Annotated in this window: 192 protein-coding genes, 2 tRNA genes, 4 rRNA genes, 22 pseudogenes and 1 other annotated feature (2 of these 221 cut by a window edge); of the genes and pseudogenes, 112 read left to right on the top strand and 108 right to left on the bottom strand. The window is 60.8% G+C overall.

From position 1 onward, the window contains the following. Positions 1-581, bottom strand: partial view of a PhzF family phenazine biosynthesis protein gene (locus OZ428_RS12295; RefSeq protein ID WP_269133507.1) — the 5' portion only. The gene continues 262 nt to the left of window position 1, outside the view; the window shows 581 of its 843 coding nt (coding positions 1-581); it begins with the start codon at positions 579-581; its stop codon lies beyond the left edge, outside the window. Between the two features lie 3 nt (positions 582-584). Further along, on the bottom strand, positions 585-1,283 hold the full coding sequence (locus OZ428_RS12290) for a glutathione S-transferase N-terminal domain-containing protein (RefSeq protein WP_038843913.1): 699 nt from the start codon (positions 1,281-1,283) through the stop codon (positions 585-587). A 250-nt stretch (positions 1,284-1,533) separates the two neighbouring features. Here OZ428_RS12290 and OZ428_RS12285 point away from each other — a divergent pair, with 250 nt between their 5' ends. Next, a complete protein-coding gene (locus OZ428_RS12285) occupies positions 1,534-2,235 on the top strand; it encodes a hypothetical protein (RefSeq protein ID WP_061436099.1) in 702 nt (233 codons plus the stop codon). Between the two features lie 44 nt (positions 2,236-2,279). After that, the gene (locus OZ428_RS12280; protein WP_269133506.1) at positions 2,280-3,335 is read left to right on the top strand and encodes a permease; all 1,056 of its coding nucleotides are present in this window, start codon (positions 2,280-2,282) and stop codon (positions 3,333-3,335) included. On the opposite strand, the gene mnmH is transcribed toward OZ428_RS12280, so the two are convergent. The 4 genes from mnmH to OZ428_RS12260 all read right to left on the bottom strand — a co-directional run bounded on the left by mnmH (position 3,325) and on the right by OZ428_RS12260 (position 6,604). Beyond that, entirely contained in the window at positions 3,325-4,428 is a 1,104-nt protein-coding gene (gene mnmH, locus OZ428_RS12275; protein ID WP_269133505.1) for a tRNA 2-selenouridine(34) synthase MnmH, read from the bottom strand. The two genes, OZ428_RS12280 and mnmH, sit on opposite strands and share 11 nt — an antisense overlap. Beyond that, positions 4,428-5,462: a selenide, water dikinase SelD gene (gene selD, locus OZ428_RS12270; RefSeq protein WP_269133504.1), complete on the bottom strand. Its 1,035-nt coding sequence runs from the start codon at positions 5,460-5,462 to the stop codon at positions 4,428-4,430. Before selD ends, mnmH begins: the two co-directional genes overlap by 1 nt. A gap of 94 nt (positions 5,463-5,556) precedes the next feature. Continuing rightward, on the bottom strand, positions 5,557-6,309 hold the full coding sequence (locus OZ428_RS12265) for a TerC family protein (protein WP_269133503.1): 753 nt from the start codon (positions 6,307-6,309) through the stop codon (positions 5,557-5,559). Between the two features lie 43 nt (positions 6,310-6,352). After that, positions 6,353-6,604 carry a hypothetical protein gene (locus OZ428_RS12260; protein WP_033902036.1) on the bottom strand — a complete coding sequence of 84 codons (252 nt, stop codon included), beginning with the start codon at positions 6,602-6,604 and terminating at the stop codon, positions 6,353-6,355. A gap of 134 nt (positions 6,605-6,738) precedes the next feature. Between OZ428_RS12260 and nhaR the strand changes: the two genes are divergently transcribed. Further along, entirely contained in the window at positions 6,739-7,641 is a 903-nt protein-coding gene (nhaR, locus tag OZ428_RS12255; protein ID WP_020372645.1) for a transcriptional activator NhaR, read from the top strand. Between the two features lie 4 nt (positions 7,642-7,645). Here nhaR and OZ428_RS12250 read toward each other — a convergent pair whose 3' ends face one another. After that, complete coding sequence (locus OZ428_RS12250; protein ID WP_033902035.1) at positions 7,646-8,803, bottom strand: MFS transporter; 1,158 nt, start codon at positions 8,801-8,803, stop codon at positions 7,646-7,648. 228 nt (positions 8,804-9,031) lie between these two features. On the opposite strand from OZ428_RS12250, the gene sstT reads away from it, so the two are divergent. Then, positions 9,032-10,252, top strand: a complete 1,221-nt coding sequence (gene sstT, locus OZ428_RS12245) for a serine/threonine transporter SstT (RefSeq protein ID WP_269133502.1) — start codon at positions 9,032-9,034, stop codon at positions 10,250-10,252. 71 nt (positions 10,253-10,323) lie between these two features. On the opposite strand, the gene OZ428_RS12240 is transcribed toward sstT, so the two are convergent. Beyond that, positions 10,324-10,833, bottom strand: a complete 510-nt coding sequence (locus OZ428_RS12240; protein ID WP_269133501.1) for a DUF1993 domain-containing protein — start codon at positions 10,831-10,833, stop codon at positions 10,324-10,326. A 115-nt stretch (positions 10,834-10,948) separates the two neighbouring features. Between OZ428_RS12240 and OZ428_RS12235 the strand changes: the two genes are divergently transcribed. After that, the gene (locus OZ428_RS12235; RefSeq protein ID WP_177114598.1) at positions 10,949-11,596 is read left to right on the top strand and encodes a YceH family protein; all 648 of its coding nucleotides are present in this window, start codon (positions 10,949-10,951) and stop codon (positions 11,594-11,596) included. Between the two features lie 33 nt (positions 11,597-11,629). Here the strand turns inward: OZ428_RS12235 and OZ428_RS12230 are convergent, their stop codons facing one another. Genes OZ428_RS12230 through OZ428_RS12220 form a run of 3 tightly spaced genes read right to left on the bottom strand, consistent with a single transcriptional unit; the run spans position 11,630 to position 14,067 of the window. Further along, the gene (locus OZ428_RS12230; RefSeq protein WP_269133500.1) at positions 11,630-12,436 is read right to left on the bottom strand and encodes a sulfite exporter TauE/SafE family protein; all 807 of its coding nucleotides are present in this window, start codon (positions 12,434-12,436) and stop codon (positions 11,630-11,632) included. Beyond that, positions 12,437-13,681: an FAD/NAD(P)-binding oxidoreductase gene (locus tag OZ428_RS12225; RefSeq protein WP_269133499.1), complete on the bottom strand. Its 1,245-nt coding sequence runs from the start codon at positions 13,679-13,681 to the stop codon at positions 12,437-12,439. Between the two features lie 50 nt (positions 13,682-13,731). Then, on the bottom strand, positions 13,732-14,067 hold the full coding sequence (locus OZ428_RS12220; RefSeq protein ID WP_005789341.1) for an ArsR/SmtB family transcription factor: 336 nt from the start codon (positions 14,065-14,067) through the stop codon (positions 13,732-13,734). Positions 14,068-14,161: 94 nt separating this feature from the next. Between OZ428_RS12220 and OZ428_RS12215 the strand changes: the two genes are divergently transcribed. Then, complete coding sequence (locus tag OZ428_RS12215; protein WP_269133498.1) at positions 14,162-15,025, top strand: MBL fold metallo-hydrolase; 864 nt, start codon at positions 14,162-14,164, stop codon at positions 15,023-15,025. Here OZ428_RS12215 and bkdR read toward each other — a convergent pair. Further along, the gene (gene bkdR / locus OZ428_RS12210) at positions 15,022-15,507 is read right to left on the bottom strand and encodes a Bkd operon transcriptional regulator BkdR (protein ID WP_010209335.1); all 486 of its coding nucleotides are present in this window, start codon (positions 15,505-15,507) and stop codon (positions 15,022-15,024) included. The genes OZ428_RS12215 and bkdR overlap by 4 nt on opposite strands. Before the next feature lie 195 nt (positions 15,508-15,702). Between bkdR and OZ428_RS12205 the strand changes: the two genes are divergently transcribed. The 5 genes from OZ428_RS12205 (at position 15,703) to OZ428_RS12185 (ending at position 21,867) form a co-directional block, all read left to right on the top strand. After that, the gene (locus OZ428_RS12205; RefSeq protein ID WP_033902028.1) at positions 15,703-16,938 is read left to right on the top strand and encodes a 3-methyl-2-oxobutanoate dehydrogenase (2-methylpropanoyl-transferring) subunit alpha; all 1,236 of its coding nucleotides are present in this window, start codon (positions 15,703-15,705) and stop codon (positions 16,936-16,938) included. 1 nt (position 16,939) lies between these two features. Further along, positions 16,940-17,998 (top strand): alpha-ketoacid dehydrogenase subunit beta, encoded by a 1,059-nt coding sequence (locus OZ428_RS12200; protein ID WP_016978112.1) that lies wholly within the window; start codon positions 16,940-16,942, stop codon positions 17,996-17,998. Then, positions 17,999-19,258 carry a dihydrolipoamide acetyltransferase family protein gene (locus tag OZ428_RS12195; protein ID WP_269133497.1) on the top strand — a complete coding sequence of 420 codons (1,260 nt, stop codon included), beginning with the start codon at positions 17,999-18,001 and terminating at the stop codon, positions 19,256-19,258. Positions 19,259-19,261: 3 nt separating this feature from the next. Then, a complete protein-coding gene (gene lpdA / locus OZ428_RS12190; protein ID WP_269133496.1) occupies positions 19,262-20,641 on the top strand; it encodes a dihydrolipoyl dehydrogenase in 1,380 nt (459 codons plus the stop codon). Between the two features lie 206 nt (positions 20,642-20,847). Then, on the top strand, positions 20,848-21,867 hold the full coding sequence (locus tag OZ428_RS12185; RefSeq protein ID WP_033902025.1) for a branched-chain amino acid aminotransferase: 1,020 nt from the start codon (positions 20,848-20,850) through the stop codon (positions 21,865-21,867). A gap of 35 nt (positions 21,868-21,902) precedes the next feature. Here the strand turns inward: OZ428_RS12185 and OZ428_RS12180 are convergent, their stop codons facing one another. Then, entirely contained in the window at positions 21,903-22,793 is an 891-nt protein-coding gene (locus OZ428_RS12180; RefSeq protein ID WP_269133495.1) for a GNAT family acetyltransferase, read from the bottom strand. A gap of 196 nt (positions 22,794-22,989) precedes the next feature. On the opposite strand from OZ428_RS12180, the gene ctlX reads away from it, so the two are divergent. The 7 genes from ctlX (at position 22,990) to OZ428_RS12145 (ending at position 28,942) form a co-directional block, all read left to right on the top strand. Further along, positions 22,990-23,916, top strand: coding sequence for a citrulline utilization hydrolase CtlX (gene ctlX, locus OZ428_RS12175; RefSeq protein ID WP_269133494.1), 927 nt, complete (start codon positions 22,990-22,992; stop codon positions 23,914-23,916). Positions 23,917-23,932: 16 nt separating this feature from the next. Beyond that, on the top strand, positions 23,933-24,979 hold the full coding sequence (locus OZ428_RS12170) for an ornithine cyclodeaminase (RefSeq protein ID WP_269133493.1): 1,047 nt from the start codon (positions 23,933-23,935) through the stop codon (positions 24,977-24,979). Between the two features lie 245 nt (positions 24,980-25,224). Then, positions 25,225-26,004, top strand: coding sequence for an ABC transporter substrate-binding protein (locus OZ428_RS12165; RefSeq protein WP_269133492.1), 780 nt, complete (start codon positions 25,225-25,227; stop codon positions 26,002-26,004). Between the two features lie 189 nt (positions 26,005-26,193). Then, the gene (locus OZ428_RS12160; RefSeq protein WP_269133491.1) at positions 26,194-26,895 is read left to right on the top strand and encodes an ABC transporter permease; all 702 of its coding nucleotides are present in this window, start codon (positions 26,194-26,196) and stop codon (positions 26,893-26,895) included. Beyond that, positions 26,892-27,605 carry an ABC transporter permease gene (locus OZ428_RS12155; RefSeq protein WP_038848717.1) on the top strand — a complete coding sequence of 238 codons (714 nt, stop codon included), beginning with the start codon at positions 26,892-26,894 and terminating at the stop codon, positions 27,603-27,605. Before OZ428_RS12160 ends, OZ428_RS12155 begins: the two co-directional genes overlap by 4 nt. Positions 27,606-27,608: 3 nt before the next feature. Next, a complete protein-coding gene (locus tag OZ428_RS12150; RefSeq protein ID WP_269133490.1) occupies positions 27,609-28,439 on the top strand; it encodes an ABC transporter ATP-binding protein in 831 nt (276 codons plus the stop codon). A gap of 5 nt (positions 28,440-28,444) precedes the next feature. Further along, entirely contained in the window at positions 28,445-28,942 is a 498-nt protein-coding gene (locus OZ428_RS12145; RefSeq protein ID WP_016974875.1) for an Lrp/AsnC family transcriptional regulator, read from the top strand. A gap of 10 nt (positions 28,943-28,952) precedes the next feature. Here OZ428_RS12145 and OZ428_RS12140 read toward each other — a convergent pair whose 3' ends face one another. Then, complete coding sequence (locus tag OZ428_RS12140) at positions 28,953-30,221, bottom strand: Zn-dependent hydrolase (protein WP_033902019.1); 1,269 nt, start codon at positions 30,219-30,221, stop codon at positions 28,953-28,955. Between the two features lie 27 nt (positions 30,222-30,248). After that, positions 30,249-31,730: an NCS1 family nucleobase:cation symporter-1 gene (locus OZ428_RS12135; RefSeq protein WP_269133489.1), complete on the bottom strand. Its 1,482-nt coding sequence runs from the start codon at positions 31,728-31,730 to the stop codon at positions 30,249-30,251. Between the two features lie 591 nt (positions 31,731-32,321). Here OZ428_RS12135 and hydA point away from each other — a divergent pair. The 3 genes from hydA to preA all read left to right on the top strand — a co-directional run bounded on the left by hydA (position 32,322) and on the right by preA (position 36,485). Continuing rightward, positions 32,322-33,761, top strand: a complete 1,440-nt coding sequence (gene hydA, locus OZ428_RS12130; protein ID WP_269133488.1) for a dihydropyrimidinase — start codon at positions 32,322-32,324, stop codon at positions 33,759-33,761. 82 nt (positions 33,762-33,843) lie between these two features. After that, positions 33,844-35,211 (top strand): NAD(P)-dependent oxidoreductase, encoded by a 1,368-nt coding sequence (locus OZ428_RS12125; RefSeq protein WP_269133487.1) that lies wholly within the window; start codon positions 33,844-33,846, stop codon positions 35,209-35,211. Next, positions 35,211-36,485 carry an NAD-dependent dihydropyrimidine dehydrogenase subunit PreA gene (preA, locus tag OZ428_RS12120; RefSeq protein WP_269133486.1) on the top strand — a complete coding sequence of 425 codons (1,275 nt, stop codon included), beginning with the start codon at positions 35,211-35,213 and terminating at the stop codon, positions 36,483-36,485. Before OZ428_RS12125 ends, preA begins: the two co-directional genes overlap by 1 nt. Positions 36,486-36,667: 182 nt before the next feature. Here preA and OZ428_RS12115 read toward each other — a convergent pair whose 3' ends face one another. After that, positions 36,668-37,288, bottom strand: a complete 621-nt coding sequence (locus tag OZ428_RS12115; protein ID WP_010209389.1) for a TetR/AcrR family transcriptional regulator — start codon at positions 37,286-37,288, stop codon at positions 36,668-36,670. A gap of 143 nt (positions 37,289-37,431) precedes the next feature. Between OZ428_RS12115 and OZ428_RS12110 the strand changes: the two genes are divergently transcribed. From OZ428_RS12110 to OZ428_RS12065, 10 genes are all read left to right on the top strand, one after another. Beyond that, entirely contained in the window at positions 37,432-37,875 is a 444-nt protein-coding gene (locus OZ428_RS12110) for a GNAT family N-acetyltransferase (RefSeq protein ID WP_269133485.1), read from the top strand. Between the two features lie 18 nt (positions 37,876-37,893). Beyond that, positions 37,894-38,259: a copper homeostasis periplasmic binding protein CopC gene (gene copC / locus OZ428_RS12105; RefSeq protein WP_033902013.1), complete on the top strand. Its 366-nt coding sequence runs from the start codon at positions 37,894-37,896 to the stop codon at positions 38,257-38,259. A 3-nt stretch (positions 38,260-38,262) separates the two neighbouring features. Continuing rightward, a complete protein-coding gene (gene copD / locus OZ428_RS12100; protein ID WP_269133484.1) occupies positions 38,263-39,120 on the top strand; it encodes a copper homeostasis membrane protein CopD in 858 nt (285 codons plus the stop codon). 140 nt (positions 39,121-39,260) lie between these two features. Continuing rightward, positions 39,261-40,523, top strand: a complete 1,263-nt coding sequence (locus OZ428_RS12095; protein WP_269133483.1) for an OprD family porin — start codon at positions 39,261-39,263, stop codon at positions 40,521-40,523. 267 nt (positions 40,524-40,790) lie between these two features. After that, positions 40,791-41,615 (top strand): NAD-dependent epimerase/dehydratase family protein, encoded by an 825-nt coding sequence (locus tag OZ428_RS12090; protein WP_269133482.1) that lies wholly within the window; start codon positions 40,791-40,793, stop codon positions 41,613-41,615. A 2-nt stretch (positions 41,616-41,617) separates the two neighbouring features. Further along, entirely contained in the window at positions 41,618-42,493 is an 876-nt protein-coding gene (locus OZ428_RS12085; protein WP_269133481.1) for an SMP-30/gluconolactonase/LRE family protein, read from the top strand. Between the two features lie 51 nt (positions 42,494-42,544). Then, complete coding sequence (locus OZ428_RS12080; RefSeq protein ID WP_033902007.1) at positions 42,545-43,507, top strand: TRAP transporter substrate-binding protein; 963 nt, start codon at positions 42,545-42,547, stop codon at positions 43,505-43,507. A gap of 64 nt (positions 43,508-43,571) precedes the next feature. Continuing rightward, positions 43,572-44,099 (top strand): TRAP transporter small permease, encoded by a 528-nt coding sequence (locus OZ428_RS12075; RefSeq protein WP_177114558.1) that lies wholly within the window; start codon positions 43,572-43,574, stop codon positions 44,097-44,099. A 1-nt stretch (position 44,100) separates the two neighbouring features. Beyond that, positions 44,101-45,381 carry a TRAP transporter large permease gene (locus OZ428_RS12070; protein ID WP_033902005.1) on the top strand — a complete coding sequence of 427 codons (1,281 nt, stop codon included), beginning with the start codon at positions 44,101-44,103 and terminating at the stop codon, positions 45,379-45,381. Then, positions 45,381-46,259: an aldose 1-epimerase gene (locus tag OZ428_RS12065; protein ID WP_269133480.1), complete on the top strand. Its 879-nt coding sequence runs from the start codon at positions 45,381-45,383 to the stop codon at positions 46,257-46,259. The genes OZ428_RS12070 and OZ428_RS12065 overlap by 1 nt, the downstream gene beginning before the upstream one ends. Here OZ428_RS12065 and OZ428_RS12060 read toward each other — a convergent pair. From OZ428_RS12060 to OZ428_RS12045, 4 genes are all read right to left on the bottom strand, one after another. Then, positions 46,239-47,384 carry an HlyD family secretion protein gene (locus tag OZ428_RS12060; RefSeq protein ID WP_016979501.1) on the bottom strand — a complete coding sequence of 382 codons (1,146 nt, stop codon included), beginning with the start codon at positions 47,382-47,384 and terminating at the stop codon, positions 46,239-46,241. The two genes, OZ428_RS12065 and OZ428_RS12060, sit on opposite strands and share 21 nt — an antisense overlap. Next, positions 47,381-49,027, bottom strand: a complete 1,647-nt coding sequence (locus OZ428_RS12055; RefSeq protein WP_269133479.1) for an MFS transporter — start codon at positions 49,025-49,027, stop codon at positions 47,381-47,383. The genes OZ428_RS12060 and OZ428_RS12055 overlap by 4 nt, the downstream gene beginning before the upstream one ends. 882 nt (positions 49,028-49,909) lie before the next feature. Further along, positions 49,910-51,373, bottom strand: a complete 1,464-nt coding sequence (locus tag OZ428_RS12050; protein WP_269133478.1) for a DASS family sodium-coupled anion symporter — start codon at positions 51,371-51,373, stop codon at positions 49,910-49,912. 184 nt (positions 51,374-51,557) lie between these two features. After that, positions 51,558-52,376 carry a shikimate 5-dehydrogenase gene (locus OZ428_RS12045; protein WP_269133477.1) on the bottom strand — a complete coding sequence of 273 codons (819 nt, stop codon included), beginning with the start codon at positions 52,374-52,376 and terminating at the stop codon, positions 51,558-51,560. A gap of 156 nt (positions 52,377-52,532) precedes the next feature. Between OZ428_RS12045 and OZ428_RS12040 the strand changes: the two genes are divergently transcribed. From OZ428_RS12040 to OZ428_RS12030, 3 genes are all read left to right on the top strand, one after another. After that, positions 52,533-52,907: a hypothetical protein gene (locus OZ428_RS12040; RefSeq protein ID WP_016980060.1), complete on the top strand. Its 375-nt coding sequence runs from the start codon at positions 52,533-52,535 to the stop codon at positions 52,905-52,907. 228 nt (positions 52,908-53,135) lie between these two features. Further along, positions 53,136-53,330, top strand: a complete 195-nt coding sequence (locus tag OZ428_RS12035) for a hypothetical protein (RefSeq protein ID WP_033899765.1) — start codon at positions 53,136-53,138, stop codon at positions 53,328-53,330. Between the two features lie 91 nt (positions 53,331-53,421). Then, positions 53,422-53,604, top strand: coding sequence for a hypothetical protein (locus tag OZ428_RS12030; RefSeq protein WP_033899763.1), 183 nt, complete (start codon positions 53,422-53,424; stop codon positions 53,602-53,604). A 3-nt stretch (positions 53,605-53,607) separates the two neighbouring features. Here the strand turns inward: OZ428_RS12030 and OZ428_RS12025 are convergent, their stop codons facing one another. The 3 genes from OZ428_RS12025 to OZ428_RS12015 form a co-directional block, all read right to left on the bottom strand. Next, a complete protein-coding gene (locus OZ428_RS12025; protein ID WP_269133476.1) occupies positions 53,608-54,675 on the bottom strand; it encodes an AI-2E family transporter in 1,068 nt (355 codons plus the stop codon). A gap of 103 nt (positions 54,676-54,778) precedes the next feature. After that, on the bottom strand, positions 54,779-55,987 hold the full coding sequence (locus OZ428_RS12020) for a cytochrome c biogenesis protein DipZ (RefSeq protein WP_269133475.1): 1,209 nt from the start codon (positions 55,985-55,987) through the stop codon (positions 54,779-54,781). Between the two features lie 26 nt (positions 55,988-56,013). Next, positions 56,014-56,277, bottom strand: a complete 264-nt coding sequence (locus OZ428_RS12015) for a DUF2790 domain-containing protein (RefSeq protein ID WP_269133474.1) — start codon at positions 56,275-56,277, stop codon at positions 56,014-56,016. 224 nt (positions 56,278-56,501) lie between these two features. Between OZ428_RS12015 and trhP the strand changes: the two genes are divergently transcribed. Continuing rightward, positions 56,502-57,815 (top strand): prephenate-dependent tRNA uridine(34) hydroxylase TrhP, encoded by a 1,314-nt coding sequence (gene trhP / locus OZ428_RS12010; protein WP_269133473.1) that lies wholly within the window; start codon positions 56,502-56,504, stop codon positions 57,813-57,815. Here trhP and OZ428_RS12005 read toward each other — a convergent pair. The 6 genes and pseudogenes from OZ428_RS12005 to OZ428_RS11985 all read right to left on the bottom strand — a co-directional run bounded on the left by OZ428_RS12005 (position 57,812) and on the right by OZ428_RS11985 (position 63,657). Beyond that, positions 57,812-59,014: a pyridoxal phosphate-dependent aminotransferase gene (locus tag OZ428_RS12005; RefSeq protein ID WP_269133472.1), complete on the bottom strand. Its 1,203-nt coding sequence runs from the start codon at positions 59,012-59,014 to the stop codon at positions 57,812-57,814. The genes trhP and OZ428_RS12005 overlap by 4 nt on opposite strands. Beyond that, positions 59,011-59,670, bottom strand: a complete 660-nt coding sequence (locus tag OZ428_RS12000) for an RraA family protein (protein ID WP_269133471.1) — start codon at positions 59,668-59,670, stop codon at positions 59,011-59,013. Before OZ428_RS12000 ends, OZ428_RS12005 begins: the two co-directional genes overlap by 4 nt. Continuing rightward, positions 59,667-60,335 carry an RraA family protein gene (locus OZ428_RS11995; protein ID WP_269133470.1) on the bottom strand — a complete coding sequence of 223 codons (669 nt, stop codon included), beginning with the start codon at positions 60,333-60,335 and terminating at the stop codon, positions 59,667-59,669. The genes OZ428_RS12000 and OZ428_RS11995 overlap by 4 nt, the downstream gene beginning before the upstream one ends. Before the next feature lie 102 nt (positions 60,336-60,437). After that, entirely contained in the window at positions 60,438-61,193 is a 756-nt protein-coding gene (locus OZ428_RS34665) for a methyl-accepting chemotaxis protein (protein ID WP_426127952.1), read from the bottom strand. Positions 61,194-61,295: 102 nt separating this feature from the next. After that, a pseudogene (locus tag OZ428_RS34660) lies at positions 61,296-62,117 on the bottom strand (cache domain-containing protein); the annotation flags it as partial. A 220-nt stretch (positions 62,118-62,337) separates the two neighbouring features. After that, on the bottom strand, positions 62,338-63,657 hold the full coding sequence (locus OZ428_RS11985; protein ID WP_269134171.1) for a Na+/H+ antiporter family protein: 1,320 nt from the start codon (positions 63,655-63,657) through the stop codon (positions 62,338-62,340). Positions 63,658-64,041: 384 nt separating this feature from the next. Between OZ428_RS11985 and OZ428_RS34655 the strand changes: the two are divergent. Both OZ428_RS34655 and OZ428_RS34650 read left to right on the top strand, forming a co-directional pair. Beyond that, positions 64,042-65,331, top strand: a pseudogene (locus OZ428_RS34655) (HAMP domain-containing protein); the annotation flags it as partial. 102 nt (positions 65,332-65,433) lie between these two features. Continuing rightward, on the top strand, positions 65,434-66,189 hold the full coding sequence (locus OZ428_RS34650; RefSeq protein ID WP_420492067.1) for a methyl-accepting chemotaxis protein: 756 nt from the start codon (positions 65,434-65,436) through the stop codon (positions 66,187-66,189). A 25-nt stretch (positions 66,190-66,214) separates the two neighbouring features. Here the strand turns inward: OZ428_RS34650 and OZ428_RS11975 are convergent, their stop codons facing one another. The 4 genes from OZ428_RS11975 to OZ428_RS11960 are packed head-to-tail and all read right to left on the bottom strand — an operon-like array spanning position 66,215 to position 68,812. Next, positions 66,215-67,534, bottom strand: a complete 1,320-nt coding sequence (locus OZ428_RS11975; protein ID WP_269133467.1) for a sensor histidine kinase — start codon at positions 67,532-67,534, stop codon at positions 66,215-66,217. Continuing rightward, positions 67,531-68,199 (bottom strand): response regulator transcription factor, encoded by a 669-nt coding sequence (locus OZ428_RS11970; protein ID WP_177111839.1) that lies wholly within the window; start codon positions 68,197-68,199, stop codon positions 67,531-67,533. Before OZ428_RS11970 ends, OZ428_RS11975 begins: the two co-directional genes overlap by 4 nt. Further along, positions 68,199-68,510: a PepSY domain-containing protein gene (locus OZ428_RS11965; protein ID WP_033899740.1), complete on the bottom strand. Its 312-nt coding sequence runs from the start codon at positions 68,508-68,510 to the stop codon at positions 68,199-68,201. Before OZ428_RS11965 ends, OZ428_RS11970 begins: the two co-directional genes overlap by 1 nt. Then, complete coding sequence (locus OZ428_RS11960; RefSeq protein WP_269133466.1) at positions 68,510-68,812, bottom strand: PepSY domain-containing protein; 303 nt, start codon at positions 68,810-68,812, stop codon at positions 68,510-68,512. Before OZ428_RS11960 ends, OZ428_RS11965 begins: the two co-directional genes overlap by 1 nt. Before the next feature lie 158 nt (positions 68,813-68,970). On the opposite strand from OZ428_RS11960, the gene OZ428_RS11955 reads away from it, so the two are divergent. The 7 genes from OZ428_RS11955 to codA all read left to right on the top strand — a co-directional run bounded on the left by OZ428_RS11955 (position 68,971) and on the right by codA (position 75,623). Continuing rightward, positions 68,971-70,050: a patatin-like phospholipase family protein gene (locus OZ428_RS11955; protein ID WP_269133465.1), complete on the top strand. Its 1,080-nt coding sequence runs from the start codon at positions 68,971-68,973 to the stop codon at positions 70,048-70,050. A gap of 124 nt (positions 70,051-70,174) precedes the next feature. Further along, positions 70,175-70,531: a 6-carboxytetrahydropterin synthase QueD gene (gene queD / locus OZ428_RS11950; protein WP_003190259.1), complete on the top strand. Its 357-nt coding sequence runs from the start codon at positions 70,175-70,177 to the stop codon at positions 70,529-70,531. A 93-nt stretch (positions 70,532-70,624) separates the two neighbouring features. Next, entirely contained in the window at positions 70,625-71,071 is a 447-nt protein-coding gene (locus tag OZ428_RS11945) for a GNAT family N-acetyltransferase (protein ID WP_269133464.1), read from the top strand. 3 nt (positions 71,072-71,074) lie between these two features. Further along, complete coding sequence (locus OZ428_RS11940; protein ID WP_269133463.1) at positions 71,075-71,698, top strand: NUDIX hydrolase; 624 nt, start codon at positions 71,075-71,077, stop codon at positions 71,696-71,698. Between the two features lie 191 nt (positions 71,699-71,889). Next, on the top strand, positions 71,890-73,158 hold the full coding sequence (gene codB, locus OZ428_RS11935) for a cytosine permease (RefSeq protein WP_033899730.1): 1,269 nt from the start codon (positions 71,890-71,892) through the stop codon (positions 73,156-73,158). Continuing rightward, positions 73,155-74,360, top strand: a complete 1,206-nt coding sequence (locus OZ428_RS11930) for a PucR family transcriptional regulator (RefSeq protein WP_269133462.1) — start codon at positions 73,155-73,157, stop codon at positions 74,358-74,360. Before codB ends, OZ428_RS11930 begins: the two co-directional genes overlap by 4 nt. Positions 74,361-74,387: 27 nt before the next feature. Beyond that, positions 74,388-75,623, top strand: coding sequence for a cytosine deaminase (codA, locus tag OZ428_RS11925; RefSeq protein ID WP_269133461.1), 1,236 nt, complete (start codon positions 74,388-74,390; stop codon positions 75,621-75,623). 9 nt (positions 75,624-75,632) lie between these two features. Here codA and OZ428_RS11920 read toward each other — a convergent pair whose 3' ends face one another. From OZ428_RS11920 to OZ428_RS11900, 5 genes are all read right to left on the bottom strand, one after another. After that, on the bottom strand, positions 75,633-77,783 hold the full coding sequence (locus OZ428_RS11920) for a lipase family protein (RefSeq protein ID WP_269133460.1): 2,151 nt from the start codon (positions 77,781-77,783) through the stop codon (positions 75,633-75,635). Positions 77,784-77,797: 14 nt separating this feature from the next. After that, positions 77,798-78,574 (bottom strand): hypothetical protein, encoded by a 777-nt coding sequence (locus tag OZ428_RS11915; RefSeq protein ID WP_269133459.1) that lies wholly within the window; start codon positions 78,572-78,574, stop codon positions 77,798-77,800. Beyond that, positions 78,567-79,403, bottom strand: a complete 837-nt coding sequence (locus OZ428_RS11910) for a DUF4123 domain-containing protein (RefSeq protein WP_269133458.1) — start codon at positions 79,401-79,403, stop codon at positions 78,567-78,569. The genes OZ428_RS11915 and OZ428_RS11910 overlap by 8 nt, the downstream gene beginning before the upstream one ends. Further along, complete coding sequence (tssI, locus tag OZ428_RS11905; protein WP_269133457.1) at positions 79,403-81,421, bottom strand: type VI secretion system tip protein TssI/VgrG; 2,019 nt, start codon at positions 81,419-81,421, stop codon at positions 79,403-79,405. Before tssI ends, OZ428_RS11910 begins: the two co-directional genes overlap by 1 nt. A 326-nt stretch (positions 81,422-81,747) precedes the next feature. Continuing rightward, positions 81,748-82,722, bottom strand: a complete 975-nt coding sequence (locus OZ428_RS11900; RefSeq protein WP_269133456.1) for a diaminopimelate epimerase — start codon at positions 82,720-82,722, stop codon at positions 81,748-81,750. 173 nt (positions 82,723-82,895) lie between these two features. On the opposite strand from OZ428_RS11900, the gene OZ428_RS11895 reads away from it, so the two are divergent. Beyond that, positions 82,896-83,558, top strand: coding sequence for a carboxymuconolactone decarboxylase family protein (locus OZ428_RS11895; RefSeq protein WP_269133455.1), 663 nt, complete (start codon positions 82,896-82,898; stop codon positions 83,556-83,558). Positions 83,559-83,827: 269 nt separating this feature from the next. Then, the gene (locus OZ428_RS11890) at positions 83,828-84,979 is read left to right on the top strand and encodes an MFS transporter (protein ID WP_269133454.1); all 1,152 of its coding nucleotides are present in this window, start codon (positions 83,828-83,830) and stop codon (positions 84,977-84,979) included. 58 nt (positions 84,980-85,037) lie between these two features. Here the strand turns inward: OZ428_RS11890 and OZ428_RS11885 are convergent, their stop codons facing one another. The 15 genes from OZ428_RS11885 to OZ428_RS11820 form a co-directional block, all read right to left on the bottom strand. After that, the gene (locus OZ428_RS11885) at positions 85,038-85,955 is read right to left on the bottom strand and encodes a hypothetical protein (protein ID WP_269133453.1); all 918 of its coding nucleotides are present in this window, start codon (positions 85,953-85,955) and stop codon (positions 85,038-85,040) included. A gap of 649 nt (positions 85,956-86,604) precedes the next feature. After that, positions 86,605-87,414, bottom strand: coding sequence for a hypothetical protein (locus OZ428_RS11880; RefSeq protein WP_269133452.1), 810 nt, complete (start codon positions 87,412-87,414; stop codon positions 86,605-86,607). A 224-nt stretch (positions 87,415-87,638) separates the two neighbouring features. Beyond that, complete coding sequence (locus OZ428_RS11875) at positions 87,639-90,044, bottom strand: TonB-dependent siderophore receptor (RefSeq protein ID WP_269133451.1); 2,406 nt, start codon at positions 90,042-90,044, stop codon at positions 87,639-87,641. A 97-nt stretch (positions 90,045-90,141) separates the two neighbouring features. Continuing rightward, positions 90,142-91,095, bottom strand: coding sequence for a FecR family protein (locus OZ428_RS11870; RefSeq protein ID WP_269133450.1), 954 nt, complete (start codon positions 91,093-91,095; stop codon positions 90,142-90,144). A gap of 26 nt (positions 91,096-91,121) precedes the next feature. Beyond that, positions 91,122-91,622 (bottom strand): sigma-70 family RNA polymerase sigma factor, encoded by a 501-nt coding sequence (locus tag OZ428_RS11865; protein ID WP_033899716.1) that lies wholly within the window; start codon positions 91,620-91,622, stop codon positions 91,122-91,124. Between the two features lie 83 nt (positions 91,623-91,705). Next, positions 91,706-92,350 carry a CGNR zinc finger domain-containing protein gene (locus tag OZ428_RS11860; protein ID WP_269133449.1) on the bottom strand — a complete coding sequence of 215 codons (645 nt, stop codon included), beginning with the start codon at positions 92,348-92,350 and terminating at the stop codon, positions 91,706-91,708. A gap of 96 nt (positions 92,351-92,446) precedes the next feature. Next, positions 92,447-93,049 carry an adenylyl-sulfate kinase gene (gene cysC / locus OZ428_RS11855; protein ID WP_269133448.1) on the bottom strand — a complete coding sequence of 201 codons (603 nt, stop codon included), beginning with the start codon at positions 93,047-93,049 and terminating at the stop codon, positions 92,447-92,449. Beyond that, positions 93,046-93,612, bottom strand: coding sequence for an MFS transporter (locus OZ428_RS34645; RefSeq protein WP_442964821.1), 567 nt, complete (start codon positions 93,610-93,612; stop codon positions 93,046-93,048). Before OZ428_RS34645 ends, cysC begins: the two co-directional genes overlap by 4 nt. Then, on the bottom strand, positions 93,603-94,274 hold the full coding sequence (locus OZ428_RS34640; protein ID WP_442964820.1) for an MFS transporter: 672 nt from the start codon (positions 94,272-94,274) through the stop codon (positions 93,603-93,605). Before OZ428_RS34640 ends, OZ428_RS34645 begins: the two co-directional genes overlap by 10 nt. Positions 94,275-94,284: 10 nt before the next feature. Further along, entirely contained in the window at positions 94,285-95,055 is a 771-nt protein-coding gene (locus tag OZ428_RS11845; RefSeq protein WP_269133447.1) for a class I SAM-dependent methyltransferase, read from the bottom strand. A 7-nt stretch (positions 95,056-95,062) separates the two neighbouring features. Further along, positions 95,063-96,199 (bottom strand): hypothetical protein, encoded by a 1,137-nt coding sequence (locus OZ428_RS11840; protein WP_269133429.1) that lies wholly within the window; start codon positions 96,197-96,199, stop codon positions 95,063-95,065. After that, positions 96,196-96,921: an SDR family oxidoreductase gene (locus tag OZ428_RS11835; RefSeq protein ID WP_269133446.1), complete on the bottom strand. Its 726-nt coding sequence runs from the start codon at positions 96,919-96,921 to the stop codon at positions 96,196-96,198. The genes OZ428_RS11840 and OZ428_RS11835 overlap by 4 nt, the downstream gene beginning before the upstream one ends. A gap of 10 nt (positions 96,922-96,931) precedes the next feature. Further along, the gene (locus OZ428_RS11830; RefSeq protein ID WP_269133427.1) at positions 96,932-97,660 is read right to left on the bottom strand and encodes a sulfotransferase family protein; all 729 of its coding nucleotides are present in this window, start codon (positions 97,658-97,660) and stop codon (positions 96,932-96,934) included. Then, the gene (locus OZ428_RS11825; protein ID WP_269133426.1) at positions 97,657-98,880 is read right to left on the bottom strand and encodes a transaldolase family protein; all 1,224 of its coding nucleotides are present in this window, start codon (positions 98,878-98,880) and stop codon (positions 97,657-97,659) included. Before OZ428_RS11825 ends, OZ428_RS11830 begins: the two co-directional genes overlap by 4 nt. 17 nt (positions 98,881-98,897) lie before the next feature. Next, positions 98,898-99,602 carry an HAD family hydrolase gene (locus OZ428_RS11820; protein WP_269133445.1) on the bottom strand — a complete coding sequence of 235 codons (705 nt, stop codon included), beginning with the start codon at positions 99,600-99,602 and terminating at the stop codon, positions 98,898-98,900. Positions 99,603-99,855: 253 nt separating this feature from the next. On the opposite strand from OZ428_RS11820, the gene OZ428_RS11815 reads away from it, so the two are divergent. The 8 genes and pseudogenes from OZ428_RS11815 (at position 99,856) to OZ428_RS11780 (ending at position 105,993) form a co-directional block, all read left to right on the top strand. Then, complete coding sequence (locus tag OZ428_RS11815) at positions 99,856-100,656, top strand: SDR family oxidoreductase (protein WP_269133424.1); 801 nt, start codon at positions 99,856-99,858, stop codon at positions 100,654-100,656. Next, complete coding sequence (locus tag OZ428_RS11810) at positions 100,649-102,475, top strand: glycoside hydrolase family 15 protein (RefSeq protein WP_269133444.1); 1,827 nt, start codon at positions 100,649-100,651, stop codon at positions 102,473-102,475. The genes OZ428_RS11815 and OZ428_RS11810 overlap by 8 nt, the downstream gene beginning before the upstream one ends. Before the next feature lie 48 nt (positions 102,476-102,523). Further along, positions 102,524-102,997 carry a cysteine hydrolase family protein gene (locus tag OZ428_RS11805; protein WP_269133443.1) on the top strand — a complete coding sequence of 158 codons (474 nt, stop codon included), beginning with the start codon at positions 102,524-102,526 and terminating at the stop codon, positions 102,995-102,997. Continuing rightward, on the top strand, positions 102,994-103,554 hold the full coding sequence (locus tag OZ428_RS11800; protein ID WP_269133422.1) for a GNAT family N-acetyltransferase: 561 nt from the start codon (positions 102,994-102,996) through the stop codon (positions 103,552-103,554). Before OZ428_RS11805 ends, OZ428_RS11800 begins: the two co-directional genes overlap by 4 nt. A gap of 44 nt (positions 103,555-103,598) precedes the next feature. After that, positions 103,599-103,989: pseudogene (locus OZ428_RS11795) on the top strand (hypothetical protein). Positions 103,990-104,002: 13 nt separating this feature from the next. Continuing rightward, positions 104,003-104,635, top strand: coding sequence for a BRCT domain-containing protein (locus tag OZ428_RS11790; protein WP_269133421.1), 633 nt, complete (start codon positions 104,003-104,005; stop codon positions 104,633-104,635). Further along, positions 104,632-104,994 carry a VOC family protein gene (locus OZ428_RS11785; RefSeq protein ID WP_269133420.1) on the top strand — a complete coding sequence of 121 codons (363 nt, stop codon included), beginning with the start codon at positions 104,632-104,634 and terminating at the stop codon, positions 104,992-104,994. The genes OZ428_RS11790 and OZ428_RS11785 overlap by 4 nt, the downstream gene beginning before the upstream one ends. A gap of 84 nt (positions 104,995-105,078) precedes the next feature. Next, positions 105,079-105,993, top strand: coding sequence for an alpha/beta fold hydrolase (locus tag OZ428_RS11780; RefSeq protein ID WP_269133442.1), 915 nt, complete (start codon positions 105,079-105,081; stop codon positions 105,991-105,993). Here OZ428_RS11780 and OZ428_RS11775 read toward each other — a convergent pair. Further along, positions 105,927-106,931 carry a GlxA family transcriptional regulator gene (locus OZ428_RS11775; protein WP_269133419.1) on the bottom strand — a complete coding sequence of 335 codons (1,005 nt, stop codon included), beginning with the start codon at positions 106,929-106,931 and terminating at the stop codon, positions 105,927-105,929. The two genes, OZ428_RS11780 and OZ428_RS11775, sit on opposite strands and share 67 nt — an antisense overlap. A gap of 90 nt (positions 106,932-107,021) precedes the next feature. Here OZ428_RS11775 and inhA (OZ428_RS11770) point away from each other — a divergent pair, with 90 nt between their 5' ends. Beyond that, on the top strand, positions 107,022-107,702 hold the full coding sequence (gene inhA / locus OZ428_RS11770) for an isonitrile hydratase (RefSeq protein WP_038845009.1): 681 nt from the start codon (positions 107,022-107,024) through the stop codon (positions 107,700-107,702). 835 nt (positions 107,703-108,537) lie between these two features. Next, the gene (locus OZ428_RS11765) at positions 108,538-109,662 is read left to right on the top strand and encodes an IS481 family transposase (protein WP_269130828.1); all 1,125 of its coding nucleotides are present in this window, start codon (positions 108,538-108,540) and stop codon (positions 109,660-109,662) included. 123 nt (positions 109,663-109,785) lie between these two features. Here OZ428_RS11765 and OZ428_RS11760 read toward each other — a convergent pair whose 3' ends face one another. Both OZ428_RS11760 and OZ428_RS11755 read right to left on the bottom strand, forming a co-directional pair. After that, positions 109,786-110,424, bottom strand: coding sequence for a LysE family translocator (locus OZ428_RS11760; RefSeq protein ID WP_269133418.1), 639 nt, complete (start codon positions 110,422-110,424; stop codon positions 109,786-109,788). Between the two features lie 655 nt (positions 110,425-111,079). Further along, a protein-coding gene (locus OZ428_RS11755) for an IS3 family transposase (protein WP_096010408.1) occupies positions 111,080-112,230 on the bottom strand; the annotation gives its coding sequence in 2 pieces (ribosomal slippage) (positions 111,080-111,996 and positions 111,996-112,230; 1,152 coding nt in all). A 206-nt stretch (positions 112,231-112,436) separates the two neighbouring features. Between OZ428_RS11755 and OZ428_RS11750 the strand changes: the two genes are divergently transcribed. The 12 genes and pseudogenes from OZ428_RS11750 (at position 112,437) to OZ428_RS11695 (ending at position 127,654) form a co-directional block, all read left to right on the top strand. Further along, entirely contained in the window at positions 112,437-113,726 is a 1,290-nt protein-coding gene (locus tag OZ428_RS11750; RefSeq protein WP_269134170.1) for an undecaprenyl-phosphate glucose phosphotransferase, read from the top strand. Then, positions 113,726-115,185: pseudogene (locus OZ428_RS11745) on the top strand (mannose-1-phosphate guanylyltransferase/mannose-6-phosphate isomerase). The gene OZ428_RS11750 and the pseudogene OZ428_RS11745 overlap by 1 nt, the downstream one beginning before the upstream one ends. A gap of 1 nt (position 115,186) precedes the next feature. Continuing rightward, positions 115,187-116,098, top strand: coding sequence for a glycosyltransferase family 2 protein (locus OZ428_RS11740; RefSeq protein ID WP_038845015.1), 912 nt, complete (start codon positions 115,187-115,189; stop codon positions 116,096-116,098). A 29-nt stretch (positions 116,099-116,127) separates the two neighbouring features. Continuing rightward, entirely contained in the window at positions 116,128-116,904 is a 777-nt protein-coding gene (locus tag OZ428_RS11735; protein ID WP_033899680.1) for a polysaccharide biosynthesis/export family protein, read from the top strand. 14 nt (positions 116,905-116,918) lie between these two features. Next, positions 116,919-118,910: a GumC family protein gene (locus tag OZ428_RS11730; RefSeq protein ID WP_269133441.1), complete on the top strand. Its 1,992-nt coding sequence runs from the start codon at positions 116,919-116,921 to the stop codon at positions 118,908-118,910. Next, positions 118,910-120,100 carry a glycosyltransferase gene (locus OZ428_RS11725; RefSeq protein WP_269133440.1) on the top strand — a complete coding sequence of 397 codons (1,191 nt, stop codon included), beginning with the start codon at positions 118,910-118,912 and terminating at the stop codon, positions 120,098-120,100. The genes OZ428_RS11730 and OZ428_RS11725 overlap by 1 nt, the downstream gene beginning before the upstream one ends. Continuing rightward, positions 120,090-121,417: pseudogene (locus OZ428_RS11720) on the top strand (GH39 family glycosyl hydrolase). Before OZ428_RS11725 ends, OZ428_RS11720 begins: the two are co-directional and overlap by 11 nt. An 8-nt stretch (positions 121,418-121,425) precedes the next feature. Further along, positions 121,426-122,643: a glycosyltransferase family 4 protein gene (locus tag OZ428_RS11715; RefSeq protein ID WP_269133439.1), complete on the top strand. Its 1,218-nt coding sequence runs from the start codon at positions 121,426-121,428 to the stop codon at positions 122,641-122,643. Further along, on the top strand, positions 122,634-123,737 hold the full coding sequence (locus tag OZ428_RS11710) for a glycosyltransferase family 4 protein (protein ID WP_269133438.1): 1,104 nt from the start codon (positions 122,634-122,636) through the stop codon (positions 123,735-123,737). The genes OZ428_RS11715 and OZ428_RS11710 overlap by 10 nt, the downstream gene beginning before the upstream one ends. Before the next feature lie 2 nt (positions 123,738-123,739). Then, positions 123,740-125,167, top strand: coding sequence for an O-antigen ligase family protein (locus tag OZ428_RS11705; protein WP_269133437.1), 1,428 nt, complete (start codon positions 123,740-123,742; stop codon positions 125,165-125,167). After that, positions 125,167-126,576, top strand: coding sequence for a lipid II flippase MurJ (locus OZ428_RS11700; RefSeq protein ID WP_269133436.1), 1,410 nt, complete (start codon positions 125,167-125,169; stop codon positions 126,574-126,576). Before OZ428_RS11705 ends, OZ428_RS11700 begins: the two co-directional genes overlap by 1 nt. 22 nt (positions 126,577-126,598) lie before the next feature. Beyond that, on the top strand, positions 126,599-127,654 hold the full coding sequence (locus tag OZ428_RS11695; protein ID WP_269133435.1) for an acyltransferase family protein: 1,056 nt from the start codon (positions 126,599-126,601) through the stop codon (positions 127,652-127,654). 21 nt (positions 127,655-127,675) lie between these two features. Here OZ428_RS11695 and OZ428_RS11690 read toward each other — a convergent pair. The 7 genes and pseudogenes from OZ428_RS11690 to OZ428_RS11660 all read right to left on the bottom strand — a co-directional run bounded on the left by OZ428_RS11690 (position 127,676) and on the right by OZ428_RS11660 (position 136,161). Continuing rightward, positions 127,676-130,040, bottom strand: a pseudogene (locus OZ428_RS11690) (TonB-dependent siderophore receptor). A gap of 139 nt (positions 130,041-130,179) precedes the next feature. Beyond that, a complete protein-coding gene (locus OZ428_RS11685) occupies positions 130,180-131,139 on the bottom strand; it encodes a FecR domain-containing protein (protein WP_269133434.1) in 960 nt (319 codons plus the stop codon). Further along, on the bottom strand, positions 131,139-131,651 hold the full coding sequence (locus OZ428_RS11680) for a sigma-70 family RNA polymerase sigma factor (RefSeq protein ID WP_177112107.1): 513 nt from the start codon (positions 131,649-131,651) through the stop codon (positions 131,139-131,141). Before OZ428_RS11680 ends, OZ428_RS11685 begins: the two co-directional genes overlap by 1 nt. 112 nt (positions 131,652-131,763) lie before the next feature. Next, positions 131,764-132,345, bottom strand: a complete 582-nt coding sequence (locus tag OZ428_RS11675) for a DUF4174 domain-containing protein (RefSeq protein ID WP_016974820.1) — start codon at positions 132,343-132,345, stop codon at positions 131,764-131,766. Positions 132,346-132,509: 164 nt separating this feature from the next. Next, positions 132,510-133,142: a glutathione S-transferase gene (locus tag OZ428_RS11670; RefSeq protein WP_269133410.1), complete on the bottom strand. Its 633-nt coding sequence runs from the start codon at positions 133,140-133,142 to the stop codon at positions 132,510-132,512. Positions 133,143-133,154: 12 nt separating this feature from the next. Further along, positions 133,155-133,733 carry a GNAT family N-acetyltransferase gene (locus OZ428_RS11665; RefSeq protein ID WP_269133409.1) on the bottom strand — a complete coding sequence of 193 codons (579 nt, stop codon included), beginning with the start codon at positions 133,731-133,733 and terminating at the stop codon, positions 133,155-133,157. 70 nt (positions 133,734-133,803) lie between these two features. Continuing rightward, on the bottom strand, positions 133,804-136,161 hold the full coding sequence (locus tag OZ428_RS11660) for a DNA polymerase II (protein ID WP_269133433.1): 2,358 nt from the start codon (positions 136,159-136,161) through the stop codon (positions 133,804-133,806). 197 nt (positions 136,162-136,358) lie between these two features. On the opposite strand from OZ428_RS11660, the pseudogene OZ428_RS11655 reads away from it, so the two are divergent. Both OZ428_RS11655 and OZ428_RS11650 read left to right on the top strand, forming a co-directional pair. Continuing rightward, a pseudogene (locus OZ428_RS11655) lies at positions 136,359-138,589 on the top strand (TonB-dependent receptor). A gap of 87 nt (positions 138,590-138,676) precedes the next feature. Further along, positions 138,677-139,264 carry a hypothetical protein gene (locus OZ428_RS11650; protein ID WP_269133432.1) on the top strand — a complete coding sequence of 196 codons (588 nt, stop codon included), beginning with the start codon at positions 138,677-138,679 and terminating at the stop codon, positions 139,262-139,264. A gap of 41 nt (positions 139,265-139,305) precedes the next feature. Here OZ428_RS11650 and OZ428_RS11645 read toward each other — a convergent pair whose 3' ends face one another. The 5 genes from OZ428_RS11645 to OZ428_RS11625 all read right to left on the bottom strand — a co-directional run bounded on the left by OZ428_RS11645 (position 139,306) and on the right by OZ428_RS11625 (position 143,926). Further along, positions 139,306-139,773, bottom strand: coding sequence for an SRPBCC family protein (locus OZ428_RS11645; RefSeq protein ID WP_061436001.1), 468 nt, complete (start codon positions 139,771-139,773; stop codon positions 139,306-139,308). Positions 139,774-139,852: 79 nt separating this feature from the next. Then, complete coding sequence (locus OZ428_RS11640) at positions 139,853-140,578, bottom strand: TonB-dependent siderophore receptor (protein WP_269133431.1); 726 nt, start codon at positions 140,576-140,578, stop codon at positions 139,853-139,855. Then, complete coding sequence (locus OZ428_RS11635) at positions 140,575-142,350, bottom strand: TonB-dependent siderophore receptor (protein WP_269133430.1); 1,776 nt, start codon at positions 142,348-142,350, stop codon at positions 140,575-140,577. Before OZ428_RS11635 ends, OZ428_RS11640 begins: the two co-directional genes overlap by 4 nt. Before the next feature lie 92 nt (positions 142,351-142,442). Next, positions 142,443-143,393 carry a FecR domain-containing protein gene (locus OZ428_RS11630; RefSeq protein WP_269133404.1) on the bottom strand — a complete coding sequence of 317 codons (951 nt, stop codon included), beginning with the start codon at positions 143,391-143,393 and terminating at the stop codon, positions 142,443-142,445. Positions 143,394-143,395: 2 nt separating this feature from the next. Beyond that, positions 143,396-143,926: a sigma-70 family RNA polymerase sigma factor gene (locus OZ428_RS11625; protein ID WP_269134169.1), complete on the bottom strand. Its 531-nt coding sequence runs from the start codon at positions 143,924-143,926 to the stop codon at positions 143,396-143,398. A 133-nt stretch (positions 143,927-144,059) separates the two neighbouring features. Between OZ428_RS11625 and OZ428_RS11620 the strand changes: the two genes are divergently transcribed. Then, positions 144,060-144,461, top strand: a complete 402-nt coding sequence (locus OZ428_RS11620) for a GFA family protein (protein ID WP_269133403.1) — start codon at positions 144,060-144,062, stop codon at positions 144,459-144,461. 1 nt (position 144,462) lies between these two features. Here OZ428_RS11620 and mrdA (OZ428_RS11615) read toward each other — a convergent pair. The 10 genes and pseudogenes from mrdA (OZ428_RS11615) to OZ428_RS11570 all read right to left on the bottom strand — a co-directional run bounded on the left by mrdA (OZ428_RS11615) (position 144,463) and on the right by OZ428_RS11570 (position 153,799). Further along, positions 144,463-146,352 (bottom strand): annotated as a pseudogene (gene mrdA / locus OZ428_RS11615) (penicillin-binding protein 2). A 256-nt stretch (positions 146,353-146,608) separates the two neighbouring features. Beyond that, positions 146,609-146,722, bottom strand: a 5S ribosomal RNA gene (gene rrf, locus OZ428_RS11610). Positions 146,723-146,889: 167 nt separating this feature from the next. After that, positions 146,890-146,973: a sequence feature (23S ribosomal RNA rRNA prediction is too short), on the bottom strand. A 39-nt stretch (positions 146,974-147,012) separates the two neighbouring features. Continuing rightward, positions 147,013-147,309, bottom strand: a pseudogene (locus OZ428_RS11605) (adenylyl-sulfate kinase); the annotation flags it as partial. Continuing rightward, positions 147,306-148,533, bottom strand: a pseudogene (locus OZ428_RS11600) (MFS transporter). The pseudogenes OZ428_RS11600 and OZ428_RS11605, both read right to left, overlap by 4 nt. A gap of 18 nt (positions 148,534-148,551) precedes the next feature. Beyond that, positions 148,552-149,316, bottom strand: a pseudogene (locus OZ428_RS11595) (class I SAM-dependent methyltransferase); the annotation flags it as partial. A gap of 7 nt (positions 149,317-149,323) precedes the next feature. After that, positions 149,324-150,460 carry a hypothetical protein gene (locus OZ428_RS11590; RefSeq protein WP_269133429.1) on the bottom strand — a complete coding sequence of 379 codons (1,137 nt, stop codon included), beginning with the start codon at positions 150,458-150,460 and terminating at the stop codon, positions 149,324-149,326. Further along, positions 150,457-151,181: pseudogene (locus OZ428_RS11585) on the bottom strand (SDR family oxidoreductase). The gene OZ428_RS11590 and the pseudogene OZ428_RS11585 overlap by 4 nt, the downstream one beginning before the upstream one ends. 10 nt (positions 151,182-151,191) lie before the next feature. Next, the gene (locus OZ428_RS11580) at positions 151,192-151,920 is read right to left on the bottom strand and encodes a sulfotransferase family protein (protein ID WP_269133427.1); all 729 of its coding nucleotides are present in this window, start codon (positions 151,918-151,920) and stop codon (positions 151,192-151,194) included. Further along, a complete protein-coding gene (locus OZ428_RS11575) occupies positions 151,917-153,140 on the bottom strand; it encodes a transaldolase family protein (RefSeq protein ID WP_269133426.1) in 1,224 nt (407 codons plus the stop codon). The genes OZ428_RS11580 and OZ428_RS11575 overlap by 4 nt, the downstream gene beginning before the upstream one ends. A gap of 17 nt (positions 153,141-153,157) precedes the next feature. Continuing rightward, positions 153,158-153,799 carry an HAD family hydrolase gene (locus OZ428_RS11570; protein WP_269133425.1) on the bottom strand — a complete coding sequence of 214 codons (642 nt, stop codon included), beginning with the start codon at positions 153,797-153,799 and terminating at the stop codon, positions 153,158-153,160. Between the two features lie 314 nt (positions 153,800-154,113). Here OZ428_RS11570 and OZ428_RS11565 point away from each other — a divergent pair, with 314 nt between their 5' ends. From OZ428_RS11565 to OZ428_RS11530, 8 genes and pseudogenes are all read left to right on the top strand, one after another. Then, positions 154,114-154,914, top strand: coding sequence for an SDR family oxidoreductase (locus tag OZ428_RS11565; protein ID WP_269133424.1), 801 nt, complete (start codon positions 154,114-154,116; stop codon positions 154,912-154,914). After that, positions 154,907-156,735, top strand: a pseudogene (locus OZ428_RS11560) (glycoside hydrolase family 15 protein). The gene OZ428_RS11565 and the pseudogene OZ428_RS11560 overlap by 8 nt, the downstream one beginning before the upstream one ends. A gap of 48 nt (positions 156,736-156,783) precedes the next feature. After that, positions 156,784-157,255: pseudogene (locus OZ428_RS11555) on the top strand (isochorismatase family protein). Then, entirely contained in the window at positions 157,252-157,812 is a 561-nt protein-coding gene (locus OZ428_RS11550) for a GNAT family N-acetyltransferase (protein WP_269133422.1), read from the top strand. The pseudogene OZ428_RS11555 and the gene OZ428_RS11550 overlap by 4 nt, the downstream one beginning before the upstream one ends. A 44-nt stretch (positions 157,813-157,856) precedes the next feature. Beyond that, positions 157,857-158,247, top strand: a pseudogene (locus OZ428_RS11545) (hypothetical protein). Positions 158,248-158,260: 13 nt separating this feature from the next. Then, positions 158,261-158,893, top strand: a complete 633-nt coding sequence (locus OZ428_RS11540; RefSeq protein ID WP_269133421.1) for a BRCT domain-containing protein — start codon at positions 158,261-158,263, stop codon at positions 158,891-158,893. After that, the gene (locus OZ428_RS11535) at positions 158,890-159,252 is read left to right on the top strand and encodes a VOC family protein (RefSeq protein ID WP_269133420.1); all 363 of its coding nucleotides are present in this window, start codon (positions 158,890-158,892) and stop codon (positions 159,250-159,252) included. The genes OZ428_RS11540 and OZ428_RS11535 overlap by 4 nt, the downstream gene beginning before the upstream one ends. A gap of 84 nt (positions 159,253-159,336) precedes the next feature. After that, a pseudogene (locus OZ428_RS11530) lies at positions 159,337-160,246 on the top strand (alpha/beta fold hydrolase). Here OZ428_RS11530 and OZ428_RS11525 read toward each other — a convergent pair. Next, on the bottom strand, positions 160,180-161,184 hold the full coding sequence (locus OZ428_RS11525) for a GlxA family transcriptional regulator (RefSeq protein WP_269133419.1): 1,005 nt from the start codon (positions 161,182-161,184) through the stop codon (positions 160,180-160,182). The pseudogene OZ428_RS11530 and the gene OZ428_RS11525 overlap by 67 nt on opposite strands. A gap of 90 nt (positions 161,185-161,274) precedes the next feature. On the opposite strand from OZ428_RS11525, the gene inhA (OZ428_RS11520) reads away from it, so the two are divergent. Then, on the top strand, positions 161,275-161,955 hold the full coding sequence (gene inhA / locus OZ428_RS11520) for an isonitrile hydratase (RefSeq protein WP_038845009.1): 681 nt from the start codon (positions 161,275-161,277) through the stop codon (positions 161,953-161,955). An 830-nt stretch (positions 161,956-162,785) separates the two neighbouring features. Next, on the top strand, positions 162,786-163,910 hold the full coding sequence (locus tag OZ428_RS11515) for an IS481 family transposase (RefSeq protein WP_269130828.1): 1,125 nt from the start codon (positions 162,786-162,788) through the stop codon (positions 163,908-163,910). A gap of 123 nt (positions 163,911-164,033) precedes the next feature. On the opposite strand, the gene OZ428_RS11510 is transcribed toward OZ428_RS11515, so the two are convergent. Both OZ428_RS11510 and OZ428_RS11505 read right to left on the bottom strand, forming a co-directional pair. Continuing rightward, entirely contained in the window at positions 164,034-164,672 is a 639-nt protein-coding gene (locus OZ428_RS11510) for a LysE family translocator (RefSeq protein ID WP_269133418.1), read from the bottom strand. Between the two features lie 655 nt (positions 164,673-165,327). Next, a protein-coding gene (locus OZ428_RS11505; RefSeq protein ID WP_269133417.1) for an IS3 family transposase occupies positions 165,328-166,477 on the bottom strand; the annotation gives its coding sequence in 2 pieces (ribosomal slippage) (positions 165,328-166,237 and positions 166,236-166,477; 1,152 coding nt in all). A 206-nt stretch (positions 166,478-166,683) separates the two neighbouring features. Between OZ428_RS11505 and OZ428_RS11500 the strand changes: the two are divergent. From OZ428_RS11500 to OZ428_RS11445, 12 genes and pseudogenes are all read left to right on the top strand, one after another. Next, positions 166,684-167,969, top strand: a pseudogene (locus OZ428_RS11500) (undecaprenyl-phosphate glucose phosphotransferase). Continuing rightward, positions 167,969-169,427 (top strand): annotated as a pseudogene (locus OZ428_RS11495) (mannose-1-phosphate guanylyltransferase/mannose-6-phosphate isomerase). Before OZ428_RS11500 ends, OZ428_RS11495 begins: the two co-directional pseudogenes overlap by 1 nt. Position 169,428: 1 nt before the next feature. Continuing rightward, positions 169,429-170,340, top strand: a complete 912-nt coding sequence (locus OZ428_RS11490) for a glycosyltransferase family 2 protein (protein ID WP_038845015.1) — start codon at positions 169,429-169,431, stop codon at positions 170,338-170,340. A 29-nt stretch (positions 170,341-170,369) separates the two neighbouring features. Further along, positions 170,370-171,146 (top strand): polysaccharide biosynthesis/export family protein, encoded by a 777-nt coding sequence (locus OZ428_RS11485; protein ID WP_033899680.1) that lies wholly within the window; start codon positions 170,370-170,372, stop codon positions 171,144-171,146. A 14-nt stretch (positions 171,147-171,160) separates the two neighbouring features. Beyond that, positions 171,161-173,153, top strand: a pseudogene (locus OZ428_RS11480) (GumC family protein). Beyond that, complete coding sequence (locus tag OZ428_RS11475; protein ID WP_269133416.1) at positions 173,153-174,340, top strand: glycosyltransferase; 1,188 nt, start codon at positions 173,153-173,155, stop codon at positions 174,338-174,340. Before OZ428_RS11480 ends, OZ428_RS11475 begins: the two are co-directional and overlap by 1 nt. Next, positions 174,330-175,658, top strand: a complete 1,329-nt coding sequence (locus OZ428_RS11470; RefSeq protein ID WP_269133415.1) for a GH39 family glycosyl hydrolase — start codon at positions 174,330-174,332, stop codon at positions 175,656-175,658. Before OZ428_RS11475 ends, OZ428_RS11470 begins: the two co-directional genes overlap by 11 nt. 8 nt (positions 175,659-175,666) lie before the next feature. Further along, complete coding sequence (locus tag OZ428_RS11465; protein ID WP_269133414.1) at positions 175,667-176,884, top strand: glycosyltransferase family 4 protein; 1,218 nt, start codon at positions 175,667-175,669, stop codon at positions 176,882-176,884. Beyond that, positions 176,875-177,978, top strand: coding sequence for a glycosyltransferase family 4 protein (locus tag OZ428_RS11460; protein WP_269133413.1), 1,104 nt, complete (start codon positions 176,875-176,877; stop codon positions 177,976-177,978). The genes OZ428_RS11465 and OZ428_RS11460 overlap by 10 nt, the downstream gene beginning before the upstream one ends. 2 nt (positions 177,979-177,980) lie before the next feature. Next, a pseudogene (locus OZ428_RS11455) lies at positions 177,981-179,406 on the top strand (O-antigen ligase family protein). After that, a pseudogene (locus tag OZ428_RS11450) lies at positions 179,406-180,812 on the top strand (lipid II flippase MurJ). The pseudogenes OZ428_RS11455 and OZ428_RS11450 overlap by 1 nt, the downstream one beginning before the upstream one ends. 22 nt (positions 180,813-180,834) lie before the next feature. Next, a complete protein-coding gene (locus OZ428_RS11445) occupies positions 180,835-181,980 on the top strand; it encodes an acyltransferase family protein (RefSeq protein WP_269133412.1) in 1,146 nt (381 codons plus the stop codon). On the opposite strand, the pseudogene OZ428_RS11440 reads toward OZ428_RS11445, so the two are convergent. From OZ428_RS11440 to OZ428_RS11410, 7 genes and pseudogenes are all read right to left on the bottom strand, one after another. Then, positions 181,911-184,276, bottom strand: a pseudogene (locus OZ428_RS11440) (TonB-dependent siderophore receptor). The gene OZ428_RS11445 and the pseudogene OZ428_RS11440 sit on opposite strands and share 70 nt — an antisense overlap. A 139-nt stretch (positions 184,277-184,415) precedes the next feature. After that, positions 184,416-185,375, bottom strand: coding sequence for a FecR domain-containing protein (locus tag OZ428_RS11435; protein ID WP_269133411.1), 960 nt, complete (start codon positions 185,373-185,375; stop codon positions 184,416-184,418). Next, a complete protein-coding gene (locus OZ428_RS11430; RefSeq protein WP_177112107.1) occupies positions 185,375-185,887 on the bottom strand; it encodes a sigma-70 family RNA polymerase sigma factor in 513 nt (170 codons plus the stop codon). Before OZ428_RS11430 ends, OZ428_RS11435 begins: the two co-directional genes overlap by 1 nt. Positions 185,888-185,997: 110 nt before the next feature. Then, on the bottom strand, positions 185,998-186,579 hold the full coding sequence (locus OZ428_RS11425; RefSeq protein WP_016974820.1) for a DUF4174 domain-containing protein: 582 nt from the start codon (positions 186,577-186,579) through the stop codon (positions 185,998-186,000). A gap of 164 nt (positions 186,580-186,743) precedes the next feature. Continuing rightward, the gene (locus OZ428_RS11420; protein ID WP_269133410.1) at positions 186,744-187,376 is read right to left on the bottom strand and encodes a glutathione S-transferase; all 633 of its coding nucleotides are present in this window, start codon (positions 187,374-187,376) and stop codon (positions 186,744-186,746) included. 12 nt (positions 187,377-187,388) lie between these two features. After that, positions 187,389-187,967 carry a GNAT family N-acetyltransferase gene (locus OZ428_RS11415; protein ID WP_269133409.1) on the bottom strand — a complete coding sequence of 193 codons (579 nt, stop codon included), beginning with the start codon at positions 187,965-187,967 and terminating at the stop codon, positions 187,389-187,391. A gap of 70 nt (positions 187,968-188,037) precedes the next feature. Then, the gene (locus OZ428_RS11410; RefSeq protein ID WP_269133408.1) at positions 188,038-190,395 is read right to left on the bottom strand and encodes a DNA polymerase II; all 2,358 of its coding nucleotides are present in this window, start codon (positions 190,393-190,395) and stop codon (positions 188,038-188,040) included. A gap of 196 nt (positions 190,396-190,591) precedes the next feature. Here OZ428_RS11410 and OZ428_RS11405 point away from each other — a divergent pair, with 196 nt between their 5' ends. Next, positions 190,592-192,823, top strand: coding sequence for a TonB-dependent receptor (locus OZ428_RS11405; protein ID WP_269133407.1), 2,232 nt, complete (start codon positions 190,592-190,594; stop codon positions 192,821-192,823). 87 nt (positions 192,824-192,910) lie between these two features. Beyond that, positions 192,911-193,498, top strand: coding sequence for a hypothetical protein (locus OZ428_RS11400; protein WP_269133406.1), 588 nt, complete (start codon positions 192,911-192,913; stop codon positions 193,496-193,498). A 41-nt stretch (positions 193,499-193,539) separates the two neighbouring features. Here the strand turns inward: OZ428_RS11400 and OZ428_RS11395 are convergent, their stop codons facing one another. The 4 genes from OZ428_RS11395 to OZ428_RS11380 form a co-directional block, all read right to left on the bottom strand. Then, the gene (locus OZ428_RS11395; protein WP_061436001.1) at positions 193,540-194,007 is read right to left on the bottom strand and encodes an SRPBCC family protein; all 468 of its coding nucleotides are present in this window, start codon (positions 194,005-194,007) and stop codon (positions 193,540-193,542) included. A gap of 79 nt (positions 194,008-194,086) precedes the next feature. After that, the gene (locus OZ428_RS11390) at positions 194,087-196,585 is read right to left on the bottom strand and encodes a TonB-dependent siderophore receptor (protein WP_269133405.1); all 2,499 of its coding nucleotides are present in this window, start codon (positions 196,583-196,585) and stop codon (positions 194,087-194,089) included. Between the two features lie 92 nt (positions 196,586-196,677). Then, a complete protein-coding gene (locus OZ428_RS11385; RefSeq protein WP_269133404.1) occupies positions 196,678-197,628 on the bottom strand; it encodes a FecR domain-containing protein in 951 nt (316 codons plus the stop codon). A gap of 2 nt (positions 197,629-197,630) precedes the next feature. Continuing rightward, positions 197,631-198,161 carry a sigma-70 family RNA polymerase sigma factor gene (locus tag OZ428_RS11380; protein WP_033899648.1) on the bottom strand — a complete coding sequence of 177 codons (531 nt, stop codon included), beginning with the start codon at positions 198,159-198,161 and terminating at the stop codon, positions 197,631-197,633. 133 nt (positions 198,162-198,294) lie between these two features. Here OZ428_RS11380 and OZ428_RS11375 point away from each other — a divergent pair, with 133 nt between their 5' ends. Continuing rightward, positions 198,295-198,696, top strand: a complete 402-nt coding sequence (locus tag OZ428_RS11375) for a GFA family protein (RefSeq protein ID WP_269133403.1) — start codon at positions 198,295-198,297, stop codon at positions 198,694-198,696. 1 nt (position 198,697) lies between these two features. On the opposite strand, the gene mrdA (OZ428_RS11370) is transcribed toward OZ428_RS11375, so the two are convergent. The 6 genes from mrdA (OZ428_RS11370) to OZ428_RS11345 all read right to left on the bottom strand — a co-directional run bounded on the left by mrdA (OZ428_RS11370) (position 198,698) and on the right by OZ428_RS11345 (position 206,057). Further along, positions 198,698-200,590 carry a penicillin-binding protein 2 gene (gene mrdA, locus OZ428_RS11370; RefSeq protein WP_269133401.1) on the bottom strand — a complete coding sequence of 631 codons (1,893 nt, stop codon included), beginning with the start codon at positions 200,588-200,590 and terminating at the stop codon, positions 198,698-198,700. Between the two features lie 257 nt (positions 200,591-200,847). After that, positions 200,848-200,963: ribosomal RNA gene (rrf, locus tag OZ428_RS11365) — 5S ribosomal RNA — on the bottom strand. A gap of 154 nt (positions 200,964-201,117) precedes the next feature. After that, positions 201,118-204,009: ribosomal RNA gene (locus OZ428_RS11360) — 23S ribosomal RNA — on the bottom strand. A 249-nt stretch (positions 204,010-204,258) separates the two neighbouring features. Continuing rightward, a tRNA-Ala gene (locus OZ428_RS11355) sits at positions 204,259-204,334 on the bottom strand. A gap of 30 nt (positions 204,335-204,364) precedes the next feature. After that, positions 204,365-204,441, bottom strand: a tRNA-Ile gene (locus tag OZ428_RS11350). 82 nt (positions 204,442-204,523) lie between these two features. Then, positions 204,524-206,057 (bottom strand): 16S ribosomal RNA (locus tag OZ428_RS11345). The 16S, 23S and 5S rRNA genes sit together here with 2 tRNA genes alongside, the layout of an rRNA operon. A 642-nt stretch (positions 206,058-206,699) precedes the next feature. Here OZ428_RS11345 and rhtA point away from each other — a divergent pair. The 4 genes from rhtA to OZ428_RS11325 all read left to right on the top strand — a co-directional run bounded on the left by rhtA (position 206,700) and on the right by OZ428_RS11325 (position 209,503). After that, on the top strand, positions 206,700-207,587 hold the full coding sequence (gene rhtA / locus OZ428_RS11340; protein WP_269133400.1) for a threonine/homoserine exporter RhtA: 888 nt from the start codon (positions 206,700-206,702) through the stop codon (positions 207,585-207,587). 164 nt (positions 207,588-207,751) lie between these two features. Then, positions 207,752-208,033 carry a hypothetical protein gene (locus OZ428_RS11335; protein ID WP_016980214.1) on the top strand — a complete coding sequence of 94 codons (282 nt, stop codon included), beginning with the start codon at positions 207,752-207,754 and terminating at the stop codon, positions 208,031-208,033. A 111-nt stretch (positions 208,034-208,144) separates the two neighbouring features. Then, positions 208,145-208,876 carry an SDR family oxidoreductase gene (locus tag OZ428_RS11330; protein ID WP_269133399.1) on the top strand — a complete coding sequence of 244 codons (732 nt, stop codon included), beginning with the start codon at positions 208,145-208,147 and terminating at the stop codon, positions 208,874-208,876. A gap of 36 nt (positions 208,877-208,912) precedes the next feature. Continuing rightward, a complete protein-coding gene (locus OZ428_RS11325) occupies positions 208,913-209,503 on the top strand; it encodes a 2-hydroxychromene-2-carboxylate isomerase (RefSeq protein WP_269133398.1) in 591 nt (196 codons plus the stop codon). Here the strand turns inward: OZ428_RS11325 and OZ428_RS11320 are convergent. After that, positions 209,500-210,486 (bottom strand): zinc-dependent alcohol dehydrogenase family protein, encoded by a 987-nt coding sequence (locus OZ428_RS11320; RefSeq protein WP_269133397.1) that lies wholly within the window; start codon positions 210,484-210,486, stop codon positions 209,500-209,502. The two genes, OZ428_RS11325 and OZ428_RS11320, sit on opposite strands and share 4 nt — an antisense overlap. Before the next feature lie 116 nt (positions 210,487-210,602). Between OZ428_RS11320 and OZ428_RS11315 the strand changes: the two genes are divergently transcribed. Further along, positions 210,603-211,511, top strand: coding sequence for a LysR family transcriptional regulator (locus tag OZ428_RS11315; protein ID WP_269133396.1), 909 nt, complete (start codon positions 210,603-210,605; stop codon positions 211,509-211,511). Here OZ428_RS11315 and OZ428_RS11310 read toward each other — a convergent pair. The 3 genes from OZ428_RS11310 to OZ428_RS11300 all read right to left on the bottom strand — a co-directional run bounded on the left by OZ428_RS11310 (position 211,504) and on the right by OZ428_RS11300 (position 215,013). Further along, positions 211,504-213,312, bottom strand: a complete 1,809-nt coding sequence (locus OZ428_RS11310; protein ID WP_269133395.1) for an aminopeptidase P family protein — start codon at positions 213,310-213,312, stop codon at positions 211,504-211,506. The genes OZ428_RS11315 and OZ428_RS11310 overlap by 8 nt on opposite strands. A 37-nt stretch (positions 213,313-213,349) precedes the next feature. After that, positions 213,350-214,510, bottom strand: coding sequence for a cysteine desulfurase family protein (locus OZ428_RS11305; protein ID WP_269133394.1), 1,161 nt, complete (start codon positions 214,508-214,510; stop codon positions 213,350-213,352). 233 nt (positions 214,511-214,743) lie between these two features. Beyond that, positions 214,744-215,013, bottom strand: a complete 270-nt coding sequence (locus tag OZ428_RS11300; protein ID WP_028615811.1) for a hypothetical protein — start codon at positions 215,011-215,013, stop codon at positions 214,744-214,746. Between the two features lie 386 nt (positions 215,014-215,399). Here OZ428_RS11300 and msuE point away from each other — a divergent pair, with 386 nt between their 5' ends. Genes msuE through OZ428_RS11280 form a run of 4 tightly spaced genes read left to right on the top strand, consistent with a single transcriptional unit; the run spans position 215,400 to position 219,471 of the window. After that, complete coding sequence (gene msuE, locus OZ428_RS11295; RefSeq protein ID WP_033900283.1) at positions 215,400-215,963, top strand: FMN reductase; 564 nt, start codon at positions 215,400-215,402, stop codon at positions 215,961-215,963. A 9-nt stretch (positions 215,964-215,972) separates the two neighbouring features. Beyond that, positions 215,973-217,112, top strand: coding sequence for an FMNH2-dependent alkanesulfonate monooxygenase (gene ssuD, locus OZ428_RS11290; RefSeq protein WP_269133393.1), 1,140 nt, complete (start codon positions 215,973-215,975; stop codon positions 217,110-217,112). 56 nt (positions 217,113-217,168) lie between these two features. Next, a complete protein-coding gene (locus tag OZ428_RS11285; protein WP_016980225.1) occupies positions 217,169-218,356 on the top strand; it encodes an acyl-CoA dehydrogenase family protein in 1,188 nt (395 codons plus the stop codon). Positions 218,357-218,367: 11 nt separating this feature from the next. Then, positions 218,368-219,471, top strand: coding sequence for a sigma-54 interaction domain-containing protein (locus OZ428_RS11280; protein ID WP_033900291.1), 1,104 nt, complete (start codon positions 218,368-218,370; stop codon positions 219,469-219,471). Here OZ428_RS11280 and OZ428_RS11275 read toward each other — a convergent pair. After that, the gene (locus OZ428_RS11275) at positions 219,460-219,825 is read right to left on the bottom strand and encodes an antibiotic biosynthesis monooxygenase (RefSeq protein WP_026000062.1); all 366 of its coding nucleotides are present in this window, start codon (positions 219,823-219,825) and stop codon (positions 219,460-219,462) included. The two genes, OZ428_RS11280 and OZ428_RS11275, sit on opposite strands and share 12 nt — an antisense overlap. Positions 219,826-219,926: 101 nt before the next feature. Between OZ428_RS11275 and soxR the strand changes: the two genes are divergently transcribed. Further along, the gene (gene soxR / locus OZ428_RS11270) at positions 219,927-220,379 is read left to right on the top strand and encodes a redox-sensitive transcriptional activator SoxR (protein ID WP_033900293.1); all 453 of its coding nucleotides are present in this window, start codon (positions 219,927-219,929) and stop codon (positions 220,377-220,379) included. A gap of 8 nt (positions 220,380-220,387) precedes the next feature. Here the strand turns inward: soxR and OZ428_RS11265 are convergent, their stop codons facing one another. Genes OZ428_RS11265 through OZ428_RS11255 form a run of 3 tightly spaced genes read right to left on the bottom strand, consistent with a single transcriptional unit; the run spans position 220,388 to position 223,080 of the window. Continuing rightward, positions 220,388-221,158, bottom strand: coding sequence for a MetQ/NlpA family ABC transporter substrate-binding protein (locus tag OZ428_RS11265; protein WP_178952081.1), 771 nt, complete (start codon positions 221,156-221,158; stop codon positions 220,388-220,390). 29 nt (positions 221,159-221,187) lie between these two features. Then, the gene (locus OZ428_RS11260) at positions 221,188-221,853 is read right to left on the bottom strand and encodes a methionine ABC transporter permease (protein ID WP_016980232.1); all 666 of its coding nucleotides are present in this window, start codon (positions 221,851-221,853) and stop codon (positions 221,188-221,190) included. Between the two features lie 3 nt (positions 221,854-221,856). After that, complete coding sequence (locus OZ428_RS11255) at positions 221,857-223,080, bottom strand: SfnB family sulfur acquisition oxidoreductase (RefSeq protein ID WP_269133392.1); 1,224 nt, start codon at positions 223,078-223,080, stop codon at positions 221,857-221,859. 226 nt (positions 223,081-223,306) lie between these two features. Here OZ428_RS11255 and OZ428_RS11250 point away from each other — a divergent pair, with 226 nt between their 5' ends. The 4 genes from OZ428_RS11250 (at position 223,307) to OZ428_RS11235 (ending at position 227,145) form a co-directional block, all read left to right on the top strand. After that, positions 223,307-223,768: a VOC family protein gene (locus OZ428_RS11250; RefSeq protein WP_269133391.1), complete on the top strand. Its 462-nt coding sequence runs from the start codon at positions 223,307-223,309 to the stop codon at positions 223,766-223,768. 120 nt (positions 223,769-223,888) lie between these two features. Next, a complete protein-coding gene (locus tag OZ428_RS11245; protein ID WP_178952077.1) occupies positions 223,889-224,764 on the top strand; it encodes an alpha/beta fold hydrolase in 876 nt (291 codons plus the stop codon). A gap of 83 nt (positions 224,765-224,847) precedes the next feature. After that, complete coding sequence (locus OZ428_RS11240; protein ID WP_177078229.1) at positions 224,848-226,152, top strand: dicarboxylate/amino acid:cation symporter; 1,305 nt, start codon at positions 224,848-224,850, stop codon at positions 226,150-226,152. Between the two features lie 78 nt (positions 226,153-226,230). After that, positions 226,231-227,145 (top strand): LysR substrate-binding domain-containing protein, encoded by a 915-nt coding sequence (locus OZ428_RS11235; protein ID WP_269133390.1) that lies wholly within the window; start codon positions 226,231-226,233, stop codon positions 227,143-227,145. Here the strand turns inward: OZ428_RS11235 and leuD are convergent. Together leuD and leuC are read right to left on the bottom strand one after the other, a co-directional pair. Further along, the gene (gene leuD, locus OZ428_RS11230; protein ID WP_269133389.1) at positions 227,142-227,756 is read right to left on the bottom strand and encodes a 3-isopropylmalate dehydratase small subunit; all 615 of its coding nucleotides are present in this window, start codon (positions 227,754-227,756) and stop codon (positions 227,142-227,144) included. The two genes, OZ428_RS11235 and leuD, sit on opposite strands and share 4 nt — an antisense overlap. Beyond that, a complete protein-coding gene (gene leuC, locus OZ428_RS11225; protein ID WP_269133388.1) occupies positions 227,753-229,171 on the bottom strand; it encodes a 3-isopropylmalate dehydratase large subunit in 1,419 nt (472 codons plus the stop codon). Before leuC ends, leuD begins: the two co-directional genes overlap by 4 nt. 271 nt (positions 229,172-229,442) lie before the next feature. On the opposite strand from leuC, the gene OZ428_RS11220 reads away from it, so the two are divergent. Both OZ428_RS11220 and OZ428_RS11215 read left to right on the top strand, forming a co-directional pair. After that, positions 229,443-230,645, top strand: a complete 1,203-nt coding sequence (locus tag OZ428_RS11220) for a PepSY-associated TM helix domain-containing protein (RefSeq protein ID WP_269133387.1) — start codon at positions 229,443-229,445, stop codon at positions 230,643-230,645. Continuing rightward, positions 230,642-230,686, top strand: partial view of a thiamine pyrophosphate-binding protein gene (locus tag OZ428_RS11215; protein WP_269133386.1) — the 5' portion only. 492 nt of this gene lie beyond the right edge of the window; 45 of the gene's 537 nt are visible here — the first part of the coding sequence; its start codon is at positions 230,642-230,644; its stop codon lies beyond the right edge, outside the window. Before OZ428_RS11220 ends, OZ428_RS11215 begins: the two co-directional genes overlap by 4 nt.

Genomic DNA, 230,686 nt, shown 5'->3' with positions numbered 1-230,686 from the left:
GGATCGCAGGGAGCGATGACACCCACCGCCAAACCCAGCAGTTGCGAATAGTCCGGTTGAAGCTCCAGCACTTGATCTCGGTCCGACAGCATCACCGCAAGCCAGCCCGCGCCGTTGTCGACCCACTGGCTGCGCACAATGGCTTCCGGCGCCAAGCCCAGCGCCAGGCGCACGCGCTCGATCAACGAGGCCTCCACCGGCCCTGAACGCAATAACGGCGGCGCGATAAATGCCAGCTCATCGCCCTGGCGACGGATCCGTACCAGGCCGATTTCGCACTCCTGGATGATCTCTTCGCCTTTCGGGATCCCGCCGGCCTGCAGCCACGCGTGGCAACTGCCCAGCGTCGGGTGTCCGGCGAACGGCAGCTCCTTCAAGGTGGTGAAGATTCGCACGCGGTAGTCCGCTTTCGGATCACGCGGCGTCAGCAAGAACGTGGTTTCGCTGAGGTTGGTCCAGTTGGCGAAGTCCGCCATTTGCTGGTCCGTCAGGCTGTCGGCACCGAACACCACCGCCAGCGGGTTGCCCTTGAGCGCCACGCGGCTGAAAACGTCCAGCTGTTTGAAATCAAAAGTCGGCATGCTTCAACTCGGAATACTGAGGCCACGGATCACTGCCGGCCGTGCGACGAAACCGTCCAGCGCGCGCAGCACATTGGGGAAGTCCGCTATGCCCACCAAGTCGCCGGATTCGTAGAAACCGATCAGGTTGCGGATCCACGGAAAGGTCGCGATGTCGGCAATGCTGTACTCGTCGCCCATGATCCAGGTGCGACCCAGCAGGCGTTTCTCCAGTACGTCGAGCAAGCGCCGGGATTCGGCGGCGTAACGGTCACGGGGACGTTTGTCTTCGTAGGCCTTGCCGGCAAATTTGTTGAAGAACCCCAACTGACCAAACATCGGGCCGATACCGCCCATCTGGAACATCAGCCACTGGAGGGTTTCATAACGGGTGGCCGGGTCTTCGGAGAGCAACTGGCTGGTTTTTTCCGCCAGGTAGATCAGGATCGCACCGGACTCGAACAGGGCCAACGGTTGGCCGCTGGGGCCATTGGGGTCGATGATCGCGGGGATCTTGTTGTTGGGGTTCAGGGACAGGAACTCAGGCGATAGCTGGTCCTGGGTCTCAAAGCTGACTTTGTGGGCTTCATAGGGCAGGCCCAGCTCTTCGAGCATGATTGAGACTTTTACCCCGTTGGGCGTCGGCAGCGAGTAGAGTTGCAGGCGCTCGGGATGCTGGGCGGGCCATTTGCTGTTGATCGGAAACGCGGCGAGTGGGTTCATCGCAAGTACCTGGGCAGAAAGCAACCATGATAGTCATCTGCCAAGCGTCCTGCATGGGTCATCAATACGCAACAACCGCTGGCTATTATCCCGCATGGGCGAACCAATAGGCCCGCGGGCACTCTTAAGTGCGCTCAAACGGTGAATGGAGGCAACGCGCTATATCGACAGGGAACACCGCAGGACGCCGGATGCGTCACTGGGGCCGGGCTTGTCCGCCTTAATCCGCTGCACTGAAGACTCGACACTAATGACCATCAAGCCTCTGTGCCTTGCGCTGCGCCTGAAACGATATTCATACATCATGTTGCCGCTGTTGTTGGTAGGCGGTGCTATCGGCCTGACCCTCGAGTCGCGCATCAGCAGCGCCGAGCCAGTGGATGGCGTGCAAACCCTGATCTTCCTGCGCCACGGCGAAAAACCCGCCGGCGGCCTGGGCCAGCTCAATTGCCAAGGCCTCAACCGGGCGATGAACCTGGCCACCCTGCTCCCGGAAAAATTCGGCAAGGCCGACTTCGTCTTCGCCGCCAACCCGACACGAAATGTGGAAGAAGGCGAGCTGGACAATTCCTACAGCTACATTCGCCCACTGATGACCATCAGCCCCAGCGCGATCAAGCTGGGCCTGCCGGTGAACATCAAGTTTTCCGCCAATGACACCAGCGACCTGGCTGACGAGTTGGTGGAAGACAAGTACCACAACGCAACCATCTACACCGCCTGGTCCCACGGTTACTTGCCGGAGCTGATCAACAAGGTGGCAAGCGAAGCGTCGGGCGAAAAGCACACCATCACCGACGACTGGTCCGGCAGCGACTACGACACGTTGTATGTGCTGACGCTGACCTGGCACAACGGCAAGGCTTCGCTGCTGAGCCGCAACTACAAGCAAGGCTTGAACGACGGCGACCAAAGCTGCCCCGAACCGACACAGGTGAGTGCCGATAGCTGACAGCGTATGATGCGCCGCTCTCGACTCATCTGCGGATCATCACCATGCCCAACCTCACCCCTTCCCAGCCCGGCCGTGGCTGGGCGTTCTGGTGGAAGCCTGCGCTGTTCCTGCTGGTCGCCTGCGTCGGGCTCTACTACGTAAAGTGGTCGCCCTACTACCTCAAGGCCTTTGTCGCCGCGGATAGCCACAGCATCGGCGGGTCGATCCTCAACGACCAGCAAAGCGCGCCCCTGGCCGCCGCCCTGGCCTACGCCCAGGTGTATTTCCTGGCGATCTGGAAAGCCGCCGTGCTGGCGGTGATCCTCGGCTCTCTCCTACAAGTGCTGGTTCCACGGGATTGGCTGCTGCGCCTGTTCGGACGTGCCGGGCTCGGCTCGACGTTACGCGGCGGCCTGTTTGCCCTGCCGGGCATGATGTGCAGCTGCTGCGCGGCACCTGTCGCGGCGGGCATGCGCCGCCAGCGGGTATCGGTGGGCGCGGCGTTGGCGTTCTGGATCGCCAACCCGGTGCTCAACCCGGCGACCCTGGTGTTCATGGGCTTTGTGCTGGGCTGGGGCTTCACCGCGCTCCGGCTGGTGGCGGGCATTGTGCTGGTCGTCGGCGTGTCGCTGGTGGCGCAACGTATTGCCGGTCCGGAGCAGGTGCCGGAAGCAGCGCTGGATGCGGTGGCCGAAGCCAGCGTCGTGGAGTCGCAACCGTTCTTGAGTCGCTGGCTGCGCACCTTGTGGCAGCTGTTCTGGAGCACGATTCCGATCTACATCCTGGCAGTATTGATACTGGGCGCGGCGCGGGTGTGGCTGTTTCCCCATGTGGGCGGCGCCATGACCAACAGCCTGGTGTGGCTGGTGCCGCTGGCGATTGTCGGCACGTTGTTCGTGATTCCCACCGCCGCAGAGATCCCTATCGTACAAACCATGATGGCCCTGGGCATGGGCACCGGCCCGGCCGTGGCCTTGCTGATGACCCTGCCCAGCGTGAGCCTGCCGTCGCTGCTGATGCTGCGCAAGGATTTCGATACGCGGGTACTGGTGACGGTGGCCGGGCTGACGATGCTGGTGGGGGTGGCCTGCGGCTTGATCGGCGCCGCTATCCTTTAGCCTGGGCGCGCTCGCGCAGATACGCCACCACGGCGCCCTGCTCGCCCGCAAACTCGATACGTGCGCCTTTGCTTTCACGTTGGAAGGCGTACATCGGGTCGTAATACTCCCGCAAAAGCCCTTCGATCCAGGCCCGGTGCAGGTCTACGGCACCGCTGCGGGCCTGTTCCGCCAGGGCGTCCTGCAGAATCGCCTGCAACCGCTGGTAACGCTCACCGCCCAGGCGCTTGTGGATATTGGCCAGGCTCTGAGTCAGGCGCTCGGCGAACAACGTCTGGCCACGCTCGCCAAACACCTCGACGAACTCCGCACACAAGTCCACGACGTAATCGCGCAGGATCCGCTCGACCCGGCCTTCCACGCGGTCTTCCAGCCACACCATCGGGAACGACTGCATACCCTTGTGCAACGGCAGTGGCAACGCGCAACTGCCGATCATGCGGCTCTCATCCTCGACCACGAACTGCCCGATACCGGCCGCGCGTTTCTTCAGCACGTCCACCGCCAGGCGGTTTTCAAAATCGATAGTGGACGGCTGCGCCGTGGCGCGCTTGCCGAAGCTGGAACCACGATGGTTGGCGTGGCCTTCCAGGTCCAGGGCATTGCGCAATTGACCGAGCACCTCGGTCTTGCCGGTGCCGGTCATGCCGCCCAGCAACACAAAATCACACTGGGCAGCAGCCTGCTCAACGGTCTCCAGCAAGAAGGTGCGCATGGCCTTGTAGCCGCCGCCCACACGCGGGTACTCAACACCCGCCTCGGTCTTCAGCCATTGCTGCACGATCTGCGAACGCAGCCCGCCACGGAAACAGTAGAGGTAGCCATCGGGGTTGGCCTGGGCGAAACGTGCCCAGTGTTCGATGCGCTCGGCCTTGATTGCGCCGGACACCAGTTCATGCCCGAGCACAATGGCCGCCTGTTGGCCTTGCTGTTTGTAGCAGGTGCCAACGCGCTGGCGTTCGTCATCGGTCATCAGCGGCAGATTGACCACGCCTGGAAAGGCGCCCTTGACGAACTCGACCGGCGCACGGGTATCCATCATCGGCCGGTCGTTGAGAAAGATGTCGCGGTAGTCGGTGATATCAGTCGCCATCAAATCACCTCAACCGCGTGGGTCTGTCGCTCGACCAGTTCGCCGATAGGTTTCAGGACCAGGCCCAGCTCAGCCGCCACCCTGTGGAATTCAGCGTCGCCGTCTGGCGTGACGGCGATCAACAGGCCGCCGCTGGTCTGCGGGTCGCACAGCACACGCTTGTGCAATTCCTGAAGACGTCCGAGTTTGCTTGAATAGCTGTCGAAGTTGCGCAAGGTGCCACCGGGCATGCAGCCCTGATCCAGGTAGTCTTCGATCCCGGCCAAGCGTGGGACATTGCTGTATTCGATGCGCGCCGTCAGGCCGCTGCCATCGGCCATTTCCACCAAGTGGCCCAACAGCCCGAAACCGGTGACATCGGTCATCGCCGTCACCCCCGTCAACTTGCCAAAACTGCTGCCGGGCTTGTTCAGGGTGCACATCCAGTCCCGGGCCAGGCCGATATCCGCTTCGCGCAATTTGCCCTTCTTCTCGGCGGTGGTGAGGATGCCGATGCCCAGCGGCTTGGTCAGGTATAGCCGGCAGCCGGCGGTGGCGGTGTCGTTGCGCTTCATATGGCGCTTTTGCACGAGGCCGGTCACTGCCAGCCCGAAGATCGGCTCCGGGGCGTCGATCGAGTGGCCGCCCGCCAGGGGAATACCGGCTTCGTCGCACACGGAACGGCCGCCACGGATCACTTCGCGGGCAATCTCCGGCGCCAGCACATTCACCGGCCACCCCAGAATGGCGATGGCCATCAACGGATCGCCACCCATGGCGTAGATGTCGCTGATGGCGTTGGTGGCGGCAATCCGGCCGAAATCGAAGGGGTCATCGACAATCGGCATGAAAAAGTCGGTGGTGGAGACCACGCCGCGCTCATCGTCAATGGCGTACACCGCCGCATCGTCGCGTGAAGCGTTGCCCACCCACAGCTTGGGGTCGAGGTGCTGTGCGCCGCTGCCGGCAAGGATCACCTCCAATACCTGGGGCGATATCTTGCAGCCACACCCCGCGCCGTGACTGTACTGGGTAAGACGAATCGGCTCGTTCATGTAGGACCTCACGCTATCAAGTGCGCGAATTCTAACAGACAGCAAAAGGCCGGCTGGACTCTTGTGAGTACAGCCGGCCTTTTGGTTTCAGCCGTTATTGCCGGGCAGCCAGCAAACGCTTGTGACGGTTACGGCGGGCAATGTTCAAACATTCAATCGCCGCCGAGAACGCCATGGCTGCGTACACGTAGCCTTTAGGCACATGAGCGCCGAAGCCTTCGGCGATCAACGTCATACCGATCATGATCAGGAAGCCCAGGGCCAACATCACCACGGTCGGGTTGTCGTTGATGAACTTGGCCAACGGCTCGGCCGCCATCAGCATCACGATCACCGAGGTCACGACGGCGATGATCATGATCGGCAAATGCTCGGTCATGCCCACGGCGGTGATGATGCTGTCGATGGAGAACACCAGGTCGAGCAACAGGATCTGGCCAATGGCCGCGGCAAAACCGATGGCCACGACGTTGCCAGCGCTGGTTTCCTTCTCTTCCGGCTCCGGGTCCATGCTGTGATGGATCTCGGTGGTTGCCTTCCACACCAGGAACAGGCCACCGGCGATCAGGATCATGTCCTTCCACGAGAACGCCTGGCCAAACACTTCGAACACCGGCGCGGTCAACTGCACGATGAACGCGATGGTGCTCAACAGGCCCAGACGCAACACCAACGCCATGCTGATACCAATGCGTCGTGCCTTGGCCCGATGCTGCTCCGGCAGCTTGTTGGTGAGGATCGAGATGAAGATCAGGTTATCGATACCCAGCACGATCTCCATAACGATCAAGGTCGCCAGGGCAACCCAGGCGGTGGGGCTGGCGGCCAGTTGTAAAAGGTAATCCATAGGTCAGTCCTGACGTTCTTCGTGAATAAAAAGTGCGGGGAAATTAGGCTTCTTTGCTAGAAGATTCGCTTTCTTTGTCTTCCTGATCATCCTTTTTCTGCGGGTTGATCAGGCCGTTGGTCGCTTCACTCAATGCCTGCTCGGCGGCCTTGTGGGTGTCATCGATGGCTTGCTTGGCCGATTCAGTGGCTTTGCCCAGCACCTGCTGCGCGCTTTTCTCGACCTGATCGCAGCCGCTGATCACTACCAATGAAAGCGCAAGCAACGATGCCGCGCCCAGGGAATTGAGTTTCATGATGTCTTCCTCGTTAGAACCATTGGGTCCAAATAGTGGCCCCGCGATAGCGAGGCATTCTATGCAGCTGAACAGTTCAGGAAAATTCGTATTTTTCTCGCGTATACTTCGGTTTTCACGAAGTGATGGTCGTCATGCTCAATTATCGACAACTGCACTACTTCTGGGTAGTGGCCAAGACCGGCAGCATCGTGCGTGCGTGTGAGCAGCTTAACCTCACGCCCCAGACCATCAGCGGGCAGATCAGCCTGTTGGAGCAAACCTTTGGTATCGCGCTGTTTCAGCGCGTCGGCCGCCAGCTGGAACTGACCGAAGCCGGGCGCCAGGCCCTGCCCTACGCCGAGCAGATGTTCCAGACCGGCAATGAATTGGAGGCCATGCTGCGCGCGCAGCCCGATGAACAGCAGATCCTGTTCCGCGTCGGCGTGGCGGATGTGGTGCCCAAGTCCATCGTTTATCGGCTGATCGCGCCGACCATGGAGTTGAGCGAGCCGATCCGCATCACCTGCCGCGAAGACAAACTCGAACGCCTGCTGGCCGACCTGGCCATCCAGCGCCTGGACCTGGTGATTTCCGACAGCCCCATGCCCACGCACCTGGACATCAAGGGCTACAGCCAGAAGTTGGGGGAATGTGGCATCAGCTTTTTCGCCACCCAGGCGTTGGCTGACGCCTACGGCGGAGATTTCCCACAGTGCCTGCACGGCGCGCCGCTGTTGATTCCAGGCGCGGAAACCGTGGTGCGCAGCCGTTTGCAGCGTTGGTTTGCCGAACAGCAGATCCAGCCGAAGATCATCGGTGAGTTCGACGATAGCGCCTTGATGCAGGCCTTCGGCCAATCCGGCAGCGGGATTTTTATCGCCCCCAGCGTGATTGCCGATGAGGTGGTCCGACAGTACGGCGTGGCGCTGATTGGCCAGACCGTGGCGGTGACCGAGTCGTTCTACGCGATCTCGGTGGAGCGCAAGGTCAAGCACCCCGGCATCGTGGCGATTACCGAAGGTGCCAGGCGCGAGTTGTTCACCACCCTGCCCTGACGGCTCAGGCCTGGGAGGCGACCGGTTGCTTGGCGGTCATCAGCCACAAGGCCAGCAGGATCGACACCAGGATAAACCCGGAAGCGGCAAAACCCAGGCTGCCCAGGCCAAGGGTGTCGATCACATGGCCGCCCACCAGGGCGCCCAGGCCAATCCCCAGGTTGGCCCCGGCGATGTTCAGCGACGCGGCAAATGCCGGCGCATGGGGTGCGGCCTTCATCAAGCGCACATGGCTGACCAGAAACATCGCCGCCTGGGTCACGCCCCACACGGCCATCGCCGCCGCCAGGCCAAGGGTGGAATGGATCGCCGGCACCAGCGCCACCATGCCCGCAATCATGAAGCCGCAAAACACCATCGACGCGATCAACGGGTGACGATCCACCGCACGCCCGCCCAACGAATTGCCAATCAGCCCGACCGCACCGAAGCCCATCAGGCACCAGCCCACCAACGTACCGTCGAAACCGGCCAGGCGCTCGAGAATATCCGCCAAATAGGTGTACGCCGTGAACATGCCGCTGAACACCAGGATCGACAGCAAGATATGGCCCTGCATCAATGGGTTGCGCAGGATCTTGAACTGCGAGCGCAGCGTCACTTCAGCGTTCTTCGGCTGGGTCACCGGCAGGTAGATAAACAGCAGCAAGGCCTTGGCCAAAGCCACCACCGCGAGGATGGCAAACGCGCTGCGCCAGCCGAACATATCGGAAATCAGCGTGCCCACCGGAATGCCGAAGACCGTGGCACACACGATCCCGAAGCCGATCTTCTCGATGGCACGCCCGGCGAACTCGGGGCCGACAATGTCCACCGCCGTTTCGCTGGCCAAGGCCCAGAACACCGGCAGGCCCAGGGCCGGGATCAACCGCGCAACGGCCATCACCCAGATATTCGGTGCCAGCGCCGCCACGGTATTGGCCACGCCGAACATGATCAGGATGCTGATAAACAGCCGCTTGCGTGGGAAACGCGCGCAGTAGGCCGTCAGAAACGGCCCAAAGGCCGCCACGGTAAACGCAAACAAGGTCACCAGCAGCCCGGCCTGGGACACACTCACATTCAGGTCCCGGGCGATGGACGGCAGCAGGCCGACGATGACGAATTCCGTGGTCAGCACGGTAAAGCCGGCGGCCGACAGCAGCAGGATAGGAAACAACATGAAAACTCCAGAAACGACGACATCAACGACAACCCAAAGGGCGCGCTGAAGGATAGGAAAGATGAGAGGACGGAATGTTAACAGGATTTTGCAAAGACTGGGGCAGGCGGGTGACGCAATGCCGCACCGCCGAGGACATTTCCTACAGCGTGCTAGACTTCGCGATCCGCGTCCTACAGCCCTTTCTGCCTGTGCCGCCGTGCCTCCAAAAACCAGAGACAAGTGTTTATGACTGCTGCCCCTTCCCTCCTGCAACGACTGGCCCGCGTCAGCCTGGTCACGCAAATCGTCATCGGCCTGATCGCCGGCATCCTGCTGGCCTTGCTGTTGCCCGAGGCGGCCAAGGCTACCGGGTTTATCGGCAAGGTGTTCGTCGCCGCGCTCAAGGCCGTGGCGCCGATTTTGGTGTTTGTGCTGGTGATGGCGTCGATCGCCAACCATAAGCACGGCCAGGAAACCCACATCAAGCCGATCCTGTTCCTCTACCTGCTGGGCACCTTTGCCGCCGCCGTGGTCGCGGTGATTGCGAGCATGTGGTTCCCCTCCTCGCTGGTGCTGGCAACCCATGACGCAACGGTGACCGCGCCCGGCGGCATTGGTGAAGTGCTGCAAAGCCTGCTGTTGAGTGTGGTGGATAACCCGGTCAGCGCACTGATGAATGCCAACTTCATCGGCATCCTGGCCTGGGCCATCGGCATGGGCGTAGCCATTCGCCATGCCGGCGAGACCACGCGCACCGTGCTCGACGACCTGTCCAACGGCGTCACACTGATCGTACGGGTGGTGATTCGCTTTGCGCCGCTGGGCATTTTTGGCCTGGTGGCTTCGACCCTGGCCACTTCCGGCTTCGGCGCCCTGCTCGGCTACGCCCACCTGCTGGTGGTGCTGATCGGCTGCATGCTGTTCGTGGCGCTGGCGGTCAACCCGGCCATCGTGTTCTGGAAACTGCGCCGCAACCCGTACCCCTTGGTGCTGATGTGCCTGCGCGAAAGTGGGATCACCGCGTTCTTCACCCGCAGTTCGGCGGCGAACATCCCGGTCAACCTGGCCTTGAGCAAACGCCTAGGCCTGCATGAGGACACCTACTCGGTGTCGATCCCGCTCGGTGCCACCATCAATATGGCCGGCGCCGCGATCACCATTACCGTGTTGACCCTGGCCGCCGTACACACCTTGGGTATCGCCGTCGACCTGCCCACCGCCGTGCTGCTCAGCGTGGTCGCGGCCGTCTGCGCCTGCGGTGCTTCCGGCGTGGCGGGCGGTTCGCTGCTATTGATCCCATTGGCGTGCAGCCTGTTTGGCATTCCCAGCGAGATCGCCATGCAAGTCGTCGCCGTGGGTTTCATCATTGGCGTGCTGCAGGATTCGGCGGAAACCGCGCTGAATTCGTCCACCGATGTGCTGTTCACCGCTGCCGCTTGCCTGGGCAAGGAAGAGCAGCCGGCTTAAAACAGCCAGCCACAAAAAAGCCCGGGGTCGTTCACTGAAGAACGACCCCGGGCTTTTTTATGACTGGAAGCTTAGAAAGCGCCCATGTAATCACGCTTGCCCACTTCCACGCCGTTGTGGCGCAGCAGCGCGTAGGCAGTGGTGACGTGGAAGAAGAACTGCGGCAGGCCGTAGGTCAGCAGGTAGGACTGGCCACTGAAGCGCTTCTCTTTCGGCGTGCCTGGGCGAGTGACGATCTCGATGCCTTCCTTGCCGTCGACTTGCTCGGGCTTGATGGTGTCGACAAAGGCCAACACCTTGGTGATCAGCGCTTGCAGGTCGGCGAAGGTGACTTCGGTATCTTCATATTTCGGCACTTCGATCTCAGCCAGGCGTGCGGAAACGCCCTTGGCGAAGTCGACGGCGATCTGCACCTGGCGCACCAGTTGGAACATGTCCGGGAACAGGCGTGCTTGCAGCAAGGCGTTCGGCTCGATGTTCTTGGCGGTGGCGTGGGCTTCGGCCTTGGCCAGCACACCGCTCAGGGCGGTGAGCATTTGCTTGAAGACGGGGATGGAGGCGGCGTACAGGGAAATAGTCATGGCAGTCTCTGGGTAATGTCACGGTTTGAACCAGCGGCGATTATAGCCCTGCCCGCCGCTTGTCTTTTATTTTTTCCGGCTTACGCTAGGCACTTCACTGCATAGGGAAAGCGCGATGACCGCCGAGCACGACACCGAGACCCCTGAGCCGCGCCTGAACAGCACGGAAATCCGCATCCTGGGCTGCCTGATCGAGAAACAGGCGACCAACCCGGAAACCTATCCCCTGACCCTCAATGCCCTGGTCCTGGCCTGCAACCAAAAGACCAGCCGCGAGCCGGTCATGAACCTCAGCCAGGGCCAGGTCGGTCAGAGCCTGCGTGCGCTGGAAGGCCAGGGCTTTACCCGCCTGGTGATGGGCAGCCGTGCCGATCGCTGGGAACATCGCGTGGACAAGGCGCTGGAGCTGGTGCCGGCCCAGGTGATCCTCACCGGGCTGTTGTTCTTGCGAGGACCGCAGACCGTCAATGAGCTGCTGACCCGCAGCGGACGCATGCATGACTTCGAAGACGCCGAGCAGGTGGTGCATCAACTGGAGCGCTTGATTGCCCGCGGGCTGGCGTTGCTGGTGCCGCGCCAGGCCGGGCAGCGCGAAGACCGCTACACCCATGCGCTGGGCGATCCGGCGGACATCGAGACGATCCTCGCGGCACGGGGCAACCCCGTGGAACGCGGGGCTGGCGTTTCGGCGGACCGGATCGAAGAACTGGAAGCGCGCATTGCAGCGCTTGAAGAGCGCCTGGCCCAGTTGGAACAGGGCTGAGGGTGCTGCGCAGCAAGCGCCCTCGCCACCGTTTCAGCGCAAGGCGTTAACTAGCATTCCAATCGCCACCAGTACACACAGGCTGGCAAACCCCACTTGCAAGATACGGGCGGGAATCACCGAGCACAGGCGTCGGCCGGCGAGCATGCCGACGATGCTTGCGCCGATAAACACCCAGCCCACCGGTTCGATGCGCACACCGGCATGGAATGCACCGGCCACGCCGACCAGCGAGAGCAGGCTGATCACCATCAGGGACGTGGCGACGATGCCGCGCATCTGCACATCGGTGAGTTGCTTGAACGCCGGCACGATCAGGAAGCCACCGCCAACCCCCAGCAGGCCGGATACCGCACCGGTCACCGCGCCGAGGGCGGCCAGGGTCGCGCTGCATTTGGCGGTCCAGGCGAAGCGTCCGGTCTGCTGATCGAGCATGCAGTTCTTCTGGCCCCAGGACGCCGTGCCATGGTCACTCGGCCCGGCCTCGCGTTTTTCACGCTGCAACATGCGCCAAGCCACCAGCACCATCAACGCGCTGAACAGCACCATCAACAGCGCTTCCGGCAGTTGGTGGGCGAGAAACACACCCACTGGCGAAAACAGCGCGCCGAGCAAAGCGATCAGCAGCGCAGCGCGGTAACGCACCAGGCCATGACGCAAACCGTCGATCGCTCCCACGGCTGCTGCCGCGCCGACGGCGAGCAACGACACCGGCGCGGCCTGGGTCATGCTCAGGCCCAACCCCAACACCAGCGCCGGCACCCCGAGGATGCCGCCGCCCGCACCGGTCAGGCCCATGACCAGGCCCATCAATAACCCCAACACACTGGCCAGCAGCATTCAGTCCACCTTGCTCAGGCGGGTCAGCCACTCGCGGCCCTTGAGCATGCCGTTCCAGTAGAACCACGGCAACAAGGTGGCCTTGAGGAACCACATCGAACGCCGCGCCTGGGTCGGGTCCAGGGGAAAGGTCGGCAGCAACTTGCCGCCGTAGCCGAACTCGGCCAGCACCACCTTGCCCTTCTCCACCGTCAGCGGGCAGGAACCGTAGCCATCGTACTTGAGCGGCAGCGGCGCCTGTTTGCGCAGGGCCAGCAGGTTCTCGGCGACCACCACGATCTGCTTGCGCACCGCCGCGGCAGTCTTGGCGTTGGTGGTGCCGCACACATCGCCCAGGCCGAAGATGTGCGGGTAACGCAGGTGTTGCAGGCTGTGGGGGTTCACTTCGCACCAGCCGGCGGCGTCGGCCAGCGGGCTTTGGCGGATGAAGTCCGGGGAGACTTGCGGTGGGACAACGTGCAGCAGGTCGAAGGATTTTTCTTCAACACGCGCAGTACCTTCGGCGTCCTTCACTTCGAACCAGGCCTTGCGTGCCGGACCATCGACTTTCACCAGGTTGGCGTTGAACGCCAGGCGGGCGTTGTACTTCTCCACGTATTTCATCAACGGCGGCACGAAGGTCGCCACGCCGAACAGCGCGGCACCGGCCAGGTTGAATTCGACGTCGATGTTTTTCAGCACGCCCTGCTTGAGCCAGTGATCGCAGGACAAATACAGGGCCTTTTGCGGCGCGCCCGCGCATTTGATCGGCATGGCCGGCTGAGTAAAGATCGCCTTGCCGCCCTTGAGTTGCTGCACCAACTGCCAGGTGTAGGCGGCGTGCTGGTAGCTGTAGTTGGACGTGACGCCATGCTTGCCGAGGGTGTCTTGCAGGCCTTCGATCTTCTCCCACGCCAGGCGCAGGCCGGGGCAGACGACAAGGTTTTGCCAACTGACACGCTGGCCGCTGTCAAGGATCAGGGTCTGCTCGTCAGGCAGAACTTCGGTGACGGCGGCTTGCACCCAGGTAACGCCGTTGGGCAATACATCAGCCAGCGGACGACGGGTCTTTTTCAGGTCATAGGCGCCGCCGCCCACCAGGGTCCAGGCGGGCTGGTAGCAATGATGGTCGCTCGGTTCGATCAGGATGATATTCAGGTGCGGGTCGCGCTTGAGCAGGCTGGCCAGCAGGCCAATGCCCGCCGAGCCGCCGCCGATGACTACGATGTCGCCACTGATGGTTGGGCCCCAGTGTTGGTCGGTCATGGTCTATCGCCTTTGTCATACATGCACACAAGGGTCGCTGCCGGATGGCGTCACGCCCAGCTTTTTATGACCGCGCCGCAGTACAGCCCGGACAGGGTCTTCATTACTTGAATCACTTCGTGGCTGGCCAGCCCGTAGAAGATGTATTTACCTTCCCGACGGGTGGCGACCAACCCTTCGTCGCGCAAAATGCCCAACTGTTGTGACAGCGTGGGCTGGCGCACGCCGGTCAGGGCTTCCAGCTCACCGACATTGCGCTCGCCTTGGGTCAACTGGCACAGGATCAACAAACGGTCCTCATTGGCCAGGGCCTTGAGCAAGGAACAGGCCTTGGACGCCGATGCGCGCAACTGGGCGACTTCGCCCTCACTCAGAGTAGATTCCATTTGCCTCGGGTCCTTTTTGTCACTTAAGCTCAAAACATTATGTGAAAACGTAAACTGATTGTAACTACTTTTTTCTTCATCCGGGACAACCGCCATGCCAGCGCTGATCCAAGCCTTTCTGGACGAGGCATCGTCGACCTACACCTACGTCGTTTATGAAGCCGATGGCGGCCCCTGCGCCATCGTCGATTCAGTGCTCAACTACGACCCGGCCTCGGGGCGCACCGACACGCGGCAGGCCGACAAGGTCATCGCCTTCGTGCGCGAACACAGCTTGCAGGTGCAATGGTTGCTGGAAACCCACGCCCACGCTGATCACTTGTCCGCCGCGCCTTACCTGCGCCGCACCTTGGGCGGCAAGATCGCCATCGGGCAGTCCATCAGCAAAGTACAGGGTGTGTTCAAGAACCTGTTCAACCTGGAGCCGGAATTTCGCGTAGATGGCTCGCAGTTCGATCATCTGTTCGCGCCGGATGAGGTGTTTCACATCGGCACGATCAAGGCCCAGGCCCTGCATGTACCTGGACATACCCCGGCGGACATGGCCTACCTGATCGACGACCGGTTGATCCTGGTGGGCGACACGCTGTTCATGCCGGATGTCGGCACGGCGCGCTGTGATTTCCCCGGCGGCGATGCGCGGCAGTTGTATGCGTCGATGCGCAAGTTGCTGGCCTTTCCGTTCGAAACCGAACTGTACGTCTGCCACGACTACCCGCCCGAAGGCCGTGAGGCAAAATGCCGGACCACGGTGGCCGAGCAGCGCGCGGGGAATATCCATGTGCATGACGGCGTGGATGAAGCCACGTTTGTCGAGATGCGCACCACGCGCGACGCAGGGCTGGGGATGCCGACGCTGTTGCTGCCGGCGATCCAGGTGAATGTACGGGCGGGGAATATGCCGCCGGCGGAGGATAACGGGGTGGTGTACCTGAAGATTCCGGTCAACCGCCTCTAACCCAGGTTGATGCCGTTGGCCGGTAGCGGCAATGCGGTTTTATAGCGCACTTGCTTGAGGGCGAAGCTCGACCGGATGTTCGCCACCCCCGGCACCTTGGTCAAAAAGTCCATCATGAAACGCTCCAGCGACTGGATCGTCGGCACCAGCACCCGGATCAGGTAGTCCGGGTCGCCGGCCATCAGGTAACACTCCATCACCTCGGGCCGGTCGGAGATCGCGCCTTCGAACTGCTGCAATGCCAGTTCATTCTGCTTTTCCAGGCTCACGTGGATGAACACGTTGACGTGCAGCCCCAGCAAATCAGCGTCGAGCAGCGTGACCTGGTCACGGATCAAGCCCAACTCTTCCATCGCTTTCACCCGGTTGAAACACGGCGTGGGCGACAGGTTCACCGAGCGGGCCAGGTCGGCGTTGGTGATGCGGGCGTTCTCCTGCAGGGCGTTGAGAATGCCGATATCGGTACGGTCCAGTTTGCGCATGAGACAAAATCACCTGTTTATTATGTTTATGCAGTTTTTTTATCCGCAAATGATCCTGAGCGCAATGAAACACAGATAAATATTCTTCTACGCCCCGCCTATGATTGTTGTAGGACAAGATTTCTCCTATCCGGAGGCTGACTGTCAGCTAGCGCGCCCACTACAAGAAATTCACAAGATAGAGCGTAGAAAGCCATGACCCAGCAGTATGAACCGCTGCGCCTGCACGTCCCTGAACCCTCGGGCCGCCCAGGCTGCAAGACCGACTTCACCTACCTGCGCCTGACTGACGCAGGTCTAGTGCGCAAACCCGCCATCGACGTAGAACCCGCCGACACCGCCGACCTGGCCAAGGGCCTGATCCGCGTGCTCGACGACCAGGGCCAGGCCCTCGGCCCGTGGGCCGAAGGCGTCCCGGTCGAGATCCTGCGCAAAGGCATGCGCGCCATGCTCAAGACGCGCATTTTCGACAACCGCATGGTGGTCGCCCAACGTCAGAAAAAAATGTCGTTCTACATGCAAAGCCTTGGCGAAGAAGCCATCGGCAGCGCCCAGGCCCTGGCCTTGAACATCGACGACATGTGCTTCCCCACCTACCGCCAGCAAAGCATCCTGATGGCCCGCGAAGTGCCGCTGGTGGACCTGATCTGCCAACTGCTGTCCAACGAGCGTGATCCGCTCAAGGGCCGCCAGTTGCCGATCATGTACTCGGTAAAAGACGCCGGTTTCTTCACCATTTCCGGCAACCTCGCCACCCAATTCGTACAGGGCGTGGGCTGGGGCATGGCGTCGGCGATCAAGGGCGATACCAAGATTGCCTCGGCCTGGATCGGCGACGGCGCCACCGCCGAATCCGACTTCCACACCGCCCTCACCTTCGCCCACGTGTACCGGGCGCCAGTGATCCTCAACGTGGTCAACAACCAGTGGGCCATCTCCACCTTCCAGGCGATTGCCGGCGGTGAAGCCACGACCTTCGCCGGACGCGGCGTCGGTTGCGGCATCGCCTCCCTGCGCGTGGACGGCAACGACTTTATCGCGGTGTACGCCGCCTCCGCCTGGGCCGCCGAGCGTGCGCGCCGCAACCTGGGCCCGACGCTGATCGAATGGGTCACTTACCGCGCCGGCCCGCATTCCACTTCGGATGATCCATCGAAATACCGCCCCGCCGACGACTGGAGCCACTTCCCCCTGGGCGACCCGATTGCCCGCCTCAAGCAGCACCTGATCAAGATTGGCCAGTGGTCCGAAGAGGAACACGCGGCGGTCAGTGCCGAACTGGAAGCAGAAGTGGTCAAGGCCCAGAAAGAAGCCGAACAGTACGGCACCCTGGCCGGTGGCCAGATTCCAAGCGCCGCGACCATGTTCGAAGACGTCTACAAAGAGATGCCGGAGCATTTGAAGCGCCAGCGTCAAGAGCTGGGGGTCTGACATGAACGATCACAACAACAGCATTGAAGTGGAAACCGCCATGACCACCACCACCATGACCATGATCCAGGCCCTGCGCTCGGCCATGGATGTGATGCTCGAACGTGACGACAACGTGGTGGTGTTCGGCCAGGACGTCGGTTATTTCGGCGGCGTGTTCCGTTGCACCGAAGGCTTGCAGACCAAGTACGGCAGCTCGCGCGTGTTCGACGCGCCGATCTCCGAGAGCGGCATTATCGGCGTGGCCGTGGGCATGGGCGCCTATGGCCTGCGCCCGGTGGCCGAGATCCAGTTTGCCGACTACGTCTACCCCGCCACCGACCAGATCATCTCGGAAGCTGCGCGCCTGCGTTACCGCTCGGCCGGCCAGTTCACCGCGCCACTGACCATGCGCATGCCGTGCGGCGGTGGCATCTACGGCGGCCAGACTCACAGCCAGAGTATCGAAGCGGTGTTCACCCAGGTCTGCGGGTTGCGCACGGTGATGCCGTCCAACCCTTACGACGCCAAAGGTTTGCTGATCGCCTCCATCGAAAACGATGACCCGGTGATCTTCCTCGAGCCCAAACGCCTGTACAACGGCCCATTCGATGGCCATCACGACCGCCCGGTAACCCCGTGGTCGAAACACCCGCAAGCCCAAGTACCGGACGGTTATTACACCGTGCCGCTGGACGTGGCCGCCATCGTGCGTCCGGGTTCGGCGGTCACCGTGCTGACCTACGGCACCACCGTGTATGTGTCGCAAGTCGCCGCCGAAGAAACCGGCATCGACGCCGAGGTCATCGACCTGCGCAGCCTGTGGCCGCTGGACCTGGAAACCATCGTCAAATCCGTGAAGAAGACCGGCCGTTGCGTGGTGGTGCATGAAGCCACCCGCACCTGCGGCTTTGGTGCCGAGTTGGTGTCGCTGGTGCAAGAGCATTGCTTCCACCACCTGGAAGCGCCGATCGAACGCGTCACCGGTTGGGACACCCCCTACCCGCACGCGCAAGAGTGGGCGTATTTCCCAGGGCCGTCCCGAGTGGGCGCGGCGTTGAAACGGGTCATGGAGGTCTGAATGGGCACGCACGTAATCAAGATGCCGGACATTGGCGAAGGCATCGCAGAAGTTGAACTGTCGGTGTGGCATGTGAAGGTCGGCGACATGGTCGTGGAAGACCAGGTGCTGGCGGATGTGATGACCGACAAGGCGATGGTGGATATTCCTTCGCCGGTGCACGGCAAGGTGATTTCCCTCGGCGGTGAGCCAGGCGAAGTCATGGCCGTGGGCAGTATTCTGATCAGCATTGAAGTGGAAGGCGCGGGCAACGCCAAGGAAGCGCCCGCCGTGAAGGAAGCACCGAAGGCCGCGCCTGCGGTTGAGACCAAGCCTGCGCCGGTGGCGGTTGAAAGCAAACCGGCACCGGTTATCGCAGCCCAGTCGCCTGTGGCACGTGAAGCCGACGAGCGCCCATTGGCCTCCCCTGCTGTGCGCAAGCATGCATTGGACGCCGGGATTCAACTGCGCCTGGTGCAGGGCTCTGGCCCGGCGGGCCGGATTCTGCACGAAGACTTGGAGGCTTACTTGCTCCAGGGTCCGGCGAAAAATTCTACAGCCGCCAACCCCTACGCCGAACGCCACACCGAAGAACAGATCCCGGTGATCGGCATGCGCCGCAAGATCGCCCAGCGCATGCAGGACGCCACCCGGCGCGCCGCGCATTTCAGCTATGTGGAAGAGATCGACGTCACCGCCCTCGACGAGCTGCGCGTGCACCTCAACGAGAAACACGGCGCCACGCGCGGCAAGCTGACCCTGCTGCCGTTCATCGTGCGCGCCATGGTGGTGGCACTGCGTGACTTCCCGCAGATCAACGCGCGCTACGACGACGAAGCCCAGGTCATCACCCGCCTCGGTGCGGTGCATGTGGGCGTCGCCACCCAGAGCGATGTTGGCTTGATGGTGCCGGTGGTGCGTCACGCCGAAGCCCGCAGCCTGTGGGGCAACGCTGAAGAAATCGCGCGCTTGGCCACGGCTGCACGCAATGGCAAGGCCAGCCGCGACGAGCTGTCGGGCTCGACGATCACCCTGACCAGCCTGGGTGCCTTGGGTGGCATCGTCAGCACGCCGGTGCTGAACCTGCCGGAAGTGGCCATCGTTGGCGTCAACCGCATCGTTGAACGGCCGATGGTGATCAAGGGCCAGATCGTGGTGCGCAAGATGATGAACCTCTCCAGCTCCTTCGATCACCGCGTGGTCGATGGCATGGACGCGGCGCAATTCATCCAGGCCATTCGCGGCCTGCTCGAACAACCCGCCAGCCTGTTCTTGGAGTAAGGCATGACGCAGACATTGAATACCACGCTGCTGATTATCGGCGGCGGCCCTGGCGGTTATGTGGCGGCGATCCGTGCCGGCCAGTTGGGCATCCCGACCCTTCTGGTGGAAGGCCAAGCGCTCGGCGGCACCTGCCTGAATATCGGCTGCATTCCGTCCAAGGCGTTGATCCATGTGGCCGAGCAGTTCCAGCAAACCATCCACCACAGCCAGGGTTCGCAACTGGGCATTGAAGTGGATGTGCCGACCCTGGATATCCGCAAAAGCGTGGAATGGAAAGATGGCATCGTCGATCGCCTGACCACGGGCGTCGCCGCCTTGCTGAAGAAGCACAAGGTGCAGGTGATCCACGGTTGGGCCACGGTGGTGGACGGCAAGACCGTCGACGTCGGCGACCAGCGCATCCGGTGCGAGCACTTGCTGCTGGCCACCGGATCGAAAAGCGTCAACCTGCCGATGCTGCCGCTTGGCGGGCCGATCATCTCCTCCACCGAAGCCCTTGCGCCGAAAAGCGTGCCCAAGCGCCTGATCGTGGTAGGCGGTGGTTATATCGGTCTGGAACTGGGCATCGCCTACCGTAAGCTCGGCGCCGAGGTCAGTGTGGTCGAGGCGCAGGATCGTATCCTGCCGGCCTATGACGCGGAGCTGACGCAGCCGGTGAACGAATCCCTCAAGCAACTGGGCGTGAAGCTGTACCTCAAGCACAGTGTCACCGGTTTTGCCGATGGCAGCCTGCAAGTACGCGACCCGAATGGCGACACCTTGTCGTTGGCAACCGACCAGGTGCTGGTCGCCGTCGGTCGCAAACCCAACACCCAGGGTTGGAACCTTGAAGCGTTGAACCTGGAGATGAACGGCTCGGCGATCAAAATCGACAGCCGCTGCCAGACCAGCATGCGCAACGTGTACGCCATCGGCGACCTGAGCGGCGAGCCAATGCTCGCGCACCGCGCCATGGCCCAGGGAGAAATGGTCGCCGAACTGATCAGCGGCAAGTCCCGCGAATTCAACCCGGCCGCGATCCCGGCGGTGTGCTTCACCGACCCGGAACTGGTGGTGGTCGGCAAGACCCCGGACGAAGCCAAGGCCGCCGGATTGGACTGCATCGTCTCAAGCTTCCCGTTCGCGGCCAATGGCCGGGCGATGACCCTGGAGTCGAAAACCGGCTTCGTACGGGTGGTGGCGCGGCGTGACAACCACCTGATCGTCGGCTGGCAGGCCGTGGGGGTGGGTGTCTCCGAGCTGTCCACCGCCTTTGGCCTGAGCCTGGAAATGGGTTCGCGCCTGGAAGACGTGGCGGGCACCATCCACGCTCATCCGACGTTGGGCGAGGCCGTGCAGGAAGCCGCATTGAGGGCCCTGGGCCACGCCCTCCACCTGTAATCTGCGACGGCTTTGTGGCGAGGGAGCTTGCTCCCGCTGGGGTGCGCAGCGCCCCCAAAAGCCGGCGACTGCTGCGCAGTCGAGCGGGAGCAAGCTCCCTCGCCACAGCAAGCTCGCGCCTACAAAGGGATGCGAACGGCCCCGGGAATGAAGTATTGTTGCGCCCATCCAGAAAAAAACCGACTTGACCAACGATAGAGGGTGTCATGGGTAACGAAAGCATCAATTGGGACAAGCTGGGTTTTGACTACATCAAGACCGACAAGCGGTTTCTCCAGGTCTGGAAAAACGGCGAATGGCAAGAAGGCACCCTGACCGACGACAACGTGCTGCACATCAGCGAGGGCTCCACCGCCCTGCACTACGGCCAGCAATGCTTTGAAGGCCTCAAGGCCTACCGCTGCAAGGACGGTTCGATCAACCTGTTCCGCCCGGACCAGAACGCCGCCCGCATGCAACGCAGCTGCGCGCGCCTGCTGATGCCGCATGTGCCGACCGACGTGTTCATCGACGCCTGCAAACAAGTGGTCAAGGCCAACGAACATTTCATCCCGCCGTACGGCAGCGGCGGCGCGCTGTACCTGCGCCCGTTCGTGATCGGCACCGGTGACAACATCGGCGTGCGTACCGCGCCGGAGTTCATCTTCTCCGTATTCTGCATCCCGGTCGGCGCCTACTTCAAAGGCGGCCTGGTGCCGCACAACTTCCAGATCTCCACCTTCGACCGCGCCGCGCCACAAGGCACCGGTGCCGCCAAGGTCGGTGGCAACTACGCCGCCAGCCTGATGCCCGGTTCCGAAGCGAAGAAAGCCGGTTTTGCCGACGCGATCTACCTGGACCCGATGACCCATTCGAAAATCGAAGAAGTCGGCTCGGCGAACTTCTTCGGGATCACCCACGACAACCAGTTCATCACGCCGAAGTCGCCTTCGGTGCTGCCAGGCATCACCCGCCTGTCGCTGATCGAACTGGCCAAGACCCGCCTGGGCCTGGACGTGGTCGAGGGCGAAGTGTTCATCGACAAACTGGACCAGTTCAAGGAAGCCGGCGCCTGCGGTACGGCTGCGGTGATCTCGCCCATCGGCGGCATCCAGTACAACGGCAAGCTGCACGTGTTCCACAGCGAGACCGAAGTCGGCCCGATCACCCAGAAGCTCTACAAAGAGCTGACTGGTGTGCAGACCGGTGACGTTGAAGCGCCGCAAGGCTGGATCGTCAAGGTCTAAGCAACCCTGAAAAAACCCGCCAGATGGCGGGTTTTTTATTGTTCCGGGATATTCACCGTGATCTTCTTGCCCATGCTGATCCTCGGCTCCACCCCATACCCCAACGCCTCGTAGAACCCCACCACCGCATCATTGCCGCCAGTGATCTGCAGGTTGATCTTCATGCAACCCAAGGCGGTCAATGCCTGTTCCGCATGACGCACCAGTGAAGACCCCAAGCCATGGCGCCGATAGTCGGCGTGCACCGCCACCGAATACAGCCAGCCACGGTGCCCGTCGTAGCCGGCCAGAATCGTTCCGATCACCGTCTTTTTATCCGTGGCCACGAAGAACAACCCATCGTTGACGGCCAGCTTCTTATCGATCGCCAGGGTGGGTACGTTATGGGCAGTGTCATAACCAAAGGCCTGCTGCCATAACCCAACCACTTGCGCCCGATGCTGGCGGTCGCGATACGGTCCGATGGGATGCCGGGACAGCAGCGCCTTTTCCATCACCAGCGTACGTTCATTGCCGTGGTAAACATCACGCACGGTGTTAAACCCCAGCTTGGTGTAGAACGGCTCGGCGGTCAGTGATGACGGCACGCTCAATACCGTCACCCCGGCCTCACGGGCGCGCAACTCGATCTCGATCATCAGCAGCCGGCCAATGCCTTGCCCTTGCAGCGCCGGATTGACGAACACCGAGCGCACCACATTACTGTCGAGGGCGGCGGTGGCGACGATCACTTGATCTTGAATGGCCACGAGCACCAGGCGGCGCTTGAGCAAGATCAACACCGCATCCGGCGTGAAATTACTCGCCACCCGCGCAATCACATCCGCCGGGTAATCCCGCGCATTGCTGCTGTGCAAGGCCGCCAGGATGACCTGGCTGATCCCTTCGGCATCGGCTGCCTGGGCGAGACGAACGGCGGTAGACATGATTCCTCCTGGCTGACGGCGTTTTAACAACCCGCACAATACCAATTTTGACCTGCGCCCGCCCGAACAGCCGATTCGGCTGCCCTACCCCACTCTTCAGCTTTCCCGGCTGAGCGGCCCTAAGGTTTCAGCCGGGATTCATCCGCCATACCGCACAAAATAGCCCCACAGCTCAACCCCATGGATTCGTGCCCCCATGCAAACCACCAATACCGTCTTGATGATTCGCCCGGCGCGCTTTGCCTTCAACCCGGACACCGCGATCAACAACCGCTTCCAACGCCAGCCCCTCGACCCGCTCAGCGCACAGCAGAAAGCGCTGGAAGAATTCGACGGCTATGTCGACACCCTGCGCCAGCACGGCGTCGAAGTCCTGGTGGTGCAAGACACGCCGGCGCCTCACACGCCCGATTCGATCTTCCCCAATAACTGGTGGAGCAGCCACGCCGACGGCAGCCTGGTGCTGTACCCGATGGAAGGCCAGAACCGACGACTGGAGCGCAACAAAGGCGTGCTGCAAGTGCTGGAACAGCGATTTACAGTCAAGGACACCATCGACCTCAGCCACCTGGAACAACAGAACATCTTCCTCGAAGGCACCGGCAGCATGGTGCTCGACCGCCAGCATCGCATCAGCTACGCCTGCCATTCCGGGCGCACCCACCACGACGCCCTGCGCCAGTTCGCCGAGCGACTCGATTACCAGCTCTGCGTGTTCCACGCCGTCGACCGCCATCACGCTCCGATCTACCACAGCAACGTAATGATGAGCGTCGGCCGCGACCTCTCGGTGGTGTGCCTGCAAGCCCTGCCCGACGCCGGCGAACGCCAGGCCCTGGAACGCTCCCTGCGCGACACCGGCAAAGACATCCTCGCCCTCGACTTCGACCAGTTGGAGGCCTTCGCCGGCAACATGCTCGAAGTGCATGACCGCGACGGCCAACCACTGCTGGTGATGTCGGCCAGCGCCTGGGGCGCCCTGCAACCCGCGCAGCGCGTGCATGTGGAACGCCATACGCGCCCGGTGGTGGTGAACATCGACAACATCGAACGCATCGGCGGCGGCAGTGCCCGCTGCATGCTGGCGGAAGTGCATCTGCCCGCCCGCGCCACCGTCCAATAACTCAAGGAGTCTTGCCATGACCCGCTATATCGACGTCAACGACCTCTGCTACCTGGTCTCGCAAAAAGGCCTGCAAACCTGCATCACTGAGATGGCCGAGTACATCCGTGCCGACTACCTGCGCTGGCAGGATTTCGAAAAATGCGCGCGCCTGGCCAACCACTCGCCGGACGGCGTAATCGAGCTGATGCCGGTGTCCGACGCGTCGCTGTACGCGTTCAAATACGTCAACGGCCACCCGAAAAACACCCTGGCCGGCATGCTCACGGTGATGGCCTTCGGCGCCCTGGGCGATGTGGACACTGGCCTGCCGGTGCTGCTGGCGGAAATGACCCTGACCACCGCGATTCGCACCGCCGCCACCTCGGCGCTGGTCGCCCGCTACCTGGCCCGCGACAACAGCCGCAGCATGGCGCTGATCGGCAACGGCTCCCAGAGCGAGTTCCAGGCCCTGGCCTTCCACGCCATGCTCGGCATCAATGAGATCCGCCTGTTCGATATCGACGCCAAGGCCACCGCCAAGCTGGCGGCCAACCTCAAGGCGTTCCCGGCGATCAAGGTGATCCTGGCCGCCAGCGTCGCCGAAGCGGTGAAAGGCGCGGACATCGTCACCACCGTCACCGCCGATAAGGCCTACGCCACCATCCTGACAGACGAGATGATCGAGCCCGGCATGCACCTCAACGCCGTCGGCGGCGACTGCCCCGGCAAGACCGAGCTGGACCGACGTATCGTCGAGCGCGCGCGGGTGATCGTGGAGTACGAGCCGCAAAGCCGCATCGAAGGTGAAATCCAGCACATGCCGGAAGACTCGCCCGTCACCGAACTGTGGCAAGTGATCAACGGCCAGCAGCCCGGCCGCGAAAATGCGCGCCAGGTCACTCTGTTCGACTCGGTGGGTTTTGCCATCGAAGACTACTCGGCCCTGCGTTATGTGCTGGACGTGGCCAAGGCCCTGGATGTCGGCAGCGATCTTGAGTTGGTGCCGGACCTGGCCGACCCGAAAGATCTGTTCGCTCGCCTGGCCCAGCAGCCTCGGCTACAGCAGAAAAAGCGCGCCTGAGAACGCTCTGGCCTGCCGCTTTGAGCTGAGGGCGGGCCAGATTCACCCTAGTGAAAAGCCGATTCAGCGGGTGACTCAGCCGATTCCGCTGCATTGTCGGTTTTAACAGCGCAATTCGGGCTTTATGTGAGGGGTAAACGACACAAAAAACGCACCACCTTGGAGCATTCTCTCCCCCCAATAAGAACGATTTGTTTCAACTCGATTACTGCCCTGACATCAATTACAAAATATAGGGACTCCACATGACTCCACTGCGATCACTCTTCGCCGCATTGCTGTTGCCACTCTGCGCCACCGCCGCCCACGCCCAGGACTGGAAAGAAATCCGCTTCGGCGTATTCCCCGAATATCCCCCCTTCGAATCCGTCGCCGCCGACGGCAGCCTGCAAGGCTTCGATATCGAACTGGGCAACGCGATCTGCGCCAAGCTGGAAGTGAAATGCACCTGGGTGCACAACGAATTCGACGGCATGATCCCGGCCCTGCGCGCACGCAAGTTCGACGCGATCATGTCCTCCATGGCCGTGACCCCGGCCCGCGAAAAGATCATCGACTTCAGTGACCGCCTGTTCCTCAGCCCGACCTCGGTGATTACGCGCAAAAGCGCCGACTTCGGCGACACCCCGGAGTCGCTGAAGGGCAAGCAAGTCGGCGTATTGCAGGGCTCGCTGCAAGAGGCCTATGCTCGTGCGCACCTGGCCAAGCTCGGCGCGCAGATCAAGGCGTACCAGTCCCAGGACCAGAACTACGCCGACCTGCAGAACGGCCGCCTCGACGCGACCCTGACCGACAAGCTCGAAGCCCAGCTCAACTTCCTGTCCAAACCCGAAGGCGCCGACTTCAAGACCGGCCCAGCCTTCAAGGACCCGACCTTGCCCCTGGACATCGCCATGGGCTTGCGCAAGAACGATCAGGAACTGCGGGCGCTGATCAACAACGGCATCGCTGCTGTGCAGGCGGATGGGACCTATGCCGAGATCCAGAAGAAATACTTCGGCGATCAGGACATCTACAACGAGTAACACCAATACCTCACCCTGTAGGAGCCCGCTTTTGTGGCGAGGGAGCTTGCTCCCGCTGGCCGGGCTGGCGCTCCAGTGCGAAGCGCCCCCAAAAAGCCGGCTCCAGCTGCGCTGTCGAACGGGAGCAAGCTCCCTCGCCACAAAAGCTGCTCCTACAGGGGATGTCTGTGCCTTATCGAGATCTACCCCATGAACGAACTCCTCAACCTGCAAGGCTACGGCCCCATGCTGGCCCAAGGCGCCTGGATGACCCTCAAACTGTCATTCCTCGCCCTGGCCCTGAGCCTCGCCCTGGGCCTGATCGCCGCCGGCGCCAAGCTCTCCCGCGCCAAATGGCTGCGTGTGCCGGCCACGCTCTACACCACCTTGATCCGCAGCGTGCCGGACCTGGTGCTGATCCTGCTGATCTTCTACAGCCTGCAACTGTGGCTCAACGACCTGAGCGAAATGTTCGGCTGGGACTACTTTGAAATCGACCCGTTCACCGCCGGGGTGGTCACCCTTGGGTTTATCTACGGCGCGTATTTCACCGAGAACTTCCGGGGCGCGATCCTCAGCGTGCCGGCCGGTCAACTGGAAGCGGCGACCGCCTACGGCCTGAGCCGCTGGCAGCGCTTTCACCTGGTGCTGTTCCCGCAACTGATGCGCTTCGCGCTGCCGGGCCTGGGCAATAACTGGCTGGTGTTGCTCAAGTCCACGGCGCTGGTGTCGATCATCGGCCTGTCGGACCTGGTCAAGGCCGCGCAGAACGCCGGCAAGACCACCAACGAGCCGTTGTACTTCCTGATCCTCGCCGGCCTGGTGTACCTGGTGATCACCACCTTGTCCAACCGCATCTTCAAGCGCCTCGAACGGCGCTACAACCTCGGCATCAAGGGGATGGCGCGATGATCGAACTGTTCCAGCAATACGGCCTGGCCTATCTGTTCAGCGATGGCGCGGGGTTGTCCGGCGTCGCCATGACCCTGTGGCTGTTCATCATCTCGGTGGTGTTCGGCTTCATCCTGTCGATTCCGCTGGCACTGGCACGCGTCTCCGAGCACGTCTGGCTGCGCTGGCCGGTGGAGGTCTATACCTACCTGTTTCGCGGCACGCCGCTGTATATCCAGTTGCTGATTTGCTACACCGGGCTGTACAGCCTGGAAGTGGTGCAGGACAACGCCCTGCTCAACCAGTTTTTCCGCAACGCGCTGAACTGCACGCTGCTGGCGTTTGTGCTCAACACCTGCGCCTACACCGTGGAAATCTTCGCCGGGGCGATTCGCAATATTCCCCATGGCGAAATCGAAGCGGCCCGCGCCTATGGCCTGCATGGCTGGCGCTTGAACCTGTTCGTGGTGGTGCCCGCCGCGCTGCGCCGCGCATTGCCGGCCTACAGCAACGAAATGATCCTGATGCTGCACGCCACCTCCCTGGCGTTTACCGCCACCGTGGCCGACATCCTCAAGGTGGCCCGCGACGCCAATGCCGAAACCTTCCTGACGTTCCAGGCCTTCGGCATCGCGGCCCTGCTCTACATGCTGCTGTCCTTTGCACTGGTGGGCCTGTTCCGACTGGCCGAACGTCGCTGGATGCGTTTTCTTGTTCCTACCCGAGGCTAACCCATGAATCAGTCCGCGCAGGCCCTGGCCGCTTATCCCGTTGACGAACCCGTTGCCAAACCCGCCACTGCCGCCATCAAGCTGCAAGTCGAAGGCATCCACAAACGCTACGGCGAACACGAAGTGCTCAAGGGGGTTTCCCTGAATGCGCGCCAGGGCGACGTGATCAGCCTGATCGGCGCCAGCGGCTCGGGCAAAAGCACGATGCTGCGCTGCATCAATTTCCTCGAACAGCCGGACGCCGGGGTGATCACCCTGGATGGCATCAGTATCGAAATGCGCCAGGGCCGTGCCGGTAACCGTGCGCCCCATCAAGCTCAATTGCAGAACCTGCGCACGCGCCTGGCCATGGTGTTCCAGCACTTCAATCTGTGGAGCCACATGACCGTGCTGGAAAACATCACCATGGCTCCGCGCCGGGTGCTGGGCGTGAGCGCCGCCGAGGCGGAGAAACGCGCGCGCCTGTACTTGGACAAGGTCGGCCTGCCGGGCCGCGTGGCGGATCAGTACCCGGCGTTTCTCTCCGGCGGCCAGCAACAGCGCGTGGCGATTGCGCGGGCCTTGGCGATGGAGCCGGAGATTATCCTGTTCGATGAACCAACTTCCGCACTCGACCCAGAACTTGTAGGAGAAGTCCTCAAAGTCATACAGACGTTGGCCGAGGAAGGTCGTACCATGCTGATGGTCACCCACGAAATGGGCTTTGCCCGCCAGGTGTCCAGCCAAGTGCTGTTCTTGCACCAGGGCCGGGTTGAGGAACACGGCGACGCCAAGATCCTCGACCACCCCAACAGCGAACGCTTGCAGCAATTTCTTTCCAACCGTTTGAAGTGAAACCCATGGATACCAAGGCCAACGGACCCCATTCCTCCCCCGCGCTGGACCGCATAGATGAAGCCATCATTGAAGTGCTGCGCCATCAAGGGCGTATCACCTACGAAAAGCTCTCGTCGCTGGTGCACCTCACGCCCAGGCCCTGCCTGGAACGGGTGCGCAAGCTGGAGCGGCGCGGGGTGATCCGTGGGTATGGGGCGATCATCGATGTGCAGATGGTCTCGCCAGGCCTGTCGTTGCTGGTGCTGGTGGCCTTGTCCAACCAGAGCGGGCGCTCGGCGCAAAAAGCCTTCGAAGCCTGCGTCAAGGCTTGCCCGCAGGTGTTCGAATGCCAGTTGATCAGCGGCCCGTTTGACTACAGCTTGCGCATGCGCTGCCGGGACATGGAGCATTACCGGGTGCTAACGGAAACCTGGTTGAACAATGATGAGTTGCATATCGATAAGTTGGTGGCGCATCCGGAGTTGGCGGTGGTGAAAAACACCGCCACCGAACTGGCCTAGCAAGCGCCACTCAGGCCGCCAGCTTACCGCTGGCGATGGCCGCAGAAGCCGCGACCATCGCCTTTAGCAGCACCGCACACCCCGCCGCCAGGTCATCCGGTGCGGCGTTTTCGATTTCGTTGTGGCTGATGCCGCCCTCGCAGGGCACAAAAATCATGCCCGCCGGGCCCAGTTCGGCCACGAAGATCGCGTCATGCCCTGCCCCACTGACGATGTCCATGTTCGACAAGCCCAGGCTATTGGCGGCCTCCCGCACTGCGTCCACACAGCCCTTGTCGAAATACAGCGGCGGAAAATCGGCCGTGGGTTCCATCTCGAAGCTCAAGCCATGCTTGGCGCAGGTGTCTTCAATCACCTTGCGCACCTGAGCAATCATCGAGTCCAACCGCGCCGGCTCCAGATGACGGAAGTCCAGCGTCATGCGCACTTCACCCGGAATCACGTTGCGCGAGCCGGGGTAAGCCTGCAGGCAACCGACGGTGCCGCAGGCATGGGGTTGATGCCCCAGCGCCGCCGCATTCACCGCCGCCACCACCGCCGCGGCGCCCACCAGGGCATCCTTGCGCAGGTGCATCGGCGTCGGCCCCGCATGGGCCTCGACGCCGCGCAGTTTCAGGTCGAACCACTTCTGTCCGAGGGCGCCCAGCACCACGCCGATGGTTTTTTTCTCGTCTTCAAGAATCGGCCCCTGTTCGATGTGCGCCTCGAAATAAGCGCCCACCTTGTGCCCGCTGACCGGCCGCGCGCCCGCGTAGCCAATCGCGTTCAGCGCATCGCCCACGCTGACGCCGTCCGCATCGACCTTGGCCAACGTATCGGCCAGGGTGAACTTCTCGGCGAACACGCCCGAGCCCATCATGCACGGCGGAAAACGCGAGCCCTCTTCGTTGGTCCACACCACCACTTCCAACGGCGCCTCGGTTTCTACGTTCAGGTCGTTGAGGGTACGCAGTACTTCCACACCCGCCAGCACGCCGAAGCAACCGTCGAACTTGCCGCCGGTGGGCTGGGTGTCGATGTGGCTGCCGGTCATCACCGGTGGCAGGTTCGGATTACGCCCCGGACGACGGGCGAAGATGTTGCCGATGCCATCCACGGTCACCGTGCAGCCGGCCTCTTCGCACCACTGCACGAACAGGTCGCGGGCCTTGCGATCCAGGTCGGTGAGGGCCAGGCGACACACACCGCCCTTGGGCGTGGCGCCGAGCTTGGCCAGGTCCATCAGCGACTGCCACAGGCGGTCGCGGTTGATTTGCAGGACGTCGAGGGCAGCGTTCATGAGTGATCTCCTCAGGCTGGTTTTTTCTTATGGATTGACGGCAACCGGGCTGGCCCCGCGCTTGGCATTCAGGCCGTAGTACAACAGGCCGCCCAACGCCGAACCGGTAAACCAGCCGTAGCTGTAGAACCAGCTGAACGCATCGCTGCCCAGGGACAGCAAGGTCAGCACCACCGGCACACCGAACGCGATGAAACCGCTCCAGTTCCATGCCGGGTACACGTCGTCGCGATAGAGGCCGGCCAGGTCGAGTTGTTGTTTGCGGGTGATGAAGTAGTCCACCACCATGATCCCGGCAATGGGCCCCAGCAGGCTTGAATAGCCCAGCAACCAGTTGGAATAAACGGTTTCCAGGCTCACGTCGGACACGATCAGGCCGAGCTTTTTCAGCAACTCATGACCCATCAGCGCCAGCCCCACCAGGCCGGTCAGGATCACTGCCGTGGTGCGGTTGATCAGCTTGGGCGCGATGTTCTGGAAGTCATTGGTAGGCGACACAATGTTCGCCGCCGTGTTGGTGGACAAGGTGGCGATGATGATCAGCGCCATCGCAATGGCCACCCACACCGGGCTCTGGATATGCCCGATCAGGGTCACCGGGTCGGACACGCTGACCCCCACCAGTTTCACCGACGCGGCGGTCATGATCACGCCGAGGGCGGCGAACAGGAACATGGTCAGCGGCAGGCCGAAGATCTGCCCGAGGATCTGGTCCTTCTGGCTGTTGGCGTAACGGCTGAAGTCCGGGATATTCAGCGACAAGGTGGCCCAGAAACCCACCATCGCGGTGAGACCGGCCATGAAGTAACCGGTGAGGCTCGCGCCTTCCGGGCGTTTCGGCGGGATCGCCATCAACTCACTGATGGATACATTGGGCATCGCCCACACCAGCAGGCCAATGCCCACCGCCACCAGCAACGGCGCCGACAGGGTCTCCAGCCGCTTGATCGACTCGGCGCCACGCAGCACCACCCACAGGTTCAGGCACCAGAAAATCATGAAGCCGATCACTTCGCCGGTGCCGCCAAGGGACTTCCAGCCCTCGAAGATCGAGCCGAGAAACAGGTGAATCGCCAGCCCGCCGAACATTGTCTGGATACCAAACCAGCTACAGGCCACCAGCGCGCGGATCAGGCATGGCACGTTGGAACCGAGGATGCCGAACGACGAGCGCAGCAGCACCGGAAACGGTATGCCGTACTTGGTGCCGGGGAAGGCATTGAGGGTCAGCGGGATCAACACCACGATGTTGGCCAGCAAGATCGCCATCAGCGCCTCGCCCACCGACAAGCCGAAGTACGCGGTGAGCACCCCGCCCAAGGTGTAGGTGGGCACGCAGATGGACATGCCGACCCACAGCGCGGTGATGTGCCACTTGTTCCAAGTGCGTTCGTGCACCTTGGTCGGTGCCATGTCGTGGTTGTAGCGCGGACTGTCGAGGACGTCGGGGCCGGCGTCGAGTTCGTACAGGCCGTTGCGCTCAATGACTTGCGATCTGTTCTGTTGCATGGCCGCTCCACGGTTTTTTCGAATTATTTTTGCTCACCTGCACGGTGTGTGCCGGTGGCCGGAGTACCTCGTAAACAACATGACATCACGGGCCCGGCCAGCCGCCACTGCACTCAATATCCGTGCCGACAACCGTTACCGCACCCGCACCGCTTATATAACTCGCTGATGTTTATCAGCTTTCCGAGTGAGCCTTCGGTACTTGCCACGTTACTCAGGCTAGATAACGTGGAAGTTGCCCGAACTGTCAGGACTCAATCTGGTGCAACACAATTATTTTTATTTCCCTGCCCCGTCAAGAGGCAAGTCTCAAGCGTCTGATTTGCAATAAGAAATGTTGCTCAATTTAAGAACCTGTCAAGTGCGTCAAAATGGTGAGAGCACGCTACATTTTGGTGATTTTCTATTTTTATTCTTATAAATCATATAGTTAATCAAGATATAAGCTTATGAAAAATCTTCTTGCCCAATCTAAAAACTCGGGCTAGTTTCTATTCCTGTCACCGATGACAGGAATTAACTGACCCTCGGTAAGCAGCATTACAACACTTAGAACTGGCACAAGCCGGTCAAGCCTGTGAGGAACTCGACATGTCGCTGTTGATCCGTGGCGCCACCGTTATTACCCATGATGAAAGTTACCGCGCCGATGTGTTATGCGCAGGCGGTCTAATCCGGGCTATTGGTACGAATCTGGATATTCCCGCCGGCACTGAAATACTCGATGGCAGCGGACAATACCTGATGCCCGGCGGCATCGACCCCCATACCCATATGCAACTACCCTTCATGGGCACGGTGGCCAGTGAAGACTTTTTTAGTGGCACGGCGGCAGGCCTGGCGGGCGGCACCACGTCGATCATCGACTTTGTGATTCCCAACCCGCAGCAATCCCTGTTGGAAGCGTTTCACCAGTGGCGTGGCTGGGCGGAAAAATCCGCCTCGGACTACGGCTTCCACGTGGCGATCACCTGGTGGAGCGAACAGGTGCGTGAGGAAATGGCCGAGCTGGTCAGCCACCACGGCATCAACAGCTTCAAGCATTTCATGGCCTACAAGAACGCGATCATGGCGGCGGACGACACCCTCGTCGCCAGTTTCGAACGCTGCCTGGAACTGGGCGCGGTGCCCACCGTGCACGCGGAAAACGGCGAGCTGGTGTACCACCTGCAACGCAAGCTGATGGCCCAAGGCATCACCGGGCCCGAAGCGCATCCGCTGTCGCGCCCTTCGCAAGTCGAAGGCGAAGCGGCCAGCCGCGCCATCCGCATCGCCGAGACCATCGGCACGCCGCTCTACCTGGTGCACGTGTCCACCCAGGAAGCGTTGGATGAAATCACCTACGCCCGCAGCAAAGGCCAGCCGGTCTACGGCGAAGTCCTGGCCGGCCACCTGTTGCTGGACGACAGCGTCTACCAGCACCCGGACTGGCAAACCGCCGCCGGTTACGTGATGAGCCCGCCGTTCCGTCCACGCGGGCATCAGGAAGCACTGTGGCATGGCCTGCAATCCGGCAACCTGCACACCACCGCCACCGATCACTGCTGCTTCTGCGCCGAGCAGAAAGCCGCCGGCCGTGACGACTTCAGCAAGATCCCCAACGGCACCGCCGGCATCGAAGACCGCATGGCGCTGCTGTGGGATGAAGGGGTTAACACCGGGCGCCTGTCGATGCAGGAGTTTGTCGCGCTGACCTCCACCAACACCGCGAAGATCTTCAACCTCTACCCGCGCAAAGGCGCGATCCGCGTGGGTGCCGATGCCGACCTGGTGCTGTGGGACCCCGAGGGTACGCGGACCATTTCCGCCAAGACCCACCACCAGAAAGTCGATTTCAACATCTTCGAAGGCAAGACCGTGCGCGGCGTGCCGAGCCACACCATCAGCCAGGGCAAGTTGGTCTGGGCCGATGGCGACCTGCGTGCCGAGCGCAGTGCCGGGCGGTATGTGGAGCGGCCGACGTATCCGCCGGTGTTTGAGCAGTTGAGCAAGCGGGCTGCGCATTCCAAGCCAGTGGCTGTGAAACGCTGAAGCCGCCGAAGAGGCCAGTACAGGCAACACAAAAACCAATGCCCATCAGAGGCAGCACCTCAATAACCGTGAGGCCAACACCGTGATCCAGACCCTGACCCACCTCCCCCATCCCGCTGAGAATGGACCGACGCTCGCCAGCCATTTCACCGACCTGGCGCCACCGCTCAACGCCCGGCAAGCCCAACTGGAAGCCTCGCGCTGCCTGTATTGCTACGACGCGCCGTGCGTGAATGCATGCCCCAGCGAGATCGACATCCCGTCGTTCATCCGCAACATCCACACCGAAAACGTGCAAGGCGCCGCGCAAAAAATCCTCTCGGCCAACATCCTTGGCGGCAGTTGCGCCCGGGTCTGCCCCACCGAGATTCTGTGCCAGCAGGCGTGTGTGCGTAACAACGCCGAAGAATGCGCTCCGGTGCTGATCGGCCTGTTGCAACGTTATGCCGTCGACAATGCGCACTTCAGCGAACACCCCTTCCACCGCGCCGCCGCTACCGGCAAGCGCATCGCCGTGGTGGGCGCCGGGCCTGCTGGACTCGCGTGCGCCCACCGCAGCGCCTTGCACGGCCATGACGTGGTGATCTTCGAAGCCCGTGAAAAAGCCGGTGGCCTGAATGAATACGGGATCGCCAAGTACAAGCTGGTGGATGACTTCGCGCAGAAGGAGTTGGATTTCCTCCTGCAGATTGGTGGCATCGAGATTCGCCACGGCCAGCGTCTGGGTGACAACCTCACGCTGAGTGAACTGCACCAGCAATTCGACTCAGTGTTCCTCGGCCTCGGCCTGGCCGCCAGCAAACAACTCGGCCTGCCCTTTGAGGACGCCCCCGGCCTGCTTGCCGCCACCGACTACATCCGCGAGCTGCGCCAAGCCGACGACCTGACCCAACTGCCCCTGGCCGATCGCTGCATCGTGCTCGGCGCCGGCAACACCGCCATCGACATGGCCGTGCAGATGGCCCGTCTCGGTGCCCGCGATGTGAACCTCGTGTACCGCCGTGGCTTGGCGGACATGGGCGCCACTCATCACGAACAGGACATCGCCAAGGCCAACCAGGTCCGCCTGCTGACCTGGGCCCAGCCGGAGGCAGTGCTGCTGGACGATCAGGGCCATGTGCGTGGCATGCGCTTCTTGCGCACACGCATGGAAAACGGCCGTTTGCACCCGACCGGCGAAACATTCGAACTGGCGGCCGATGCGATCTTCAAGGCCATCGGCCAGGGCTTCGACAGCGAGGCACTGCACGATCCGCTGGCCCAGCAACTGCAGCGTGTCGGTGAGCGGATCTTCGTCGATGAACAGCTGCGCACCAGCATTCCCGGTGTGTACGCGGGTGGCGATTGCGTCAGCCTCGGCCAGGACCTCACCGTGCAGGCGGTGCAACACGGCAAGCTGGCCGCCGAGGCCATGCACGCCCAACTCATGCTGAATGTGGAGGCTGCGTAATGGCCGATCTCTCGATTGTATTTGCCGGCATCAAAGCCCCCAACCCGTTCTGGCTGGCCTCCGCGCCGCCCACCGACAAGGCCTACAACGTGGTGCGCGCCTTCGAAGCCGGCTGGGGCGGCGTGGTGTGGAAAACCCTGGGCGAGGACCCGGCAGCGGTCAACGTGTCGTCACGCTACTCGGCGCATTACGGCGCCAACCGTGAAGTGCTGGGCATCAACAATATCGAGCTGATCACCGACCGCTCGCTGGAGATCAACCTGCGGGAAATCACCCAGGTGAAAAAGGACTGGCCCGACCGCGCGCTGATCGTGTCGCTGATGGTGCCGTGCGTCGAGGAGTCCTGGAAAAACATTCTGCCGCGGGTGGAAGCCACCGGCTGCGACGGTATCGAACTGAACTTCGGTTGCCCCCACGGCATGCCCGAACGCGGTATGGGCGCGGCGGTGGGCCAGGTGCCGGAATACGTGGAACAGGTGACGCGCTGGTGCAAGACGTATTGCTCGCTGCCGGTGATCGTCAAGCTCACGCCGAATATCACCGACATCCGCGTGGCGGCGCGGGCGGCGTATCGTGGCGGGGCGGACGCGGTGTCGTTGATCAACACTATCAACTCCATCACCAGCGTGGACCTGGAGCGCATGGTCGCGTTGCCGGTGGTGGGCACGCAAAGCACTCATGGCGGTTATTGCGGCTCGGCGGTCAAGCCGATTGCGCTGAACATGGTCGCCGAAATCGCCCGCGACCCGCAGACCCAAGGCTTGCCGATCTGCGGCATCGGCGGCATCGGCAACTGGCGTGACGCGGCGGAGTTTGTCGCCCTGGGCTGCGGCGCGGTGCAGGTGTGCACGGCGGCGATGCTGCATGGGTTTCGGATTGTGGAAGAGATGAAGGACGGGCTGTCGCGGTGGATGGACAGTCAGGGCTACAACAGCCTGCAGGAGTTTTCCGGGCGCGCGGTGGGCAACACCACGGACTGGAAATACCTGGACATCAACTATCAGGTGATTGCGAAGATCGATCAGGAGGCCTGCATTGGCTGCGGGCGTTGCCATATTGCCTGTGAGGACACCTCGCACCAGGCCATCGCCAGTTTGAAACAGCCGGATGGCACGCATAAATACGAGGTGATTGATGACGAGTGCGTGGGCTGCAACCTGTGCCAGATCACCTGCCCGGTGGCGGACTGTATCGAAATGGTGCCGATGGATACCGGCAAGCCATTCTTGAATTGGACGCAGGATCCGAGGAATCCCTACCGGGAGGCGGTGTAGGAAAACCTGTAGTGAGCGGGCTACTGTGGTGAGCGGGCTTGCCCCGCGCTGGGCTGCGAAGCAGCCCCATATCAGGCACTGAGTTCTGTCTGAAGGACCGAGGTGTTTTTATTGGGGCCGCTCCGCTGCCCAGCGCGGGGCAAGCCCGCTCACCACAACAACAACCAGCGTTACCCTAAGGCTCAAGGCTCCAACCCAATCCCCCGCAAAATCACGCTTGTCACCGTCTGAATCGCCTTCTCGAACTGCATATCCGACAACGGCTGGTGCTCATTCAGGATCTTCACCTGATGATCAAAGTCGGCATAGTGCTGGGTCGAGGCCCAGATCATGTACAGCAGACTCGACGGCTCCACCGGCAGGATGCGTTTGTCTTCCACCCACTGGCGAATTTTCGCTTCCTTCATCTTGGCCCAGTCGTACAGGCTTTCATCCAATGCCTCACCGAGGGTCGGCGCGCCATGGATGATTTCATTGGCCCAGACTTTTGAACCATAGGGCCGGGTACGCGAGCGTTGCATCTTGGCGCGGATGTAACTGCTGAGCACCACCCGTGGGTCATCGAAGGTCTCGAAACTCAAGGCGTCCTGCTTCCACACTTCCAGCAGGTCGAACAGCACGGCGCTGTACAGCTCGCTCTTGGTGGTGAAGTAGTAATGCAAGTTGGAGCGCGGCAGTTGCACTTCTTCGGCGATATCCGCCATGGCGGTACTGCCATAGCCTTTCTCGGCGAAGATTTTCTCCGCCGCCAGCAGGATTTTTTCGACGTTGACCCGACGAATTCCGATCTTGTGATTGCCCATAAGGGCTCCCTGACAACAACTTGGCTTAAAGACTACCATCGGCTCTAGATCGCGGCGACAGGCCATAATGAAACTTCTGACGCGAACCTTTCCCCTGGAAATGGGATTGGTTAGGATCGCGGTCCCCATGAAGGATCATTGCAATGACTATTCGACCTCGCGTGGCCACCGACGACCCCGTGCTGGGCGCACTCTGGGAGCGCTCGGTGCGGGCCACCCATGACTTCCTCCCCGAGGATGACATTCAACGCCTGCTACCCCTGGTGCGCGACACCTACCTGCCCATGCCCGCACTGGATGTGTGGGTGTATGAAGACCCACAGGGCATCGCCGGTTTCATCGGCACCGGCGGGCATAACGTGGAAATGCTGTTTATCGAGCCCGACCGCCGTGGTCAGGGCATCGGCCGCCAGTTGCTGGACCACGCCCGCGCCCGTCACGACACCCTCACGGTGGACGTGAACGAACAAAACCCCCAGGCCGTGGGTTTCTACCTGCATTATGGTTTTATCCAGGTCGCGCGCTCGCCGCTGGATGGCGAAGGCAAGCCCTTTCCCTTGCTGCACATGGCTCTACCGACTCCCTGACCCTGAAGGTATTGAACAATGTTGATCAAGAAAAGCCTCACCACCATCGCCCTGCTCGCCTCCCTGCTGGGCGCCTCCGCTGCATTTGCCCACGCGCACCTCAAGAGCGCTGAACCGGCAGCCGACAGCAGCGTCGCCGCGCCCAAGGACCTGCGCCTGACCTTCAGCGAAGGCGTCGAGGCCACCTTCACCAAGGTGTCCCTGAGCAAGGACGGCACCGAAGTGGCGATCAAGGGCCTGGAAACACCGGATGCCGACAAGAAAGTCCTGGTCGTCACCCCGGCCGCCCCCTTGGCGGCCGGCAACTACAAAGTGGTGTGGAACGCGGTCTCGGTCGATACCCATAAGAGCAACGGTGAATACAGCTTCAAGGTCGGCCAATAACCCATGGCAACGCTGCTGGTGCTGTGCCGCTTCCTGCATTTCATCGTCGTACTGCTGATGTTCGGGGCCTGTGCATTCAGGCCCTGGCTGTTGGGCGCTGAGGCGCAACCGGCGCTGGACCGGCAACTTGAGCGCATCACCCGTGGGTTGGCCTGGCTGGGCTTGCTCTCTGGCGTGGCCTGGTTGCTGCTGATTACCGCCAGCATGGCGGGGAGCTGGGACGCGGCGCTGCAACCGGCCACCGTGCAGTTGGTGCTGGGCAAGACCTTCTTTGGCCAGGTGTGGGTGTGGCACCTGTTGCTGAACCTGTTGCTGGTAATCGTGCTGGCCAAACCCTGGCGGGCATTACGCTTGCCGGTCATCGCGCTGCTGCTGGCGACCTTGGCGCCGGTCGGGCATGGCGCCATGCTCGATGGGCTCAGCGGGCAATTGCTGATCCTCAATCAAGTGGTGCACCTAGTGTGCGTCGGTGCCTGGCTCGGCGGCTTGCTGTTGCTGGTGTTGATCCTCAAGCAATCGCCAGCCCTGGCGCTGGAGCCGATCCTGCGGCGGTTCAGCGGCGTGGGGTATGGCCTGGTCGCCGGTTTGCTGGTGACCGGTTTGATCAATGTGCGTGTACTGACCGGGCAACTATGGCCCACGCCGCTGTTCAAAGGGTTCGCGCTGATTCTGTTGGTTAAAGTATTTCTGGTGCTGGGCATGCTGGCGTTGGCGCTGCTGAACCGCCTGCGCATCGAGCGCTGCGAACAACGCCTGGGCAGTTTGAAATCCAGTGTGATGCTGGAGTGGCTGCTGGGTGTTGCAGCGGTGGCCGCCGTTTCCCTTCTTGGCACCTTGCCTCCCATGGTGATGGCGGCCTGAGTAACTTCCCACCTCCGCCCGAGCAAGTCATCGTATAACTTCTGCTTGACAGCTCTTGAAAACCTCGCAAATATCCCACCCAATGTTGTACGACAACGTATAACAAATAATAAAAACAACAAAAGAAAGGGAGCTTCACTGTGAGTTCACTCGCCCGCAATTCCTCCGTTCGCCTGGGTTTTATCGGTCTCGGCAGCCTGGCCTTTACCCTGCCCCTCGCCGCCTCGGCCGAAGGCTTCATCGACGATGCCAAGGCCACGCTCAACCTGCGCAACGCCTACTTCAACCGCAACTTCACCAACCCGACCTACCCCCAGGCCAAGGCCGAAGAATGGACGCAGAACTTCATTCTCGACGCCAAGTCCGGCTACACCACCGGCACGGTGGGTTTCGGCATTGATGTGCTGGGCCTGTATTCGCAAAAGCTCGATGGCGGCAAAGGCACCGGCGGTACGCAGTTGCTGCCGATCCACAGCGATGGCCGCCCCGCCGATAACTTCGGCCGCCTGGGCGTGGCGCTGAAAACCAAGTTGTCCAAGACTGAATTGAAGATCGGTGAATGGATGCCGGTGCTGCCGATCCTGCGCTCCGACGACGGCCGCTCGTTGCCGCAGACGTTCCGTGGCGGCCAGGTCACGTCCAATGAAATCGCCGGCCTGACGCTCTACGGCGGGCAGTTTCGCGGTAACAGCCCGCGTAATGACGCGAGCATGGAAGACATGTTCATGAACGGCAAAGCCGCCTTCACCTCCGACCGCTTCAACTTCGGCGGCGGCGAATACAGCTTCAACGACAAACGTACGCAAGTCGGCGTGTGGTACGCCGAACTCACCGACATCTACCAGCAACAATATTTCAACCTGACCCACAGCCAGCCCGTGGGCGACTGGACCCTGGGCGCCAACCTCGGCTTCTTCACCGGTAAGGAAGACGGCAACGCCCTGGCCGGCGACCTCGACAACAAGACCGCCTTCGCCCTGCTCTCGGCCAAATACAACGGCAACACCTTCTATGTGGGTTTGCAGAAACTCACCGGCGACAGCGTGTGGATGCGCGTCAACGGCACCAGCGGCGGCACCCTGGCCAACGACAGCTACAACGCCAGCTACGATAACGCCAAGGAAAAGTCCTGGCAGGTGCGCCATGACTTCAACTTCGTGGTGCTCGGCATTCCGGGGCTGACCATGATGAACCGCTATATCAGCGGCAGTAACGTGCACACCGGGGCGATCACCGATGGCAAGGAATGGGGCCGCGAGTCGGAGCTGGCTTACACGGTGCAGAGCGGTGCGCTGAAGGACCTGAATGTGCGCTGGCGCAATTCGACCATGCGTCGGGATTTCAGCAACAACGAGTTTGATGAAAATCGCTTATTCATCAGTTACCCGATTTCGCTGCTCTAAAGGCCACTGAATGACTTTGTAATGAGCGGGCTTGCTGTGGTGAGCGGGCTTGCCCCGCGCTGGGGGGCGAAGCCCCCCCCAAAAAAACACCTCGTTGTATCAGACAGAACGTGTTGTCTGGATTGGGGCGGCTACGCCCCCAGCGCGGGACAAGCCCGCTCACCACAGACAAACCCGCTCACTACAGAAGGGCGTTGACAAGCACAAGAATCCCTAACGATACTTCGGCAAAGTCATACGACAACCTACAACAACAATGGAACCCTCATGACCACCACCACAACCACGCCCGTTCCATTCAATCGCCTGCTGCTCACTGGCGCGGCTGGCGGCCTGGGTAAAGTCTTGCGCGAACGCCTGCGCCCTTATGCCCAGGTACTGCGGCTGTCGGACATCGCCAATATGGCCCCGGCCGCCGACCCGTGCGAAGAAGTGCAACCCTGCGATCTCGCCGACAAACAGGCCGTGCACCACTTGGTAGAAGGCGTCGACGCCATTCTGCACTTCGGCGGCGTCTCGGTGGAGCGCTCGTTCGAAGAAGTGCTCGGCGCAAACATCAGCGGCATTTTCCATATCTATGAAGCCGCGCGCCGCCACGGTGTGAAGCGCGTGATTTTCGCCAGTTCCAACCACGTGATCGGCTTCTACAAGCAAGGTGAAACTCTCGACGCCCACTCCCCTCGCCGCCCGGACAGCTACTACGGACTGTCCAAATCCTACGGCGAAGACATGGCCAGTTTCTACTTTGATCGCTACGGCATCGAGACCGTCAGCATCCGCATCGGCTCGTCGTTCCCGGAACCACAGAACCGCCGCATGATGCACACCTGGCTGAGCTTCGACGACCTGACTCAGTTGCTTGAGCGCGCGCTGTACACCCCCAACGTCGGCCACACTGTGGTCTATGGCATGTCGGATAACCTCGACACCTGGTGGGACAACCGCTACGCCGCCCACCTGGGCTTTGCGCCCAAAGACAGCTCCGAAGTGTTCCGCGCCCAGGTCGAAACCCAGCCACCCGTGGCCGCCGATGACCCGGCCAAGGTCTATCAGGGCGGGGCATTCTGCGCTGCCGGCCCTTTCGGGGACTGACCATGACCGCTGAATTGATCGTCGATGCCCGCAATGCCGTCGGCGAATGCCCGGTGTGGGTGCCCGAGGAAAACGCCCTTTATTGGGTGGATATTCCCAACGGTGGCCTGCAACGCTGGAGCGCGGCCAGCGGCCACGTGGCGGCCTGGACCGCTCCGCAGATGCTTGCCTGCATCGCGCGCACCGAGGCGGGCAACTGGGTCGCCGGCATGGAAACCGGGTTCTTCCAGCTCACCCCGCACAACGACGGCAGCCTGGATACCACGCCGCTGGCGGCTGTTGAGCACCCCCGCCAGGACATGCGCCTGAACGACGGCCGCTGTGATCGCCAGGGCCGTTTCTGGGCCGGCAGCATGGTGCTGGACATGGGCTTGAACGCGGCAGAAGGCACCCTGTATCGCTACACATCCGGTGCGCCGCCCCATGCTCAGCTGGACGGCTTCATCACCTTGAACGGCCTGGCGTTCAGCCCCGATGGCCGCACGATGTATGCCTCCGATTCCCACCCGCTGGTGCAGCAGATCTGGGCCTTCGACTACGACATCGACACCGGCACGCCGTCCAACCGCCGCGTGTTCGTGGACATGCACAAGCACCTCGGCCGCCCCGACGGCGCCGCCGTGGATGCCGATGGCTGCTACTGGATCTGTGCCAACGACGCCGGGTTGATCCATCGCTTCACCCCGGACGGGCGCCTCGACCGTTCCCTCACCGTACCGGTGAAAAAACCCACCATGTGCGCCTTTGGCGGCAGTCGCCTGGACACCCTGTTCGTCACCTCGATTCGCGATGACCAGAGTCAACAGTCACTGTCCGGCGGCGTGTTCGCCCTCAACCCCGGCGTTGTCGGATTGCCGGAGCCCACCTTTACCCTCTAGCTGCATCGCTGTGCCTTGAATACAACAATAACAAGACAGGAATGAAACCCCATGGACTTCAAACGCACCTTGCTCGCCGCTGCATTCGTCACCCTCAGCAGCGCCGCCCACGCGCTGGAAATCAAATTCGCCGACATCCACCCCGCCGGCTACCCCACCGTTGTGGCCGAAGAGAACATGGGCAAGGCCCTGACCAAAGAAAGCAACGGCGAGCTGACCTTCAAGTACTTCCCCGGCGGGGTCCTCGGCTCCGAGAAAGAAGTGGTCGAACAGGCGCAAGTCGGTGCCATCCAGATGACCCGCGTCAGCCTGGGGATCGTCGGCCCGGTGGTGCCGGACGTGAACGTGTTCAACCTGCCGTTCGTGTTCCGCGACCAGGCGCACATGCGTAAGGTCATCGACGGCGAGATCGGCGACGAGATCCTCGCCAAGATCACCAACTCCGAATTCGGCCTGGTCGCCCTGGCCTGGATGGATGGCGGCACGCGCAACCTCTACACCAAGAAGCCGGTGCGCAAGATCGAAGACCTCAAGGGCATGAAAATCCGCGTACAAGGCAACCCCTTGTTCATCGAAGCCTTCAATGAAATGGGGGCCAACGGCATCGCCATGGACACCGGCGAGATCTTCAGTGCCCTGCAGACCGGCGTCATCGACGGCGCGGAAAACAACCCGCCGACCCTGTTGGAACACAACCATTTCCAGAACGCCAAGTACTACACCCTCACCGAACACCTGATTTTGCCCGAGCCCATCGTGATGTCGAAAATCACCTGGAACAAACTCACCCCCGCGCAACAGGACATGGTGAAAAAAGCCGCCAAGGCCGCCCAGGCTGACGAGCGCGTGTTATGGGACGCCAAGTCCGCCAGCAGCGAAACCAAGCTCAAGGCCGCCGGTGTCGAGTTCATCACTGTCGACAAAAAACCCTTCTATGACGCCACCGCGCCGGTTCGCGCCAAGTACGGTGCGGCCTACGCCGACATCATCCAGCGTATCGACGCCGTTCAGTAACGCCCTCCTTCTCTAGCAAGGCCCGGCGCGGTCGGCATCGACGCGCCCGGTTACGGTGAACGCCATGAAGAATTTACTGCTGCGCATCAACGACCGCATCTACATGACCTGCATCTGGGTCGCCGGCCTCTCGGTACTGGGGGTCGCGCTGATCATCCCCTGGGGCATCTTCGCCCGCTATGTCCTCGGCACCGGTTCGAGTTGGCCGGAGCCTACCGCCATCCTGCTGATGCTGGTATTCACCTTTATCGGCGCCGCTGCCAGTTATCGCGCCGGTGCGCATATGTCGGTAGCGATGATCACCGACCGCTTGCCCCCCACCCAACGCCGCGTCGTCGGCATCGTTTCCCAGCTATTGATGGCAACCATCTGCCTGTTCATGACGATCTGGGGCACCAAGCTGTGCCTGTCCACCTGGAACCAGTTCATGAGTGCCATCCCCACCCTGCGCGTCGGTATCACTTATATGCCTATCCCGATTGGCGGGCTGCTGACCCTGGTTTTTGTGCTGGAAAAACTCTTGCTCGGTGACCAGAGCAACCGTCGGGTCGTGCGCTTCGACCTGGTTGAAGAAAGCGAAGGGGCTGCCTGATATGGACGCATTGATTCTGTTGGGCAGCTTTATCGCCTTGATCCTGATCGGCATGCCCGTGGCCTATGCCCTGGGGTTGTCGGCACTGATCGGCGCGTGGTGGATCGACATCCCGTTCCAGGCCCTGATGATCCAGGTGGCCGGCGGGGTGAACAAGTTTTCGCTGATGGCGATTCCGTTCTTTGTATTGGCCGGCGCGATCATGGCCGAGGGCGGCATGTCACGGCGGCTGGTGGCGTTTGCCGGCGTGCTGGTGGGTTTCGTGCGCGGTGGCCTGTCGTTGGTAAACATCATGGCCTCGACGTTTTTCGGCGCAATCTCCGGCTCGTCGGTGGCGGACACGGCCTCGGTCGGCTCGGTGCTCATCCCGGAAATGGAACGCCGTGGCTACCCGCGTGAGTTCGCCACGGCGGTGACCGTCAGTGGTTCGGTGCAGGCACTGCTGACCCCGCCCAGCCATAACTCGGTGCTTTACTCCCTGGCGGCCGGTGGTACGGTGTCGATTGCCTCGTTGTTCATGGCCGGCGTGGTACCGGGCTTGCTGATGAGCGCGTGCCTGATGGTGTTGTGCCTGATCTTCGCGAAAAAACGCAATTACCCCAAGGGTGAAGTCATCCCACTCAAGCAGGCGCTGAAAATCTGCGCCGATGCGCTCTGGGGCCTGATGGCCATGGTGATCATCCTGGGCGGCATCCTCTCGGGGATTTTCACCGCCACCGAATCCGCCGCGATTGCCGTGTTGTGGGCGTTCTTCGTGACCATGTTCATCTACCGCGACTACAAATGGAGTGAGCTGCCCAAGCTGATGCATCGCACGGTGCGCACCATTTCCATCGTGATGATCCTGATCGCCTTCGCTGCCAGCTTCGGCTACATCATGACCCTGATGCAGATCCCGGCGAAGATCACCACGATGTTCCTGACCCTGTCGGACAACCGCTATGTGATCCTGATGTGCATCAACGCCATGCTGCTGTTGCTCGGTACGGTGATGGACATGGCGCCGCTGATCTTGATCCTCACGCCGATCCTGCTGCCGGTGGTACTGGGTATCGGCGTCGACCCGGTGCACTTTGGCATGATCATGCTGGTCAACCTCGGGATCGGCCTGATCACGCCGCCCGTGGGTGCGGTGCTGTTCGTGGGGGCGGCGGTGGGCAAGGTCAGCATCGAGAAAACCGTAAAGGCGCTGCTGCCGTTCTATGGCGTGCTGTTCCTCGTACTGATGGCCGTGACCTACATTCCGGCGCTGTCGTTGTGGCTGCCAAGCGTGGTGCTCTGATGCTGATTGAACTGCAAGACAACCTGACCCAACTCACCCTCGCGCCAGCCACGGGAGGCAGCATTGTCAACTGGACGGTGCGCGCCACCGGCCAGCCGTTGTTGCGGCCCAGCGATGCCCACGCGATCAGCACCGGGTTGCCAGGCAAGCTGGGCTGCTATCCCCTGGCGCCCTGGTCCAACCGGATTGCCGAAGGGGGTTTCGACAACCCCGACGGTTGGCTGGCGCTGGCGCCCAATAGCTTGACCGACCCGCTACCGATTCACGGCTCTGCCTGGCAACAGGCGTGGCAGGTAGTCAGCCAAGCGACGGATGAAGTGGTCCTGGAAATGACGTGCGACACACCGTTCGCCTATCGCGCCGAGCAGCGGTTTCGCCTGGAAAACGGTGAGCTGAGCATCACGTTGCGGGTGACCCACCTGGCGGACAGACCTGCGTGGCATGGGTTGGGATTGCATCCCTATCTGCCGCGCACAGCGGGTACACGGTTGCAGGCCAAGGCGTCGCAGGTGTGGATGAGCGACGCCTCCAAGCTGCCTACGGAGCTGGCGTCGGTGCCCACCGCTTGGGATTTCCAGCCGTTGAAAAGCCTGCCGGAAGGCCTGGTCGACAACGGTTTTTGCGACTGGGACGGCCATTGCCTGATCGAGCAGCCAGAGCTGGGCTACACGCTGGAGTGCCAGGCCACGGGGAGTGATTACTTCCTGCTGTACTGCCCGCCGGGGCTGGGGTTCTTTTGTATCGAGCCGGTGAGTCATCCGGTGAATGCCCATCATCTGCCAGGGCGGCCTGGGCTGAAGCTGTTGGAGCAAGGCCAGTCAGTAGAGCTGGCCTTTACCCTCAACTATCAGCCCCTCTCAGGGCGGGCTGTTCTTTAATCGCCCCGCCGTATCAATACTGACCACCACCGACAACCCAGGCCGCAACCGCTCGCTCTCAGCCTGGTCCGGGTCCACCATGATCCGCACCGGCACGCGCTGGGCGATCTTGACGAAGTTGCCGGTGGCATTGTCCGCCTGCAACAGGCTGAACTCCGAGCCGGTGGCCGGGGAAATATGCTGCACCGTGCCATGGAATTTGCGGTGGTTCAGCGCGTCCACCGTGAAGGTCACCGGCTGGCCGACCTGCACGTTGTCCATCTGGGTTTCCTTCATGTTGGCGATCACCCACAACTGCGGCGGCACCAGTGCCATCAACTGCGCGCCGGAGTTAACGTAGGCCCCGAGCCGCACGCCGATCTGCCCGAGCTGACCATCGCGGGGCGCCGTGATGCGGGTGTTGGACAGGTCGATACGCGCCAACTCCACCGCCGCCTCGGCACTGGCCACGGCCGCCTCCAGGGAGCCACGGTTGACGATCACCGTCTGCAGGTCTTGGCGGGCGATTTCCAGGCTGGCCTGGGCTTGCGCGACGGCGGCGAGGGTCTGCGCGTTGGCGGCGCGAGTCACGTCCAGCTCGCGCTTGGACACCGAGCCATCGCTGATCAACTCCTCATTGCGGCGCAAATCGGCGGTGCTCTTGCGTGCCTGCGCCTGGCTGTCCACCAAGGCGGCCTGGCGCAGCTTGATGGTGGCTTCGGCGCTGTTGCGCTGTTGCACCACATTCGCCAACGACGCCTTCTGCACCGCCAGTTGCGCCAGTGCCTGGTCCAGGCGCTGCTTGTAGATGCGGTCGTCGAGGCGCACCAGCAGGTCGCCGGCCTTCACGTGCTGGAAGTCCTGCACCGGCACTTCGAACACATAGCCGCTGAGCTGCGGCCCGATGATCGTGACCTGCCCGCGCACCAGCGCATTTTCGGTGGTTTCCACCGCGCTGCTGAACGGCGGCAATTGCCAGGCGTAAAGCACAATCAGCACGCCGACGATAGCAATCGCGGCAAAGCCCAGGGACGAGATGATCCGCACCCGTAATGGGCGCAGCTCGGTGGGCACCGCGCCGGGTGGCGTGCTGCCTTCCGGGGTGGACGCGATGGCGGTAGTGGTGGTGGTTGAAGGTTCGGTCATGAAGGTGCGCCGCTGGGTTGAACGGGAGTGGCTGCTGCTCGGGTGGTGCTCATCAGCCACAGACTGCGGATAAAGATCCAGATCATGGTGAGTATCGCGATGATCGCGATCAACATGAAGACATCGTTGTAGGCCATCACGTTCGCCTCACGGGTCGCCGCCGTGGCCAGGCTGCGAATGCCCATCAGGTTGCGCAGCTCGGGGTCGGCGACAATGCCGCCATAGGCCGAACCGCCGCTCTGCACCCGCGCGGCCACACGCGGGTCGAGCAGGGTCAGGTGTTCGACGATCATGCTGGAGTGATACTTCTCGCGCACGATCTGGAACGTGCCCAGCAACGCCGCGCCAATCAGGCCGCCGAGGTTCTGGCAAATCCCGAACATCACCGAAAAACTCACCAGGTTACGCGGGTTGGCCAGCACGTTCTTGGTGCCCAACACCATGGTCGGGCCGAGGAAGAACGTGCCGCCGAAGCCTAGCAGGAACTGGCTGATGTACAGGTTCTGTGGGCGGGTGAGGTTGCTGGAAAAACTGTCCATCACCGAGCCGGTGGCCATCAGCGCCAGGGAAATCACCAGCGGCATCAACAGGTGCGCCGGGTTGATAGTCAACGCACTGACCACCAGCCCGGCAATCGCCCCGGCGAGCATCACCACGTACAGGGTGTGCATCTGCTGGTAGCTCATGTTCAACATCTGCATGAACCCCACCGCGCCGGTGGACTGCTCCGACAGCACCATGCGAATCAGGATCACCGCCAACGCCAGGCGGATCATCACGCCACTGCCCAGCCAACGGGTCATCAACATCGGGTTGGCGCGGTTATGCTCGATGGCCAGGCCGGCCATGATCAGCACCAGGGAACAGGCCGAGGCAATCCCGATCCAGGGCGCTTCCAGCCACCAGTCGATGCGGCCCAGGGACAACACCGCGCAGAGCAAGGCGACGCCGGTGGCGAGGATGGCGAAGGTGAGGAAGTCGAGTTTTTCAAAGGTTTTGAAGCGGTCGCCAGGCGGAAGTTTGAGCAGGAACACGCAACCCAGGCAGATCAACGCCATGCCCAGCTCGAACAGGTACAGGCCGCGCCACTCGGCGATTTGCAGCAAGTCTTCGGAAAACAGGCGTGCCAAGGGTAAAGCCAGTTGCGCGGTGCCCAAGCCCAGTACCAGCGCCTTCAAGCGCCACTTGGCTGGGAACGCCTGGATCATGTAGTACAAGCCCAGCGAACTCAGCGCCGCGCCGACCATCCCGTGGGCTGCGCGCACGGCGATGGCTGAGCTGAGGTCGTTGACGAACAAGTGGCCGAAGGTGACCAGCGCGTACATCACCAGGAACACTTCGGTGAAGGCGCGTAGGCCGAACTGTTGGCGGAACTTCACCAGCAGCAGGTTCATGCAGACGTTGGTCATGACATAGGCGGCGGGCAGCCAGGCCATTTCGGCGGTGGTCGCGCCGAGGGCGCCTTGCAGGTATTGCAGGTTGGCGATGACCAACGCATTACCAAGGCCCCCGGTGATTGCCACCAGCACGCCGACCATTGCGAACAGCCAACGCTTGTGCGTGGGGTGCAGCGGGGTGGACGGTGAACCTGGGAGGCTTGGGCGCTCATGGGGTTCCCAGGTGTGGGGGGTGTATTTGTTCATTCCGTGACCTAGATGAGCCGACCCGGGGAGCCGGTGAAAGCATACTCAGAGAGTAGTAAACCTGAGGGGAGTTCATCTTGTCATGTGGGGGTTGGGTTTGTGGTGTACATATCCGTTGCTGCGGTAACGGCTGATATTGGTTCCGCTCTTACAGCGGCTCACTTTTGAAGAGCGCAAAAGTAAGCAAAACGCTCTTGCCCCAACACTCGGTACCTCGCCTAGGCTCGGTATGCCCGTAATCCGACAGTGATTTGGGGGGCCGCCGCCACGCGCCATCCATGGCGCGGGGCGGCTAAACCGGCATCCCTGCCGGTTTACCCCCCAAATCCCTGCCGAATTCCGGCCAGCGTGTTTGACGGGGCGCCTAAGATCAAAATCAAAAACAGAGCCAGAGCCAGAGCCAGAGCCAGAGCCAGAGCAGATTGATGTCTACCTGAGATCTAAATTGTGGGAGCGGGCTTGCTCGCGAAAGCGGTGGATCAGTCAAAGATGTAATAGCTGACACCCCGCCTTCGCGAGCAAGCCCGCTCCCACATTTGGACCGAGACCGGCTTCCAGAGACCGGTCGGCTACTAGGCCGCCGCGCTTTTGCTTTTGATCTGAGGCGCCCCGTCAAACACGCTGGCCGAACGCAGGCTTGAATCCGTGGGTAACCCGGCAGGACGCCGGGTTAGTCGCGCTGGGCCAAGGATGGCCCATCGCGGCGGCCCACGGATTCAAGCCGGAGTGAGGGAACACCGAGCCTAGGCGAGGTGCCGAGTGTTGGGGCGGAGCGTTTTTGGTTACTTTTTGCGCTCTTCAAAAAGTGACCCGCTGTAAGAGCGGAACCATAAGCAGCCGTCACCCAAATAACGGATATACACCCAACTCAACCCAACCCAATCAAACCCACCCCAACCAACTCCAGTAAGTCACCGCAAACACCAACATCAACAAATAACCAACCAGCGTCACCAAAACCCCCACCTTGGCAAACTGCCGCGCCGTAAACGTCCCAGTCCCCAGACACACCATATTCTGCGGCGCATTGATCGGCAGAATAAACCCATAACTCATCACAAACCCCAACAGCATCGTCATCCCCAGCCGACTGAACTCCCCCGGCAACGTCTGCAACACCGCAATCAAAATCGGCAGCAGCGCCGAGGTCAACGCCGTCGCACTGGCAAACCCCAAATGAATCACAATCAAAAACGCCCCTAGAATCGCAAACACCCCCAGCGGCCCCACCTGATCCAACCCCGTGTGCGCCACCACCGCAGCCCCCAACCACTGCCCCGCCTGGGTGGTCAACAGCGCCGTGCCCAGGCTGATGCCCACCCCGAACACAATCACCGTGCCCCACGGGATCCGCGACTGCACATCCTTCCAGGTCATCACGCCGATACCCGGCAGCAACAGCAACACCAACCCCGCGTACGTGGTCGAGGTGGTGTCAAAACTGTGCAAACGCCCTTCCGTGGCCCAGGCCAGCAGCAACATCACCGACACCGTCAACAGGCGCTTCTGCGGCCCGGTCATCGGCCCGATATCTACCAGCGATTGCGCCACCGCCTCCTTGCCACCGGGAATGCTGTCGGTCTCCGGCGGCAGCAATTTAAGCACCAGGAACAGCAACACCGCCGACATGATCAACGCCCACGGCGCCCCCGCGATCAGCCAGTCGATCCACGACACGCGCTGGCCAAGCATCTTGTCCATGAAGCCAACGGTCAGCAGGTTCTGCGCAGCGGCGGTCTGGATGCCGACATTCCAGATGCTGGTGCCCTGGGCCACCACGATCATGATGCCGGCGGCGATGTTCGAGCGTTTGTCCACGCCGAACGCAGCGATCACGCCCATCATGATCGGCACCACGCAAGCACTGCGCGCCGTGGCGCTGGGCACCACCAGGCTGAGCAAAATAGTCACCGCAATCGCCCCCAGCAGGATGCGTCGGGTGCTGGTGCCGACGCGGCTCAGGGTGACCAGGGCGATACGCCGGTCCAGGCCGGTGTGGGTCATGGCGGCGGCGATAAACAATGCGCCCGCCACCAGCGCCAGCGCCGGGTTGGAGAAGCCGGTCAGCGCCATGCTGATGGCCGGGCTGCTGCCGATCAAATGGGTAGGGTCTTGCAGCGACGGCGCCGTGCCGAGCAGAAAGGCCATCAGCGACGTGATCATGATCGCGCTGGCTTCGTACGACACCGCTTCGGTGATCCACACCACCACGGCAAACGCGAGGATCGCCAGCATGCGGTGCCCGGCCACCGGCAAGTCGGCGGGCAGCGGCAACAGCAGCACGCCGGCCATCACCAGCACGGCGACCACCAGGCCCAGGGGTAATTTATAGGATGCCGCGCTCATCGGGTGCTCCAAGGCTCTAGATCAAGCCTTGAGCATGGGGCAAAACCATCTGGGACCTGTTGACCTAGGCCAATAACTGACTCAACACCGCCCGCACTTTGCCAGGGTCAGTTCCGGCGCCATGCCCTGCAAGGCCAGCAACGCGTCGGCCGGGAGCCTTACGCTCCTCGGGTACCGTGAGGCGTCAGGCACGGGCAAACGCCACGGCTTTCTCAAACTGCTCCGGGGTCGGACGCACGCCGGTGTAGAGCACGAACTGCTCCAGGGCCTGGATGGCAATCACTTCCAACCCGGTGATCACCCTTTTGCCCTTGGTACGACCACGTAGGATAAGTGGTGTTTCGGCGGGGATCGCTACTACATCGAACACAGTCTCGGCAGCATCCACCGCTTCAGCGTCGAATGCCAACGCATCTGCCTCAGCCCCGCCGGTCATGCCAATGGGCGTCACGTTGATCAGCATTTGCGGGCGCAGGTCACCCAATTCAGCCAGCCACTCATACCCCAGGTTTTGCGCCAATGCCCGGCCTGCGGTTTCGTTGCGCGCCACAATCACGCCATTGGCGTAGCCACCATCGCGCAAGGCGCTGGCCACGGCTTTGGCCATGCCGCCGCTGCCGCGCAGGGCGAAGGTCGAGTCCTGCGGCACCGCGTGCTTTTTCAGCAGTTGCTCGATGGCGATGTAGTCGGTGTTGTAGGCCTTGAGGTACCCGTCGGTGTTGACGATGGTGTTCAGCGAGTCGATGGCTTGAACCGAATCGTCGAGTTCGTCCACTAAGGCAATGGCAGCCTCTTTGAACGGCATGGACACCCCGCAACCACGGACGCCCAGCGCGCGGATACCACCGATCGCGCCGGGCAAATCCTGGCTGCTGAAGGCCTTATAGTAGAAGTTCAGACCCAACTGCTCGTACAGGTGGTTATGAAACCGCAGGCCGAAATTCCCGGGGCGCGCCGACAGAGACATGCACAGTTGGGTGTCCTTGTTGGGGTGCATCTGCATGGGTAACTCCTTTGAGTAAGCAATTGGGTACAGACCTTACACAACCTTTACCTAGCGGCTGTGCTGTTTTTCAGAAATACGTTGTCTTAAAAGTATCCCCGCGACATTACTTGAGTCTATTGATTGCAGACCACAAGCGCTGGGGCTAACCGAGGAATGACCATGATTCGTACAATCCCCAAGATCGCCTTGCTGGTTGGCGCACTCGCGATGGCAGGCCAAGCCTCCGCCCACGGTGGTGGTTGGGGTGGCCCGGCCGTATTGGGTGCTTTAGTCGGCGCAGCCGTCGTGGGCTCCGTGGTTGCCAGCCAGCCACGTGAGGTCTACGTGCAGCAACCGGTATATGTGCAACCGCAGCCGGTGTATGCCGCGCCGCCGCCGGTCTACTACGCACCGCCGCCACCGGTGTATGTGCAGCAGCAGGTGTATTACCGTCCGGCGCCGGTGTATTACGGCCCACCGCGTGGCTATTACGGTCCACCACGCGGTTACTACGGCCCTCCCCACGGCTACTACGGTCGCGGCTGGTAATCGGATCGTCTGACAAAACAGGCCTCGCAGCGTTGCGGGGCCTTTTTTTGCCTGCAAAGTCCGGATTCAGGGGGTCAAGGTCGTTCTGGGGACAATGCCCGGCGCGCAATCGCACATCATCGACACCAATGTCTACTTGCCCGAACAGGCCTTGCGCTGTCATGTTTGTGTCACGACATACTTCCACTATCGATCCTGTCCACCCAATAACAACAAGGACGACTGACCATGCCCACGCAAAACCCGCACCGCACCGCTGGCCTTTGTACGTCCAGCAAGGTCTATAGCGCCCTCACCGAGCTCAAGCACCTGGAAGGCCACCGCAGCGCCAAGTTTCTCGCGCTGCTGGCGGAAAACCTGGTGCGCAAGGGTCTGCTCAGTGAGCAGGAAGTGGTGCACATGCTCGATCAAGTGGTGGACTGACGCCTCGCGTCGATGTCGACTATCGAGACAGGTGATTTTTCCTGCATCACCCCGCCCCGTAAAGTGACCACCATAGCGATTGGAGGTCCTTATGCACACTGTTCAAATCATGTCCGTCATCGGCAGCGCCGTTCCCGCCCCTCTGCGCAAGCTGGGTCTGCTTGCCTGCTGGTACCTGGTACGCGATGGCGAAACCATCAGCGGCCCGCTGACATCCCTGTCCGACGCTGAGAAACAGCTGCAACACGCCTCGAATTTCAGGCTCCACGCCTGAGGTTCAGGGTAATGGCAACTTGACTCGCGGCTTGCTCTCCACGAACAACGCCCAACTGGACATGAACAACGCCGCCACCAACGGCCCGATCACAAAGCCGTTCAAGCCAAACACCGATAAACCGCCCAGGGTCGAGATCAGGATCAGGTAATCCGGCATCTTGGTGTCCTTGCCCACCAGGATCGGACGCAGCACGTTGTCCACCAGGCCGATCACAAACACGCCAAACAGCGCCAGCACCACGCCTTGCCAGATGGCGCCGCTCAACAGGAAGTAGGCGGCCACCGGCCCCCACACAATCCCCGCGCCCACCGCCGGCAACAGCGACAGAAACGCCATCAGTACCGCCCAGAGCAATGCACTGGGAATATCCAGGAACCAGAAGATAAGCCCGCCGAGCGCACCCTGTGTCACGGCCACCAGCACATTGCCCTTGACCGTGGCCCGCACCACACGATTGAACTTGAGTTGTAACCGGCGCTTCTGCGGCTCGGCCAACGGCACCGCCGTGCGCACCTTGCGCACCAGCTCCGGGCCGTCGCGCAGCAGGAAATACAGCAGGTACAGCATGATGAAAAAGCTCACCAGGAAATCAAACGTGCCCTGGCCGAAGCTGAACGCCTGGGTGGCAAAGAACTGGCTGCCCTGCATCGCACTCTTGACGATCTTCTCGCGCAAGCCTTCCAGGTTGCCCATGCCGAAGCGGTCCAGCAGGTGCTGGAAGTACGGCGGCAACACATTCTTGAACTGCTCGATATACCCCGCCACGTCCAGCTTGCCGCTTTCGATGTTCTTGTAGAGCGTCGCGCCTTCCTGCACCAACAAGGCACTGGTGATGATCACCGGCAGGATCGCGATGATCAGGCAAGCACTCAATGTGGCCAGGGAAGTGAGGTTGCGGTTCCAGCCAAAGCGCTGTTGCAGGCGCCGCTGCATCGGCGCAAAGATGATGCCGAGGATCACCGCCCAGAACACCGCGCCATAGAACGGTAGCAGTATCCAGATAAACGCGATGGTCACCAGGGCAAGCAATAACAGCAAGGTCTTGAATTGCAGGTTGGTTTGATTCATGTCCGGTCCATGTCAGAAAAGCAACGGGCCCATGTAGGCCCTGTTGCTTAGTCCGCAGCGAAACCTGGGAGTGCCCTCGGTTATCGAACAAGCATAGACCGCCTCACTGAATCCCCTTCGCCTCCTTCAACAGTGTCTGGATCATCTGCTCCTGGGCGTCATAACGACCTTCGCCAAAATGGGTGTAGCGCACCTGCCCCTTGGCGTCGACCAGGTAATGGGCGGGCCAGTACTGGTTGTCGAAGTTGCGCCAGATCGCGTAGTTGTTGTCGATGGCCACCGGATAGGTGATGCCTAGCTTGCGCACCTGGTCCTTGACGTTGCCGATAATGCGCTCATAACCGTATTCCGGGGTGTGCACGCCGATCACCACCAGGCCGTCCTTCTCATAGGTCTTTGCCCATTGCTTCACGTAGGGCAACGTGTGCTGGCAGTTGATGCAGTCGTAGGTCCAGAAATCCACCAGCACCACCTTGCCTTTCAAGGATTCGCGGGTGAGTTCGGGTGAGTTGAGCCACTCGACCGCGCCGGCCAGCGACGGCATGGCACCCTTGGCATTGTCCCGCGCCGGGTCGGCCTTGACCTTGCTCACCACGTAATCCAGCACTTTGGGAACGGCTTCCAGCACGCCTTGCTCCAGGCTGCTGACGCCTTCGGACGAAGTACCGGCCAGCAGGGTTTTGTCGGCGCCAGTGGAAATCACCACCGCCGCCGCCAGTACCGCCACGCCGGCCCCACGGCGCAGCCAACCGGTCACCGGAATGGAGGCCTTGAGTCGATTGACCAGGCCACGCCCGGCAAAAATCAGCGCGCCAAGGGACAACGCGCTACCCAGGCCGTAGGCCACCAGCAACAGGCTGGTCTGCGCATTGGCACCTTGCAGCATCGCGCTGGTCAGGATCACTCCCAGGATCGGCCCGGCGCACGGCGCCCACAGCAGGCCTGTGGCGACGCCGATCATCACCGACTTCAGCGGGCCGGACAGCGTGCGGCTGTCAGGATCGATACGGTTGCCCAACAACACCAAGGGGCGTGCCAGCCAGCCACCGACCCGCGCCGAGATCAGCGACAGCGCAAACAGCCCCATCACGATCAGCGCCACGTGGCGGCCGGTGTTATTGGCCTGTATCACCCATTCCGTGCTGACCACCGCCAGGCTGGACACCAGCGCGAAGGTCAGGACCATGCCGCCGAGCGTCAGTAGGATCGACCGGCGGGACCGGTCTACGCCGGCGAACAGAAACGGCACCACCGGCAGGATACAAGGGCTGAGGACGGTCAGGATGCCGCCCAGGAATGCGATCAGTAGCATGACGTTCACCTTATGGCTGGAAGGACTCAGTTATCACCGACGCAACCGTCGCCGAACTTGAGGTAATCCAGCACCTGGGTCTTGTCGTGGGAGTCCAGGTAGGTCATGCGCGCATTCACCACGCCGCAGGTGGGCTTGGAGTCCTGGCTCATCGACAACACTTGCTTGATGTCCAGGTGAGTGCCGTAGTGGTAGGTCTGAGCGGTAACGGCGGCTTCGGCACGGGCCGACAAGGTGCAGATGTTCAGGGCGGCAAACAGGCAGGCGGCGTAGATGGCTTTGGTGTTCATGGTGGTTGGCTCCAGGTTCTCAGGGTGGGAGGCGGTGTGCCTCGTTGGAATCAATTAAAAGCCCCTGAGGTATCGCGCCTGTGTCGGAAAACCGCGCGGATAAATCGATACGTATCCACAGCCCACTCCGATACACAGCGATACAAAAAGCCCAAAGGACGACCTGGATCAATAAACCGCCCTCGCCGCTCGGCTACCTTCGCGACCTTTTGCGACCCGTGCCCATGCCTCCGATCCTCGCCCCCGAACTGCTCGCCCCCGCCGGCACCCTGAAAAACATGCGCTACGCCTTTGCCTACGGCGCCGATGCAGTCTACGCCGGCCAGCCACGCTACAGCCTGCGGGTGCGCAATAACGAGTTCGATCACGCCAACCTGGCCCTTGGCATCCAGGAAGCCCACGCCCTGGGCAAGCGCTTTTATGTGGTGGTGAACATCGCGCCGCACAACGCCAAGCTCAAAACCTTCCTCAAGGACCTGGCGCCGGTGATCGCCATGGGCCCGGACGCGCTGATCATGTCCGACCCTGGGCTGATCATGCTGGTGCGCCGGCATTTCCCCCAGATGCCGATCCATCTGTCGGTGCAAGCCAACACGGTGAACTGGGCCAGCGTGGAGTTCTGGCAACAGCAAGGGATCTGTCGGGTGATCCTGTCGCGGGAGTTGTCGCTGGAAGAGATCGACGAGATCCGCCAGCAGGTGCCGGCCATGGAGCTGGAAGTGTTTGTGCACGGTGCGTTGTGCATGGCCTATTCCGGGCGTTGCCTGCTCTCGGGCTACATGAACAAGCGCGACGCCAACCAGGGCACCTGCACCAATGCCTGTCGCTGGAAGTACCAGGCCACCCCGGCGGTGGAAAACGCCACGGGGGATATCGTCCAGCAATATCAGCCTACCCTGGGCATTGGCGCGCCCACCGATCAGGTGTTCCTGCTTCAGGAAGCCAACCGCCCCGATGAACAGATGCCCGCCTTCGAAGACGAACACGGCACCTACATCATGAACGCCAAGGACCTGCGCGCCGTGCAGCACGTAGAGCGCCTGACCCGGATGGGTGTGCACTCACTGAAGATCGAAGGCCGCACCAAGTCGCACTTCTACTGCGCGCGCACCACCCAGGTGTATCGCCAGGCCATCGATGATGCGGTGGCCGGTCGCGCCTTCGACCGCACCCTGATGACCGACCTTGAATCCCTGGCCCAGCGCGGCTACACCGAAGGTTTCCTGCGCCGCCATGTGCACGATGAATACCAGAACTACCAGAACGGCAGCTCCGTGTCAGAGCGCCAGCAGTTCGTTGGCGAGCTGACCGGCGAACGCCGGGGCGAGCTGGCCGAGGTCAAGGTGAAAAACCGTTTTGCCGTGGGCAATCACCTGGAATTGATGACCCCTGCCGGCAACTTCCACTTCGACCTGGCCACCTTGCACAACGCCAAAGGCGACGCCATCGACGTCGCGCCGGGGGACGGGCACACCGTGTATGTGCCGCTCCCGGCACAGATGGACCTGCGCTTTGGCTTGCTGATGCGCGACCTCTAACGCGTCGCCGCGCAGAACCGGTGGATCGCCGCGCACGCCTGGCGCAACGAATCGTCATCCAGGGCATAGGCGATGCGCAGGTACGGCGCCAGGCCGAAGGCGCTGCCGTGCACCACGGCCACGTTGGCTTCGTCGAGCAAGGCGTGGGCGACGTCCTCGTCCGTCTCAAGCAACCTGCCGGCGGCCGAGGTGCGCCCCAGTAGGCCAGCGCAAGAGGCAAAGGCGTAGAACGCGCCGCTCGGGCTGATGCATGCCAAGCCAGGCGTGGCGTTGAGCAAGGACACGACCAGGTCGCGGCGCCTCTGGAAGACCGCCCTTGATTGGCGGATAAAGTCCTGTGGCCCGTTCAAGGCAGCAATGGCAGCGTGCTGGGAAATCGCGCTGGCCCCCGAGGTCTGCTGGCCCTGGAGTTTTTCCATGGCCTCCAGCAGCCAGCGCGGGCCGGTGGCGAAGCCGATGCGCCAGCCGGTCATGGCGTAGGCCTTGGAGACGCCGTTCATGGTCAGCACCCGAGGCGCCAAACGCGGCTCGACCTGGGCCAAGGTGTGGAACGCCTGGCCGTCGAACAGCAGGTGCTCGTAGATGTCATCCGCCAGCACCAGCACATGGGGATGCTTGAGCAACACGTCGGCCAGCGCCTGCAATTGCGGGCGACTGTAGACGGCGCCCGTCGGGTTGGACGGTGAATTGAGGATCAGCCAGCGGGTGCTGGGGTTGATCGCCTGGTCGAGCGCGGCCGAGGTCAGTTTGAAGCCGTCCTCGGCGTTGCACGGCACAATCTTCGACGTGCCGCCACACAGCTCGACCATTTCCGGATAACTGACCCAGTACGGCGCGGGCACGATCACTTCGTCGCCTTCGTTGAGGGTGGCGGCGAGTGCGTTGTAGATCACATGCTTGCCGCCGTTGCTGACGAGGGTGTCTTGCCAAGTCACGTCCAGGCCGTTTTCGCGACGGAATTTCTCCGCCACCGCTTCGCGCAGGGCGCGCACGCCAGCGACCTGGGTGTAGCGCGTATGGCCATTGCGGATCGCTTCGATGCCGGCCTGGCGAATGTGCTCCGGCGTATCGAAATCCGGCTCGCCAGCGCACAACGAAATGATGGTTGCGCCTTCGGCCCGGCGCGCGGCGACGCGGTCGACGATGCGGTAGGTGGCGGACGGTTGCGCCTGGGCCAGGCGCTTGTTCAGGGTATTCATGAGCCCTTCCTCTGCAAGGTGTGATAACCCAGGGATTCACGGGCCTGCTTCAGCGTCTTGCCCGCCTCGATCTGTGCGCGGATCTGCGATTCCACCGCTTCGATCTGCCGTGCCACCTGCGCGACCTCAGCGGCACGGGCGCGGGGCACCACCAGTACGCCATTGGCATCGGCCACTACGATGTCCCGGGCGCACACGCGGGTTTCGCTGATCGCCACCGGCTGGTTCACCGACAGCACCTCGACGCGGTCCTTGCCGGTGCGCATGTAGCGACCGCGGGTGAACAACGGGTAGCCATCGCCCAGGGCTTTGCTGACGTCACGGCACACGCCGTCGATCACCGTGGCGGCTATCCCGCGCGTGCCGGCGTACTGGGTCATGATGTCGCCCCACACCGTGCAATCGGTGCGCCCGGCGTTGGCGATGACCACCACATCCCCTGGCAGCACGTCCTCGATGAAGTCACCCACCGAGCCCGGTGGCGTGTTGGCCGGCACGTATTGCACGGTAAACGCCGGGCCCACGACGGTGCCACTGTAGTTATCCAACGGCGCGATGCCCAGGCATTGGCCGGGGATGCCCAGCTTGTCCATGGCATCCGAGACGCCAGGGGTGTCCAGCCCTTCGAACAGGGCCACCAACTGTTGATCGTTCATCGGGCAGACTCCACGCGGATGGCTTCGAATTGGCTGTCGTGCATCACGTCGGCGACCGAGCGGCCGCTGCGCACGGCGTCGACCATGCCGGCTTCACGGGCAGCGATGCGCTCGCCCAGGTCGAGCACTTGCTCGATCACCGCAGCCGGGATAAACACCGTGCCGCAGCGGTCGGCGATCACGAAGTCATCTTCCGAGACGTCAACACCACCGACGTTGAGGGTGACACCGGAATCCACCTGCACCACACGGTTACGCGCGCTGATCATGGTCACGCCACGGCCGTACACTGGATAACCAATGGACGCGCTGCCGTCGATATCACGGCTGAAACCGTCGATCACCGAACCCCGGATATGTTTGGCGACCGCAGCGTTGGCGATGATGTCGCCCCAGCAGGAAATGCCATCGATCCCGCCGGCAATCACCAGCACGCGGTCATCGGTGGTAATCGCGTCGATCACCGGGGAGATCAGGTGCGCGGTGGGCGCGTCATCGGTCTTGGGGGCCAGCTTGACCGTGCTGGCGCGGCCGACCACTTTGGGACAGTCCCACAGCGGCCGGATGCCGACCACCGCGCCCGGCAGTTGCAGGAAATCCAGTGCGTCGGAAACCGTGTTGGTATCGAGTTCAGCCAGGCGCTGAAGCGGGTCGACAAGTGACATGAGATGAGCCCCTGTTGTGGTTGGGGCTCAAGTCTCACTGAGGGGCGGTGATCGGTATATTCGTATTAACGTTAGGCAAACATACGCTTTACCTATGAAAGATCAGATGCGGAACTGGCCGACCAACTGCCCCAGGCGCTGGCCCAGATCCGCCAGGCTACGGGACGTCTGGGCGCCCAGTTGGGTCTCATCGGCCACGCTGTCCACCGCCACGGCAATCTGATGCACGCTGCGGTTGATCTCTTCGGCCACGGCGGTCTGCTCCTCGGCGGCGCTGGCAATCTGGGCGTTCATCGAATTGATGGTGCCGATCAACTGGGCCATGGTGTCCAGAGACGCCCCGGCTTCGTTGGCCTGGGCCGAGGTGCCGTCGCCGGCATCGCTGGAACGGCGCATGGCCTCCACCGCCGCCTCGGTGCCTTTTTGCAGGCGGTCGATCATGCCCTGGATTTCCTGGGTGCTGGTCTGGGTGCGACTGGCCAGGGCGCGCACTTCATCGGCGACGACCGCAAAACCACGCCCGGCCTCCCCTGCCCGCGCCGCTTCGATGGCGGCGTTGAGCGCCAGCAAGTTGGTTTGTTCAGCGATGGAGCGGATCACGCTGAGCACACTGACGATGGAGGACACGTCCTGCTGCAGGCTGTCGAGGGACACACCGCTGTTACGGATGTCGCTCACCAACGCATGGATCTGCGCAATGCTGCCATCTACCACACGCTTGGCGGCCTGGCCTTCGGCGTCGGTCTGCTGGGCCGCGACCGAGGCACCTTGGGCACTGCGCGCCACTTCTTGCGCAGCGGATGACATCTCATTGATCGCGGTGGCGACCTGATCAGTCTCATGGCGCTGGCGTTCCATGGCTTGTTCGGAGCGCTGGGCCTGATCGGAGACCTGGCTGACCAGGCCGGTGAGCTGGCTGGTCATCTCGGTGATCTGGCGCACCAGCCCGTGGATCTTGTCGACAAACCGGTTGAACGCGCCCGCCAGGTCGCCCAGCTCGTCCTGACTGGTGATGGCCAGGCGGCGGGTCAAGTCACCTTCGCCGGCGGCGATGTCGTCGAGGTTGGCTTTCATCAAGTGCAGCGGACGCAGGATGGTATTGGCCAGCAGCATGCCGACGGCCGCGATCACCAACAGCACCACCACCGCCACGCCGAGAATGCTCAGCAGCACGCCCTCCATGCGTTTCTGCACCTTGGCTTCGACCACCGCCACCTGGGCTTCAATGCCGTCCAGGTTCACCGAGGTGCCGATGACCATGTCCCATTTCGGCAGGTATTCGGTGTAGCCAAGCTTGGGCACCAGTTCGGTCTGGCCCGGCTGGGTCGAGCTGTATTGCAGGTAGTGGGTGCCGTCCTTGCCGACCTTGACCAGGTCGCGATTGACGTACACACCATTGGGGTCGCGGTTGTCCTTGAAGCTCTTGCCCACGCCGTCGGGGCTGTTGCCCTTGAACAGGCGGATGGTCTCGGAGTCGTAGCCGAAGAAGTAGCCGTCCTTGCCGTAACTGGTGTTCGACAGGAGCTTGACCACTTGGGCGCGGGCGGCGGTATCGCCGGGGGCCGCCGCGTCGTAGAGCGGCTTGACGGTGGTCATGGCCACTTCGACATAACTTTGCAGCGTGGCCTTGGCGTCGTTGAGCAGGCGCTGGCGGGTTTCATCCACCTCATTGCGCGCCTGCCCCTGAAGGATCCACACGGTGGTCAGGCTGATGACCACGGCAAACAGCAACACCGGCACTACGGCGAGGGACAGGACTTTGGCCTTGAGGCTCAGACGCATGGCTTTTCTCTCTCTTATTAGTGGCGACTGGAGAGGTTAACGGCCGCAGAGGATGTTTCTGTAGGGAGCGGGTTTGTTGTGGTGAGCGGGCTTGCCCCGCGCTGGGCGGCGAAGCCGCCCTAATCCAGTCACTGCGATGTATCAGAAAAACCGAGGTGCCTGGATTTGGGGCGGCTTCGCCACCCGGCGCGGGGCAAGCCCGCTCACCACAGTTTTGCGGTCAGAGCGTCATCGCCGCCAGCCAGCCAAACGCCAGCAACGGGATGTTGTAGTGCAGGAACGTCGGCACCACCGTGTCCCAGATATGGTGATGCTGACCGTCGACATTCAGGCCGGAAGTCGGGCCGAGGGTGGAGTCCGAAGCGGGCGAACCGGCATCACCCAGCGCACCGGCCGTGCCGACGATGCACACGATGGCCACCGGGCTGAAGCCCAGTTGCACGCACAGCGGTACAAAGATCGCGGCCAGGATCGGCACCGTGGAGAACGACGAACCGATGCCCATGGTCACCAGCAGGCCCACCAGCAACATCAGCAACGCGCCGACGCCACGGTTATGGCCGATGAACGCCGCCGAGGTTTCCACCAGCGAGCGCACGTCGCCCGTGGCCTTGAGTACTTCGGCAAAGCCTGACGAGGCGATCATGATGAAGCCGATCATCGCCATCATCTTCATGCCTTCGGTGAACAGGTCGTCGGTGTCGCGCCAGCGCACGATGCCCGACACCGAGAAGATCAGGAAGCCGGCCAGGGCGCCGATGATCATCGAGTCCAGCCACAGCTGAATGATGAACGCCGAGGCAATCGCCAGGCCGGCCACCAGCAGGGTCAGCGGGTTGTATTGCACCGCCACTTGCTCGACGCGCTCGATTTTTTCCAGGTCGTACACGCGTTTTTTGCGGTAGCTGATAAACACCGCCACCAGCAGGCCCACCACCATGCCCAGCGCCGGCAGGCTCATGGCGTGGGTGACATTGACCTGGCTGATGTCCACGCCGCTCTTGGCCACGTTGGCCAGCAGGATCTGGTTGAGGAAGATATTGCCAAAGCCCACCGGCAGGAACATGTAGGGCGTGATCAGGCCGAAGGTCATCACGCAGGCGATCAAACGGCGGTCCAGTTGCAGCTTGGTCAGCACGTACAGCAGCGGCGGCACCAGCAACGGAATGAACGCGATGTGAATCGGCAGAATATTCTGCGAGGCAATCGCCACCACCCACAGCAGGCCGATCAGCAGCCATTTGACGTGGCTGCCGCCGGTTGCTTCCTGGCGGTCCACCAGCAGCAGCGCCTTGTCAGCCAAGGCGTGGGCCAGGCCGGATTTGGCAATCGCCACGGCGAAAGCGCCGAGCAAGGCGTAGGACAATGCCACGGTTGCACCACCGCCCAAGCCGCCGTTGAAGGCTTTGAGCGTGGCGTCGATGCCCAGGCCACCGGTCAAGCCACCCACCAGGGCGCCGACGATGATGGCGATGACCACATGCACGCGGGACAAACTGAGCACCAGCATGGTGCCGACCGCGGCAATGACTGCGTTAATCATGGTTACCTCAAGCAGAAAAACAAAAAAACAGGCATGCCCGCGCCCAGGCGGCCATGGGGTGGCAGCCAGCGTGCAGGCTGAAGGAGGTCTTATTAGAGGGCGCGCACTTTGCCGGACGCAGGTTCACATGTCAAAAAACGGACCTTTGTAGTGAGCAGCTTTCTGTGGTGAGCGAGCTTGCTCGCGCTGGAGTGCGTAGCGCTCCCGCCCTTTTTGGGGCCGCTGCGCAGCCCAGCGCGAGCAAGCTCGCTCACCACAGAAGCTCGCTCACCACAGAAACGCCCTCTCCACAAAAGCAGGTTTAAATTGATTGTTTGAATAAAGAAAACTCCAAAACCGCCGATATAGAGCCTCTATGTGTTTTCAGGTAAGGATGTACCGATGTCGCTTAGACAGCTCTCCATTCAATGGAAAATCACCCTGCTCGCCGGCCTCTGCCTGCTGGGAATCGTGACCCTGCTGGTGGGTCTGTCGTTGTATCGCATGGAGCAGAGTTCGCAGCAGGTCAAGGCGTCCAGCATGCAGATGCTGGATGAAGCCGCACAGGCGCGCATCGAGGCCCAAGGCGAAGTGCAGGCATTGGGCATTCGACGCCAGTTCATGGACGCCTATCAATACGGTCACGGTTTTTCCCGCCAGGTGCTGTTCTTGCGTGAGCAGGCCGAGAAGCGTTTTCTCGATGCCTTCGACACTCGCGAAGACCTGACTCGCCAGGTCAAGGCCGCGTTGCAGGCCAACCCGGATTTGCTCGGCCTGTCCCTGGTGTTCGAAGCCAATGCCCTGGACGGCAAGGATGAGCTGTTCGCCGGCCAGGCCGAGCTGGGCAGTAACGACAAAGGTCGCTTCGCCCTGTACTGGTCGCAGCCGACACCCGGCAAGCTGGAGTCGATGGCGTTGCCGGAAAGCGACATGTCCGACACAAGCGTCGGCCCCAGCGGTGAAAAGGCCAACGCCTGGTTCACCTGCCCACGCAGCACGCTCAAGCCGTGCGTGATCGAGCCGTATTTCTACAGGATCAACGGGCAAAACGTGCTGATGACCAGCATCGTGTTCCCGTTGATGGTCAACGGCAAAGTCATCGCCTCGCTGTCGGTGGACATCAACCTCAACAGCCTGCAGGCCGTGAGCCAACAGGCCAGCCAGAAGCTGTACGACGGCCAGACCCAAGTCAGCATCCTCAGCCCTACCGGTTTGCTCGCCGGCTACAGCCCGGACGCGAGCAAGCTCAGCCAGCGCCTGGACCAGGTCGATACCGCCAACGGTGCGCAATTGATCAGCGCCCTGGCCAGCAGCACGCAAATCCGTAGCCTGCGCACCGACCACCAACTGAAGGTACTGGCACCGTTCGCGCCAATCCCGGACGGCAAGTCCTGGGGCGTGTTGCTGGATGTGCCGGAGAAAGTCCTGGTCGGCCCGGCTGAAGCGCTGAAAGCACAGATGGACGCCGATAACACCCGCGGCACCTTACTGGAACTGGGCCTTGGCCTGCTGGCTGCGGTGGTCGGCTTGATCCTGGTGTGGTTGATGGCCCGCAGCGTGACCCGCCCGATCCTCGGCGTGGCCCGCATGCTCGAAGACATCGCCAGCGGCGAAGGCGACCTGACCCGGCGCCTGGCCTACGACAAACAGGACGAGCTGGGCCAACTGGCCGGCTGGTTCAACCGCTTCCTCGACAAGCTGCAACCGATCATTGCCGAGGTGAAACGCTCGGTGCAGGACGCCCGTGGCACCGCCGATCAATCCGCTGCGATTGCCACTGAAACCAGCGCCGGCATGGAACAGCAGTATCGCCAGGTCGACCAGGTAGCCACCGCGTCCCATGAAATGAGCGCCACTGCCCAGGACGTGGCGCGCAGCGCTGCCCAGGCCGCACAAGCCGCCCGCGACGCCGACCAGGCCACCCGTGATGGCCTGAAGGTGATCGACCGCACCACGCGCAATATCGGCGAGTTGGCGGCCGACATGAGCACGGCCATGACCCAGGTCGAAGGCCTGGCCGCCAACAGCGAAAAAATCGGTTCGGTGCTTGAAGTGATTCGCGGCATTGCCGAACAGACCAACCTGCTGGCCCTCAATGCTGCCATCGAAGCCGCCCGCGCGGGTGAGGCCGGCCGTGGCTTTGCGGTGGTGGCCGACGAAGTACGCAACCTGGCGCAGCGCACCCAGGAATCGGTGGAAGAAACCCGCCTGGTCATCGAACACCTGCAAAGCGGCACCGAAGAGGTGGTCGGCTCCATGGGCAACAGCTATCGCCAGGCCCAGGGCAGCGTCGAGCAGGTGGGGCAAGCCGTGACGGCCCTGCGCCAGATTGGCGATGCCGTGACGGTGATCAGCGACATGAACCTGCAGATCGCCAGCGCCGCCGAAGAGCAAAGCGCCGTGGCCGAGGAGATCAACAGCAACGTGGCAACCATTCGCGATGTGACCGAGTCGCTGTCGGAGCAGGCGAATGAATCGGCACGGGTGAGCCAGGCGTTGAACAGCCTGGCGAATCAGCAGCAGGGGTTGATGGATCAGTTCAGGGTGTGATCAGCCCCTTGCCGAAGCGACAGGCTTATCCCTGGCGCTTCGGCAATTCGATCAGCACTTTCAGCCCGCCCAAGTCGCTTTCCTGCAACTGCAGCACCCCGCCCCACACCTCGACGATATCCCGCACGATCCCCAGCCCCAGGCCATGACCATGGATCTGTTCATCCAGGCGCGTGCCACGGCTGAAGACCTGGTCACGCTGGGTTTCAGGAATGCCGGGGCCGTCATCTTCTACCGCCAACAAGTAGCTGTGCTCAGCCTCGGTAACGGTCAAGCGCACCTCGGCATCCGCCCATTTGCAGGCGTTATCCAATAGATTGCCGAGCAACTCCAAGAGGTCTTCTCGGTCCCAGGGCAGCTGCAAGCCGGGCGCGGCGTGGTAGCTCAGGTCCAGGTGTTCACCGTGGATCATGTTGAGGGTGGCGAGCAAGCCGGGCAGTTCTTTTTCGCAATCAAACAGCGCGCCTGGCAGGGTTTCCCCGGCCAGGCGAGCGCGGTTGAGCTCGCGGTTGAGACGGTGTTGCACCTGCTCCAAGTGATCGCGCAACAGCTTGCTCAGCTCGGGATGATCCTTCAGCGCATCGCTCGACGCAGCGCTCAACAGCACCGCCAGCGGGGTCTTGAGGGCGTGACCGAGGTTGCCCAGGGCATTGCGTGAACGCTTGAGGCTGTCTTCGGTGTGAGCCAGCAGGTGATTGATCTGCGCCACCAACGGCTCCAGCTCCTGCGGCACCTGGGTGTCGAGTTGTGAACGCTGGCCCTGTTGCAGTTGGGCGATCTGGTTACGCGCGGTTTCCAGCGGGCGCAAGGCGCGGCGCACGGTGATCCGTTGCAGGATCAGCACCAGCAGCAGCGCCGCCAGCCCCAGCACCAGACCGATCTGACGCATCAGGCGGAAGCTTTCCCGCACGGGCGTGTAGTCCTGGGCCACGCTGATGGAGATTGGTTGGCCGAAGCGTTTGTAGTCCTCGCGCAACACCAACAATTGCTGGCCTTCCGGCCCCAGTTGCAGGTTGCCCTTGAGTCCCGCCTCGGGAAGATGCGGCAGGTCCTGGTCCCACAACGAGCGGGAGCGCCAATGCTTATCGGCAAAATCAATACGGAAATAGTGCCCCGAAAACGGCCGTTGATAGGCCGGCGACAGGCGTTTCTCATGCAGTTGCAAACCTTCAGGACCCCGTACCAACGCCACCAACAAGCTCTCGCTGTCGTTGCGCAAGCCGGCTTCCAGATAGCGCTGCAACCCCGTTTCGAATAACCACAGGCTGGTTTGCGCCAGCGCTACGCCGACGACCACCATCACGCTGACCAGGCCCAGGCTCAGGCGCCGTTGGATCGACCTCATGCGCCGCTGGCGCCAAACCGGTAACCCTGGCCGCGCCGGGTCTCGATCACACTGCGGCCCAGCTTGCGACGCAGGTGGTTGACGTGGACTTCCAGCACATTGGAGTCGCGCTCGGTTTCGCCGTCATACAGATGCTCGGCCAGGTGGCTTTTCGACAGGATCTGTTCGGGGTGCAACATGAAGTAGCGCAACAGACGGAATTCGGCGGCGGTCAGCTGGATCTCTGCGCCATCGCGCAGCACGCACTGGCGGCCTTCATCCAGGTGCAGGCCGGCGGCCTGCAGGGTCGGTTGATTCGCATGACCGTGGGAGCGGCGCAACAGCGCCTGGATGCGCAGGTGCAATTCCTCGGGGTGAAAGGGTTTGCTCAGGTAATCATCGGCGCCCGCCTTAAGCCCTTCAATGCGCTCGGCCCAGGAATCGCGAGCCGTGAGGATCAGCACCGGGATGGCCAGCGCGGCGGCACGCCATTGCGCCAGTACCTCAAGCCCAGGCAAACCCGGCAGGCCCAGGTCAAGAATGATCAGGTCATAGGGTTCGCTGCGCCCCTGGTACGCGGCGTCGCGACCATCGGCGAGCCAGTCGACGGCATAACCCTGGCGTTGCAGCCCGGCCAGCAATTCATCGGCCAGGGGAACGTTGTCTTCCACCAAGAGCAGGCGCATCAGTCTTCCTCGTCTTTGATCAGCACACCCGTGGATGCGTCCAGCTTGATCTCGCGCACCACGCCGTCGGCGGTGACCAGTTCCACTTCATAAGCATATTTGCCATGTTTTTTTTCAAGCTCGGCCTCCAGCAGACGCGAACCGGGATGACGCCCCATGGCCTGCTCCAGCAACTGCTCCAACGGCAAGATGATCCCCTGCTGGCGCAGTGCCAAGGCCTCGTCCTGATCAAGATCGCGGGCCGCCAGGCTTGAGCAAAAAACCAGGAGCACCAACGCCACTCGACTGCCGGTGTTTAAATTTACCTTCATTACGTTTCCTGATGATTCTTGAGAACCTGCCCAGTGAGCGCGTCCAATTCAATCTCCCACTCGATGCCGTTGGTGTCTTCCAGTTCAACTTGGTACAGGTACTTGCCGTACTCCTCGTCCAGATCGGTATCCAGCAGCGTCGAACCGGGATGCAGGGCCAGGGCCGTGGCTTCCAGTTGATCAAAGGCGATAATAGTAACAGTGGCAGGCACTTTCAGTGGCTTGTCGGGGTCCACGGCTCGGGCCTGGGTCGCCGTGAGGACGATGATACCGGCGGCGACCAGCACTGTGAGGCGCTTCATGGAGAGTCTCCGTTTCAAGATTTTTCCTACGTCCGCCACCGTACCGTCTGCAACTTAACTGAAACTGAATTGCCACCATGGCAATTTCCCACAAGCCTCTTCACCCATCGCCGTGAGAGATTTCCTATACTGCCCCGCTCGTTGCATGAGAGACCGGAATGACAGCCATCCACATCAAGTTTCCCGCCCTGACCCTCAAGGCCGGCAAACGCGCCTTTGCCCGCATTCGCGAGCAAGGCCTCACGCCGGCCGACGTCGGCATCCTGCCCGGCGCGGCCGGCGGCCCCAAGGCATTGGGTATCCAGGGCCTGGACCTGGCGCTGTTCGGTGAATGGCTACCCCGCGCGCCACGGGAACGGGCGCTGGTCGGCGCGTCCATCGGCTCCTGGCGGTTTGCCAGTGCGTGCCTGCCCGACCCGGTGCAAGGCCTGCTGGACCTCGGTCGCCTGTACAACGAACAACGCTTTGCCAAGGGCGTGACCATGGCCGAGGTCAGCCAGAGCTGCCAGCGCATGCTCGACGACCTGCTGGCCGGTCGCGATGCGCGGGTGCTGGACAACCCGAACTATCGCCTGAACATCATGGTGGTCAAGAGCCACGGCCTGCTCGCTGATGACCACCGTGGGCGCCTGGGGCTGGGCCTGTCGTCAGTCATTGCCGACAACCTGCGCGGCCGCGCGCGGCTGTCGCGGCACTTTGAACGGCTGATCATCCACGACCCACGCCAGGCGCCACCGGTGCATCCCCTAAAGGATTTCCCCTCGCGCTTCCTGGCATTGGAACTGGGCAACCTGCGCCAGGCCCTGCTGGCCTCGGGCTCCATCCCCATGGTGATGCAAGGCGTGCGCGACCTGCCGGGTGCAGGCGCCGGCACCTACCGCGACGGTGGCCTGTTGGACTATCACCTCGACCTGCCTTACCACGGCGACGACATCGTGTTGTACCCGCACTTCACCGATCGGGTCATCCCCGGCTGGTTCGACAAGGGCCTGCCATGGCGGCGCAGCAACCCACAGGGTTTGCAGGATGTATTGCTGCTGGCGCCGTCCAAGGACTACCTCGCCCGCCTGCCCCACGGCAAACTGCCAGACCGCAGCGACTTCAAGCGCTTCATGGGCGACGACCCAAGCCGTAACAAGTACTGGCAGACCGCGATGAGCGAGAGCCAGCGGCTAGGCGATGAGTTTCTGGAACTGGCGGATAACGGCCAATTGGGCGAGAGACTACAGCCCCTGTAGCCGCTGGCCACATGCAATCTATCATTCGCCAGCAAGCCGATGCCTACAGAGGGACGGTATGCGCGGCAAGGGCTCAAGCTGTTAAACTCGCCGCCTGCCAGACACCGACCGAGCTGAAAACACTGTGGAAATCTTCAAAGAATTTACCTTCGAGTCCGCCCACCGCCTGCCCCACGTACCGGAAGGCCACAAATGCGGGCGCCTGCATGGGCATTCGTTCAAGGTGGCGATCCACCTGAGCGGCGACCTGGATCCCCATACCGGCTGGATTCGCGACTTCTCGGAGATCAAGGCGATTTTCAAGCCGCTCTATGAACGCCTCGACCACAACTACCTCAATGACATCCCAGGCCTGGAAAACCCCACCAGCGAAGTGCTGGCCAAGTGGATCTGGAACGAGTTGAAGCCCCTGCTGCCTGAGCTCAGTGCAATTCGTATCCACGAAACCTGCACCAGCGGTTGCATCTATCGCGGCGAGTAAACCTGCGATGTGAAAAAACCACCCTGCGCGGTGGTTTTTTTGTACCCGCCTCCCTTACAGTCGTGGCTTCCTGCCCGCAAGGAGACCACTGCAATGATGCGCCCCGCCACTGCTGCTGATGTTGCTGCCATTGAGGCTATCGCCCAGGCCGCCTACTCGCCGTACATCGAACGGATCGGCCGCAAGCCCGGCCCGATGCTGGAGGATTACCGCCAGTGGGTGCAGGCCGGTGGCGTACATGTGCTGGAAAATGCCGGGAACGTTCAGGGTTTTATTATCCTGCTGGATGATGGCAACGCGCTGTTGCTGGATAACCTGGCGATTGCCCCAGAAGCCCAAGGGCTGGGCTTTGGGCGATTGCTGATGGACTTTGCCGAGCACCAGGCGCTCGATGCCGGCTTCATGGCCATTCGCCTATACACCAACGAAGCCATGACCGAGAACATCACGCTGTACACCCGTCGAGGCTATGTCGAGACCCACCGGGCCGAAGAACACGGCCTGCGCCGGGTGTACATGACCAAACAACTCGCGGAGTAACCCATGGAAAACACTTGGCTGGCCCAGGCCAAACGCCTGCAGGCGCTGGCGTCCACGGGGCTGCACTTTTGCACCGATGATTTCGAGCGCGAGCGCCTGGAAGAGATTGCCGAGATTGCCCACAGCATGCTCGCGCAGTTGGGCAATGTGCCCTTGGAGCGCATCACCGGGTTGGTTACGGACTTCGCCAAACGCTACTCGACGCCGATGATCGATGTGCGCGGTGCGGTCATCCAAGGCGATCGGATTCTGTTGGTACGGGAGTTGACCGACGGCTGCTGGGCGTTGCCGGGTGGTTACGCGGATATCGGCTTGTCGGCGGCGGAAAACATCGTCAAGGAGATTCGCGAAGAAGCCGGGCTGACGGTGACCGCGCGGGCCCTGTACAGCGTGACGCACAAGGCCAAGGGCTTGTATCGACCGGATGTGCGCGACTTCTACAAGCTGTACTTCCTCTGTGAACCGGTAGACCAGTCGGCGCCGATGGCGGGGTTCGAGACCACCGAAGTGGGCTTTTTTCGCCTGGATAAGCTGCCACCACTGTCCCGCGGGCGCACCATCGAAAGTGACCTGGAAGCCGCATTCGCCTTCCATCGTGGCGAGACCACCCAGACGCTGTTCGACTGATCCAATTTGTATCACTGCTGCACCGCTTTCGTGCCTGATTGGGCACAGCGAACACTCCTTCCAGCGTTTCTCCCCGGTTTGGCTATAAATACTGTGCACGCTGCACAGCGCCCGTCGTGCGCATATCACTGCCGCCGGTTTGGCACGCGCGGTGCAATAGGCCTGCGTCACTCATTCAGGGAGCAAGGCACATGACGCAGCAAGAACCGGGCAATGATTACCCCCTCAGCGAAGTCCCGATGCATGCGCGCAAAGGCCTGGCGTCTACCGCCATGGTGCTGCTGGGCTTTACCTTTTTTACCGCGACCATGTTTGCCGGCGGCAAACTGGGTGTGGCGTTCAGTTTTACCGACATGCTTGGCGTCGTAGCCTTGGGTAACCTGCTACTGGGTATTTACGCCGCAGGCCTGGGTTACATTGCCTTCAAGAGCGGGCTGAATTCGGTGTTGATGGGGCGCTTCTGCTTTGGCGAAGTGGGCAGCAAGCTCAGTGACTTGATCCTCGGTTTCACCCAGATCGGCTGGTACGCCTGGGGCACCGCCACGGCCGCCGTGGTGCTGGGCAAGTATTTCGAGCTGGGCCAGGGCAGCGTCCTTGCGTTGATGGTGCTATTCGGCCTGGTGTTCTGCGCCACGGCATACATTGGCTATCGCGGGCTGGAGATCTTGTCCTACATCGCGGTGCCGGCCATGGGCATCCTGTTGTTTCTGTCGATGTGGGTGGCCACGGTCAAAGTCGGCGGGCTGGATGGGCTGCTGGCGGTGGTGCCGACCGGTGAACTGGACTTGTCCACGGCGATCACCCTGGTGTTCGGCACCTTTGTCAGCGGCGCGACCCAGGCCACCAACTGGACGCGTTTTTCGCGTTCCGCCAAGGTGGCCGTGCTGGCCAGCCTGATCGGTTTCTTTATCGGCAACGGTTTGATGGTGCTGATCGGCGCCTACGGTGCCATCGTCTATCAGCAACCGGATGTGGTCGAAGTATTGCTGCTGCAAGGCTTCGCCATGGCGGCGATGGCCATGTTGCTGCTCAACATCTGGAGCACCCAGGACAACACCATCTACAACTTCGCGGTGGCCGGCTGCAACCTGCTGCGCACCAAACGCCGCAAGACCGTGACCCTGGCCGGCGCGGTGATCGGCACGCTGCTGGCGTTGCTTGGCATGTACGACATGCTGGTGCCGTACTTGATTCTACTGGGCACGGTGATTCCGCCGATTGGCGGGGTGATCATGGCGGACTTCTTCTATCGCTATCGCGGCCACTACCCGCGCCTGGCGGATGCGCGTCTGCCGGCGTTCAACTGGCCGGGGCTGGTGGCCTATGGGGTGGGCACGGTGCTAGCGTTCAACTCGCCTTGGGTCGCTCCATTGGTGGGTATCGTGGCCGCGTCGTTGACCTACATCGTGCTCACCGCCGTACTTCGCGTGCGTGCGCCCTTGGCTGACGCCCAGGCATGAGCCTGACCCTCGCCGATGTGCTGGCCCTGCCGGGTCTGGAATCCATGCACCTGCGTGCCGGCGCCGCTGGCCTGGATAATCGCGTGCGTTGGCCCTATGTGGCGGAAAACAGCGGGATCGCCGAGTGGGTGTTGGGAGGTGAGTTGGTGTTCGTCACCGGGATCAATCACCCACGCGACGAAACCAACCTGCTGCAACTGCTGGAGGAAGCCTGCGAACGTCAGGTGGCCGGACTGGTGATTCTGACGGGGCCCGCTTATATCCAGGCGATTCCCCAGCGTTTGCTCGACGCCGCCGAAGCCGCCGGCATGCCGCTGATCGAACAGCCCTATTCGTTGAAAATGGTGCTGGTGACCCAAGCCATTGGCTCGGCGCTGATCCAGTCCGAGCAGTTGGGACGCTCGCGGCATGATGTGCTGGAGCGCTTGCTGATCGGCGATTACCAATCCCTGGATCTTTTGTTGCACCGGGCCACGCAGTTGGGCATGTCGTTGGCCAGGCATTGGCAGGTGGTTCAACTGCAACTGGAAGGCAGTGAGTTGCTGTTTGCCCAGGGTGATGCGGCTTCTGTGGAGGTGCAATTGGCCCGCCAACATGACGGCATCAGCCGCCGCTTGCGTCAACTCTCGATAGGTTTACCGGTACTGGGGCGAGCCGGGCAATGGACGATGCTGCTCCCGGCTCCGGATGCTGTCGCAGCATTGGCTAACCGCCAGCAATTGGCCAACTGGCTCAACCCATTGAACCTGCGCCTGGCACCGCTCAAATTGTTTATCGGCCTGAGCGCCGCCGCTCACCCACCGGCACGCCTGGCCCAGGGGCAGGATGAGGCCCGCCAGGCGCTGGCGGCTGCACGACGCTTCAGCGAACGCGCCGGGTTATGCGTGTACGACGAACTGGGCGTACTCAAATTGCTCAGCGGCGTGCGTGATCGCGCCCTGCTCGACCAATTCCTGAATGAACGCCTGGGCCCATTGCTGCGCCACGACCTGCACCACGGCCCCAGCCTGATGCCCACCCTGGAAGCCTGGTTCCATGAGAATGGTAACCTTGTGGCCGCCGCCCAGCGGCTGGCCGTGCACCGCAACACCCTGACGCACCGCGTCCAGCGCATCGAAGCCCTGTGCGGGCTGACGCTGGATAATGCTTATGATCGCCTGGACATCGGTATCGCGCTGATGATCTGGCGACTGTCCGCCTGATTGTTTTTAGCCAAGAGGAACTTGCCCATGCACATCATCAACGCCCGCCTGCGCAACCGTGAAGGCCTGCATGATCTGCACCTGGAACATGGCCGGATCGCCAGTATCACATTGCAATCGGGGTCAACGATTGCGGCGGCCGACGACCTGGACGCCGCCGGTAACCTGGTGACTCCACCCTTTGTCGAACCGCATATCCATCTCGACGCCACCCTGACCGCTGGCGAACCGCGCTGGAACATGAGCGGCACCCTGTTCGAAGGCATCGAGTGCTGGGGCGAACGCAAAGCCACCATCACCCACCAAGACACCAAGACCCGCGCCAAGAAGACGATCCAGGCCCTCGCCGCCCACGGGATCCAGCATGTGCGCACCCACGTTGACGTCACCGACCCGGACCTCACCGCGCTCAAGGCCATGCTGCAAGTGCGTGAAGAAAGCACGCACCTGATCGACCTGCAGATCGTCGCATTCCCCCAGGAAGGCATAGAGTCCTATCGCAACGGCCGCGAACTGATGGAAGAAGCCATCCGCCTGGGCGCCGACGTGATCGGCGGCATCCCCCACTTTGAATACACCCGCGACCAGGGCGTGAGTTCGGTGAAGTTCCTGATGGACCTGGCCGAACGTACCGGCTGCCTGGTGGACGTGCATTGCGACGAAACCGACGATCCGCACTCGCGCTTTCTCGAAGTGCTGGCCGAAGAAGCTCGCAGCCGCGACATGGGTGCCCGCGTCACCGCCAGCCACACCACGGCCATGGGCTCCTATGACAACGCCTACTGCGCCAAACTCTTCCGTCTGCTGGGGCACTCGGGGATCAGCTTCGTCTCTTGCCCCACCGAGAGCATTCACCTGCAAGGCCGCTTCGACAGCTTCCCGAAACGCCGTGGTGTCACCCGGGTCAATGAACTGCTGGAAGCTGGCATGAACGTGTGTTTCGGCCAGGACTCCATCGTCGATCCCTGGTATCCCCTGGGCAACGGCAACATCCTGCGGGTATTGGAAGCCGGTTTGCACATCTGCCACATGCTCGGCTACCGCAACCTGCAAAGCGCCTTGGACTTGGTGACCGACAACAGCGCCAAGGCCATGGCCCTCGGTGAGCGTTACGGCCTGGAGCCCGGCCGGCCAGCCAACCTGTTGATCCTCTCGGCGGACAGCGACTACGAGGTCATTCGCAGCCAGGGCTTGCCGCTGTACTCGATCCGCAACGGCAAGGTGTTGATGAAGCGTCAGCCGGCGCAGGTGGAGTTTGTGTAAACGCCAGGCTCAGACGATCGAGTCGATATCCAGCGTTTGCGCCCTCCCCCATTCGTGATGCAACGCGGGAGGAATGCGGGCGACTTGCGACAGTTCACGGTTTTCACGGTGGCTGAACCAGCGCTTGAGGCTGGGCTGCAAGTGGGCGCTATGAGCCTGGCTGCCGTAGACATCACGGGCTTCCAGGCGTCGCCAACGTAGGGTCGCAAGGCGCTCACGGCTGGTGTGCAAGCGGTCGATCTCGCTGTTCAAGGCATCATGATGTTCATAGCCCCGATCGTTGGCGGGCCTGAGACGGGCCAGCTCCCGACGCTTGTTGCGCAGTTGCTCGCGCATGGTTTCAAGTGCCAGGTCGAGCAACTCGAACTCTCTTGGCGTGACCAACGGGCCGTTGCTTTCCTGGGTTTGTTGCCAGCGACGGAGCGTCGCCCAGGCCGCCGGGATGTAGCTGGCGGTCATGAAGTGCTGGTTGGCCTGGAACAGCTGTTTCAGCAGGTTATCCCGCTCGGGCATATCGCCATGGAGTTGCAAGGCTCGGTTGCAACCCGCCTCCTGGATGGACTCACAACCGGGCTTCCATAACACCGAAGACTGTGTGTCATCTGGCAGCATGATCGGCATGAAGTGGTGTTGTTCGCCGTGGTGTTGGTAAGGGTTTCCACCCAAACGCACCAAACCGGCGGCGAACAGCAGGCCGCCCGACGCGGGGGTGCTGAACAGGGTGATGGCGCCGGGGATCCAGAGTTTGGCGGTAGTGTTCATCCACGGGGCCGGAACACTGGGGACGGGGTCGTTGTGATTGACGATGCGATGGTGGACCAGGGTTGAGGCGCCCTCGGTAAATTCGGAGTCGGCGGCACGGGGGGCGCCGTAGGTGTAGAGGAGGATGTTGTAGGTGCCCTCGGGTGCCCGGCGCAATCCTTCCGCCAGCAGCAAGGCGATTGCGCCGCCCAGGCTGTGGCCGCAGATGATGATTCGTTGGCCGGTGTGGAATTGGTCGAGGTAGCTCAGCACGAAATTGCGCATTGCACGGTAAGCTTGGTAGAAACCTTCATGTGCCTTGCCGACACCTTCCACAAAAGCTACCTGATGGGCGTTTGCATCGCGCATCCCATCTGCGGCGCTGGCGGTGCCACGCACCGCGATCAGGATTACGTCATCGTGATGGGTGATAAACGCCTGGGTATCCGTACCAAATTTGTCATCATCGAAAAAATGCAAGTTCGCCGGATGCTCCTGTTTCTCCCCCAGCTCGGGTTGGTTTTGTGGATACAGTTCTGGATCGAAGGGCAGGATCTCAAATCGCTGGGAGTAAGGGACCTCTTCGTAAATGGGGTAGAAACGCTTCACTTGCTCTGCATCAAATCGCCAACCCTCGTGGTAACCCGAGAGCTGTTCGGCAAATAGATGACCGACGCTGGGATCAAGGGGGAACCGAACTTGGTCCTGGGGTTTTCTAGGTGGCTCTTGGCCGAAGTTGCAATAACTCAAGGTGGCCATCAATGCCAACTGATAAAGGTTCAAGGCGCAGAAACCGTCTTCGATTGAAAGCATCGGCCGGAAGGCTCGCAGTGGCCGGACCTCCAAAGCAGTGTGGTTGTTGGGAAACAACACGACGCCTGCCAAGTTTGATTGGGGCGGTCCAAACCCCAAGTCACCCATCATTTTTAATGCATGCCGCTGGGGTTGATGACTCCGAGGCGCAATCGGTGGCAAGTGGGCGACATGACGGACTAAATCACGCACTTCGACCTGATAGAACCGGTTGGCCTTTTGCTGAGCAGGATTACTTTCGAGGCGCCGCCCATCAGAGGCGGCAAACCGCGTCTGCTCAGCCCGAGCCTGAAGCTCGGTAATAGGGAGCTTGTAGGTGGAGCGCTCCATCAGCCATTGATATGGCTGCGCTGCGCCGGAATACAGGTCATCAAAAACAAGTACCACGGGCCCACAATATATATCCTGCAGCTTGGCAAACCCTTCTCCATTGAGCCTGCCCTTGTATTGCTGCCCTGCACTATCGTAGACCGTATAAGGCAGGCCACCGTACGCCGTTCCCACGCCCACTTCATCGACGAGGCAAAAGCTCACCCAATGCCCGCGCAATGCACAGGCCGGCTTGCTATCACTGAAAAAAGACTGCTTCCTTGCATCCAGCTTCATGGCCTTGCTCCTTGTCATTTACACGATGGATAGACATCACAAACGCGACCATCCGGCATTTTTATAGGTTTAAAGTCGGAGGTGTTGCCGTTACAAAACGCATAAAGGTCCTCAAAGCTTTTACCTCTACAACGCTTCCAGCCGCCTGGCACGACTACCCAGTTATCACCAACAGCCGGTTCTTCCCGATCAGTGACTGTCAACACCAACCTGAGCGTTTTCCCCGCTAACTGATCACGCTGAGCGGCACCCCCTGCCACGGACTTCTGCAACTCTCCCATTGCACTCATCGAGCGACATTGCAGGAGTTTCCTGATCGCATGAAACGGCCCCACCGTCCTGAACCGCCAATGACATTGCCCAACCAATTCCTGGACACCCGACTCAGGCATTCCAGATTGATCATCCCCGCGATCTCGAATGGCGATACCTGCACGATCTCCACCTACGTCCGTATCACGCGTTCCCCACTTCGCATAAAACTCAAACTCCAGACTTCGCAGTACCGAAGGGCAGCCCTCGATTTTTTCGCTCAGCGGCAACTCATATCTCACCCGACTTGCCAGAGGTTGGTAGTCGGTAAAAAAGACTTTCCGCTCAGGCCTCTTTCCTCGACGTCGCGGCAACGTGCAGATTTCACCCGTAGCGGGCAAATAATTTGCGGCAGTTTTAAGCTCAAACTCCGCCGGCAGATCCACCTCCAGCGTAAAGCTATCAACCGGCTTGCCCGCACACCCTGTCAGCCCCAGCATCCCCACCACACCCCATACACCTAGGCTTCTTTTATTCATCCTTTCCTTCCATTGTTCGCCACTGCTCCACCACCCGCTCAAAGTGATCCGCCGGTGCTTCCCCAACCAGAGGTTGCCACCGAATGACACTGCTTCGGGTGGCCTCCTCCAACCGTCGTACCACCAGAAACTCCAATCGCTCCGGCCCCCGCCATTGCCAGGCACGTGCCTGCTCCAACACTTGGCTCAGCCAGATTTTCGGGTCCTGGAATTCCACCAATGCGACCAGGTCTTCGCTGTGTTCGGCCAACAGATAACGCAGGATATTGGCGTGCAGGATCGCTTCGGCGTTTGGGTTGGGTGTGTTCAGCCAAGGGACCGGATCAGGCAGCGGATACTCGCCGGGAGCAGGGTTATGAGCCATTCGCCAGCGGTCTTCGTGCCAGTAACATAGGCTGATCAAGGGGCCGAGGAATACCGGCCAGTGCTCAGGACATAGATAGTCCAGCGCACGCGCCAGGGTACGGTTGTCGTGAAAGCGGTACAGTGATTGCTCGCCCTCCGGCCCCGTCAGCAAACGGTCGCGCCAGTGCCGGGTCACGCTTGTCAGGTCTTCGCTTGGCAAGCTGCCCAGCCAGCCCCAGTGACCCTCGGGCTGTTGCAAGAGGTCTCGTAATACAGGCTCGCTCATCTGCTTCAGCAGCAGGATGACGGGACCTTCCATCATGAGTTCCGCCAGCACAGTCTCGCCATAGAAGCTGCGGTAGTCCGACAAACTGCGCACCGCCAGCAGCGGCTCGCGCGCGGCACTCTGCCCGTCGAGGATCAAACACAGGTGCCTCCCTGCCTGCTGTTGTTGGGCCATCCATTGGCCTGGCATGTCCTGCATCAGGCAGCCCTCCCCGGCAGATCACAGAGGCCTTCACGGCAGCGTTCGCACACTGGGCAGTAGTCCGCCCCCAGTTGTCGGGCCAGGTTCATGGTCGAGCCTTGTACCTTGGAGACCTCTGGCGCACCGGCCATTCTCAAGGCAATCGCCAACGGGGTCGTAGACGGTCCCCCCCCAAGGGCTATGGGACGACTGCTGAAAATGCCACCGGCCTGGATGACCAGATGCTCGCCACCTGCCTTGAGGCTCAGTTGCGCACCGGCATCGATCACCAGGCTGGCACCGGACTTGAGGTGAAGTTGCTGCCCAGCCTCGATGACCAGGGTCCGCGCCACCTGGGTCCGACTATCGCCTTGTACATCAAGGTAGTCGTTGGCCTTGAGCACCACTTTGCGGTCGCCGGTGACGTGGCGATGCTCTTCGCTTTCCAAGTGAGCCGTGCTCAAGCCATGGATGACTTCTCGCCGCTCCCCCACGACCTCCAACCGACTGTCACGGCCGACCCTTTGCTCCAGGTCTCGCTGCGCACGCAGGTAGACAAGCTCCTCGCCACGACGGTCTTCCAGGTACACCTCGTTGGCGCCTTCCCCCCCAAGGGAACTGCGGCTGCGCAAAACGCTACGGGTCTTGTGTTGCGGCAAGGGATAGGACGGCCGGTGCAACGCATTCGGCAGGCAGCCGTTGATCAACGGGCGATCGGGATCCCCGTCCAGGAAGGTCACCAACACCTCCATGCCCACACGCGGGATCATCGTTGCGCCAAACCCGTCACCGGCCCACCCGGACGCCACCCGCACCCAGCAGCTGCTTTTATCATCCGCCTTGTCCCGGCGGTCCCAGTGAAAGCGCACCTTCACCCGGCCGTAAGCGTCGCAATGCACGTCCTCACCGGCCGGACCGGTCACGGTTGCAGTCTGGCTGCCATTGATGGTCGGCTTGGGATGCCTGAGAGACGGCCGATGCACGGCCTGCCAAGGTGTTGCGGTAAAGCGATTGCGATAGCCGTGGAACCCGTCGGTTGCCGGTGTTGCTTCCTCCAGCACCTGGGGTTGATAACCCTCATGACGCACCGACGTGATCAGCCACAGGTCGTTGCAGGATGGATCGGGATGATCTCGTATCTCAAGGAAGTGCCCACTGCGCAGCACTGGCTGATCACTCTTGCCCAATGCCCGATGCCGGTCGCGCTGGTGACGCTCCAGGCCCCGCTGCGCCAATTGCTTGCCACGGGTATGACCGGTGAATCCTGCCGGGTACTGATAGTCCTCAAGGGGGAGCGTCGACGCGACACCCGCGCTGTCGTGCAGATGGAAGGAAGGATGTTCGAAGTCGTAATCACGGCGCACGGTCTTTTGGCTACGGATGCCCAGACGTACGTCGAAACGCTGGATGACCGGTGTATCAGCTTGCGGCCCGCCAGGCGCGCAGTAGCGTTGCACGGGTAAGCGGCGAAACACGGTCTGGTCATCGCCAAACACCAACAGATGAGTGTCCGCGCTGTGACGGAAATGGTAGTGAATGCCCTCTTCTTCACACAGCCGCTGGATGAAGTGAAGATCACTCTCGGCATACTGAACACAGAACGTTCGCGGCGGATAAACCACGGGGCCAAGCTCAAAGGCGTAAGCATCTGCCAGGATGCCATGCTGCTCAAGGACCTCTGCGATGATCTGTGGCACGCTGCGCTGCTGGAAAATCCTCTGATTGCGCCGGTGCGCAAGGTAAGCCAGGCGAGGCGCCAGGGTCAGGTGGTAGCGAGTGATGCGTCGGCCTGGGTCATCACGGCCAACAGCGTAGATCAGCCCATGCAGGCCCCCGCTCATTTCGCCGAAATCCAGGTAGGCGGGTTGGTGGAGCAGCGCCTCCAGGTCAAGGGAAGGGTTTTCAGTGACCACCTCTATGTGGATGAAAAACGGTTGGTCGAGGATTTCACTGCCTTTGAATGCCAGGACTTGCAAGTCGGTATTGATAGGTGGAAGAACCAGATTGAAACGTGACGAAACAAACGCGTTAACCATCCGTTGTTACCCGCCGTTAATAGATGAACACCCTGAGATACTTCTTCTCGACAACTATGCACAACCATGGAAAAACCATGAAATTAGTTACCGAGAAAAAGTGCCGGAACGTCTCAAAGCTTAGTCATTTCAAGCAGAAATCGGCTATTTAAAAATAAAAAAGAAGTTTCGTACGATCAAGTTGGAAGTATCTTTTACAAAATAATAAAACGAGCCAGTGCACCATTCCTTAATAGCAAGAAATGCCCTACAACAAATTACTCCAACAGAACTAACTAACATAGAAACGGCTGACACTGGTTCACAGTGTCAGCCGTTAAACAACGTCATGTTTGCAGCTGCGCGGCACCGAACAGACTGACGCTCAGCAACGTTTTGCCCTGAGCGTGCAAGCGAACCGGCGCAATGCCACCTGGCATCACCACCGCAACCTCCCCGCTCTCAACCCAGCCCGCCCGCCATGCCGCACACGCCACCGCACTGGCGCTGGTTCCGGAAGACGCGGTGGGCCCTTCCCCCCGCTCGAACACGCGTGCGATGACTCGATTGCCGGCTTGGCGCGCCGCCCATTGCAGATTGATCCCTGCCGCACAGGGCCGACCACCGCCTGCAGGGGGCGCAAATGCAATCGCCTTCAACGGCTCGTAAAGCGCGGGTTGCTGCATCCTCAGGTTGTCCGGCAATGCCGAGACCTGCTCGACCAGCGTTACGCAATGGGGGTTGCCCACCCGCACAAATTGGCTGGTTGACCACTGCAGGTCGACCGCCGCCAACTCGCTCACATGACTCCGCTCAGTTTCATCCACACCCGTCTGCGCGCCCACCGCCGCCGGCCCGAAAGTGGGTAACCCCAATTCAAGCCAGAACCCCGCAACCTGTTCACGGACTGCCGGCTCAACCCGTGTGGACACCGGTGATACTGCGTCAGATTTATCGTGGTGCACCCGCAACTCACAGGCCCCACTCATCAGGGCCTGGTCGGTGAGTGCCTGGGCAAAAATCGTCAGGCCGTTGCCACTACGCTCGGCCAGGGAACCGTCGGTGTTGACGATCAGCAGGTCAAATGGCGGCTCGGCCTGGAACGGCCCGACCAGCAAGCCATCACAGCGATGAGCCTTGGCACCGGCCGGACGGGGTAGCGAGCCCCAACTGCATTCGGCGGCGATGGCTGACGATGTCCAGTTGCTGCGGGTACGCGCAGCCAGCGCGGCGCGCTCGGGTACCGCAATGCCCGCGTCTCTCAACGAGGCCGGGCTGACCACGCCATAGATATTGCCGCGGGCGTCGTAGAACAGTGCCATGAGGTCATCCACCTGGGCATGTGCTGAAGAAGAAGCCGATTGTGTGGGATCTCGACGCTACGCACCATCCTGCAAGCACTACACTTTCAGTTCCCCTGGATGGACGTTTTCATCAGGCCGAAGTCCGTGCGCAGTCGAGCAAACGCCGTCCTCTCACGTAAGAGGATGCAAGCATGAAGACAATCACCCCACAAAGTCCCGTTGAAACCCTATACCGAGAAGGCCGCAAGACATTTATCGAATTGGTGCCGGATGGCGGTGCCAGGTTGGATGCACTGTTCCATACGGCACCCGCCCTCGGTGAGTTGGCGGTAGGCGTGGTGTACGGCTATCTGCATAGCCGCCCCGGCCTTGACCCACGCTTGCAAGAGGCCGCGATCTTTGCCGCGATTGTGGCAGCGGGCATGGTTGGGCCGCCGCTGAGCGTGCACTTCAAGACCAGCCTCGCCGAGGGCCTTGCGCCGGTTGAGCTGACCGAACTGCTGCTGGTTGCGTCGGCTTTTACAGGGTTCCCCCGTGCGGTGGCGACGGCCGATCAACTCAACCAACTGTTCGCCAGCGCAGGCCTGCCTTCTCCCCCGCCACCGGCACCACGCGCAGTCGTGATGGCTTTTTGTGACAGTGTGCGCCGGGGCCAGCCGTCCTTCCCGGTGGACGCCCAGGTCCGCAAACTCCTGCGCAAACCCCGTCGCCTGTCACTGCATGCCACTGCGGCCGACAGGGTGGTGATCGAGAGTTACAAGGGCAAGGAAACCCGCCCCAGAGGGATGCTACTGGTGCGGGTAGTGGGCGCCGAGGTGGTTGAAGTCAACGTCTATGGGCCAACGTCTGCCTGACCAGGTGCCGAAGGCGGCCTGGAAGGTGGTAATCCACCGCGAGAACCCAGGGGTTCAAAAGCCCCCACAGGGATTACGCACCTTCCAGACCGTTTCCTACGCACTCGATACTGCTTGTGTGGCGACGAACCGTCGTGACGTTCCTGATGTGTAAAAATAAAATTCATGACCATCGCCATCTCAAGGGAACGCGGCTCGCGCCTCATGGCCTGATGTGCAAGGATGTCACGCCGGACATCGTTCGTAGAACGCAAAACCAAGGATTTTTCATGACTGCCATCCCCACCTCAGCGCCCGTGGTTCCCGGGCGGCTGGAGCAAATGTCGACCCGTATCGCTTTCTTCATTGCCGGCTTCGGCATCGCAGCCTGGGCGCCGCTGGTGCCCTATGCCAAGGCCCGTGCCGATTTGAGCGAAGGCACTCTTGGCCTGCTGCTGTTGTGCCTGGGCGTCGGTTCGATCATCGCCATGCCTGCCGCCGGTGCGCTGGCCTCGCGTTTTGGCTGCCGACGCGTGCTCAGCGCCGGGACGATCATGATCTGCCTGGCATTGCCGATGCTGGCGACGGTCAGTTCGATTCCGTTATTGATGGCAGGGTTGTTTCTGTTTGGCGCCGGCCTGGGAACGGTGGATTCCACGGTCAACCTGCAAGCGGTGATCGTCGAGCGGGCCAGCGGCAAGACCATGATGTCAGGCTTTCACGGGCTGTTCAGCCTGGGTGGGATTGTCGGTGCAGCGGGCGTTTCAGCGTTACTGGGACTAGGACTTTCGCCACTGCAAGCGACCCTGGTGGTGATCGTCATCACGCTGGCGGCACTGCTCAAGGCCGCGCCGCACCTGCTGCCCTACGGTAGCGAGAGTTCGGGCCCGGCGTTTGCCGTGCCCCACGGCGTGGTGCTGTTCATCGGTTGCCTGTGTTTTATCGTGTTCCTGGCCGAAGGTGCGGTACTCGACTGGAGCGCGGTGTTCCTCAGTGCCGAACGCGGCTTGGACGAAGCCTATGCGGGACTGGGTTACGCGGCCTTTGCCTTGACCATGACTGCGGGTCGATTGACCGGAGATGCCATCGTGCGTCGGCTGGGCGCTACCCGGGTGATTGTGGCCGGCGGCGCGCTGGCGGCCGCCGGCACATTCCTCGCCACCTTGTCACCGGCCTGGGAAATGGCCCTGCTGGGTTATGCATTGATAGGCGCCGGTTGCTCCAACATCGTGCCAGTGCTCTATACCGCTGTCGGCAAGCAGACGGTCATGCCAGAACATATCGCCGTGCCGGCCATTACCACCCTGGGCTATGCGGGGATATTGGCTGGACCGGCCGTGATCGGGTTCATCGCCCATGGCAGCAGCCTGGCGACTGCGTTCCTGTTGATCGGTGTGCTGCTGGCGGCGGTGGCAATCAGCGGGAAGATACTGCGTGTATGAACACCAAGCGGCATGAGCAGATTGTGTCCTTCAAGCGGCTCATGCGGGCTTGCGTAGACTACTTCCCCTTCTCTTCTTTGTCGTTTTCAAGCCAGCGATCAATGCTGTAGTTCTTCAGCCAACCATCGTCATTCAGGCTTCCGAAAGGGCTGTAACCATTGGCTTTGTAACTGTCCAGAGAGGCCATCAAACCCGGCCTCTCCATCAGGTTCTTGGCCAGGTACACCTGTTGCTCGCTGTACTTTTTCAAAGGAAACCCGGTACGCACATCCCGCAGAGGTTCACCGTTATTGCCTATTTGATTGGGGTCCTTGGCGATTTCAATAATCGTGTCTTTATTCACGTACCGATGTCTTTGTGTACCGAAAAAGAACGTGCGGTCTTCCGATTTGTCCCGCCAGTCATCAAACATGCCCTTGAACGCCTGGACAACCTGAGCATCGGTTTTCGCATGGAACGGGTCCGCGCTCTGCGTATTGGGGTTGGTATTGCCAATCTGCGAGTCGCCAGCCTTGGTCAAGCTGTCATGCGTGATTTCACCGCCCTTCGCGGTGATCGCATCATTCAATCGAGGACGGTTGAGTATCTCTCGCGCCAACATGATGGTGCGTTCCGAGACTTTACTGCTGCTGGGTTCCTCTTTGGCGATCTCCTGCAATGAACCTTGGGTCAGTCGGCCATCCTTCTTGAAAGCGTCCAGCAATGACAGGTTGTTTTTCAAGTCGGTCGCCAGCAGATGGTCGTCCGAGCTGACAAAGGGGTTGCCAACTTTCGTCATGCCTCCGTACAGGTTCTGGCCGTCGAAGTGCCGGTCGGCGCCGTTCGCGAAACGGGTGTTGATTGACTGTGTGGCAGGCAGCGGCTTACCCAGTGCACGGGCATCGACCTCAAAGCGAGACTGACCACTCCCCGTTGGCTCAGGTGTGTTGGACCCAGCTGCTTGCGTATAGCTCAGATTATTGACACTACCAATCATGACTCACCTCCACCCTATCTAGATTTCGTAGCCTGGGCCTTGATTGCCTGATCCTCGAAAGGGCCTCGAAATCAAGATGGCACAAGCAGCGATTGAGTGGTCCTGAGAAAACAACGGTTCCGAAGAAGGTCGTCCAAAACACTGGATATACCCCTGGGAATCTTAAGCGCTTGTAACCAGCTGCCCTGCCGTGCATCCATGCTCTGGAAAATCCTGCTGTGTGACACGGTGAAAACTAGCGCCGGGACACCTTACTCCAAAGGTTCGCTAACATTGAAAACACAGGGTTGGGCGCCGACTGCTCCGTAAACAAACGAGAACCTTTGTCAAAATCCTCGGCGGTGGGCGCCTTGAAGCTGAACCTGGGTGAGGATGTGAGGTTCAGCTCTTGAGGTTTTCTTGAGTTTTGCGCCTCATGCGCCAGTGCAGTCACGGTTGATGCGGTATACGGAGAGTGACGGGAATCAAATGATGTCGAGTTCATGGTCCAGACCTAATCCGGTAGATGAAGGCCCCCATCGGCATTCAATGGCCGGTGGATATTGTCTTTGTGGTACGTCTTCGCGAACAGTTCCACATGATTGGGGTGTATTAACTGCGCCAGCACTTGTAGCCCCCTGCCATGTAGTGCACAGCAGGGGCCCCGGGTCTAACGAAGCAATGTGTAGAGTTCCTGGCGAGAAATCCTGCCATCGCGCTGCCAACTGTAAATGTTATCCATCGCTGACCTCAGATCAGAGCGCGCCATGACTTCCCGCGAAAGCTGGGTGAGATGGTCGTTGTACGGATTGCCGGTCAACGGTTGCATCGCACGGGCATTAAGATCCCTGAGTTTTATCGTGCTGCTGAAGTACCCTCCTTTCAACGCATTGAAATTGTTCAGTACGTCTTGGATGATTTGCTTGTCGTCACTCAGTTTCAGTGGATTGCTCGAACGAACGAAGCTTGTGATATCGCCCTTGGTCAAACGGCCATCCACTGCACCGGAACTGCCATCGCGATCAAGGGATTGCAGCAACCCTGGACGCTTCAACACTTCGTTCGCCAATCGAATATTCGGGTCCTTGTAAGGGTTGCCGGTCAATGGTTGATTAGCTGTTTGCTGCAGGCTCTGTTGCGTGACGTAACGCGAGGGCCAGCGCCCCTTGAACGCGTCATAATTATTCAAAAGGCCTTGGGCCAGTTGCTCGTTGCTTTGCTTCGAGTAATAAGGGTCCGGCAGCGTCGGGTTAGGACGTGGCGGCGGGCCAGGATTCGGGCGCAGGCTTTCTGGCAGTGGACGCTGCGGCGGACCACTGAATGTCGGCCCGGATTGATTAGTTTGCGCGGTGAAATTGACGCCTACCGTAAGCTGGACACTCGACGTGGCGGCAGACCGCTCCGAAGCGGGCTTTGCATCGCCAAGGGAGGCGTTATCGGGGGAAAGAGCGACGCTCTGATTGTATGCTGATACCGACATTCCAGTTCTCCAGTTCGGTCTATTCAGGTGCCTGGCCTTGAGTCGTCAAGGTAACCAGCGAGGGCAGGCATATCCTGTGTGGCCGAACGGTGGGAACCGGTTCCTGAGACCGTTGAAAGTATCCAGAATCGAAGTAGGAAGAACATCTGATCGAGTGAGAGACAAACCACTCTGTCGGCAGGCAGTGCCGCTCTCCCTTAGCAGGAAGAGCGGCAATATTTCAATCAGAACCCGACGCTGGCCTGTACGAAGAACGTACGAGGTTCGCCCAGGTACAGCCCGGCATTGTTGTCACTGGAACGGGTGTAGTGCTGCTGGTCGAAGACGTTTTTCACGCCCACACCCAATTTCAGGTTGGACAACTGTTCGCCAAAGTCATAACCACTGCGCACGTTGACCGAGACATAACCGGGGATATCACCGTACTGACCGTCAGCCGTGCCCTGGGTGACGTAGGTGCTGGTCGTGCCTGGCGCACGCTGGCCCGACTGAGCGTACACATCCAGGTTGTGGGTCCAACGGTTGACGTCATAGCGCAGGCCCAAGGTGGCCACTTCACGGGAGTACAGCGGCAGGTCACGGCCCTTGAACGGTACGTCGCCTTCCGAGGTGGCCTTGGTGTAGGTGAAGCCGGCATTGGCGGTCAGGCCGTCCAGGCGCGGGTCTAGGTTCGACAGGTCATAGTGGGCGGACGCTTCGATGCCGGTGTGCTTGGTCGCACCGAGGTTGGTCCAGCCCACATCGTTGCTGACGTATTGCAGCTCATCCGAGAAGTCGATGTAGAAGAACGTCAGCTCGCCGCCCCACACATTGTCGTTGTAGCGCGTACCCACCTCGTAGGTCTTGGCCTTTTCGGGGTTCAGACCATTCGCGGTCTGGTCGCCGGTGCCGCCCTGGCCCAGTTGGAAATATTGCAGGCTGCCAAACGACGACTCGTAGTTGGCGAACAGTTTCCAGGCGTCGGAGACGTGGTACATCACGCTCAGGGCCGGCAGTGGTTCGTTGTTGTGGACTTCGCGGCGTTTTTCCTGGGTACGCGTGCCGTTCAAGGCAACCACCGGGCGATCGTGCCATTCAGTACGGATGTCTTCGAAGCGGATGCCCGGCGTGATGGTCCACTTGCCGATATCGACCTTGTTATCGATATAGAACGCGTTGGCCTCGGTGCCCCCGGTGCGGTCCTGGTAGACGTGACCGTCGCTCTGCCCACCCGGCGTCGGCACATTGTTGACCAGGTTCAGGCTGGTGGCCTGCTCATGCATGCCTTCCTTGAGGTAGCGATAGCCCAGGCTGACTTCCTGAGTGCTCGGGCCTACGTCGAACACATGGGACACCCGTGGCTCGATGCCAAAGGTGTAGTAGGTACGCGGATAGGAGCCGATCGTCTTGAGGTCGCGGTTGGCGATGTTGCTGCCGCGGAAGCTGTCGGAATAGTAAGTCAGCACTTCGGCCTGGGTGCGGTCGTCGATCTGGCGGATGTACTTGAAGGACACGTCCTTGCGGCGTCCGCTGAAATTATCCCAGTCACGCACCGATTGGTAAGGGTTGGCATCGAACTGCTTCTGGGTCAGGCCGCCGGGCATGTCGGCGCTGGCGTCGTAGTAGTGGAAGTTCAGCGAGAAGTCGTCTTGATCGGTCGGCGCCCAATGGGTCTTGAAGATCACGTCGTCGATGTCGTTGGAATTGTTGCTGTTGCGGTAACCGTTGCCATTGACCCCGGAGTACAGCAAAGCGGCGCCGATGCCATTGTCGGCGGTGCCGCCGATAAAGGCGTTGTCCACGTGCTTCCAGCCGCCGTGGGCGGAGGTTTGCAGGGTGGTGCCGACTTCACCGGAGAATTTCTCGGGGATGGCACGGGTCACGAAGTTGATCACGCCGCCGACGTTTTGTGGCCCATAACGCACGGAACCGGCACCGCGCACCACGTCGATGCTGTCCAGGTTACCGGCGGAAATCGGTGCCATCGACAGCTGCGGCTGGCCATAAGGCGCAAACGCAGCCGGCACGCCGTCGATCAGCACGGTAGAACGTGGCGACAGGCGCGACGTCAGGCCACGTACGCCGACGTTGAGGGAAATATCACTGCCGCCAGTGCCGTTGGACTCCTGCACCTGCACGCCAGGCACGCGACGCAGTACGTCGCCAACGTTCATTGCGCCTTGCTCCACCATGGCTTCGCGACGGATCACCGTGCGTGCGCCGGGATGGTTCTGCACCACTTCAGCGTTGGCATCGCCAAGCCAGTCGCCGACCACCTTGATATCGGTGGCGCCCAGTTCCAGGGGCGAGCCGGCTTCACCGGTGCCGCTGTTCAGCGGGCGCAGGGTCACGGAGCCTGCGTCGATCTGGTAGTCCAGGCCGCTGCCTTGCAGCAATTGGCGCAGGGCTTGTTCAGGGGAAAGGTTGCCGTCTACCGCCGGTGCCTGCTTGCCCGCGACCAACTCGGGGCTGAAGAACACTTGCAGGGAAGTCTGCTGGCCCAATTGGCTCAGCGCCGCGCCCAAGGGCTGGGCCTGGATGTGAATGGCGTCGGCGGCGTAGGCCGCAGGGAGCGCGGCACTGACCGCGAGCGCCAGGGCCAGCGGCGCCCAGCGGGAGATTTTATTGTTGTTAACGGCAAGTTTTTTCACGTCGAACCTAGTCCTGTGATCGCAAGAGTATGCGGCTGTTAATGCAAACCAGTTGCAGTTGCAGGAGAAGACGAAGAACTCGAAAAAAACCTGAATGTCAGCGTGAAATTATTTCCTGGCTGCCGTCCGGCAAGGTGCGCAAGGCTACCGGTAGGATGTGCGGCAAGGCCTTGAGCAAGGCGTCAGTGTCATTGGCCTTGAACACGCTGGTCAGGCGCAGGTTGCCCACGGCGGGCGTGCTGACCCGCAGCGGTTGCTCGCGATAGCGCGAAACCTCCCGCGCCACTTCGCCCAGCGAAGCGTTGTTGAAGACCAGCTTGCCCGTGCGCCAGGCGGTCAATTCTTCAGTGTTCACCGCGTAGGCACCAGCCACCGATCCTTTGTTGTCTACGTGGGTCCCCAGGCCTGCCGTCAACGTGACCACCTTGTCCGGTGAATGACCTTGCACTTTCACAGTGCCGGCCTCGACCATCACGCGAGTCTGGTCGTCATCACGACGCACATCAAAGCGCGTGCCGGTCACCGTCACCTGCCCTGCCCCGGCGGCCACGACGAACGGCCGGCTGGTGTCATGCTCGACGCTGAACATCGCTTCGCCCTGCTTGATCTCCACACCACGCCGACCCTTTTCGTAATGCACCGCCACCACGCTGCGGCTGTTGAGGTCCATCACCGAACCGTCGGGCAAGGCCACCTGGCGATGTTCACCCAGGCGCGTGCTGAACTCGGCACTGTAGGGTTTTGGATGATCGAGCCCGCTGAACAGGCCCAAGCCCAACGCTACCGCGACCACACTGGCGGCCACCGCGTAACGCAACACGGCGCGGCGCTTGGGCCGTTCCACCGGGGCCTCGCATAACGCCTGCAAGCGTGCCTTGGGCAGCAAATCGGTGGCACTCCACAGGCCTTGCAGCACATCAAATTCGTATTGATGATCGGGATGCTCGTTGCGCCACGCATCAAAGCGCTGGCGCTCGGCAGCGCTCAACTCGGCGTCTTGCAGGCGCACAAACCATTGCGCGGCTTCGTCTCGGGCACGGTTATCCATCATGGAAGATCCTGTTTCAAAGCGGGCAGTCATGGCGCCATCGCGTCCAGGCGGTCGCGCAGATGCCGCAGGGTGCGGATCATATACTTTTCCACCATGTTTTTAGACAACCCCAGGCGTTCGGCGATTTCCTGCTGGGTCAGGCCTTCGATCTTCTGCCAGATGAAAATCTTGCGGCAGTTGAGCGGCAGCTCGGCCAAGGCCCGCTCGATGGAGTCCGCCAACTGGATCGCGTGCATGAAATGCTCCGGGTCGCCACTGTGGGGCGAACGCTGATCAAAGGCTTCCAGCGTGATGGCCTCACGGCGGTCTTCGCGTCGATAGGCATCCACTGCGATATTGCGCGCGGTCTGATGCAGGTAGGCGCGCGGTTGCTCCACCTGATCGGACTTCGACTCCAGCACCCGCACAAAGGTGTCGTGGGCCAGGTCTTCGGCCTGCTGACGGTTTCTCAGGCGACGCGTCCAGGTTCCGATCAACTCTTCGTAATGTTCGAAAAAGCCTGTTCTGCGGGGCGGCTGAGGGATCATCGCGGGTGCACTGGGGAGGCGGGGCGTGAATAGTAATGCTTCCTATTAAGTGGAGCAATTGCTACCCGTCGCACACCTGGAAACTAATGCGTGCTGCCCACCTGCTTGAGACGGCTGAGTTTTTCGCGGCTACCACACACGCTCATCTGGCACCATTTGCGCTGCTTGTTCTTGGAGATGTCGAAGAACACCCAATCGCAGTCAGCGGCGCCGCAAATGCGCAATGCGTGCAGATCACCGGACACCAGTAACTGCGTGGCCTCGATGGCCAAGCGCCCGAGCACCATAGCCGTCAGCTCCTGCGCCGTGGTGCAGGGCTTCCACGCCCAGGCAGGTTTGCCCTCCACGGAACGCAGCACCCGCCAGGCAACGCCTTGCTGGAACACCTGGTTGATTTGCTGCAAAGCCTCATCGGGCGCGGCACCCTGTAACGACAACGGATAGAACACCGCGTACAGACATTCCCTGAACGCAATGATCGCGTCCAGGTCCGGCTGGTAAGCCATGGAGGAGGCAAACACCATCGGTTTGTAGTCGTCAAACTCTCGGGCCGAGATCAACGATGCATGCAATGCCCATTCGAAGAAGAACTGAAAGCTGGTGAGCCGCTCCTCTATGACCTTGAGCGAAGTGCCAGGGCGACGGCCGTTGGTGGTATTGATAAAGTCCAATACCCGGGCCCCACCAATCAGACGGATCGATTTTGCAGTGCCCGTAAAATGTGTCATGCCTGCTCCTGAAAAAACGCGTTCTCCCTGCGATGGCGCAGATTACCCTGTTTTCTCAAGTTGCAGACATTGTCATCCCCGCGCAAAGACAGACGGCTAAGTGCGATCGTCGTTGTGCGCGATCCAATCAAGAATCGTCGCGACCGACTGTTCCACTGAAAGCGTCTGGGTATCCAGGTGCACCTCCGGAAACACCGGGACATCGTAGTGGGAGTCGATACCGGTAAAGTGCTTGATCAACCCGGCGCGGGCTTTTTTATACAGGCCCTTGGGGTCACGTTGTTCGGCGGTTTCCAACAGCGCGTCCACATGCACTTCGACAAAAAACTCATTGCCGATGATCGAGCGCGCGTAGTGCCGGCTGGCCGACGAGGGAGAAATCAACGCCACGATCACGATCAGCCCGGCCTCCAGCATCAACCGCGCCACTTCGGCGACCCGGCGGATATTCTCGTCACGGTCGCTGTCGGTAAAACCCAGGTCTCGGCACAGCCCGCCACGCACCGAGTCGCCGTCGATAATGGCGGTGATCCGCCCTTGTTCCTGCAGCGCACTATCCAACGCATCCGCAATGGTCGACTTGCCGGACGCGGAGAGGCCGGTCATCCAGATGACCACGGGGTTATGTTTCATGCCAGAGCGGTGACTGAACGCAAACGCGTGCAGGTTCCGGTGCGGCGTGTCTGGAAAATAACTCATGACTGTTCACCCTCCTTGACCGAAACAGGCTGTTTGCCCAACAGGAACACCATCACGCATTGCACGAACAACAACAGCGCCACCACCCAGTAGACGGTCGAGAACGACCCGGTCAGGTCCTTGGAAAATCCGCCCAGGAAATTGCCGCACACGCCGCCCAAGCCGATCAACACGTTGGCAATGCCAAAGGCCTGGGTCAGCCGACTGACCGGGACGATTTGCCCGATGTAACTGGGCACCAGCCCGAAGATGGGATAAAACGCCAACGCAAACAGAAACGCCGCCAGGTAGAACAAGGGCAGGCTGTTGAAACTGAATACCAGGGTGGCAGCCAACCCCGCACTCAGGAAGCACATCGCCAGCGACGCGCGCACGCCGACCTTGTCGGCAATCCAGCCCACCAGGAAGCCCGACGCCATGCCCACCGCGCCGATGGTGGTCCAGATAAACCCGGCGTCCTGTACCGACACACCCAACTCATCACGCAGGAACGGCGCCAGGTACGTCTGGAACGGCAGCAACGCCATGCCATTGAGGAAGGCGATGGCCCAGGTCAAGTACAACGAGCGGCTGAGCCAGGGCTGGTGGCTGTCAAACGCGGTGGCGCGCTCCCGGAAAACCCGGTGTTCTGGCTCGCAGCGAAGTTACGCAACAGAAACCAGGCCACCACGCACAGGGCCACCGAGATCAGCCCGGCAGTGAGCCAGATCGAGCGCCAGCCACCATTCAATGTCAGGAACGACACCAGCAAACCGTTGATGAATACGCCGTAGCTGGTGCCACTGGAAATCAGCCCCATGACCCGCGAGCGATTACCGGGGCTGAAGCCCTTGGTGACGATCTCTGCCAACGGGATGTACACCGAAGCGGAACAGCCACCGAGCAGGATCAACAGCGCCCCCGACAACCAGATGCTGTTGCTGACACTCAGCCCCAGCAGCGCCAGGGACGTCATCACCGTCGATACCAGGCTGATTTTCCACCCCTCGAAAAACCGGCTGATATAGCTGGTCACCGATGAAAACAGCAGGAAGCCAATCTGCGCGCCGCCAGTGATCAGCCCCACCGTGGTGTAGTCAAAACCGATGTCGCGGCGCATGTCCACCACCAGGTTGGCGAACAGGTAGACGCCAAAGCCATAGGTGCTGGCCACGAACCCGGTGAGGACCACCGCCAGCACGACGCTGTCCAGTGGCCGGGCATTGCTCTGTACGAGTGTGCTCATCAATCCCTCCTTATTCGGCGCGCGCGGTGTGGATGACGAAATCACAATCCATCATGTCGTAGTCACGTTCGAAGTCGCCGTAACTTTCATGGTCGGTAAACCCGGACTTGAGCACTTCCCCCTTCAACTCGCCCGGCAACAGGGGATACACCTGCAGCCGGTATTGTTCCGCGTCATCAAAGGAATAGATGAACTCACACAGGTGCTCATCGACCTCTCCCAGGCTGACCGAAGCATTCGTACCGCAGTAATAGTAATTGCCGCTGGCCTTGTAGTTGCCGGCACGAATGGCGAAAAAATTGCGTTGGTCCACGATCAGCAAGCCGCCCGGCTTGAGCAAGGCCCTGAACTTCGCCAGCACCCGCAACCGATCGTGGGCGGCGAAGACATGGCACAACGAACTGCCCAGGCACACCACCGCATCGAACTGGCCAAGTTCCTGGGAGTCCAGCGAGTGCCAGTCGCGGTAGTGGGACTGAATGTCCAAGCCATGCTTGCGAAAGTTCGCCCGCGCCTTGGTCAGCATGGTGCTGCTGCCGTCCGTGGCCACCACCTCAAAGCCCGCCTGCTTGAGCTGGACGGCATGGAAGCCGCTGCCCGTCGACACGTCGATCACCGACCGCACGCCGTGGCTGCGCAGCAGGTTTTCGAAGAACCCGTCCTCCCCCGCTTTGCGTTTTTCCCAATCGATCAATTCATCCCAGCGCTCGACGAAATCCTCCGAGTACTGCTTGGCATAACTGGCGACTTCGTTGTGCTTGCGCCCCGATATCTGATTCATCACACACCTACCAGGTTGAATTCTTGAAGGACAGGTACTTGCTCGCCAGCTCGCGGGCAAACTCGGCGGACTGCTCGATGGACATGGTGTTCTTGGAATACCCCAGCATCGATTGCATGACAGCCATGCACTGCGGGTTGTAAGTCACCGAACCATCACAATGGATTTCGTCGATGCCATCCTGGCTCTGGCAGATGCTGTTGATGCGCACCGCCTCGTCCTGTGGGCAGGCGTCGGAGAACTGCACCTGGATCTGCCCATCGTGCAGCCACACCGGATACCCACCCGGAAGCCCGAGAGGCCCCGGCGCATGCACCAGGACCGGCACGGGCGAGAACAGCCCTTCGATGACCGTGACGGCAGAGCATGCGGTGAGGAACTGCCCGTCCACTCCGCCTAGGCGACGGAACTCGGATTTCACCGTCGAGAAAATCGCCTCGGCCGGCAGACGCACCACCTCTGGCCGGTCACGCACTTCATACAACAGACGGTAGCTGGCCCGCGCAGGTAACCCACCGCGCGGCACGTAGTGGCTGAAGTAATGCTGGGCATACAGCTGCACTTGCACATCAGCGGATGCACATTCGAGCAACCGTGCGATGGATAAACGCACCGCTGGAACCAGGTTGGCCACATTTCCCACGCCAATATCCGGCGCCAGGCCAATGCGCGCCAAGATCGGGTTGACCGCATCAGGGAACGCCGCATTCACGGTTTTAGTGGTGATGCCGGAGGCTTTCACCGCCCGCATCAGGCAATGCATCAACGTCAGGTGCATGGGCAGCCAGGGGCCGAACTGGGCCTGGTCGAGCTTCTCGAACGACAGCTTGGGCAACCCGGTGATCACCCGCCAGGACTGCAGCGACGCGCAGTTCACCAGCATATCCGGGGCTTCTTTACGCAGCAGCTGCGTGACCCTGCCGATATCCGTCAGGTCGGCAACCACGGGTTTGATGTCGATAAATTGGCCCAACTGCGCACACGACAACGTCACCAGGTTGCACAAGCGGATCGTGGCTTCTTCATTGCGCCCCAACACCACAAAGTCGAACGCGTTTTTCGGCCCCAGAATCTTCAGGATCTGCAGGCATAGGTTGCCGGCGCCTACCAGCAGCAGCTTTTTCTTGCGCACCGGAAGGCTCATCGTGGGTAGGCTCCGTTGTCGACCGGAATCACACGGCCGGTGATGTGACGCATCGCATCACCCACCAGCAGCAAGATGACCTCGGCCACGCCACTGGGCAGGATCGGGTCCTTGAGGACTTCCTGGCGGGCGTACTCGGCGCGTCGGTATTCGGGGATGGTGCCGTAGATCGCGGTGTCATGGATCAGCGCCGGGGACACCACGTTCACCCGCACGAACGGCGCGAAGTTCCAGGCGTTGGCCTTGGTCAGGCCGATCACCGCTGCCTTGGTGGCGCCGTAGAGTGCGTCGCAGCTGCCCACTTCTCCAGCCACCGAAGCGATGTTGACGATGCTGCGCGGGGCTTCGTGCTTCATCTCCCGTTCGGCAAAGTCTTTGGAGAGGTAGACCAGCGCCTTGAGGTTGACGGTGAGGATCTCGTCGATCTGCTCATCGGAGTAGGCGTAGACACTTTTACCGTGATAAATACCGGCGTTGTTGACCAAACCGTAAATACTTGCATGCCGCTCATACAGTTTTGAAATAAAACCCTTGATAACGGCCATGTCCGAAAAGTCAGCAATATGCGCTTCAAACACGTCAGCGCCATAGACACCTTGCAGCACTTTCAAACCCTCGGCATCCTTGTCCGCACCGATAACGAAATAACCCTGTTGAATCGCCAGTTCCACAGTAGCCCGGCCAATTCCGTTGGCCGCTCCGGTAACAATCAACTTTTTCATACAACAATCCCTATTGGCAAAATTCATTCATGCGCGCGTAATACGTACGGTGATATTCGTACATCGCCTTTAAATTCGGATATTGATCAAACACCTTGATATCAACGTGCGAATTATCTGGAGAAACAATCCGCTCACTGTTTTCCGCGTCGACATGCCAACTACGCCACGTTTTCCATTGTTGGGGACACTCACGTTTCCATGTCATGGCGTGTGGCAGAAACTCTATATTCAAATGGTCACAGAGTTTACGGATCACTCGTTCCGGCTCTGCGGCCAGATCATCCGCATTGATCACATAGGGCACTTTGCCGGTCAGTTTGGTGACCACACAAAATATGTCATACAGTGCTTTATGCCCAATGGCCTGCAACGGCATATCGGGATGCACCCGATGATGGGAAATAATACTGCTGGCAGGTTCACGAATCAGAAAGATATTGTCCTGTTGCGCGAGAAAACCAACATCAACTTTCAAGTCATCCAAACAGTGATAACACATGTCTTTATGGAAGACGTTCGCACGCTCACGGGCACTCAGTAGATGCTCTTTTATGCCTGGGTAAGTCGTGGGCAAACTGTGATCCCACTCATCCGAAGGAATCGCCGAGTCCTCGGAAAACGCCATGTGCGCAAAAGGTTCATGGAAGACCTCGAAATCGCCCCGCTCGATAAACACGCGTTCGAGCACCGTGGAGCGCGAACGTGGGTGGGCCCACAACCCGATCATCCGGTTCATGCGATCACCCCAAATTCAGCGGCGAGCAATGCGTTGAATGCGCGCTTGAACGGTGTCGTCACGGGGCAGAGCCGAACGCAGTAATCCGCCAGACGCCGGTGCGCGCTGTTGGCTTCATTGCAGGCGTTGATAAAGGCTTCGTGGTTGCCGAAGTCGTACGGTTCGATGCTATCGACAAAGTAGGCTTCGTAGAAATACGGGATACGGATCAGCTTCGCGAAGGTCGAGGCCGGGGGTTTCTGGGGTTCCTGCGCGGGTACGACCGGTTTGCCGTGGCTTTCGCGCTCAATCAGGAACTCCACTACGTCCGGCGTCAGTGTGTAGCAGGTCGCGGTTTGCCCGGTCTTTTCCAAGTGCCAGCAATGCTTGTTGCCACGTTCGTCCACATCGACCTTTATGCTGGAAAGCAGGGTTTTGATCGGCACGGTCGAGGCCGCCACCAGCGTCTGGATCTGCTCGTAAATCATCAACTCGGCCCAGCGCAGCTCCTCGGCGCTCAAGGTCAGGCCACGCTCGGCAGCCTGCAGGGTGAACTCGGGCTGGCAGGCGAAACGCCCAATCATGAACGTGATCACGTACTTGCAGCGGCTGGTGTCGATACCGTTGCTGCGCGCCGTCGCCCTGCCACGCTCGATGGCCTGGATACCGGCCTGGAACTGGGCAACCGTGAAGCAAAAAGTGATATTGATCGAGGCACCCTGAGCCACCAGTTGCTCGACGGTGGCTATCCCTTCCAGGCTGCCCGGCACCTTGACCATCACGTTCGGCGCCAGGCGCTGCAGTTCCAACCCTCGGGTGGTCATACGCTCGGTGCAACGCACGTCCACCGGGTCAACCTGGGCAGAAATCCAACCTTCAGCCTGTGCCGATTGAACCCACCGCGACTTGAGCGTGGCAGCCCCTTCGACGATGACTTCGTTGTACAGCTGCTTGCGCAACTCATTGGGAGACAGCTTGGCCAGGTTGAAACGTGAAGACCAATACTCGCGTTTTTCAAGGATAATGGCCGTCACCAACCGCGGGTTGGTGGTCGCACTGCACAAGCCCCAGGGCTGGCAGAACTCATCCGGCATCAACGCTTCTATATATGTTGCAGCCGCCGGGTACTTTTCCAGCAGGTGTTGTTTATACGGCAGGTATACGGCAGGCGATGAATCCCACCACACTTGCGAAGATTGATCGTTGCGTTTGAGCCGTTCCAGGTAACCAAGTGTGTTCACGACGCCTCCTCCCTGAGTCAATTAAAAATGGTCAATACTTCGCGTATGTTGGCAATCGGCAATGCCCCTGCCGCGGCCAACTGCGAGTGCCGATGCGCAGGACCAAAGCCCAACACTTTTATACTGGCCGCTACCGCAGCCTGGATACCCGTCACACTGTCTTCCACCACCAGCGCATCACTCACATCAATGCTGTAAGTCCGGCAGGCCGTCAGGAACACCAAGGGATCAGGTTTCCAACGACCCAATTCATAACAGCTGAATATTCGCCCTTCGAAATAAGAAAACAGTCCCGCCAGGCGCAAGCAGTGCTCGATCTTGTTACGTGGCGCACTCGAGGCAACGCAGTAAGGCACGTCCAAACTTTCCAGGACGTCCAGCATTCCATCCGTGGCTTTTAAACTGAGTGTCAGTGCGTGCAGCGCCCGCTCACGAAAACGCTGTTCAAATGCGTCGTCCACACTGACATTTAATAATTGCTCAGCCTCGCGCAAACACTCAGCAATCTTGCGCCCACGAAAGTGTTCGATAAAACGTGTGACATCAAGCAGCGTGTCGCCCTGAGCCAGGGCATTAAGCATGGAGATCAATACAGACAGGGTTATTTCTTCGCTTTGGACCAGAACACCGTCGCAATCGAAGATAACTAACTTAGGCACGCCAACTAAGGCCGCTGCTTTTACCTGAACTGGTAGTTCCCCTATATCGGCCGAAAGGCACATAGAAATCTCTTATAGGTGGCCCCGCGATGACTTCCGAACTACCAACGGAGCGGGTTGATGTGTGCCTATAAGACACGCGGCGAAAAAGCCTGTCAAACGCTTTTGAGCGGTTTTTTAGTATCTTATGGTTATTTTTTATAGTTCTGTTATTCCATTTTTCACCATGGTTGTAGTCGCTAATTTCACACGGGTGAACTTCCCTTGCGCGCGATCAGTCAGCTACTTGAACTCACGAATTTAAGGTCGGTGAGCAATGCGTATCTCGTTGGAGCAACAAGTGGCGCTGGTGACCGGTGCCAGTTCCGGAATCGGTGCCGGCGCGGCCAAGGCTATGGCGCAAGCCGGAGCGGCGGTGGTGCTGAATTACAACAGCCAGGCCGCGCCAGCCGAGGCACTGGCAGAACAGATCAGAGCCGAGGGTGGCCGGGCGATTGCCATTGGCGCCAACGTAGCTAAAGAAGAAGAGGTAGAACGGCTTTTTGCCCAGACCCTCGATGCCTTCGGCCACTTGGACATCCTGGTGGCCAACTCCGGGATGCAGAAGGACGCCAACCTGGTGGACATGAGCCTGGATGACTGGAATGCGGTGATCGGCGTCAACCTCACCGGCCAATTCCTGTGTGCCCGCGCGGCGGTGCGCATCTTCAACCGCCAGGGCGTGCGCGAAGGCGTGTCGCGGGCGGCGGGCAAAATCATCCACATGAGTTCGGTGCACCAACTGATCCCCTGGGCCGGGCACGTGAACTACGCAGCGTCCAAGGGTGGCGTGGAGATGTTGATGCGCACCCTCGCCCAGGAAGTCAGTGAGCAACGCATCCGCATCAACGGCATTGCGCCGGGGGCGATTCGCACCGCGATCAACCGAGCCGCCACCGAAGGCGCGGCAGCACAAGAGCTGCTCAAGTTGATTCCCTACGGGCGGATCGGCGACGTGGAAGACGTCGCCAACGCGGTAGTGTGGCTGGCCAGCGATGCGTCCGATTATGTGGTCGGCAGCACACTCTTTATTGACGGAGGCATGAGCCTCTATCCGGAGTTCCGTGGCAATGGTTGATCTGAAGAACGAACAACAAAGCGCCATCGATGCCCACGGCATCATTGGCGACATGCGCAGTGCGGCATTGGTGAACGACAAAGGCAGTATCGACTTCTTCTGCTGGCCGGAATTCGACAGCCCCTCTATCTTCTGCTCGCTGCTGGACAGCCCCGACGCCGGCATTTTCCAACTCACCCCGGACCTGCCCAACGCGCGCCGCGAACAGATCTACCTGCCCGACACCAACGTGCTGCAAACCCGCTGGCTCAGCGACGAGGCCGTGGTGGAAATCACTGACCTTTTGGCAATCAGCGAGGAGATCGATGACCTGCCGCTGTTGATTCGCCGGGTGCGTGTGGTCAGCGGCAAGGCCGATATCCATCTGCGCTGCGCGGTGCGCCATGACTACGCGCGCACACCCACCCAAGCCACCCGTGACAACGGCACGGTGTGTTTCAGCGCCGAAGGCCAGCCCGGCCTGCGCTTGTCCAGCAGCCATCCACTGCAGATCAAAGACGGTGCCGCCGTGGCCAGCTTTACCCTGGAGCAGGAAGAAGGGGCCGAATTCGTCCTCGGCGGCCAGGAGGATGAGCGGGTGGACAGCAGCTGCACCGACTTGGCGCTGGCCCACACCTTGAAGTTCTGGCGCGGCTGGATCGCGCAATCGAACTACCGTGGGCGCTGGCGCGAAATGGTCAACCGCTCGGCGCTGGCGCTTAAGCTTCTGACGTCGCGCAAACACGGCGCGATCATCGCCGCCGCCACCTTCGGCCTGCCGGAAACCCCCGGCGGTGAACGCAACTGGGACTACCGCTACACCTGGATCCGCGACGCATCCTTCACCGTCTATGCCTTCATGCGTCTGGGTTTTGTCGAGGAAGCCAACGCCTATATGCGCTGGCTCAAGGGCCGTGTGAGTGACTGCTGTGGCCAGCCGACCAAGATCAACATCTTGTATGGCATCGACGGCCGCCAGGAACTGCCGGAAGCCGAGTTGGAACACTTCAGCGGCCATGGCGGCGCCAAGCCGGTACGTATCGGCAACGAAGCCTTCGACCAGATCCAGTTGGACATCTATGGCGAGTTGATGGATGCGGTGTACCTGGTCAACAAGTACGGCGAGGCCATTTCCCATGAAGGCTGGAAACACACCGTGGAGGTGGCTGATCAGGTCTGCGAAATCTGGAACACCAAAGACGTGGGCATCTGGGAAATGCGCGGCGAGCAGCATCACTTCCTGCACTCACGGCTGATGTGTTGGGTAGCGCTGGACCGCGCCATCCGCTTGGCTTCCAAGCGTTCGTTGCCGGCGCCGTTTGCACGCTGGGACCAGACCCGCCAAGCGATCTACGCCGACATCTGGAGCAACTTCTGGAACGAAGAGCGCGGGCATTTCGTGCAGCATGTCGGCAGCACCGCGCTCGACGGTTCGATGCTATTGATGCCGTTGGTAAGGTTTGTCGCGGCCACCGACCCGCGCTGGCTCTCGACCCTGGAAGCCATCCAGAAAAGCCTGGTGCGCGACGGCATGGTCTACCGCTATCGCAACGACGACAGCCAGATCGACGGCCTGCAAGGCACCGAAGGCGCGTTTGCGGCCTGCTCGTTCTGGTATGTCGAATGCCTGGCCCGCGCCGGGCAAGTGGAAAAGGCCCACCTGGAATTCGAGCAACTGCTGCGCTACGCCAACCCCTTGGGTTTGTACGCCGAAGAGTTCGACAACCAGGCCCGCCACTTGGGTAACACGCCCCAGGCCTTGAGCCACCTGGCGTTGATCAGCGCGGCGACGTTCCTGGACCGTAAACTCAGCGGGGAGAAAACCACCTGGCAACCCTGAAGTGGTCTGTGCACAATGAGCAGCCCCTCGACCACGGACAGGAACGCCATGCGCCAGGTACTGCTGATCATCGATGTGCAACCTTCCTTCAACCCGCCCGCGTGGCTGGTGGACGGCATCAACACCCTGCTGGGGCGCATGCCGTCAGTCGCCACCGTGGAGCGTCACGACGAGAGCGTCACGCCCTTCGCCCGGCAACTCGGCTGGCAACCGGCGCCGAACGACCAGAGCCTGGTGGCCGCCGATCGCATCTTTATCAAACACGGCTATGCGCCAACACCCGAGACCGTCGCCTACCTCAAAAGCCTCGCGCCGCAACGCGTGCTGGTGTGTGGTATCCAGACCGACACCTGCGTGCTGGCGGCCGGGTTTGCGTTGTTTGACGCGGGGTTGCAGCCGACCTTGATCAGCGACCTGACGGTGGGTTCGTCGCTGGATCGGTCGGGGCAGTTGGGGGTGGATTTGTGGCGGCATCATTTCGGGAAGGTGGTTGATGGGGACCAGGTCGCTGCCACCTTATGACCCCCTTCCCTACCCTGCGCACGCCACGCCTGCAGTTGCGGGAATTAGTGGCTCAAGATGCTCAGGCGCTATTCGCCATCTACCGCGATACCGACAGCATGCGCTGGTTCGGCGCTGACCCGATGACCGAAATCAGCCAGGCACAAGCCCTGATCGAGACCTTTACCCAATGGCGTACCCAGCCTAACCCGGGCACTCGCTGGGGGCTGGAGTTCGAGGGCAGACTGATCGGCAGTTGTGGCTTATTCAAGTGGAACCGTGGATGGAACAGTTGCGCCCTGGCCTGCGAGCTTGCACCCGATTTCCGAGGGCAAGGCCTGATGAGCGAAGCCCTGCGTGGAACACTGGAATGGGGTTTCATGCAGATGCACTTGCACCGTGTCGAAGCGCTGGTTCATCCACACAACCACGCCTCCCGCGCGTTACTGGAGCGTCTTGGCTTCAAAGTCGAAGGAAAACTGCGAGAAGCCGGATTCTGGAACGGCCAGCGGCATGATCTTGAGGTGCTTGGGCTACTGGCGCGGGAATGGCCGGAAATGAAGAAGCAAGGTATATAGCGATATCTGACACGCACATTCCATTCGGTATTCAAGGAAAGAATATGACCTCACGCATCCGCCAAGCTATCAGTACACCTATACGCCCCTCGTTGAGCTGGAGCGAGACATGGGAGCGCGCGGACAAAGGTTTGATCATGTGCTGGGAAGTTGGCCGAGCGCTCGCGACCAAACAACCCTACTTAGCGCAAGCTTGCCTAAACGATGAGCTGCCCGTACTTGGCTGGAAAGGTGGTGTAAGCCGCGGCCTCAAGAAACGCGAGAAGTTTGGCTCCTTGAGTTACCTCGCGCAGTGGCAAGGGATTCGAGGTGAAGACTTAGACATCGATCCAATACAAGACGTCGTCAAGACGTGTTCACGTACCCTTTATGATCGTCACGTTCACTCCCGACAAAGCCAAGTACATCAATCAGACGATAGAAACTGAAGAATAAGGAGCAAGGACGCATGGTCGATCTTCATCAAGAATTCGAAAAAAGCGTGTTCTTCCATCAGGCACGTATTGATCGACGCTCTGCCGATGCTCTGATTGGCATTACCGCCGGTTTGACCGCCGATGGAAAAATCAATCAGTTGGAGGCCGAGTTTCTCAAGAGCTGGATAGAAAGCCACCTGGTACATCTGGAAGATCCAGTGGTGAATATTCTGTACCAACGCCTCGCTGACATGTTGAGCGATGGAGTGTTGGATGAAGATGAGTCAATCGAATTGTTGGAAATACTGCATCAGTTTGCGGGGTTTCCCGTCGGGGCGCCTCAACGCACTGCAAACGTCAGCAGCCTACCGCTGAATGATCCGATTCCCGAACTCGACTGGCTCGATAGGGTGTTTCTGTTTACAGGGGTCATGGCTTACGGGCCTCGAAAAGACTGCGAATCGCTCGTCACCGAACGCGGCGGCGTGATCGGTAATTCGGTGAATAAAAAGGTGCACTTTCTGGTGGTGGGCAGCATCGGTAATGAGCAATGGCTGCACAGCTCCTACGGGACCAAAATCAAAAAAGCCGTGGAGTTGCGAAACAGTGGTGTGCCCATCGCAATCATCAGCGAGACCCACTGGCAGCAGGTATTGTTCGGTTGAAACCCATTGTCTCCGTGCTCATACATGTCCCGGACTGGCGCGCAGCCACGCAGTGGTACTGCGCAGCCTTTCCACTGGCGACACGCATCTACCACCAGCCGAATGATTTTGGCCATCTGGATGTAGAGGGCGTGGCTATCGAAATCGTCAACGCCGATAGCAAGGTCGCCTGCGGAGCCGCCGGGTCGGTTGTGTATTGGCGGGTAGAAGACTTGCCACAAACAGTGCAACGGCTGGAGAAACTGGGGGCAATCCTGTATCGCGGACCAATGGTGATTGAACGAGGGGATCGGATTTGCCAGATGCGCGATCCGTGGGGCAATTGCATCGGGTTGCGCCAGCTCGGTCTAGACAAGTAAGCCCACTGCCTCAAATCCCGCCCCAACCCGTCACGGCTTTCGGCTAGAGTTCCAACCTCTCTGGCCAGCCGATGAACGCTCACCATGACCATTACCGCCCCGCTGCTCTGCGTACGTACGTCCATGCTCGATATCGCCTACGAAGCCCACGGCCCCCTCGACGGTGAGCCGGTGATCCTGCTGCATGGTTTCCCCTATGACCCGCGCGGCTATGACGCGATTGCGCCGGTACTGGCCGAGCGTGGCTACAGGGTACTGGTGCCGTACCTGCGCGGTTACGGCCCGACGCGCTTTATCAATGAGCAGGTGATGCGTTCCGGGCAGCAGGCGGCGTTGGGCAAGGATCTGCTGGATTTCATGGATGCATTGGCGATCCCGCAGGCCACCCTCGCCGGCTACGACTGGGGTGGGCGAGCCGCGTGTATCGTTGCGGCATTGTGGCCCGAGCGGGTACGCGGGTTGGTGACCGGGGATGGCTACAACATCCAGGACATTGCCAAATCCCTCAAGCCACGGGCGCCTGTGACGGAGCATCGCTTGTGGTACCAGTTCTACTTCCATACCCAGCGCGGCGTAGACGGGTTGACCGCCAACCGTGGCGAACTGTGCAAGTTGCTGTGGGCGCTTTGGTCGCCCTCCTGGGCCGAGGGGCCGGGGCTGTATGACCAGACGGCGCCGTCGTTCGATAACCCGGATTTTGTCGAGGTGGTGATTCACTCCTATCGCCACCGTTTCATGTATGCCCCCGGTGACCCGGCGCTGGAAGCCATCGAGCAGGCGCTGGCGTTGCAGCCGCCGATTTCGGTACCGAGCATTTCGCTGTGCGGTGCCGATGATGGCGTGGGCCCGCCGCCTGAAGTGGATGATGATGTCGAGCATTTCAGCGGGTTTTACCGACGCCAGGTACTTCCCGGCGTGGGCCACAACATTCCTCAGGAAGCACCGCAAGCCACGCTTGATGCGCTGCTGGAGCTGCTTGGCGAAAAGCGTTCGCGGTAAGCCTGGGGTGTGACCGACAAGGCGCGCAGGAAGCTGCGACGCAGGGTCTCTTCGCTGCCAAAGCCACACTGCACGGCGATGCGTTTGATCGATACTGGGCTGTCAGCCAACTGCCGGCGCGCGGTTTCGACGCGGATCAATTCGACGGCGCGTGCCGGGGTCTGGCCGGTTTCGGCGCGGTAGTGGCGTACAAAGCTGCGTTCGCTCATGCCAGCTTGAGCGGCCAGGGTCGAGATGCTCAAATCCAGGGTGAGGTGTTCGGCGATCCACGCGTGGAGTTCGGCGAAGCGGCTGTCGTCTTTTTGCAGGGACAGGGTCACGCTGAATTGGGACTGGCCGCCGGGACGCTTGAGGAACACCACCAGGTGCCGCGCCACTTCCAGCGCCACGGCGCGGCCCAGGTCTTCTTCCACCAGCGCCAGGCACAGGTCAATGCCAGCAGTGACGCCGGCAGATGTCCAGACGGCGCCTTGCTGGATAAAGATCGGGTTGGACTCCACCGTCAACGCCGGGAATTTGCGCGCCAGTTCTTCGCAACGCGTCCAGTGGGTGGCCACACGACAGCCGTCGAGCATGCCGCTGGCGGCCAGCAAAAACGCGCCGGTACACACCGAGGTCATGCGCCGGGTATGCCTGGCTTTCTCGCGCACCCACTCCACCAGCGCCGGGTCTTCGGCGGCGCCGTAAACGCCCCAGCCACCGGCAATCACCAACGTATCGCACGGTGCATCGACGGCGGGCAGCGGTTCGGCCAGCAGTGCCAAGCCAGCCGACGTCATCACCGGCTCCGCTTGCGCGGCGATCACCGACACGGCGTAGGGCAACGGCAGGCCGCGTTGACGCGCCAGGTCATTGGTGGAGGCGAACACCTGCAACGGCCCGGTGACATCCAGCACCTGGGCGTTATCGAAAGCGAGTACGTGGACGATTCTGGGCATGATTGGCGTGATTCGTGGGTTCAATGGCGTATTCGCCAAAGCCTAGGTTTCTAAAGTGAAGCCGTCCACCCCTTTGACGGAGCGCTATTCATGACCTTGCAGATTGGCTTTGTGTTGTTCCCCGGCATCCAGCAACTGGACCTCACCGGTCCTTATGACGTGTTGGGTTCGTTGCCGGATGTGAAGTTGCACCTGGTGTGGAAAGACCTGGAACCGGTCACTTCCAGCACCGGCCTGGTGTTCACACCGACCATGACCTACGCCGATTGCCCGCGCCTGGATGTGATTTGCGTGCCCGGTGGCTCAGGGGTCGGGGCGCTGATGGAGGATCCGCTGACGTTGGACTTCCTCAAGGTACAAGCTCAGACCGCGCGCTATGTGACGTCGGTGTGCACCGGCTCGCTGGTACTCGGCGCCGCCGGTTTGTTGCGCGGGCGCAAGGCGACCACGCACTGGGCCTATCACGACCTGCTCGCCCCGCTCGGTGCGATCCCGGTGCAAGAACGCGTGGTACGCGACGGCAACCTGTTGACCGGTGGCGGCATTACTGCCGGTATCGACTTCGCCCTGACGTTGGCGGGCGAGTTGTACAGCGAAGCGGCGGCGCAACTGGTGCAGTTGCAGATTGAATATGCACCGGCACCGCCGTTCGATTCCGGGCGTCCGGACACGGCGCCCAAGCATGTGTTGGAGGAAGCCAACAAGCGCACGGCGGAATCGCGCAGGGTGCGTGGGGAGATCGTTGCGCGGGCTGCGGCTCGGTTGGGGTGATTCTGCTAAACAACTTTAGATATCTTCTTGACCCCCAATGTGCAAGAGCGATGTTTGGGTCAGGTTGGGGGCATATCCGTTTTTGGGTAACGGCTGCTTATGGTTCCGCTCTTACAGCGGCTCACTTTTGAAGAGCGCAAAAGTAAGCAAAACGCTCTTGCCCCAACACTCGGCACCTCGCCTAGGCTCGGTGTGCCCGTAATCCGACAGGGATTTGGGGGGCCGCCGCCACGCGCCATCCATGGCGCGGGGCGGCTAAACCGGCATCCCTGCCGGTTTACCCCCCAAATCCCTATCGAATTCCGGCCAGCGTGTTTGACGGGGCGCCTAAGATCAAAATCAAAAACAGAGCCAGAGCCAGAGCAGATTGATATCTACCTGATATAGGAGATCTAAATTGTGGGAGCGGGCTTGCTCGCGAAAGCGGTGGATCAGTCAAAGATGTAATAGCTGACACCCCGCCTTCGCGAGCAAGCCCGCTCCCACATTTGGACCGAGACCGGCTTCCAGAGACCGGTCGGCTACTAGGCCGCCGCGCTTTTGCTTTTGATCTGAGGCGCCCCGTCAAACACGCTGGCCGAACGCAGGCTTGAATCCGTGGGTAACCCGGCAGGACGCCGGGTTAGCCGCGCTGGGCCAAGGATGGCCCATCGCGGCGGCCCACGGATTCAAGCCTTCGTTCGGGCACACCGAGCCTAGGCGAGGTGCCGAGTGTTGGGGCAAGAGCCTTTTGGTTACTTTTGGGCTCTTTTTGTATGGACCGGACACATGGTGGACGGGTGTACGGGGACATGGTGGACACTTTTCGGCGAGCCAACTTCGCCGGAAAGCCATCATGCCCTGGAACACGAGAGACACCATGAGCCTGAAAGAAGAGTTCATTGCCTTTGCACGGCAACCCGGTAGTAATAAACGAGAGCTATGCCGACGATTCGGCATCAGTCCGCAAACGGCCTACAAGTGGCTCAAACGCTACGAAGCGCACGGTCAGCCAGGGCTGCAAGAGAGGTCTCGCAAACCGGCCACCAGTCCCAAACTGACCACCGCAGCTCTGGAAGCGCAGGTCATAGCACTTAGGCAAGACCATCCAGCATGGGGTGGACGCACAATCAGCAGCCTCTTGAACAAGCAGATCGCTCCCAGCACCGTCACCAATGTCCTGCACCGGCACGGTCTGATTCAGCCTTCTCAGAAGGAACAAGAGGCAAAGCTGAGATTTGAGCACGATGCGCCTAACGATCTTTGGCAGATGGATTTCAAAGGGCATTTTCCTACGCAAGAAGGCCGATGCCATCCGCTGACCATGCTGGACGACCATTCACGATTCAATTTGGCAATTCAGGCCTGTGACAACGAGCGTGGAGCTACGGTGAAGGAGAAGATGATCGAGGTATTCCAACGCTTCGGATTACCGGCTCGCATCAACGTTGATAACGGCCCGCCATGGGGCTCGCCACGCAACCCTGGTGAAATCACAGAGCTAAGTATCTGGTTGATTCGCCTAGGAATTCGGATCAGCTTCAGCCGTCCATACCATCCTCAAACAAATGGAAAAATCGAACGTTTCCACCGCTCACTCAAGGCCGAAGTGCTTGAAGGGCGTCATTTTTCCACTACCAAGGAGGCTCAAAAAGCGTTTGATCAATGGCGTGAGATTTATAACCTACAACGTCCTCATCAAGCGTTGGATTACAAGGTACCTATGGACCGGTATCGCTCCAGCCCCTGGATTTATCCGCAGCAGTTATCGGAGTTTGAATACGGTCCGGATGATGTGCTGGCTAAGGCTTATCACAGTCGATTTCGCTTTCAGAAACGCTATTTCAGCATTGCCAAGGGTTTGGCTGGGCTTCATATCGCGATACGGCCTAACCCTGAAAGTGATGGCCTTTTTGATGTCTACTTCTGTCATCACTTCCTACGAACGATCGACGTGAGCAAACCTGACTATGGTTCATAATGTGTCAACCATGTCCCCGCACATGTGTCCACCATGTATCCGGTCCATACAGGCTCTTTTCAAAAGTGACCCGCCGTAAGGGCGGAACCAATACCCGCCGTTACCCAAACAACGGATATGTACTCAGGATGGCCGAGACATCACCGCCAAACGCACCGCCAGCACCGTCAGCACCGTCAGCACCGTCGCCAACCCCCACTTCTGCAGCCAGGCACCCTTTGAGCGCCTGGCAAAAAACCGGCTGAGCGCTCCACCAAACACCCCCAGCAGCACATGAAACACCGCTGCAATCAAGGTCAGCACGCCCCCCAGCACCATCAACTGCACCGCAATAGACCCCGCCTCCGGCCGTACAAACTGCGGCAAGAACACCAGAAAAAACAGCAAAGCCTTGGGATTGAGCAAACTGTTGAGCATGGCTTGCAGAAACACCCGCCCCACGGGCACACGACTGACATGCACAGCGTCGCCTCCAGCATTTTTCTGCAACGTCTTGAACACCAACCACAGCAAGTAGACCACCCCGGCATACCGGATCAGGTCAAAGGATGGCGGCCAACTGGCAACCAACGCCGTCACCCCGGTAGCCGTCAAGGCCGTCAGCAACAGGTCAGCCACGCCGATGCCCAAGGCCGACGCCATCCCACCACGCCAGCCGTGGGTCACGCCATGGCTGATCACAAAGGCCATGTTCGGCCCCGGCGATAGCAACAACAACAGCACTGCACCGGAAAATACCGCCAAGGTCGCAAGGTCGATCATGCTCAAAGCCATCCACCGGAAAAAGCCTGCAGATTAGTCGGTGTCCCTGGGGCGGACAAAAAATTGTGCTGGATACAATGCTCTGCGGTAACTGCGAATGGCCACGCGACTACAACACTGCCGGCACCGCCTCGCTGGGCAACTTCTACCGTGCCCCCGCATCATTTCATAGTTACTGTTCCAGACAACTTCCCTGCAGACGAAAGCCCCGCAGACAGGGCACTTAGTGCGCCCTGCCAATCCCTGCCTGTCCCCCTTTCCCACCTCGTTTCGAAAAAGGTTTTTCCATTAAGCAGGAAAAATCTCACATTTGTTCCTACACTCAAAAACACAGCTAATGACCGAGTGTTCAGACAAGGAACGTCAATAAAATGCCGAAGAAAAGACTCATTAACCTGTCTAGCATGCCACCTCCGCACCATAGTCAATTCATTGACTGAATACAGTAAGGGAACACTCCTTTAGTCACTACCCCCGCAAAATCCCTTCAAATGGATAGCTGCATTTGGAATGGAAAGTTGCGTATTACCCAGAGTAGCCGGTTTGATCTGAGCTCTAAAGCAGCCTGCTGCTTTATTGAACACACCCTCAAACAGCGAAGTCTGGAGTGCAATGAGGGATGTTTTTATGCGAGAGATGAATCGCCCCTGGTTTCCTAGACACTCTCCAAGCTCAGGAAATAGCGTTTCTCATATTCTATTGGAGACAGCTGCATAGCACTGCTGTGTCGGCGTTTAGGGTTATAGAACATTTCGATGTAATCGAAAATATCACTTCGGGCTTCTTCACGGGTTGTGTAGATCTTTCGTCGGATTCGCTCCCGCTTCAAAAGCTGGAAAAAGCTCTCGGCTACGGCATTGTCGTGGCAGTTTCCCCGCCGGCTCATGCTGCTGATTACATTGTTAGCCTTCAAGAAGCTTTGCCAATCTGAGCTACTGAACTGACTACCTTGATCTGAGTGAATCATCACTTGCTGCTGTGGCTTACGTCGCCACACAGCCATCAACATTGCGTCGATAGCCAGGTCGCTGCACATCCTTGGCTTCATTGACCAACCAATTACTTGGCGTGAGAACAGATCCAGCACTACCGCCAGATAGAGCCATCCTTCATAGGTGCGGATGTAAGTGATATCTGTCACCCAGACCTTGTTCGGCTCACTGACCTTGAACTGCCGCGCGAGGTGGTTGGGCGAGGCCACTGTTGGTTTTCCACCGTAAAACCCTGGACGCCGCCGATAGCCCGTTTGCGAACGCAGCCCCTCCGCCTGCATCAAGCGCCCGACTCGATTTCGTCCGCATTCCTCTCCCAGCTCACGTAGGTCATCGTGAATTTTGCGGTAGCCGTATACACCTCCGCTTTCTAGCCAAGCGTGTTTGATCAAGCCAAGCAGACGTTGATCTTCTTTTGCTCGGGCAGATTGAGGCTCGGCCAGCCAGGCGTAGTAGCCGCTGGGGTGCACCTTGAGGGTTTGGCAAAGGCGCCGCACCGGGTAATCAGTCGAGTGCTTCTTGATGAAGGCGTACTTCAGCCGCACTCCTTGGCAAAGTACGCGGCGGCCTTTTTTAAGATGTCTCGCTCTTCCGTCACGCGCTTGAGTTCAGCGCGCAGCTTGCGCAGTTCGGCCTGCTGATCGTCGTCTTGCTGACGCTGCTCTTGGGGCTTGCTGTAGACCTTGATCCAGGCGTAAAGGCTATGCACGGACATGCCCAGGCGCTGGGCGACATCGGCGACAGGTTTGCCTTTTTCGGTCACTTGCTTGACCGCTTCGATCTTGAATTCTTCGGGGTAACGCTGACGACTCATGGCACCTCCTATTTGGGCCTCATTATGAGGCTTGGAGGTGTCTAGGAAACCAGGGGCGATTCAAGAAGTCGTCCGTCGACAGTTTGTTTTTAACACGCGCCGGTTTTGTTGAGTTCTTTGTTGTTTTCGTCAAGTTGATCCATGGCCTGACGGCCATTTTGCCCCCACTGGTCCTGGTGCTCTTCCTGGACCCGATGGACCCTGAGCTGCGCGCCCATTTCCTGGGGCTGCTGGTGTTTTTCGCGGTCCTGACCATTATTCTGTTCCAGGCTCTGGGCATCTATTCCGAAGAATTGTTCAGCAACCGGCTGCGCTTGAAAACCAAGATCAAGGCCTGGACGGCGGCCTTTTGCATCCTGCTGTTCATGTACCAGATCCTGCAGTTCTTCCCACAGTTGACCCCGCGCAACCTAGTGACCTGGTACGTCGCCAGCCTGGCGCTGTTCTGCCTTGAACGCCTGGTGATGTTGCGCCTGTACCGTCGGCTGATGCGGTCCGGCAAATACCTGCAACGCACGGTGATCCTGGGCTTTACCGACACGGCCGTGCACGTCGCTGATCACTTGCAGCGCAACGGCGATATCCGTTCCGGCCTGATCGGTTTCATCGACGACCGCACCGAGCGCATTCCCAAGGAACTGAGCAACCTGCCGTTGCTGGGCAACACCCGCGACCTGGAAAAACTGATCCGCGCAGAGCAGGTCAATCAAGTGATGATCTGCCTGCCCTGGGCCGCCGAGCAGCGCATCCACGGTTTGGTCAACCGCCTGCGGCAGTTGTCTGTCAACGTGATGCTGGTGCCGGACATGGCCGCCCTGCGCTACGGCCACAGCAAGATTACCGACGTGGGCGGCATTCTGATGTTCAACACTTCGCAACTGCCGCTGCGCGGCTGGTCGCCGGTGATCAAACGCTGTGAGGATTTGCTGCTCGCCAGCCTGGCCTTGGTCGCGCTGTCGCCGGTGATGCTGGCGACGGCGATTGCGATCAAGCTCGACTCCAAGGGCCCGGTGCTGTTTCGCCAGAATCGCTATGGCTACAACGACAATGAAATCCGCGTGTTCAAGTTCCGCTCGATGTACACCGACCAGAGCGACTTCACCGCCGAACGCCAGACCACCCGCGAAGATCCGCGCATCACCCGCGTGGGCCGCATCATCCGCAAGACCAGCATCGACGAGCTGCCGCAACTGTTCAATGTGCTGCTGGGCAACATGTCCATGGTCGGCCCGCGCCCGCATGCCACGGCGACCAAGGCGGCCGGCATTCCCTTTGAAGTGGCGGTCAGCGAGTACAGCTCACGGCACCGGGTCAAGCCGGGTATCACCGGCTGGGCGCAGATCAATGGTTACCGGGGCGAGACCGACACCCTGTTCAAAATCCAGAAACGTGTCGAGTACGACCTGGAGTACATCTCCAAGTGGTCGGTGTGGTTTGACTTGTACATCGTCTTCATGACGGTCCCGGCCGTCCTTTCCACCAAGGAAGTCTATTGATGAATACCCTCAACGGATTAATTCCCTGCATCATTTCCGGTGGTTCGGGCACGCGGCTGTGGCCGGTGTCCCGGCAGAACATGCCCAAGCCGTTCATGCGCATGCGCGACGGCCAGAGCCTGCTGCAAAAAACCTTCCAGCGCGCCGCCAAATTGCCCGGCGTGGAAAGCGTGTTGACGGTGACCAACCGCGACCTGCTGTTCCGCACCCTGGATGACTATCGCCTGGTCAATAAGGCCCACCTGCCCCTGGACCTGTTGCTGGAGCCGTTCGGCCGCAACACGGCGGCGGCAATTGCCGTGGCAGCGTTGCACGTGCAGGAACACTTCGGCGGCGACGCGCAGTTGCTGGTGATGCCCGCCGACCATTTGATCCTCAACGAGGTGGCGTTCGCCGAAGCCGTGACCCAGGCCCGCGACCTGGCCGAAGCCGGCTACCTGGTGACCTTCGGCATCCAGCCGGATCATCCGGAAACCGGCTTTGGCTACATCGAGCAAGGCGAGCCGTTGAGCACGGGCAACCGGGTCAAACGCTTCGTCGAAAACCCGACCTGGCCACTGCCCAGGCCTACCTCGACGGCGGCAAACACCTGTGGAACGCCGGCATGTTCTGCTTCAAGGCCAGCACGCTGGTGGACGAACTCGCCGCCCATGCGCCCGACGTGCTCGAAGCCGCCCGCGCCGCGCTGGACCACAGCCAGAGCCTGCAGAACAGGACCTCGCGCCAGCGCGAACTGGACTCGGAGGCCTTTGGCAGCGCGCCGGATATTTCCATCGACGTGGCGCTGATGGAGAAGTCCAAGCAAGTCGCCGTGGTGCCCTGCGACATCGGCTGGAGCGACATCGGTTCCTGGGAAGCCCTGCGCCAGCTCACCCCCAGCGACGCCCATGGCAACCAGGTCAATGGCGAAGCAATTCTGCATGACGTACACAACTGCTACATCGACTCGCCCAAGCGCGTGCTCGGTGCCGTGGGCGTGCGTGACCTGATCATCGTCGACACCCCGGACGCCCTGTTGATCGCCGACGCCCACCGCAGCCAGGATGTGCGCTACATCGTCGCCGAGCTCAAGCGCCAGAACCATCCGGCGTACAGCCTGCACCGCACGGTCACCCGGCCGTGGGGCACCTACACCGTGCTGGAAGAAAGCAGCCGCTTCAAGATCAAGCGCATCGTGGTCAAGCCCCAGGCGTCGCTGTCGTTGCAGATGCACCACCACCGCAGCGAGCACTGGGTGGTGGTCAGCGGTGCGGCGCAGATCACCAACGGCGAGCGCGAATTCCTGATCAACGCCAACGAGTCCACCTACATCCCCGCCGGGCACAAACACCGCCTGACCAACCCCGGCATCATCGACCTGGTGATGATCGAGGTGCAGAGCGGCGAGTACCTGGGCGAGGACGACATCGTGCGCTTCGACGACATCTACGGGCGCGCCCCGGCTGAAGTGAAAAAATGATATGCGTACGTCTCTGATCATCCCGACCCGTAACGCCTCCAGCCACCTGGCACGCCTGCTGCCGGCGCTGCGCATGCAAACCCTGCAACCTGACGAGATGCTGGTGGTGGACAGCGCCTCCAGCGATGACACCGTGGCGCGCTTTCGCGAGTTTGGCGCACGGGTCGAGGTGATCGACGCGCGCGACTTCAACCACGGCGGTACGCGGCGCTGGGCTAGCCAACAGGTAGGCGGCGATGCACTGATCGTGATGACCCAGGACGCGATTCCCGCCACCCCCGAGACCTTCGCCAACCTGCTCGCCGAATTGCAGCAGGACCCACTCAACGGCGTGGCGTATGGCCGCCAGTTGCCGCACCCCGATGCCGGTGTGCTGGGTGCGCAATCGCGGCACTTTAACTACCCAGAACAGAGCCGCAGCAAGAGCCTGGCCGATGCGCCGGAGTTGGGCATCAAGACCTGCTTCAGTTCCGACTCGTTTTCCGTGTACCGGCGCAGCGTGCTGGAAGCAGTGGGCGGTTTTCCAGCGGATGTGATCGGTAGCGAAGACGCCTTTGTCGCTGCGCGCATGCTGCTTGAAGGCTACAAGGTGCGCTACGCCGCCACGGCGCTGGTGCATCACTCCCACGATTACAAACTCATGGATGAGTTTCACCGCTACTTTGATATCGGCGTGTTCTACGGCCGCGAACCGTGGATCAAACAGGCCTTTGGCGACGCGGGGGGCGAAGGCAAGCGCTATGTGCTGGCCGAACTCGCGGCCTTGCGCAAAGCCGGGGCCTTGCACCGCGTCCCCGAAGTGCTGGTGCGCAGTGCATTCAAACTGCTCGGCTACCGGCTGGGCCATCTGGAGCGTCGCCTCCCCCTCGCCCTCAAGCGGCGCATCAGCATGTTTCCCGGTTATTGGAGGTGAGCATCATGACCTACAGGAAGTCCCCCTTGATGAAACGAACCCTGCTCGTCGTGGCCATGATGGCCCTGGCCGCCTGCAATACGCCGGCACGCATCGTCCCGCCCGACGGCAAGACCGTCGAGGAAGGCAAACGCGCCCTTGAGCAGCTTGCCCAGCTGCCGCCGGCGGTGGAACGCATCCGCATCGGCGACCAGTTGCGCATCGTGCGCGATGCCGGCGAAATGCCGACGCTGTCGGCGTTCAACGTCAGCACCATTTATGAGCTGACGCTGTACACGGTGCAGACCGACGGCAAGATCAACTACCCGTTCCTGGGGCCGGTGCAGGTCGCCGGTCGCCAGCCTTCGGAACTGGCCACGGAGTTGACCGGCAAACTCGCACCCATCTACCGCGAACCGCGCGTGACGGTGAACATCAACCAGGCGCCGGGCAGCTCGATCATCGTCGGCGGCGCGGTGAATAACCCGACGGCGGTGCAGCTCGGCACGGCCAACACCCTGGAGCAGGCCATCCTCGGTGCCGGCGGGGTCAGCGCGGCGGGCAACGCGAGCATGGTCGCCCTGCTGCGCGAAGACGCCCAGGGCGCGTATCGCGCGTACTTCCTGGACTTCAGCCAACTGCTCAAGACCGGCCCCAACGGCCGCAAACCCGTGCGCCTGCAACGCGGCGATGTGGTGTTCGTGCCCAAATCCAACGTGGGCGAGCGCATCCAAGGGGTGGATACCTACATGAACCAACTGATCCCGTTCACCAAGTCCATTGGGGTGGGCTACAACTACACCCGAACCAGCGGCGGCAATAACTAAAGGAGCGACATCCCATGATCGAGATCCGTTCTTTTCGTGATCTTCTGCGCTTGTTCTTCATCTTCCGGCACGAGTTCAAACTCGCGGCGATTGCCGCGCTGGTGATCATCCTGCTGGGGGCGTTCCTGCTGCCGGCCAAGTATGAATCCACCGCGCGGCTATTGGTGAAACCGGGGCGTGATTCGACCTTGCCCATCGAGATCAGCAACCGCCAGGCGCTGGTGATGCCCAGCACCCAGCGCGACCCGATTGTCGATGAGGAGCGCCTGCTCACCGGCCGGCCCATCGTGCGTGCGGTGGCCGAGCATTACCTGGAAGTGATCGAAAACGCGCCGCCGCCAGAGGGCTTCTGGAAGCGCACCAAGTACTACGTCAAGAGCGGCGTGGGGGCCGTGTTCGACGGCGTGCGCGTAGTCATGGAAACCGTGGGTATCGTTGAGAAAACCACCCCGGTCGAACGCCTGGCCGCCGGCCTGGAGAAGAACTTCGAAGTGAGCCACGCCGCCGGTTCCACGGTGATGGACATCACGTTCAAGTGGAGCGACCCGGAAATCGCCCAGGCGGTGGTCAAGGATTGGGTCGAGACCTACATCAACGAGCGCACCGAGGCCTTGGGCCGCAAGAGCCTGTATGCCTTCTATGAGGGCCAGGTGGCCAACAGCGCGACCGAGATCAAGAGCTACAAGGAACAGATCCTCACGCACCTGAACGAGATCGGCGCGGCGAGTATCACCGACCGCCTGGAAGACTTGTCCGAGCGCATCAACGTGCTGCGCGGCGAGACCTTCAATACCACGCGGCTGATCGCATCCTCCGATAGTGCCATTGCGAGCACGCGCACCCAGCTCAAGGGCCAGCCCAAGGAAGTCACCACGGTTCGCCAGATCGCACTGAACCCGCAGCAGCAGGATTTGCGTCGCCTGCTCAACCAGAAGCTGCTGGAAAAGGCCGACATGATGCGCACCTACACCGACAACGCGCCGCCGGTCAAAGCCCTGGACGCGTCGATTCGGGCGATGCAGGTGCAGGTCAACAGCGAGGCCAGCACCGTGCAAGCCTCGGAAAACCGTGCGCCGAACACCCTGGAAATCCACTTGCAGCGCGTGTTGCTGGATGAAACCAGCAACAACCTGGCGCTGCGCACCCAGCTGGTTCAACAGCAGAAACAACTGGTGAACCTGGAAGCGCAACGCAAAGAGGCCCTGGAGATTGAACCGGAGCTGGCCCGCCTCTCCCGCGAGCTGAACACCACCGAGCGCAACTACGCGCTGTACGTGGATAACCTGGAAAAATCGCGCATCGACCGTGAGTTGGACAACAGCCAGATCAGCAACATCGCCGTGATCGAAGAAGCCACCCTGAACCCGGGCCGCATCTTCCCGAAAACCCTGGTAATGCTGGTGTTGGCGATCCCGTTTGCCATCGTGGTCGGCCTGCTGGTGATCTACCTGTGCTACCTGCTCGACCAGCGGATTCACGACGGTGGCCTGGTGGAGCGCAAGTTCGGCCTGCCCCTGTGGACCACCCTGCCGGAGCTGGACACCTCCACCGCGCAAAGTACCAACGCGTTCAATGCGAGCATCTACCGCTTGTACAGCCTGCTGCAGCCCGACCGCATTGCCGAGCAAGGCCTGACCCTGGGCCTGACCTCGGCGCGCCATGGCGAAGGGGTGACCTTTGTGGTCGAACAACTGCGCCAGTTGCTGCACGAGAACGGCATCAACGTGCGGGTCGGCGGGCTGGAAGCCGCCGCGCCGGGTGAAGTGGTACTGCTCGACGCCTCGGCCCTGCTGGACAACCGTGAGGCGTTCGTCAACCTGCGCCGTGCCGACCTGATCGGCCTGGTGGTGGAAGCGCGCAAAAGTACCGTGCCGGTGGTGGAGCACGCGCTGTCGATCCTCAACACCGCGTTTGGCAAGGTGGACGGCATCATCATCAACCGCCGCAAGTTCGAAGTGCCGGGCAAAGTGCTGCACACCATCGGCAAATACCGGGGAGCGTTCTGATGCGTATCGCCCTGCTCGCGCCCTTGCCGCCGGAAAAGAACGGGATCGCCGACTACGCGAACCATTTCCGCACGGCACTGGAACAACTCGGCGTGACGGTGCTGACACCGTTGGCCGGGGTGGCGGGCAATTCCGAGGCGATCCAGCACGCTATCGCGGCGTTCGACTGGCAGTCCGTCGACCTGGTGCACGCCGAGTTGGGCGGCGGGCGGCTGGGGGAATTCCTGGCCTTGCGTGAACTGCGCAAGGCTTACCCGCAGCTGCCGTTGACCGCCACCGTGCATGACCCGGAGCGCATCGTGTGGCGGCGTGAACACCTGCCCTTCCCCTTGAACCTGATGGAACGTTTGCCGAGCCCGTTGCCCCAGGCGGCAGTGGTGCTGGCCGACCCGCTGACCCTGCGCGAAGAACGCCAAGTCGCCAAGGGGCTGACCCGGTTAGTAACCCTCACCCGCTTGGGCGCCGACTGCTTGACCCAACGCATGCAACTGCTTACCGGCAAAGTCGCGGTGATCAACCATGCCAACCTGGCGATTGCACCGGCGCCGCTACCGTCACTGGACACCCTGCGGCTGCTGTATTTCGGCTTTATCTACCGTGGCAAAGGCATCGAAGATCTGGTGCAAGCCTTGGCGGATGTGTTCAAGCAAGCCCCCGAATTGCGCCACCGCGTGCGCCTGACCTTGGCCGGTGGCACGGCCGCCGAAATGGCGTTTGGCGCGGGCGGCAACTACCTGGAACAACTGAACGCGCAGATCGCGGCACTGGGCCTGACCGACGCCATCGACTGGCGCCTGAACCTGCCGGCCGATGACATCGCCCAGACCATCCAGGCCCACCATGTGATGGTGCTGCCCTACCGTGAATCGAAAAAACTCGGCCTGCTCGGGCGCCAGCGCGGCACCAGTGGCGCGTTGTCCTGGGCCACCGCCTGCGGGCGCGGCGCGATCACCTCCGACGCGCGCGCGTTTGCCGAGGAAGTCGCCAGCGGCAACGGCGCGATCTACCCCGAAGGCGATGTGCCCGCACTGGGCGAACAACTGCTGCGCCTGGCGCGCACGCCACTGCTGGCGCGGGATTGGGCTGAGCGCGCCGGGGAAATCGGTCGCGAACGCCTGTGGCCGTTGACCGCGCAGAAATTCAAACAACTCTTCGAGCAGGCCATCAGCGGAGCCCCTTATGGCGCGTAAACGCACCTACCTTGCCACCTTTGCGCTGGTTGCCGCCCTGGGCCTGACCGCATTCTTATGGGGACGCCAAGCGGACGCCGAAAGCCATGTGCTCAAGGGCAGCAAGGAGGTGGTGTGGAAGGATTTCCTGGGGTGAATGCGCAGTTCCTGTGGTTCAGCCCCGAGCGTTACCAGAAGCAGATCGACCGCCTTAAGGCCCTGGGCCTGGAGTGGGTGCGCCTGGATTTGCACTGGGATCAACTGGAAACCGCGCAGAACCAATACAAGCTCGCCACCCTTGATGAACTGGTGGGCAAGCTGCAACAGAACCAGATCAAGTCGGTGTTTTACCTGGTGGGTTCGGCACGCTTTATCACCAGCGCGCCACCGCTGTCGCTGTACCCGGACCAGTACCCGCCAAAAGACCCCAACGTGTTCGCCAACCGCATGGCGTTGCTCTCCCAGCGCTACCCCAGCGTCGACGCCTGGCAAGTCTGGAACGAACCCAACCTGATCGGCTTCTGGCGCCCGGTGGCAGATCCTGCCGGCTACGCGAACCTGTTGACCGTCACCACCAACGCCTTGCGCGCAGTGAACCCGACCAAACCGGTGGTCGCCGCCGGCATGGCGTTCTTCAGTGAAATGCCCAACGGCCAGACCATGTTCGATGCCTTGGGCGCGCTGGGCGTGGTCAGTCTGAACACGATCATCTCCTACCACCCCTACACCCAATTGCCCGAAGGCAACGACCCGGCCAACCTGGATTTCATCGCCAAGACCACCCAGCTCAACCAGGCCCTGCGCAACGGCGGCGTGCAAACCTTGTGGAGCACCGAGTGGGGCTGGTCGACCTATAAGGGGCCCAAAGACGCTCAGGACATCATCACGCCACAGGCACAGGCCGACTACGTGGTGCGCCGCCTGGCGCTGATGAGCGCGATGGATTACGACAAGATTTTCCTGTTCACTTTGAGCGACCTCGACCAGCGCGCCAGTGTGCGTGACCGCTCCTATGGCTTGCTCGACATCGACACCAACCCCAAGCCGGTCTACACCGCGCTGAAGAACTTCCTCGATGTCAGCGGGCCGAAGCTCACGCCGGGCGATCCGCCGGCTGCCGACGCATTGCCCGACGGCCTGTTCAGCATCGGCTGGACCCGCACCGACGGGCGCAAGCTGTGGTTCTTCTGGGCGGCCCAGGGCGGCAACGCGCACCTGCCGGGCTTGGCCAGCGCCACCCTGTACGACCCGCTGCGCGGCACACAAACCCCGGTGAGCGGCACCAACGGCCTGACCGTTCCGGTCAAGTCGAACCTGCAAATTCTGTTATGGGAGTGAGGCCTGCCATGCGCATTTTATGGATCCTGCCCTACTCGCCCTGGCCCGCCACCAGCGGTGGCAAGACGCGCCAGTTCCACCTGCTGCGCAGCCTGGCCGCGCGTGGGCATCGGATCACCTTGCTGCTGCATGACAAACACCCGGTGTCGCTCACCGACCGCCAGGTGCTGGAGGCCTTTCTCGAGCAACTGATCATCCTGCCGCGTCGCCCGTTGCGCAGCGTGAAGACCCTGATCGCCGGGCTGTTCGCGCCCTACCCGCTGCTGGCCAGCGTGAATGGCTTGTCGGGCGCGTTGCAGGACCGCTTCAACCAACTGCTCAACGAGCATTGGGATGTGGTGCAGATCGAGCACACGTACACCTTTCAACCGTATGAAGATGCGCTGGCGCGTAAATCCCAGCCGTTCGTGCTGACCGAACACAATGTCGAGTCCGCGCTTGGCGCGGCCACGTATGACCGCCTGCCAGGCTGGTCGCTGCCGTTCATTCGCTACGATCAATGGCGCTATACCCGCTGGGAACGCCGGGTGATGCGCCAGGCCACGCAGGTGGTGGCGGTGACCGACAGCGACGCCCAGACCCTGGAAAAAATCGCCGGCAAACCGGTGTCGGTGGTGGTCAATGGCGTGGATTGCGATCACTTCGCAGCCGCGCGTCCCGACCCGTCGACTCGCCGCGTGCTGTTCCTTGGCAACTACGAATACGCGCCCAACGTGGATGCCATCGAGTGGGCCCTGGATGAAATCCTGCCCAAGGTCTGGGCGCGTTGCCCGGACGCGCGCATGAGTGTGTGTGGCTTCGGCATGCCCGAAAGCTGGCGTGAACGCTGGCCGGATCCGCGCATTGAATGGCAGGGTTTTGTGCCCAACCTGCTGAAATTGCAGTCGAGCTGTTCGGTGTTTCTGGCGCCGTTGCGTCACGGCGGCGGTTCCAAGCTCAAGGTGCTGGAGGCGTTGGCCGCCGGCTTGCCCTTGGCGAGTACCGAGCAAGGCGTGTCGGGGTTGGACCTGGTCGAAGGCCTGGACTACCTCGGCGGGCAGACCGCCGCAAGCCTGGCCGACGCCGTGGTGCGCCTGCTGCAATTTCCCGACGCCGCCGCGCCCATGGGCGAAGCCTACCGTGCCTATGTGCGCCGCGCCCATGACTGGAGCGTCGCCGCCAGCCAGTTGGAAAAGGTGTACGCCAGCCTTTCGCCCCTGACTCACAAGGAGCCCGCATGCGTGTAGGCCTGGATTACCGCACCGTCGGCACCTCGCCGCAATCGGGCATCAGCCGCCAGGTGTACGCGCTGGAAAGCGCCCTGCACGGTCTGCCGGGCATCGAGCTTGAGCGGTTTACCGTGGCGCCCCTGGGCGATGAAACCCGTTTGCAGGCCCATTGCCCGGTCTGGGGCTGCGCCAAGACCGCGATGCACCAGCCGCAGAATCGCCTGAGGTTCGAGGCCGGTTTTCTGCCGCGTGCGTTGCGTGAACAGCAGATCGATTTGTACATCAGCACCTTCAACATGGGCCTGCCTTTGCCGCCCAAGCCGAAGGGGCTGCGCACGGTGGTGCTGTTGCATGACCTGTTTCAGATCACACTGAACAACTACCACGCCAACCGCCTGAAGGCGCTGATCTACAAGACCAGCGATCGCCTGTCGATTGCCTACGCGGTGCACAGCGCCGACCGGGTGTGGACGCCGTCGCAATACAGCGCCGATGAAACCGTGCGGTTGTTTCCCAAGGCGGCCGGCAAGATTCGCGTATTGCCCAACCAGGTCGATGGCTTTGCCGACCTGGCGGCGGACCTCAGCGCTCGCCAATTGCCCGAGCGCTTTTGGTTGCTGGTGGGCACGCGTGAGCTGCGCAAGAACGTGCCGTTCCTGGTCGACGCCTGGCAGCGGGCGCGGCAGCAATCGCCCGCCGTGCCGGAGTTGGTGCTGGTGGGCAGTCTTGAGCATTTGCCCGAGGCCCAGCGTACCCTGCCGGGGATACGCGCACTCAGTGGCGTGTCGGACGCCGAATTGCACGCGCTGTACCGCCAGGCCTCGCGCCTTTGGCAGCCTTCCTATGCCGAAGGTTTCGGCCTGCCGGTGATCGAAGCTTTGAGCGTCGGCACCCCGGTGGCGGTGGCCAGCGGTACTTCGCTGGATGAAATCACGCCGCCCTCGGCGCCGCGTTTTTCGCCCACCGACGGCCCGGCGTTGACGCAACTGATGCTCAGCCTCGGCGAACGCACTGAAGAAGCATCCCCCGAGCAACACCGGCAATGGGCGCAACGCTTCAACCATCACGCCTATCGCCGACGCCTGGCCGAATTGATCGAGGAACTGAAGTGAGAATGACCCTGCCCAGCCTCGTCGCCATCCTCTTCGGCCTGTTGTTTGGCGCCGTTGCCCTGTTGTTGTCGCCGGCCAAGGCGTTCCTCGCCGTGATCGGCCTGGCCGGGGCGGTGACCATCCTGCGCTTTCCTTTCTGGGGCCTCCTGCTCTTTGCCTTGGTGGCGACGTTCATGCCGTATTCCACGATCAACCTGGGCATTCGCAGTACCGTCAGCGAAGCCATTTTGGCGATGACCTGGGGCGCCGTGCTGTGGAACAGCTTCCTGGTGCGCCTGCCGGATACGCCGAGCCTCACCCGGCGCCCGACCGACCAGATGCTGTTGTGGCTGATGCTGTTCAGTGTGTTTCCCTTTATTGTCGGCCAGGTCACCATCCACGCCGACAGCAGCGGCGTGGCCAACTGGCTGCGTTGGTTGCTGAACTTGTCGGGCGTATTCCTCTGCGCCAAGTTGCTGGTGGACCACAAGCACCGCGAGTCCCTGGTGATCGCCCTGCTGCTGGGCAGCCTGGCGATGCTGGTGCTGTCGATTGCGGTGTTCGTGCGCACGCGCTCCGGGGCCGGCATCGCGCCAGTGCTGGCGCTGTTCAACTACGGCAACTTCGACATGCTGAAATTCGGCCTGGAAGCCATGGCTTCGCGCATGGGCTCGCCGTGGATGCACCCGAATGCCATCGGCGGGATCATGGCGCTGTTGCTGCCCCTGGCCTTCTGTTTCGGCATGACCGAACAAGGCTGGAAACGTGCATTGGGCCTGGGCGTGGCGTGCCTGGGCGCGGCGGCCTTGCTGCTGGCGAGTAGCCGGGGGGCGATGGTCAGCCTGGCGTTGGTGCTGCTATGGATGGCCACGCGCCGGGTGCCCTACACCGGGCGTCTGCTGATGATCGGCGCGGTGTTGACCGTCGTGCTGGTGATGGCCTACCCACCGTTGCAGGAACGCTTGGCGACGATCTTCTCTTCGAGCAACGCCAGTACCGAAGTACGTTTCGACGAATACCGCATGTTCCCGCAGGCGGTGGCGTCGTACCCGTTCGGCATCGGCTTCAAGGTCGACCCACCGGTGCCTGACACCCACCTGCTGGGCATCTCCAACCTGTGGCTGAACTACATCTACAAGACCGGCATCGTTGGCATGCTGTTCTTCATCGCGGTGACCGTGCGCTGGTGGCGTGAAGCCCGCCCGGAAAACGGCCCGATCCGTCTGACCAAGGACAATGCGCTGTGGCTGGGCACCACGGCCGGGATTCTCTCGGCGCTGGTCAGCGGCCTGTTCGACCACTACTTCAGCTTCGCCGTGGTGATGGTCGCGCTGTTCTGGCTGATGGTCGGCATCAACGTGCTGGAGGCACGGCGGCTGTTTCCGGCACGCCTGCCGCAGGTCAAACCGGTGGTCTTTCGCAAACCCGTGCTTGATGGCGCGAAGCCCTGATGCTGGGCTCCGCCGTCTGGCTGACGCTGGCGACACTGCTGGGCCTGTGCCTGGGCTTTGCCCGCGAATGGTTGCTGGTGGCGGCCTGGGGCGCGGGCGAGCGCAGTGATGCGTTCCTGATTGCGCTGTTTTTGCCGGAAGCGCTGCGCATGTCACTCGCCGGCGGCGTGCTGAGTGCGGCCGCGCTGCCGCTGTACCTGGCGCGCAAGGACGACGAACGTCTGGGCTGGCTGGCCGTGTTGTTCCCGGCGCTGCTGCTGATCGCGCTGATCACCAGCCTGTTGCTGACGCTGTTCGCGCCGTGGCTGGTGCAACTGCTCGGACCGGGCTTGGCGGCGAGTGCCACGGCGCTCGCCAGCAGCAACTTGCAGATCGTGGCCTGGTGCGTGCCGGGGCTGATGCTGCACGCGCTGTTCAGCATCCCGTTGCAGGCCAGCGAGCGCTTTGTGCTGGCCGGCCTGGGTTCGTTGTTGTTCAACCTGCCACCGGTAACCTACCTGGCCCTCGCTGGCACCGCGACCCAACCGCACTCGCTGGCCCTGGCCTGCCTGGCCGGCAGCCTGTTGATGCCGTTGGCGCTGCTGCCATCGATGTGGCGCCAGGGCTGGCGGCCGTGGCGCTGGCAGTTTTCGTGGGCGCCACTGCGAGAGTTGGGCCAGCGCATCGGTCCATTGTTGTTGAGCAACGGCGCCAGCCAAGGCCTGGCCCTGATCGAACGGCTGGTGGCGTCGCTGCTGGGTGAAGGCGCGGTGACCTGGGTCAACCTGGCACGCAAGCTGATGAACCTGCCGCTGATTGCACTGATGAGCCTCAACCAAGTGCTGCTGGGCATGATGAGCCGCCGCCAGGGCGATGAACGCCTCGCCCTGCTCAAGCGCGGCTTGGAAACCGCCAGCGTACTGACCCTGCCCGCCGGTGTCGGCCTGGTGGCAGCGGCCCCGAGCCTGGTGGCGTTGCTGCTGCCCAAGCAATCGCTGGACTCGCCATTGCCGCTGCTGCTGGCCTGGTTTGCCGTGCCGTTGGTATTTGGCGCCTGGAACGCTTTGCTCGCGCGGTATGCCTACGCGGCCGGGGACACGCGCCAGCCATTGCGCTGCGAATTGCTCGGCAGCCTGGTCAACGTGATGCTGCTCGGCGTGCTGCCGTTTGTGTTCGGCTTGGCGGGGATTCCGTTGGCGGCATTGGCCGGGGTGATCTGCACCGCGCTGCTGCTGATGCACCGCCAGGCCTTGCTCGGCGCCCTGCCTTGGGTGCGGAGCTGGCTGCTCAGTGCCGTGCTGATGGGCGTGGCGGCGTTGGCGCTGTATCGGATTGAAGGCGTGTGGCTGCAACTGGGGCTGAGCACCCTGGCCGGCGCCGTGGTGTTGCTGGGGATGGGGCTGTGGCTCAAGCCGTGGCGCAAGGCATGAATGATCGATCGGGGATAGGCGGATGAAACATCGTTGGATTCAAATGGACATTGCCAAGGGCATCGGCATCCTGATGATCGTGTACGGTCACAGTTGGTTCGTGGCGAACTCGCTGGAGTTGCAGTACCCGATCATCGCCTCGTTCATCTTGCCGTTGTTCTTTTTCCTCTCCGGCGTTTTTTTCAAGCCCGAGCAGCCGTTTGTGGAGATGGCCGTGCGCAAGGCCGATGGCCTGCTCAAGCCGTTTTTCTTCACCATGCTGGTGTACGTGATCGTACGCGACGTGCTCCGCGGCCAAGCCCTGTTGCCGGATATCGGCGGCGTGCTGTATGCCTCGGTGGATACCATTCCCTGGCAGGCACTGTGGTTTCTGCCGCATTTCTGGGTAGCGATCCTGTTCAGTTGGGTGATGCTGCGCCTGATCCAGCGCCTGAAGCTGTCACTGCCGGTGAGTTGCCTGCTGATGGTGGTGCAACTGTTGATCGGCATCTGGGTACTGCCGTGGTTCTGGCAAATCCCGGTGAGCGTCGGCGGGCAGACCTGGACGTTGCCCGGCCTGCCCTTCGGCCTGGAAATCACCCTGATCAGCAGCACCTACTTCATCTGCGGCTACCTGCTGCGCGACTGGCTGCGTCGACATGAGGGATCGTGGCTGGGGCTGCTGATGTCGGTGGCATTGTTCGCCGCCGTGTTCCTCTACAGCCACGCCACCATGGACTTGGCGCAGCGCCGCTACGACCACTGGCTGTGGACCAGCCTGCTCGCGGTGCTCGGCGTGTACGCGTGCTGGTCGCTGGCGCGGGTGCTGATGGTATCGACCGTCATCACACGGGCGATGACCTACATTGGCCAGAACACCTTGATCCTGCTGATCTTCCACGGCGAGATCCAGCACAAGACGGTTGACCTGCTGGAGCGCCTGGGGCTGCACGCGCTTGTGGCGGCCTGCGTGGGTTTTGGGGTGGCCGTGGTGGTGCCTTTGTTGATCGGGGAAGTGATCAAGCGGGTGGCGTTTTTGCGGTTTTTCTACTTTCCGTTTCCGGTGCGCAAGGCGCCTGTCGCAAAAACGGCGCCTTGAGGGCGCCGTTCAATCGCTACGTCAGAAGTCGTATTTGACGCTGGTCATCAGGTTACGCGGCGGCCCGTACATGCCGTGGTTGCCGGCGTAGCTCAGGTATTCACGGTCGAACAGGTTGTTGAGGTTCAGCGAGGCGCTCAGTTTGGGTGTCACGTCGTAGCGCACCAGCAGGTGAGTGATGGCGTAGCTGCCCTGGCTGAAGGTGTGCAGGTCTTCCCCGACCTTGCTCTGCCAGTTCACCCCGCCGCCCACGGTCAGTTTGTTGAACGCGCCAGGCAAACGGTAGGAGGTAAAGGTCTTCAGGCTCTGGCGCGGCAAGGTGGTGACGATGCGTTTGTCGTCGGCATCGGTGCTGACCGCATAGGCATAGCCGGCGGAGGCCTGCCAGCCGTCAGCGAGTTCGCCGTTGAGTTCCAGCTCCACGCCTTCGGTGGTGGTGCCCTGCTCGTTGCGGTAGGTGTTGCCGCCCGGGGTGTCGATCCAGATGGCCAGGTTGTCCTGCTCCAGCTTGAACAACGCCAGGCTGGTGTTCAGCTTCTCGTCGAAGAAGCTGCCTTTGAGGCCGACTTCATACCCTTTGCCCTCCATCGGCGGCAGCGCCTTGTTATTGATGTCGCGTACCCAACTGGCCTGAGGGTTGAAAATTTTGGTGTAGCTGGCATAGGCCGACCAATTGTCGGTGAGGTCATACACCACGCCAGCGTAAGGAATATAGACGCCGGTTTCCGATTCGTCGGAGCGTGTCGCCGTGCCGCCGTAAGGGCGGTCTTCGGTTTCGCGCTTCCAGTCGATCACGCGGCTGCCGAGGATCACGCTCAGGTCATCGGTGACCCGCAGCCGTGTGCTCAGGTAGGCGGCGTATTGGCTCTCATCCACCGAGGATTTGCCGGTGACATTGAACACGGGCTTGGCTGACTGGCCGTCCCAGTTGAGCAGGTTGTCGATGGCACCGGCAGGCGAGCTGGAATAGTCGTAATGCCATCCGCCGTAACTCGGCACGCTTTCCTTGTATTTTGACAAGGTGACACCCGCGATCAGCTCGTGCTCACGGTACGAGCAGGTCGAAGGGGCCGGTGGCGTAAAGGTCGAGGTTGTCCTGGCGCGGTGTACCGGAGAAACGCACCGGTAATTGGGTGGTGCCGCTGCCATCCGGGTTGAGGGACCCGTTGACGTAGTTGAAGACTTCGTCGAACTGGTTTTCGGTGCGGGTGAATTCGGCCTTGGCGCTCCAGCCGCTGTCGAACTTATGTTCGATAGACGTGAAGAAGCTGGTCTGCTCATGATCGTTGTAGGACCAGGCCGGAGCGGTGTTCAGCGAACGGTTAAGGTTAGTGCGCGAACCGTCGGTAAACCGTGTGGGCAAACCGGAACGCGCTGGCGAATCGACGTCGGTGCGCAGATAGCTGAAGCCCAAGGTCAGCAGCGTGGCTTCGCTCAGGTCGAATTCGGTGATGCCATAGAGCAGTTGGGTTTCCTGCTTGTAGCGGTCGATCCAGGCGTGTTCGGTCTTGTAGTCCGCGACCAGCCGGCCGCGCACATTGCCGGTTTCGGTCAGCGGGCCGGAGACGTCCAGGCCCGTGCCATAACGGTCCCAGGTGCCCCCTTCAGCCGTGACGCTGGCGCGAGCCTCGGCCGTCGGGCGTTTGCGGATCAGGTTGATGGTGGCCGCCGGATTGCCCATGCCGCTGATCAGGCCAGTGGCGCCGCGCACGATCTCGACACGGTCGTACATGGCCATGCTTTGGGTGTAATTGTCCATGCGCGTGGCGGTGGGCACACCATCGATTTCGAAGTTCTGGATCTGGAAGCCACGCGAAAAATAACCGTCACTCTCCGAGCCCAGGCCATCGCGCAACACAATGATGCCGGGAGTGGCATCGAGGGTGTCACTGAGGTTGGTGAGGCGCTGATCATCCAGGCGCTGGCGGGTCATTACGGTGAGCGACTGCGGGGTTTCCCGTGGCGTCAGATTCAGGCGCGTCGAGCTGCTGGACGACTGCGTGGTATAGGAACCGGTGCCTTCGGTGGTCGAGCCCGGTGCCTTGCCCGAGATCGATACGGTGCCCAGTTGCAGCGCGCCATCCGCCGGGCGTGGCTCCAGTGAATAGTGGTTTGCGCTGCCATGCACCGCTTGCAGATCGCTGGTGCTGAGCAGGATCGCCAGGCCAGTGTCCAGGTCATGCCGGCCGTGCAGGCCGGGGCTGGTCTTGCCATCCGTGAGCGCCGCCGGGTACGACAACAGGATCTGGCTGGCCTGACCGAACTGATTGAGCGCCCCGGCCAACGAGCCGGCCGCAATATCGAAATCCAGGTCCGGTGCCGCTTGAACCCAGGTCGACGCCAGCAACAATGGCGTGGCGACCGTCACGCTGGCGATGCCTTGCATGACGGCCAGGGCCAGAGAGGTTTTCAACGTTCTGCGATGTGGTGTGCGTGGCTGCATGCCCAATTCCCCAGTGAAGGTAGTGTCTGGGGATATAAGTCTCGTGAGAAACGCAAACGGACCACCCTGGCGCGAACTAAATTCAAACCCGGTTCAGGCGGGGGTTGAGGGTGACCCAGAAGCGTGTGAAATGCTGCACGTCCAGCTTCAAGGTCTGCCCCAACGCGGCAAGGATGCGGTCGGTGTCGGACAGCGGATAAGTGCCGGACACACGCAAGCCTCGCACTACCGGGTCACAGGTCAGGCGCCCGCGCCGGTAGCGGCTCAACTCGTCGAGGAAGTCCTCCAACCGCATGCCTTCGGCGACGATCATGCCCCGGCTCCAGGCCAGCTCGCCATTCCGTTGCGGACGACGGGCGAGCAAGGTGTGGGCATCAAAGCTGACCAGCTCATTCGCTTGCAGCACCAGGCTGCGTGACGGGATCTGCACCGACAGTGCGCCCTGGTCGGCCCCCAACTGGGTAAAGCCATCACGCTGGCGCACGCTGAAGCGACCGCTGACGGCACGGGTCAGGCCCTCGGCGGTCTGCACCCACAGCGGACGGGCGTCGGTGAGGTTGGGGTCCACCAGGATTTCACCGCGCAGCACCTGGATTTTCCGTGCGTGCGCGGTGTATTTCACATCGATGGCGGTGTCGGTGTTGAGCTGCACCTGGGTGTTATCCGCCAGGCCGATGCGCCACTGCTCGCCGACGGTGGTGCTGTAGTCGCTGGTCCAGTGCTGCACCAACGCCGTGTCCTTGACGCTCCAAGCAGTAGTGCCCGCCGCCAGCAGCACGGCAAGGTGCTTGATCACTCGACGACGGGACATTGCCGGCAGCAACGTTGCGCGAGCCAAGGCCTGATGAGCCGGCGCGCGCACGTCTTGCATGCGTTGGAGAAACCGTTGGGAATGCTGCCAGGCCAGTTCATGGGCCGGGTCCTGCTCGCGCCAGCGCTGCCAATCGGCGCGGGTCTGTTCAGTGACGTCCGGCGCCTGTAATTCCAGTTGCCAGTGCATCGCCTGTTCGGCGGCTTCGAGGGATAACGGCGATGGATTCATCAACGTTGGCTGTCCAGCAGGATGCACTGCGCACCCGCCTTGACGATGTAGCGCTTGACCGTGGTAACGCTGGCGCCGAGGCGCTCGGCAATCTCGCCGTGACTGAGACCATCAAGCTGCGACCACAGGAATGCCTGGCGCACCGGCAAGGCCAGGCGGCTGAGCACTTCATCGAGGGCCATCAGGGTTTCCAGCAGAATCCACTGGGTTTCGGCGCTGGGCACAGACTCTTCCGGCAACAAGGCCAGGGCTTGCAGATAGGCTTTTTCCAGCTTTTGCCGACGGAAATGATTGGACAGCACACTCTGCGCCACCTTCGCCAGGAAACTGCGCGGCGCCAGAATTTCAACCGGCTGGTTTTTTGCCAGCAGCCGCAGAAAGGTGTCCTGAGCCAGATCGGCGGCACTCTGCGGGCAGTTCAAGCGACGCCACAGCCATTGCTGCAACCAGCGATGTTGTTGGCGGTACAGGGTGGCCAGATCAGTGGGGCTTACCGCAGGAGTCGAAGACATGGAAGGCGCGCGCGAAGAATGAGGCGTAAATGATAACGGTTATCATATTCTTCGTTGCGTCGATGCTGCAAGTTTCTGCTGCAGGAGCCGGCTGGCCGGCTCCTGGCGGGGGTCAATCGTCCAGTGGTTGCGGGGCTGCGTGCTTGGCGGGTTTGCCGGCCTTGGCACCGGGTTTCGCCGCCGGAGCAGCGGCTGCCGGTTCAGGCTCGGCGGGAGCGGCGGTTTCTTTCTCGGCCATCGGCATCTGGTCGATGGCGCTGAAGAACTCTTTCAGGTCGAGGGTATCCGGTGGCACGGTTTTCTCGACTTTCTTCTCGCCGTCCTTGCCCACCAGGATCACTTTGGTGCCACTGCCGGCACCCAGTTTGAGGGCACGGATCAGTGCATTCGTTTCCGGAGGCGTGAGCTTTTTATTGTCCTTGGGGTCCTTGGCGAACTTCTCGCCTTCGGCGCCGATACTGCCGAACTTCACGGTGTAGAACACCATGTTACGTTCTTCAAAGGACTGCTTGGTTGCAGGCTCGTCCAACTGTTTCTTGAGGGTCGCCAAGGTGTTGTTGCCGGAATCAAGCTCCACCACCACCAGCGGCCGGGCCTTGCCCAAGTCTTGCTTGAGCGGGTTGATATCATCAGCAGCCAACAGCGGCCCCGTAAAAGCCATCAAGGTAGCCAGGGTCAGCGACCGGATGAGCATGCGCACCTCCTTTGTATTCCATGCAGGGTTCTTGAGTTTCATGTCTGCGACAGTCAAATTCAAGGATGATTCCTACACCACTTTAAGAAAGCGTAGGACAGGACGCCCGCTACGCAAGGGTTTGGTAGGCACAAGTGTCATTGTTTCCACTGATTTCGGAAACATCATGAGACCTTCCACTCGGGCCAATGCCGTGCAAATACGGGGGCGACGATGGGGTCGGCATCCACCTGCGCCAGGCTCTGGGCAAAGCCCGGCGCCAGGCCGTTCAATGCCTCTCGCGCTTCATCCCAGCGCGACACCGCCGCCGCCATAAGGCCCAACGCATTCGGCACGCCGTTGGGCGCAAACAGTTGCTCGTCGAACTGATCGGCGAACACCACCCAGGCCTGATGCAGGTAGCGCCGGGTGCCCGTCACCAATTGCGCCTGCACGGTTTCGTTGACGTTGCCGAGCCAGCGTTGCGGGTAGTCGATGATGCCGATGGCCGAGTAACAATTGGCCGCGATGTACACCAGCCCGCGGATGATCTGCGCGCGATTGCCGGCCAGCAAGTCCGAAGCGGGATATTCCAGGCCGAGGTGGATCAGGATCGCGGCACTTTCCGTCAGCACCTGGCCATCGGCGGTGACCAGGGTGGGCACCTGTTTGAGCGGGTTGATCCGGGCCAACTCATCACTGCCCTCACCCTCCGCCCAGGAGGCCGCGTCCACCCGTCGCCACGGCACTGCACAGCGTTGCAGGGCGATTTCGATCATGCAGGAGCCGGATTCGTCGATGCCATACAGCGTGTACATGGGCTTTTCCTCCTAGCGTTGCAGTTTGGCCTGCAAGTTCGCCTTCACCTGTGGCCATTCCGAATCGATGATGCTGAAGCGCACCGAGTTGCGCTTGCGTCCGTCGGGCATGATGCGTTCGTGACGTACGATACCTTCCTGCACGGCGCCGAGGCGCAGGATCGCGGCGCGGGACTTTTCGTTGAGTTCATCGGTGGTGAATTGCACGCGCACGCAGTCGAGCACTTCGAACGCGTAGGTCAGCAACAGCAGCTTGGCTTCGGTGTTGATCGCGCTTTTCTGCGTGGACAGCGCCAGCCAGGTATGGCCGATTTCCAACTTGCGATTGACCCGGTCGACCTTCCAGAACCGCGTACTGCCGACCACTTGGCCGTCTTCACGACGCACCAGGGTGAACGGGATCACGCTACCGGCGTCACGCCCTGCCAGGGCGGTGTCGATGTACTGATCAACCGTGTCCGGGCCCGGTACGTTGGTGACCTTCAGGTTCCACAATTCGCCATCGGCGGCGGCGTCGAGCAAGGCGGCCTTGTGTTCCCTTTGCAGGGGCAGGAGTTCGACCGTGGTGCCGGTCAGTGTGATCAGGGTCATGGTGGCAGCGCCGTCTGGGTGGTCATCAGAGACAGAGAGTGCAGGCTGCCGCCCTGACGAATCAAGCGTTTTAAAACAGGCCCATCTGACCGCCCACCAGGGTGCTGAAATCGTCATTCACGAACGGCAGGATCGCATCCGCCACCGGCTGTAATTGCCGGGTGACGTAGTGGTCGTAATCGATGGGCGCTTGCCGCACTTCCAGCGGTTCCGGGCCGTTGACGCTGATCACGTAGCTGATCCAGCCACCGCGCTGGTACTGGCGCGGGCGGTTCAGGCGGTCGTTGTACTCATCGGCCAGACGCGCGGCGCGCACATGGGGTGGCACGTTGCGCTCGTAGTCGTCCAGCCGGCGGCGCAGGCGCTTGCGGTAGATCAGCAATTCATCGAATTCGCCACTGAGGGTACGGCGTACGTAGTCGCGGATGTAGTCCTGGTGGGGCTGGCGATGGAAGATGCGCTGGTAGAGTTCCTGTTGGAATCGACGGGCCAGGGGCGACCAGTCGCTGCGCACGGTTTCCAGGCCTTTGTAGACCATGTCTTCGCTGCCATCGCTGCGCACCACCAGACCGGCATAGCGTTTCTTGCTGCCCTCCTCCGCGCCACGGATGGTCGGCATGAGGAACCGCGTGAAGTGGGTTTCGTACTGCAACTCCAGGGCGCTTTGCAGGCCGAACGCGGTGAGCAGGTGCTCGCGCCACCAATCGTTGACGTGCTGCACCAAGGCCCTGCCGATACGGCTGGCGTCCTCCTGGGAATGCGCGCTGCCGAGCCACACGAAGGTGGAGTCGGTGTCGCCGTAGATCACCTCATAACCTTGGGCTTCGACCAGTTCGCGGGTCTGGCGCATGATCTGGTGGCCACGCATCGTGATCGACGAGGCCAAGCGTGTATCGAAGAAGCGGCAGCCGCTGGAGCCGAGTACGCCGTAGAAGGCGTTCATGATGATTTTCAGGGCCTGGGACAGCGGCGCGTTGTGTTCGCGCTTGGCCTCCTCGCGGCCTTCGGAAACCCGCTCGACAATGGACGGCAGACAATGCCGGGTGCGGGAAAACCGTGCGCCGCGAAAGCCTTCTACCGAGTCACTGTCGTCGGGGTACTTGAGGCCTTCGATGAGACCCACCGGGTCGATCAGGAAACTGCGGATGATCGACGGGTAGAGGCTTTTGTAGTCGAGCACCAACACCGATTCGTAAAGCCCAGGGCGTGAGTCCATGACAAATCCGCCGGGGCTGGCCTGGGGCGGTTTGTCGCCCAGGTTCGGCGCGACGAAGCCCTGGCGATGCATCAACGGCATGTACAAATGGGTGAACGCGGCGACGGAGCCGCCGTTGCGGTCGGCCGGCAAGCCGGTGACACTGGCGCGCTCCAGCAGGAACTTGAGCAGTTCGGTCTTCTCGAAAATCCGCGTGACCAGCTCGCAGTCCTTGAGGTTGTAGCGCGCCAGGGCGGGCTTGTCCTCGGCGAACATGCGGTTGATCTCGTCCATGCGCTGGTACGGCGTGGAAATGTCCTTGCCTTCGCCCAGCAGGGTTTGCGCGACGTTCTCCAGGCTGAAGGATTCGAAGCTCCAGGTGGCCGAACGCAGGGCTTCGATGCCATCAATGATCAAGCGCCCCGCTGCGGCGGCAAAGTAATGATTGCGGCTGCCGTGTTCGCGCCAGGCCATCGGTTCTTCGCCCCGGCCGAGCATGAGCGGCACATTGAGGCGCTGGGCATGTTCGTGCAGCACGCGCAGGTCGAACTGCACCACGTTCCAGCCGATGATCGCATCGGGGTCGTGCAGCGCCAGCCACTGGTTGAGGCGTTCGAGCAGTTGGGCACGGGTGTCGCAATAGTCGAGCTTGAAGTCCACGGCGTCGGTTTTGTTCGGCGGGCCAAGCATGTACACCTGGCGCTCGCTGCAGCCTTCGAGGGCGATGGAATAGAGATCGCCCTGGGCGGTGGTCTCGATGTCGAGGGACACCAGCTTCAGCGGCGGACGGTAGTCGGGCGCGGGTTTCATCTGTGCGTCGCACAGTACGCCGCTGGCGTCGGGTGTGCCGCCGAACCACACCGGGGCAGTGATAAAACGCTCCATCATGTAGCGCTCGGGCGGGCGCACGTCGCCTTCGTAGACGTCGACGCCCGCCGCGCGCAGGCGTTTTTCCACGTCCATCGCCTGGCGGTGCTGGCGGGTGTACAGGCCGAGGACGGGCCGGTGATGGAAATCGCACAGCTGCAAGGAGCGCAGCTCGATATCGCGCTCGCCCTTGAGCAGCCAATCCAGCGGCTTGCGATGGGCCTCAGGGATGAACATCACCGAGGTCTGCACGGGTAGGCGGACAAACCTCGGGCCCTGGTCGGTGGCCAGCCAGAAGCTGACCTCCGTGCCCGCCGGGGTATCGCGCCAATGCCGGGTCAGGACAAAACCCTGCTGTAAATCCACCGTACCGCACCTCAGGAATCGCTTTCAGGGCGTGATTCTACTCGGCATCCACGCGCGCAGACCGTGTCAGTAAAAATTTGTTGCGTGACGTTAATAATAATTACTATCATTCGCGCCGGAGTCGTATCCGCGCAGTGAGGACGCGCAACGCCGTTGCCCTTTTCCTCACACATGACGGTTAGCCGTCAGGATCGCCCATGCCCGCCCCATTCGCCGTGCCGTTGCGCCCAACCCTGCTCGCCCTGTGCTGCTCCCTGAGCCTCAGCGCTCACGCTGCAACCCCAGCCACCCCGCAGGATGCGAACACCGGCCAGGAAGGCAACACGCTGGAGCTGGGCGCCACCAACATCAATGCCGACGCCCCCGCGCCAAGCGCCCTGCCCCCGGTGTACGCCGGCGGCCAAGTGGCACGCGGCGGCCAATTGGGTGTGCTGGGCAACCAGGACATCATGGACGTGCCGTTCAGCATGGCCTCCTACACCGAGAAACTGATTCGCGACCAGCAGGCCGAAACCGTCGGCGATGTGCTGCTCAATGATTCGTCCGTGCGCCAGGCGTCGGGGTTTGCCAACCAGGCGCAGACCTTCATGATCCGAGGCCTGCCACTGAATGGCGACGACATTTCCTTCAACGGCTTGTACGGCATCCTGCCGCGCCAGATCATCTCCACCGACGCCCTGGAGCGCGTGGAAGTGTTCAAGGGCCCCAATGCCTTCATCAACGGCGTGACGCCCGGCGGCTCGGGGATCGGCGGTGGTGTGAACCTGCAACCCAAGCGCGCCGATGACGTGCCGCTGCGTCGGTTCAGCACCGATATCAGCAGTGATGGCCGGGTGGGCGAACACTTGGATATTGGCGAGCGCTTCGGTGAAGACAACCGTTTTGGCGCACGGGTGAACCTGTCCCAGCGCGAAGGCGATACCGGTATCGATGATGAAAGCCAGCGCTCGAAGCTGTTTGCCGTCGGCCTGGACTACCGTGGCGATGCGTTGCGCTTGTCGAGTGACTTTGTGTACCAGAAGCAGCGTATCAACGGCGGGCGCAACTCGGTCTTCCTCGGCACCGCCACCCATGTCCCGAATGCACCGCCTACCGACACCAACTACGCGCCGAGCTGGAGCAGCACCAACCTTGAAGACACCCTGGGGATGCTGCGTGCCGAGTATGACTTGAACGATAACTGGACGGCCTATGCGGCAGCAGGCGCCAAGCACACCCGCGAAATGGGGCGCTACTCGTCGGTGACCCTGACCGATAACCTGGGCAATGCCACCGCCAGCGGTTCGACCATCGCCCATGAAGAAGACAACAGCAGCGTCATGGGTGGCCTGAACGGCAAGTTCCAGACCGGCCCTGTGAGCCATCGACTCAACTTCGGCTTGGCCGGCATCTGGACCCAGGCGCGCAACGCTTATGTGTTCGCCAGCCCACGCACCCTCACCAATATCTACAACCCTGTGACCGGTGCGCCACCGGCCCTGAACAATCCACGCAATACACCGGGCACCGACTTCAGCGACCCGACCATCACCGCCAAGACCTTTGTGCGCAGTACGGCGGTGTCCGACACGCTGGGGTTCTTCGATGACCGCCTGTTGGTGACGGTCGGTGCACGCCGCCAGCAGATTGTCGTGCAGGGTTACAACTACATGAGCGGCACGCGCACGGCCAACTACGACGAGTCGATCACCACGCCGGTCTATGGCCTGGTCTTCAAGCCGTGGGAGCATGTGTCCTTCTATGCCAACCGCATCGAAGGTTTGGCCCAGGGCCCGACCTCCCCCGTCAACTCGGGCAACCGGACCATCATCGGCGGTGGCGAGGTGTTTGCGCCAGCGCGCTCCAAGCAGATTGAGGCCGGCGTGAAAGTTGATATGGGCACCTATGGGGCAACGCTGGGTGTTTACCGTATCGAACAACCTGGGGCCGGTTACGTTCAGGTCATCGATGCAACGACAGCGCGCTACGTTCGCGAAGGCCTGCAGATCAACAAAGGCGTTGAGTTGAACGTCTTCGGCGAACCGGTCAGCGGCCTGCGCCTGCTGGGCGGTGTGACGGTGATGAAGACCGAACTCAAGGACACGCAAAACGGCGCCAACGACGGTAATCGTGCCATCGGCGTGCCTTCGTTCCAGCTCAATGCTGGCGTGGATTGGGATGTGCCTGGCCTGCAAGGCGTGACCCTCAACTACGCATGCTACGCACCGGCGGGCAGTACGCCGACGCAGCGAACAACCTGAGCCTGCCCGCATGGAACCGCTTCGATATCGGCGCGCGCTACAACTTCAAGGTGGCCCAGCGTGATGTCACCCTCGGCGCCACCGTGGAGAACGTTGCCAACGAGAAGTACTGGGAATCGGCCCAGGGCGGTTTCCTGAGCCAAGGCGATCCGCGCGTCGCCAAGCTGTCGGCCAGCGTGGACTTCTAACAGAACGGCAACAACGTGAGCCGGCAGATTTGCGCATCGCCGGCTCACCACTAGACTCAGGGCTTCTCTCACATGGAAGTCCTGACAATGAAGTTATCTCGCTCCCTTCGCCAGGCAATCGCCTTGGCCACTCTACTGTCCGCCGGCCACTTGGTGGCCCATGCCGCCGATATCCCGCTGTCCAAATCCCTTGAAGCCGATGAAGTCACCACCAAGGTGCTGGCGGTAGATGCCGCCAAGCATCAAGTCGTGCTTGCGGGTGCCGAGGGCCGTGAGGTGCATGTGCAACTCACCGATGCCGCCAAGGACCTGGGCAACCTCAAGGTCGGCGACCAGGTCAAGGTGTTGACCACCCACTCGGTCGCCGTAGTGCTGGACACCGACGTGGACAAGAGCGCTCCGGACGCCAGCGAAAAAGCCGGCGTGATCCGCGCCACCGCCGACAACCCCAACCCAGGTGGCGCGGCCTTCCGCCAGGTGCAGGTGCAGCTGAAGATCACTCATATCGACCTGAAGAAAAACCAGGTCACCCTGGAGAATCCAGCCGGTGCGACGAAGGTGTTGAACGTTGAGAAACCGGAAATCCGCGCCGGCCTCAAAGACCTCAAGGTCGGGCAGAGTGTGGTGGTGACTTACACCGACACCCTGGAGATCACCACCGCTCACGAAAGCTGAGACCGGTGAAAGGCGGGCATCACTGATGATGCCCGCTACCTTCAAGCCTGGCGGGCCTGGCTCAGGTAGTTTTCGATGTTGCCCATCTGTTCGTCCCAACCACGGGAATTCATTTTGAAGGCCTTCTGCCGTCGTGCCTCAGGCACGGCATCGAACCCGGATTCGACCACCCGCAGCAGTATGCCCGGCGCCCGATCCTCAATGGTGAATTCCACCAAGGTTGGGGTTTCCTGGTCGTAGTCGACACCCTCCTCTACCGCGAAGGGATGCCACCAGAAAGAAAACAGTGTTTGCGGCAGGATGCGTTCGATCCTGGCCTTCCAGATCACATGTTCGTAGCCCGGATAAGTGATCGGCGCCTCGATACTTTGCCCGGCAACGAAGGTTTTACCCTTGAGTGCGATACCGAACCAACGGCCGAATTGCTCGGCATCGGTGAGGGCTTCCCAGACTTGTTTACGTGAAGCGTTGAGCAGGACTTTTCGTTCGATTCGATCCAATACGTGCATAAGTCACCTCCTCCATTGACAGTAGGCGACATCGAACAATGCGCAACCTTTCAGCCGCGCATTGGTGTTGCGACTTACTTCAGAACGTCCACTTGGCATTGACCATCGCGTTACGCGGCTCGCCGTAGGAGCCCGAGTTGAACGTGCCCATGCCGTCGTAATACTTCTTGTCGAATAGATTGTTGACGTTCAGCCCCACCGACAAATGCTCGTCCACTTGGTAGTTGGCCAACAGGCCCACCACAGCGAAGGGGTCTTGGACCGCCTTGTAGTACGGCCCGGTGTAGTTGATCTGGGTGGTGGCGTACATCTCGCTTTGCCAGGTGACATTGCCGCCCACGGTCAAGCGGCTCAGGGCACCCGGCAGGCGGTAAGTGGTGCCCAGCTTGAACAGGTTGAGCGGCTGGTTGACCTGCACGCGCTCGCCGTCCTTAGAGTGCGATTCACGGTAGGTGTAGCCGCCGAATACGTTCCAACCGGCGGCCACTTCACCGGAAATCTCGGTTTCGACACCGCGCGTGGTGGTGCCGGCGATGGCCTTGTACACCGTCTTGCCGGTGGCATCGTTACCCGAGTCGGCAGCGGTGTTCTTTTGCTCGATGTCGAACAGGGCGATGCTCGCGTTCAACGCACCGTCGAAGAATTCACCCTTGAGTCCGATCTCGTAGTTGTCGCCTTCCAACGGCGCCAGCAAGCCGCCGCTGGCGGTTTTGTAGAACGTCTGCGGCAGGAAGATGCTGGTGTAGCTGGCGTAGACCGAGTAGGTGTCGTTCAGGTCGTAGATGATGCCCGCGTAGGGCGTCACAACGCCGGTCTTCTTGGTCTTGTCGGTCTTTTGCGAGTAAGGGCATATTCCGTCACCTCATCGAGCTGCTTCCACCAACTGACGCGGGTGCCGAGAATGAGGGTCAGCGGGTCCATCGGTTTCAAACGCAGCGCGCCATACACACCGGTCTGTTGCAGCGTGGTAACGGCCCCCCCGGCTTCGTTGTAGGAACGGCGCCCATACTGCCTGCCGTCCCAAGTGAAGATGTTGTCCACATCACCATAGTCATTGTCCTGGCCGGCCAGGGTACTGCTGTAGTTGGGGAAATTCAGGTGAGTGTGCGAAGTGCTCGCGCCCACTACCAATTCATGCTCACGCCCTCCCAGCTGGAACGGACCGTTGGCGTACACATCGAGCGTGTCCTGGGCCTGGTAGCTGTCGAGGCGGTAGATGAACGCCTTGGCGCCCTGGCCTGTGATCGGGTCCGGGTAGCTGCCACTGGCGGAAGCGCCCTGCCCTTTGCGATAGGAATACTGATGGCTGTAGGCAGTCTTCAAGCTCCAGTCGTTGTCCAGTTTGTGGTCCAGCATCGTGGTGAAGGTGTAGCTGGTGTTGTCCATGTAGCTGGAGCGCGTCGCCGGGTTGAAGGAGCGCGAGAAATCGGTCTGGCGGCCATTGTTGTAGAACAACGGAATATGACCATAGCTGGTGCCATTGGCATCGTTGTTCTGGTAATCCAGGCTGGTGCGCAGGGTAGTGGAGTCATTCAGGTCGATATCCAGCGCGCCATACATCACACGCTTCTCTTGCTTGTACCAGTCCACGAAGGACTTCTGTTTCTGGTACGCCGCGACAAAACGCCCACGCACATTGCCGGTCTCGGTCAACGGGCCGGACACGTCGACTTCAGAGCGATAGCGGTCCCAGGCGCCTGCTTCTCCCGCGATGTGCGCCTGGAAGTCTTTGGTCGGGCGCTTGCGCACCAGGTTGATGGTGGCCGACGGCGTGCCTGCACCACTCATCAAGCCGGTGGCACCGCGCACGACCTCGACGCGGTCGTAGATGACCATGTCGGAAAGCGGGCCGATGAATTGCTGGGATTCGTTGGCGATCTGGGACGGAATCCCGTCGTACTGGAAGTTCTGGATCTCGAAGCCGCGGGAATAAAAGGAGTAGCGCTCGCTGTCTCGATGGTTGCTGCTGACGCCGGGTGTGAAGCTCAGCACTTCGCTGAGGGTCGACAGGTGTTGATCGTCCATCAGTTGGCGAGTGACCACACTGACCGACTGCGGGGTTTCACGCAGGGACAGCGGCAGTTTCGTCGCCGTGCTGGCCGCACCCGTGGTGTAGGAACCGCTGTTTTCGGTAGTCAGCCCCAGCCCTTCAGCGTTGATGCTGGTGGCGCCAAGGCTCAGGGTGCCCGTGCTGGCTTGGGGCGCCAGGCCGTAACTGCCGTCGTTATTGACGGACAGCGCCAGGTTGCTGCCCGCCAACAGTCGGGCAAAGCCTTGTTCGATGCTGTAAGTACCTTGCAGACCGGCACTTTGCTTGCCGGCGGTCAGGCCCGAATCGAAGGACAACACCACGCCGGCATCACTGGCAAATCGGCTCAATACCGAGCCCAGCGGGCCTGGGGCAATGGCGAAAGCCTGCTGCTGGCTGGCAGCCATTGCGCTGGAACCTGTCGCAAACAGTGGGGCCAGCAGCCCGACTTGCACCATCAACGACACGCCAAACAGCGCGACCTGCAAAGGCTTTTTGCGAAATGACCGAAGCGGCTGAGTGGCGACTGAGGTTTGCCCTGCGCGCATGTTGACTCCTGAAGGTGCGAACGAATGAAGGGGGTTTGCAGGAGGAGTCGAACGAGATGCGGCCAATCGACAACAGTTGTTGATAATTATTTTCAGCCGCGTGGGACGACGGTCGTCCAATAACGGGTGCGTGCACTGAGACGCACCGGCAGCGCGTGGGTCAGGGCGTTGAGGGCAAGGTCGATATCGTCCAGGGAATAAGCCCCCGAGACTGTCAGATGGCCGACTTCAGACGCGCATCCCAGGTAACCCGACCGGTAGCGCGACAATTCGGCCAGCAGGCGATCCAGGCGCCAGTTGTCGACGATCAGCCGACCCTGCGCCCATTCGCCTTCGCCAGGTTCGTTGGCCCGAAGGGAGAGCATGCGTCGGGTATCGAACGTGACAGTCTGGCCGGCGGTGATCACGGTTTGCGCAGGTTCGATGCCCTGACGCACCGCCACCGCGTGTTGCAATACGCTCATGCCGGTGAAGTCATCGAACTGGCGAACGGTAAACCGCGTGCCCAACGCGCGCATTTCACCTTGGGCACTGCGTACCCGCAAAGGGCGTGGGTCGGGGGCCGTTTCCACTAGGATTTCGCCGGCACGCAGAATCAGCAAGCGTTGCTCGGCGGTGTAGTGGATGTCCACGGCGCTGGCGGTGTTGAGGGACAGCCGTGTGCCATCGTCCAGGCGCAGGCTGTGGCGCTCGCCAGTGGTGGTGCGTTGATCGGCCATCCACAGCGGCGCTTGTCGATAGCCCGACCAACCGATGGCGCTCATGCCGGCACCGATCACCACACTCTTGAGCAGTGCGCGGCGGCCAAATCGCCGGGATTGGTCGGCAGCGACGTCCAGTACATTGACGGCCACCGTGCCGGGCAGACTCTGGAGCTGGCTTTGCAGGAGTTCCACGCGCTGCCACGCCCATTGGTTCAGCGGGTTTTCATCTCGCCAGGCGAGCCAAGCCGCGTGCAACTCAGGGTCGCCCGGCTCGGCTGCCAGGCGTGCGACCCAGTGGGCCGCCCCGCTGAGGGCTTGGCGCTGCGCGTCACGGGTCACCGTCAATGCTCCAGGGCGAAGATCAGGCAATGCTCGGTGGCTTTGGCGATGTATTTGGTCACCGAACTTACCGAGACCTGTAGCTGTTCGGCAATGTCCTTGTAAGGCATGCCCTGCAACTGCGAAAGCAGGAAGGCACGTTTGGCCTTACGCCCCAAGCCATTGAGCATGGCATCCAGACGCTGCAGGGTTTCGATGACCAACAGCCGCTCCTCCGGCGAGATGGGCATAGCCTGCGGCTGCTCGGCCATGGCTTGGAGATAAGCCTGCTCCAGGGCTTTGCGGCGAAAGCTGTCGATCATGACGCGCTTGGCAATTGTCACCAGGAAATGCCGTGGTTCCTTCAACTCAGCGGCCACCGGCTGCGTGCGTTCGGCCAGCAATAAACGAATGAAGGTGTCTTGAGCCAGGTCAGCCGCCTGATGGGAGCAACCCAGGCGCGAACGCAGCCAGCTGACCAACCAGCGGTGGTGGTCACCGTAGAGTTGGCCAATGGGTTCGTGGGAAGAATGAGGCCCAGCAGACAAAGGCATAATGATATTGCGCACGAATGAGAACGCTTCGCAATTTAGAGCAATGTAGGAATAAGGGCAATGGCTTGTATGACTGTGATGCGCAGCGTGTCGGCGAAAGGTAAATTATCCCCCTCCCCCTGAGGTGATCACGATGACTCAACAGCTCCATGGAAGTTGCTTCTGCAAGGCCGTGCACTATCAACTCGACAGCCTGGATATGCCCATCAGCCACTGCCATTGCGACAGCTGCCGCAAGGTGCACGCGGCGGCATTTGTGGCAACAGCCGGCGTGATGCGTGAGCACTTTCGCTGGACACAGGGCCAGGAGTGGCTGGCGTCCTTCGAATCGTCGCCGGGTAAACTCCGGCATTTCTGCTCGCGCTGCGGCTCACACCTGATGGCAGAGCGTGGGCATCAGCCCCACGTCATTGTACGGGTGGCGACGCTGGACGATGATCCGGGCGTCAGGCCCACCGCGCACATCTGGACGGCCCATGATGTGCCTTGGCTGGCCTACGAAGGCGTAGACCAGTGGGATGAGTGGAAAGCCTGAATCACACCTTGGGGTCGCCGGGCGCTTTGGCTGGCGTCGCATATTGCGGTTTCAGGTGGCCTTCCTGGTCGAGCAGCCAGGCGTCCATGATCTGGCGCACCACCGGACCCGCCACGCGACCGCCGGCCTCGCCGTTTTCGATCATCACCGAAATCACGATCTTCGGGTGTTCCGCTGGCGCGAAGCCGACGAACAGGGCGTTGTCGCGATGGCGCTCGAGGTCTTCTCACGGTTGTAACGCTCGCCCTGTTTGATCGCCACCACTTGCGCCGTACCACTCTTGCCGGCAATGCGATATTGCGCGCCTTGTGCGGCAGCACGGGCAATGCCGCGTGGGTCGTGCATCACCAGTTGCATGCCATGATTGACCTGTTCCCAATCACGTGGATCCTTGAGGACCACGTTGGGCATCGGGTTTTCATCCACCGGCGGCACGCCGTTGATGGTCTTGGCCAGGTGCGGTCGGTTCCACACGCCTTTGTTGGCAATCAGTGCGGTGGCCTGGGCCAGTTGCAGTGGCGTGACCTGCATGTAGCCCTGGCCAATGCCGAGGATCACGGTTTCGCCCGGGAACCAGGGTTGCGGCGCGTTGCGCGCTTCCAGGCCTGGGAAGGCATCAGGCCAGCGGACTCTTCGAACATGTCCAATGAGACCTTCTGGCCCAGGCCGAACTCAGCCAGATAGTCATGCAGGCGATCGATGCCCAGCTTGTGGGCGAGGTCGTAAAAATAGGTGTCGTTGGAGCGCATGATGGCTGCGTCCATATCTACCCAGCCGTCACCGCTGTGGTTCCAGTTGCGGTATTTATGGTCAAAGTCCGGCAATTGGTAGTAGCCAGGGTCGAACACGCGGGTTTGTGCAGTGACAACGCCACTGTCCAAGCCGGCGATGGCGACTTCCGGTTTGATCGTCGAGCCTGGCGCGTAGAGACCCCGTAGCACGCGGTTGAACAGCGGCCGGTCGATAGAATCGTGCAGTGCAGCGTATTCCTTGAAGCTGATACCGGTGACAAACAAGTTCGGATCGAAACTGGGCTTGCTGACCATGGCGAGAACTTCGCCGGTTTGCGGGTCCAGTGCAACCACCGAGCCACGGCGATCACCCAAGGCTTCTTCCGCCGCTTCCTGGAGGTGCACGTCAAGGCTCAGCACGATGTTTTTGCCGGGAATCGGGTCGGTGTGCTTGAGTACGCGCAGTACGCGGCCCTGCGCATTGGTCTCGACTTCTTCATAGCCGACGTGGCCATGCAGCTCAGATTCGTAAAAGCGCTCGATACCGGTCTTGCCGATGGACTGCGTACCGCGATACTCCACGGAGTCGAGGGCTTTGGATTCCTTCTCGTTGATCCGACCTACGTAACCGATGGAGTGCGCAAAGTGAGCGCCCAACGGGTAATGGCGGACGAACTGCGGTTCTACGTCTACGCCAGGGAGGCGGAACTCGTTCACGGCCAGTAGCGCGATCTGCTCTTCGGTCAGTTCGTAAAACAAGGTCACAGGGACGAAGGGATGGCGTGCCTGCTTCAGCGCTTTGTCGAAGACCGCGCGGTCTTTACCGGCAGGTGCAGCAGGCTGACGATAGCGTCCAGCTCGCCCTTGAGGTCGGTGGTGCGTTCGCGGGTGATGGTCAGGTTGTAGCTGGGGCGGTTGTCGGCCAGTACCACGCCGTTACGGTCGTAGATCAACCCACGCGTCGGGGTAATCGGCAGTACATGGACACGGTTGTTTTCGGAAATCGTGGAGTGGTAGTCAAACTGTACAACCTGCAGGAAGTACATGCGCCCTACCAGCGCGCAGGTGATGCCAATCACCAACAGTGCACAGGCGAGCAGGCGCTTGTTGACCAGGCGGTTCTCTTTTTCGTGATCTTTGATCGGTATCGGTTCAGGCATTTCTACAGCATCTCGTTGAAGAAGGTCGACGCCGCGTCCTGCGGATAAAAGATCAATCCCTGTGAAAATGTGCTGCACCATACCAAAAATGCGGAAACACTTTGCATCGAATTCCCGAACGGCATGCTAATGAGCCCTTTTTGAGAGGAATTGCGCTGAGGACGTTTGGTGTTATGAGGTTGATGTGTGGTGACTGGATTTTCGACCGCCCAAAACAAAACCCCATCTGCTTTCGCAAATGGGGTTTCGAATTTAATCTTGACGATGACCTACTCACATGGGGAAACCCCATACTACCATCGGCGATGCATCGTTTCACTGCTGAGTTCGGGATGGGATCAGGTGGTTCCAATGCTCTATGGTCGTCAAGAAATTCGGGTACTGAGTCGTGGCAGGTGCCTCGCTTCAGCAAATTGGGTATGTGATAGCTTTCGGTGTTTTGTGAGCATCGAACTTTCGGTTCTATCGTCTTCACACACCGCAATCTGATGCTCTTTCGAGTAGTCAAATTGCTTGGGTGTTATATGGTCAAGCCTCACGGGCAATTAGTATTGGTTAGCTCAACGCCTCACAGCGCTTACACACCCAACCTATCAACGTCGTAGTCTTCGACGGCCCTTTCAGGGAACTCAAGGTTCCAGTGAGATCTCATCTCGATCAGCCCGCCTCCAGCATCAACCGCGCCACTTCGGCGACCCGGCGGATATTCTCGTCACGGTCGCTGTCGGTAAAACCCAGGTCTCGGCACAGCCCGCCACGCACCGAGTCGCCGTCGATAATGGCGGTGATCCGCCCTTGTTCCTGCAGCGCACTATCCAACGCATCCGCAATGGTCGACTTGCCGGACGCGGAGAGGCCGGTCATCCAGATGACCACGGGGTTATGTTTCATGCCAGAGCGGTGACTGAACGCAAACGCGTGCAGGTTCCGGTGCGGCGTGTCTGGAAAATAACTCATGACTGTTCACCCTCCTTGACCGAAACAGGCTGTTTGCCCAACAGGAACACCATCACGCATTGCACGAACAACAACAGCGCCACCACCCAGTAGACGGTCGAGAACGACCCGGTCAGGTCCTTGGAAAATCCGCCCAGGAAATTGCCGCACACGCCGCCCAAGCCGATCAACACGTTGGCAATGCCAAAGGCCTGGGTCAGCCGACTGACCGGGACGATTTGCCCGATGTAACTGGGCACCAGCCCGAAGATGGGATAAAACGCCAACGCAAACAGAAACGCCGCCAGGTAGAACAAGGGCAGGCTGTTGAAACTGAATACCAGGGTGGCAGCCAACCCCGCACTCAGGAAGCACATCGCCAGCGACGCGCGCACGCCGACCTTGTCGGCAATCCAGCCCACCAGGAAGCCCGACGCCATGCCCACCGCGCCGATGGTGGTCCAGATAAACCCGGCGTCCTGTACCGACACACCCAACTCATCACGCAGGAACGGCGCCAGGTACGTCTGGAACGGCAGCAACGCCATGCCATTGAGGAAGGCGATGGCCCAGGTCAAGTACAACGAGCGGCTGAGCCAGGGCTGGTGGCTGTCAAACGCGGTGGCGCGCTCCCCGGAAAACCCGGTGTTCTGGCTCGCAGCGAAGTTACGCAACAGAAACCAGGCCACCACGCACAGGGCCACCGAGATCAGCCCGGCAGTGAGCCAGATCGAGCGCCAGCCACCATTCAATGTCAGGAACGACACCAGCAAACCGTTGATGAATACGCCGTAGCTGGTGCCACTGGAAATCAGCCCCATGACCCGCGAGCGATTACCGGGGCTGAAGCCCTTGGTGACGATCTCTGCCAACGGGATGTACACCGAAGCGGAACAGCCACCGAGCAGGATCAACAGCGCCCCCGACAACCAGATGCTGTTGCTGACACTCAGCCCCAGCAGCGCCAGGGACGTCATCACCGTCGATACCAGGCTGATTTTCCACCCTCGAAAAACCGGCTGATATAGCTGGTCACCGATGAAAACAGCAGGAAGCCAATCTGCGCGCCGCCAGTGATCAGCCCCACCGTGGTGTAGTCAAAACCGATGTCGCGGCGCATGTCCACCACCAGGTTGGCGAACAGGTAGACGCCAAAGCCATAGGTGCTGGAACGAACCCGGTGAGGACCACCGCCAGCACGACGCTGTCCAGTGGCCGGGCATTGCTCTGTACGAGTGTGCTCATCAATCCCTCCTTATTCGGCGCGCGCGGTGGATGGATGACGAAATCACAATCCATCATGTCGTAGTCACGTTCGAAGTCGCCGTAACTTTCATGGTCGGTAAACCCGGACTTGAGCACTTCCCCCTTCAACTCGCCCGGCAACAGGGGATACACCTGCAGCCGGTATTGTTCCGCGTCATCAAAGGAATAGATGAACTCACACAGGTGCTCATCGACCTCTCCCAGGCTGACCGAAGCATTCGTACCGCAGTAATAGTAATTGCCGCTGGCCTTGTAGTTGCCGGCACGAATGGCGAAAAAATTGCGTTGGTCCACGATCAGCAAGCCGCCCGGCTTGAGCAAGGCCCTGAACTTCGCCAGCACCCGCAACCGATCGTGGGCGGCGAAGACATGGCACAACGAACTGCCCAGGCACACCACCGCATCGAACTGGCCAAGTTCCTGGGAGTCCAGCGAGTGCCAGTCGCGGTAGTGGGACTGAATGTCCAAGCCATGCTTGCGAAAGTTCGCCCGCGCCTTGGTCAGCATGGTGCTGCTGCCGTCCGTGGCCACCACCTCAAAGCCCGCCTGCTTGAGCTGGACGGCATGGAAGCCGCTGCCCGTCGACACGTCGATCACCGACCGCACGCCGTGGCTGCGCAGCAGGTTTTCGAAGAACCCGTCCTCCCCCGCTTTGCGTTTTTCCCAATCGATCAATTCATCCCAGCGCTCGACGAAATCCTCCGAGTACTGCTTGGCATAACTGGCGACTTCGTTGTGCTTGCGCCCCGATATCTGATTCATCACACACCTACCAGGTTGAATTCTTGAAGGACAGGTACTTGCTCGCCAGCTCGCGGGCAAACTCGGCGGACTGCTCGATGGACATGGTGTTCTTGGAATACCCCAGCATCGATTGCATGACAGCCATGCACTGCGGGTTGTAAGTCACCGAACCATCACAATGGATTTCGTCGATGCCATCCTGGCTCTGGCAGATGCTGTTGATGCGCACCGCCTCGTCCTGTGGGCAGGCGTCGGAGAACTGCACCTGGATCTGCCCATCGTGCAGCCACACCGGATACCCACCCGGAAGCCCGAGAGGCCCCGGCGCATGCACCAGGACCGGCACGGGCGAGAACAGCCCTTCGATGACCGTGACGGCAGAGCATGCGGTGAGGAACTGCCCGTCCACTCCGCCTAGGCGACGGAACTCGGATTTCACCGTCGAGAAAATCGCCTCGGCCGGCAGACGCACCACCTCTGGCCGGTCACGCACTTCATACAACAGACGGTAGCTGGCCCGCGCAGGTAACCCACCGCGCGGCACGTAGTGGCTGAAGTAATGCTGGGCATACAGCTGCACTTGCACATCAGCGGATGCACATTCGAGCAACCGTGCGATGGATAAACGCACCGCTGGAACCAGGTTGGCCACATTTCCCACGCCAATATCCGGCGCCAGGCCAATGCGCGCCAAGATCGGGTTGACCGCATCAGGGAACGCCGCATTCACGGTTTTAGTGGTGATGCCGGAGGCTTTCACCGCCCGCATCAGGCAATGCATCAACGTCAGGTGCATGGGCAGCCAGGGGCCGAACTGGGCCTGGTCGAGCTTCTCGAACGACAGCTTGGGCAACCCGGTGATCACCCGCCAGGACTGCAGCGACGCGCAGTTCACCAGCATATCCGGGGCTTCTTTACGCAGCAGCTGCGTGACCCTGCCGATATCCGTCAGGTCGGCAACCACGGGTTTGATGTCGATAAATTGGCCCAACTGCGCACACGACAACGTCACCAGGTTGCACAAGCGGATCGTGGCTTCTTCATTGCGCCCCAACACCACAAAGTCGAACGCGTTTTTCGGCCCCAGAATCTTCAGGATCTGCAGGCATAGGTTGCCGGCGCCTACCAGCAGCAGCTTTTTCTTGCGCACCGGAAGGCTCATCGTGGGTAGGCTCCGTTGTCGACCGGAATCACACGGTAGTGATGTGACGCATCGCATCACCCACCAGCAGCAAGATGACCTCGGCCACGCCACTGGGCAGGATCGGGTCCTTGAGGACTTCCTGGCGGGCGTACTCGGCGCGTCGGTATTCGGGGATGGTGCCGTAGATCGCGGTGTCATGGATCAGCGCCGGGGACACCACGTTCACCCGCACGAACGGCGCGAAGTTCCAGGCGTTGGCCTTGGTCAGGCCGATCACCGCTGCCTTGGTGGCGCCGTAGAGTGCGTCGCAGCTGCCCACTTCTCCAGCCACCGAAGCGATGTTGACGATGCTGCGCGGGGCTTCGTGCTTCATCTCCCGTTCGGCAAAGTCTTTGGAGAGGTAGACCAGCGCCTTGAGGTTGACGGTGAGGATCTCGTCGATCTGCTCATCGGAGTAGGCGTAGACACTTTTACCGTGATAAATACCGGCGTTGTTGACCAAACCGTAAATACTTGCATGCCGCTCATACAGTTTTGAAATAAAACCCTTGATAACGGCCATGTCCGAAAAGTCAGCAATATGCGCTTCAAACACGTCAGCGCCATAGACACCTTGCAGCACTTTCAAACCCTCGGCATCCTTGTCCGCACCGATAACGAAATAACCCTGTTGAATCGCCAGTTCCACAGTAGCCCGGCCAATTCCGTTGGCCGCTCCGGTAACAATCAACTTTTTCATACAACAATCCCTATTGGCAAAATTCATTCATGCGCGCGTAATACGTACGGTGATATTCGTACATCGCCTTTAAATTCGGATATTGATCAAACACCTTGATATCAACGTGCGAATTATCTGGAGAAACAATCCGCTCACTGTTTTCCGCGTCGACATGCCAACTACGCCACGTTTTCCATTGTTGGGGACACTCACGTTTCCATGTCATGGCGTGTGGCAGAAACTCTATATTCAAATGGTCACAGAGTTTACGGATCACTCGTTCCGGCTCTGCGGCCAGATCATCCGCATTGATCACATAGGGCACTTTGCCGGTCAGTTTGGTGACCACACAAAATATGTCATACAGTGCTTTATGCCCAATGGCCTGCAACGGCATATCGGGATGCACCCGATGATGGGAAATAATACTGCTGGCAGGTTCACGAATCAGAAAGATATTGTCCTGTTGCGCGAGAAAACCAACATCAACTTTCAAGTCATCCAAACAGTGATAACACATGTCTTTATGGAAGACGTTCGCACGCTCACGGGCACTCAGTAGATGCTCTTTTATGCCTGGGTAAGTCGTGGGCAAACTGTGATCCCACTCATCCGAAGGAATCGCCGAGTCCTCGGAAAACGCCATGTGCGCAAAAGGTTCATGGAAGACCTCGAAATCGCCCCGCTCGATAAACACGCGTTCGAGCACCGTGGAGCGCGAACGTGGGTGGGCCCACAACCCGATCATCCGGTTCATGCGATCACCCCAAATTCAGCGGCGAGCAATGCGTTGAATGCGCGCTTGAACGGTGTCGTCACGGGGCAGAGCCGAACGCAGTAATCCGCCAGACGCCGGTGCGCGCTGTTGGCTTCATTGCAGGCGTTGATAAAGGCTTCGTGGTTGCCGAAGTCGTACGGTTCGATGCTATCGACAAAGTAGGCTTCGTAGAAATACGGGATACGGATCAGCTTCGCGAAGGTCGAGGCCGGGGGTTTCTGGGGTTCCTGCGCGGGTACGACCGGTTTGCCGTGGCTTTCGCGCTCAATCAGGAACTCCACTACGTCCGGCGTCAGTGTGTAGCAGGTCGCGGTTTGCCCGGTCTTTTCCAAGTGCCAGCAATGCTTGTTGCCACGTTCGTCCACATCGACCTTTATGCTGGAAAGCAGGGTTTTGATCGGCACGGTCGAGGCCGCCACCAGCGTCTGGATCTGCTCGTAAATCATCAACTCGGCCCAGCGCAGCTCCTCGGCGCTCAAGGTCAGGCCACGCTCGGCAGCCTGCAGGGTGAACTCGGGCTGGCAGGCGAAACGCCCAATCATGAACGTGATCACGTACTTGCAGCGGCTGGTGTCGATACCGTTGCTGCGCGCCGTCGCCCTGCCACGCTCGATGGCCTGGATACCGGCCTGGAACTGGGCAACCGTGAAGCAAAAAGTGATATTGATCGAGGCACCCTGAGCCACCAGTTGCTCGACGGTGGCTATCCCTTCCAGGCTGCCCGGCACCTTGACCATCACGTTCGGCGCCAGGCGCTGCAGTTCCAACCCTCGGGTGGTCATACGCTCGGTGCAACGCACGTCCACCGGGTCAACCTGGGCAGAAATCCAACCTTCAGCCTGTGCCGATTGAACCCACCGCGACTTGAGCGTGGCAGCCCCTTCGACGATGACTTCGTTGTACAGCTGCTTGCGCAACTCATTGGGAGACAGCTTGGCCAGGTTGAAACGTGAAGACCAATACTCGCGTTTTTCAAGGATAATGGCCGTCACCAACCGCGGGTTGGTGGTCGCACTGCACAAGCCCCAGGGCTGGCAGAACTCATCCGGCATCAACGCTTCTATATATGTTGCAGCCGCCGGGTACTTTTCCAGCAGGTGTTGTTTATACGGCAGGTATACGGCAGGCGATGAATCCCACCACACTTGCGAAGATTGATCGTTGCGTTTGAGCCGTTCCAGGTAACCAAGTGTGTTCACGACGCCTCCTCCCTGAGTCAATTAAAAATGGTCAATACTTCGCGTATGTTGGCAATCGGCAATGCCCCTGCCGCGGCCAACTGCGAGTGCCGATGCGCAGGACCAAAGCCCAACACTTTTATACTGGCCGCTACCGCAGCCTGGATACCCGTCACACTGTCTTCCACCACCAGCGCATCACTCACATCAATGCTGTAAGTCCGGCAGGCCGTCAGGAACACCAAGGGATCAGGTTTCCAACGACCCAATTCATAACAGCTGAATATTCGCCCTTCGAAATAAGAAAACAGTCCCGCCAGGCGCAAGCAGTGCTCGATCTTGTTACGTGGCGCACTCGAGGCAACGCAGTAAGGCACGTCCAAACTTTCCAGGACGTCCAGCATTCCATCCGTGGCTTTTAAACTGAGTGTCAGTGCGTGCAGCGCCCGCTCACGAAAACGCTGTTCAAATGCGTCGTCCACACTGACATTTAATAATTGCTCAGCCTCGCGCAAACACTCAGCAATCTTGCGCCCACGAAAGTGTTCGATAAAACGTGTGACATCAAGCAGCGTGTCGCCCTGAGCCAGGGCATTAAGCATGGAGATCAATACAGACAGGGTTATTTCTTCGCTTTGGACCAGAACACCGTCGCAATCGAAGATAACTAACTTAGGCACGCCAACTAAGGCCGCTGCTTTTACCTGAACTGGTAGTTCCCCTATATCGGTACGAAAGGCACATAGAAATCTCTTATAGGTGGCCCCGCGATGACTTCCGAACTACCAACGGAGCGGGTTGATGTGTGCCTATAAGACACGCGGCGAAAAAGCCTGTCAAACGCTTTTGAGCGGTTTTTTAGTATCTTATGGTTATTTTTTATAGTTCTGTTATTCCATTTTTCACCATGGTTGTAGTCGCTAATTTCACACGGGTGAACTTCCGCGCGCGATCAGTCAGCTACTTGAACTCACGAATTTAAGGTCGGTGAGCAATGCGTATCTCGTTGGAGCAACAAGTGGCGCTGGTGACCGGTGCCAGTTCCGGAATCGGTGCCGGCGCGGCCAAGGCTATGGCGCAAGCCGGAGCGGCGGTGGTGCTGAATTACAACAGCCAGGCCGCGCCAGCCGAGGCACTGGCAGAACAGATCAGAGCCGAGGGTGGCCGGGCGATTGCCATTGGCGCCAACGTAGCTAAAGAAGAAGAGGTAGAACGGCTTTTTGCCCAGACCCTCGATGCCTTCGGCCACTTGGACATCCTGGTGGCCAACTCCGGGATGCAGAAGGACGCCAACCTGGTGGACATGAGCCTGGATGACTGGAATGCGGTGATCGGCGTCAACCTCACCGGCCAATTCCTGTGTGCCCGCGCGGCGGTGCGCATCTTCAACCGCCAGGGCGTGCGCGAAGGCGTGTCGCGGGCGGCGGGCAAAATCATCCACATGAGTTCGGTGCACCAACTGATCCCCTGGGCCGGGCACGTGAACTACGCAGCGTCCAAGGGTGGCGTGGAGATGTTGATGCGCACCCTCGCCCAGGAAGTCAGTGAGCAACGCATCCGCATCAACGGCATTGCGCCGGGGGCGATTCGCACCGCGATCAACCGAGCCGCCACCGAAGGCGCGGCAGCACAAGAGCTGCTCAAGTTGATTCCCTACGGGCGGATCGGCGACGTGGAAGACGTCGCCAACGCGGTAGTGTGGCTGGCCAGCGATGCGTCCGATTATGTGGTCGGCAGCACACTCTTTATTGACGGAGGCATGAGCCTCTATCCGGAGTTCCGTGGCAATGGTTGATCTGAAGAACGAACAACAAAGCGCCATCGATGCCCACGGCATCATTGGCGACATGCGCAGTGCGGCATTGGTGAACGACAAAGGCAGTATCGACTTCTTCTGCTGGCCGGAATTCGACAGCCCCTCTATCTTCTGCTCGCTGCTGGACAGCCCCGACGCCGGCATTTTCCAACTCACCCGGACCTGCCCAACGCGCGCCGCGAACAGATCTACCTGCCCGACACCAACGTGCTGCAAACCCGCTGGCTCAGCGACGAGGCCGTGGTGGAAATCACTGACCTTTTGGCAATCAGCGAGGAGATCGATGACCTGCCGCTGTTGATTCGCCGGGTGCGTGTGGTCAGCGGCAAGGCCGATATCCATCTGCGCTGCTGCGCGGTGCGCCATGACTACGCGCGCACACCCACCCAAGCCACCCGTGACAACGGCACGGTGTGTTTCAGCGCCGAAGGCCAGCCCGGCCTGCGCTTGTCCAGCAGCCATCCACTGCAGATCAAAGACGGTGCCGCCGTGGCCAGCTTTACCCTGGAGCAGGAAGAAGGGGCCGAATTCGTCCTCGGCGGCCAGGAGGATGAGCGGGTGGACAGCAGCTGCACCGACTTGGCGCTGGCCCACACCTTGAAGTTCTGGCGCGGCTGGATCGCGCAATCGAACTACCGTGGGCGCTGGCGCGAAATGGTCAACCGCTCGGCGCTGGCGCTTAAGCTTCTGACGTCGCGCAAACACGGCGCGATCATCGCCGCCGCCACCTTCGGCCTGCCGGAAACCCCCGGCGGTGAACGCAACTGGGACTACCGCTACACCTGGATCCGCGACGCATCCTTCACCGTCTATGCCTTCATGCGTCTGGGTTTTGTCGAGGAAGCCAACGCCTATATGCGCTGGCTCAAGGGCCGTGTGAGTGACTGCTGTGGCCAGCCGACCAAGATCAACATCTTGTATGGCATCGACGGCCGCCAGGAACTGCCGGAAGCCGAGTTGGAACACTTCAGCGGCCATGGCGGCGCCAAGCCGGTACGTATCGGCAACGAAGCCTTCGACCAGATCCAGTTGGACATCTATGGCGAGTTGATGGATGCGGTGTACCTGGTCAACAAGTACGGCGAGGCCATTTCCCATGAAGGCTGGAAACACACCGTGGAGGTGGCTGATCAGGTCTGCGAAATCTGGAACACCAAAGACGTGGGCATCTGGGAAATGCGCGGCGAGCAGCATCACTTCCTGCACTCACGGCTGATGTGTTGGGTAGCGCTGGACCGCGCCATCCGCTTGGCTTCCAAGCGTTCGTTGCCGGCGCCGTTTGCACGCTGGGACCAGACCCGCCAAGCGATCTACGCCGACATCTGGAGCAACTTCTGGAACGAAGAGCGCGGGCATTTCGTGCAGCATGTCGGCAGCACCGCGCTCGACGGTTCGATGCTATTGATGCCGTTGGTAAGGTTTGTCGCGGCCACCGACCCGCGCTGGCTCTCGACCCTGGAAGCCATCCAGAAAAGCCTGGTGCGCGACGGCATGGTCTACCGCTATCGCAACGACGACAGCCAGATCGACGGCCTGCAAGGCACCGAAGGCGCGTTTGCGGCCTGCTCGTTCTGGTATGTCGAATGCCTGGCCCGCGCCGGGCAAGTGGAAAAGGCCCACCTGGAATTCGAGCAACTGCTGCGCTACGCCAACCCCTTGGGTTTGTACGCCGAAGAGTTCGACAACCAGGCCCGCCACTTGGGTAACACGCCCCAGGCCTTGAGCCACCTGGCGTTGATCAGCGCGGCGACGTTCCTGGACCGTAAACTCAGCGGGGAGAAAACCACCTGGCAACCCTGAAGTGGTCTGTGCACAATGAGCAGCCCCTCGACCACGGACAGGAACGCCATGCGCCAGGTACTGCTGATCATCGATGTGCAACCTTCCTTCAACCCGCCCGCGTGGCTGGTGGACGGCATCAACACCCTGCTGGGGCGCATGCCGTCAGTCGCCACCGTGGAGCGTCACGACGAGAGCGTCACGCCCTTCGCCCGGCAACTCGGCTGGCAACCGGCGCCGAACGACCAGAGCCTGGTGGCCGCCGATCGCATCTTTATCAAACACGGCTATGCGCCAACACCCGAGACCGTCGCCTACCTCAAAGCCTCGCGCCGCAACGCGTGCTGGTGTGTGGTATCCAGACCGACACCTGCGTGCTGGCGTACGGGTTTGCGTTGTTTGACGCGGGTTGCAGCCGACCTTGATCAGCGACCTGACGGTGGGTTCGTCGCTGGATCGGTCGGGGCAGTTGGGGGTGGATTTGTGGCGGCATCATTTCGGGAAGGTGGTTGATGGGGACCAGGTCGCTGCCACCTTATGACCCCCTTCCCTACCCTGCGCACGCCACGCCTGCAGTTGCGGGAATTAGTGGCTCAAGATGCTCAGGCGCTATTCGCCATCTACCGCGATACCGACAGCATGCGCTGGTTCGGCGCTGACCCGATGACCGAAATCAGCCAGGCACAAGCCCTGATCGAGACCTTTACCCAATGGCGTACCCAGCCTAACCCGGGCACTCGCTGGGGGCTGGAGTTCGAGGGCAGACTGATCGGCAGTTGTGGCTTATTCAAGTGGAACCGTGGATGGAACAGTTGCGCCCTGGCCTGCGAGCTTGCACCCGATTTCCGAGGGCAAGGCCTGATGAGCGAAGCCCTGCGTGGAACACTGGAATGGGGTTTCATGCAGATGCACTTGCACCGTGTCGAAGCGCTGGTTCATCCACACAACCACGCCTCCCGCGCGTTACTGGAGCGTCTTGGCTTCAAAGTCGAAGGAAAACTGCGAGAAGCCGGATTCTGGAACGGCCAGCGGCATGATCTTGAGGTGCTTGGGCTACTGGCGCGGGAATGGCCGGAAATGAAGAAGCAAGGTATATAGCGATATCTGACACGCACATTCCATTCGGTATTCAAGGAAAGAATATGACCTCACGCATCCGCCAAGCTATCAGTACACCTATACGCCCCTCGTTGAGCTGGAGCGAGACATGGGAGCGCGCGGACAAAGGTTTGATCATGTGCTGGGAAGTTGGCCGAGCGCTCGCGACCAAACAACCCTACTTAGCGCAAGCTTGCCTAAACGATGAGCTGCCCGTACTTGGCTGGAAAGGTGGTGTAAGCCGCGGCCTCAAGAAACGCGAGAAGTTTGGCTCCTTGAGTTACCTCGCGCAGTGGCAAGGGATTCGAGGTGAAGACTTAGACATCGATCCAATACAAGACGTCGTCAAGACGTGTTCACGTACCCTTTATGATCGTCACGTTCACTCCCGACAAAGCCAAGTACATCAATCAGACGATAGAAACTGAAGAATAAGGAGCAAGGACGCATGGTCGATCTTCATCAAGAATTCGAAAAAAGCGTGTTCTTCCATCAGGCACGTATTGATCGACGCTCTGCCGATGCTCTGATTGGCATTACCGCCGGTTTGACCGCCGATGGAAAAATCAATCAGTTGGAGGCCGAGTTTCTCAAGAGCTGGATAGAAAGCCACCTGGTACATCTGGAAGATCCAGTGGTGAATATTCTGTACCAACGCCTCGCTGACATGTTGAGCGATGGAGTGTTGGATGAAGATGAGTCAATCGAATTGTTGGAAATACTGCATCAGTTTGCGGGGTTTCCCGTCGGGGCGCCTCAACGCACTGCAAACGTCAGCAGCCTACCGCTGAATGATCCGATTCCCGAACTCGACTGGCTCGATAGGGTGTTTCTGTTTACAGGGGTCATGGCTTACGGGCCTCGAAAAGACTGCGAATCGCTCGTCACCGAACGCGGCGGCGTGATCGGTAATTCGGTGAATAAAAAGGTGCACTTTCTGGTGGTGGGCAGCATCGGTAATGAGCAATGGCTGCACAGCTCCTACGGGACCAAAATCAAAAAAGCCGTGGAGTTGCGAAACAGTGGTGTGCCCATCGCAATCATCAGCGAGACCCACTGGCAGCAGGTATTGTTCGGTTGAAACCCATTGTCTCCGTGCTCATACATGTCCCGGACTGGCGCGCAGCCACGCAGTGGTACTGCGCAGCCTTTCCACTGGCGACACGCATCTACCACCAGCCGAATGATTTTGGCCATCTGGATGTAGAGGGCGTGGCTATCGAAATCGTCAACGCCGATAGCAAGGTCGCCTGCGGAGCCGCCGGGTCGGTTGTGTATTGGCGGGTAGAAGACTTGCCACAAACAGTGCAACGGCTGGAGAAACTGGGGGCAATCCTGTATCGCGGACCAATGGTGATTGAACGAGGGGATCGGATTTGCCAGATGCGCGATCCGTGGGGCAATTGCATCGGGTTGCGCCAGCTCGGTCTAGACAAGTAAGCCCACTGCCTCAAATCCCGCCCCAACCCGTCACGGCTTTCGGCTAGAGTTCCAACCTCTCTGGCCAGCCGATGAACGCTCACCATGACCATTACCGCCCCGCTGCTCTGCGTACGTACGTCCATGCTCGATATCGCCTACGAAGCCCACGGCCCCCTCGACGGTGAGCCGGTGATCCTGCTGCATGGTTTCCTATGACCCGCGCGGCTATGACGCGATTGCGCCGGTACTGGCCGAGCGTGGCTACAGGGTACTGGTGCCGTACCTGCGCGGTTACGGCCCGACGCGCTTTATCAATGAGCAGGTGATGCGTTCCGGGCAGCAGGCGGCGTTGGGCAAGGATCTGCTGGATTTCATGGATGCATTGGCGATCCCGCAGGCCACCCTCGCCGGCTACGACTGGGGTGGGCGAGCCGCGTGTATCGTTGCGGCATTGTGGCCCGAGCGGGTACGCGGGTTGGTGACCGGGGATGGCTACAACATCCAGGACATTGCCAAATCCCTCGCCACGGGCGCCTGTGACGGAGCATCGCTTGTGGTACCAGTTCTACTTCCATACCCAGCGCGGCGTAGACGGGTTGACCGCCAACCGTGGCGAACTGTGCAAGTTGCTGTGGGCGCTTTGGTCGCCCTCCTGGGCCGAGGGGCCGGGGCTGTATGACCAGACGGCGCCGTCGTTCGATAACCCGGATTTTGTCGAGGTGGTGATTCACTCCTATCGCCACCGTTTCATGTATGCCCCGGTGACCCGGCGCTGGAAGCCATCGAGCAGGCGCTGGCGTTGCAGCCGCCGATTTCGGTACCGAGCATTTCGCTGTGCGGTGCCGATGATGGCGTGGGCCCGCCGCCTGAAGTGGATGATGATGTCGAGCATTTCAGCGGGTTTTACCGACGCCAGGTACTTCCCGGCGTGGGCCACAACATTCCTCAGGAAGCACCGCAAGCCACGCTTGATGCGCTGCTGGAGCTGCTTGGCGAAAAGCGTTCGCGGTAAGCCTGGGGTGTGACCGACAAGGCGCGCAGGAAGCTGCGACGCAGGGTCTCTTCGCTGCCAAAGCCACACTGCACGGCGATGCGTTTGATCGATACTGGGCTGTCAGCCAACTGCCGGCGCGCGGTTTCGACGCGGATCAATTCGACGGCGCGTGCCGGGGTCTGGCCGGTTTCGGCGCGGTAGTGGCGTACAAAGCTGCGTTCGCTCATGCCAGCTTGAGCGGCCAGGGTCGAGATGCTCAAATCCAGGGTGAGGTGTTCGGCGATCCACGCGTGGAGTTCGGCGAAGCGGCTGTCGTCTTTTTGCAGGGACAGGGTCACGCTGAATTGGGACTGGCCGCCGGGACGCTTGAGGAACACCACCAGGTGCCGCGCCACTTCCAGCGCCACGGCGCGGCCCAGGTCTTCTTCCACCAGCGCCAGGCACAGGTCAATGCCAGCAGTGACGCCGGCAGATGTCCAGACGGCGCCTTGCTGGATAAAGATCGGGTTGGACTCCACCGTCAACGCCGGGAATTTGCGCGCCAGTTCTTCGCAACGCGTCCAGTGGGTGGCCACACGACAGCCGTCGAGCATGCCGCTGGCGGCCAGCAAAAACGCGCCGGTACACACCGAGGTCATGCGCCGGGTATGCCTGGCTTTCTCGCGCACCCACTCCACCAGCGCCGGGTCTTCGGCGGCGCCGTAAACGCCCCAGCCACCGGCAATCACCAACGTATCGCACGGTGCATCGACGGCGGGCAGCGGTTCGGCCAGCAGTGCCAAGCCAGCCGACGTCATCACCGGCTCCGCTTGCGCGGCGATCACCGACACGGCGTAGGGCAACGGCAGGCCGCGTTGACGCGCCAGGTCATTGGTGGAGGCGAACACCTGCAACGGCCCGGTGACATCCAGCACCTGGGCGTTATCGAAAGCGAGTACGTGGACGATTCTGGGCATGATTGGCGTGATTCGTGGGTTCAATGGCGTATTCGCCAAAGCCTAGGTTTCTAAAGTGAAGCCGTCCACCCCTTTGACGGAGCGCTATTCATGACCTTGCAGATTGGCTTTGTGTTGTTCCCCGGCATCCAGCAACTGGACCTCACCGGTCCTTATGACGTGTTGGGTTCGTTGCCGGATGTGAAGTTGCACCTGGTGTGGAAAGACCTGGAACCGGTCACTTCCAGCACCGGCCTGGTGTTCACACCGACCATGACCTACGCCGATTGCCCGCGCCTGGATGTGATTTGCGTGCCCGGTGGCTCAGGGGTCGGGGCGCTGATGGAGGATCCGCTGACGTTGGACTTCCTCAAGGTACAAGCTCAGACCGCGCGCTATGTGACGTCGGTGTGCACCGGCTCGCTGGTACTCGGCGCCGCCGGTTTGTTGCGCGGGCGCAAGGCGACCACGCACTGGGCCTATCACGACCTGCTCGCCCCGCTCGGTGCGATCCCGGTGCAAGAACGCGTGGTACGCGACGGCAACCTGTTGACCGGTGGCGGCATTACTGCCGGTATCGACTTCGCCCTGACGTTGGCGGGCGAGTTGTACAGCGAAGCGGCGGCGCAACTGGTGCAGTTGCAGATTGAATATGCACCGGCACCGCCGTTCGATTCCGGGCGTCCGGACACGGCGCCCAAGCATGTGTTGGAGGAAGCCAACAAGCGCACGGCGGAATCGCGCAGGGTGCGTGGGGAGATCGTTGCGCGGGCTGCGGCTCGGTTGGGGTGATTCTGCTAAACAACTTTAGATATCTTCTTGACCCCCAATGTGCAAGAGCGATGTTTGGGTCAGGTTGGGGGCATATCCGTTTTTGGGTAACGGCTGCTTATGGTTCCGCTCTTACAGCGGCTCACTTTTGAAGAGCGCGCAAAGTAAGCAAAACGCTCTTGCCCCAACACTCGGCACCTCGCCTAGGCTCGGTGTGCCCGTAATCCGACAGGGATTTGGGGGGCCGCCGCCACGCGCCATCCATGGCGCGGGGCGGCTAAACCGGCATCCCTGCCGGTTTACCCCCAAATCCCTATCGAATTCCGGCCAGCGTGTTTGACGGGGCGCCTAAGATCAAAATCAAAAACAGAGCCAGAGCCAGAGCAGATTGATATCTACCTGATATAGGAGATCTAAATTGTGGAGCGGGCTTGCTCGCGAAAGCGGTGGATCAGTCAAAGATGTAATAGCTGACACCCCGCCTTCGCGAGCAAGCCCGCTCCCACATTTGGACCGAGACCGGCTTCCAGAGACCGGTCGGCTACTAGGCCGCCGCGCTTTTGCTTTTGATCTGAGGCGCCCCGTCAAACACGCTGGCCGAACGCAGGCTTGAATCCGTGGGTAACCCGGCAGGACGCCGGGTTAGCCGCGCTGGGCCAAGGATGGCCCATCGCGGCGGCCCACGGATTCAAGCCTTCGTTCGGGCACACCGAGCCTAGGCGAGGTGCCGAGTGTTGGGGCAAGAGCCTTTTGGTTACTTTTGGGCTCTTTTTGTATGGACCGGACACATGGTGGACGGGTGGGGACATGGTGGACACTTTTCGGCGAGCCAACTTCGCCGGAAAGCCATCATGCCCTGGAACACGAGAGACACCATGAGCCTGAAAGAAGAGTTCATTGCCTTTGCACGGCAACCCGGTAGTAATAAACGAGAGCTATGCCGACGATTCGGCATCAGTCCGCAAACGGCCTACAAGTGGCTCAAACGCTACGAAGCGCACGGTCAGCCAGGGCTGCAAGAGAGGTCTCGCAAACCGGCCACCAGTCCCAAACTGACCACCGCAGCTCTGGAAGCGCAGGTCATAGCACTTAGGCAAGACCATCCAGCATGGGGTGGACGCACAATCAGCAGCCTCTTGAACAAGCAGATCGCTCCCAGCACCGTCACCAATGTCCTGCACCGGCACGGTCTGATTCAGCCTTCTCAGAAGGAACAAGAGGCAAAGCTGAGATTTGAGCACGATGCGCCTAACGATCTTTGGCAGATGGATTTCAAAGGGCATTTTCCTACGCAAGAAGGCCGATGCCATCCGCTGACCATGCTGGACGACCATTCACGATTCAATTTGGCAATTCAGGCCTGTGACAACGAGCGTGGAGCTACGGTGAAGGAGAAGATGATCGAGGTATTCCAACGCTTCGGATTACCGGCTCGCATCAACGTTGATAACGGCCCGCCATGGGGCTCGCCACGCAACCCTGGTGAAATCACAGAGCTAAGTATCTGGTTGATTCGCCTAGGAATTCGGATCAGCTTCAGCCGTCCATACCATCCTCAAACAAATGGAAAAATCGAACGTTTCCACCGCTCACTCAAGGCCGAAGTGCTTGAAGGGCGTCATTTTTCCACTACCAAGGAGGCTCAAAAAGCGTTTGATCAATGGCGTGAGATTTATAACCTACAACGTCCTCATCAAGCGTTGGATTACAAGGTACCTATGGACCGGTATCGCTCCAGCCCCTGGATTTATCCGCAGCAGTTATCGGAGTTTGAATACGGTCCGGATGATGTGCTGGCTAAGGCTTATCACAGTCGATTTCGCTTTCAGAAACGCTATTTCAGCATTGCCAAGGGTTTGGCTGGGCTTCATATCGCGATACGGCCTAACCCTGAAAGTGATGGCCTTTTTGATGTCTACTTCTGTCATCACTTCCTACGAACGATCGACGTGAGCAAACCTGACTATGGTTCATAATGTGTCAACCATGTCCCCGCACATGTGTCCACCATGTATCCGGTCCATACAGGCTCTTTTCAAAAGTGACCCGCCGTAAGGGCGGAACCAATACCCGCCGTTACCCAAACAACGGATATGTACTCAGGATGGCCGAGACATCACCGCCAAACGCACCGCCAGCACCGTCAGCACCGTCAGCACCGTCGCCAACCCCCACTTCTGCAGCCAGGCACCCTTTGAGCGCCTGGCAAAAAACCGGCTGAGCGCTCCACCAAACACCCCCAGCAGCACATGAAACACCGCTGCAATCAAGGTCAGCACGCCCCCCAGCACCATCAACTGCACCGCAATAGACCCCGCCTCCGGCCGTACAAACTGCGGCAAGAACACCAGAAAAAACAGCAAAGCCTTGGGATTGAGCAAACTGTTGAGCATGGCTTGCAGAAACACCCGCCCCACGGGCACACGACTGACATGCACAGCGTCGCCTCCAGCATTTTTCTGCAACGTCTTGAACACCAACCACAGCAAGTAGACCACCCCGGCATACCGGATCAGGTCAAAGGATGGCGGCCAACTGGCAACCAACGCCGTCACCCCGGTAGCCGTCAAGGCCGTCAGCAACAGGTCAGCCACGCCGATGCCCAAGGCCGACGCCATCCCACCACGCCAGCCGTGGGTCACGCCATGGCTGATCACAAAGGCCATGTTCGGCCCCGGCGATAGCAACAACAACAGCACTGCACCGGAAAATACCGCCAAGGTCGCAAGGTCGATCATGCTCAAAGCCATCCACCGGAAAAAGCCTGCAGATTAGTCGGTGTCCCTGGGGCGGACAAAAAATTGTGCTGGATACAATGCTCTGCGGTAACTGCGAATGGCCACGCGACTACAACACTGCCGGCACCGCCTCGCTGGGCAACTTCTACCGTGCCCCCGCATCATTTCATAGTTACTGTTCCAGACAACTTCCCTGCAGACGAAAGCCCCGCAGACAGGGCACTTAGTGCGCCCTGCCAATCCCTGCCTGTCCCCCTTTCCCACCTCGTTTCGAAAAAGGTTTTTCCATTAAGCAGGAAAAATCTCACATTTGTTCCTACACTCAAAAACACAGCTAATGACCGAGTGTTCAGACAAGGAACGTCAATAAAATGCCGAAGAAAAGACTCATTAACCTGTCTAGCATGCCACCTCCGCACCATAGTCAATTCATTGACTGAATACAGTAAGGGAACACTCCTTTAGTCACTACCCCCGCAAAATCCCTTCAAATGGATAGCTGCATTTGGAATGGAAAGTTGCGTATTACCCAGAGTAGCCGGTTTGATCTGAGCTCTAAAGCAGCCTGCTGCTTTATTGAACACACCCTCAAACAGCGAAGTCTGGAGTGCAATGAGGGATGTTTTTATGCGAGAGATGAATCGCCCCTGGTTTCCTAGACACTCTCCAAGCTCAGGAAATAGCGTTTCTCATATTCTATTGGAGACAGCTGCATAGCACTGCTGTGTCGGCGTTTAGGGTTATAGAACATTTCGATGTAATCGAAAATATCACTTCGGGCTTCTTCACGGGTTGTGTAGATCTTTCGTCGGATTCGCTCCCGCTTCAAAAGCTGGAAAAAGCTCTCGGCTACGGCATTGTCGTGGCAGTTTCCCCGCCGGCTCATGCTGCTGATTACATTGTTAGCCTTCAAGAAGCTTTGCCAATCTGAGCTACTGAACTGACTACCTTGATCTGAGTGAATCATCACTTGCTGCTGTGGCTTACGTCGCCACACAGCCATCAACATTGCGTCGATAGCCAGGTCGCTGCACATCCTTGGCTTCATTGACCAACCAATTACTTGGCGTGAGAACAGATCCAGCACTACCGCCAGATAGAGCCATCCTTCATAGGTGCGGATGTAAGTGATATCTGTCACCCAGACCTTGTTCGGCTCACTGACCTTGAACTGCCGCGCGAGGTGGTTGGGCGAGGCCACTGTTGGTTTTCCACCGTAAAACCCTGGACGCCGCCGATAGCCCGTTTGCGAACGCAGCCCCTCCGCCTGCATCAAGCGCCCGACTCGATTTCGTCCGCATTCCTCTCCCAGCTCACGTAGGTCATCGTGAATTTTGCGGTAGCCGTATACACCTCCGCTTTCTAGCCAAGCGTGTTTGATCAAGCCAAGCAGACGTTGATCTTCTTTTGCTCGGGCAGATTGAGGCTCGGCCAGCCAGGCGTAGTAGCCGCTGGGGTGCACCTTGAGGGTTTGGCAAAGGCGCCGCACCGGGTAATCAGTCGAGTGCTTCTTGATGAAGGCGTACTTCAGCCGCACTCCTTGGCAAAGTACGCGGCGGCCTTTTTAAGATGTCTCGCTCTTCCGTCACGCGCTTGAGTTCAGCGCGCAGCTTGCGCAGTTCGGCCTGCTGATCGTCGTCTTGCTGACGCTGCTCTTGGGGCTTGCTGTAGACCTTGATCCAGGCGTAAAGGCTATGCACGGACATGCCCAGGCGCTGGGCGACATCGGCGACAGGTTTGCCTTTTTCGGTCACTTGCTTGACCGCTTCGATCTTGAATTCTTCGGGGTAACGCTGACGACTCATGGCACCTCCTATTTGGGCCTCATTATGAGGCTTGGAGGTGTCTAGGAAACCAGGGGCGATTCAAGAAGTCGTCCGTCGACAGTTTGTTTTTAACACGCGCCGGTTTTGTTGAGTTCTTTGTTGTTTTCGTCAAGTTGATCCATGGCCTGACGGCCATTTTGCCCCCACTGGTCCTGGTGCTCTTCCTGGACCCGATGGACCCTGAGCTGCGCGCCCATTTCCTGGGGCTGCTGGTGTTTTTCGCGGTCCTGACCATTATTCTGTTCCAGGCTCTGGGCATCTATTCCGAAGAATTGTTCAGCAACCGGCTGCGCTTGAAAACCAAGATCAAGGCCTGGACGGCGGCCTTTGCATCCTGCTGTTCATGTACCAGATCCTGCAGTTCTTCCCACAGTTGACCCCGCGCAACCTAGTGACCTGGTACGTCGCCAGCCTGGCGCTGTTCTGCCTTGAACGCCTGGTGATGTTGCGCCTGTACCGTCGGCTGATGCGGTCCGGCAAATACCTGCAACGCACGGTGATCCTGGGCTTTACCGACACGGCCGTGCACGTCGCTGATCACTTGCAGCGCAACGGCGATATCCGTTCCGGCCTGATCGGTTTCATCGACGACCGCACCGAGCGCATTCCCAAGGAACTGAGCAACCTGCCGTTGCTGGGCAACACCCGCGACCTGGAAAAACTGATCCGCGCAGAGCAGGTCAATCAAGTGATGATCTGCCTGCCCTGGGCCGCCGAGCAGCGCATCCACGGTTTGGTCAACCGCCTGCGGCAGTTGTCTGTCAACGTGATGCTGGTGCCGGACATGGCCGCCCTGCGCTACGGCCACAGCAAGATTACCGACGTGGGCGGCATTCTGATGTTCAACACTTCGCAACTGCCGCTGCGCGGCTGGTCGCCGGTGATCAAACGCTGTGAGGATTTGCTGCTCGCCAGCCTGGCCTTGGTCGCGCTGTCGCCGGTGATGCTGGCGACGGCGATTGCGATCAAGCTCGACTCCAAGGGCCCGGTGCTGTTTCGCCAGAATCGCTATGGCTACAACGACAATGAAATCCGCGTGTTCAAGTTCCGCTCGATGTACACCGACCAGAGCGACTTCACCGCCGAACGCCAGACCACCCGCGAAGATCCGCGCATCACCCGCGTGGGCCGCATCATCCGCAAGACCAGCATCGACGAGCTGCCGCAACTGTTCAATGTGCTGCTGGGCAACATGTCCATGGTCGGCCCGCGCCCGCATGCCACGGCGACCAAGGCGGTAGCATTCCCTTTGAAGTGGCGGTCAGCGAGTACAGCTCACGGCACCGGGTCAAGCCGGGTATCACCGGCTGGGCGCAGATCAATGGTTACCGGGGCGAGACCGACACCCTGTTCAAAATCCAGAAACGTGTCGAGTACGACCTGGAGTACATCTCCAAGTGGTCGGTGTGGTTTGACTTGTACATCGTCTTCATGACGGTCCCGCGTCCTTTCCACCAAGGAAGTCTATTGATGAATACCCTCAACGGATTAATTCCCTGCATCATTTCCGGTGGTTCGGGCACGCGGCTGTGGCCGGTGTCCCGGCAGAACATGCCCAAGCCGTTCATGCGCATGCGCGACGGCCAGAGCCTGCTGCAAAAAACCTTCCAGCGCGCCGCCAAATTGCCCGGCGTGGAAAGCGTGTTGACGGTGACCAACCGCGACCTGCTGTTCCGCACCCTGGATGACTATCGCCTGGTCAATAAGGCCCACCTGCCCCTGGACCTGTTGCTGGAGCCGTTCGGCCGCAACACGGCGGCGGCAATTGCCGTGGCAGCGTTGCACGTGCAGGAACACTTCGGCGGCGACGCGCAGTTGCTGGTGATGCCCGCCGACCATTTGATCCTCAACGAGGTGGCGTTCGCCGAAGCCGTGACCCAGGCCCGCGACCTGGCCGAAGCCGGCTACCTGGTGACCTTCGGCATCCAGCCGGATCATCCGGAAACCGGCTTTGGCTACATCGAGCAAGGCGAGCCGTTGAGCACGGGCAACCGGGTCAAACGCTTCGTCGAAAAACCCGACCTGGCCACTGCCCAGGCCTACCTCGACGGCGGCAAACACCTGTGGAACGCCGGCATGTTCTGCTTCAAGGCCAGCACGCTGGTGGACGAACTCGCCGCCCATGCGCCCGACGTGCTCGAAGCCGCCCGCGCCGCGCTGGACCACAGCCAGAGCCTGCAGAACAGGACCTCGCGCCAGCGCGAACTGGACTCGGAGGCCTTTGGCAGCGCGCCGGATATTTCCATCGACGTGGCGCTGATGGAGAAGTCCAAGCAAGTCGCCGTGGTGCCCTGCGACATCGGCTGGAGCGACATCGGTTCCTGGGAAGCCCTGCGCCAGCTCACCCCCAGCGACGCCCATGGCAACCAGGTCAATGGCGAAGCAATTCTGCATGACGTACACAACTGCTACATCGACTCGCCCAAGCGCGTGCTCGGTGCCGTGGGCGTGCGTGACCTGATCATCGTCGACACCCCGGACGCCCTGTTGATCGCCGACGCCCACCGCAGCCAGGATGTGCGCTACATCGTCGCCGAGCTCAAGCGCCAGAACCATCCGGCGTACAGCCTGCACCGCACGGTCACGGTAGTGGGGCACCTACACCGTGCTGGAAGAAAGCAGCCGCTTCAAGATCAAGCGCATCGTGGTCAAGCCCCAGGCGTCGCTGTCGTTGCAGATGCACCACCACCGCAGCGAGCACTGGGTGGTGGTCAGCGGTGCGGCGCAGATCACCAACGGCGAGCGCGAATTCCTGATCAACGCCAACGAGTCCACCTACATCCCCGCCGGGCACAAACACCGCCTGACCAACCCCGGCATCATCGACCTGGTGATGATCGAGGTGCAGAGCGGCGAGTACCTGGGCGAGGACGACATCGTGCGCTTCGACGACATCTACGGGCGCGCCCCGGCTGAAGTGAAAAAATGATATGCGTACGTCTCTGATCATCCCGACCCGTAACGCCTCCAGCCACCTGGCACGCCTGCTGCCGGCGCTGCGCATGCAAACCCTGCAACCTGACGAGATGCTGGTGGTGGACAGCGCCTCCAGCGATGACACCGTGGCGCGCTTTCGCGAGTTTGGCGCACGGGTCGAGGTGATCGACGCGCGCGACTTCAACCACGGCGGTACGCGGCGCTGGGCTAGCCAACAGGTAGGCGGCGATGCACTGATCGTGATGACCCAGGACGCGATTCCCGCCACCCCCGAGACCTTCGCCAACCTGCTCGCCGAATTGCAGCAGGACCCACTCAACGGCGTGGCGTATGGCCGCCAGTTGCCGCACCCCGATGCCGGTGTGCTGGGTGCGCAATCGCGGCACTTTAACTACCCAGAACAGAGCCGCAGCAAGAGCCTGGCCGATGCGCCGGAGTTGGGCATCAAGACCTGCTTCAGTTCCGACTCGTTTTCCGTGTACCGGCGCAGCGTGCTGGAAGCAGTGGGCGGTTTTCCAGCGGATGTGATCGGTAGCGAAGACGCCTTTGTCGCTGCGCGCATGCTGCTTGAAGGCTACAAGGTGCGCTACGCCGCCACGGCGCTGGTGCATCACTCCCACGATTACAAACTCATGGATGAGTTTCACCGCTACTTTGATATCGGCGTGTTCTACGGCCGCGAACCGTGGATCAAACAGGCCTTTGGCGACGCGGGGGGCGAAGGCAAGCGCTATGTGCTGGCCGAACTCGCGGCCTTGCGCAAAGCCGGGGCCTTGCACCGCGTCCCCGAAGTGCTGGTGCGCAGTGCATTCAAACTGCTCGGCTACCGGCTGGGCCATCTGGAGCGTCGCCTCCCCCTCGCCCTCAAGCGGCGCATCAGCATGTTTCCCGGTTATTGGAGGTGAGCATCATGACCTACAGGAAGTCCCCCTTGATGAAACGAACCCTGCTCGTCGTGGCCATGATGGCCCTGGCCGCCTGCAATACGCCGGCACGCATCGTCCCGCCCGACGGCAAGACCGTCGAGGAAGGCAAACGCGCCCTTGAGCAGCTTGCCCAGCTGCCGCCGGCGGTGGAACGCATCCGCATCGGCGACCAGTTGCGCATCGTGCGCGATGCCGGCGAAATGCCGACGCTGTCGGCGTTCAACGTCAGCACCATTTATGAGCTGACGCTGTACACGGTGCAGACCGACGGCAAGATCAACTACCCGTTCCTGGGGCCGGTGCAGGTCGCCGGTCGCCAGCCTTCGGAACTGGCCACGGAGTTGACCGGCAAACTCGCACCCATCTACCGCGAACCGCGCGTGACGGTGAACATCAACCAGGCGCCGGGCAGCTCGATCATCGTCGGCGGCGCGGTGAATAACCCGACGGCGGTGCAGCTCGGCACGGCCAACACCCTGGAGCAGGCCATCCTCGGTGCCGGCGGGGTCAGCGCGGCGGGCAACGCGAGCATGGTCGCCCTGCTGCGCGAAGACGCCCAGGGCGCGTATCGCGCGTACTTCCTGGACTTCAGCCAACTGCTCAAGACCGGCCCCAACGGCCGCAAACCCGTGCGCCTGCAACGCGGCGATGTGGTGTTCGTGCCCAAATCCAACGTGGGCGAGCGCATCCAAGGGGTGGATACCTACATGAACCAACTGATCCCGTTCACCAAGTCCATTGGGGTGGGCTACAACTACACCCGAACCAGCGGCGGCAATAACTAAAGGAGCGACATCCCATGATCGAGATCCGTTCTTTTCGTGATCTTCTGCGCTTGTTCTTCATCTTCCGGCACGAGTTCAAACTCGCGGCGATTGCCGCGCTGGTGATCATCCTGCTGGGGGCGTTCCTGCTGCCGGCCAAGTATGAATCCACCGCGCGGCTATTGGTGAAACCGGGGCGTGATTCGACCTTGCCCATCGAGATCAGCAACCGCCAGGCGCTGGTGATGCCCAGCACCCAGCGCGACCCGATTGTCGATGAGGAGCGCCTGCTCACCACCGTAAGCCCATCGTGCGTGCGGTGGCCGAGCATTACCTGGAAGTGATCGAAAACGCGCCGCCGCCAGAGGGCTTCTGGAAGCGCACCAAGTACTACGTCAAGAGCGGCGTGGGGGCCGTGTTCGACGGCGTGCGCGTAGTCATGGAAACCGTGGGTATCGTTGAGAAAACCACCCCGGTCGAACGCCTGGCCGCCGGCCTGGAGAAGAACTTCGAAGTGAGCCACGCCGCCGGTTCCACGGTGATGGACATCACGTTCAAGTGGAGCGACCCGGAAATCGCCCAGGCGGTGGTCAAGGATTGGGTCGAGACCTACATCAACGAGCGCACCGAGGCCTTGGGCCGCAAGAGCCTGTATGCCTTCTATGAGGGCCAGGTGGCCAACAGCGCGACCGAGATCAAGAGCTACAAGGAACAGATCCTCACGCACCTGAACGAGATCGGCGCGGCGAGTATCACCGACCGCCTGGAAGACTTGTCCGAGCGCATCAACGTGCTGCGCGGCGAGACCTTCAATACCACGCGGCTGATCGCATCCTCCGATAGTGCCATTGCGAGCACGCGCACCCAGCTCAAGGGCCAGCCCAAGGAAGTCACCACGGTTCGCCAGATCGCACTGAACCCGCAGCAGCAGGATTTGCGTCGCCTGCTCAACCAGAAGCTGCTGGAAAAGGCCGACATGATGCGCACCTACACCGACAACGCGCCGCCGGTCAAAGCCCTGGACGCGTCGATTCGGGCGATGCAGGTGCAGGTCAACAGCGAGGCCAGCACCGTGCAAGCCTCGGAAAACCGTGCGCCGAACACCCTGGAAATCCACTTGCAGCGCGTGTTGCTGGATGAAACCAGCAACAACCTGGCGCTGCGCACCCAGCTGGTTCAACAGCAGAAACAACTGGTGAACCTGGAAGCGCAACGCAAAGAGGCCCTGGAGATTGAACCGGAGCTGGCCCGCCTCTCCCGCGAGCTGAACACCACCGAGCGCAACTACGCGCTGTACGTGGATAACCTGGAAAAATCGCGCATCGACCGTGAGTTGGACAACAGCCAGATCAGCAACATCGCCGTGATCGAAGAAGCCACCCTGAACCCGGGCCGCATCTTCCCGAAAACCCTGGTAATGCTGGTGTTGGCGATCCCGTTTGCCATCGTGGTCGGCCTGCTGGTGATCTACCTGTGCTACCTGCTCGACCAGCGGATTCACGACGGTGGCCTGGTGGAGCGCAAGTTCGGCCTGCCCTGTGGACCACCCTGCCGGAGCTGGACACCTCCACCGCGCAAAGTACCAACGCGTTCAATGCGAGCATCTACCGCTTGTACAGCCTGCTGCAGCCCGACCGCATTGCCGAGCAAGGCCTGACCCTGGGCCTGACCTCGGCGCGCCATGGCGAAGGGGTGACCTTTGTGGTCGAACAACTGCGCCAGTTGCTGCACGAGAACGGCATCAACGTGCGGGTCGGCGGGCTGGAAGCCGCCGCGCCGGGTGAAGTGGTACTGCTCGACGCCTCGGCCCTGCTGGACAACCGTGAGGCGTTCGTCAACCTGCGCCGTGCCGACCTGATCGGCCTGGTGGTGGAAGCGCGCAAAAGTACCGTGCCGGTGGTGGAGCACGCGCTGTCGATCCTCAACACCGCGTTTGGCAAGGTGGACGGCATCATCATCAACCGCCGCAAGTTCGAAGTGCCGGGCAAAGTGCTGCACACCATCGGCAAATACCGGGGAGCGTTCTGATGCGTATCGCCCTGCTCGCGCCCTTGCCGCCGGAAAAGAACGGGATCGCCGACTACGCGAACCATTTCCGCACGGCACTGGAACAACTCGGCGTGACGGTGCTGACACCGTTGGCCGGGGTGGCGGGCAATTCCGAGGCGATCCAGCACGCTATCGCGGCGTTCGACTGGCAGTCCGTCGACCTGGTGCACGCCGAGTTGGGCGGCGGGCGGCTGGGGGAATTCCTGGCCTTGCGTGAACTGCGCAAGGCTTACCCGCAGCTGCCGTTGACCGCCACCGTGCATGACCCGGAGCGCATCGTGTGGCGGCGTGAACACCTGCCCTTCCCCTTGAACCTGATGGAACGTTTGCCGAGCCCGTTGCCCCAGGCGGCAGTGGTGCTGGCCGACCCGCTGACCCTGCGCGAAGAACGCCAAGTCGCCAAGGGGCTGACCCGGTTAGTAACCCTCACCCGCTTGGGCGCCGACTGCTTGACCCAACGCATGCAACTGCCGGCCGGCAAAGTCGCGGTGATCAACCATGCCAACCTGGCGATTGCACCGGCGCCGCTACCGTCACTGGACACCCTGCGGCTGCTGTATTTCGGCTTTATCTACCGTGGCAAAGGCATCGAAGATCTGGTGCAAGCCTTGGCGGATGTGTTCAAGCAAGCCCCCGAATTGCGCCACCGCGTGCGCCTGACCTTGGCCGGTGGCACGGCCGCCGAAATGGCGTTTGGCGCGGGCGGCAACTACCTGGAACAACTGAACGCGCAGATCGCGGCACTGGGCCTGACCGACGCCATCGACTGGCGCCTGAACCTGCCGGCCGATGACATCGCCCAGACCATCCAGGCCCACCATGTGATGGTGCTGCCCTACCGTGAATCGAAAAACTCGGCCTGCTCGGGCGCCAGCGCGGCACCAGTGGCGCGTTGTCCTGGGCCACCGCCTGCGGGCGCGGCGCGATCACCTCCGACGCGCGCGTTTGCCGAGGAAGTCGCCAGCGGCAACGGCGCGATCTACCCCGAAGGCGATGTGCCCGCACTGGGCGAACAACTGCTGCGCCTGGCGCGCACGCCACTGCTGGCGCGGGATTGGGCTGAGCGCGCCGGGGAAATCGGTCGCGAACGCCTGTGGCCGTTGACCGCGCAGAAATTCAAACAACTCTTCGAGCAGGCCATCAGCGGAGCCCCTTATGGCGCGTAAACGCACCTACCTTGCCACCTTTGCGCTGGTTGCCGCCCTGGGCCTGACCGCATTCTTATGGGGACGCCAAGCGGACGCCGAAAGCCATGTGCTCAAGGGCAGCAAGGAGGTGGTGTGGAAGGATTTCCTGGGGGTGAATGCGCAGTTCCTGTGGTTCAGCCCCGAGCGTTACCAGAAGCAGATCGACCGCCTTAAGGCCCTGGGCCTGGAGTGGGTGCGCCTGGATTTGCACTGGGATCAACTGGAAACCGCGCAGAACCAATACAAGCTCGCCACCCTTGATGAACTGGTGGGCAAGCTGCAACAGAACCAGATCAAGTCGGTGTTTTACCTGGTGGGTTCGGCACGCTTTATCACCAGCGCGCCACCGCTGTCGCTGTACCCGGACCAGTACCCGCCAAAAGACCCCAACGTGTTCGCCAACCGCATGGCGTTGCTCTCCCAGCGCTACCCCAGCGTCGACGCCTGGCAAGTCTGGAACGAACCCAACCTGATCGGCTTCTGGCGCCCGGTGGCAGATCCTGCCGGCTACGCGAACCTGTTGACCGTCACCACCAACGCCTTGCGCGCAGTGAACCCGACCAAACCGGTGGTCGCCGCCGGCATGGCGTTCTTCAGTGAAATGCCCAACGGCCAGACCATGTTCGATGCCTTGGGCGCGCTGGGCGTGGTCAGTCTGAACACGATCATCTCCTACCACCCCTACACCCAATTGCCCGAAGGCAACGACCCGGCCAACCTGGATTTCATCGCCAAGACCACCCAGCTCAACCAGGCCCTGCGCAACGGCGGCGTGCAAACCTTGTGGAGCACCGAGTGGGGCTGGTCGACCTATAAGGGGCCCAAAGACGCTCAGGACATCATCACGCCACAGGCACAGGCCGACTACGTGGTGCGCCGCCTGGCGCTGATGAGCGCGATGGATTACGACAAGATTTTCCTGTTCACTTTGAGCGACCTCGACCAGCGCGCCAGTGTGCGTGACCGCTCCTATGGCTTGCTCGACATCGACACCAACCCCAAGCCGGTCTACACCGCGCTGAAGAACTTCCTCGATGTCAGCGGGCCGAAGCTCACGCCGGGCGATCCGCCGGCTGCCGACGCATTGCCCGACGGCCTGTTCAGCATCGGCTGGACCCGCACCGACGGGCGCAAGCTGTGGTTCTTCTGGGCGGCCCAGGGCGGCAACGCGCACCTGCCGGGCTTGGCCAGCGCCACCCTGTACGACCCGCTGCGCGGCACACAAACCCCGGTGAGCGGCACCAACGGCCTGACCGTTCCGGTCAAGTCGAACCTGCAAATTCTGTTATGGGAGTGAGGCCTGCCATGCGCATTTTATGGATCCTGCCCTACTCGCCCTGGCCCGCCACCAGCGGTGGCAAGACGCGCCAGTTCCACCTGCTGCGCAGCCTGGCCGCGCGTGGGCATCGGATCACCTTGCTGCTGCATGACAAACACCCGGTGTCGCTCACCGACCGCCAGGTGCTGGAGGCCTTTCTCGAGCAACTGATCATCCTGCCGCGTCGCCCGTTGCGCAGCGTGAAGACCCTGATCGCCGGGCTGTTCGCGCCCTACCCGCTGCTGGCCAGCGTGAATGGCTTGTCGGGCGCGTTGCAGGACCGCTTCAACCAACTGCTCAACGAGCATTGGGATGTGGTGCAGATCGAGCACACGTACACCTTTCAACCGTATGAAGATGCGCTGGCGCGTAAATCCCAGCCGTTCGTGCTGACCGAACACAATGTCGAGTCCGCGCTTGGCGCGGCCACGTATGACCGCCTGCCAGGCTGGTCGCTGCCGTTCATTCGCTACGATCAATGGCGCTATACCCGCTGGGAACGCCGGGTGATGCGCCAGGCCACGCAGGTGGTGGCGGTGACCGACAGCGACGCCCAGACCCTGGAAAAAATCGCCGGCAAACCGGTGTCGGTGGTGGTCAATGGCGTGGATTGCGATCACTTCGCAGCCGCGCGTCCCGACCCGTCGACTCGCCGCGTGCTGTTCCTTGGCAACTACGAATACGCGCCCAACGTGGATGCCATCGAGTGGGCCCTGGATGAAATCCTGCCCAAGGTCTGGGCGCGTTGCCCGGACGCGCGCATGAGTGTGTGTGGCTTCGGCATGCCCGAAAGCTGGCGTGAACGCTGGCCGGATCCGCGCATTGAATGGCAGGGTTTTGTGCCCAACCTGCTGAAATTGCAGTCGAGCTGTTCGGTGTTTCTGGCGCCGTTGCGTCACGGCGGCGGTTCCAAGCTCAAGGTGCTGGAGGCGTTGGCCGCCGGCTTGCCCTTGGCGAGTACCGAGCAAGGCGTGTCGGGGTTGGACCTGGTCGAAGGCCTGGACTACCTCGGCGGGCAGACCGCCGCAAGCCTGGCCGACGCCGTGGTGCGCCTGCTGCAATTTCCCGACGCCGCCGCGCCCATGGGCGAAGCCGGCCGTGCCTATGTGCGCCGCGCCCATGACTGGAGCGTCGCCGCCAGCCAGTTGGAAAAGGTGTACGCCAGCCTTTCGCCCCTGACTCACAAGGAGCCCGCATGCGTGTAGGCCTGGATTACCGCACCGTCGGCACCTCGCCGCAATCGGGCATCAGCCGCCAGGTGTACGCGCTGGAAAGCGCCCTGCACGGTCTGCCGGGCATCGAGCTTGAGCGGTTTACCGTGGCGCCCCTGGGCGATGAAACCCGTTTGCAGGCCCATTGCCCGGTCTGGGGCTGCGCCAAGACCGCGATGCACCAGCCGCAGAATCGCCTGAGGTTCGAGGCCGGTTTTCTGCCGCGTGCGTTGCGTGAACAGCAGATCGATTTGTACATCAGCACCTTCAACATGGGCCTGCCTTTGCCGCCCAAGCCGAAGGGGCTGCGCACGGTGGTGCTGTTGCATGACCTGTTTCAGATCACACTGAACAACTACCACGCCAACCGCCTGAAGGCGCTGATCTACAAGACCAGCGATCGCCTGTCGATTGCCTACGCGGTGCACAGCGCCGACCGGGTGTGGACGCCGTCGCAATACAGCGCCGATGAAACCGTGCGGTTGTTTCCCAAGGCGGTAAGCAAGATTCGCGTATTGCCCAACCAGGTCGATGGCTTTGCCGACCTGGCGGCGGACCTCAGCGCTCGCCAATTGCCCGAGCGCTTTTGGTTGCTGGTGGGCACGCGTGAGCTGCGCAAGAACGTGCCGTTCCTGGTCGACGCCTGGCAGCGGGCGCGGCAGCAATCGCCCGCCGTGCCGGAGTTGGTGCTGGTGGGCAGTCTTGAGCATTTGCCCGAGGCCCAGCGTACCCTGCCGGGGATACGCGCACTCAGTGGCGTGTCGGACGCCGAATTGCACGCGCTGTACCGCCAGGCCTCGCGCCTTTGGCAGCCTTCCTATGCCGAAGGTTTCGGCCTGCCGGTGATCGAAGCTTTGAGCGTCGGCACCCCGGTGGCGGTGGCCAGCGGTACTTCGCTGGATGAAATCACGCCGCCCTCGGCGCCGCGTTTTTCGCCCACCGACGGCCCGGCGTTGACGCAACTGATGCTCAGCCTCGGCGAACGCACTGAAGAAGCATCCCCCGAGCAACACCGGCAATGGGCGCAACGCTTCAACCATCACGCCTATCGCCGACGCCTGGCCGAATTGATCGAGGAACTGAAGTGAGAATGACCCTGCCCAGCCTCGTCGCCATCCTCTTCGGCCTGTTGTTTGGCGCCGTTGCCCTGTTGTTGTCGCCGGCCAAGGCGTTCCTCGCCGTGATCGGCCTGGCCGGGGCGGTGACCATCCTGCGCTTTCCTTTCTGGGGCCTCCTGCTCTTTGCCTTGGTGGCGACGTTCATGCCGTATTCCACGATCAACCTGGGCATTCGCAGTACCGTCAGCGAAGCCATTTTGGCGATGACCTGGGGCGCCGTGCTGTGGAACAGCTTCCTGGTGCGCCTGCCGGATACGCCGAGCCTCACCCGGCGCCCGACCGACCAGATGCTGTTGTGGCTGATGCTGTTCAGTGTGTTTCCCTTTATTGTCGGCCAGGTCACCATCCACGCCGACAGCAGCGGCGTGGCCAACTGGCTGCGTTGGTTGCTGAACTTGTCGGGCGTATTCCTCTGCGCCAAGTTGCTGGTGGACCACAAGCACCGCGAGTCCTGGTGATCGCCCTGCTGCTGGGCAGCCTGGCGATGCTGGTGCTGTCGATTGCGGTGTTCGTGCGCACGCGCTCCGGGGCCGGCATCGCGCCAGTGCTGGCGCTGTTCAACTACGGCAACTTCGACATGCTGAAATTCGGCCTGGAAGCCATGGCTTCGCGCATGGGCTCGCCGTGGATGCACCCGAATGCCATCGGCGGGATCATGGCGCTGTTGCTGCCCCTGGCCTTCTGTTTCGGCATGACCGAACAAGGCTGGAAACGTGCATTGGGCCTGGGCGTGGCGTGCCTGGGCGCGGCGGCCTTGCTGCTGGCGAGTAGCCGGGGGGCGATGGTCAGCCTGGCGTTGGTGCTGCTATGGATGGCCACGCGCCGGGTGCCCTACACCGGGCGTCTGCTGATGATCGGCGCGGTGTTGACCGTCGTGCTGGTGATGGCCTACCCACCGTTGCAGGAACGCTTGGCGACGATCTTCTCTTCGAGCAACGCCAGTACCGAAGTACGTTTCGACGAATACCGCATGTTCCCGCAGGCGGTGGCGTCGTACCCGTTCGGCATCGGCTTCAAGGTCGACCCACCGGTGCCTGACACCCACCTGCTGGGCATCTCCAACCTGTGGCTGAACTACATCTACAAGACCGGCATCGTTGGCATGCTGTTCTTCATCGCGGTGACCGTGCGCTGGTGGCGTGAAGCCCGCCCGGAAAACGGCCCGATCCGTCTGACCAAGGACAATGCGCTGTGGCTGGGCACCACGGTAGGATTCTCTCGGCGCTGGTCAGCGGCCTGTTCGACCACTACTTCAGCTTCGCCGTGGTGATGGTCGCGCTGTTCTGGCTGATGGTCGGCATCAACGTGCTGGAGGCACGGCGGCTGTTTCCGGCACGCCTGCCGCAGGTCAAACCGGTGGTCTTTCGCAAACCCGTGCTTGATGGCGCGAAGCCCTGATGCTGGGCTCCGCCGTCTGGCTGACGCTGGCGACACTGCTGGGCCTGTGCCTGGGCTTTGCCCGCGAATGGTTGCTGGTGGCGGCCTGGGGCGCGGGCGAGCGCAGTGATGCGTTCCTGATTGCGCTGTTTTTGCCGGAAGCGCTGCGCATGTCACTCGCCGGCGGCGTGCTGAGTGCACGCGCTGCCGCTGTACCTGGCGCGCAAGGACGACGAACGTCTGGGCTGGCTGGCCGTGTTGTTCCCGGCGCTGCTGCTGATCGCGCTGATCACCAGCCTGTTGCTGACGCTGTTCGCGCCGTGGCTGGTGCAACTGCTCGGACCGGGCTTGGCGGCGAGTGCCACGGCGCTCGCCAGCAGCAACTTGCAGATCGTGGCCTGGTGCGTGCCGGGGCTGATGCTGCACGCGCTGTTCAGCATCCCGTTGCAGGCCAGCGAGCGCTTTGTGCTGGCCGGCCTGGGTTCGTTGTTGTTCAACCTGCCACCGGTAACCTACCTGGCCCTCGCTGGCACCGCGACCCAACCGCACTCGCTGGCCCTGGCCTGCCTGGCCGGCAGCCTGTTGATGCCGTTGGCGCTGCTGCCATCGATGTGGCGCCAGGGCTGGCGGCCGTGGCGCTGGCAGTTTTCGTGGGCGCCACTGCGAGAGTTGGGCCAGCGCATCGGTCCATTGTTGTTGAGCAACGGCGCCAGCCAAGGCCTGGCCCTGATCGAACGGCTGGTGGCGTCGCTGCTGGGTGAAGGCGCGGTGACCTGGGTCAACCTGGCACGCAAGCTGATGAACCTGCCGCTGATTGCACTGATGAGCCTCAACCAAGTGCTGCTGGGCATGATGAGCCGCCGCCAGGGCGATGAACGCCTCGCCCTGCTCAAGCGCGGCTTGAAACCGCCAGCGTACTGACCCTGCCCGCCGGTGTCGGCCTGGTGGCAGCGGCCCCGAGCCTGGTGGCGTTGCTGCTGCCCAAGCAATCGCTGGACTCGCCATTGCCGCTGCTGCTGGCCTGGTTTGCCGTGCCGTTGGTATTTGGCGCCTGGAACGCTTTGCTCGCGCGGTATGCCTACGCGGTAGGGGACACGCGCCAGCCATTGCGCTGCGAATTGCTCGGCAGCCTGGTCAACGTGATGCTGCTCGGCGTGCTGCCGTTTGTGTTCGGCTTGGCGGGGATTCCGTTGGCGGCATTGGCCGGGGTGATCTGCACCGCGCTGCTGCTGATGCACCGCCAGGCCTTGCTCGGCGCCCTGCCTTGGGTGCGGAGCTGGCTGCTCAGTGCCGTGCTGATGGGCGTGGCGGCGTTGGCGCTGTATCGGATTGAAGGCGTGTGGCTGCAACTGGGGCTGAGCACCCTGGCCGGCGCCGTGGTGTTGCTGGGGATGGGGCTGTGGCTCAAGCCGTGGCGCAAGGCATGAATGATCGATCGGGGATAGGCGGATGAAACATCGTTGGATTCAAATGGACATTGCCAAGGGCATCGGCATCCTGATGATCGTGTACGGTCACAGTTGGTTCGTGGCGAACTCGCTGGAGTTGCAGTACCCGATCATCGCCTCGTTCATCTTGCCGTTGTTCTTTTTCCTCTCCGGCGTTTTTTTCAAGCCCGAGCAGCCGTTTGTGGAGATGGCCGTGCGCAAGGCCGATGGCCTGCTCAAGCCGTTTTTCTTCACCATGCTGGTGTACGTGATCGTACGCGACGTGCTCCGCGGCCAAGCCCTGTTGCCGGATATCGGCGGCGTGCTGTATGCCTCGGTGGATACCATTCCCTGGCAGGCACTGTGGTTTCTGCCGCATTTCTGGGTAGCGATCCTGTTCAGTTGGGTGATGCTGCGCCTGATCCAGCGCCTGAAGCTGTCACTGCCGGTGAGTTGCCTGCTGATGGTGGTGCAACTGTTGATCGGCATCTGGGTACTGCCGTGGTTCTGGCAAATCCCGGTGAGCGTCGGCGGGCAGACCTGGACGTTGCCCGGCCTGCCCTTCGGCCTGGAAATCACCCTGATCAGCAGCACCTACTTCATCTGCGGCTACCTGCTGCGCGACTGGCTGCGTCGACATGAGGGATCGTGGCTGGGGCTGCTGATGTCGGTGGCATTGTTCGCCGCCGTGTTCCTCTACAGCCACGCCACCATGGACTTGGCGCAGCGCCGCTACGACCACTGGCTGTGGACCAGCCTGCTCGCGGTGCTCGGCGTGTACGCGTGCTGGTCGCTGGCGCGGGTGCTGATGGTATCGACCGTCATCACACGGGCGATGACCTACATTGGCCAGAACACCTTGATCCTGCTGATCTTCCACGGCGAGATCCAGCACAAGACGGTTGACCTGCTGGAGCGCCTGGGGCTGCACGCGCTTGTGGCGGCCTGCGTGGGTTTTGGGGTGGCCGTGGTGGTGCCTTTGTTGATCGGGGAAGTGATCAAGCGGGTGGCGTTTTTGCGGTTTTTCTACTTTCCGTTTCCGGTGCGCAAGGCGCCTGTCGCAAAACGGCGCCTTGAGGGCGCCGTTCAATCGCTACGTCAGAAGTCGTATTTGACGCTGGTCATCAGGTTACGCGGCGGCCCGTACATGCCGTGGTTGCCGGCGTAGCTCAGGTATTCACGGTCGAACAGGTTGTTGAGGTTCAGCGAGGCGCTCAGTTTGGGTGTCACGTCGTAGCGCACCAGCAGGTGAGTGATGGCGTAGCTGCCCTGGCTGAAGGTGTGCAGGTCTTCCCCGACCTTGCTCTGCCAGTTCACCCCGCCGCCCACGGTCAGTTTGTTGAACGCGCCAGGCAAACGGTAGGAGGTAAAGGTCTTCAGGCTCTGGCGCGGCAAGGTGGTGACGATGCGTTTGTCGTCGGCATCGGTGCTGACCGCATAGGCATAGCCGGCGGAGGCCTGCCAGCCGTCAGCGAGTTCGCCGTTGAGTTCCAGCTCCACGCCTTCGGTGGTGGTGCCCTGCTCGTTGCGGTAGGTGTTGCCGCCCGGGGTGTCGATCCAGATGGCCAGGTTGTCCTGCTCCAGCTTGAACAACGCCAGGCTGGTGTTCAGCTTCTCGTCGAAGAAGCTGCCTTTGAGGCCGACTTCATACCCTTTGCCCTCCATCGGCGGCAGCGCCTTGTTATTGATGTCGCGTACCCAACTGGCCTGAGGGTTGAAAATTTTGGTGTAGCTGGCATAGGCCGACCAATTGTCGGTGAGGTCATACACCACGCCAGCGTAAGGAATATAGACGCCGGTTTCCGATTCGTCGGAGCGTGTCGCCGTGCCGCCGTAAGGGCGGTCTTCGGTTTCGCGCTTCCAGTCGATCACGCGGCTGCCGAGGATCACGCTCAGGTCATCGGTGACCCGCAGCCGTGTGCTCAGGTAGGCGGCGTATTGGCTCTCATCCACCGAGGATTTGCCGGTGACATTGAACACGGGCTTGGCTGACTGGCCGTCCCAGTTGAGCAGGTTGTCGATGGCACCGGCAGGCGAGCTGGAATAGTCGTAATGCCATCCGCCGTAACTCGGCACGCTTTCCTTGTATTTTGACAAGGTGACACCCGCGATCAGCTCGTGCTCACGGCCGAGCAGGTCGAAGGGGCCGGTGGCGTAAAGGTCGAGGTTGTCCTGGCGCGGTGTACCGGAGAAACGCACCGGTAATTGGGTGGTGCCGCTGCCATCCGGGTTGAGGGACCCGTTGACGTAGTTGAAGACTTCGTCGAACTGGTTTTCGGTGCGGGTGAATTCGGCCTTGGCGCTCCAGCCGCTGTCGAACTTATGTTCGATAGACGTGAAGAAGCTGGTCTGCTCATGATCGTTGTAGGACCAGGCCGGAGCGGTGTTCAGCGAACGGTTAAGGTTAGTGCGCGAACCGTCGGTAAACCGTGTGGGCAAACCGGAACGCGCTGGCGAATCGACGTCGGTGCGCAGATAGCTGAAGCCCAAGGTCAGCAGCGTGGCTTCGCTCAGGTCGAATTCGGTGATGCCATAGAGCAGTTGGGTTTCCTGCTTGTAGCGGTCGATCCAGGCGTGTTCGGTCTTGTAGTCCGCGACCAGCCGGCCGCGCACATTGCCGGTTTCGGTCAGCGGGCCGGAGACGTCCAGGCCCGTGCCATAACGGTCCCAGGTGCCCCCTTCAGCCGTGACGCTGGCGCGAGCCTCGGTACCGTCGGGCGTTTGCGGATCAGGTTGATGGTGGCCGCCGGATTGCCCATGCCGCTGATCAGGCCAGTGGCGCCGCGCACGATCTCGACACGGTCGTACATGGCCATGCTTTGGGTGTAATTGTCCATGCGCGTGGCGGTGGGCACACCATCGATTTCGAAGTTCTGGATCTGGAAGCCACGCGAAAAATAACCGTCACTCTCCGAGCCCAGGCCATCGCGCAACACAATGATGCCGGGAGTGGCATCGAGGGTGTCACTGAGGTTGGTGAGGCGCTGATCATCCAGGCGCTGGCGGGTCATTACGGTGAGCGACTGCGGGGTTTCCCGTGGCGTCAGATTCAGGCGCGTCGAGCTGCTGGACGACTGCGTGGTATAGGAACCGGTGCCTTCGGTGGTCGAGCCCGGTGCCTTGCCCGAGATCGATACGGTGCCCAGTTGCAGCGCGCCATCCGCCGGGCGTGGCTCCAGTGAATAGTGGTTTGCGCTGCCATGCACCGCTTGCAGATCGCTGGTGCTGAGCAGGATCGCCAGGCCAGTGTCCAGGTCATGCCGGTAGTGCAGGCCGGGGCTGGTCTTGCCATCCGTGAGCGCCGCCGGGTACGACAACAGGATCTGGCTGGCCTGACCGAACTGATTGAGCGCCCCGGCCAACGAGCCGGCCGCAATATCGAAATCCAGGTCCGGTGCCGCTTGAACCCAGGTCGACGCCAGCAACAATGGCGTGGCGACCGTCACGCTGGCGATGCCTTGCATGACGGCCAGGGCCAGAGAGGTTTTCAACGTTCTGCGATGTGGTGTGCGTGGCTGCATGCCCAATTCCCCAGTGAAGGTAGTGTCTGGGGATATAAGTCTCGTGAGAAACGCAAACGGACCACCCTGGCGCGAACTAAATTCAAACCCGGTTCAGGCGGGGGTTGAGGGTGACCCAGAAGCGTGTGAAATGCTGCACGTCCAGCTTCAAGGTCTGCCCCAACGCGGCAAGGATGCGGTCGGTGTCGGACAGCGGATAAGTGCCGGACACACGCAAGCCTCGCACGGCCGGGTCACAGGTCAGGCGCCCGCGCCGGTAGCGGCTCAACTCGTCGAGGAAGTCCTCCAACCGCATGCCTTCGGCGACGATCATGCCCCGGCTCCAGGCCAGCTCGCCATTCCGTTGCGGACGACGGGCGAGCAAGGTGTGGGCATCAAAGCTGACCAGCTCATTCGCTTGCAGCACCAGGCTGCGTGACGGGATCTGCACCGACAGTGCGCCCTGGTCGGCCCCCAACTGGGTAAAGCCATCACGCTGGCGCACGCTGAAGCGACCGCTGACGGCACGGGTCAGGCCCTCGGCGGTCTGCACCCACAGCGGACGGGCGTCGGTGAGGTTGGGGTCCACCAGGATTTCACCGCGCAGCACCTGGATTTTCCGTGCGTGCGCGGTGTATTTCACATCGATGGCGGTGTCGGTGTTGAGCTGCACCTGGGTGTTATCCGCCAGGCCGATGCGCCACTGCTCGCCGACGGTGGTGCTGTAGTCGCTGGTCCAGTGCTGCACCAACGCCGTGTCCTTGACGCTCCAAGCAGTAGTGCCCGCCGCCAGCAGCACGGCAAGGTGCTTGATCACTCGACGACGGGACATTGCCGGCAGCAACGTTGCGCGAGCCAAGGCCTGATGAGCCGGCGCGCGCACGTCTTGCATGCGTTGGAGAAACCGTTGGGAATGCTGCCAGGCCAGTTCATGGGCCGGGTCCTGCTCGCGCCAGCGCTGCCAATCGGCGCGGGTCTGTTCAGTGACGTCCGGCGCCTGTAATTCCAGTTGCCAGTGCATCGCCTGTTCGGCGGCTTCGAGGGATAACGGCGATGGATTCATCAACGTTGGCTGTCCAGCAGGATGCACTGCGCACCCGCCTTGACGATGTAGCGCTTGACCGTGGTAACGCTGGCGCCGAGGCGCTCGGCAATCTCGCCGTGACTGAGACCATCAAGCTGCGACCACAGGAATGCCTGGCGCACCGGCAAGGCCAGGCGGCTGAGCACTTCATCGAGGGCCATCAGGGTTTCCAGCAGAATCCACTGGGTTTCGGCGCTGGGCACAGACTCTTCCGGCAACAAGGCCAGGGCTTGCAGATAGGCTTTTTCCAGCTTTTGCCGACGGAAATGATTGGACAGCACACTCTGCGCCACCTTCGCCAGGAAACTGCGCGGCGCCAGAATTTCAACCGGCTGGTTTTTTGCCAGCAGCCGCAGAAAGGTGTCCTGAGCCAGATCGGCGGCACTCTGCGGGCAGTTCAAGCGACGCCACAGCCATTGCTGCAACCAGCGATGTTGTTGGCGGTACAGGGTGGCCAGATCAGTGGGGCTTACCGCAGGAGTCGAAGACATGGAAGGCGCGCGCGAAGAATGAGGCGTAAATGATAACGGTTATCATATTCTTCGTTGCGTCGATGCTGCAAGTTTCTGCTGCAGGAGCCGGCTGGCCGGCTCTGGCGGGGTCAATCGTCCAGTGGTTGCGGGGCTGCGTGCTTGGCGGGTTTGCCGGCCTTGGCACCGGGTTTCGCCGCCGGAGCAGCGGCTGCCGGTTCAGGCTCGGCGGGAGCGGCGGTTTCTTTCTCGGCCATCGGCATCTGGTCGATGGCGCTGAAGAACTCTTTCAGGTCGAGGGTATCCGGTGGCACGGTTTTCTCGACTTTCTTCTCGCCGTCCTTGCCCACCAGGATCACTTTGGTGCCACTGCCGGCACCCAGTTTGAGGGCACGGATCAGTGCATTCGTTTCCGGAGGCGTGAGCTTTTTATTGTCCTTGGGGTCCTTGGCGAACTTCTCGCCTTCGGCGCCGATACTGCCGAACTTCACGGTGTAGAACACCATGTTACGTTCTTCAAAGGACTGCTTGGTTGCAGGCTCGTCCAACTGTTTCTTGAGGGTCGCCAAGGTGTTGTTGCCGGAATCAAGCTCCACCACCACCAGCGGCCGGGCCTTGCCCAAGTCTTGCTTGAGCGGGTTGATATCATCAGCAGCCAACAGCGGCCCCGTAAAAGCCATCAAGGTAGCCAGGGTCAGCGACCGGATGAGCATGCGCACCTCCTTTGTATTCCATGCAGGGTTCTTGAGTTTCATGTCTGCGACAGTCAAATTCAAGGATGATTCCTACACCACTTTAAGAAAGCGTAGGACAGGACGCCCGCTACGCAAGGGTTTGGTAGGCACAAGTGTCATTGTTTCCACTGATTTCGGAAACATCATGAGACCTTCCACTCGGGCCAATGCCGTGCAAATACGGGGGCGACGATGGGGTCGGCATCCACCTGCGCCAGGCTCTGGGCAAAGCCCGGCGCCAGGCCGTTCAATGCCTCTCGCGCTTCATCCCAGCGCGACACCGCCGCCGCCATAAGGCCCAACGCATTCGGCACGCCGTTGGGCGCAAACAGTTGCTCGTCGAACTGATCGGCGAACACCACCCAGGCCTGATGCAGGTAGCGCCGGGTGCCCGTCACCAATTGCGCCTGCACGGTTTCGTTGACGTTGCCGAGCCAGCGTTGCGGGTAGTCGATGATGCCGATGGCCGAGTAACAATTGGCCGCGATGTACACCAGCCCGCGGATGATCTGCGCGCGATTGCCGGCCAGCAAGTCCGAAGCGGGATATTCCAGGCCGAGGTGGATCAGGATCGCGGCACTTTCCGTCAGCACCTGGCCATCGGCGGTGACCAGGGTGGGCACCTGTTTGAGCGGGTTGATCCGGGCCAACTCATCACTGCCCTCACCCTCCGCCCAGGAGGCCGCGTCCACCCGTCGCCACGGCACTGCACAGCGTTGCAGGGCGATTTCGATCATGCAGGAGCCGGATTCGTCGATGCCATACAGCGTGTACATGGGCTTTTCCTCCTAGCGTTGCAGTTTGGCCTGCAAGTTCGCCTTCACCTGTGGCCATTCCGAATCGATGATGCTGAAGCGCACCGAGTTGCGCTTGCGTCCGTCGGGCATGATGCGTTCGTGACGTACGATACCTTCCTGCACGGCGCCGAGGCGCAGGATCGCGGCGCGGGACTTTTCGTTGAGTTCATCGGTGGTGAATTGCACGCGCACGCAGTCGAGCACTTCGAACGCGTAGGTCAGCAACAGCAGCTTGGCTTCGGTGTTGATCGCGCTTTTCTGCGTGGACAGCGCCAGCCAGGTATGGCCGATTTCCAACTTGCGATTGACCCGGTCGACCTTCCAGAACCGCGTACTGCCGACCACTTGGCCGTCTTCACGACGCACCAGGGTGAACGGGATCACGCTACCGGCGTCACGCCCTGCCAGGGCGGTGTCGATGTACTGATCAACCGTGTCCGGGCCCGGTACGTTGGTGACCTTCAGGTTCCACAATTCGCCATCGGCGGCGGCGTCGAGCAAGGCGGCCTTGTGTTCCCTTTGCAGGGGCAGGAGTTCGACCGTGGTGCCGGTCAGTGTGATCAGGGTCATGGTGGCAGCGCCGTCTGGGTGGTCATCAGAGACAGAGAGTGCAGGCTGCCGCCCTGACGAATCAAGCGTTTTAAAACAGGCCCATCTGACCGCCCACCAGGGTGCTGAAATCGTCATTCACGAACGGCAGGATCGCATCCGCCACCGGCTGTAATTGCCGGGTGACGTAGTGGTCGTAATCGATGGGCGCTTGCCGCACTTCCAGCGGTTCCGGGCCGTTGACGCTGATCACGTAGCTGATCCAGCCACCGCGCTGGTACTGGCGCGGGCGGTTCAGGCGGTCGTTGTACTCATCGGCCAGACGCGCGGCGCGCACATGGGGTGGCACGTTGCGCTCGTAGTCGTCCAGCCGGCGGCGCAGGCGCTTGCGGTAGATCAGCAATTCATCGAATTCGCCACTGAGGGTACGGCGTACGTAGTCGCGGATGTAGTCCTGGTGGGGCTGGCGATGGAAGATGCGCTGGTAGAGTTCCTGTTGGAATCGACGGGCCAGGGGCGACCAGTCGCTGCGCACGGTTTCCAGGCCTTTGTAGACCATGTCTTCGCTGCCATCGCTGCGCACCACCAGACCGGCATAGCGTTTCTTGCTGCCCTCCTCCGCGCCACGGATGGTCGGCATGAGGAACCGCGTGAAGTGGGTTTCGTACTGCAACTCCAGGGCGCTTTGCAGGCCGAACGCGGTGAGCAGGTGCTCGCGCCACCAATCGTTGACGTGCTGCACCAAGGCCCTGCCGATACGGCTGGCGTCCTCCTGGGAATGCGCGCTGCCGAGCCACACGAAGGTGGAGTCGGTGTCGCCGTAGATCACCTCATAACCTTGGGCTTCGACCAGTTCGCGGGTCTGGCGCATGATCTGGTGGCCACGCATCGTGATCGACGAGGCCAAGCGTGTATCGAAGAAGCGGCAGCCGCTGGAGCCGAGTACGCCGTAGAAGGCGTTCATGATGATTTTCAGGGCCTGGGACAGCGGCGCGTTGTGTTCGCGCTTGGCCTCCTCGCGGCCTTCGGAAACCCGCTCGACAATGGACGGCAGACAATGCCGGGTGCGGGAAAACCGTGCGCCGCGAAAGCCTTCTACCGAGTCACTGTCGTCGGGGTACTTGAGGCCTTCGATGAGACCCACCGGGTCGATCAGGAAACTGCGGATGATCGACGGGTAGAGGCTTTTGTAGTCGAGCACCAACACCGATTCGTAAAGCCCAGGGCGTGAGTCCATGACAAATCCGCCGGGGCTGGCCTGGGGCGGTTTGTCGCCCAGGTTCGGCGCGACGAAGCCCTGGCGATGCATCAACGGCATGTACAAATGGGTGAACGCGGCGACGGAGCCGCCGTTGCGGTCGGCCGGCAAGCCGGTGACACTGGCGCGCTCCAGCAGGAACTTGAGCAGTTCGGTCTTCTCGAAAATCCGCGTGACCAGCTCGCAGTCCTTGAGGTTGTAGCGCGCCAGGGCGGGCTTGTCCTCGGCGAACATGCGGTTGATCTCGTCCATGCGCTGGTACGGCGTGGAAATGTCCTTGCCTTCGCCCAGCAGGGTTTGCGCGACGTTCTCCAGGCTGAAGGATTCGAAGCTCCAGGTGGCCGAACGCAGGGCTTCGATGCCATCAATGATCAAGCGCCCGCTGCGGCGGCAAAGTAATGATTGCGGCTGCCGTGTTCGCGCCAGGCCATCGGTTCTTCGCCCGGTACCGAGCATGAGCGGCACATTGAGGCGCTGGGCATGTTCGTGCAGCACGCGCAGGTCGAACTGCACCACGTTCCAGCCGATGATCGCATCGGGGTCGTGCAGCGCCAGCCACTGGTTGAGGCGTTCGAGCAGTTGGGCACGGGTGTCGCAATAGTCGAGCTTGAAGTCCACGGCGTCGGTTTTGTTCGGCGGGCCAAGCATGTACACCTGGCGCTCGCTGCAGCCTTCGAGGGCGATGGAATAGAGATCGCCCTGGGCGGTGGTCTCGATGTCGAGGGACACCAGCTTCAGCGGCGGACGGTAGTCGGGCGCGGGTTTCATCTGTGCGTCGCACAGTACGCCGCTGGCGTCGGGTGTGCCGCCGAACCACACCGGGGCAGTGATAAAACGCTCCATCATGTAGCGCTCGGGCGGGCGCACGTCGCCTTCGTAGACGTCGACGCCCGCCGCGCGCAGGCGTTTTTCCACGTCCATCGCCTGGCGGTGCTGGCGGGTGTACAGGCCGAGGACGGGCCGGTGATGGAAATCGCACAGCTGCAAGGAGCGCAGCTCGATATCGCGCTCGCCCTTGAGCAGCCAATCCAGCGGCTTGCGATGGGCCTCAGGGATGAACATCACCGAGGTCTGCACGGGTAGGCGGACAAACCTCGGGCCCTGGTCGGTGGCCAGCCAGAAGCTGACCTCCGTGCCCGCCGGGGTATCGCGCCAATGCCGGGTCAGGACAAAACCCTGCTGTAAATCCACCGTACCGCACCTCAGGAATCGCTTTCAGGGCGTGATTCTACTCGGCATCCACGCGCGCAGACCGTGTCAGTAAAAATTTGTTGCGTGACGTTAATAATAATTACTATCATTCGCGCCGGAGTCGTATCCGCGCAGTGAGGACGCGCAACGCCGTTGCCCTTTCCTCACACATGACGGTTAGCCGTCAGGATCGCCCATGCCCGCCCCATTCGCCGTGCCGTTGCGCCCAACCCTGCTCGCCCTGTGCTGCTCCCTGAGCCTCAGCGCTCACGCTGCAACCCCAGCCACCCCGCAGGATGCGAACACCGGCCAGGAAGGCAACACGCTGGAGCTGGGCGCCACCAACATCAATGCCGACGCCCCCGCGCCAAGCGCCCTGCCCCCGGTGTACGCCGGCGGCCAAGTGGCACGCGGCGGCCAATTGGGTGTGCTGGGCAACCAGGACATCATGGACGTGCCGTTCAGCATGGCCTCCTACACCGAGAAACTGATTCGCGACCAGCAGGCCGAAACCGTCGGCGATGTGCTGCTCAATGATTCGTCCGTGCGCCAGGCGTCGGGGTTTGCCAACCAGGCGCAGACCTTCATGATCCGAGGCCTGCCACTGAATGGCGACGACATTTCCTTCAACGGCTTGTACGGCATCCTGCCGCGCCAGATCATCTCCACCGACGCCCTGGAGCGCGTGGAAGTGTTCAAGGGCCCCAATGCCTTCATCAACGGCGTGACGCCCGGCGGCTCGGGGATCGGCGGTGGTGTGAACCTGCAACCCAAGCGCGCCGATGACGTGCCGCTGCGTCGGTTCAGCACCGATATCAGCAGTGATGGCCGGGTGGGCGAACACTTGGATATTGGCGAGCGCTTCGGTGAAGACAACCGTTTTGGCGCACGGGTGAACCTGTCCCAGCGCGAAGGCGATACCGGTATCGATGATGAAAGCCAGCGCTCGAAGCTGTTTGCCGTCGGCCTGGACTACCGTGGCGATGCGTTGCGCTTGTCGAGTGACTTTGTGTACCAGAAGCAGCGTATCAACGGCGGGCGCAACTCGGTCTTCCTCGGCACCGCCACCCATGTCCCGAATGCACCGTCGGCCGACACCAACTACGCGCCGAGCTGGAGCAGCACCAACCTTGAAGACACCCTGGGGATGCTGCGTGCCGAGTATGACTTGAACGATAACTGGACGGCCTATGCGGCAGCAGGCGCCAAGCACACCCGCGAAATGGGGCGCTACTCGTCGGTGACCCTGACCGATAACCTGGGCAATGCCACCGCCAGCGGTTCGACCATCGCCCATGAAGAAGACAACAGCAGCGTCATGGGTGGCCTGAACGGCAAGTTCCAGACCGGCCCTGTGAGCCATCGACTCAACTTCGGCTTGGCCGGCATCTGGACCCAGGCGCGCAACGCTTATGTGTTCGCCAGCCCACGCACCCTCACCAATATCTACAACCCTGTGACCGGTGCGCCACCGGCCCTGAACAATCCACGCAATACACCGGGCACCGACTTCAGCGACCCGACCATCACCGCCAAGACCTTTGTGCGCAGTACGGCGGTGTCCGACACGCTGGGGTTCTTCGATGACCGCCTGTTGGTGACGGTCGGTGCACGCCGCCAGCAGATTGTCGTGCAGGGTTACAACTACATGAGCGGCACGCGCACGGCCAACTACGACGAGTCGATCACCACGCCGGTCTATGGCCTGGTCTTCAAGCCGTGGGAGCATGTGTCCTTCTATGCCAACCGCATCGAAGGTTTGGCCCAGGGCCCGACCTCCCCCGTCAACTCGGGCAACCGGACCATCATCGGCGGTGGCGAGGTGTTTGCGCCAGCGCGCTCCAAGCAGATTGAGGCCGGCGTGAAAGTTGATATGGGCACCTATGGGGCAACGCTGGGTGTTTACCGTATCGAACAACCTGGGGCCGGTTACGTTCAGGTCATCGATGCAACGACAGCGCGCTACGTTCGCGAAGGCCTGCAGATCAACAAAGGCGTTGAGTTGAACGTCTTCGGCGAACCGGTCAGCGGCCTGCGCCTGCTGGGCGGTGTGACGGTGATGAAGACCGAACTCAAGGACACGCAAAACGGCGCCAACGACGGTAATCGTGCCATCGGCGTGCCTTCGTTCCAGCTCAATGCTGGCGTGGATTGGGATGTGCCTGGCCTGCAAGGCGTGACCCTCAACGGCCGCATGCTACGCACCGGCGGGCAGTACGCCGACGCAGCGAACAACCTGAGCCTGCCCGCATGGAACCGCTTCGATATCGGCGCGCGCTACAACTTCAAGGTGGCCCAGCGTGATGTCACCCTCGGCGCCACCGTGGAGAACGTTGCCAACGAGAAGTACTGGGAATCGGCCCAGGGCGGTTTCCTGAGCCAAGGCGATCCGCGCGTCGCCAAGCTGTCGGCCAGCGTGGACTTCTAACAGAACGGCAACAACGTGAGCCGGCAGATTTGCGCATCGCCGGCTCACCACTAGACTCAGGGCTTCTCTCACATGGAAGTCCTGACAATGAAGTTATCTCGCTCCCTTCGCCAGGCAATCGCCTTGGCCACTCTACTGTCCGCCGGCCACTTGGTGGCCCATGCCGCCGATATCCCGCTGTCCAAATCCCTTGAAGCCGATGAAGTCACCACCAAGGTGCTGGCGGTAGATGCCGCCAAGCATCAAGTCGTGCTTGCGGGTGCCGAGGGCCGTGAGGTGCATGTGCAACTCACCGATGCCGCCAAGGACCTGGGCAACCTCAAGGTCGGCGACCAGGTCAAGGTGTTGACCACCCACTCGGTCGCGGCCGTGCTGGACACCGACGTGGACAAGAGCGCTCCGGACGCCAGCGAAAAAGCCGGCGTGATCCGCGCCACCGCCGACAACCCCAACCCAGGTGGCGCGGCCTTCCGCCAGGTGCAGGTGCAGCTGAAGATCACTCATATCGACCTGAAGAAAAACCAGGTCACCCTGGAGAATCCAGCCGGTGCGACGAAGGTGTTGAACGTTGAGAAACCGGAAATCCGCGCCGGCCTCAAAGACCTCAAGGTCGGGCAGAGTGTGGTGGTGACTTACACCGACACCCTGGAGATCACCACCGCTCACGAAAGCTGAGACCGGTGAAAGGCGGGCATCACTGATGATGCCCGCTACCTTCAAGCCTGGCGGGCCTGGCTCAGGTAGTTTTCGATGTTGCCCATCTGTTCGTCCCAACCACGGGAATTCATTTTGAAGGCCTTCTGCCGTCGTGCCTCAGGCACGGCATCGAACCCGGATTCGACCACCCGCAGCAGTATGCCCGGCGCCCGATCCTCAATGGTGAATTCCACCAAGGTTGGGGTTTCCTGGTCGTAGTCGACACCCTCCTCTACCGCGAAGGGATGCCACCAGAAAGAAAACAGTGTTTGCGGCAGGATGCGTTCGATCCTGGCCTTCCAGATCACATGTTCGTAGCCCGGATAAGTGATCGGCGCCTCGATACTTTGCCCGGCAACGAAGGTTTTACCCTTGAGTGCGATACCGAACCAACGGCCGAATTGCTCGGCATCGGTGAGGGCTTCCCAGACTTGTTTACGTGAAGCGTTGAGCAGGACTTTTCGTTCGATTCGATCCAATACGTGCATAAGTCACCTCCTCCATTGACAGTAGGCGACATCGAACAATGCGCAACCTTTCAGCCGCGCATTGGTGTTGCGACTTACTTCAGAACGTCCACTTGGCATTGACCATCGCGTTACGCGGCTCGCCGTAGGAGCCCGAGTTGAACGTGCCCATGCCGTCGTAATACTTCTTGTCGAATAGATTGTTGACGTTCAGCCCCACCGACAAATGCTCGTCCACTTGGTAGTTGGCCAACAGGCCCACCACAGCGAAGGGGTCTTGGACCGCCTTGTAGTACGGCCCGGTGTAGTTGATCTGGGTGGTGGCGTACATCTCGCTTTGCCAGGTGACATTGCCGCCCACGGTCAAGCGGCTCAGGGCACCCGGCAGGCGGTAAGTGGTGCCCAGCTTGAACAGGTTGAGCGGCTGGTTGACCTGCACGCGCTCGCCGTCCTTAGAGTGCGATTCACGGTAGGTGTAGCCGCCGAATACGTTCCAACCGGCGGCCACTTCACCGGAAATCTCGGTTTCGACACCGCGCGTGGTGGTGCCGGCGATGGCCTTGTACACCGTCTTGCCGGTGGCATCGTTACCCGAGTCGGCAGCGGTGTTCTTTTGCTCGATGTCGAACAGGGCGATGCTCGCGTTCAACGCACCGTCGAAGAATTCACCCTTGAGTCCGATCTCGTAGTTGTCGCCTTCCAACGGCGCCAGCAAGCCGCCGCTGGCGGTTTTGTAGAACGTCTGCGGCAGGAAGATGCTGGTGTAGCTGGCGTAGACCGAGTAGGTGTCGTTCAGGTCGTAGATGATGCCCGCGTAGGGCGTCACAACGCCGGTCTTCTTGGTCTTGTCGGTCTTTTGCGAGTAAGGGGCATATTCCGTCACCTCATCGAGCTGCTTCCACCAACTGACGCGGGTGCCGAGAATGAGGGTCAGCGGGTCCATCGGTTTCAAACGCAGCGCGCCATACACACCGGTCTGTTGCAGCGTGGTAACGGCCCCCCCGGCTTCGTTGTAGGAACGGCGCCCATACTGCCTGCCGTCCCAAGTGAAGATGTTGTCCACATCACCATAGTCATTGTCCTGGCCGGCCAGGGTACTGCTGTAGTTGGGGAAATTCAGGTGAGTGTGCGAAGTGCTCGCGCCCACTACCAATTCATGCTCACGCCCTCCCAGCTGGAACGGACCGTTGGCGTACACATCGAGCGTGTCCTGGGCCTGGTAGCTGTCGAGGCGGTAGATGAACGCCTTGGCGCCCTGGCCTGTGATCGGGTCCGGGTAGCTGCCACTGGCGGAAGCGCCCTGCCCTTTGCGATAGGAATACTGATGGCTGTAGGCAGTCTTCAAGCTCCAGTCGTTGTCCAGTTTGTGGTCCAGCATCGTGGTGAAGGTGTAGCTGGTGTTGTCCATGTAGCTGGAGCGCGTCGCCGGGTTGAAGGAGCGCGAGAAATCGGTCTGGCGGCCATTGTTGTAGAACAACGGAATATGACCATAGCTGGTGCCATTGGCATCGTTGTTCTGGTAATCCAGGCTGGTGCGCAGGGTAGTGGAGTCATTCAGGTCGATATCCAGCGCGCCATACATCACACGCTTCTCTTGCTTGTACCAGTCCACGAAGGACTTCTGTTTCTGGTACGCCGCGACAAAACGCCCACGCACATTGCCGGTCTCGGTCAACGGGCCGGACACGTCGACTTCAGAGCGATAGCGGTCCCAGGCGCCTGCTTCTCCCGCGATGTGCGCCTGGAAGTCTTTGGTCGGGCGCTTGCGCACCAGGTTGATGGTGGCCGACGGCGTGCCTGCACCACTCATCAAGCCGGTGGCACCGCGCACGACCTCGACGCGGTCGTAGATGACCATGTCGGAAAGCGGGCCGATGAATTGCTGGGATTCGTTGGCGATCTGGGACGGAATCCCGTCGTACTGGAAGTTCTGGATCTCGAAGCCGCGGGAATAAAAGGAGTAGCGCTCGCTGTCTCGATGGTTGCTGCTGACGCCGGGTGTGAAGCTCAGCACTTCGCTGAGGGTCGACAGGTGTTGATCGTCCATCAGTTGGCGAGTGACCACACTGACCGACTGCGGGGTTTCACGCAGGGACAGCGGCAGTTTCGTCGCCGTGCTGGCCGCACCCGTGGTGTAGGAACCGCTGTTTTCGGTAGTCAGCCCCAGCCCTTCAGCGTTGATGCTGGTGGCGCCAAGGCTCAGGGTGCCCGTGCTGGCTTGGGGCGCCAGGCCGTAACTGCCGTCGTTATTGACGGACAGCGCCAGGTTGCTGCCCGCCAACAGTCGGGCAAAGCCTTGTTCGATGCTGTAAGTACCTTGCAGACCGGCACTTTGCTTGCCGGCGGTCAGGCCCGAATCGAAGGACAACACCACGCCGGCATCACTGGCAAATCGGCTCAATACCGAGCCCAGCGGGCCTGGGGCAATGGCGAAAGCCTGCTGCTGGCTGGCAGCCATTGCGCTGGAACCTGTCGCAAACAGTGGGGCCAGCAGCCCGACTTGCACCATCAACGACACGCCAAACAGCGCGACCTGCAAAGGCTTTTTGCGAAATGACCGAAGCGGCTGAGTGGCGACTGAGGTTTGCCCTGCGCGCATGTTGACTCCTGAAGGTGCGAACGAATGAAGGGGGTTTGCAGGAGGAGTCGAACGAGATGCGGCCAATCGACAACAGTTGTTGATAATTATTTTCAGCCGCGTGGGACGACGGTCGTCCAATAACGGGTGCGTGCACTGAGACGCACCGGCAGCGCGTGGGTCAGGGCGTTGAGGGCAAGGTCGATATCGTCCAGGGAATAAGCCCCCGAGACTGTCAGATGGCCGACTTCAGACGCGCATCCCAGGTAACCCGACCGGTAGCGCGACAATTCGGCCAGCAGGCGATCCAGGCGCCAGTTGTCGACGATCAGCCGACCCTGCGCCCATTCGCCTTCGCCAGGTTCGTTGGCCCGAAGGGAGAGCATGCGTCGGGTATCGAACGTGACAGTCTGGCCGGCGGTGATCACGGTTTGCGCAGGTTCGATGCCCTGACGCACCGCCACCGCGTGTTGCAATACGCTCATGCCGGTGAAGTCATCGAACTGGCGAACGGTAAACCGCGTGCCCAACGCGCGCATTTCACCTTGGGCACTGCGTACCCGCAAAGGGCGTGGGTCGGGGGCCGTTTCCACTAGGATTTCGCCGGCACGCAGAATCAGCAAGCGTTGCTCGGCGGTGTAGTGGATGTCCACGGCGCTGGCGGTGTTGAGGGACAGCCGTGTGCCATCGTCCAGGCGCAGGCTGTGGCGCTCGCCAGTGGTGGTGCGTTGATCGGCCATCCACAGCGGCGCTTGTCGATAGCCCGACCAACCGATGGCGCTCATGCCGGCACCGATCACCACACTCTTGAGCAGTGCGCGGCGGCCAAATCGCCGGGATTGGTCGGCAGCGACGTCCAGTACATTGACGGCCACCGTGCCGGGCAGACTCTGGAGCTGGCTTTGCAGGAGTTCCACGCGCTGCCACGCCCATTGGTTCAGCGGGTTTTCATCTCGCCAGGCGAGCCAAGCCGCGTGCAACTCAGGGTCGCCCGGCTCGGCTGCCAGGCGTGCGACCCAGTGGGCCGCCCCGCTGAGGGCTTGGCGCTGCGCGTCACGGGTCACCGTCAATGCTCCAGGGCGAAGATCAGGCAATGCTCGGTGGCTTTGGCGATGTATTTGGTCACCGAACTTACCGAGACCTGTAGCTGTTCGGCAATGTCCTTGTAAGGCATGCCCTGCAACTGCGAAAGCAGGAAGGCACGTTTGGCCTTACGCCCCAAGCCATTGAGCATGGCATCCAGACGCTGCAGGGTTTCGATGACCAACAGCCGCTCCTCCGGCGAGATGGCATAGGCCTGCGGCTGCTCGGCCATGGCTTGGAGATAAGCCTGCTCCAGGGCTTTGCGGCGAAAGCTGTCGATCATGACGCGCTTGGCAATTGTCACCAGGAAATGCCGTGGTTCCTTCAACTCAGCGGCCACCGGCTGCGTGCGTTCGGCCAGCAATAAACGAATGAAGGTGTCTTGAGCCAGGTCAGCCGCCTGATGGGAGCAACCCAGGCGCGAACGCAGCCAGCTGACCAACCAGCGGTGGTGGTCACCGTAGAGTTGGCCAATGGGTTCGTGGGAAGAATGAGGCCCAGCAGACAAAGGCATAATGATATTGCGCACGAATGAGAACGCTTCGCAATTTAGAGCAATGTAGGAATAAGGGCAATGGCTTGTATGACTGTGATGCGCAGCGTGTCGGCGAAAGGTAAATTATCCCCCTCCCCCTGAGGTGATCACGATGACTCAACAGCTCCATGGAAGTTGCTTCTGCAAGGCCGTGCACTATCAACTCGACAGCCTGGATATGCCCATCAGCCACTGCCATTGCGACAGCTGCCGCAAGGTGCACGCGGCGGCATTTGTGGCAACAGCCGGCGTGATGCGTGAGCACTTTCGCTGGACACAGGGCCAGGAGTGGCTGGCGTCCTTCGAATCGTCGCCGGGTAAACTCCGGCATTTCTGCTCGCGCTGCGGCTCACACCTGATGGCAGAGCGTGGGCATCAGCCCCACGTCATTGTACGGGTGGCGACGCTGGACGATGATCCGGGCGTCAGGCCCACCGCGCACATCTGGACGGCCCATGATGTGCCTTGGCTGGCCTACGAAGGCGTAGACCAGTGGGATGAGTGGAAAGCCTGAATCACACCTTGGGGTCGCCGGGCGCTTTGGCTGGCGTCGCATATTGCGGTTTCAGGTGGCCTTCCTGGTCGAGCAGCCAGGCGTCCATGATCTGGCGCACCACCGGACCCGCCACGCGACCGCCGGCCTCGCCGTTTTCGATCATCACCGAAATCACGATCTTCGGGTGTTCCGCTGGCGCGAAGCCGACGAACAGGGCGTTGTCGCGATGGCGCTCGAGGGTCTTCTCACGGTTGTAACGCTCGCCCTGTTTGATCGCCACCACTTGCGCCGTACCACTCTTGCCGGCAATGCGATATTGCGCGCCTTGTGCGGCAGCACGGGCAATGCCGCGTGGGTCGTGCATCACCAGTTGCATGCCATGATTGACCTGTTCCCAATCACGTGGATCCTTGAGGACCACGTTGGGCATCGGGTTTTCATCCACCGGCGGCACGCCGTTGATGGTCTTGGCCAGGTGCGGTCGGTTCCACACGCCTTTGTTGGCAATCAGTGCGGTGGCCTGGGCCAGTTGCAGTGGCGTGACCTGCATGTAGCCCTGGCCAATGCCGAGGATCACGGTTTCGCCCGGGAACCAGGGTTGCCGGCGCGTTGCGCGCTTCCAGGCCTGGGAAGGCATCAGGCCAGCGGACTCTTCGAACATGTCCAATGAGACCTTCTGGCCCAGGCCGAACTCAGCCAGATAGTCATGCAGGCGATCGATGCCCAGCTTGTGGGCGAGGTCGTAAAAATAGGTGTCGTTGGAGCGCATGATGGCTGCGTCCATATCTACCCAGCCGTCACCGCTGTGGTTCCAGTTGCGGTATTTATGGTCAAAGTCCGGCAATTGGTAGTAGCCAGGGTCGAACACGCGGGTTTGTGCAGTGACAACGCCACTGTCCAAGCCGGCGATGGCGACTTCCGGTTTGATCGTCGAGCCTGGCGCGTAGAGACCCCGTAGCACGCGGTTGAACAGCGGTAGGTCGATAGAATCGTGCAGTGCAGCGTATTCCTTGAAGCTGATACCGGTGACAAACAAGTTCGGATCGAAACTGGGCTTGCTGACCATGGCGAGAACTTCGCCGGTTTGCGGGTCCAGTGCAACCACCGAGCCACGGCGATCACCCAAGGCTTCTTCCGCCGCTTCCTGGAGGTGCACGTCAAGGCTCAGCACGATGTTTTTGCCGGGAATCGGGTCGGTGTGCTTGAGTACGCGCAGTACGCGGCCCTGCGCATTGGTCTCGACTTCTTCATAGCCGACGTGGCCATGCAGCTCAGATTCGTAAAAGCGCTCGATACCGGTCTTGCCGATGGACTGCGTACCGCGATACTCCACGGAGTCGAGGGCTTTGGATTCCTTCTCGTTGATCCGACCTACGTAACCGATGGAGTGCGCAAAGTGAGCGCCCAACGGGTAATGGCGGACGAACTGCGGTTCTACGTCTACGCCAGGGAGGCGGAACTCGTTCACGGCCAGTAGCGCGATCTGCTCTTCGGTCAGTTCGTAAAACAAGGTCACAGGGACGAAGGGATGGCGTGCCTGCTTCAGCGCTTTGTCGAAGACCGCGCGGTCTTCGGCCGGCAGGTGCAGCAGGCTGACGATAGCGTCCAGCTCGCCCTTGAGGTCGGTGGTGCGTTCGCGGGTGATGGTCAGGTTGTAGCTGGGGCGGTTGTCGGCCAGTACCACGCCGTTACGGTCGTAGATCAACCCACGCGTCGGGGTAATCGGCAGTACATGGACACGGTTGTTTTCGGAAATCGTGGAGTGGTAGTCAAACTGTACAACCTGCAGGAAGTACATGCGCCCTACCAGCGCGCAGGTGATGCCAATCACCAACAGTGCACAGGCGAGCAGGCGCTTGTTGACCAGGCGGTTCTCTTTTTCGTGATCTTTGATCGGTATCGGTTCAGGCATTTCTACAGCATCTCGTTGAAGAAGGTCGACGCCGCGTCCTGCGGATAAAAGATCAATCCCTGTGAAAATGTGCTGCACCATACCAAAAATGCGGAAACACTTTGCATCGAATTCCCGAACGGCATGCTAATGAGCCCTTTTTGAGAGGAATTGCGCTGAGGACGTTTGGTGTTATGAGGTTGATGTGTGGTGACTGGATTTTCGACCGCCCAAAACAAAACCCCATCTGCTTTCGCAAATGGGGTTTCGGAATTTAATCTTGACGATGACCTACTCTCACATGGGGAAACCCCATACTACCATCGGCGATGCATCGTTTCACTGCTGAGTTCGGGATGGGATCAGGTGGTTCCAATGCTCTATGGTCGTCAAGAAATTCGGGTACTGAGTCGTGGCAGGTGCCTCGCTTCAGCAAATTGGGTATGTGATAGCTTTCGGTGTTTTGTGAGCATCGAACTTTCGGTTCTATCGTCTTCACACACCGCAATCTGATGCTCTTTCGAGTAGTCAAATTGCTTGGGTGTTATATGGTCAAGCCTCACGGGCAATTAGTATTGGTTAGCTCAACGCCTCACAGCGCTTACACACCCAACCTATCAACGTCGTAGTCTTCGACGGCCCTTCAGGGAACTCAAGGTTCCAGTGAGATCTCATCTTGAGGCTAGTTTCCCGCTTAGATGCTTTCAGCGGTTATCTATTCCGAACATAGCTACCCGGCAATGCCACTGGCGTGACAACCGGAACACCAGAGGTTCGTCCACTCCGGTCCTCTCGTACTAGGAGCAGCCCCTCTCAAATCTCAAACGTCCACGGCAGATAGGGACCGAACTGTCTCACGACGTTCTAAACCCAGCTCGCGTACCACTTTAAATGGCGAACAGCCATACCCTTGGGACCGGCTTCAGCCCCAGGATGTGATGAGCCGACATCGAGGTGCCAAACACCGCCGTCGATATGAACTCTTGGGCGGTATCAGCCTGTTATCCCCGGAGTACCTTTTATCCGTTGAGCGATGGCCCTTCCATACAGAACCACCGGATCACTAAGACCTACTTTCGTACCTGCTCGACGTGTCTGTCTCGCAGTCAAGCGCGCTTTTGCCTTTATACTCTACGACCGATTTCCGACCGGTCTGAGCGCACCTTCGTACTCCTCCGTTACTCTTTAGGAGGAGACCGCCCCAGTCAAACTACCCACCATACACTGTCCTCGATCCGGATAACGGACCTGAGTTAGAACCTCAAAGTTGCCAGGGTGGTATTTCAAGGTTGGCTCCACGCAGACTGGCGTCCACGCTTCAAAGCCTCCCACCTATCCTACACAAGCAAATTCAAAGTCCAGTGCAAAGCTATAGTAAAGGTTCACGGGGTCTTTCCGTCTAGCCGCGGATACACTGCATCTTCACAGCGATTTCAATTTCACTGAGTCTCGGGTGGAGACAGCGCCGCCATCGTTACGCCATTCGTGCAGGTCGGAACTTACCCGACAAGGAATTTCGCTACCTTAGGACCGTTATAGTTACGGCCGCCGTTTACCGGGGCTTCGATCAAGAGCTTCGCGTTAGCTAACCCCATCAATTAACCTTCCGGCACCGGGCAGGCGTCACACCCTATACGTCCACTTTCGTGTTTGCAGAGTGCTGTGTTTTTAATAAACAGTCGCAGCGGCCTGGTATCTTCGACCGGCATGAGCTTACGGAGCAAGTCCTTCACCCTCACCGGCGCACCTTCTCCCGAAGTTACGGTGCCATTTTGCCTAGTTCCTTCACCCGAGTTCTCTCAAGCGCCTTGGTATTCTCTACCCAACCACCTGTGTCGGTTTGGGGTACGGTTCCTGGTTACCTGAAGCTTAGAAGCTTTTCTTGGAAGCATGGCATCAACCACTTCGTTATCTAAAAGATAACTCGTCATCAGCTCTCGGCCTTAGAATCCCGGATTTACCTAAGATTCCAGCCTACCACCTTAAACTTGGACAACCAACGCCAAGCTGGCCTAGCCTTCTCCGTCCCTCCATCGCAATAACCAGAAGTACAGGAATATTAACCTGTTTTCCATCGACTACGCTTTTCAGCCTCGCCTTAGGGACCGACTAACCCTGCGTCGATTAACGTTGCGCAGGAAACCTTGGTCTTTCGGCGTGGGTGTTTTTCACACCCATTGTCGTTACTCATGTCAGCATTCGCACTTCTGATACCTCCAGCAAGCTTCTCAACTCACCTTCACAGGCTTACAGAACGCTCCTCTACCGCATCACTTACGTGATACCCGTAGCTTCGGTGTATGGTTTGAGCCCCGTTACATCTTCCGCGCAGGCCGACTCGACTAGTGAGCTATTACGCTTTCTTTAAAGGGTGGCTGCTTCTAAGCCAACCTCCTAGCTGTCTAAGCCTTCCCACATCGTTTCCCACTTAACCATAACTTTGGGACCTTAGCTGACGGTCTGGGTTGTTTCCCTTTTCACGACGGACGTTAGCACCCGCCGTGTGTCTCCCATGCTCGGCACTTGTAGGTATTCGGAGTTTGCATCGGTTTGGTAAGTCGGGATGACCCCCTAGCCGAAACAGTGCTCTACCCCCTACAGTGATACATGAGGCGCTACCTAAATAGCTTTCGAGGAGAACCAGCTATCTCCGAGCTTGATTAGCCTTTCACTCCGATCCACAGGTCATCCGCTAACTTTTCAACGGTAGTCGGTTCGGTCCTCCAGTTAGTGTTACCCAACCTTCAACCTGCCCATGGATAGATCGCCCGGTTTCGGGTCTATTCCCAGCGACTAGACGCCCTATTAAGACTCGCTTTCGCTACGCCTCCCCTATTCGGTTAAGCTCGCCACTGAAAATAAGTCGCTGACCCATTATACAAAAGGTACGCAGTCACCCAACAAAGTGGGCTCCCACTGCTTGTACGCATACGGTTTCAGGATCTATTTCACTCCCCTCTCCGGGGTTCTTTTCGCCTTTCCCTCACGGTACTAGTTCACTATCGGTCAGTCAGTAGTATTTAGCCTTGGAGGATGGTCCCCCCATATTCAGACAAAGTTTCTCGTGCTCCGTCCTACTCGATTTCATGACTAAGAGATTTTCGCGTACAGGGCTATCACCCACTATGGCCGCACTTTCCAGAGCGTTCCGCTAATCTCAAAGCCACTTAAGGGCTAGTCCCCGTTCGCTCGCCACTACTAAGGGAATCTCGGTTGATTTCTTTTCCTCAGGGTACTTAGATGTTTCAGTTCCCCTGGTTCGCCTCTTACGCCTATGTATTCAGCGTAAGATAACCATCTTATGATGGCTGGGTTCCCCCATTCAGACATCTCCGGATCAAAGTCTGTTTGCCGACTCCCCGAAGCTTTTCGCAGGCTACCACGTCTTTCATCGCCTCTGACTGCCAAGGCATCCACCGTATGCGCTTCTTCACTTGACCATATAACCCCAAGCAATCTGGTTATACTGTGAAGACAACATTCGCCGAAAATTCGATAATACTCAAAACTGAGTAACTCACAAATTTTACCTTAGCCTGATCCGTTACCAGTGAAAGTAACGTTCAGTCTATCTTTCTATCACATACCCAAATTTTTAAAGAACGATCTAATCAAAGACTAGAAATCAACATTCACCATCAACCTGATGGAATGCTCATTTCTAAGCTTTCAACTTCTAGAAGCAGTAGTGGTGGAGCCAAACGGGATCGAACCGTTGACCTCCTGCGTGCAAGGCAGGCGCTCTCCCAGCTGAGCTATGGCCCCGTATTTCTACAGGCGTTTCCCACACAAAATTGGTGGGTCTGGGCAGATTCGAACTGCCGACCTCACCCTTATCAGGGGTGCGCTCTAACCAACTGAGCTACAGACCCAATTTCGGGCTGCTTCTTATCGTCTTCTTCAATGAATCAAGCAATTCGTGTGGGAACTTATGGAGCAGCTGATGTCGTCGATTAAGGAGGTGATCCAGCCGCAGGTTCCCCTACGGCTACCTTGTTACGACTTCACCCCAGTCATGAATCACACCGTGGTAACCGTCCTCCCGAAGGTTAGACTAGCTACTTCTGGTGCAACCCACTCCCATGGTGTGACGGGCGGTGTGTACAAGGCCCGGGAACGTATTCACCGCGACATTCTGATTCGCGATTACTAGCGATTCCGACTTCACGCAGTCGAGTTGCAGACTGCGATCCGGACTACGATCGGTTTTATGGGATTAGCTCCACCTCGCGGCTTGGCAACCCTCTGTACCGACCATTGTAGCACGTGTGTAGCCCAGGCCGTAAGGGCCATGATGACTTGACGTCATCCCCACCTTCCTCCGGTTTGTCACCGGCAGTCTCCTTAGAGTGCCCACCATGACGTGCTGGTAACTAAGGACAAGGGTTGCGCTCGTTACGGGACTTAACCCAACATCTCACGACACGAGCTGACGACAGCCATGCAGCACCTGTCTCAATGTTCCCGAAGGCACCAATCTATCTCTAGAAAGTTCATTGGATGTCAAGGCCTGGTAAGGTTCTTCGCGTTGCTTCGAATTAAACCACATGCTCCACCGCTTGTGCGGGCCCCCGTCAATTCATTTGAGTTTTAACCTTGCGGTACTCCCCAGGCGGTCAACTTAATGCGTTAGCTGCGCCACTAAAAGCTCAAGGCTTCCAACGGCTAGTTGACATCGTTTACGGCGTGGACTACCAGGGTATCTAATCCTGTTTGCTCCCCACGCTTTCGCACCTCAGTGTCAGTATTAGTCCAGGTGGTCGCCTTCGCCACTGGTGTTCCTTCCTATATCTACGCATTTCACCGCTACACAGGAAATTCCACCACCCTCTACCATACTCTAGTCAGTCAGTTTTGAATGCAGTTCCCAGGTTGAGCCCGGGGATTTCACATCCAACTTAACAAACCACCTACGCGCGCTTTACGCCCAGTAATTCCGATTAACGCTTGCACCCTCTGTATTACCGCGGCTGCTGGCACAGAGTTAGCCGGTGCTTATTCTGTCGGTAACGTCAAAATTGCAGAGTATTAATCTACAACCCTTCCTCCCAACTTAAAGTGCTTTACAATCCGAAGACCTTCTTCACACACGCGGCATGGCTGGATCAGGCTTTCGCCCATTGTCCAATATTCCCCACTGCTGCCTCCCGTAGGAGTCTGGACCGTGTCTCAGTTCCAGTGTGACTGATCATCCTCTCAGACCAGTTACGGATCGTCGCCTTGGTGAGCCATTACCTCACCAACTAGCTAATCCGACCTAGGCTCATCTGATAGCGCAAGGCCCGAAGGTCCCCTGCTTTCTCCCGTAGGACGTATGCGGTATTAGCGTCCGTTTCCGAACGTTATCCCCCACTACCAGGCAGATTCCTAGGCATTACTCACCCGTCCGCCGCTCTCAAGAGAAGCAAGCTTCTCTCTACCGCTCGACTTGCATGTGTTAGGCCTGCCGCCAGCGTTCAATCTGAGCCATGATCAAACTCTTCAGTTCAAACATCTTTGGGTTTTTAAGAAACCCTAAACTTGGCTCAGCAATCGTTGGTTACATCTTTGATTTCTCGCGGAGTAACTTGTGATGCTGATAATCTTGTTGACTATCAGTCTGACTCCACAAGCACCCACACGAATTGCTTGATTCAGTTGTTAAAGAGCGGGTGGTTAAGATCTTTCGTCTCAACCGAGGCGCGCATTCTACAGCAGCCTCATTTGCTGTCAAGTGATTATTTTCAGAAGCTTTCGAAGGTTTCTTCAACAACTTCAACCACTTGCGCTTCAGATCTCTCGTCAGCGGGAGGCGAATTCTACAGCGTTACACGCTGCTGTCAACACCTCTTTTTCAACTTCCTTTTGGCTTCGATGAACTGAAGCAACCTACTGCCGAAACCTACATAACTCATTGTTTACCAAGGAGTTTTCCGTTTCGACTGCGCCGGAAGTGGGGCGAATTATAGACGCATGAAATCTGCCGTCAACCCTTGATTTGGTTTTTCTATCAAAGAAGCTGAAAACCTCGAGATTCGTCCGTTATAAGCCATTACCAAGGATAATTGAGCAATATATTGCTCAACCTTAAACAGTTAAGCATCATAGCGCCCACGCTTCTCTTAATATGACTTCGGACGAACACCCCCAAATGACCACCTCCTCCCGCAGCCTGGCCTCGACATTGTTCCCAGTCGGCTTGCTGCTGATTGCCATGGCCTCCATCCAGTCCGGCGCCTCGCTGGCCAAGAGCATGTTTCCTATCGTCGGCGCACAAGGCACCACGGCACTGCGCCTGATTTTTGCCAGCGTGATCATGCTGCTTCTATTACGTCCATGGCGTGCCAAGTTGACGGCCAAATCCCTGCGCACCGTCATCGTTTATGGGATGGCCCTAGGCGGCATGAACTTCCTCTTCTATATGTCCTTGCGCAGCGTACCTCTGGGGATTGCGGTGGCCCTGGAGTTCACCGGTCCGCTTGCCGTGGCTATCTATGCCTCTCGGCGCGCGGTCGACTTCCTGTGGATCGCCCTGGCAATCATCGGCTTGCTCCTACTTATCCCAATGGGCGAAGCGAGCAGCGGTATCGATCTACTGGGTGCGGGCTACGCCTTGGGTGCCGGGGTCTGCTGGGCGCTCTACATTCTGTATGGCCAGAAAGCCGGTAATGACAACGGCGTGCAGACCGCCGCCCTCGGCGTAATGATCGCCGCCTTGTTTGTTGCCCCTATCGGCATCGTCCACGCAGGCAGCGCATTGCTGACGCCTGCCCTGATCCCGGTCGCCATCGGTGTCGCCATTCTGTCCACCGCCCTGCCCTACACCCTGGAAATGGTCGCACTGACACGCCTCCCCGCCCGCACCTTCGGCACGCTCATGAGCATAGAACCGGCTTTCGGCGCACTCTCCGGCCTGCTGTTCCTGCACGAACACCTGTCACTCGCGCAGTGGCTGGCAATCACGTGCATCATCCTGGCCTCCGTAGGCGCTACCGTGACAATGCGCAGCGAGTCAAAGCCGCTGGTTCCAGCGGATTGAAGGCTGTTTGAATGTAGCTCTGGCATTTGGCGCTCATTTAGGCCATGTTTAAGCCGTAAACGAATGTCATTCATGGAGAATTTCGACAAGGACAGCGCGAACGCTACACCCGAGAGCGAGTAGAGCCAGCCTCTAGCATTGCGAGGCGGCTATTAAGGATAGGAATGAAGCGAATTTTGATACTGTTAATGGTCATGGCGATTGCCGGTTGTGCCGCGACCACCAAAACAGAAGTGAAACGTGGAAAAAAAGGGCTGCATATCAACTGTTCCGGCCTGTCTTCTTCTTGGGACCAGTGCTACACCAGTGCAACGAACTCTTGCGGCGCCAAGGGCTATCGGGTTATCGCAAAGTCCGGTGACAATTCCGAGGAACCTGGGGACTACCCCTTCGGCCTCAACCCTGCCGGCTACACCAGTCGAAGCATGATCGTCATCTGCAAGTAATCGCTCGAGCAGTCATCCCCTGACTGCTCTCATTAAATTCCAGCGATAAAACCAGCCCTTTGCGGCGCTGCGACTAGACTCCTGCTCGACCATTGAGCCAAGGGAGTTCCCATGACGCACAACAAGAAAATCGTATTGGTAGTGGGTGCCGGTGATGCAACGGGCGGCGCCATTGCCAAGCGCTTTGCCCGCGAAGGCTACGTGGCGTGTGTCACCCGCCGCAGCGCCGATAAATTGCAGCCGCTGGTAGACAGCATCCACGCGGCAGGCGGTGAAGCCCATGGCTTTGCCTGCGATGCACGTAAAGAAGAAGACGTCATTGCGCTGATCGAGCAGATCGAAACCGAGCTGGGTCCGATTGAAGCCTTCGTGTTCAACATCGGCGCCAACGTGCCGTGCAGCATCCTGGAAGAAACCGCGCGCAAGTATTTCAAGATCTGGGAGATGGCTTGCTTCTCCGGCTTCCTGAATGCCCGCGAAGTCGCTATACGCATGGTCACGCGCAACCGAGGCACCATTTTGTTCACGGGTGCTACCGCAGGATTGCGCGGCGCTGCCGGGTTTGCCGCCTTCGCCGGCGCCAAACACGGTATCCGGGCGCTCGCGCAAAGCATGGCCAGGGAACTCGGGCCCAGAAACATCCACGTCGCCCATGTGGTGGTCGACGGCGCCATCGACACCGACTTCATTCGCGACAATTTCCCGCAGAAATACGCGCTCAAGGACCAGGACGGCATCCTCAACCCCGAGCATATCGCCGATAACTATTGGTACCTGCACAGCCAGCCACGCGACGCCTGGACGTTCGAACTGGACCTGCGCCCCTGGAATGAACCCTGGTAAGCACGCCCCCACAATAATAAGCAGCGAGCATCGACCATGAGTAAAACCCTGGAATTCTTCTTTGACCTCGGCAGCCCCGCCACCTATCTGGCCTACACCCAGCTCCCCGCACTGTGCGCCTCAACCGGTACGCAGCTGATTTATAAGCCCATGCTGTTGGGCGGCGTGTTCAAGGCCACGGGCAACGCCTCTCCCATCAACGTGCCCGCCAAAGGTCGCTACATGTTCGATGACCTGGCGCGCTATGCACGTCGCTACAACGTACCGCTCACGTTCAACCCGCACTTTCCCATCAATACCCTGCTGTTGATGCGGGCCGTCACCGGCATTCAATTGCGCCAACCCGAGCGCTTCGATGACTTTGTGGATTGCCTGTTCCGCGCCCTCTGGGTAGATGGCCGTCATTTGGGAGACCCCACTGTTGTTGCTGCCGTGCTGACCGAACACGGTTTTAGTCCCGAAGCGGTGCTGACCCTGGCCAACGACGAAGCGGTAAAGACCGCCCTCAAGGACAACACCGAACAAGCCGTTCAACGTGGCGTGTTCGGTGCGCCCAGCCTGTTTGTAGGCAACCAGCTGTTCTTTGGTCAGGACCGTCTGGACTTTGTGCGCGAAGCCCTGAGTTAGATCTCGATCGCCAAGCGCCCTTGCGCGCCGCTTGCGAGCAGATCGTAGGCGGCGTTCGCACTGTGCAAATCGAATGAACGCCCATCCATGGTCGGCTTGAGTTTGCCGGCATCGATCAACCGCGCCGCCTCGGCAAGAATCTGCCCGTGATGCTCACGCCCCTTGCCGGTCAGCAACGGCAATAAGGTAAATACGCCCGAGTAGGTTGCCCCACGAAACGACAGCGGTGCCAGGCTGTGTTGTCCCCAGCCCAGGCAACTCACTACATGACCGTGATAGCTCTTGGCGGCTCGAAAGGATGCATCCAGCGTTTCGCCGCCGACGGTGTCATACACAATGTCGAAGCCTTCGCCCGCGGTGTACTGCGCGACGTACTCCTCAACCGTCAGCTGCTGATAGTCGATAAACGTCGCGCCCAGCGCCTCGATCACCGCACGATGCTTGGCGGATCCCGTGGCGTATACCTGCGCTCCGTGGGCAATCGCCAGTTGCACTGCGACATGCCCTACACCACCCGCGCCGCCTTGGATCAGCACTTTGTGCCCGGAGCCTACATGCGCCCGGTCCACCAAGCCTTCCCACGCGGTGATCAGCACCAGCGGCAACACCGCCGCTTCACGCATGCTCAAGGCCTCGGGCTTCTTCGCCAGCAAACGGGCATCGACGGCCGCGTATTCGGCCAACGAGCCCTGTGCGCCACCGATGCCGGTCGCCAACCCATAAACCTTATCGCCTACGTGCCAATCACCGACGTCTGGGCCGACGGCTTCCACGGTGCCTGCCAGGTCCATGCCGAGTACTGCCGGTAATGGCTGCCGGGCGTGGGCAGCCTGACCGGCGCGGATTTTCCCGTCCAATGGATTAAGGCCACTGGCGCTGATTTTGACCAACACTTGGCCAGCGCCGGCTGCCGGTTTAGGAATTGTCGTCAGCCGGAACGGTGCATCCACGGCATCCACAATCAAAGCGTGCATATCAGTCATGTTGGCGGTCTCGCGTCATCGAAGAATGAAGTCAATGATCCGCCAGCCAATTCATGCCGATAAGACACCAAAAGACTATAGTGCTTATGCGCAAGAAGAATGAATTGGAAACCCCCATGGACAAACTCAACGCAATGGCGATTTTCGTTCGCGTGATCGAACGCGGCAGCTTCTCCGCCGTCGCCCGGGAAATGCAGACTACCCAACCCACCATCAGCAAAGTCCTGCGCGCCCTGGAAACCGAACTGGGCGGCAAGCTGATTGCCCGCAGTACGCGCCAACTGTCCCTGACCGACGAAGGTCAGCGCTACTACAGCCACTGTCGCGAAATCCTCGCCGCTGTGGATGCTGCCGAACACAGCTTCCAGACCGGCAAAGAGGCGATCGCCGGCTCCCTGCGCGTGGGCTCATCGGTGAGTTTCGGGCGCCTTCAGATTGCTTCACGTTTGAGCGATTTCCTGCAGAAATACCCTGACGTACAAATAGACCTGCAACTCAACGATCACCTGCAGGACATGGTCAGCGAAGGCCTGGACGTGACCCTGAGAATCGGTGAACTGCGCGACAGCGGCTTGATCGCCAGGCAGATCGGCACCACCCACCGCGTCACCCTGGCCAGCCCGGCTTACCTGGCCAACCATCCCGCACCGAAAACTCCGCAGGATCTCAGCCAGCACAACTGCTTGCTGTTCAACCTGCTCAGCAGCCAGAACCAGTGGGTTTACGAAAAGAATGGCACGCGACACAGCGTGCGCATCGCCGGCAACGCCCAGAGCAACAACTCAGAGGCGGTGCGGGAGATGGTGTTGACGGGGCTAGGCATTGCGCTGTCGCCCCTGTGGTTGTTCCATGATGATCTGAAAGCTGGCCGCGTGATCGCGTTATTGCAGGACTACACCCCGCAATCACTGCCGATCCATGCGGTGTCGGCGCCCAACCGTCGGCAATCGGCCCGGGTCAAGGCATTCGTCGACTATATGGCCGACGCCCTGGCCCAGGCCCCCGAATTGCAGGCGATCAAATAGCTGCAGTGCGCACCTGCAACCAGTCAAGTGCGGCACCGTCGAGCAACGGACTCAGACGCTCACGCACCTCGGCATGGTAAGCGTTGAACCACTCACGCTCGTCTACCGTGAGCAGCGACGGTTCCAGGCAGCGCGTGTCGATCGGGCACAAAGTCAGGGTTTCAAACTTGAGGAACTCGCCGAACTCAGTCTTGCCGGCTTCGCGGTTCAGCACCAGGTTCTCGATACGCACGCCCCAGCGTCCCGGACGGTAAGTGCCCGGCTCGATGGAAGTGATCATCCCCGGCTGCATCGCCGTTTGCGGCGCAGTGGCCGCCTGATAGGCAATCACTTGAGGACCTTCATGCACATTGAGGAAATAGCCTACGCCGTGCCCGGTACCGTGGCCGTAGTCCACGCCCTCAGCCCAGATCGGCGCGCGAGCAATGGCGTCCAGCAGCGGTGACAGGATGCCTTTCGGGAAATGCGCACGGGACAAGGCAATCACGCCCTTGAGCACACGGGTGCAGTCGCGTTTCTGTTCCTCGCTCGGCGTACCGATTGGCACCATCCGCGTGATATCCGTGGTGCCGCCGAGGTACTGGCCGCCCGAATCGATCAGCAGCAGGCCATCGCCTTCAATCACTGCGTGCTCTTCTTCAGTGGCGTGGTAGTGCGGCATCGCACCATTGGCGTTATACGCCGCGATGGTGTTGAAACTCAGCGACACATAACCGGGGCGACGGGTGCGCGCAGCGGTCAGGTGTTCGTCGATGGTCAGTTCGGTGATACGTTCGCGCCCCAGCGCACTGTCCAGCCAGGCGAAGAATTCGCACAATGCCGCGCCGTCCTGCTCCATGGCCTGGCGGATGTGTTCCGCGTCGGCCAGGCTCTTGCGCGACTTGGCCAAGGTGGTCGGGTTGAGTCCTTCGACCAGCTTGACGCCGGCATCAAGGTTTTCCAGCAAGCCCGCGGTAACGCGCGCCGGGTCGACCTGCACACTGGCGCCCGCCGGCACCGTACGCAAGGCATCCGCCACTTCGCTGTAGTCGCGCAGCGTCACGCCATCCTGTTCCAGCACCGCCCGCAACGCGGCATCGACTTTGCTCAGCGCCACGAACAACGTGGCCTGCTCTTGATTGATCAGCGCAAAGGACACAAACACCGGGTTGAACGAGACATCACCGCCGCGCAGGTTGAACAGCCAGGCGATGTCGTCCAGGGTCGCGATGAAGTGCCAGTCGGCGCCCTTCTCCTTCAGGGCAGCGCGCAGCGAGGCGAGTTTCTCACCCCGGCTGACGGTGGCCTGAGGCGGCAGGTGCTGATAGATCGGCTGGTTTGGCAGTGTCGGACGGTCTTGCCAGACTTCATCCAACAGGTCGATATCAGTACGCAGTTGTGCACCGCGCTCCGCCAACTTGCCGCCCAGGGTCCGCGCCGAGGCCACGGCCATAACCGCACCGTCCACCGCGACAACGCCACCTTCCGGCGTCTGCTCGGCCAGCCACTCCAGCGGTCCGGGTTGGCCTGGCTGCAGTTTCACCAATTCGATGCCGCTGCCCTTTAGTTCCTTGGTCGCTTGTTCCCAGTAACGGCTATCGGCCCACACGCCGGCGAAATCCGCCGTGACAATCAGCGTCCCCACCGAACCATGAAACCCCGACAACCATTGCCGCCCCTGCCAGTAACCCGGCAGGTACTCGGACAAGTGCGGGTCGGCCGACGGCACCAGCAAGGCGTGAATGCCCTCGCGGCTCATCAGTTCACGGGTGTGCGCCAGGCGCTGGGGAACCGTTCCATGGGTCAAAGGCTGCGTACTCATTGTGTCTCCTGCTAACCACGAATAATTATTATGTGAATCAGACCGCCCAGAACGCCGGTGTACTGGCCAGGGCGGCCTTGATCAATTGCACCGCTTGGTCGATATCCTGCTCGGTGGTAAACCGGCCCAGGCTCAAGCGAATGGTACGGCCGGCGCTGCGTGCATCATGGCCCAACGCCAGGAGCACATGGGACGGCGCGTTACTCGCCGAATTGCAGGCCGAGGTCGCGGAAAACGCGATCCCCGCACTCAACGCAGCGGCGTTGAATTCGCCTTCTCCAAACGTGAGGCTCAGGGTATGTGGAATACGTTGTGTCGCGCTGCCATTGAGGCGCACGCCGGCCACCGATTCCAACTGGTCCAGCAAGCGCTGACGCAAGGCGACGATCACCGCCTTTTCTTCAGCAAAAGACGCCGCCGCCAAGGCAAACGCGGTGCCCATGCCGGCAATCTGATGGGTCGCCAGGGTGCCGGAGCGCAGGCCGCCTTCGTGACCACCGCCGTGGATCTGCGCCAACACCTTCTGCTGCGCCCGAGGGCCGACATACAACGCGCCGATCCCTTTGGGGCCATACAGCTTGTGGGCCGAAAACGACATCAAGTCCACCGGCCATTGCGCCAGGTCGATCGTCACCTTGCCCGCGCCCTGCGCCGCATCCACATGCAACAACGCGCCGTGTTCACGCACTCGCGCGCCGATGGCGGGGATGTCGTTGAGGGTGCCCAGTTCGTTGTTCACCAGCATCAGCGAAACCAGGAACGTGTCTTCGCGCAAGGCTTCGCTGACGGCATCGGCGCTGATCAGCCCATCGGCATCCGGCACCAGGTAGGTGACGGCCACACCGGCTTCCTGCAGTTGCCGCGCGGTATCCAACGTAGCCTTGTGTTCGATCTGGCTGGTGATGATATGCCCACCCGTCACGCCTCGCGCCTGGGCCACGCCCTTGATTGCAAGGTTATTGGATTCGGTGGCGCCGGAAGTCCAGACGATTTGCTCAGGGTTGGCACCGACCAACTCGGCTACCTGGCGACGCGCCTGCTCGACCGTGTGCCGGGCCGCCTGGCCGAACGCATGGGAACTGGACGCGGGGTTACCGAAATTGGCATTGAAGCCCAGACACTCGACCATCACCTGGATGACCCGCTCATCCACCGGGGTGGTGGCGGCGTAGTCGAAATACAGCGGACGTTTATTCATGACGTTAAAAACTCGCAGAGCAGGTTCCCGAGAGCAGCGTCTCAGGGGCACGGACCGGGACAGAGGTTGTCAGGTTTAACCGATCGAATGCCATTAAAGAAGGACCACTTTATGAAAATGTGCGTAGGAACGCTCCTGAAATTCAGCTTAACAGGCTGAAGTCGCACCATGGAAAACAAAAAGCCCGAGGTTCCTTAGGGGAATCCTCGGGCTTTTTGCCGCCAGGCGCGGGATCAACTGGGACGACCATGCAGGGTCACGCTGCGTTCGGCGTTCATTTCGCCCTGGCGATCAAACCCGAAAGGCTTCTGTGGCTGGCCGGTCAGTGCGGCGCGCTGCTGTTGGTATTCATCAAACGACAAACCACGACGGCTCAATGCTTCCAGGGCCAACTGCTTGGTTTCTTCCGCCGTGTAGGGGCGCAATTCAGGTGAAGGATGGGTCGCACATCCGGCAAGGACTGAGCTGACAATCAATAAGGAAACAGCGAGGAATCGGTTCATGGCGGCGGCCCTGCAAAGGAGGTTTCGAGTCAATGAACACAGGCTACTCCCGGCCCCGCACGGTGAAAAATCACCTGCCTTGATAGTCGCTATCAACCGCCAAGGCACCTGCGATAGCGGTATTCGTATATTTCTTTATGATCTATAAATATGGAAATACGTTCATTTACGGAATAAATGCAACCCTCTATAACTGACGCTACATCGCGTCGGCACTGTTGCCCACGCAACTGTTGCCAGCGCAACAGCCAATCAACAAATCACCAGCCAGACAACAGCGACACTTTTCGGCAGTGAGCTTGCAACCCACGCCAATCAAGGCCTGCGCCCGTTGGTATAGCTCTTGCTCACCAGGTTGCACTCCACTGTTGAAAAAGGAACTGTTCATGACCCGTCCCCTGAATGTCGTTGCCCTCTCCGGCGGAACCTGGCGCCCGTCACGCACCCTCGTGCTGACCCAAGCGGTGCTCGCCGAACTGGCCACGTTGCTGCCGATCCAGACCACCCTGATCGAACTGGGCGAGATTGCCCGGCCGCTGGGGGGTGCGCTGTCCCGTGACGAACTGCCGGCAGATGTCGAATCCCAACTGTTGGCCATCGAACAGGCCGACCTGCTGATCGTCGCCGCGCCGGTCTATCGTGGCTCCTATCCCGGCCTGCTCAAGCATCTGTTCGACCTGGTCGGCCTCAACGCCTTGATCAATACGCCGGTACTGCTCGCCGCCACTGGCGGCAGCGAACGTCATGCGCTGGTACTCGATCACCAACTGCGTCCGCTGTTCAGCTTTTTCCAGGCATTGACCTTGCCGATCGGTGTGTACGCCACCGAAGCCGACTTCACCGACTACCAAATCACCAGTGAACTACTAAAAGCCCGTATTCAACTGGCGGCAGAACGCGCTGCGCCTTTGTTTGCAGCGCACTCCCCCTCTCTGCTGAAAATCGCTTAAGGATTGGTCATGGATGTTTTCTGGTTTCTGCCAACACATGGCGACGGGCATTACCTGGGCACCACCCAAGGCGCACGGCCGGTCACCCTCAATTATCTGAAACAAGTCGCCCAAGCGGCTGACAGCCTGGGTTACCACGGCGTACTGATTCCTACCGGGCGCTCGTGCGAAGACTCCTGGGTCATTGCCTCGGCGCTGGTGCCGCTGACCGAACGCCTGCGTTACCTGGTGGCGATTCGTCCGGGCATCATTTCGCCGACGGTCTCGGCACGCATGGCGGCGACCCTGGATCGTCTGTCCAACGGCCGCTTGCTGATCAACGTGGTGACCGGCGGCGACCCCGATGAAAACCGTGGCGACGGCAGCTTCCTCGACCACAGTGAACGTTACGAAGTCTCCGATGAATTCCTACAGATTTGGCGCCGTGTATTGCAGGGCGAATCGGTAGATTTCGAAGGCAAACACCTGCGCGTGCAGAACGCCAAGGCACTGTACCCACCGGTGCAGAAGCCTTATCCACCGCTGTATTTTGGTGGTTCCTCCGACGCCGCCCACGACCTCGCCGCCGAACAGGTCGATGTGTACCTGACCTGGGGCGAACCGCCGGCCGCCGTCGCGGAAAAACTCGCGGATGTGCGTGAACGCGCCGCACGCCACGGGCGCACCGTGAAGTTCGGCATTCGCCTGCATGTGATTGTGCGTGAAACCGAAGAGGACGCCTGGAAAGCCGCCGACAAACTGATCGAACACATCAGCGACGAAACCATCGCCGCCGCGCAAAAATCCTTCTCGCGCTTCGACTCCGAAGGCCAGCGCCGCATGGCCGCCCTGCACGACGGGCGCCGCGACAACCTGGAAATCGCCCCCAACCTGTGGGCCGGTGTCGGGCTGGTGCGCGGCGGTGCCGGCACAGCACTGGTGGGCAACCCGCAACAAGTCGCCCAGCGCATCAAGGAATACGCGGATTTGGGGATCGAGAGTTTCATCTTCTCCGGCTACCCGCACCTGGAAGAGGCGTATCGCTTTGCCGAGCTGGTGTTCCCGCTGCTGCCGGAACCCTACGCCAGCCTGGCCGGGCGTGGTGTCACCAACCTCACTGGCCCGTTCGGCGAAATGATTGCCAACGATGTACTGCCAGCCAAGGCCTGATGGGCTGAGCAGCGGGAACGGCCCTGGCCGCTCCCGCCTATAAAAGAGGAAACCCCGTGACAGCCAAACCCCACAGCGTCCTGCCCTCCCCCTTGCAGACCGCCAAACTGCTGGCCGCCGAATTCGCCCTTACCGCCGTCGAGCGCGACGAGCGCGGCGGCACGCCCAAAGCCGAACGTGACGCGCTGCGCCACAGCGGCCTGCTCGCCCTGAGCATTCCCACCCAATACGGCGGCCTTGGTGCACGCTGGAGCGAAACCCTGGGGATCGTCCGTGAATTCGCCAAGGTCGACAGTTCCATCGCCCACGTCTTCGGCTTCCACCACCTGATGCTCGCCACCGTGCGCCTGTTTTCGCGCCCGGACCAATGGCAACCCTGGTTCGAACAGACCGCACGCAAAAACTGGTTTTGGGGCAACGCCCTCAACCCGCTGGACACCCGCACCGTGGTCAAGGATTTCGGCGGCTGGCGCGAGTTCTCCGGCAAAAAGAGCTTCTGCTCCGGCGCCAGCGACTCGGAGATGCTGATCGCCTCGGCGGTGGATGAAACCGCCGGCGGCAAGCTGCTGATCGCCGCAATCCCCAGCGGGCGCAGCGGCATTACCTTGCACAACGACTGGAACAACATCGGCCAGCGCCAGACCGACAGCGGCAGCGCCAGCTTCGAACGCGTGCGCGTCGAAGAGTCCGAATTGCTGCTCGATCCCGGCCCACTGAGCACGCCCTTTGCCTGCCTGCGCCCGCTGATTGCCCAGTTGACCTTCACGCATATGTTTCTCGGGATTGCCGAAGGCGCTTTCGAAGAAGCCCGCAATTACACCCTGACCGAAACGCGCGCCTGGCATAAGTCCTCGGCTGAAGACGTGCGCCAAGACCCTTACGTGCTGCATCACTACGGTGAGTTCTGGGTCGCCCTGGAAGGTATTCGCCTGCTGGTGGAACGCGCCGCCGAGCTGCTCGACCAAGCCTGGGCCAAGGGTGCGAACCTCAGTGAATCCGAGCGCGGCCAATTGGCTATCGCCATCGCCACCGCCAAAGTCGCCGCCACCCGCCAGGGCCTGGACCTGTGCAGCCGGTTGTTCGAAGTGACCGGCGCGCGCTCCACCCACGCCTCGCTGCGTCTGGACCGTCACTGGCGCAACCTGCGCACACAGACCCTGCACGATCCGGTGGACTACAAACTCCACGAACTGGGGGATTGGGCGTTGAACCAATCCCTGCCGATTCCTACGTTCTATTCCTAAGAGAGGTGCCCATGCAGCTGTTGACCCTACCGCCCTCGCCCGCCCTTGCGACGTCGATCCGCGCCACGGCCCAGGTCTTCGAAGACCCGAAATCCCAGGCGCTGCTCGACCATATCCAGCAAGTGGCGCCCAGCGAAGCCAGCGTGCTGATCATCGGCGAGACCGGCACCGGTAAAGAGCTGGTGGCGCGCCACATCCATAACCTCAGCGCGCGGCGCAACCGGCCTTTCGTGGCGGTGAATTGCGGGGCGTTCTCCGAATCCCTGGTGGAAGCCGAGCTGTTCGGCCATGAAAAAGGCGCCTTCACCGGTGCCCTCAGTGCCAAGGCCGGCTGGTTTGAAGAGGCCGACGGCGGCACCTTGTTCCTCGATGAGATCGGCGATCTGCCGATGGCAATCCAAGTGAAGCTGTTGCGCGTCCTACAGGAACGTGAAGTCGTACGCCTGGGTTCGCGTAAGAGCATTCCTATTGATGTGCGCGTATTGGCCGCGACCAACGTGCAACTGGAAAAAGCCATCAACGCCGGGCATTTCCGTGAAGACCTCTACTACCGTCTTGACGTGGTCAGCCTGGAACTCAGCCCGTTGCGCGAGCGCCCCGGCGATATCCTGCCGCTGACCCGACACTTCATCGAAGCCTACAGCCAGCGTCTGGGCTACGGCCCGATCACCATCAGCCGCGAGGCCGAGCAAAAGCTCAAGAGCTACAGCTGGCCGGGCAATATCCGCGAGCTGGAGAACGTGATTCACCACACCCTGTTGATCTGCCGTAACGGCGTGATTGAACGAGACGACCTGCGCCTGTCGAACATGCGCATCGAACGTCAGGACGACAGCCCGCACGGCACCGACAACAGCGCCGAAGCCTTGCTCGCACGCGCCTTCCAGAAGCTCTTCGAAGAACAGGCCGGCGCCCTGCATGAAAAGGTTGAAGATGCCCTGCTACGCGCCGCCTATCGTTTCAGCCATTACAACCAGGTGCACACCGCCAACCTGCTGGGCTTGAGCCGCAACGTCACACGTACGCGCCTGATCAAGATCGGCGAGCTGGCGGTGAACAAGCGCCGCCCCGGTGAAAACGTGCAAGGCGAGCGCATGCTGCATTTATCCATTTAGGCGGCAGTGCAACGCGTTGTCATGGCTGCGCTCGAAACTGCGCAGCACCTGGAACGAACCAAAGGTCACCGCCGTGGCCTGGTGGGCGCGGATCAGCGTCCAGAAATCTTCCTCGCCATGCTCAAAGCACTGGAACGCCGCCTCGCCGTCTTCACGCGAGCGCCATTGCAGGTAGTTGAGCACCCGCCGTCCATCATCGCTGACCTGCACACTGGCATTGATAAAGCCGCCGTGGCCCTGGGCCAGGCGTTCGCTTTGGGTGGTCAAGGCCGCCACCAGGGCGACTTGCTGCTGGGGCTCGATCTGAAATTCGATCAATTGAGTGAAGCTGCGATTTTTCTCTGATACCTGCATGAACACTCCCCTTCCTCTGTAGGCAGAATCTTGCGATTTGATGCCACGCAGGGTAAAACCTCTAGTTAAGTCAAGGTCAAGCGTTGCCTGGGAGTTTTTTCATGCTCAACAAGGAACTCACGGTCGGCCAACTGGCCGCCCGCAGCGGTGTGGCGGTCACGGCCCTGCATTTCTATGAAACCAAGGGGTTGATCAAGAGCAATCGCAATGCCGGCAACCAGCGACGTTATCCACGGGATGTGTTGCGGCGCGTGGTGGTGATCAAGATCGCCCAGCGTTTGGGCATACCACTGGCAACGATTGGCGAGGCGTTGCAGGCCTTGCCGGATGGGCGCACGCCCACGGCGCAGGATTGGGAGCGGCTGTCGGCGCTGTGGCGGGAAGACCTGGATGAGCGCATCAATAAGCTGATGTTGCTGCGGGACAAGCTCAATGGCTGTATCGGTTGCGGGTGCCTGTCGATGGAGGCGTGCCCGTTGCGGAATCAGGATGACCAGTTGGGTGAGCGTGGGCCGGGGGCTCAATTGCTTGAGCCGACGGCCATCACTGAATAAACGCGGGATCAAAAACCAGGGGCAATCTGACCTTTGTAACGGGTCAGGATGAACTGACGCACTTCATCGGAATTCAACGCCTTGGCCAGTTTCTGGATACGTGGGTCATTGATGTTATCCGGCCGCGCCACCAGGTACTCGACGTACAGCGACTTGCCCTTCTCCACGATCAACGCGCTGTTGGTATCGATCCCCGCTTCCAGCGCGTAGTTAGCAAACACAAACGCCAAATCCACCTGGCTCACCGAACGGGCCAGCAAGGCGCCTTCCAGTTCGCGGATTTTCAAATGCTTGGGGTTTTCCGCGATATCGCGCGGCGTACTCAGGGTGTTGCTCGGGTCCTTGAGTTTGATCAGGCCCGCCTCATCCAGCAGCACCAGGGCACGGCCAGTGTTGACCGGGTCGTTGGGGATCGACACCGTGGCGCCGTCCTTCAGCTCCGAGATGTTTTTGATCTTGGTCGAGTAAGCGCCAAAGGGTTCGATATGCACGCCCACCACCGGCACCAGATCGGTGTGACGGGTCTTGTTGTAGTCGTCGAGGAACGGGCGGTACTGGTAATAGTTGGCGTCGATGTTCTTCAGCGACAGTTGTTGGTTGGGCTGGATAAAGTCGGTGAAGACTTTGATCTGCAGGTCCACGCCCTCCTTGGCCAGCACCGGTTTGACGAACTCGAGAATTTCCGCATGGGGCACAGGGGTTGCACCAACCACCAGTTTTTCATTGGCAACGGCATTCAACGACAGGACAGCGGCCAAAATGGCCAGGGACTTTTTCATACAGGCTCCGAAAGCAGTTGTTATAGGAATCAACGGCGGCTGTAACGCGCCACCAAACGGTCACCGGTCATCTGCAGGGCCTGCACCAGCACCAACAGCAGCACCACGGTGACCACCATTACGTCGGTCTGAAAACGCTGGTAGCCGTAGCGAATCGCCAGGTCACCCAGGCCGCCGCCACCGATCACCCCGGCCATGGCGGTGTAGTCCACCAGCACAATCGCGGTCACGGTCACTGCCGCCAGCAGCCCGCCCCGGGCCTCCGGCAACAGGGTGTGGCGGATCACCTGCCAAGTGCTGGCGCCCATGGATTGGGTGGCCTCGACCACGCCGCGATCCACTTCACGCAGCGCGGTTTCCACCAGCCGCGCAAAGAACGGCGTACAGCCCACCACCAGCGGCGGGATGGTGCCCGGCACACCGAGGGAGGTGCCCACCAGCAAGGTGGTGAGCGGGATCAACACGATCAGCAGGATGATGAACGGCAGCGAACGCAACACGTTGACCACCACCGACAGCAACCGATACACCACCAGCGCCTCATGCAATTGGCGCTTGCCGGTGAGAAACAGCAGCACGCCCAGGGGCAGCCCGAGCAGCACGGTAAAACCCAGCGCAGCGGCAAGCATGCTCAGGGTTTCCAGGCAGGCCTGGCCGATGTCGGCCCAATAGATGTTCTTGAACAGTTCGGCCATGGATCACGACCAGTCATGGCGCGGCGGCTTGGCGCCGTTGAGCAGCCAATTACCCACCACGTGGTACTTCCAGCGCACCGGGTCGTGCAAGGTGTGGACCCGTGCGTTGCGCCAGTGGCGGTCGAAGTTGTGCTTCTTCAAGGTGGAACGGGTGCCCCCCAGCTCGAACAGCTTGTTACTGGCTTCGATGGCGATTTCGGTGGTCAGCACTTTTGCTCGCGCGACGGCGAGGGACGCGTGGGCGACGTTGTCTTCATCTGGGGCCGGGCGCGCGGCATCCAGGGCAAAGCCGGCGCGGTCGAGCAAGGCTTCGGCGGCTTCCAGGCGAATATCCAGGGCACCGATCTGAATGATGGTCAGTGGATCCTGACTGGCTTTCTCTACCCCGGCATCGATCCACGGCCGGACGAATTGCTGCACGAACTGCACGGTGTCGCGCAGCGCCGCACGGGCAATGCCCGCGTCAATGGCGGCAGTGGTCAATTGTGCGAAAGGGCCGGCCAAGGTCGGGGAATCGTAGGATTTGTGCGTAGGAAACAGATTGAACGCCGGCACCCGTAAGTCCTGAGCCAGTACCGTCCCGCTGGAGGTAGTGCGCTGGCCCATGCTGTCCCAATCGTCGACCACCACCAGCCCTTCAGTGCCACGCGGCACAAAGGCCAGCTGGGCATTTTGCTGTTCATCCAGCGCCAGCACCGCCAGCCAATGGGCGTACAGCGAACCGGTGCAATAGCCCTTGCGCCCGTTGATCACATAGCCGTCGCCTTCACGGCGAATAGTGGCCTGGATGTCCTGCACGTGCTTGCCGCCGGTTTCCGACAGCGCATTGGCAAAGCGATGGCCCTGCAAGGCCAAGCCGAAGAAATGCGCCTGTTGCTCGGGCGTGCCCTGCAGGCGGATATCTTCCAGCAGGCAGTAGTGGTTCTGCGGGATCTGCCCTAATGACGGGTCGGCCGCCGAAATAATCGCGATCACCTGGGCCAGCACCGCGTAAGACACCTGCGCCCCGCCGAACGCGCGCGGCACACTGATGCCCCACAGGCCACTGTTGGAATACAGGTCCACCACCTCGGCGGGCACCTGGCGGCTGCGGTCGCGCTCGGCGTCCTGTTCCAGGAGAACGGCGGCGACGCGGTGGGCGACGGCAATCGCCTCGGCGGCATCACGGATCAAGGCGGCATGGGGCGTGTGGATCGGGTAATCGGCAGATACAGGCAGTACAGACATACAACGCTCTCGGGCGAATGGTTTGCCAGAGGTATTGCAGCTTCTGTGCCGAGCCCGGAAACCGGTGGTTTGGCCGTAAAAACGCGCCCCCTACCCGCTTATGGCGCAGCAAACTGCCGGTTCACTGTTGCCTGGCAAACACCTCGTCGGCTGCCCGCAGGCCCCGGCGTACGTGGCCTATAGTGAAAAGGCCGTCCCTCCATAACCACCACTCAAGGAGAACGAAATGAGCGTTAAGCCTATTCCCGAGGGTTTCCACAGTGTCACGCCCTACCTGGGCGTCGAAAAAGCGGCCGAAGCCATCGAGTTCTACAAGAAAGCCTTTGGTGCCATCGAAGCCATGCGCCTGGACATGCCCGACGGCAGAGTCGGCCACGCCGAGCTGCGTATCGGTGACTCGCCGATCATGCTGGGCTCACCCTGCGATGAAAGTGCGTTTGGCAGCCCCCGTGATGGCCACACCAGCGTCGGTTTGCATGTGTATGTCAATGACGTCGACGCGCAGTACAAACAAGCCATCGCAGCCGGTGGCACACCGATCTCCGAACCCAAGGACCAGTTCTACGGCGATCGCTCCGGCACGCTGAAGGATCCATTCGGCCATGTGTGGTTCCTGGCCACCCACAAGGAAGACCTGACTGAAACGCAGATCCGCGAACGAGCCGAAGCCATGTTCAAGCAAGGCTGATCAACGGGAGCCGGCTCGCCGGCTCCTACACACTTCATGAACAACCCCTCCACGCTTTCGCCCTTGCCCCGAACGCCGCGTGATTCCAGGATGCAGGCAATCATCACAAGGAGTCATTCCATGTTCGCCGGATTCCAAAAAGACAGCTGCCACGTCAACGGCGTGGACATCAGCTACCGCAAAGGCGGTACAGGTCCCGGCCTGCTCCTGCTGCACGGGCACCCGCAAACCCACGTCATCTGGCACAAAGTCGCCGAGCAATTGGCCGAGCACTTCACCGTGGTGGCGGCCGACCTGCGCGGTTATGGCGACAGCAGCAAACCGCCGGCCAATGACCATCACACCAACTACTCAAAACGCGAAATGGCCAGGGACGGCGTCGAGCTGATGCAAGCCCTGGGCTTCGAACAGTTCTCGGTGCTGGCCCATGACCGTGGCGCCCGTGTGGCCCATCGCCTGGCGCTGGATCATCCCAACGCTGTGCAACGCATGGTGCTGCTGGACATCGCGCCGACCCTGTCGATGTACGCACAGACCGACGAAGCCTTCGCCCGCGCCTACTGGCACTGGTTCTTCCTGATCCGTCCGGCGCCGTTGCCGGAGGCCTTGATCGAGGGTAACCCGGAGCTGTACCTGCGCAGCGTGATGGGCAGCCGCAGCGCCGGGCTCAAGCCGTTTACCGACGAGGCCTTCGCTGAATACCTGCGTTGCCTGAAACTGCCGGGCGCTGCCACTGGCATCTGCGAAGACTACCGCGCTGCCGCCGGTATCGACCTTGAGCACGACCAGGCGGATATCGACGCCGGCCATCACCTGAACCTGCCGTTGCTGGTGATGTGGGGCGCCGAAGGCACCGTCGGCCGCTGTTTCGAGCCGCTCAAGGAATGGCAGAAAGTCGCCACCGACGTGCGCGGCAAGGCCCTGCCGGCCGGCCATTACATTGCCGAAGAGGCTCCCGAGTTGTTGCTGGGCGAAGTCCTGACCTTCCTTCGCTGATCCCCTGATTCACTCCCCCACGCAGGCGCGCCAACGCCTGCGACGGGGTCTGCTTGCCCAAAAAAGACTGCGAGATAATAACAATGACAATCAGAAAACTGCTGGGAACCCTGTATATCCAGGTGCTCATCGCCATCGCGCTGGGCGTGTTGATTGGCCATCAATGGCCGCAGATCGGCATCGACCTCAAGCCCTTGGGCGACGGTTTCATCAAACTGATCAAGATGATCATCGGCCCGATTATCTTCTGCACGGTGGTGTCCGGCATCACCAGCATGCACGACGTGAAACAAGTCGGCCGCGTCGGCGGCAAGGCGCTGCTGTACTTCGAAGTCGTCTCGACCATTGCCCTGTTGATCGGCATTCTCGCCGCGCACCTGCTGCATCCGGGCGTCGGTTTCAATATTGACGTGAAAACCCTCGACAGCTCGGCCATCGCCGGTTTTGTCGGCCAGGCCGAACACGGTGAAGGCATCGTCGGGTTCCTGCTGCATGTGATCCCCGCGACGTTTTTCGATGCGTTCTCCAAGGGTGAAATCCTGCCGGTACTGTTCGTCTCGGTGCTGTTTGGCGTGGGCCTGGTGATGGTCGGTGAAAAGGGCCGGCCGTTGGTCGGGGTGATCAACCAGGCCAGCGAAGTGTTCTTCCGCATCGTCGGCATCATCAGCCGGGTCGCGCCAATCGGGGCGTTTGGTGCGATTGCGTTCACCATCGGCAAATACGGCGTGGGTTCGTTGCTGCCGTTGTTGAAGCTGGTGGGCACCTTCTATATCACCGCGTTTTTCTTCATAGCCGTGGTGCTGGGCAGCATCGCCCGCTACGCAGGGTTCAGCATTTTCAAATTGATGGGCTACATCAAGTCGGAGCTGCTGATCGTACTGGGCACCAGCTCGTCGGAATCGGCGTTGCCGCAATTGATCCAGAAACTTGAAAGCCTGGGCGCCTCCAAGGGCGTGGTGGGCATCGTGGTGCCGACCGGCTACACCTTCAATCTGGACGGCACCAACATCTATATGACCCTGGCGGTATTGTTCCTGGCCCAGGCCACCAACATCCACTTGCCGCTGGAACAGCAGTTGACGCTGCTGGCGGTGGCCATGCTGACGTCCAAGGGCGCCGGGGCGGTGGTCGGCGCGGGGTTTGTCGCATTGGCGGCGAGTTTGGCGGTGGTGCCGACCGTGCCGGTGGCAGCGATGGTGTTGATTCTCGGCGTTGATCGCTTCATGGCTGAATGCCGCTCACTGACCAATATCATCGGCAATGCCGTGGCCGCGCTGGTGGTGGCCGCCTGGGAGGGTGAGCTGGACCGCGAAAAAATGGCGCCTATCGCGCTCAAGCGCGGCCGACATGCGCGGGCAGCCGCTCAAGCGAAGATCGCTGCCGAGTAACCCAAGACGGCCTGGTGTGCCGGAAGGCACACCGATCCGGTGCTATTCTGGCGGCTCATGCCGCCAGCCCTGTTTCTGATGACCAATAAGAAAGATACCGTGCCCCTACCCGAAGACCTGCGGGTGTTCCTGACCGTGATCCGCAAGGCCGGCTTCGCAGCGGCCGCCGATGAGCTGGGCTTGTCGCCGGCCTATGTCAGCAAGCGCATCCAGATCCTTGAGACCACCCTGGCCACCCGCCTGCTGCACCGCACCAGCCGACGCATCGCCCTGACTGAAGACGGCGAGCGGGTGCAGCGCTGGGCCGTGCGTATCCTGGAAGACTTTCAGCAACTCTCCGATGAACTCTCCGATGCCCACGACAGCCCCCGTGGCCGCCTGCACCTGTGCAGCAGCTTTGGTTTCGGCCGCAACCATGTGGCGCCCGCTCTGTCGCTGCTGGCGGAACAATACCCGGACCTGGAAATCCGCCTGGACCTGTTTGACCGCGTGGTGGACATCGTCAGCGAAGGCTTCGATTTGGAGATCCGCGTGGGCGACGATATCCCCGGCCAGCACATCGGCCGCCGGCTGGTGAGCAACCGCCGCGTACTGTGCGCGGCGCCGGCTTATCTGCAGCGGCGCGGAACACCGCAACAGTTGAGCGACCTGGAGCAGCACGACTGCCTGGTGCTCAAGGAGCGCGATAACGCGTTTGGCATCTGGAACCTGGAACACGACGGCGCCCAGGAAAGCGTGCGCGTGCGCGGGCCGTTGTCGTCGAATAATGGCGAGATTGTGTTGCAGTGGGCGTTGGATGGGCGCGGGGTATTGCTGCGCTCGATGTGGGATGTGAAACCGCTATTGGAACAAGGCAAGCTGGTGCAGGTGCTGCACGGCTATACCCAGAGCGCCAACGTGTGGGCGGTGTACCCGACACGGTTGGCGTATTCCGGCAAGTTGCGCGCCTGCGTGGAGTTCATGCAGGAGCATTTCAAAGGGTTGTCGATTTAGCTCAGCCAGGGATTGGCTGACAGGTGCTGGCGCTCGAAGGCCTTGATCTCTTCACGGCGTTGCAAGGTGCTGCCGATGGCGTCCAAGCCCAATAGCAACGCAGTTTTACGCAGGGTATCAATCTGGAACGGGAGCACCTCGTCATCCGCCAAGCGAATGGCCTGGGCTTCAAGGTCCACGCTTATCTGCGCCTGGTCCGCCTGGCTGACCGTCTGGCCCAACCGCTGCAACACCGCCTCGTCCAAGGTGATCAACAACACCCCGTTGCGCTGGCAGTTGTCATAGAAAATCCCGGCAAAGCTGCTACCGATCAACGCGCGGATGCCCATTTGCTTCAAGCCCCATACCGCATGTTCACGGCTGGAACCGCAGCCGAAGTTCGGCCCCACCACCATGAAGCTCGCGCCCTGCCAGGCCGGCTGGTTCAGCACGAAGTCGGGGTTGGGCTCGCCGGACGGCAAGAAGCGCAAGTCGAAGAACAGCCCACGGTCCAGGCCGCTGCGGTCGATGCCCTTGAGGAATTGCTTGGGCATGATCACGTCGGTGTCGATGTTGGCCGCCAGCATCGGCGCGGCCTTGCCGGTGACCAGGGTGAAGGGTTGCAGGCTCATGGGCGCGCTCCAAAGTGGCGGATATCAGTAAGGCGACCGGTTATGGCAGCGGCGGCGACCATCGCCGGGCTCATCAGGTGGGTGCGGGCGCCCGCGCCCTGGCGGCCTTCGAAGTTGCGGTTGGTGCTGGAGGCGCAGCGGTCGCCGGGGGCCAGCACGTCGTCGTTCATCGCCAGGCACATCGAGCAGCCCGACTGGCGCCATTCGAAGCCAGCCTCGATAAAAATCGCTGCCAGCCCTTCGGCCTCGGCCTGGTCACGGACTTCGGTGGAGCCAGGCACGATCATCGCGCGCACATGGTCGGCCACGTGTTTGCCACGCACCACGCTGGCAGCGTCGCGCAGGTCTTCGATACGGGCGTTGGTGCAGGAGCCGATGAAGGCGTGGCTGATGACAATCTCGCTCAGCGGCATGCCGGCTTCCAGGCCCATGTAGTTGAGGGCACGGCGCATGTCCTGGCGCAGGATCAGGTCACTGACGTCCTGCGGGTCGGGCACGTGGGCGCCGATGGGCGCGGCCTGGTCAGGGCTGGTGCCCCAGGTGACCATGGGTTCCAGGGTGGAGGCGTCGAGTTGCACCTCCCGGTCGAACACCGCGCCGTCATCGGTGTGGAGTTTTCGCCACTCCAACAGCGCCTTTTCCCACAGCTCGCCTTGAGGTGCGCGTGGTTTGCCCTTGAGGTAGGCGAAGACTTTTTCGTCCGGTGCCATGAAGGCGCCGCGTGCGCCCGCTTCCACCGCCATGTTGCAGATGGTCATGCGCGCCTCGACGCTCAGCGCGTCGATAGTAGAGCCACGAAACTCAATGGCGTAACCCGTTGCACCGGACGCGCCGATCTTGCCGATCAGCGCCATGATCACGTCTTTTGAGGTCAAACCCGGCGCCAGGTCACCGTCTACCGTCACGCGCATAGTTTTCAGACGTTTGTAGACCAGGGTCTGGGAAGCCAGCAGGTGTTCGATTTCCGAGGTGCCGATGCCAAAACCAAAGGCCCCGAGGGCGCCGTAGGTGGTGGTGTGGCTGTCTCCGGCGGCAATCACCATGCCGGGCAGGATAAAACCCTGTTCCGGGGCGATTACGTGCTCGATGCCCTGGCGCTTGTCGAGGATGTCCAGCAGTTCGATGCCGAAGTCCCGGCAGTTCTCCGCCAGGTACGACACTTGCCGCGCACCGCCTGCATCCGGCATCGCAGCAATGCGCTTGGGCGTGGTGGGGTTCACATGGTCGACCACGGCCAACGCCGTGCCGGGACGCCACACCGTGCGCCCGGCTTCGCGCAAGCCGCTGAAGGCCTGAGGGCTGGTGTATTCGTTGATCACCTGGCGGTCTATATAAAGCAGGACATGGCCCTGGTCATCCAGGGAGCACACCGTGTGGGAGTCGATGTGTTTGTCGTAGAGGGTTCTGGCAGTCATTTCTAAGGCTCGCTCAACGGTATGAGCCCATCCTACGCAGCGCCCGGGCCCCATCAATGCCGCTTGGGTGATGGCTTGGAACATGTTTCGTGTTCGATCGAGGCGTTTAAGCGGCCTGAATGTGAACCTGAAACATTTTCTTTCATATGCGGCTTAGGGATTTCTCATTCTCATCCGTCTTAACTTAGATACAGCCTGTCGCGTCAGCAAAAGCTACGACTGGCCTTTTCCGGGCCTTCACTGCCCCCCTCCGATCAAGACCCACATTCACATGTCGAAGAAGTCACGCTCCAAACTCTGGTTTCTCGTACATAGCTGGTTGGCCTTGCCCATCTGGTTCTTTGTACTGATCGTCTGCGTCACCGGCACCCTGGCGGTGGTCAGCCAGGAGATCGTCTGGCTGGCCAACCCGGATATCCGCGCGAGCAAGCCGACGGACGACGCCGAACCCCTGAGCTATGATCAGGTGATCGCCGCGATCAAGCGCGAAGAGCCCCAGGTGTTCGTCCAGTCGATCAGCCGACCCGACGAATCCCATTTCGCCCTCAGCGTCGACCTCAGCTACCCCGATGGGCGTTCCGTGGAGGTCTACGTCAACCCCTACACCGGCGCGATCCAGGGCATCAGCCCGTCGTTCAACTTCCAGGCCTTTACCCGCGCCCTGCACGGCTGGTGGCTGGTGCCGTTTACCAATGGCTACAGCTGGGGCTGGTACCTGGTCTCGGCACTGGGTATCCCGCTGCTGGCGTCACTGGTCACCGGGCTGGTGGTGTACAAGAAGTTCTGGAAAGGATTCCTGCGCCCTACCCTACGTATTCGCCATGGCGCGCGGATCTTCTGGGGTGACTTCCACCGCTTGAGCGGTATCTGGTCGATCTGGTTCATCGCAGTGATTTCCGTCACCGGCATCTGGTTCCTGATCCGGGCGATCTTGGGCGACAACCAGATCTCGATTTCCACCGAGCCGGTCATCCCGGTGATTGCACGGGAAAAAGTGCCGATGTCGGCACCCGGCGTGCCGGCCCCCATGATTCCCGTGGACGAGGCGATCCAGATCGCCACCCAGCGCATCCCTGGCCTGGAGGCGAGCTTCATCAGCCTGCCGCTCAATGCTTATAGCCACCTGCAGATCGGCGGGCGCGGCTGGTATCCGCTGATGTTCCAGACCGCGCAGATCAACCCCTATGACGGCGAAGTCGCGGCGGCGCACTTGCTGTCCGACCGCTCGAAGCTGGAGTTCGTCACCGAATCCATGCGCCCGCTGCACACCGGCGACTTTGGTGGGCTCTGGATCAAGCTGATCTGGGCGTTCTTCGGCCTGATCATGAGCATGATGGTGTTGAGCGGCCTGCTGATCTGGACCAAGCGCACCGCCCTGGCCACCCTCAATGCCCTCAAGCGTGAAGCCAAGACCCAACACAAGCCGGCGGCCATCCCCGCCAGACAGGCTGAAACCTCGGAGGTCACGCCATGAGCCAGGTCACTGCTGCTAAACCTTCGCCGCTGCGGGCCTTC

Origin of the sequence: Pseudomonas sp. GXZC (assembly GCF_026967615.1) — a bacterium.
GTDB classification, from domain to species: domain Bacteria; phylum Pseudomonadota; class Gammaproteobacteria; order Pseudomonadales; family Pseudomonadaceae; genus Aquipseudomonas; species Aquipseudomonas azotoformans_A.
Note: the sequence above shows the minus strand (reverse complement) of the source record. Positions and strands in the feature narration are given on the sequence as shown.

Coding starts and splice junctions, on each gene's coding strand:
- OZ428_RS12290 (WP_038843913.1), bottom strand. CDS start 1,283: ATGAACCCACTCGCCGCGTTTCCGATCAACAGCAAATGGCCCGCCCAG.
- OZ428_RS12285 (WP_061436099.1), top strand. CDS start 1,534: ATGACCATCAAGCCTCTGTGCCTTGCGCTGCGCCTGAAACGATATTCA.
- OZ428_RS12280 (WP_269133506.1), top strand. CDS start 2,280: ATGCCCAACCTCACCCCTTCCCAGCCCGGCCGTGGCTGGGCGTTCTGG.
- mnmH (WP_269133505.1), bottom strand. CDS start 4,428: ATGGCGACTGATATCACCGACTACCGCGACATCTTTCTCAACGACCGG.
- selD (WP_269133504.1), bottom strand. CDS start 5,462: ATGAACGAGCCGATTCGTCTTACCCAGTACAGTCACGGCGCGGGGTGT.
- OZ428_RS12265 (WP_269133503.1), bottom strand. CDS start 6,309: ATGGATTACCTTTTACAACTGGCCGCCAGCCCCACCGCCTGGGTTGCC.
- OZ428_RS12260 (WP_033902036.1), bottom strand. CDS start 6,604: ATGAAACTCAATTCCCTGGGCGCGGCATCGTTGCTTGCGCTTTCATTG.
- nhaR (WP_020372645.1), top strand. CDS start 6,739: ATGCTCAATTATCGACAACTGCACTACTTCTGGGTAGTGGCCAAGACC.
- OZ428_RS12250 (WP_033902035.1), bottom strand. CDS start 8,803: ATGTTGTTTCCTATCCTGCTGCTGTCGGCCGCCGGCTTTACCGTGCTG.
- sstT (WP_269133502.1), top strand. CDS start 9,032: ATGACTGCTGCCCCTTCCCTCCTGCAACGACTGGCCCGCGTCAGCCTG.
- OZ428_RS12240 (WP_269133501.1), bottom strand. CDS start 10,833: ATGACTATTTCCCTGTACGCCGCCTCCATCCCCGTCTTCAAGCAAATG.
- OZ428_RS12235 (WP_177114598.1), top strand. CDS start 10,949: ATGACCGCCGAGCACGACACCGAGACCCCTGAGCCGCGCCTGAACAGC.
- OZ428_RS12230 (WP_269133500.1), bottom strand. CDS start 12,436: ATGCTGCTGGCCAGTGTGTTGGGGTTATTGATGGGCCTGGTCATGGGC.
- OZ428_RS12225 (WP_269133499.1), bottom strand. CDS start 13,681: ATGACCGACCAACACTGGGGCCCAACCATCAGTGGCGACATCGTAGTC.
- OZ428_RS12220 (WP_005789341.1), bottom strand. CDS start 14,067: ATGGAATCTACTCTGAGTGAGGGCGAAGTCGCCCAGTTGCGCGCATCG.
- OZ428_RS12215 (WP_269133498.1), top strand. CDS start 14,162: ATGCCAGCGCTGATCCAAGCCTTTCTGGACGAGGCATCGTCGACCTAC.
- bkdR (WP_010209335.1), bottom strand. CDS start 15,507: ATGCGCAAACTGGACCGTACCGATATCGGCATTCTCAACGCCCTGCAG.
- OZ428_RS12205 (WP_033902028.1), top strand. CDS start 15,703: ATGACCCAGCAGTATGAACCGCTGCGCCTGCACGTCCCTGAACCCTCG.
- OZ428_RS12200 (WP_016978112.1), top strand. CDS start 16,940: ATGAACGATCACAACAACAGCATTGAAGTGGAAACCGCCATGACCACC.
- OZ428_RS12195 (WP_269133497.1), top strand. CDS start 17,999: ATGGGCACGCACGTAATCAAGATGCCGGACATTGGCGAAGGCATCGCA.
- lpdA (WP_269133496.1), top strand. CDS start 19,262: ATGACGCAGACATTGAATACCACGCTGCTGATTATCGGCGGCGGCCCT.
- OZ428_RS12185 (WP_033902025.1), top strand. CDS start 20,848: ATGGGTAACGAAAGCATCAATTGGGACAAGCTGGGTTTTGACTACATC.
- OZ428_RS12180 (WP_269133495.1), bottom strand. CDS start 22,793: ATGTCTACCGCCGTTCGTCTCGCCCAGGCAGCCGATGCCGAAGGGATC.
- ctlX (WP_269133494.1), top strand. CDS start 22,990: ATGCAAACCACCAATACCGTCTTGATGATTCGCCCGGCGCGCTTTGCC.
- OZ428_RS12170 (WP_269133493.1), top strand. CDS start 23,933: ATGACCCGCTATATCGACGTCAACGACCTCTGCTACCTGGTCTCGCAA.
- OZ428_RS12165 (WP_269133492.1), top strand. CDS start 25,225: ATGACTCCACTGCGATCACTCTTCGCCGCATTGCTGTTGCCACTCTGC.
- OZ428_RS12160 (WP_269133491.1), top strand. CDS start 26,194: ATGAACGAACTCCTCAACCTGCAAGGCTACGGCCCCATGCTGGCCCAA.
- OZ428_RS12155 (WP_038848717.1), top strand. CDS start 26,892: ATGATCGAACTGTTCCAGCAATACGGCCTGGCCTATCTGTTCAGCGAT.
- OZ428_RS12150 (WP_269133490.1), top strand. CDS start 27,609: ATGAATCAGTCCGCGCAGGCCCTGGCCGCTTATCCCGTTGACGAACCC.
- OZ428_RS12145 (WP_016974875.1), top strand. CDS start 28,445: ATGGATACCAAGGCCAACGGACCCCATTCCTCCCCCGCGCTGGACCGC.
- OZ428_RS12140 (WP_033902019.1), bottom strand. CDS start 30,221: ATGAACGCTGCCCTCGACGTCCTGCAAATCAACCGCGACCGCCTGTGG.
- OZ428_RS12135 (WP_269133489.1), bottom strand. CDS start 31,730: ATGCAACAGAACAGATCGCAAGTCATTGAGCGCAACGGCCTGTACGAA.
- hydA (WP_269133488.1), top strand. CDS start 32,322: ATGTCGCTGTTGATCCGTGGCGCCACCGTTATTACCCATGATGAAAGT.
- preA (WP_269133486.1), top strand. CDS start 35,211: ATGGCCGATCTCTCGATTGTATTTGCCGGCATCAAAGCCCCCAACCCG.
- OZ428_RS12115 (WP_010209389.1), bottom strand. CDS start 37,288: ATGGGCAATCACAAGATCGGAATTCGTCGGGTCAACGTCGAAAAAATC.
- OZ428_RS12110 (WP_269133485.1), top strand. CDS start 37,432: ATGACTATTCGACCTCGCGTGGCCACCGACGACCCCGTGCTGGGCGCA.
- copC (WP_033902013.1), top strand. CDS start 37,894: ATGTTGATCAAGAAAAGCCTCACCACCATCGCCCTGCTCGCCTCCCTG.
- copD (WP_269133484.1), top strand. CDS start 38,263: ATGGCAACGCTGCTGGTGCTGTGCCGCTTCCTGCATTTCATCGTCGTA.
- OZ428_RS12090 (WP_269133482.1), top strand. CDS start 40,791: ATGACCACCACCACAACCACGCCCGTTCCATTCAATCGCCTGCTGCTC.
- OZ428_RS12085 (WP_269133481.1), top strand. CDS start 41,618: ATGACCGCTGAATTGATCGTCGATGCCCGCAATGCCGTCGGCGAATGC.
- OZ428_RS12080 (WP_033902007.1), top strand. CDS start 42,545: ATGGACTTCAAACGCACCTTGCTCGCCGCTGCATTCGTCACCCTCAGC.
- OZ428_RS12075 (WP_177114558.1), top strand. CDS start 43,572: ATGAAGAATTTACTGCTGCGCATCAACGACCGCATCTACATGACCTGC.
- OZ428_RS12070 (WP_033902005.1), top strand. CDS start 44,101: ATGGACGCATTGATTCTGTTGGGCAGCTTTATCGCCTTGATCCTGATC.
- OZ428_RS12065 (WP_269133480.1), top strand. CDS start 45,381: ATGCTGATTGAACTGCAAGACAACCTGACCCAACTCACCCTCGCGCCA.
- OZ428_RS12060 (WP_016979501.1), bottom strand. CDS start 47,384: ATGACCGAACCTTCAACCACCACCACTACCGCCATCGCGTCCACCCCG.
- OZ428_RS12055 (WP_269133479.1), bottom strand. CDS start 49,027: ATGAACAAATACACCCCCCACACCTGGGAACCCCATGAGCGCCCAAGC.
- OZ428_RS12050 (WP_269133478.1), bottom strand. CDS start 51,373: ATGAGCGCGGCATCCTATAAATTACCCCTGGGCCTGGTGGTCGCCGTG.
- OZ428_RS12045 (WP_269133477.1), bottom strand. CDS start 52,376: ATGCAGATGCACCCCAACAAGGACACCCAACTGTGCATGTCTCTGTCG.
- OZ428_RS12040 (WP_016980060.1), top strand. CDS start 52,533: ATGACCATGATTCGTACAATCCCCAAGATCGCCTTGCTGGTTGGCGCA.
- OZ428_RS12035 (WP_033899765.1), top strand. CDS start 53,136: ATGCCCACGCAAAACCCGCACCGCACCGCTGGCCTTTGTACGTCCAGC.
- OZ428_RS12030 (WP_033899763.1), top strand. CDS start 53,422: ATGCACACTGTTCAAATCATGTCCGTCATCGGCAGCGCCGTTCCCGCC.
- OZ428_RS12025 (WP_269133476.1), bottom strand. CDS start 54,675: ATGAATCAAACCAACCTGCAATTCAAGACCTTGCTGTTATTGCTTGCC.
- OZ428_RS12020 (WP_269133475.1), bottom strand. CDS start 55,987: ATGCTACTGATCGCATTCCTGGGCGGCATCCTGACCGTCCTCAGCCCT.
- OZ428_RS12015 (WP_269133474.1), bottom strand. CDS start 56,277: ATGAACACCAAAGCCATCTACGCCGCCTGCCTGTTTGCCGCCCTGAAC.
- trhP (WP_269133473.1), top strand. CDS start 56,502: ATGCCTCCGATCCTCGCCCCCGAACTGCTCGCCCCCGCCGGCACCCTG.
- OZ428_RS12005 (WP_269133472.1), bottom strand. CDS start 59,014: ATGAATACCCTGAACAAGCGCCTGGCCCAGGCGCAACCGTCCGCCACC.
- OZ428_RS12000 (WP_269133471.1), bottom strand. CDS start 59,670: ATGAACGATCAACAGTTGGTGGCCCTGTTCGAAGGGCTGGACACCCCT.
- OZ428_RS11995 (WP_269133470.1), bottom strand. CDS start 60,335: ATGTCACTTGTCGACCCGCTTCAGCGCCTGGCTGAACTCGATACCAAC.
- OZ428_RS34665 (WP_426127952.1), bottom strand. CDS start 61,193: ATGGAACGCCAGCGCCATGAGACTGATCAGGTCGCCACCGCGATCAAT.
- OZ428_RS34650 (WP_420492067.1), top strand. CDS start 65,434: ATGGAACAGCAGTATCGCCAGGTCGACCAGGTAGCCACCGCGTCCCAT.
- OZ428_RS11975 (WP_269133467.1), bottom strand. CDS start 67,534: ATGAGGTCGATCCAACGGCGCCTGAGCCTGGGCCTGGTCAGCGTGATG.
- OZ428_RS11970 (WP_177111839.1), bottom strand. CDS start 68,199: ATGCGCCTGCTCTTGGTGGAAGACAACGTTCCCCTGGCCGATGAATTG.
- OZ428_RS11965 (WP_033899740.1), bottom strand. CDS start 68,510: ATGAAGGTAAATTTAAACACCGGCAGTCGAGTGGCGTTGGTGCTCCTG.
- OZ428_RS11960 (WP_269133466.1), bottom strand. CDS start 68,812: ATGAAGCGCCTCACAGTGCTGGTCGCCGCCGGTATCATCGTCCTCACG.
- OZ428_RS11955 (WP_269133465.1), top strand. CDS start 68,971: ATGACAGCCATCCACATCAAGTTTCCCGCCCTGACCCTCAAGGCCGGC.
- OZ428_RS11945 (WP_269133464.1), top strand. CDS start 70,625: ATGATGCGCCCCGCCACTGCTGCTGATGTTGCTGCCATTGAGGCTATC.
- OZ428_RS11940 (WP_269133463.1), top strand. CDS start 71,075: ATGGAAAACACTTGGCTGGCCCAGGCCAAACGCCTGCAGGCGCTGGCG.
- codB (WP_033899730.1), top strand. CDS start 71,890: ATGACGCAGCAAGAACCGGGCAATGATTACCCCCTCAGCGAAGTCCCG.
- OZ428_RS11930 (WP_269133462.1), top strand. CDS start 73,155: ATGAGCCTGACCCTCGCCGATGTGCTGGCCCTGCCGGGTCTGGAATCC.
- codA (WP_269133461.1), top strand. CDS start 74,388: ATGCACATCATCAACGCCCGCCTGCGCAACCGTGAAGGCCTGCATGAT.
- OZ428_RS11920 (WP_269133460.1), bottom strand. CDS start 77,783: ATGAAGCTGGATGCAAGGAAGCAGTCTTTTTTCAGTGATAGCAAGCCG.
- OZ428_RS11915 (WP_269133459.1), bottom strand. CDS start 78,574: ATGAATAAAAGAAGCCTAGGTGTATGGGGTGTGGTGGGGATGCTGGGG.
- OZ428_RS11910 (WP_269133458.1), bottom strand. CDS start 79,403: ATGCAGGACATGCCAGGCCAATGGATGGCCCAACAACAGCAGGCAGGG.
- tssI (WP_269133457.1), bottom strand. CDS start 81,421: ATGGTTAACGCGTTTGTTTCGTCACGTTTCAATCTGGTTCTTCCACCT.
- OZ428_RS11900 (WP_269133456.1), bottom strand. CDS start 82,722: ATGGCACTGTTCTACGACGCCCGCGGCAATATCTATGGCGTGGTCAGC.
- OZ428_RS11895 (WP_269133455.1), top strand. CDS start 82,896: ATGAAGACAATCACCCCACAAAGTCCCGTTGAAACCCTATACCGAGAA.
- OZ428_RS11890 (WP_269133454.1), top strand. CDS start 83,828: ATGACTGCCATCCCCACCTCAGCGCCCGTGGTTCCCGGGCGGCTGGAG.
- OZ428_RS11885 (WP_269133453.1), bottom strand. CDS start 85,955: ATGATTGGTAGTGTCAATAATCTGAGCTATACGCAAGCAGCTGGGTCC.
- OZ428_RS11880 (WP_269133452.1), bottom strand. CDS start 87,414: ATGTCGGTATCAGCATACAATCAGAGCGTCGCTCTTTCCCCCGATAAC.
- OZ428_RS11870 (WP_269133450.1), bottom strand. CDS start 91,095: ATGATGGATAACCGTGCCCGAGACGAAGCCGCGCAATGGTTTGTGCGC.
- OZ428_RS11865 (WP_033899716.1), bottom strand. CDS start 91,622: ATGATCCCTCAGCCGCCCCGCAGAACAGGCTTTTTCGAACATTACGAA.
- OZ428_RS11860 (WP_269133449.1), bottom strand. CDS start 92,350: ATGACACATTTTACGGGCACTGCAAAATCGATCCGTCTGATTGGTGGG.
- cysC (WP_269133448.1), bottom strand. CDS start 93,049: ATGAGTTATTTTCCAGACACGCCGCACCGGAACCTGCACGCGTTTGCG.
- OZ428_RS34640 (WP_442964820.1), bottom strand. CDS start 94,274: ATGAGCACACTCGTACAGAGCAATGCCCGGCCACTGGACAGCGTCGTG.
- OZ428_RS11845 (WP_269133447.1), bottom strand. CDS start 95,055: ATGAATCAGATATCGGGGCGCAAGCACAACGAAGTCGCCAGTTATGCC.
- OZ428_RS11840 (WP_269133429.1), bottom strand. CDS start 96,199: ATGAGCCTTCCGGTGCGCAAGAAAAAGCTGCTGCTGGTAGGCGCCGGC.
- OZ428_RS11835 (WP_269133446.1), bottom strand. CDS start 96,921: ATGAAAAAGTTGATTGTTACCGGAGCGGCCAACGGAATTGGCCGGGCT.
- OZ428_RS11830 (WP_269133427.1), bottom strand. CDS start 97,660: ATGAACCGGATGATCGGGTTGTGGGCCCACCCACGTTCGCGCTCCACG.
- OZ428_RS11820 (WP_269133445.1), bottom strand. CDS start 99,602: ATGTGCCTTTCGGCCGATATAGGGGAACTACCAGTTCAGGTAAAAGCA.
- OZ428_RS11815 (WP_269133424.1), top strand. CDS start 99,856: ATGCGTATCTCGTTGGAGCAACAAGTGGCGCTGGTGACCGGTGCCAGT.
- OZ428_RS11810 (WP_269133444.1), top strand. CDS start 100,649: ATGGTTGATCTGAAGAACGAACAACAAAGCGCCATCGATGCCCACGGC.
- OZ428_RS11805 (WP_269133443.1), top strand. CDS start 102,524: ATGCGCCAGGTACTGCTGATCATCGATGTGCAACCTTCCTTCAACCCG.
- OZ428_RS11800 (WP_269133422.1), top strand. CDS start 102,994: ATGACCCCCTTCCCTACCCTGCGCACGCCACGCCTGCAGTTGCGGGAA.
- OZ428_RS11790 (WP_269133421.1), top strand. CDS start 104,003: ATGGTCGATCTTCATCAAGAATTCGAAAAAAGCGTGTTCTTCCATCAG.
- OZ428_RS11780 (WP_269133442.1), top strand. CDS start 105,079: ATGACCATTACCGCCCCGCTGCTCTGCGTACGTACGTCCATGCTCGAT.
- OZ428_RS11775 (WP_269133419.1), bottom strand. CDS start 106,931: ATGCCCAGAATCGTCCACGTACTCGCTTTCGATAACGCCCAGGTGCTG.
- inhA (WP_038845009.1), top strand. CDS start 107,022: ATGACCTTGCAGATTGGCTTTGTGTTGTTCCCCGGCATCCAGCAACTG.
- OZ428_RS11765 (WP_269130828.1), top strand. CDS start 108,538: ATGCCCTGGAACACGAGAGACACCATGAGCCTGAAAGAAGAGTTCATT.
- OZ428_RS11760 (WP_269133418.1), bottom strand. CDS start 110,424: ATGATCGACCTTGCGACCTTGGCGGTATTTTCCGGTGCAGTGCTGTTG.
- OZ428_RS11740 (WP_038845015.1), top strand. CDS start 115,187: ATGCGTACGTCTCTGATCATCCCGACCCGTAACGCCTCCAGCCACCTG.
- OZ428_RS11735 (WP_033899680.1), top strand. CDS start 116,128: ATGAAACGAACCCTGCTCGTCGTGGCCATGATGGCCCTGGCCGCCTGC.
- OZ428_RS11730 (WP_269133441.1), top strand. CDS start 116,919: ATGATCGAGATCCGTTCTTTTCGTGATCTTCTGCGCTTGTTCTTCATC.
- OZ428_RS11725 (WP_269133440.1), top strand. CDS start 118,910: ATGCGTATCGCCCTGCTCGCGCCCTTGCCGCCGGAAAAGAACGGGATC.
- OZ428_RS11715 (WP_269133439.1), top strand. CDS start 121,426: ATGCGCATTTTATGGATCCTGCCCTACTCGCCCTGGCCCGCCACCAGC.
- OZ428_RS11710 (WP_269133438.1), top strand. CDS start 122,634: ATGCGTGTAGGCCTGGATTACCGCACCGTCGGCACCTCGCCGCAATCG.
- OZ428_RS11705 (WP_269133437.1), top strand. CDS start 123,740: ATGACCCTGCCCAGCCTCGTCGCCATCCTCTTCGGCCTGTTGTTTGGC.
- OZ428_RS11700 (WP_269133436.1), top strand. CDS start 125,167: ATGCTGGGCTCCGCCGTCTGGCTGACGCTGGCGACACTGCTGGGCCTG.
- OZ428_RS11695 (WP_269133435.1), top strand. CDS start 126,599: ATGAAACATCGTTGGATTCAAATGGACATTGCCAAGGGCATCGGCATC.
- OZ428_RS11685 (WP_269133434.1), bottom strand. CDS start 131,139: ATGAATCCATCGCCGTTATCCCTCGAAGCCGCCGAACAGGCGATGCAC.
- OZ428_RS11680 (WP_177112107.1), bottom strand. CDS start 131,651: ATGTCTTCGACTCCTGCGGTAAGCCCCACTGATCTGGCCACCCTGTAC.
- OZ428_RS11675 (WP_016974820.1), bottom strand. CDS start 132,345: ATGCTCATCCGGTCGCTGACCCTGGCTACCTTGATGGCTTTTACGGGG.
- OZ428_RS11670 (WP_269133410.1), bottom strand. CDS start 133,142: ATGTACACGCTGTATGGCATCGACGAATCCGGCTCCTGCATGATCGAA.
- OZ428_RS11665 (WP_269133409.1), bottom strand. CDS start 133,733: ATGACCCTGATCACACTGACCGGCACCACGGTCGAACTCCTGCCCCTG.
- OZ428_RS11650 (WP_269133432.1), top strand. CDS start 138,677: ATGAAGTTATCTCGCTCCCTTCGCCAGGCAATCGCCTTGGCCACTCTA.
- OZ428_RS11645 (WP_061436001.1), bottom strand. CDS start 139,773: ATGCACGTATTGGATCGAATCGAACGAAAAGTCCTGCTCAACGCTTCA.
- OZ428_RS11635 (WP_269133430.1), bottom strand. CDS start 142,350: ATGCGCGCAGGGCAAACCTCAGTCGCCACTCAGCCGCTTCGGTCATTT.
- OZ428_RS11625 (WP_269134169.1), bottom strand. CDS start 143,926: ATGCCTTTGTCTGCTGGGCCTCATTCTTCCCACGAACCCATTGGCCAA.
- OZ428_RS11620 (WP_269133403.1), top strand. CDS start 144,060: ATGACTCAACAGCTCCATGGAAGTTGCTTCTGCAAGGCCGTGCACTAT.
- OZ428_RS11590 (WP_269133429.1), bottom strand. CDS start 150,460: ATGAGCCTTCCGGTGCGCAAGAAAAAGCTGCTGCTGGTAGGCGCCGGC.
- OZ428_RS11580 (WP_269133427.1), bottom strand. CDS start 151,920: ATGAACCGGATGATCGGGTTGTGGGCCCACCCACGTTCGCGCTCCACG.
- OZ428_RS11565 (WP_269133424.1), top strand. CDS start 154,114: ATGCGTATCTCGTTGGAGCAACAAGTGGCGCTGGTGACCGGTGCCAGT.
- OZ428_RS11550 (WP_269133422.1), top strand. CDS start 157,252: ATGACCCCCTTCCCTACCCTGCGCACGCCACGCCTGCAGTTGCGGGAA.
- OZ428_RS11540 (WP_269133421.1), top strand. CDS start 158,261: ATGGTCGATCTTCATCAAGAATTCGAAAAAAGCGTGTTCTTCCATCAG.
- OZ428_RS11525 (WP_269133419.1), bottom strand. CDS start 161,184: ATGCCCAGAATCGTCCACGTACTCGCTTTCGATAACGCCCAGGTGCTG.
- inhA (WP_038845009.1), top strand. CDS start 161,275: ATGACCTTGCAGATTGGCTTTGTGTTGTTCCCCGGCATCCAGCAACTG.
- OZ428_RS11515 (WP_269130828.1), top strand. CDS start 162,786: ATGCCCTGGAACACGAGAGACACCATGAGCCTGAAAGAAGAGTTCATT.
- OZ428_RS11510 (WP_269133418.1), bottom strand. CDS start 164,672: ATGATCGACCTTGCGACCTTGGCGGTATTTTCCGGTGCAGTGCTGTTG.
- OZ428_RS11490 (WP_038845015.1), top strand. CDS start 169,429: ATGCGTACGTCTCTGATCATCCCGACCCGTAACGCCTCCAGCCACCTG.
- OZ428_RS11485 (WP_033899680.1), top strand. CDS start 170,370: ATGAAACGAACCCTGCTCGTCGTGGCCATGATGGCCCTGGCCGCCTGC.
- OZ428_RS11475 (WP_269133416.1), top strand. CDS start 173,153: ATGCGTATCGCCCTGCTCGCGCCCTTGCCGCCGGAAAAGAACGGGATC.
- OZ428_RS11470 (WP_269133415.1), top strand. CDS start 174,330: ATGGCGCGTAAACGCACCTACCTTGCCACCTTTGCGCTGGTTGCCGCC.
- OZ428_RS11465 (WP_269133414.1), top strand. CDS start 175,667: ATGCGCATTTTATGGATCCTGCCCTACTCGCCCTGGCCCGCCACCAGC.
- OZ428_RS11460 (WP_269133413.1), top strand. CDS start 176,875: ATGCGTGTAGGCCTGGATTACCGCACCGTCGGCACCTCGCCGCAATCG.
- OZ428_RS11445 (WP_269133412.1), top strand. CDS start 180,835: ATGAAACATCGTTGGATTCAAATGGACATTGCCAAGGGCATCGGCATC.
- OZ428_RS11435 (WP_269133411.1), bottom strand. CDS start 185,375: ATGAATCCATCGCCGTTATCCCTCGAAGCCGCCGAACAGGCGATGCAC.
- OZ428_RS11430 (WP_177112107.1), bottom strand. CDS start 185,887: ATGTCTTCGACTCCTGCGGTAAGCCCCACTGATCTGGCCACCCTGTAC.
- OZ428_RS11425 (WP_016974820.1), bottom strand. CDS start 186,579: ATGCTCATCCGGTCGCTGACCCTGGCTACCTTGATGGCTTTTACGGGG.
- OZ428_RS11420 (WP_269133410.1), bottom strand. CDS start 187,376: ATGTACACGCTGTATGGCATCGACGAATCCGGCTCCTGCATGATCGAA.
- OZ428_RS11415 (WP_269133409.1), bottom strand. CDS start 187,967: ATGACCCTGATCACACTGACCGGCACCACGGTCGAACTCCTGCCCCTG.
- OZ428_RS11405 (WP_269133407.1), top strand. CDS start 190,592: ATGCCCGCCCCATTCGCCGTGCCGTTGCGCCCAACCCTGCTCGCCCTG.
- OZ428_RS11400 (WP_269133406.1), top strand. CDS start 192,911: ATGAAGTTATCTCGCTCCCTTCGCCAGGCAATCGCCTTGGCCACTCTA.
- OZ428_RS11395 (WP_061436001.1), bottom strand. CDS start 194,007: ATGCACGTATTGGATCGAATCGAACGAAAAGTCCTGCTCAACGCTTCA.
- OZ428_RS11390 (WP_269133405.1), bottom strand. CDS start 196,585: ATGCGCGCAGGGCAAACCTCAGTCGCCACTCAGCCGCTTCGGTCATTT.
- OZ428_RS11380 (WP_033899648.1), bottom strand. CDS start 198,161: ATGCCTTTGTCTGCTGGGCCTCATTCTTCCCACGAACCCATTGGCCAA.
- OZ428_RS11375 (WP_269133403.1), top strand. CDS start 198,295: ATGACTCAACAGCTCCATGGAAGTTGCTTCTGCAAGGCCGTGCACTAT.
- mrdA (WP_269133401.1), bottom strand. CDS start 200,590: ATGCCTGAACCGATACCGATCAAAGATCACGAAAAAGAGAACCGCCTG.
- rhtA (WP_269133400.1), top strand. CDS start 206,700: ATGACCACCTCCTCCCGCAGCCTGGCCTCGACATTGTTCCCAGTCGGC.
- OZ428_RS11335 (WP_016980214.1), top strand. CDS start 207,752: ATGAAGCGAATTTTGATACTGTTAATGGTCATGGCGATTGCCGGTTGT.
- OZ428_RS11330 (WP_269133399.1), top strand. CDS start 208,145: ATGACGCACAACAAGAAAATCGTATTGGTAGTGGGTGCCGGTGATGCA.
- OZ428_RS11325 (WP_269133398.1), top strand. CDS start 208,913: ATGAGTAAAACCCTGGAATTCTTCTTTGACCTCGGCAGCCCCGCCACC.
- OZ428_RS11320 (WP_269133397.1), bottom strand. CDS start 210,486: ATGACTGATATGCACGCTTTGATTGTGGATGCCGTGGATGCACCGTTC.
- OZ428_RS11315 (WP_269133396.1), top strand. CDS start 210,603: ATGGACAAACTCAACGCAATGGCGATTTTCGTTCGCGTGATCGAACGC.
- OZ428_RS11310 (WP_269133395.1), bottom strand. CDS start 213,312: ATGAGTACGCAGCCTTTGACCCATGGAACGGTTCCCCAGCGCCTGGCG.
- OZ428_RS11305 (WP_269133394.1), bottom strand. CDS start 214,510: ATGAATAAACGTCCGCTGTATTTCGACTACGCCGCCACCACCCCGGTG.
- OZ428_RS11300 (WP_028615811.1), bottom strand. CDS start 215,013: ATGAACCGATTCCTCGCTGTTTCCTTATTGATTGTCAGCTCAGTCCTT.
- msuE (WP_033900283.1), top strand. CDS start 215,400: ATGACCCGTCCCCTGAATGTCGTTGCCCTCTCCGGCGGAACCTGGCGC.
- ssuD (WP_269133393.1), top strand. CDS start 215,973: ATGGATGTTTTCTGGTTTCTGCCAACACATGGCGACGGGCATTACCTG.
- OZ428_RS11280 (WP_033900291.1), top strand. CDS start 218,368: ATGCAGCTGTTGACCCTACCGCCCTCGCCCGCCCTTGCGACGTCGATC.
- OZ428_RS11275 (WP_026000062.1), bottom strand. CDS start 219,825: ATGCAGGTATCAGAGAAAAATCGCAGCTTCACTCAATTGATCGAATTT.
- soxR (WP_033900293.1), top strand. CDS start 219,927: ATGCTCAACAAGGAACTCACGGTCGGCCAACTGGCCGCCCGCAGCGGT.
- OZ428_RS11265 (WP_178952081.1), bottom strand. CDS start 221,158: ATGAAAAAGTCCCTGGCCATTTTGGCCGCTGTCCTGTCGTTGAATGCC.
- OZ428_RS11260 (WP_016980232.1), bottom strand. CDS start 221,853: ATGGCCGAACTGTTCAAGAACATCTATTGGGCCGACATCGGCCAGGCC.
- OZ428_RS11255 (WP_269133392.1), bottom strand. CDS start 223,080: ATGTCTGTACTGCCTGTATCTGCCGATTACCCGATCCACACGCCCCAT.
- OZ428_RS11250 (WP_269133391.1), top strand. CDS start 223,307: ATGAGCGTTAAGCCTATTCCCGAGGGTTTCCACAGTGTCACGCCCTAC.
- OZ428_RS11245 (WP_178952077.1), top strand. CDS start 223,889: ATGTTCGCCGGATTCCAAAAAGACAGCTGCCACGTCAACGGCGTGGAC.
- OZ428_RS11240 (WP_177078229.1), top strand. CDS start 224,848: ATGACAATCAGAAAACTGCTGGGAACCCTGTATATCCAGGTGCTCATC.
- OZ428_RS11235 (WP_269133390.1), top strand. CDS start 226,231: ATGACCAATAAGAAAGATACCGTGCCCCTACCCGAAGACCTGCGGGTG.
- leuD (WP_269133389.1), bottom strand. CDS start 227,756: ATGAGCCTGCAACCCTTCACCCTGGTCACCGGCAAGGCCGCGCCGATG.
- leuC (WP_269133388.1), bottom strand. CDS start 229,171: ATGACTGCCAGAACCCTCTACGACAAACACATCGACTCCCACACGGTG.
- OZ428_RS11220 (WP_269133387.1), top strand. CDS start 229,443: ATGTCGAAGAAGTCACGCTCCAAACTCTGGTTTCTCGTACATAGCTGG.